The following is a 230,686-nucleotide window of genomic DNA, read 5'->3' as shown; positions in this document are numbered from 1 at the left end:
GGGTATCGTATGACCTTTAAAAATCTGATAAGAATATCCGTAGCCATTACTACTATTGGTATATCCCAAAAGAGATCCATAATTAGCGGGATAGTTACTTCCATCATTAGAAACAAATCCACTATAAAATTGATTCAATGGGGTCTGTGATGGGGTTGTGTGATTTTTTCCTTGATAGGATTGATTGAATTGAGCGTGGATACCAGAAGTGATTCCTAGTGCCAGGATAAATAGAATTTTTTTCATAACGTTTTTTTGATTTCAACAGGACAAAGGTAATTAAAATGGTGTTTTGAATTACGGTTTTACGTAATCAAAAATGCTATGTGTGTTATACATTTGAGGTTCAACTGTGATTTGCTCTAAAGCACCTGTAGTCTCAAGTGTTTTGTTGGTGGGATGTATAAAAGAGTTTTATTGAAAATGTGAAACTTAAAGATTATTAAGTTTTGTTGTCAGGTGAGACTATATCATGATTGGAAGCTCAGTGATGAATCCCATGTCTATTTTCAATGGTCATTAAATGGACGTTTGGCGAACATAATTCTATAGAGAAAACATAGAGAAAAAGGCTTGTAGTGGAATGAAAAAGCGAAAAGAAATAATTTAACTAATCAATAATATATAAAATGAAAAATTACATATTAATTTTAGTAGCGTTTATTTTTAGTACATCTTGTGGAGATAAATCTAAAATAGGAAAATATACTAAAGAAGAGTTGCCTTCTGAATTTTCATACGTAATCGTCAGAGATGAAAGCGATAAGGCATTAGAGAAAAATGAACTTTATGTTGAGTTAAGTGATAAAATATCTGAAGGACAAATTGCAACAATTGCTAATGAATTATATAACTCTAGAGATAAGGAGCGACGTTTTTATATTTTTTATACCCTAAAAGAAGGTGGAAGAAGTAATTCGGTTTGGGCTGTAAGTCATTTCGATCCGAATTTAGAGATTTTAATTAATGGCTTGACAGCCACAGAAGAATTGAGTTTAAAGAAAAAAGCAGACAATATTGATGGAGAAATATTAGGGGAATTTTTTGAGGGAGAATACACATTAGGGCGTTATATTGTGTTCAAAAAAAATGATAGATTGTTTGTTAAAACAATTTTCAAAGATGGTTCATCAATGGTTGAAGAAATGAGAGAGAGCCAATCGCAAGCTGGTATAATACTTAATCCAAGAGAAGAATCGAACGGAGAATATTATATTTTAACTGGAAATACATTGGAGCTTTATAATTCTGACAATAAAAGATTCACTGTTGCAAAAAAGTATGAGGAAGTAAAAACGAATCCAAAATAGAGTGATATATCTTCTAGAGTACAATTTTTTGTTAGCTATATCTTATAAATAACCATTAACAAAAATAAAATACGAATGACCATATTTGATTTTTTTGGGTAAGATTAAATTCAGATGTTGATGTATTTGTAGAAATGATGAATCCAAAAATCTAAATATGTTTCAAAGCAAAACGATAATTTAGAGACACCTTTAAAAGTAGTAAATTTGAAGTACTCTGTTGAAAATTAATCAGTAAAAGAACAATGGGATTTCTTTACAAGATTGCGTATATAATTTGTTAAAATTAGAAAAAGAGTTATCCAATAAGATTAGGGGTGTCGTGTTAAGTCGCTTTTATAAAGGGTTTTATGTTGGTGGGGTTTCAGTAAATTAAGTAAACGGAGATCAAATCGAATGTTTACTAATCCATTCGTGCAGTTTTGATAAGTTCAAGAGTCGTTGCAAATAGGTCTTTGGAATGCATTTTACTTTTGAGCCAAGCGTAAAAACTCATGGCAAAAATGTCTTCTTGTAAAGCGCCAATAAAGTCAAAAGAACTTTCGACCATTTGAAAACAGTCTTCCGAACGAATCCATTGCGGATCATTGTGGAAGCGTTCAACGATCTCCAGATAGCGCAATACGCGCTCTTCTCCATGCGATAGTAAAAATGTACGGTACTTTCTGCGAAAACTCAGCAACCTCGATTCGAAGAGATCAAAGTGATTGAGTTCTTTGTGTAGTAGGAGTGCTATGAGATTTTTTTTGATGGTGATTTCTATGCCCGCTTGTTGTTCGTACCACAAATCGGAGTGCTGAAGTTTTGTATACGCCTTGTAGGCCGCCGTATAGTTTTGATTTTGAAAGTAACACATGATCAGGGTTAAATCACTTTCCAATTGAATTTTGACCTGAATGTTTTTTGTAGCTCTGCGTCCTTCCAAGATGCGAATGGCTTCTTGTTGATTGCCTAAATAGTTTGTATTAAGCGCTAGTAGGAGTGTGTATTCAGGTAAAAAAGTTGTGTAATACTTTTTTTGTTGTGAAACCATGGCTTGCTTCATCTGTTGTAAATACGATAAAGAGGATTCGAATTTCTTGTTGCGAAACAGCGTGTTGGCAATTAAAAACAACACTCTGATATGGTAAAACAATTGTTTTTCCTGATCTTTCTTGGCTTTTAATACTTGGTGTTGCGCAATGATAAACGATTCTATTTTTAAATAATCCTTACTCAAGTATGCCGATAAATTGGTCAGGGTAATCATTTGATAGAGCGACTTATACGAAAGGATGTCGTTGATGCTCACAGCGTGTTCCGAGCTTATCCTACTAACCAACTCTGAAAAGCTCACCGAAGTCCCTTGTTGCTGCTGTTCCTGTAAGGCATTTCTGATTTTTGCATAGATGATGTTGAATTCCTCTGCGGTGTTTTGTAACTGTTGGTTTTTCCGAAATCGTTCAATGAGGACCTTTAAATCTACCTGTTCAAAATGATGAGCGTACTGAATAAGTGTATGGTATACCTCGGTAAGTAGGGTATACAAATCATGAGCCAAGGCAATTTTCTCTGTTTTGATGAGTAGCTTGTAAGCAAGTTTGTAGTTTTTTTGATAGAGAAAATCACGAGCCGCAAGTATGTATTTCGCTAGTGAGATATCGATGGAGTTTTCTCCTTGCATTTTACTAGACGCGATAAAATCGATCAGCACTTCAAAAACGCGATTTCTCAAACTGTACAAGGCTTGTTTGTTAGGCTTTGCATATAGTTGTTCACAAAGAAAAGCAGTGTCTGTTTTTCCTGCGCGTAGCAAACGGACTAAGGCTGTGTTCTTTACGTCCCCTCGACGGTTTTTATGAGTTAAAAATGCTTCAAATTCCAGGTATTCTCGTTCTGAAAATGCTTGAATTATAGGTGAAATTCCATTCATTAAATCATGAGTTTTTAGGTTTAAAAATACAAATTTAAATGGATTGGTTCGTTAATTTGCGTTTATTTAATCATGAGTTTTTTATAAAAACTGATTTGAAACTCTTATATGAGGACCGCATCTTTGACCCGTAATTAATTTTAAAAATGAAACAGATGGAATTGAAAGATGTAATTTCAAAAAGAAAACAAGTTAAGGTAAAGGTGTATGATCAGCGTCCTACACCTGCGTATATAGGAGCCTCTTGGGCGGTGTTGATTATCGGAGTGACGGCCTATTGTATAGGGTTGTGGAATGCCGACATGGAGTTGAATGAAAAAGGGTATTACTTTACGGTATTGCTATTTGGGTTGTTTTCTGTTATCTCAGTTCAAAAGGCAGTTCGCGATAAGCTCGAGGGTATTCAAGTAACGGAATTGTATTACGGAATATCGTGGTTTACCACGATTACCGCTATAGTGCTTTTGGTAGTTGGACTTTGGAATGCCGATTTGTTACTGAGTGAAAAGGGATTTTATGGAATGTCGTTTACCTTAAGTGTTTTTGCCGCAATCTCTGTTCAGAAAAATACACGAGATATGGCGTATATCAATGAACGTGAAGCGGTCGTACCTCAAGAGTAGTAACCATCGATTTTGGCAGACAGTAATAATTGAGATTAAAAGGTCTTTACTGAAAGTTTATTGATACATTTAAGACTTAAAAATCAAGTAATGAAAAAATCAGTAATTCTCATCGTATTGGCCTTTTTTTCTATTTATGTTATTTGGGGTTCTACGTACTTGTTAAACAAAATAGCGGTAGGAGAAATCGCTCCTATGTTTTTGGCAGCCATCCGCTTTACTACTGCGGGAGTATTGATTATGCTCATCGCCAAATTATTGGGTAAAAAGCTAAGCATAAGCCGACATCAACTAACCAATTCAACCATAGCCGGATTTTTGTTTTTGGTATATGGAAATGGGGTCTTTGTTTGGGCATTAAAATACGTTGACAGTGGTTTTGCTGCGCTCTTGGCATCAACCCAACCTCTGTTTGTATTGTTTCTAATGCGTTTGATAGACGGTAAGCGCATGCAACCCCGATCGATTATAGGTGTGGCATTGGGAATTCTGGGAATGTATTTATTGGTAAGTCAAGATACCATCACTGCATCAGAGGATAGTATTTTGGGAATATTCATGATTTTTAGCTGTGTGTTGAGTTGGAGTTATGGTAGTGTCTTCGTTTCGAAGGCTAACTTACCGAAAAACTTTTTCGTAAGTACGGGCTATCAGATGCTGATAGCTGGAATCTTGTTGTTTATCGTCAGTGGTATCATAGGAGAACCGTGGACAGGTCCGGAATTGTGGACAGTAGAAACGCGTTGGTCCATGGGCTTGTTAATTGTATTTGGAAGCATCGTAGCGTTTACCTCTTTTAACTATTTACTAAAGGAAGTTTCGACAGAGAAGGTAGCTACTTCTGCCTACGTAAATCCGGTGATTGCAATGCTATTAGGCTGGTATTTTTTGGAGGAGAGCTTGTCCAAGCAATCGATGATTGCATCAGCGGTATTGTTAACAGGCGTTTATTTTATCAATTCGCGAAAGCGCGTGAGCAAAACAAAGGTTACCACCAAACCACAAAAAGTTTAAGCAATTCTCCATTGGGTTGTTTTACCCACCATAGCGGTGCGTAGGAATCAGCTAATTGTTCTGAGCAACTGTGATAAAATTGTTCGTAGGAGTTCCATGCTACATCGGTATGCGGTTGTTGTAGCCAATCGTGTTTGACAGGTAAGTAGAACTTGCTTTTTTTCCAGTTTGCCAATTCTGAAATACCTGCGTAGTAGCCCTGTATACAATCGGCATTTAACAAATGAAAAGAGGGGGCTTTGTGTGCTTGTAAAGGAATAAATAGCTGAGCTTTAAAGTACACCTGTTGTTGCCAATTTGGATAGGCAATTGCTGCTGCTCGCAATTGTTGTTGGCATACAGGGTGATGGAGTAGTGGAAGCTGTTTGTTTTTTAATTTGTTCAACTTTTCAATCAGTGAGTCTTTGCGATTCGGACCAATCCAGTGTTCTAGTTCATGGCTGCCTACCGTGGGGTCGTATAAGTAAAATTTATACACCACTTCAAGGTGAATGGGAAGGTGGTTTTGCAACAGGAGGCAATCCAATTCTCCTAAGGTGATTTTTTCTTGTTGAATTTGAAGGTTTTCTGCTAAAATCTGCGTGTCTGATCGTTGGTTGAGTTCAAAAGAAACAAAGCGTTCAACGAACTTTCCCAGGCGTAACTTGCCGTCAATAGTATCGCTAAAACGTACTGGCGAAGGTTCATAGACTGCACTATAAGGTGCTAAATCAAAAACACCTTTTCCTTGCCACAGAAAAGGTGTCTCATAAAATCCTTTGTATTGTCGTTGTATTTGAAAATAGCTAAAAGCCATGGATTTACTCCTGAATACCCAATTTAGCCATTACCTTCTTTGTTAAATCGAAGTTCGGATCAATAAAAGCAAATTCGTTACCACTAGTGGTCAATACTTGGGTGTACCCTTCGCTTTTAGCAATTTCTTGAATTACTTCGTTGAGCTTTTTATACAACGGACGTATGTATTCGTCGCGTCTTAATTTCATGAGTGTTGTCCCATTTTGGCGGAATTTCCCCATTTCTTGTTCTAAGGCAGCGAGCTCTTGAATCTTCTCTTTGCGTTGTTGTTCTGTTAAGGTCTTTTCTACTTTCTTAAAAGCCTCGATTTTCTCTTTGTATGCAGTTGTTTTAATCTGATAGCTCGAATCCAGTTCTTTTGCATAGGCATTAATACGAACTAAAACATCTTTCATTTGCGGCATTTTACCAACAATCAATTCGGTGTCAATGGTACCTACCTTTGATTGAGCAAAAAACAAGCTCGTGGTAAATAAGCTAGCAATAAGTAATAATTTTAACTTCATTATAGATTATGTTTTGCACAAATATATAAAAGCCACTACGCTAAAGCCCTTAAAATTCGTTAAATTTTAGGAGTTTTCTTTGAGGATACTTTCAATTTTATGAATAATATTGTTGCGATCTTCTAAAAAATCAAACCAGAGCGTATCGGGATCTTTGCGAAACCAGGTGCCTTGCCTTTTGGCAAAGCGACGCGTATTTTTTTTGATCTCCGCAATGGCAGTTTCCAGCGAGCAGCGACCGTCAAAGTAGTCAAACAATTCACGGTATCCTACGGTTTGTAATGCATTGAGTTGCCTGTGTGGAACGAGCTGTTCAACTTCTTTTAGCAAGCCTTTATTCATCATGATATCTACGCGTTTTTCAATGCGCTCATAGGTAATTTCACGGGCTGCGTTCAGTCCGATTTTAATGCTGTTGAAGTTACGAGGTCTCTTAGGTTTGTTTTTAAAGGAGGCGTAGGTTTTTCCAGTGCCAATACACACCTCGAGCGCTCGAATCACACGATGTGGATTGTCAATAGCGATATTGTTGTAAGTTTCAGGGTCTAAGCTTTGTAGTTGTTGTTGAAGGCTTTCCAAGCCCTCGCTTTCCAAACGTTGGTTCAACGCTTCGCGAATTGCTGGTTCAATATCCGGAAAGTAATCCAGTCCTTTGAGTACGGCATCGACGTATAAACCGCTTCCGCCAACCATAATTTGAATCGGATTTTTTTCGAATAACTCGTCGAGCTTATCTAAGGCATCACGCTCAAACTGACCTACGCTATACTCATCTAATACGCTGAGGTTTTGTATAAAATGATGCGGCGCTGCAGCGAGTTCTTCGGGTTCTGGTACGGCCGTACCAATGCGCATTTCCTTAAAAAACTGTCTGGAATCACACGAGAGAATGTCGCAGTTAAAATGTTGTGCGAGCGCTATGCTCAATGAGGTCTTCCCGATGGCTGTTGCCCCAACTATGGTGATGAGTGTGTTTGTCATTAATCGTGTAGTTTACTACCGCAGTGATTACAAAAAATAGCATCGTCGTCGTGTCCTTCATACGAACAGTTCGGACAAGCTTGGGTGTTTAAGTGTACGTCGTTGAGCTTGGTCATTTCAGAACTCACGATTCCGGTAGGTACCGCAATAATTCCGTAACCTAGTATCATAACAATACTAGCTATGAGCTGACCTAAAGGTGTTTGTGGAGCAATATCGCCATAGCCGACCGTAGTCATGGTAACGATGGCCCAGTAAACACTTCTCGGTATACTCGTAAATCCGTTATCCGCTCCTTCAATTAAGTACATGATGGTTCCGATAATGATACAGAGTATAAGTACAAAGTACAAAAATACAGAGATTTTGGCTTTGCTGGCATTGAGAGCTTTGATAAAGTTATTCGATTCACCAATGAAGCGAGCTAATTTGAGTATTCTAAATATTCGGAGTAGTCGCAGGGCTCTTAACGCAACCAAACTGTGGGTACCCACAAAGAATATCGACAGGTATTTTGGTGCGGTTGACAGCAAATCGATAATACCGTAAAAGCTAAAAATATACCGCAGCGGTTTTTTAATGCTGATAATGCGCATACCGTACTCGACACTAAATAAAATTGTCAAAATCCATTCTCCTATATTGAGGAGGTCTCCATGCGTTTTTTGAATTTCAGGAACACTTTCTAGCATCACGAGTACCACAGAAGCCAAAATGGCTATTAGCAATACGATATCGAACAGTTTACCCGATCGGGTATCTGCCTCATAGATAATCTCGTGTAATTTCTCTTTCCAGCTAGGTTGGTTTGGTGTCAATGGTTTGGCTTTTAGGGTGTAAAATATTGTATGGGGACTACAAAGCGATCTTAACGTTGTGCTTTGTGAGTTCCTGTAGGTAATCGGTTGGATTAAAATCGTCACTATCAAATTCATCTTGACGTGTTTTTTTCATTTCCAAACGTTTGGCGGCTTTTAAAAAGCGTCGCATTTCTACTGGGGTTTGCAGCAATAAGCCTGGCACGGCCACGCCCTTACCCGATTCGTCTCGGGCTACCATAGTGAAATACGATGAATTACAGTGTTTCACTTTGCCGGTTTGTATGTTTTGGGCTTCTACGCGAATTCCTACAACCATTGATGTTCTTCCTACGTAATTAACAGATGCTTTCATGGTAACCAATTCTCCGACCTCTATGGGGTTTAAAAAATCCACGGTGTCTACTGATGCTGTAACACAGTAGGTAGCGGAGTGTTTGGAAGCACAGGCAAAGGCAATCTGATCCATGAGGTTTAATATGTAACCTCCGTGAATTTTACCACTGAAATTCGCATGTGATGGAAGCATGAGTTCCGATATACTGATACGCGTATTGTTAATGGGTATGTACTTATTGTTTTTCATTGTCATCGAGTAATCCTCTAAAATGAGGAGAGGCTTCTTTTTCTACTTTCGTTATAAAATATTTAGTGTCTCCCAACCAGAAAAAAGTTCCATATCGCTCTTTGTAATGAACTTTTACATAATGTCCCTGGTATTTTTGCAGGTCGGCGATTACCTGTTCTTCGCGGTCTTCAACAGAAAAGGAAAAAATTTGGGCTCCAGAGATTCCCTGGCTAATTTCTCCTTCCCAAGTTTTGATAGCAACTCCTTTATAGCTAATCTTAATCAGTTCTCCTGATCGTACGCCCTCACTGTAGGGAACGTAGTAAATAAAGGCGTAGTACAAACCTGCTATTAGCGCTATCGCGATGAGAATTAGGGCTAAAATTTTCTTCATATGCTCTTCGTATTTTAACAACAAAAGTAAGGTTAAATTTTTGACTTGTAAAATGAATGGAAATTGGTAAGTTTGTGTTGCTTCAAAAAAGTAGAACAATGAATTACATTTTATTTGATGGGGATGTGCGAACAGCCTTATTACCATTTACATATACTCGTCCGGTAGCGGATATTCGCATCGGGATTTTGACCATTAGAGAAAAATGGGAGAAATTTTTAGGTCTTACAACCACCACGATAACCGAGGAATACCTTGAAGAAAAGTATCCCATGGTAGAAATGGAGGAGAATATTATGTTAAATGCGTCATTTTTACCAACCAAATCACTGGTAGAAATGGTCCGTAATTTGCAAGCTAATCAAGCCATTTTTAAAGGGGAAGATGTGATTGCATTTTATACCTCAGCGTCACAAGAAGAGGTGGACTTTGAGGAATATGAACAGTTAGAGTTTGAAGATGATTGTATTCAGGTACGCAATACTTGGGACATATTTTCTTTAAATGATCAGGCCATTCGTGCCGACTTTGAACTGTTAACCGAAGGGCGAACCTCAGCACCGATTCCAGAAACAGTGAATTGTATTCAACGTGAAGATATCTTTTTAGAAGAAGGAGCTAAGTTGAGTTTTGCGACTCTCAATGCTTCAACGGGGCCGATATACATCGGGAAAAATGCCGAAATTATGGAAGGTTGTGTGGTTCGTGGAGCCTTGGCTTTATGTGATAACGCAGTGCTAAAAATGGGAGCTAAAATATACGGAGCAACAACCGTCGGACCTTATTCAAAAGTTGGAGGAGAGGTAAATAACTCTGTTTTATTCGGGTATTCCAACAAGGGACACGATGGATTTCTCGGAAATTCAGTATTGGGAGAATGGTGTAATTTAGGTGCCGATACCAATAATTCGAACTTAAAAAATAACTATGCCGAAGTGCGCTTGTGGAGTTATGAAACGGGGCGTTTTGCCAAAACGGGATTACAGTTCTGTGGATTGATTATGGGGGACCATTCTAAATGTGGTATCAATACCATGTTTAACACCGGAACAGTTGTAGGAGTATCTGCAAATATTTTCGGAAGTGGTTTTCCTCGAAACTTTGTACCGTCGTTTAGCTGGGGAGGAGCTTCAGGATTTACCGAGTACAAAACCAACAAGGTATTTGAAGTGGCCGAAGTGGTAATGAAACGCCGTAATATTGATTTTGATGAACGCGAGAAAGCCATTCTAGAAAAAGTATTTGAACTAAGTGCACAGCACAGAAATTACTAGGCAAGTATGCCATATAAAAAAAACACCCTTTGAGTTTTCAAAGGGTGTTTTTTTATCCCAAAATATTAGGAGTCTATTATCCCGAGGTGGACTATTCTACTTCCCGATTGTCCTATGGGATTAGTGCTTTTACCGATTATTATACCATCTTCTGGAGCGTAGTAACTTTTTTGAGTTTTACCAAAGACATCCTTTACGGTTGCTATTAGTTCTCCTTTTTTTACTCGTTGCGTGAGCTGTACCAACACTTCGAGTATTCCTCCAATAGTAGTGTAAATCCAATACGAATTTGAGCAGTACACGGGGGGAGTGGCTTTGGTGTTGATGGCAATGTCGTACATGTTTAAATAAGAGAGCGTGTTGTAAATACCAGATAAACTTGAACGAATCATTTTCTTTTGAAATTTATCAGGATTTCCTACTTCTATGGTAATACTCGTTATTCCTAGTTCCATGGCCGTTCCTCGAAGAGTTCCATTTTCAGGGGGAGCGTGTAGTACGATTTGAGCATTTTGAATACCTGCTAAATCACGGGCAACTTTCGACTTTAAATCCGCTCTGATATAATAAGAGTTAATCCTGCCAAAGCTAGCTGTATGCAAGTCGAGTAAATAATCGAATTTGTTTATAATTCGTTGAATTAATCGGTGAGCGTACACTTGGCTGCGGTTGCCATTTTTATATCCAGGCATGATTCTGTTCAGGTCTTGACCATCTGGGAAGTGGCGCTCGTTAACCAAAACCGATGGTACGTTCACAACAGGAATTCCAATTAGGGTCCCAGAGAGTTTTGTTACATCAATGGTGGTAAAGAGGTTTTGAATTACTGACATACCGTTCAGTTCATTCCCGTGAACAACGGCAGTTATTCCCAGTGTAGGACCTGCATGTATTCCTTTCGCTATAATCACTGGAATATTAATGGCCTGTCCCAAACCATCTGAAACGATGGGTAGCCAGCAATAGGATAGCGAACCGTTATGATAGTCGTCTAAATCGATTTTCTCTATAATCATACTGTATCGATCTTTAAAAACTAAAGGATTTCTTGGATTAATGTGTCGTCATCGTTCAGTGATTTAAAAAGCTTTCGTTTAAATCGCCCTTTGGTATTGATTAGTTTAATAGCCATTTTGTCGATGGCTATAGTGGTTAAGACGGTTTGAATAAAGGCTTCAATTAAATCGTCAAGACCAATGCCTAAATTGTTAAACTCCTTTCGTTCCATTAAAAGAAGTCTGCTGGTATCTGAGCCCCAATCTCCATTTTCATGTTTGTACGATAAATTGGTTCCTAGGATATCCCAAGATGCTTTTCCTTCTTGTAAATCATCTTTCAAGGGAGCTTTGGCTCTTCTGGAATAGATAGAAATTGGTTTATATCCATTTTTTGTAGCATGAATCATCATTCTAAAGTCAAGAACGTAAGACAGGCCTTTTTGATTGGGAATTGTTCCTACGTGATAGTATTTACCTTCGGAAGTCGTGGAACTCCAATTGTAGTTTCCTACGAGGCTTTGTACAATGAATTTATGATAATCAAAATCCATCTGCATAAATTCGTCCAATTCTTTTTGATTTACTATGGTAAATACCCCTTGACCAGCATTGCTATAGGGAATTTTTACGACAGCTTTCCCTCCCAAATTTTCAACCCACAAGGGAATCTCATTTTTGTTGACATCCCAGATAGTTTTTGGTGTAATAATGGCTAAGTTCTTGTCTGATAACTCAGAGTTGTAAAAAGAATAAGCCTTAGAAGCTACAAGTTTGTTTCGCCCTCCAGCTAAACAGACGATCGTTGGGTTTATAATTTTAGTTTTAGAAACAATGGGAAGTCGGTTCCAAGGCTTTTGAGTTAAGTACCGGAATACGATGTCTAGTTGTATCCATTCACCATTGAGCTTTACTTGGAGGTAGTCTCCAGAAATATCGATATGACTTTTATCGCTATCGTCAAAATAAGGGATTAGATAAACTTCTTTGCCGAGCATGTCGGCCATTGCATGAGCGTAACCAGAGGCCTCCATATAGTTCTTATCGTAAATGACAGCTACTGCATTTTTGAGTTGTTTTTTTAGCAGAGGTTTAATAGTGTGCTCCATAAACTGTCGGTACCCACCTTGTTCTTTAAATTCATTAAGTAGAGGCATCGATTTCTGACCGGAAGGACAAGAGTTGTTTTCTATTATAACCATTTGTCTTTTTCCCTGTTCTGTTGTTAAGTGAAGTAAATCAGCACCAGATAGGTGATAATGCTTAGGCTTGTAATTGAGAATTTCATGCAAGTCGTCAGGACGCACTTTAGGATTCAAATGGCAATAGCGTTTAACAATTCGTTCGTTAGACAAGTTCATGAAGTAGCTAACCATAGGATGAATGGTAGCGTTTAGAGATTTTTCATACCAATGATTCTCTGCTTCAAAGCTATTGGGTGTAATAATATGAATAGTATTTTTCACTAATTCGAATGGTGATTTTTTTATAATTTTAATGTATCATACGATCCTATCTGAGGACCTAGTTGTTGTTTAAGTTGGCTAAATAGTATCTCTATCAAAGGAAAATATGAGAGGGGCTTTTGAATGTTTTGAATTCGAGGTAATAGCCATTTGGATCTTTGACGATAAAGGTATTTTGCTCGCCGTCTTTGTCCTTAAAAAATGTTCGTTTTAGGATGGTGTCATTGGACCATTGTCTATTGATTTGGTCATAGATTTTTTCCCAAGCGTCATTTGTTAAGACGACTCCAAAATGGAAGGAGGGAAGGTCTTCTTCATCTAATGAATAAAATGGAAATTGGAACTCAAAGTTGTTTGATTCTACGAAAGTAAGTTGATGACCAAACAAATTTAAGTCCACCCAATTGTCAGAGCGTCTGCCTATTGCAATTCCTAGTTGCTCACTGTAGTAACTTACGGTCGCTTCGATACTTTTGCAAGGAAGCGACATGTGAAAACAATTTAATTCCATGTTATACTAAGGTCAATTGATTTAATTTTAGACTGATATAATCTTCATCGTCTACATCATCGATGAGCTCTATGTAGTTGATTTCAAATCGTGTACCTTTAAGTTGAGTTGATTTTAAATCAAAGTGTTCTAAGATCATCGTGTTGATTTGATCGAAGTCTATCACCTCATTGTTCTCCAAGACAAACGTATAATTGCCGTCATGGTAGCCTGCATAAACTCCTATGGCTGTCATCTTTTGTTGTGCACTGTAATAATTCATAATAAAGGTTTAGTTAAAATCATTGTCATCATCGAAAGAATTCTCATCCTCCATGAATTCATCCATTGTTTTCTCTAGTTTACGACTAATTTTAACCAGATAGATGGTGTCTTGTGTTCTTACTTCCACCGCACTAATTGTTTCTCCACTAGAATTTTGAAAAGAGATGATATCATTGTACGCGTATCCGTCAGGGTATTTCTCAACTAATAAGTTCAGAATATCTGAAGTCAATTTATGGTAGTCAACAATTATACGTTTCATAGGATTACATTTTTAATAAATAAGCAAAGATCAATGGAGCCACAATAGTTGCGTCACTTTCAATAATGAATTTAGGAGTATCAATATCTAGTTTACCCCAAGTGATTTTTTCATTTGGAACCGCCCCAGAATAGGAACCATAACTTGTTGTAGAATCGGATATTTGACAAAAATAACTCCAGAAAGGAGTGTCTTCTCGTTCCATATCTTGGTAGAGCATTGGAACAACACAAATCGGGAAATCCCCTGCAATTCCACCTCCGATTTGAAAGAAACCAATACCTTGACTTGAGTTTTCCGTGTACCAGTCGGCCAAAAAAGTCATGTATTCGATGCCTGATTTCACCGTTGATGCCTTTAGTTCTCCTTTTATGACATAAGATGCAAATATGTTACCCAACGTAGAATCTTCCCAGCCGGGAACTACCATGGGTAAATTGTGTTCTGCTGCTGCGTACATCCATGAATCACGTAAGTCGATTTCATAGTATTCTTCTAATGCCCCCGAGAGTAATAATTTGTACATAAATTCATGTGGAAAGTAACGTTCGCCCTTAGCTTCTGCATCTTTCCAAATTTTGAATATATGTTCTTGAATTCTTCTAAAGGCTTCTTCTTCAGGAATGCAGGTGTCAGTGACTCTATTTAGTCCTTTAGATAAAAGATCCCATTCGTCTTGAGGTGTTAAATCTCTGTAATTAGGGACTCTTTTGTAATGTGAATGGGCCACCAAATTCATTACGTCTTCTTCAAGGTTAGCGCCTGTACAGGAAACTATGTGAACTTTGTCGGCTCTGATGATATCGGCAAAAATTTTTCCAATTTCAGCGGTACTCATAGCGCCTGCTAAAGACACTAACATTTTAGAACCACCATCAATTTGTTTTTCATATGCTTTTGCTGCATCTACCACGGATGCCGCATTAAAATGAAGAAAGTATTTTTCTATGAAATCGGATATAGGATGGGTATTAGTATTCATCATGGTCGGGTTTAAATTTGGTCAATTTAGTAAATGGTGAGGTAGGTGTTTCTTCCTCCAGATAATTGTCATCTTCGTTGAGTTCAAACTTGTAACTTAACATCTTATAATAGAGCTTTGCAGCTAAGAAATCTGACGACTTTTCATGTTCGTTCGGACAAAGCTCTACGATATCAAAACCTACAACATCTTTTTCTTTAAAAACACGCTTTAAAAATGCGAGTGTTTCGTACCAAAATAGCCCTCCGGGTTCAGGTGTACCAGTGCTCGATAGAATTGATGGATCAAAAGCGTCCAAATCAAAACTGATAAGAACAGGACCCGTTAGTAATTCTAAAACTTCATCTGCCCAATAATCATTAGTTGCCATTTCATGAGCAAAAAACACTTTATCTCTATTCATGACACTATTTTCAGAAGCGTCCATACTTCTTATCGCAACTTGGACAAGGTTTGTGTTTTGAGAAGCTTCATACATGGCGCAAGCGTGATTACAGTTACTACCTTCGTACGACGGTCTTAAATCGGCATGTGCATCGATGTGTAAGACTGTGAGGTTATGAAAGCACTCATTGAATGCTCTTACGGTTCCTATTGATATCGAATGTTCTCCTCCAAAAAGAGTGACAAACTTATTTTTATTAATGTATTTCTTAACAGTTGCATGTACCGTTTCGACAACGGTCTCAGGCGATTTGTTTTCGAGAATGGGTGCTGTCAGATAGATTCCTCTTTTATAAACTTCACTTGCAGTTTCGATATCGTATAATTCCATGTTTTCTGAAGCGTGTAAGAAGGCCTCAGGTCCTTTATCTGCACCTTTTTGCCAAGTGCTAGTTCCGTCGTATGGTACTGGTATCAGTACTATTTTAGAGGTTTCTAGTTTGCTGAATTTTTCAGGAATTCCAGCATAGGTTCTATTCGTTTTCATATCCTAAAATTGTGAGTAATTCATTACTTTTTTGAGCATCTTTGAATACACTAGTTTCAATAGCTCCATCCTTGCCTTTCTGGATGATAATATGTTTTGGCTGAGGTATTAAGCAATGCTGTAATCCGCCAAAACCACCAATGCTTTCTTGATATGCACCTGTGTTAAAAAATCCTATGTATAAAGGATTGTCCTTTTCGTATATAGGGAGGTAAATTGCATTCACGTGCTGCTCTGAATTGTAGTAGTCATCACTATCACAAGTTAATCCTCCAAGCAGTACCCTTTCGTAGTCATGGTCCCATTTGTTTATTGGGAGCATGATAAACCGTTTATTAATGGCCCAGCTATCAGGTAAGGTTGTGATAAATGAAGAATCTATCATATTCCATTTCTCGCGATCATTCTGTTTTTTTTGATAGAGCACTTTATAGATGGTTCCTGCGCTTTCCCCAACTGTGTAGCTTCCAAATTCTGTAAAAATATGAGGGCAGGGCACATCAGCTTCCTCGCATGCTATCTTGATTTGATGAATAATTTCTTCAATCATGTATTGATAGTCGTAGTTAAAGGCCAGTGTGTTTTTTATCGGAAAGCCACCACCAATGTTTAGACTATCTAAACTAGGACAGCATTTTTTTAAGTTGACATATACTTTTAAACATTTCAACAGCTCATTCCAATAATACGCATTGTCTTTTATTCCCGTATTAATGAAAAAGTGAAGCATTTTTAATTCGGTCTGTGGATTGTTAGCGATTGTTTCTTGATAAAAGTTGACGATATTTTTATATCCAATACCGAGTCGACTTGTATAGAATTCGAATTTGGGCTCTTCCTCCGATGCAATTCTAATACCAACTTTGAATTTTTTGTTTGTCAATGACTGAATGAGTCCTAATTCTTCAAAGTTGTCAATTATTGGGATGCAGTTTTCAAACCCATCCTCTATTAAATTGGCAATATTAGCAATGTATTGATCCCTTTTGAATCCATTACAAAGTATGTAGTTCTGATTGTTTAGCTTGCCGTTTTTATAAAGGGCTCTGACTATGTCAATATCAAAGGCTGATGAAGTTTCGATATGAATATCGTTTTTCAAAGCCTCATCTAAAACATGTTTGAAATGAGAACTCTTTGTGCAATAAGAATAGTTGTACGACCCGGAATAATCGAGCTTTTGAATTGCTTCATAGAACCATTTTTTAGTTTGTTGTATGTTCTGTGATATCTTTGGTAGATATGTGAATTTAAGAGGAGTTCCATATTGTTTGATAAGATCCTCTAAAATATCAATGTTGTGGAAAAGTAAATTCCCATCGTTAACCTGAAATTCCTCTTGTGGGAAATCAAAGGTTTGTTCAATTAAATCTATGTATTTCGTGTTCATTTTTCAATTAAAATTATAGCAGATAAGCCCCAATACTATTTTATATAGCAGGGTTATAACCTAAATTGAAAAAAGAAACTAAACTAATAGTTGTAGATACACACCTCGTAAACGAAGATTTTGAAGTATGCTTAAAATAATAAGTATGGAAGATACCTTTAATTTTTCGTTGTATTTCCCAAATACAAAGCAATAATTTATCTTCCTTAAAATATTGCTAACGAAATAAGTAAAACTAACCATTGTATTTTACCATCAATAAATCAAAAATAATCTTTTTTTTAATACCATGCACTTTTTTAAAAAAACTTGATTGTTTTTTTTTACTTGAGCCTTTGTTTTTGGTAATCAAATGGTTATGGTTTTGGGAGAGCGTGTTAAAATATAGTTTTGTTTGGTGGTTTATTGTTTTCGAGTGTAAAGTTCCTAGAATTACAGTGCGCGTAGATCAAATTAATTTAAGCTATTCCGATCTTGATTTGACCAAGATGACAAATTGCTCTTGTGCAATGCCTCGGATTTCATATTGCTGAAAACGATCGTAAAATAGCAGGCCTTCTTTTTTTGTTTTCGCCAGTCTGACTTTTAAATCTTCTGAGGCCGTATAGCCTTCTTTTAGCGCCTTGGTAAGCGCGTGGTAAGCAAAAATACGCGCAATGGGATTGGGTCCGTAAAGGAGTTTTTCAAAGAGTGGATACTGCTTTGCTTTTAAAAGTAGATTCGCTTGGTCAAATTCGTACGACAGTGTGTCAGCGCTTGTAAACGTAGCAGTGAGGTTTTCAATCGAGATCAGATTGACGAAAGCCGTAAGGATGCTAGGAGTATACGCGTTTAAAGTAGCTTCTTTAAGATCAAATTGAAATTTGGGATACTTTTGGAGATAACGGCTGAGCTGTTTAGGATACTTTCGAGTGAATTCTACATTATTGCCAGCACACGACCACGGGAAGTCTAAGACCTGGGCAAAGTGATTTTCAAAAATACCATCATAGACTGTCATTTGATATTGACTGTGCAATACGGCGTCTTTATACACCAAAAATCGAAAGGTTAAGTTAAGGTAGTTTATGTTTTTGTAAACAGTGATGTAGCGAAGGTCGTCATTCAGATTAATAGCGGAATACTGAGGAGCCTGACGCGTTTTCAGCTCAGGAAGGTACTCGGTATACAAACTAAGAGATGGGTTTAATTCGGGTAATTTATTGAGCGTTTGTTTGATGAATGCGAGATCTTGCGCAATCATTTTTTTTGCTGGCGGGGAAATTCGGATACGCCTTTTAGTACAAGTCCTACATTGTTTAGCGAGTTCTTTATTATGGCTAATAATATCCTCAGAAAGGGTATTTTGAGCGGACAGATGGTAAGAAGTAAATAACAGAAGGTAAACCAGTAATTTTTTCATGATTAACTATTTAAGTAGTTTGAATACTAGGAAGTTTATAAGTATAAGATAACGGATGGATATAGGCTTTTCTTGGGTTTTGCTTCGAAATAGTAAGCGTAAATTTAAGGAGATAACATCGTAGAATAAAATGCTTTCGTCGGGTGCTCCACCAATCCCAATATAATAACCTCCTTTGATAAAGAGTAGTTTATATAGCCAAATGCACAACTCTATATTGATTAGGTACAATTGATACCTTCGATTTTGTACGGCATAAGAACAGAAAATTAAAACTGCGGCCAATGAACTGTATACAATGTTAGGGATAGCCCAAGTGTATTGTGTAGTCAACATACAACCAAATTGCGTGTTGTAGTCCAAGTTGAAATAGAAGCCAATACTGATCCATACTAGGAGTAATACAATGAGTTGGGGCCTCGTTAAATGGGTGACAATCTTTTTTAATCCGAGCAAAACTCCGTAAAAAAGAGCTAAGCCGCATATGAGTAAAAGGATCGGTGAAATAAAGTCTAGCATTTAGTGTAAGTTTAAATCTTGTTGAAGTTCTTGGTATTGTATATCCGTTTTTTTTAATCCGAGCAAAACTCCGTAAAAAAGAGCTAAGCCGCATATGAGTAAAAGGATCGGTGAAATAAAGTCTAGCATTTAGTGTAAGTTTAAATCTTGTTGAAGTTCTTGGTATTGTATATCCGTTAAAAATAACAACCACTGTTGATCGAAGTTGCCAATCTGGTAAAATTTACCGCGGCTGCCTGTTCGCTGTAAAATAGTATTAATTTGTGGGAGTAGGTCCGGTTTATCAGAAGTTAGTTTAATGCTGTGATGCTCGTTGTTCCACTGAAATACAATGAGTTGTTCGCGCGGATTGGGCTGTGCAATAAGTTGAATTTTCTCAGGGGTAAAAGCTCCTCGGCTGATTTTTTTTAAGGCTGTGATAAAGGCTTTTAAAGGACTGTCGTAATCTCCGAAATTATATTCAGTAGGACAGGTGAGCTCAGGAGTATATGTAAATAGGTCATACACGCTATTAAGGGGGTTGCATTGCGTTTGTTGCTTTAGAGCTTTAGCCGATGTTGCTGACAGTAAATTCAAGCGCAGCAATTTCTCTTGAAACTCTTGAAGCACCCTGGAGTTGAATTGATTATCAAAACCAATTGAATGCGACAACAACCAAAACCGACCGTACATAAAATTGTTCAGTTGTTCATACTGTTTTTTGTTGAGGGCTATAACGCCGTAGTATCTGTGATCAATGGTGTTTAGGTCGGTTTCATTTAAACTGCTAACAGAAAACAGGCGAACTGCAGAACCTTGATCACGGAGGGCTTTATTGAAAATAGCGAGGTAGGTTAGGTGATCTACTTTTCCAAAGTACTCATAGGAGTTGTCGAGTTCGCGATGACTGAGGTAAAAACTCTTTTGATGATAGGGGGTTCCGTCTATGGTTAGCGAACAATAAATTTCCTGACCGTCATCTATCACTTCATGAGGCTTAATTTGATAGTCAAAATTTTCAAAAGCTAGTGAAGGGAGTAGCGCAGCTGTTTTGTGATGTATTTTTTCTAAGTAGCCCGTCAGATGTTTAGGGTAGGCCGCCAAGTCGAAAACGGCAGCGTTCGAACAGAATTTTAGAAGATCTAAGGGAGATTTCACAGTGTGAATAGAACGAAGAAAATCTGCGTGTTTTGAAGGCGTTAAAAGCTTGAGGTTTTTGAGTTGAAGTGCAAATTGTTTCAGCCTTGGTTTGGATATTAATTCGCGATACCCCAAGGTATTTAATAAGTGCTGGAAATATTCTAGGTAGTGTCGATAGCGATCGTTATTGATTTTTGTTAATTGCTCGTTGTACATCGCTGTGTCTAGTACTTTCGATTTCCACAGTTGCTGGTTCCACAACAACAGTTGTTTTTTGTCTTCTGTAGTGTATGGAAATGTAGAATAATTGATATTGGTGTCACTACTATCGGTGAAACCGGTTAATTTTTTTTGGTGTAACTGTTGTAAAGCTAATACCATAGTGGCAGGAGTAGTTTTTTCAAACTGCTGCAAGATTTGGTGGAGTTGAATTTTATCTTTTTCATTGATCAATTGAGCTTCCAACAGTGGTGTAAATGTTATTTGAGCAGAGGCGTACCCGAAAACAAGGAAGGATAAGAGTTGTATAAGTTTTTTCATAGCATTAAATTTTTAGTGGCAAAGGGCAATAGTTTCCATAACAAAATCGGTTTTTCCCAATACGTAGGCTCCTCGATCATTTTTGCGCTTTTTTGCTAAGTTTAGCTTTAGCGTTTCATAAGCTTTCGCTCTTTCGGGATGTTGAAGGAGGTAATCTCTGAACTGAAGTTGCTGCCACATGAAATTATCTTTTGGACACAGGTGAATGTGGAATTTTTGCGCTGGACGTCCATCGGGAAAATACCCTTTTCCAAAAGAAGAATATGCGGCTATTTGATCGCGTTCGGGCACTTTGAAATGGGTGTAGCCGAGTGTTTCAAATTCACGTATCAGCGTGGGGTGAAACAAGAGCTTTTCAGGGATTTCAATTAAGAGATCAATATACGGCTTGGCCATAATTGTTGGAATAGCGGTACTACCGAAGTGCTCAATTCGTATGATCTGGTTTGGAGAGAGCTGCTTCAGAATCAGTGCTTTTTCGCGTTCAAACAGATTTTTCCAATGGGGATTGTGTTTTTCTAATGCAACGGGGAATAGGCGATTCCAATCGTCTTTATTCAAATCGTTTAAAGTTTTTTGCATCCTTGTAATATTGATAGAAACTTCGTCTCTTGCATTGGCAATTGAACTAGCATTTTAGTACAAATATAGGCCTAAATAGCCGTAGGTGGAAGTATAAGTTTACAAGTTGTTCAGATACGCGTGTAAATCGGCACTTTTGTCGAGTTGTAGTTTTTGCTTTAGACGATATTTACTCATGCGCACCGCTTTTTCTGTAACGTTTCTTAAAATGGCCATATCTTTATTCGTTAAATGCAGTCGTATCAAACTACACAAGTACAAGTCATTTTTTGTCAAGCTGGGATGAATGCTCAAAAGTGTATTGTTGTATTCTTTGTGCAATAGGTTGGCTTTGCGTTGAAAGTCTTTGAGTTGATTGTCTAAGCCGAGTTGACCATCCAGCAGTTGTACTAGTGATTGGTACTCAGGGCTCTCTGATTTTCCCGATTCTTTAAGCGATTTTAATTCGGTATTCAGTTTTTTTAAGAGGTGGTAATTTTCTGAAATTTCAATGGCGAAATTAGTGAGTTCCGTATGCTTGGTTTTCAGGTTTTTTTTGAGTTCTAGGTTTTCGAGCTGTTTATTTTTGAGTTCCGCTTTTATCAATTGCTTTTTCATTTCTTGAATGGCAGCGTCCTTCCGTTGATTTTGGCGCATTTTAATATAACCCAATATCGCTACTACAACGGAGGTAATTAGGAGTCCTAAGCTTAGGAACCACTTTACTTTTTGATCTTTTTTTGTCTGTTTTAAATAGTGAATTTCTTTTTTCTTAGCAGTTAATGACATGCGGTGCAAGTCCAGCTCATATTGAATTTTATCGAGTTGCAGTAGTGCTTTAGAGGCAGTTATTTGCTGTATCCTACTCGAACCGTATAACGAATCGTTTAATTGCAGGTAGGCTGATAGGTATTGCTGCATCATTTTGGGTTGGTTGAGATGACTTAGAGTGTTGGTCATGCTCTTTAAGCACCGTAAATACAGTTTGTAGTGGGCACTTGATTTGAGTAATGCTGAGGCTTTTAGTAAGTCCGAAAATGCGGGTTGCCACAAGTGATGTTCCATAGCGAGCGTCCCCCGTTTAACATAGGCTTCGGAAATATTTTCAGAAGCTTGCTGCTGCTGCGCGATTGTCAAATACGAATCGAGTAGTTGTTTGGCTGTTCCGTAATCTTGTAGGTAGCACTCTGCGAGGTTCCCATGACAGACACCGATCATAAGCGCATTGAAATTTTTGTATTGCTTTTTTAATTTAAATGCTTGAAGCGCCTCCCTAAAGTAAGGAATGGCCTTAGTGATGCTGTCCGAACGCAAATAGGTAAGTCCTACATTGTTGAGAGCATGACCTTTTAGGTCAGTATCATCGAGTTTCGAGGATAGCTTTAAGGCAATCAGATAGTACTGTTGTGAAGTACTGAATTTTTTGAGTTGGTAATACAGTTTTCCAATGTCTGAATAACAGTGATAGGCATGTAATGGATTGTTGTTTTTAAGGTTCCAAGCGGCTTGAGTAGCCCTAAAAACCACAGCTTCTTCGTATGCTTCTATTTTTTCTAGTAAATAGCCCACCCTAAAATTTAGCATGGCTCTGTGTTCTTTGATACCGTATTGTTTAGCAGTTTGCAAGGCATTCAAGGCGAGTTTTAAAGAGCGCGTGTTTTGCGAGTTCACATAGGCAGCTTTGGAACTGTCTGTGAGTTGCTGTATGTACTGTTGAATTTTAGGTAAGCTGTCAGTGGGTACAGAGGTTGTTGCAGGAATGCGCCAAGGGGTGGGATTTATGGGTGCTTGCTGTGCCCAAAGTGTGAGAGAAGTAAGGAGTAAAATGATAAAGGAAGGGTATTTCATGGGGGCAATATACGACCTTATGTTAAATTGGTGATTGCTGCTATGGTGAGATTTAGGGCTGTTTTTCAGCGTGTTTTGGCTGTGTAGACCATTTGTAGACAAGGGTTTTTTTACTGGAGCTGTGTAGGAGGCTATTTTTGAAGAAAGCAATAGAAGTATGGATACACCGAGAAGCCGATTAGCAGTACTAGTAACTGCAAGTATAATCGTGTTAGTATTTGTTTTGGAATGTGTTGTAAGGACAATAAATGGCAGCTCACCCAAGAAACCGTTGACCAAAAATCCAGCCTTGAGCAAGGCGGAACGTTCCCTGTTAAGCAATAGTGATTACGATTCTTTGAGCCGCCCTGCGAGTGGTTTTTTGCTATCGAAGTCTATTCCCTTTTTTGACCCGATGATCATACCAGCAGACTTTCAACCACAGGTGTCAATTACTACTGAGTCCGAAGAGGAGTAAATTAGTGTTATTTTAAGTTTTTTTGTTAGTGTTTTAAAGGTGTTTTGTTTTTTACTAGTGAAATAAAAGAGCTATTCCTGAGTATGTATGTATGTATGTATGTATGTATGTATATCTAACACGTTTTATTTCTCTTATACCCAATTCACTTACCAATAGGTGATGATGATTTTCAAGTTATCGGAGAATAAGAAATTTTGACTGACCGACACTATTTTGATTTTGTAGCGGAAAATAAGGGTAGGGCTTATGAGCAGTTCAAAAAATGATACAGGGAATGAGAGTTCAACACACAACAACGTGTATAAAACATAGCCAATAATTGCAAAACCGAAAGATTTGTGTATTTTTCGAAAATTCGCCAAATTTTTAATTTGGCTTTTAAATAGGGAAAATTAAAAACAACATATAAAATTCGGCACTGTGTTAATCCGGAATGTAAGTGTCTTTTTGTACGCTATGTTTCATACACAAACCGTTATCAATAATTAGGATGAACCAGGACAAAATAAAATACATAATGAACTATCATTCCTCTTTAATGACTAAAGAAGAAAAAATTGCTTGGCGACATTGGGCAACTGTTTACAAAATGGGTGATTGCTCTCCAAAACAAAAAGAGATTAGAATAAAGATATCTCTTCAAAAAGGCTGGATGACTGACGATGACACTATTCTTAAACTGTTAGAAAATGGGATTGATGAATTTAAAAGGAAAGTGGCTGAACGTATAGACGATTCGAATTCTATTGAGTATAACAATTGTCCAAAGTGTGAGAGAATAACAAGAACCCCAAAAGCCAAGCAATGTAGATTTTGTGGATATGACTGGCATTAAATAAATATATATAGCGGCTGAGAATTGGGAGGAAGGAGAATGGAATTATGAAGATGATAATTCGGATGTAATAATTACTTTGAATAATAACAGGTAATACGTTGCGACATTCTTCACATATGGGAATATTAATAGCTTAAGACAAAAAAATAAGAAAACGAGAGAATGCTTTAACGGTAAGTACTTTTGGGCTTCGGATATGAATTTGATCGATGACTGTTCAAGAAATAGCAGAGAAGAGGTGATTAAGCACTTGATTATTGAAGATGAATTTTACCAAACCTTTAATGAAATAAAAAACTGATAACACTGTATATGAAAGCATAACCGTCTATCGGTAGGCTACGTTTGTTATCCTAAGCCTTAAAATAAAACACATACTGACCACAAAGCACCTTAGTTAAGGTGTTTTTTTATGTCCAAAATTTAAGTAAGCAAGTATTAAAATAAGTGTAGGATTACGTAGGTCTTATTCATAAAGAAAAAGAGTTTTTTTTCAAAAAATAGCAATTTCTGGAGGCTTATTTATAAAGGTTAGCCAAACTCAACTTACCTTTTTCCTACAAGTTTGGAAACGTCGATAGTTTCCTCTCCTTTTTGAGCTTCTTTAATTAATTTGATTGCTTCGATTACGGTTTTCCGTAATTCTCATAACTCTTACATCTTTATTTTTACAAACGTATCAAATACAATGATATACAAATACATCGAGTACAAATTAAATAAGCTGTATTACGACGTATTTTATGCGTATATAAACAAGTTAGCACCAATTACAGCAAATCCTATGAACAACATTACAACTGAGCAGAACAATCCTAGTCTAATTGAAAAACTAAAGGCTCAAAGGGTTGCCTATAGTCAATGTAAAAGGTTTCAGTTTTTTGATGTTATTAGTGTTCTAATAGCTATAATATTTCCCCTGATTGCCTTAATAAAACCTGAATATCAAAATATTATAAATGCTTTTGGAGTTTTATGGACCGTGGCTTACTTATTGACTGAATTATATAGAAAAAGTAAAACTACACAAGGAGCAACAATTCAAGAACAATTTGACACGGAATTATATGGACTTGATTGGAACAAAATACTTTGTAAAAGCAAAGTCAATATAGATACAATTCAAACACTATCTTCAAAATACAAGAAAAACGACGTACAGAATTGGTATTCAACTAAAATTGATAGTTCTCTTCCAAAAGAAATTGCAATTATACTTTGCCAGAGAATTAACTTTTCTTGGGAAATAAATCAGCGCAAAAAATTTGTTGGGTTTCTTGCCATTATTACTACTGTATACTACCTCATTTATATAGTTATTGGATTTACACAAAACATAGGTTTCTTTGACTTATTGATACTTCTTTCACCTTCGATTCCTTTCTTGGTTTTTAGCGTACAAAATATTTTGTCATTAAAGAGCCATATAAGTTCTAAAAACGAGACTTTGAATTACATAGATTCTGAATTAGACAATTATAAAACTTCTAGAAATACACCAAGTTTAGAGCAATTAAGACAAATTCAAGATACTATATTTACAGAACGGACAGTTACTGAAAAAGTTCCTGACTGGTTTTATAAACTTAATAAAGCAACTAACGAAAAATTCATTGATAACCTTATTATTAAAATTCAGAGTAACTTTTAAAAATGTCAGTACTAACATATCTCCAAAATACAGTAAGCGCAGTTAAAATTCCAGAATGGGAAAGAATTTCAATTGATACATCTATAAATACATTATCAAGAAAACTTGGAAATCACTTTAATAATTTAAACTCAAAATTTGTTTTTGGTTCATATGACAGGCGTACAATATTACGCAGAAGTAAAGACCCAAATTCAGATGTTGACTATATGGTTGTCTTTAGCGATGGAGCAAACTATCAACCTCAAACTTTGATGACAAGATTGAAGACATTTGCAGAAGCTAATTATACTAGAAATGAAATAAAACAATCTTCTCCAACAATAGTAATAGAGTTAAGTTCAATAAAATTTGAATTAGTACCAGCTTATGTGAGTTGGGGAACCTACTATATACCAGCACCTGCAAGTTCGTACACAAATTGGATTTCATCAAATCCAAGCGGAATGAAAACTGAATTAGATTCAAAACATAGATTAAATAATTATATAATAAAAGATTTGATTCAACTTTTAAAATATTGGAATGTAAAGAATGGAAAAGTATATTCTTCTTATGAAATAGAAAGATATATTTTAGATAAATGGTTTTTCCTTTGTACTAACTTAAAAGACTATTTTTATAATGCCGTAGAAGGAATGTCTACCGTTGGATTACCATTATATAAGTCTAACAAGGTTTCTACTTTAAAAAGAATAGTCGCCGAAACTAAATTATATGAATCGAAAGGAATGCCATTAACAGCGGAATCACATATTAAAAAAGTAATATAAAAGGTGCTAACAATTTGTATATTGCATATGCACCCTGCGGGATGCAAACGCACCATACAAGAGACGTTAGTAAAATATATCATCTTACCACAAGATACCTTTTTCAAGGTGTTTTTTATGTCAAAAATTTAAAATTAGAACAACAGTACGATGATGTATGTCTTAGTCAAAAATCAATAGGGGTTTGTTTTTTCAAAAAATAGCAATTTCTGGAGGCTTATTTATAAAGGTTAGCCAAACTCAACTTACCTTCTTCCTACAAGTTTGGAAACGTCGATAGTTTCCTCTCTTTTTTGAGCTACCTTAGTTAATTTGATCGCTTCGATTACGGCTTTCCGTAATTCTCATAACTCTTACATCTTTATTTTTACAAACGTATCAAATTCAATGATATACAAATACATCGATTACAAATTACTGTAAGGTGTATAAAGATGTATTTTATGCGTATATAAACAAGTTGTAAAGCATTAAAAATAAAATATGATTACAGAATATTATCATAAGAATAAAAGATTTCCTTTTGTAATCGATGATACAATCGATCAAAACAGGAATGTTTTTACTGTCCTTGTTGGGAAAAATGGCACAGGTAAAAGCACTCTATTAGGTTCTGTCGTACGCAATTTAATTGGAGATCAAAAATCACGACACTTTTATCGGGACGAGGAGTTAGGCTTTAGGAATTTTGAAAGGAGTCAGTTATCCCTTGACCGAGGTCCAGACAGAATCATTGCTGTTTCAACTAGTCCTTTTGACAAATTTCCTGTTAAAAGAAGTTTAGAAGAAATTGAAGAATATTCTTATTTAGGATTAAGAGGGCTGCACACAATAAATTTTGGACTTGCATATTTATCAAAAATCATCTCTTCTTTAATTGAAAGTATTCATCAAGACTTCCATCAAGCATGGGAAATTGGTAATATCTTGAAATATTTAGGTTACAAGGATTTCATCAGAGTAGTTTTTAACATTTCATCATCTAAAAGGCAACTAGAGAGTTTTATAAAATTGGAATCATATGAAAGTCTATTTGATCGTAGAATTAGCCCATCATTAAGACACTTAAACAAACGCTTTTTCTTTGACGAATATGGCAATATTGACACAAATAAATTTGATTATTTAAGACATCTATCACACAAAATACTTGAATATGACCTGCGAAGAAATTATGAACTAATAATACATAGAAATGGGATTGAATCTGAATACAATCTAGATCATGATTTTGATAAGGAGATAATATTTTTAATTCAAAGCGGTCTTTTAAGATTACGAGATGTTGTATTAGAGTCACTCAAAAACCCTTCACCTTTTTCAATTAAAAATGCTAGTTCAGGAGAACAAAGTGTGATTTTAAGCATGTTAGGAATTGCAAGTCAAATAAAAGATAATTCATTAATTTGTATTGACGAACCCGAAATTTGTTTGCATCCCCAATGGCAAGAAAAATATATTCAAATATTGATCTCAACATTTGAAAACTACAGGAACTGCCAATTTTTAATTGCCACCCATTCACCTCAAATAATATCAAATCTTAGAAATAGAAATTGCTTCATTCTTTCAATGGAATCAGGTAAGATTGACAATGCGGCTCGATTTATTAATAATTCCAGTGACTATCAACTTGCTAATGTGTTTGATTCACCAGGTTTTAAAAATGAATACTTGAGCAGAATCGCTCTAAATATTTTCACTAAAGTAAGTAAAAGGAAGAGATTTGATAATGACGATCTAGAAAAACTTAGAATACTTGAGCATCAAAGTTTATTCTTAGAATCTAGCGACCCAGTACTTGATATTTATAATTCATTGAAAAAGATGTTAAAAGTATATGGCTGATATTAATATACCAATCGAACTGTCAGCCGACTCAAAAAAAATCATTGCTGACAAAAAATTAGAACAAAACTTCAGTTATCAATCTTGGGGTGATACAGAACTTGAAGCTGTTAGAAGTGAAATTAGAAACTACTATAAAACCAAGCAAAATGCTAAATGTGCATTTTGTCAGCAACCTGTTTCTTTAGTCTCAGCTTTTAATTGTCAAGTTGAACATATTGTACCAAAAAAACTTCATGAGGACTTTATGTTTACCCCTACAAATCTTTGTGTTATTTGTGCAGATTGTAACCAAATAAAAAGAGATCAAGAGACCTTGAATGAAATACCGGAAACTATGACTCAGGCCTCTAAACGAAAAAAATATCCTCGCTCAAGTGGTGCTTTTAAAATTGTCCATCCCCATTTTGATGTTTGGCATGATCACATAGTAATCTTTGACGATCTATATGTTGATCAAACAATGAAAGGGCACTTTACGATTGGGGCATGCAAACTAAATAGAAAGTTACACGAATTTGGATATGTTGAAGAAATTACAAATGACGAGCAAATTTCGGAGTTAATGAACCAATTCTTAGAAGAAACTGATTCAATAAAGAGACGACAATTATTAAACAAAATAAAAAAAATAAAATAACGCCATACAACAACACCTATACGCAATGCCCTGCGGATACTGCGCATAGCTAAACCGTTGTAACCAATACAAGAAAAGCTAACCAATGATATTAGAAACAGTAAAAATCAAAAATTTTAGAGGTTATAAAACTGAAACAATTGTTCCAATTTCTAATTTAACGGCATTTATTGGAAAGAATGATGCTGGGAAATCTACTATACTTGAGGCTCTTGAAATATTCTTCAATAATTCGTTAGTAAATTGTGAAAAAGGCGATTTAAACATAAGTGCGGATAATAATAAAATTGAAATCACTTGTGTTTTTACTGATTTTCCGACTGAATTAATAATTGATGCAGCAATACCAACTACTTTACAAAAGGAATATCTACTAAATGCACAAAATAAACTGGAAATAAAAAAAGTCTTTGCTGCTACCGCTGCAAAACCTAAAGAGAAAGTTTATATAATCTGTAATCATCCAAGTGTAGATAATGTAAAAGATTTGCTTACTCTTAAGAAAGCTGAACTAAAACAAAGAGCTAAAGCATTGGGTATTTCAGCCGGAAATTATAATGGGAATGTAAATTCATCAATTCGAAACGCAATAAGAGAATCTTTCGAAAATCTCGAACTTAAGGAAACAGAATTACTAGTCGATAAAGAGGATACTAAAAAAGTTTACGATACCTTAAAAACGTACTTACCACTTTATGCTCTTTTTCAATCAGACAGACAAAGTAAAGATGACGATAAAGAAGTTAGTGACCCAATGAAAATTGCAGTTCAACAAGCCTTATCAGAGTTAAATACAGAACTTCAACACATAAAAGATCAAGTAAGAATTAAAGCTATTGATACAGCCAATAGAACCCTAGACAAACTCAAAGAAATGTCGCCTGATTTAGCTAATGAATTAATTCCAGAGTTTAAAACGGAACCTAAATTTGATTCACAGTTTAAATTAACAATTAAGTCTGAAGAGGATATCCCTATAAATAAAAGAGGTAGTGGAGTAAGAAGATTAATTTTACTAAACTTTTTTAGGGCAGAAGCAGAAAGATTAAGAGCTCAACATCAAGGAAATCAAATAATATTCGCTTTTGAAGAACCTGAAACCTCTCAACACCCTGACCATCAAGAAATGCTGATTCAAGCATTTACGGAACTATCAAATACAGGTAATTCACAGATAATTTTAACTACGCATACACCCGCTCTTGCAGGTTTACTACCATTAGATAGTTTACGTTTCATTCAAAAAACTGGAAATGACAGAACAATTGAATTAGGAACGGAAGCTGTTTTTGAAAAAATTGCTGATACTTTGGGGGTTTTAGCAGACCCTATTTCAAAAAATGCAAACGGAATTTTACTAATAGAAGGGAAAAGCGATGTGACGTTTATTAATCATACTGCAACACAATTAAAAAAAGGTGGATATATTAATCAAACCTTTAAGGATAAAAGGATAGCTTTAGTTCCTATTGGAGGTTGTGGAAACCTAAAACATTGGACAACTCTTCGATTGATTGAGCAATTTGCTATTCCATATGGTGTAATGTTAGATTCAGACTTAGGTACAAATGAAGAGCAACAAAACAGAGACAAAATTCAGAAATTAAAGGATAATGGAATAAAAGCTTATTTAACTCGAAAACGAGAGCCTGAAAATTATGTGCACCTTGATGTTTTGAATTTGCCAGCAGATAGTACATTAAACTTAACAGATACCTGCGATGCAAAGGTTTTAATCGCAGCAGAAAAGACATCAAGAAAGCAGAATGTTCTTGAAAATTATTGGACACTTATGTCAACAGAACAAATAAGAGAAGTTGAGAAATATGATGACAATGGAACAGAGAGATATGAATTCACGGAAATGTTCACAGATTTATTAAGCATTGTACAATAAGTACTGGTTTCAAGACTATATATAGCAAATAGGGTGTTAGGTAGTTTACGAAAATTCAGTGCTATTTATAAACATCGCCAAATCGTTGATTTGGCTTTTAAAATGAAAAATTAAGGCAAAACAAAAAGTTTTAGCTAAGTGTTTATTAGGTAGTTTATTATTTGTTTGTCCCCACACTAACCATAGCCGGAGTAGTTAACCACAAGCTGAGAAAAGAAAATGACAACAACAGAATTAAGAAATAAAATTAAAGAAACTGAATTGCCTGAATGGTTTAATCCCGTTGAAGTTAATGTCAGTTGTACTCACATTAATTTTAATATTCAGTTAAAAGGACTGAGTTCAATTCATAAATTTCTCACTCAACAAATAAATGGTTGGGAAAAAGAAGAAAATTTACCAAATGAATTTGAGAAATCTAAAAGACATTAAATGCCGAATGACATTGCAGGAAAATTATTCGGAGGAAAATAAAGCCAATGGCTAACAATGTATAAAATTAATTGCTAGTTCTCGTCTACTTGGAATTTCCTCTGGTTTGTTTTAGTTTACAAATTTAGTTGCTGAAACACGCAACGAAATTATGCACAAATACGTTAAAAGTTATTTACCACAAGACACCTTAATCAAGGTGTTTTTTTATTGCCAAAATTTGAGTAAGCGAGTATTAAAATAAGTGTAGGATTACTTATGTCTTTCATTAATTAATTGCATAGTTTTTTTAATTCCACAAATTAGGGAAGGCCATTGCAATTATTTGAAAACAAGAGGGGGCAAAAGGGTAAACATAAGCGTTGCAAGTCAAGGTTTAAAAATTTCGATTGCCAGAGAGATTCTACAAATGAAGTTTTTAGAGGAGTAAATCACCGGTTTTAAATTTGACCATCTTAAAGCTCTAGCAGTACTCAAAATTTGTTTAGAAGGTCAAAACGTCAATTCGGAAAGAATAGCGATAAAAAAACGTCAATTCCTTTGATCTTTGACCTGCGTATTGGAAAAGAATTTTAAAGCACAGTAAAAATGCATCCAATACCAAGGGATCATAAAATAGACTCTTTTCGGAAAAATAGATCATAGGGGTGTGTTCCATTTGAATACTGAAAAGAGTATATTTTAAATAGTATGTACAAGTGCTAGAAAGACGTGTATCTTACTATTATGGGGGCGACAGCCAGTGAGCTGTTAAGGATTTACCTACTGCACATAACCATAATGTAAACTACAAATGTCATGAAAAAATTTGTCATGAGTTTGGCTGTTGTACTAACGGCAGGTACCGTTTTAGGACAGCAAACAGAGAAAGAAACTTCATCATCGGAAGAACCCTATTTTTACGAAATTGTCGAACGGCTTAAAACGTTAACGGCACAAGAGCAAACCCTCAAGAAAAACTATAAGAAAGGAGAGGAACGCGTTTCAAAGCCCTTTGAACGCTGGCGTAACTTTTGGGAGCCCCGCATAGGAAAATACGGCAAAATTAGTACTACGAGTAAGATTTTAGCGAATATTCAAACAGAGAACAGTAGCAATTACTACTGCAAGTCTGAAGCCAACTGGACGGAAATAGGACCAACGTCATTTCCTATGAACTCTTCCAGTACGCAACGCGGAATTGGACGATTAGACTTCGTTAAGCTACACCCAAACTACAATGGAACCACCAATAAAACGGTATTTGCAGGAGGAAAGCCCGGACTATGGATGTCAAAAAATAATGGCGATAAATGGGTGAATTTGAACAGTGACCACTTTGAGGTCTCTGCCTGTTCTGATGTTGCTGTAACACAAGACCCTTCAGGAACGGAAATTTTGCTTGCTGCTACTGGGGTAAAAAAAATCAGTTCTAGCGAATTGTCGTATCGCAGTATCGGTTTAAAACGTTCGATCAATGGAGGAAACACTTGGAAAACCATTCACCTAGAAGGAACTCCTTGGACGCATCACAGCGGTAATACGATTACTGAATTAGCGGTGGATCCCAATGCTCGTAACAGAGTATATGCCAGTGTCAATCAGTTTTCATGGACTCCGATTAACGATTATTTTAACAATACCAATGTTCAAGATCACCTAAGAGGGAAGTTGTTTGTATCAGAAGACTACGGACTTACCTGGACAAAAATTTACGAGGGATTCGCAATTGAGGACCTAGAGTTTAAGACGAACAATTCCAATTACCTATACCTCTCTGGTCATAAACTGGTGCAGGTACGCAGACTCGGTGTCGGTAACTATCACTTGGCCGATTTAACTGCAGGTTTGGTTGATACCAACAATGCATCCAATACCTGGAATATAAACAATTTAGCCAGTTGGAATGGGCATGCTTATCGCATGCAGGTAGAGGTAACTCGTGCTAATCCAGATGTCTTGTATGTATATGGTTACTTTTTTAATAATACGGGCGCACCTCGTAGAGTGTTGTGGAAATCGACGAATGGAGGTACGAGCTTTAGTACTAAGAATACCAATGCTACTCCAGGACACAATTGGTATCGCGGTGTTATTGAAGTTTCTCATGCTGACGAAGATGTGCTTCTGTTTGGCGGAAACATGTCGGTGGGTGCCCGATCAACAAATGGCGGAACCAGCTGGAATTACAGTGCTTTGAGTGGTGTACATCCGGATACGAATGACTTTGAGATTTCGGAAACGCATCCGAATATGGTGTTTATGGCCAATGATGCCGGAGTGTACAGAAGTACTGACAACGGAATGAATTGGCAAATTGCATCTGAAGGACTTGGTGTTGCTGAGGTATATGACCTGGGAATGTCGAAGAGGACATCGGCTACAGTACCTGATATCATTCAAATGGGATTACAAGATGTGAACTGTATGGTGCGTGATAACCAAGCTAATTGGAAACATTCTTTAGGAACAGGAGGCGACGGAATGGTTTGTATCGTAGATCCTAACAATCCCAATATCGTATACAGCGAGGCCCAAAATGGTATCGTGCGCAGGTCAACGAATGGCGGGGTGAGTTTTTCGGGCTACAGTGTAGGTTGGGGAACCAGCGGTTGGGTAACTCCGCTTAAGCTGGACCCTAATAATAGCAATCGATTGTTTGCTGGAAGAACCGATGTTTGGGTGCGTTCAGGAAGTAATCAAACGAGTTTGACAAATACGAGCAAGCCTCCAGGAAAGGTAATTACGGCCCTTGCCATAGCTCCGAGTAATTCTAATGTATTGTACGCTGCCTATGAAACAGGAGTGCCTTTGAGTAGTATGTCGAGTTGGTGGCACGATCCGAACCTGATAATGGAACGACAGTTGTTTAGATCTACCGACGGGGGGAACACTTGGACCGATATTTCTCCGAGAGCTTTGATGAAGGGGACCCATGGACAAATTTCTAGTATAGAAGTACATTCTAGCGATCCCAATCGCATATGGATTACTTACCGAAACTACAATACACGACATAAAGTACTGCACTCGGCTACTGGAGGGATGAACGATAAATGGGCGAACTACGCTCAAGGACTCCCATCGATTCCTGTAAATGAGATTGTAATGACACCAACCCACAATAATACGGTTAAAAAACACGATTTCTTGTATTTGGCAACCGATTTTGGAGTTTATTACAGAACCACCAATATGAATCAATGGGAGTGTTTTAGTGATGGAATTCCCAACGTACCTGTATTGGACTTAGAAATTGATGAACATCAAAACATTATTCGCTGTGCCACCTTCGGTCGCGGTGTTTGGGAAGGAGGATTGCATCCTGAAGATCGAGCCTATAATAATTCGTTGTTCACTGTAGAAACGAGTTGCGCTAGTGATGGAACAACGACAGTAAAAGTGACTGCCAAGGATCTGCGTCCTGGAGTAAACCATTGGTGGGGACTCATTGAAACGTCTGCAGCCAATGCAACTTCTGATGCGGCTTCTATTCAGCAGGTGGGTAGTGCTGTTTGTTGTTCAGCTACCACGGCGACTTTTACAGGACTCCAACAAGGAAAGTTCTATTACATCAAACACGGAGTGACAAGCGCAAACCACGGTTGGCAGGAAACCCGAAAATACATACCAAAAATTTCAGAGTCCATCAAGTCTGAGTTTCATTTTGAAGCGGCAAACGGTCAGGTTAAAACCAGCTTTTGTGCCAACGAAGCCATCTTTTTAAACGGTGTGGCGAGTGAAAGTGAAACCCAGTATTTTATGGATGCTTGGAGACGCCCAATTGGAAGTTCAGGAAACTTTAGCCATTTTGCGGACTACGGTTGGACACAAGGAACTGTAGGGCTTATCAATGTTCGTGATTCCTTTTTGAACGGGGGTGCTCACCCAGGAGAAGTGTTTGTTCCTGGTTACGAATATCAAATCAAGATAGCGGTAGCCAACAACCCTTGTGTGGGGTGGTTAAGCGCTTTAAAAACCTTTAGAGTAAACAACTGTTTGGTCAACAATCCTATTGCTGATGTCAAGAACATAAAAATGCAGAAATCAGCAACCTTAACGGAGGTAACGATTAGCCCAAATCCGAGTACGGGGGTGTTTCAAGTAGCTATTCCGGAATACTATTTGCAAAATGCTCAGATAACGGTGTTCGATATTAAGGGTCGTAAAATTCTTACACGTAGTGCATCCAAATCAGGAAAAGAACAACTTGATCTCTCTGCCTACGCAAGTGGTATGTACCTATTAAATATCCAATCCGATAACTTTAGTAAATCGGTAAAACTTCTGAAAAAGTAAGTAAATGCGAGATATAAAAAAAGGGCTGGTAATCACCAGCCCTTTTGTTTGTTAGGTAAGCTATTAAAATCTATACTCGATACTCGCCTTAAAAAAGAAAGGTGTTCCCGGTGTAAAGTGAATTTCTTCAACAGACTGTACTTCGTTTTGTAAACGCGATTCCGTTGCAAATTGAGTTTCGTTCCACGCAGTGTCGAATAAGTTTTGAATCTGCACGCCAAAAGTTACGTCTTTCCAGTGATATCCTACGTTGAAATCAACGACAGTATAGCCTTGTGCGACGATGGAATTATCCTCGTTGGCAGGGCGATCTCCAATATGACGTACCTGGGTACTACCAAAGATTCCCGATGAGTGATTGACGTTTAACCCACTTACTAATGTGAATTTAGGAGCTAGTGGAATAAAATCGTTTCCTGCGAGCTCTTCAATAGCGCGTGCTTGCGTATAGTTGGTGTCAAAATTCCAGAACAACCAAGAAAGCGGTTGGTAACGGAAGCTTAGATCAACTCCTTGACGTCTCGATTTTCCACTTGGTTCTACGATTCCGGCATCACCGACATACACGAATTCTTGCTCAGAAAATAAATGCCAGTAGGCCACGTTTAATAAGGTTTTTGAACTCGGTTTCCACATAAATCCTGTATCAAATCCATAGGCAGAAGGAAGGATTTTTTTTCCGTTCTGAGCAACTACTACACGAGTGTCATTCGAATGGAATCCTTTTCCTGTTTTTAAATACAGTTGTAACGACTCTTGTGGGCGGTAAATAATGTTTAATTTCGGACTTACAATGGCTTTTGTGGCGGTTTGTGTGCTGTAAAGCGTTTGTAAAGCATCGTTGTATTGAAAATCGAAATAATCTAAGCGAACCGATGGGTTGATGGTCCATTTATTGAATGTCAGGCTAGTTCCTGCATAGGCTCCGAAGTTGGTTTCGTTAATTGAGCCAAATTTCAATCGATTTAACGTGGTTCGTCTGTTACGAGTGTGTGATAATTCATTGTCATTGCTCTGGTCATTTCTGAAATTGATTCCCGCTTGCCAAGTACCATCGACATTACCAAAAGAAAAATGATTTTTCAACTCACTTTGTAATCCAATGATGTTTCTGCTTTCTTGCTGTTTAATTTGATCACCATTGGTTGGGTCGTCCAAGAAAAAGGTAAAGTTTGAATACAATTCAAAATTGTACTTAGAAGCGTAAACCGTGTTTTTTAAACTCGTATTTTCATCGATGAATTTATCGTAGTGTACCAATACATTGGCTCTGCTCGTTTTTCCTCCTTCAGTATCGTCGATGGCTCCAAAACGAGTAATGAGTTTTTGGTCTACCGCACGTTGTGGAATTTGCCCAGAGGCATCCCACTTACTCGAAAAATAAGAAGCTGTAATTCCCAATTGATCAGTGGCATTTACACGTCCTCGGTATTTTGCGAATACATTGATTCGATTAAAGTTTTGAGGGCTTTCAAAAGGCCCATCTGTGGCAGAATATTCCGTAGCGATATAAGCGTTGTGTTGGTCGCTTGCTACTAGGTTAAACATCCCCAATAATCGTTGGGTGTTAAATTGCCCAGCTTCGAGTTTAATTCGGTTGTGATCCAGTTTGTTTTTGGTCGAGAAAGCTACGTACCCGGCAGTGGCAAAGTTACCTTTGTTCATTTCGTAAGGCCCTTTGTCAAAACCTATTTTCGCTACCGTTTCTGGAATCACGAAATGTAAATCTGAATACCCCTGACCGTGAGCATGGGATACCATATTTACCGGCATTCCGTCGACAGAGATAGCGATATCGGTTCCGTGGTCAATATCAAAACCACGTAAAAATATCTGTTCTGCTTTTCCTCCACCCGCGTGTTGTCCGATGAATAACCCAGGTACTTTCTGTAATATATCTTGTGATGATTTTACCGGGTTGGTTTGAATGTCGATATCCGTGATCATTTCCAATACGTTTACCTTCTTCGGAATAACGACCTCGGTAAGTTGGATGGCTTTGCTTTGTAAAACAATGCGTAACTCTTGGTTTACGTCGTTTAAAGTTAATTGTTTGCTGCGGTAGCCTAAGTGCGAGATGTCTAAGATGTCCCCTGATTTAGCATCCTCTAAAACAAAGACACCAGCACTGTTGGTGTGCGCATGGATTCCGCTGTTAGTATTGACGATGTTAACATCTTCTAAGGGTTGGTTTTGTTCATTGACAACAGTTCCTTTTAAACTTTGTCCGAATCCCGTGATACCAAAACAGGATAAAATTAGTACTAGTAAAGTTGATGTATAGTTATTCATTTTACAATTGTGGTTATAAAAAAGACATAGCTGTCCTATGTCATATCAATTTTCAAAAAAATATTGGTTTATTGCCGAAGCTTTTTTGGGGGAGTTACTTGGAACAATCCCAAAAAACACTAAGTGTTTGTAGATGTGAAACTTGACCGGGTTTCAAGGCGTTTTCTATCCAAAACGAGGGTAAAAGTATTCAAAATCCCACTTTTTAACTAGAATTTTAACACCCTAGTTCGCATTTTTCGCAAAATGAGTCATTTCTTCTTTTTAAGTAACGAATTAAGACTTTTTTGGTTGACTTTGGTAGGGCGTGATTGAACATGGGAGACTTGTTATTTATAATACTAGGTAAAGTAATACCCCAGTGTTAGTGGTTATTTTTACAAGCTATTAATGATAACAGATGAGTTCACAAGCAAAAGTAGCAGAGGATTATTTACACTATTTGGAAAACGGAGAGGTTTCAAAGGTGATCGGATTGTTTTCAGCTGAAGGTATGGTGCAATCGCCCTTGTATGGATTAATGCCTGCAAAGGAGTTTTACACTGCTTTGGCAGCGGATACCACAGCGTCTAAACTGACAGCTAAAGGTATTTTTGAAAAAACAGAAGGAAAGGAGTTGGCTTTGTATTTTACCTATCAATGGACGTTAAAATCAGGAGAAGAGGTCAGTTTTGACGTGGTTGATATCCTGGAGTTTGATACACGCGGAGCTATTAAAAAACTTACCATTATTTACGATACGGTTCAAGCCAGAGTACTCAAAGAAGCATTGACATAATAGAAATGACATAATAGAAATACGAGGGTCCGTGTTTCATTTTTATGCGTAGTAAAAAAAAAGATACTGTTGATTGAGCTATGTATTGCTAGACGTTTTTCTGAATTTCGCTAGGCAAGTTCGATACCAACTAATAAGGTAAACATAACTTTTGTTTAGGAGTTGATTAAAGTGTTTGTTTACGTGTTGGTGGTTCCAGTTAAGGTCGAATTTTTGATTCGCTTTATGGAAGGGGGGAAGTCTCAACTTAGCGTGTAGCATAGGGGGTGCTTGTGTTGCTATTTGTGGGGTACCCAGTTCTTGTAATGTTTTTCTTTTGAGGATGTCAACGGCAATGTGATTTTCTACAGTCGTACTTCTAATTACAGTAAAGTTAATGTCATAACAATCTAGCCATTGTCCTGCTAAGGCGTTTTTTATTTCCGAAAATTGACTTGTATGTAGTCGAGGAGTTGTTATGATGACTTCCTCGTTAAAGCTGATTTCTCGTAGGGTAAATTTGTGATTGCTAGCTAAGGTATTGGTACAAGATGCTCGTACCAATTGCTCTAAGTTCAATAGCAATTCGTCGAGTTGTTGATGTATTTTTTCTTCAGTGTGCGTTTCCATGTCTTCGTTTGTTTAAAGGGGAGGAGGTAGTCTATAGTCTCGTTGTGTCGGTATAATTTGTAAATCGAGTTCATTTCGTTGGCTGGTTTCTATAGTTTTAAAGGCATCACCAATATCAACGAGCACAGTTGCCAGTTGTGGTAATGGAACGTATCGGTATAAGGTAAGCTGCTTACTTGATGTGGCGTAGTCCGGGTCCTGTCCATTGTTTAAAAGGTCTCGCTCCAAGGCTAAGTGGAGGGATGTCAACGGAAGTTTTTTGTGTTTTTCAACAGCACTTTCCGTGATAAATAAACTGTTTCGGAGTTTTAAGAGGTGAGGACTACATCCCAAGGTCCTTTTGGGAAGTACAAAATAATGTTTTTTAATAGGGGTAATTATTTCGAGTACAGGAATACTGTCGGTGGTAGTAAGAATAGAAAACAGTGAATCTGTATGTTGTAGGTGGTTGAGCGTGATTATTTTTTTATTAGGTGTTGCCTGAAAGCGCTCAATATTGGGGTAATATACCTTTTGTTGTCTTGGCTGGCATCCTAATAGCAATAGGAGTAGTAGGACTAAAATTTGAGGTAATATTATTTTCATAGCTGTGTAAAGGTACAACAATAAAAAGTTATTAGTGTTCGTGGACTTTAATATTTCAGCCCTGAGGACAAGGCATCTCAATATCATGAGTTTCTTAGCAAGAAAAGCACAGTTTTAGTCAGTGGTCAAATATTTACAGCCAACTCCTGACATTGTGAAATTTTTAGAATAACGTGCGGTTTTTCGCGATTGGATAATCGCGAATAAGAGCAACTTTGAAATAGAACCAGAAGTCGTATTCAACCACTTTTTTACTCATTGGGAATTTGATAGCCTATTGAATAAGTTGTTTGGTCCCTATTAATTATTTGCATGGACAATAGTACTGAATGCCTGTTTCAGGTCTCTGTAGTGAAGTACTATATTTTATGGTTAGCTATTGTTTGCTGCTTGTTTTAAAGGGGGTATACTCCTTCTTTGTTCAGAATGAGTTTGCTGCACCTCTTGTATTTCTTCCGATTAGCTTACTGTAGTACTTTTGAAATGGTTTTAAAACACAAACCTTCTGCGCTTCCTCAATAAACATGTATAAGAGGAACTAAATGGATAGTATTATCAAGAACCACGTGGAGTACTTTTCATATAGTTTGCGCTAGTAATAAGCAAAGGAGACCATATGAGTTGAATCCGTTTTTGAGCACGCTGGCCAGCATCAACGGATAAGGCTATAGAGGTGTTTTAAAACGTTGATTAATGTTATGTATGATAAATTAAAATTTTAAGAAAAATGAGAAAATTACTTTTAATGGCTGTAGCGGTTGCTGCTTTTGCATCGTGTAGCCAAGAAGAAACATTAAAAACTATAGAAGCGGTTGCAACCACAGAAGTGAAGGGGCAAACTGAGGCCCAACAAAGGAGCTATACTCAGGTGACCGCCGTTCTCGATACCGATGGGAACCCTCTTTTAGCCGGAAACAAATATGCCATTAGATTGATTAATGGACCAAAAGCTAAAAGGTATGGGTATAATTATAATTATTTTGTTGAATCGAGAAGAAGTCCTAATCGTAGGAGGTTAGTGATCAATGAAAATAAGAATACTACAGCCGAAAATGCAGCGTGGTTTGTATTTGAACCAAAAACTGGAGAAGCGATGATCAATACCAACACACCCGTATTGACGAAAACAAAGCACGGGAGTTCATGGTTTTATTGGGATACCGCTAGTTTAACTACCTGGACATTTTATACGACCCAAAAAAGGTATAGAGACTACGTTTCTATGCATGTAGCTCCAGGACATACAAATGCGTACGAGTTAAGGGTTAGAGATGGGAAAGGGGTGCTTCCTTTGAACGAGTCTCCTTTATTAGCCTTTGGATACGATCAAGTTTTAGGATATGGGACAGGATTGCTATTTCAAGAAAGCAATTTTTATCATTCACCTGAGCTGGTAAGAGGGTATTCGTATTACACTTTTGTAAACTTAGGTCGTAATACTGCGAGTTAATATGAAGGTTCCTAGAAGGTTTACCTATCGAAGGTTTCCTTTTAGGAACTTTTTTATGTATACCTACCAATATTGTACAATCATCATCATCACGGCATAGTTTGTCAATGGCTGTTTGTTAGTGTTTTTGTTTACGGATAGAATAGGGCAGTGCTATTCGTTATTTACTTTCCATTATACGGGTAGTATGTCTTGTTTAAGAGCTACATTTAGGTGGTTTAGTCACGAGAAATCAGTTTAAGCCTTACTCGTTGAATACTCTTTTTCGCAATGTCAGTATAGTTGTACGCCACCCTCTTTTCGATAGTTTTTTTCGATGCGTCATAGATAAAAAATATAATTTTTATTTATGGTTACTATTATGTTTTTTTATACATTTGCGCAAAAATTTTAACCTTTTTAGACTGTCCTGCAGTTGAGTCAGAAGTAGTTGTGATAACGATAATATACCTGCGTTTTACAATAAGCAACTGACGATTTATAAGTCCCACATATAAGAATTATTACCTGCATGTAATTATTCTAAATCATTTTAAACCTTCCTGTATTAGAAGGTTTACTATTAGTTTATTACGTTAATTCAATATTAGTTATGGGTGACTTATTTACCAAAAAATATGAAGAATACTATTATTCTTCCTTTCCCAAAGAGGAATCATACAGCAAAATTAAAATCATAAATAAATTGGCGAATCTCTTATTCGAGCCAGTTTATGATACCCCTCTTTCACTGATTTCCAAGAAAAAATAATTTTTCAAACAATAAATCATAAACACAAATTTCATGCAAGACATTTTAAACAGGTTAAAAGAGAATTTAACCAGCATCCCCAATTTTATAGCCTATTCAGTGACCGATCTCGATAACGGAGAATCTCTGGACAATTATACTGTTGATCCAACTTTTGATCCCTCTATTGCTTCTGCCTATAACCTAGAAGTAGTAAAGTCTAAGCTGAATGCTATTAAGGCACTGGATTTGAAGGAGAGTATCGAAGAAATTACCATCACGCTTAAATCTCAGATTCATATTATTTCGATTGCACCGAGTAACTCGTATTTTATCTATTTGGCAATTAAGTCGGAGTCAACAAATGTTGGTTTGGTAAAAGCGCTATTGAATAAACATCGAGTGGAACTAAATGAGGCCTTGTAATTGACGATAGGAAAATGATTTTAGATGAACTACTCAATGAGTCTGGTGCGCATAGCATATTTCTAATCTCACCGGAAGGGGAGATTCAAACGAGCGCATCTGCAGATTCTGAAAGTTTTGATAAAGAAGCCTTGGATACTATTTCGAAGTTTGGCGCATTGATGGTAAAAATTGGACATGATTTTTTTAAGAGAGTCATCAATACGGATGCACCATCAAATATGTATATGAATAATGTCAATTTGTTCCTGTATGTCAAACCTTATGAATCAAATTACCTGTGCTTCCTGTCATTAGAAACGCTCAACATTAAAATAATCGATTTTTTAATAAATAACACGAAGTAAACTACTTAGTACGCCCGATGAAATAGCGCTCTAGTGCTGTTTTTTCAAGAAGGGAATTGCAGTGTAGACAGCTATTCCTGCGTAAGGACAGCAGTTTCTTTATAAAACCCAATCAAAAAGTTATAAAAAATAACAGAGCCTCTAATTAGATGTTAATGGATTGCTCTGTTGAACGCAGTATTAATTTTAAATTTTTATTTATGTAGTACTTAGTTTAGATAGGTGTAGTGCCTAGTCAAATAGTAGTTAGTAGGGGGTGGTTTAAATGTATTTAAACTGCCCTTTTTTTAATGAGGGTACTTAGTATTTGAGTGGCTGTAAGTAGCGTGGGGCTCGCTTCTTTGTAGAATGATAATTTCAGGGCCTGCGGCATCAATTACCAGGATGTTCATTGATCTTCGAAATAGTAGGTGTTTTGTAGTCACAACTGCTTCATTCGTTGAAAAAAAATCAATAAAAAAAAATACTCCCGCAAGCATACTTACGGGAGCAGTTGTAAACCTTGGATTTAGGTTTTTATAATTCCATGGAGTGATATACGGTGTTTACATCGTCATCCTCTTCTAATTTGTCGAGTAATTTCTCTACTTCTTCTTGTTGTTCAGCAGTTAATTTGGTGGTAGTGGTAGGGATACGTTCAAATTCAGACGATAAGATTTCGTAATTATTTTCTTCTAAATATTTCTGAATGGCTCCAAACTGCCCGAAAGGAGCGTAGAGTACTATACCATCTTCATCCTTAAATACTTCTTCAACCTCAAATTCGATCATCTCTAATTCAAACTCTTCTAAGTCACCAGTTACAGAAGCTTCGTTGATACGGAAGTTTACGGTGTGGTCAAACATAAAAGCAACAGATCCGGAAGTACCGAGGTTACCGTTACATTTATTAAATGCGGCACGTACATTGGCTACTGTACGGTTGTTGTTGTTGGTAGCTGTTTCAACTAAAACGGCTACTCCATGAGGTGCATAGCCTTCAAATAATACCTCCTTATAATTTTCTGTATTCTTGTCAGACGCTTTTTTTATAGCGCGGGCAATGTTGTCTTTAGGCATATTGGCAGCCTTCGCATTTTGAATGACTACACGCAAACGAGAGTTAGTTTCTGGATTCGGACCCCCTTCTTTTACTGCCATGACGATATCTTTACCGATACGTGTAAAAGTTTTGGCCATCGCAGCCCAACGCTTCATTTTTCTTGCTTTCCTAAATTCAAATGCTCTTCCCATTTCTAAATAATTATGTTTTAGTGCCTGCAAATGTAATTATTGCAGGAAAATTTTACAATTTAAAATCGTTTTTTGAATAAGAGGTCTTCATCCTCTTTGCTGTAAGCTTTCCAAGTTCCTGATAATTCGCCATTTTTGAATTTTCCACTTAACTTCAAATGACCATTTCGGTAGTATTCCTTGTAATCTCCATGCTTTAAACCGTTTTTCAGTTCTACTTCGATATGAGTACTACCGTCATCGTATTTTTTGATGAATTCACGGGCACTCAAATCATTTGGAAAAATTTCAGGCAGGATAAACTTTTGTTCTGCTACTATAATCTGAGTACTGTCAGCCTGTGTGTCTAGCTGTGTTCTCAATTGCTTTTTCTGAGCCTTATCAATAGCTAATTGTGAGTTCACCTCGGCTGGTGCTTCAAACGAAGCTGTGAGGTAGTTTTCAAAATAACTCCCTTTTGATACGAGTTGTAATCCTATCTGAGAAAATGAAATCACGTCGTTTTTGTTTTTGGCTATGGACCTGCGCGTTTTGCGATCGGCATAACCAATTAAGTCCTCATAAGCATAAGGCGTATTGATATAAGCAAACAAACTCGTCTCTTCGTCAAATTGATCGTTAAAGTCTCTAAAGCGCTCGTAGGTAGCCAAGGTATAGCCCATCAATTGGGTATTCACCATTTCTTTTAAGGTGTTTGGGCTATTGCTAAATACTACGCAATCGTCAATAAATGTAAAGTAGGGTTTTTCCATTTTGGAAAATAAATCGGCCGCGAAAAGCTTAAAAAATCCTTTGAGGTCTAAAAAGTTGATTGGATAACCTTTGTAATTGATTTTTTTAAACTTTAAAGGTGTGTTTTCGGCAATTTTATCCACTATAAATTGCATTTGCTTTTTAGCGGCAACGATGTCTTTGGTGTGCAATACTACGGCCATATCGGTATTCTTTTTAGAAATACCATCATTGATGTGGAGTAGGGCAACCTCGTTACCTACCCAGCTAAATACTTGCTCTTTTAAATTTATTTCTAATCGATCTTCTATGGCTTTTACTTGCTCGTTGTAACTCGTAAAACTTTCCGGGTCCTCTTCTTTGATCGCTTCGAAGTTTTCTAAAAATTCATCAAAGGACTCAAAGGCAAAACTCAAGTACAACGCCGTGTTTCGCGGTGCTATTTTTGCAATACTGCGTTTTCCTGTTCCCGATTTTTGCAGGGCTCTTAGGTAGCTTTCTGTGGTTAAATCAAGGTTGGTAAACCCTTCAGCTTGTAAAATGGCTCCTTCTTTTAATCCGACGCTAAAACCTGAAAACAACCATGATTTTTCAATGGTTTGTAAGGTGCTGGCCGGTAGTTTCTTAGTAAAACAAGCCAAGTATTTCGGTAAGTACTTGTACTGAACAAACAATTTGAAAAACCCGTCGTTGGGGGTCTCTTTGTAAATCTCTGTAAAATTCAGGTCCCTACCAATAGTTGGACTTTGGTATTGATCAATTGATTTTTCAACGAGGACATGTGTAAATGAGGCGATCAGTTGGTTTTTGATAAAGGACAGGTACAACGTTTCACGAGTGGCTTTGTTGTACAATTCCGTAATATCGTGTTCCTTGTATACGCGGTTCGTCACCTTGAAATTGTCACCAGCTAACTGTCCAATGGCACTTCGTAAGAAACTCAGTTTGGAGAATTTTTGTAGGTCTACGGTATAAAAAAGGCCGTAACTCTGCGGTTTGTAAACGTGTACAGAAATTAATAAATCGCGTTCACCGATAAGTTTAATGATATCTTCTTGAGATTTAAACGTCTTGTCGAGATTGCTCAAGTTTTCAGTAACTTCTTTTAAACTCGGGTTACTCGATAGCTGTTTCCAAATTGGGCTTACGCTAATTTCATCCCAAGTGTCAATCGGGCGTTCCGTGTCAATGACAAATACGGCATCGTCAGGAATTAAGTACAGTGGATTGATGTTGTCACTAGGGGCTATGGTGAAAATATAGGCTTGGTAGCCCAAAAAAAGGGCTACCAAAATACCAATACCTATAAATAACTTCTTTTTCATGATAGGAATACTAATATTGTATAATTATACTTGAATAACTCCTAAATTGAATGGTTTTTCGATCGGGGCATGATCCGCAGCTTCAATTCCCATAGAGATCCATTTTCTGGTGTCTAGTGGATTGATAACGGCATCCGTCCAAATGCGAGCCGCTGCGTAGTACGGTGAAATTTGCTCATCGTAGCGCGACTTAATTTTGTCGAATAACTCTTGTTCTTTTTCTGGAGTAATTTCTTCTCCTTTTTTCTTGAGAGCTGCTGTTTCTATTTGTAGTAATACTTTGGCGGCAGAGGCTCCACTCATTACTGCCAATTCAGCACTAGGCCAGGCAGCTATTAAACGAGGATCATACGCTTTTCCACACATGGCGTAGTTTCCTGCCCCGTAAGAATTACCGATAACTATCGTGAATTTTGGCACGACTGAATTACTTACAGCGTTTACCATTTTAGCTCCGTCTTTAATAATCCCTCCGTGTTCTGATTTACTTCCTACCATAAACCCGGTTACGTCTTGTAAAAAGACTAATGGAATTTTTTTCTGGTTACAGTTGGCGATAAATCGCGTTGCTTTGTCTGCCGAATCGTTATAGATAACTCCTCCAAACTGCATTTCTCCCTTTTTGGTTTTAACCAGTTTTCGTTGATTGGCTACAATACCAACTGCCCAACCGTCAATGCGAGCATATCCTGTAATAATTGATTGGCCATAGCCTTCTTTGTATTGTTCAAAGTCAGAATTGTCTACCAATCGCTTGATGATTTCTAACATATCGTATTGCTCGTGGCGAGCTTTCGGAAGAATTCCAAAAATATCTTCTTGGTTTTCTTTTGGGAGTTGTGCTTCTTTACGGTTAAAACCAGCCTTGTCGTAATCGCCAATCTTATCCATAATGTTTTTGATGGTGGTCAAAGCATCTTTGTCGTCTTTGGCCTTGTAGTCAGTAACTCCTGAGATTTCACAGTGAGTGGTAGCACCTCCCAAGGTTTCGTTATCGATGGTTTCGCCAATTGCGGCTTTTACTAAATAACTACCCGCTAAAAAGATACTTCCTGTTTTATCTACGATCAACGCTTCATCACTCATGATCGGAAGGTAAGCTCCTCCGGCAACACAGCTACCCATAACGGCTGCAATCTGGGTTATCCCCATGCTGCTCATAACCGCGTTGTTTCTAAAAATTCGTCCAAAGTGTTCTTTGTCCGGAAAAATTTCATCTTGCATAGGGAGGTATACTCCTGCAGAATCTACCAAGTAAATGATAGGTAGTCTGTTTTCCATGGCTATTTCTTGGGCGCGTAAATTCTTTTTTCCTGTAATCGGAAACCATGCTCCGGCTTTTACGGTAGCGTCATTGGCAACTACGATACACTGTTTTCCTTGTACGTATCCCATTTTTACGACCACACCTCCTGAAGGACATCCTCCGTGTTCTTCATACATTCCTTCACCGGCAAAAGCACCAATTTCGATAGCATCACGATCGTCATCTAATAAGAAATCGATACGCTCACGAGCAGTCATCTTTCCTTTCTCGTGTAATTTGTCGATGCGTTTTTGTCCACCTCCAAGGTGCACTTTTTTTAATTTTCTTCTTAAATCGGATGCTAAAAGTCTATTGTGGTCTTCGTTTTTATTAAAGGTAAGGTCCATTTATAATTTATATAGTTATAGTTGTTTGTAAACGTGTGCTAAAATAATAAAATCATTCCTACGGGTCAATCGGTTTATCATATTAACTGTAGGTAGTAAGTATGTGATTTACGGTAGCGTCTATTGTTTCGAAATTCTGTTGTTTTTCTAAGCGCCAGGGTTCGGCCATACGTTCGTCACAGGCTGCAATAGCACAGGATTCGCAGGTAATTCCGACTTTACGGGTTTCAATGTTAGCATCCTTGACAAATTTGATCTTTCTTTTTAGATGCGAGGAGAGTAACATTCCTATAGAAACACTGCGATTGACATTTTTACGAAAAGGATCGGATGTGGCAGATGCCAATACTAAATATTCGTTGTCCGAATCGTCATACGATGAAATTTGAATACCGAACGAACTGTCGATAGCGTTGGCTTCAAGGCTTTTGACAGAGTTAATAGAAACCCAGCGCCTGCAATAGTGTTCGTTGTTTCTATTGGCATGTGGTGACTGTTGCTGCGTAATGTGAAGCTCTTTAGTAAGCTTGTACTTCGGCGAATGTTCCTTGTGGGTGAACCTTAAAAAGAAAAGGTTCTTTATGTGGAAATGACTGGGAAGTACATTTGTTAAACGTTGGTAGAAAGATTCTGCAGAACAATTAAATTGGTTCATGATAGCCAGAAATTCTCCTTCATCCCAAGCTTCTTTACCAAAAAAGGTAGTGAGCGATTGTATGAGCTGCTTTTCTGGAATTAACAAGGCTCCAGCAAAATAAGAAGCTATAAAATTGTTTAATACCTGATCGAAACTTTCAAACTTTACCCAGGGAAAGGTGTAAAGTCTGTTGGAAATTTTTAAGTAATTATAGGCAATTTCCTTCGCATAGATAAATGCGCGTTGCGCTTCCGATACCTCTTCACTCACCAACAAGATGTTTTTGTTCGGGATGTATACGTTTCGCAATTCAGCGAGTGTGTCGTATTTAGAGAGCTCTTCATTGTCGATGTGATAACCAAATTCTTCTCGCAAAATTTCTTCGAGCTCCAAGGCCTTTATAGGAGCGTTGAGGTCGATGTGATAGGCTTTAGCAAACGCCAGTACTTGCTGTTCTATGTCTTCAAAATAGTTGTTGTGTGCTTCCTGGTAAGAACGCAATGCCGCTAAAAAAAAACTCTCTCTCGTTAAATTGTAGTTCTGTGCGATTTTTATAATGGTACTGATAAAGGCATTTACCTTTGCCGGAGCATTGGCAATAATGTCTATCAAGTTCTTCTCTTGAATTCCGAAAAGTTCTAGGGGAATCTCTTTTAAAATTTTAGATTTTAAAATTTCACCGATAGGAGCGAGGTTATTGTCTAGTTTTAAAGAAACTAAATGATCATAAGGGACCTCTAGGTGTTCCGATAACAGCGCAATTTTATCCGGTTTAGGATATTTTTTTCCTTTTTCTATTTCATTTAAATACGATTTTGAGAGGCCGGTGAGCTTTCCCAATCCGAAAAGTGATAATTTTTTTTCGGTCCTGATTTGTTTCAGTTTTAAACCGAAAATCAGCCGTATATACTCGTCTTCTATATGCATAGAACCAAAGGTACTATAAATAAGCGAACTAACAAATTTTGCAAACTTTGTAAATTTAGCGAACGTTCGCTTGTGGAGTTCAAAAAATAGTTATATCATTGTAGTGTCATTAAAAAATCTAATTCTCATGAATACTGAAATGCTAACCAAGGAAGTGCGTTTAATGGGTTTTAATCCAGAGGCTTATAGTGCGGTATTAACAGATGCTGCTCTCGAATTTTTAGTTGCTTTACACCGAAAGTTTAACGCCAAGAGATTGGAGCTTTTGGAAGAGCGAACGATTTACCAGGCGTATTTTGATGCCGGAAATTTTCCAAATTTCCCCAAAGAAACGCTGGCCATTAGGGAAGGAGATTGGACTTGTGCTCCATTGCCCAAAGATTTGTTGGATAGGCGCGTAGAAATTACCGGGCCTGTTGACAGAAAAATGATCATCAATGCGCTTAATTCTGGAGCCAAGACTTTTATGGCAGACCTAGAAGATAGCAATTCGCCTACCGTAGCCAATATTTTAGGAGGACAGCAAAATTTAATGGACGCTGTTAGGAATACCATCAGCTTTTATGACGAACGCAAACAGAAACGTTACGATCTAAATGAAAAGACTGCGGTCTTATTAGTACGACCTCGCGGTTTGCATTTGGACGAAAAACATATACTAGTTGACAACGAAGTAATGAGTGGTTCTTTGGTAGATTTTGGTCTGTATTTCTTTCACAATATCGAGGCTTTGTTAGAACGTGGCTCGGCGTGTTACTTTTACCTGCCTAAGCTCGAACATTACCTCGAGGCACGTTGGTGGAATGAAGTGTTTGTTTTCGCCCAAGACTATTTGAACATCGCACAAAAGACAATCAAGGCAACGGTGTTGATTGAAACCATAACGGCGAGTTTTCAGCTCGATGAAATCATCTATGAACTGCGCGACCACATGGCTGGGTTGAATTGTGGACGTTGGGATTATATTTTCTCATACATCAAGAAGTTTAGAAATCACAAAAACTTTTTGGTACCCGATCGGGCGCAAGTGACCATGCAAACACCCTTTATGAATGCCTATTCGTTGCGAGTAATTCAGCGTTGTCACAAACGAGGTGTCCACGCGATGGGAGGGATGGCAGCTCAGATTCCGGTTAAAAATGACGAAGCAGCAAATGCGAAAGCTTTTGCTAAAGTGAGGGCAGATAAAGAGCAAGAAGTAACCAACGGTCATGACGGTACTTGGGTAGCGCACCCTGGCTTGGTGTCAATTGCGATGGAGGTCTTTGACAAAGGCATGCCTGAAGCCAATCAAATTGACAGAAAACGCGCCGAATTGGAGATTACTGAGGAAGCTTTAGTCGCTTTACCTAAAGGCAGTATCACCGAGCGAGGTGTACGTGAAAATATCAACGTCGGAATTTTGTATGTCGAAAGTTGGCTACGGGGTCATGGAGCTGCAGCCATTTACAACCTGATGGAAGATGCTGCGACTGCCGAGATTTCGAGAACACAACTTTGGCAATGGAGAAAAGAAGGAGTACAGCTCGACAATGGTCGTTGGTTTGATACCGAACTCTATCGCGAATACAAGCGAGAAGAAGTGCATAAAATCACTCAACTGTTAGGAAAAGAAGCCTATGATAAAGGACGATTTAAAGAGGCAGAAGTACTGTTTGATAGCTTGGTGTTACAAGATGAGTTCCAGGAGTTTTTAACCCTGGGAGCCTATCAAAAAATTTAATAAAAAAAAGCCCTGAAATGCGGCAACATTTTAGGGCAACGTATCAATTATAAAAAATCAATAACGTTTTAAAGAACCGCAAAATTATGGAAACTCAGCAAAGAATTCAAGAGTTAATTACAGAATGGACTACGAACCCTAGATGGAAGGGAATAGAAAGACCTTATACCGCAGAAGAAGTGGTGAAGTTGCAAGGTCAGTATAAAATAGAATACAGCATTGCAAAATTAGGAGCAGAGAAATTGTGGAAAAAATTGAATTCTCAAGATTGGGTGGCTGGTTTAGGAGCCCTGACAGGAAACCAAGCAGTTCAAGAGGTCGAAGCAGGCTTAGAAGCTATTTACCTCAGTGGTTGGCAGGTGGCAGCCGATGCTAATATTGCTGGCGAAATGTATCCAGATCAGTCCTTGTATCCAGCAAACAGTGTGCCCATGGTAGTGCAACGCATTAACAATGCACTTTTGCGTCGCGATCAAATTCAGTCGGTAAACGGAGCGGAACAACCCATCGACTATTTGGTGCCGATAGTTGCCGATGCAGAAGCTGGATTTGGAGGGAATTTGAACGCCTTTGAATTGATGAAAGGGATGATTGCTGCTGGAGCATCTGGGGTGCATTTTGAAGATCAGTTGAGTTCAGCAAAAAAATGTGGTCACCTCGGAGGAAAAGTACTCGTTCCTACCCAAGAAGCCATAAATAAACTGGTCGCGGCTCGTTTGGCTGCTGATGTAATGGGAGTGCCGACCTTATTAATTGCTCGTACTGATGCTGATGCTGCCAATTTATTAACCAGCGATATCGATGCTCGCGATCACGAGTTTATTACCGGTGAACGAACTTCGGAAGGGTTTTATCATGTAAACAACGGATTACAGCAAGGAATTGCAAGAGGTTTGAGCTATGCACCCTATGCCGATTTAATTTGGATGGAAACATCAACACCCGATTTGGAACAGGCGCGTTTGTTTGCAGAAGCGATACACGCAAAGTATCCAGGAAAACTATTGGCTTACAACTGCTCGCCATCTTTTAACTGGGCTGCGAAATTGTCTGTTCAAGAGATGGAAGTTTTTAGAGAAGAGCTAGCAGCGATGGGCTACCGTTTCCAATTCATTACTTTGGCCGGATTCCACGCGTTGAACACATCGATGTTTGAATTGTCAAAAGCCTATAAAGAAAGAGGTATGGCGGGATATTCAGAATTACAAGAACGAGAATTTGCGCTACAGCAAAAAGGATTTAACGCTGTAAAACATCAAGGATTTGTAGGAACTACTTATTTTGATGCCATTCAAAATACTGTGACTGCAGGAGCGTCGAGCACGGTAGCGATGAAAGATTCTACTGAAGTTGCACAATTTTAATAGTTATAGGCATATAGAATTTATTCGTGAGAAGTAAGTTTTATATTTTGAAGTTGAACTCCACTACACAGTAGTGGAGTTTTTTGCTATAGCGCTAATTCCATTTTGATGTCAGACCGTTGGTAAGGGCTATTCGCTTCAACTGGGATTTCGACAAATCCGTACTTTTTATAGATGTAAATGGCGTTTTCCAGGGTTCTATTCGAATATAAAATTAACTTTTCCAATCCTTGATCACGGGCGAAGTCGATACAGTGCTGCATGAGCTGTTGACCAATTTTGTGACCTCTATGCTTTGGAGAAACGGCCATTTTGCTCAATTCCATTTCCTCCCCACGAGGCATTAGTGCGACCGTGCCAACGATGGTACCCTCTAGCTGCGCAAAGAAAATACTTCCACCTTGATCCAAAATGTATTTTTGTGGATTACTCAATACTTCTTCATCGTAGGGCTCTACATAAAAGAAACTGCGTAACCATTCGATATTGAGTTCGTAAAAGGCAGGTGCATACGCAGCTTCGTAGTTGCGTATTTGCAAAGGTGAAATTGCTGTATTCATAGTAAGATGTGTTATTATTGCGGTGCTAAAATCCATGCGATTGAATTTCTGCTCCAATTGATTCATGTGGTCTATAAGTGAATGTGAGTTCATAGTGGTATAGTCGATGATTACTTGTTCTATACCCTCCCAAATAGGACTAATTTGAGTAACCAATTGCTCTCCTTTTTCTGATAGGTACACGATTTTTCTTCGTTTGTCTTTAGGATCTTCTGCAATGGCTATCAGTCCTCTCTTTTCTAATTTATTTAAAGTTTGAGTGGTTGCGGGTTGTGACGTTTTTAGGCTTTTTCTTATTTCTGAGTTGGTCACGCCCTTTTTGTTCTTTATAATTTTAAAGGTAGGAAAGAGATAGGGGTCAAAATCGATGTTAAAATGATCGTAAACCACTTGGGTTTCTCGCATCATGTACTCACTCATACGCTTCAGTCTTGAGCCCATGCCTAATTCGCCAATACCTTTTAATCCATCATTCATAATTATTAATATATGTATTTATATAAGTACTTATGCAAATATAAAAAGTTATTTTAAAAGGATCCTCATTAAATGCAAATTAAATATTTTCCATGAATTTATTTTCCATGGTAAATAAATTTGTGTATCTTTGTAAAGAATTTAATCAAGAACAATTATGAAAACCAACAAAATCATTTTTTACGTTACCACAGGATTGTTAACTGTGTTGATGTTATTTTCAGCAAACATGTATTTTTTTAATCATGAAGGAGTGTCGCAAATGTTTGCAAAATTTGGATATCCATCATACATTATTTACCCTTACGGAATAGCTAAAATTTTAGGACTAGTGGCACTGTGGTTTTTTAGAGGGAAGTGGCTGAACGAATGGGCCTATGCCGGATTCTTTTTTGCCTTCATTTTAGCCTTCTTTGCGCATTTTATGATTGGTGATAACGAGCAATGGGCAGCCTTAGTTGCATTGATTCTTCTCATCGGTTCTTACATCACAAGTAAAAAATTACAAGCCTAATAGTTCATAACAAAATATAAAATAGGACATACAGATGAAAAAAATTTTAGCATTTGGAGCGAGTACAAGCAGTACCTCTATCAACAAACAATTAGCCGGCTATGCCGCGAGTCAGTTAGCAGGAGTAGCTTATGAAGTCATCGATTTAAACGATTTTGAAGTTCCCGTATATAGTGAAGATTTGGAAAAGCGAGAAGCGTATCCGGCAGGAGCAGAAGCTTTTAACAAAGAGTTGGATAAGTACGATGGATTTATCGTGTCGTTGGCGGAACACAACGGTTCGTATACTGCAGCCTTTAAAAATTTATTTGATTGGGCATCTCGAAAAGATCGCATGGTGTTTAGAAACAAACCGACGTTGGTGTTAGCAACTTCACCAGGAGCGAGAGGTGGAGCTACGGTATTAGCTGCCGGAACGGCGACTTTTCCGCATTTGGGAGCCAAAATAGTAGGATCGTATTCACTGCCTTCTTTTTACGATAATTTCAAGGATGGGGAACTAGTTGAGCTTTCTAAAAAGGACGACTTGCAAAAGTTAGTTTCGGAGTTGGAGTCAGCAATTTTAAGTGAAGTCGAGTAAGGCCCTCAATTAGATTGCGACCACTATGAAGTGCGAATTCGTCGAATATTAAAAGGTTTACTTAGGAAGTATAAGCAGACTTTGTATTTTTGTGAACTTTTAGAGAAAAATAGGGAAAAGCAATAACAAACAATGGTTAAGATTTAATGTATGGGAGATATTTCAAAAGATATTAATTCAACCTTTCCAAATAACAGAGTGAAAGCGTTTATCAATATAAAATACACAGCAAATTGGATTAGTAGTAGGGAGAATGAGTTTTTTAAAACCTATGGTATTTCTCCGCAGCAATACAATATATTGCGTATACTGAGGGGAGCAAAACAGCCTATTAAGGTGCAGGTGATTAAAGATCGCATGGTCGAACGCGCTCCGAATGCTACTCGTTTAATGGATAAGTTGTGCGATAAATCGTATATTGAACGCATCCGCTGTGATCACGATAGACGTGTAGTGTTTATCAATATTACAGACAAAGGGTTGGAGCTCCTAGCTACCATTGATGACAAACTCCATTTTGATTTTATCGATAATTTAACTGAAGAAGAAGCGGAGACGCTGAGTAATTTACTCGATAAAATCAGATAATTAGAGGGGCCCGAGACAAAGGGCTTTTTATTAACTATATTATTTTCCTAGGAAAATAATGCAATTAAATCATTATGCAAACATTAAAGAGTATACAACAAATAGCAACGAGTCCATTAGTGTCTATGGGGGAGGTGCGTTTACGTCAACCGGTACCTAGTGAAAACATCCCAATGGTCGATCCATTTTTGCTATTGCATCATTACGGGCCATATGCCATTAACCCTTTTAACAATCCTTTCGATCTAGGGCCGCATCCACACCGTGGGTTTGAACCGATTACCTTATTACTTAAAGGAGAACAGTTACATCGGGATTCGTTAGGGAATGAAATGCTCGTTAAAGCAGGAGATGTTCAATGGACAACCGCGGGTAGGGGCATAGTACATGCCGAAGGACCGTCGAAAGAGTTTGTGGAAAAAGGAGGGGAGTTGGAAGGAATTCAGCTCTGGTTAAACTTACCAGCAGTAAAGAAGATGATGCCTGCAAAGTACCAGTTTTTGAAGAAAGAGTTGATTCCACTCGTTTTCAATGATGATAAGTCAATTGAATTGCGTGTAATTGCAGGGGAACAAAAGGGGGTGCAAGGTCCTATTACCACTCAGACAGCAGTGAATGTTTTTTTAGGGTACGCTTCTAGTGGAACCATGACAATTGATATCCCTCAAAGCCATCAGTCTTTGGTATATGTATTGGAAGGAGAGGTCAAGGTACACGACAGTACTGTACTCAAAAAAGGCGCGCATCAGTTGGCGACTTTTGATACTGATGGAAATGCCATTGGATTGGAAGCAACGGAGAATAGTGTGTTTCTAGTGTTATCCGGAGCTCCAATTAATGAAAAGGTGGCGTCATGGGGACCTTATGTGATGAATTCTCAGACGGAAATTATGGAAGCTTTACGCGATTACCAGCAAGGAAAGATGGGCTTTTTGTATTAGGCCCATTTCAGGGATTTTAATAAATAAAGACTATTGAGGCACAGTGAGATCACTGTGCCTTTTTGTAATTGTATTATGGCACTCCTGCTTGTAGTTCAAAAAACCAACGGTTTTGTAATGCTGACTGTTCCTGTTTGCTAAGCGAAAGCGCTGCTATAAGTCCATTAAATTGGGGATGTGGATATTTGGTTAAGGCCAACCATATGAATTCTCGATACTGATGCTTGGTGGATGTAAATTGCTCTATTCGATTTGTAAAGAGTTGTCGTGTTTGCTCATTGGGATATTGGGCTAGTGAAGCGTATAAGCGTCTTAACATTATGGGATTAACCTGTTTGTCTGGGGTTGATTGTTCGTTGTAAAGGTCGATAATCAAGGGGTATAATTCAGGAGAGGGAAAATTAATGGTAGCGGAGAGTCCAGTAATACGTTGTTCAAAATTGGAACTTTGTAGTGAGTTTTTAATTAAATACACGTCGGTTGCTTTGCGAAATTTGGCCAAGCCGATAAGTGCGCTTGGGTATCCTTCCAAGCTCAAAGCTCTAATTTTGGAGTAGTGTGTAGGCTTTGGAGTGCGCGTAGCAAGTAAGTTCTTTTTGTAGTCGTTACGAATGGCATCGTCAAAGAGTACGATACTGTCAATAGTTTCTTGTTGCGGCTTAGATAAACTAGCGAACGAAAAGGAAGCTGCTCGGAAGAGCATATAGTCACTGACCTGTACTTTTTCTAAGAGGCAACCATGGTCAATAGTGACTTTTGAAGTATCCTTAAGGTGTGATTTGACAATCTCAAATATCCCTTCGTATTTTTTGTTTTTTAGTAATGTATAGGCATAACAGCGGACTGTGGAGTTGGGGTGATTGGTAAGTGCTAAGAGTTCAGTGGAATTGGCAATTTTTTTAATGTTGTGAAGTATTGCCATTGTTTCGGGTTGTTGACCCTCCCATAGACTATAATATCGTTAGCAGCGATGTGATCCGCTAATTTTTGCGTTTGTTTTTGAATGGAAGGATGCGCCCTATAAAAAGCAGTGAATTGCATATTTTTTAAAGAGATCAAACTAAGTCCAAAAACTAACATTAAAGCGATACTGCCATATTGATACGAATGCTTCATAGCGTTTTTATAAAAAAAAACACAAAAATTGTACCGTTGTATTGTCTTGGTTGTTGTAGCTTGATCATGCAAGGATAATGGTGAAATTGAAAATCAATAAATTCTGTACCTTTACCGCAAAAAAAATTGATTTTTATTTTTCTCTTATTGTTATTGCTGGTGTGTTATCAGGATTTTAAAGAACGCATGGTATACGAGTGGGTGTTGTACGCCTTAATAGGTATTGGTGCCTTAGGGTATTTGCAAAGAACTTCCTGGATTGTCTATGGTTGGAATATTTTAATTAATGCCTCCGTACTCTTATTCATTATGGGCGTGTTGTGGGGGTATTCGAAATGGAGAATGGAGATTGAATTAGCTGAAGGGCTCGGTAAAGGGGATGTACTGTTTTTTATTATGATGGCAGTCAGTTTTCCGAACAGTTCGTTTTTGCCTTTGTTTGTATTCTCAACACTTTTTTCCTTACTCATTTTCCTAGTATTAAAACCATCACTTACGGATAACAGGGTACCCTTAGCCGGATTACAAGCAGGGTTTTTGTTTATTTTTTTATGTGTAAATTTGGCCTTTGATATAATTAATGTATACGCTAATTAATGAAAGAGAAAATTTTTGAAATACCTACCGAAGTATTGCAGGTAGTGACTTCTGAATTGGCTTATGAATATCGTATTGTACCTTTTAATGTTGAAGAAAATAGCTATGACTTTTACACGGATGCAAGTGATGTTTTAAGTTTAGAAGAAGAGCTTGCAGTGGTTCTTGGTAAACGGGTTCACGTGCGTAAAGAGGAAACCGCCGTAATGGACCAACTACTTCAGCGAAATTATCGCAAGCGCGTGAGCAAAGGAGCTATAACCTTGCAGTACAGCGATGATTTTTTATTGAGTATGATTCACGAAGCCAAAGAAATTGGGAGTAGTGATATTCATTTCGAAGCCTTTGAACATCAAAAAAGAGTGCGCTTTCGAATTGATGGCAAGCTCATCGAAAAATATATCATACCCGTTCACGAATACCCTAAAATCGTAAATCGATTAAAAATTATGGGAGGTATGGATATCTCGGAAAAGAGACTTCCTCAAGATGGGCGTATCAATATCAGCACTGAGTTGGAGGATTTTGATATTCGCGTTTCTTCCTTACCTACTTTGCACGGTGAAAAGATGGTACTGCGTATACTTTCCAAAAACAATGTAGCGATACAGTTAACCAAACTCGGATTTACTATCGATGAGCTGAAAACCTACCGTCGATCGGTAAAAAAACCGAATGGCATTATTCTAATATCAGGACCTACTGGATCGGGAAAAACAACAACGCTCTATGCAACGCTGAAAGAGTTGAACAAGGAAGATACCAATATTTTGACCATAGAAGATCCTATTGAATATACCTTAGAAGGAGTCAACCAGGTGCAACTAAAAGAGAGTATAGGCCTAGATTTTGCGAGTACCTTAAAAACGTTTTTACGTCAAGATCCCGATGTGATTATGGTTGGAGAGATACGTGATGTGGCTACAGCAAATATGGCAATTAGAGCTGCCTTAACTGGGCACTTGGTATTGTCGACCATCCACACCAATTCTGCTTGGGGTACGGTGTCGAGACTGATAGATATGGGAGTTCCTTCGTTTTTGATTGCCAGTACGTTAAATGTCAGTGTAGCACAGCGATTGGTGCGAAAACTATGTGATTCTTGTAAAGAAGAGACCGTGATATCTGATGAAGAAACTGAGGAATACGGCGATTTTCAAGGTCTCATCCACAAGCATTACAAAGCAGTTGGCTGTGAACATTGTTACCAAACGGGATATAAGGGCCGTAAAGCGATTTATGAAATTATACCCATCGATCAGGAAATGATCCGTGCTATTAAACAAGAGGTGTTGTCAGTCGATGCGTATTTGGAGGAGAAAAAGATAAAAACGTTGAAAAGCAATGCCTTGACTTTGGTAGAACAAGGGGTAACCTCCATTGATGAGGTGTACGCTATATTAATATCTTAGGACCATGGATAAACAATTAAAAACCTATGTGCTGATTGCTGGAGTGGTAGTAGTTTGGGGAATGATAGGGTACCAAATTTATTCGAAGTTTACGACCAAAGAATTCAACTTTCAGCAGCAACAACAGCAAAGTTATCAACCTAAAACCATTCATAATAAAGCGCAGTACAGCATTCGAAAACACGAAAGAGATCCGTTTTTAGGAACGGTGACCACGGCGAATCCTGTGAAGGTACCGCGAGCCAAAAAGGCTGTGAGCCCAGTGGAATTTCCAAACATTCGATTTAACGGCGTGGTAAAGCACGGTAAGAAAAGAGCCTATATTATTACTGTCAATGGAAGTCAAGAGTTGTTTATGCGTGGAGAGCTAAAGAGAGGTATCAAGCTCACCTCTGGTACTAACAATACTGTTCGTCTGCGCTATAAAGGAGTAACTAAAGTATTTACCTTGCCCAAGTAATGCTGAGATTAAAAGCTAAAATACAAGCAGGGGCCTTGCAATACGTGCTGGTAATTTCGGTGCTGATTGCTATTTTACTATTGTCCTTTTTGATGTTTGTGCGTTTACAACAACAGCTCAGTGCAAAAAATAGTTTGTATAAGACAGCTATTTTTAATGTAGAAGCAGGTTTTTCTTATGTTTTGCGTTCACCATACTTAGAAGGAATGCAAGGCACTGTCAAGATTTCGGAGTATGCGGGTGAAGTAACCCAATGGAAACGGAGTTTTTGGGGTCTTTTTGAGTTGCTGCAAGTTCAGTCGAACTACCCGGGAGCATCTTTTGAAAAAACAGCTTTTGTAGGGATGTTAACACCCGAAAAAGAGGCCTTGTATTTACGCGATAACTTTACGCCACTGGTCGTTGTTGGAAATTCTAAAATTGTCGGCAATGCAAGACTTCCTGAATCCGGTATTAAATCCGGAAATATTGGAGGACAGTCGTATTACAATAGCCGATTGATATATGGTAACACCTTAAAAAGCACTGCCGAATTGCCCAGTTTGGAAGGAGTAATCAGGCTTAAAAACGACTGTCGTGGTACTCGAGAAAATTCTTCTGACGATTTAGAGCTGGAGCAGGGGGCACGCCTGCGTAATTCCTTTACCAAAGCGCCGAAGCTCATTGAGGTTACCGGATTGCTACACTTGGAAGCTATTTCCATATCGGGTCATGTCCTGATTAAATCGGATCGCAAAATAATAGTGCATCCTTCTGCAGACTTACACGATGTACTGATACAGGCTCCTGAAGTAGAGCTACTGGCAGGAGTAACAGGGAACTTTCAGGTCTTTGCGACTGAGAACATTAAAGTGGGCAGCAAAGTGCAACTGCAATATCCTTCAGCTTTAGTGTTGTACAATGAAGAACAACACGAAGACAACAGTATTAATATAGCTAAAGACAGTGAAGTTCGAGGAAGTTTAGTGTATTTAATAGATAAAAACGAACAAGTATTTTACAAACCTCAAATCAAAATGGAGTCGGGGAGTACTTGTATAGGCCAGGTGTATTGCCAAGGAAATTTAGAGTTGCTAGGTGAGGTTAGAGGAGCGGTAATTACCGAGCGCTTTATTACCTTACAATTCGGGAGTACCTATATAAACCACCTGTATAACGGAACGATAAACAGGCCATTAATGCCTGCTAACTTTGCCGGCTGTTCTTTTACAAAGGGTACCAAACAAGTAGTAAAATGGGTAGATTAAAAAAACTAAAGGCATCTTCACTTAACGAGGTGGTCATTGCTACGGTCATTATAGTAATGGTATTTGCAATTGGGTCGGCCGTTTTAGTAAATGTGTTGACATCGATGGCGCACAACCGCAGAGGAGAAATGGAACAAACCCTGAACAAGCTCATTTATGAGTACGAACATCAACTGCTAAAACTACCCTACAGGCAAAAGGATACCTATTGGACCATTCATGTTACGGAAGAAGAAGTTGATGCGAATCGCTGGGTTATTTTTGAAATTGAAACTGCGGGTAATCGACAACAGCTAAAACGAAAAATTGTGGCCTATGAAAAAAGTTAAAGCCTATTCATTGACTGAACTCATGGTAGTTATGATTATTTCGACTATAGTAGTAGCCATGGCATTTACGACGATTCGGATGCTGAAAAGTCAAATGAAATCTATACAATCGCATTATGAACTCAGGAAAAATATCGATTACTTAGATCGCTTGCTATGGATGGATTATGCTAAAAAAGGATGGGCTACGTACGATAAGTCAAACAATAAACTAACCGTGTTAGGGGAGCAGGATACCGTAGTGTATGTTTTTAATGCGAGCCTAGTGCTAAGAAATAATGATTCAATTCCATTGCCAAAGTATGACCTGGGGTTTAAATTGGACGGTAAGGAGGTTACTGCAAAAGCTACCGATGCCATTGAAATTGTTTTTGAAACACCGTTTGAAAGGAAGTCACTCTTTGTTTATGGAACCAAGGCAGCTGACTTTTATGCCAATAAAGAATTGTAATGTATGGGATTTCAAGTTGAAAAAATAAATAACAAAAAGCAGAAAACCGATAAAAGTACGATCAACAGCGTACTGGAAACAGAAATATCGATTTTTGGCAATTCGTTTAACGACAAAAAGAAAGAGGCTTTTTACGCAGAATTATACGTGCTTCTGAATGCCGGACTGGAGCTAAAAGATGCCTTGGATTTGATTGCTCAGGAACAAAAGAAAACTGCCGATCAGCAATTGATAAGTCAACTGAGTGCAGCGCTGGTCAACGGAACTTCATTTTACAAAGCTCTTGAGCAGAGCAAACAGTTTACGAATTACGAATATTACTCTGTTGAAATAGGTGAACAATCAGGAGTATTACAAGCGGTGGTGTTAGAGTTGAGTAATTTTTACAAAAAACGCAACGACCAAAAGCGCCTTGTGATGAGCGCATTGTCGTATCCAGCCATTATTTTGTCAACAGCGATGTTGGCCATTTGGTTTATGATGAATTTTGTAGTTCCGATGTTCGCGGATATTTTTAAGCAAAACAATGTAGAATTGCCTTGGATTACCTTGAAAATTATAGGTTTTTCCTCTTTTATGAATGCAAATATAGCTTGGATTATAGTGACCTTGTTAATAATGGCCGGAGCAACAAAATTTTTAAAGAATAACGATAACTACAAGGCTATTAAAGCTCGTTTACTATTGAAAATCCCCTTTGTAGGAGAATTTGTTCGCAAGGTGAAGATTGCCCAATTTACCCAGGCATTGTCTTTGTTAATTGGGGCCAAAGTTCCCGTTTTACAAGGGATTGAGCTCACCGAACGAATGATTGATTTTTATCCCTTGCAAAAGGCACTGAAGAGTGTTAGAGCTTCGGTACTTCAAGGACAGAGTTTGTCGAGTAGTATTAAAGAGCACTCGATTTTTGACAAGCGCATGGCGTCTATGATAAAAGTTGCAGAGGAAACCAATCAAAACGAAGTGATTTTTAAACGTCTCACGGATCAATACACGAAAGACTTGGAGTACAAATCAAAAATGCTAAGCACGGCACTCGAGCCGTTTATCGTGCTCTTTTTAGGCTTAGTAGTAGGGACCATTTTAGTGGCCATGTATATACCGATGTTTAAGCTGAGTACCGTTATAGGTTCGTAATTACTCTCGTTGTACTTCAACGAGATTTTTTTCTTGGTCTATTTCCCAAATACTCACCATGCCATCACTGTCAAAATCTTGCGCTCCTGTAGCACGTGCCTTAAAACTCGTATTACTAGCTTCTATAATTTCGTAGTTGTAATAGGCTGTACCTCCGTTGGATAAAGATTTTGGCGGGATAAATCCAATTTTATTAAAATCGTTGGAATACTTCCCGTACATGGCAAAATGGGTCTTTTCTAAGGAATGTAAGTGGTCTAATTGATTTTTAGCCTCAATACTTCTGGTGTTGGCAATCAATGGCAATAAGTTTGGCAAGGCAATAAGGACGAGAATCCCAATGATTACCAATACAATCAGTAATTCCTGTAGGTTGTATGCTTTCGCTTTTTTTGTGAATTTCAATTTCATAAGAATTTTATTTAAGAGGTTTCAAAATTAAATAAAATCAAATTATTTTTTACCTTTACACCCTATTTTTTATGAAAAGGGAATACGAAAAAAAAGGAAGTTTAAATTAATTTTTTTAATCATTGGGTGTAACCAGTAATTAAAAAAATGTCTTTAATTAATTAGTTTGAAAAAGAGAATACTACTTGTAATCACTTGGTTGATTGTGGTTACAAATGCTTTGGCTCAGGGAAACAACCCTAGTAGAATAGCAGAATTGCAATCAAAATTAGAACATTTATCAGAGGGAATTCCGGGGCTTTCGCAAAAGGTTGATTTCAATATTACCGATACGAAATTAAATATCTTTTTGAGTTCGCTGGCCAATACGCATAAGGTGAATATCAATGTGGCTAATGAACTTTCACAAATATCGTTTTCCAACAATTTTACCAATACATCGGTCATGAATGTTTTGCTGTTTTTGTGTAAAGAATACGATTTAACTTTTGAAGTTACCGGAAACATTTTGTCGTTTAAACGCGCACAGGCTCCCCAGATCGCAACAACTCCGAAACAACGTGAAATTCCGGTATCTTACGATGCCGCTTCTGACAGCTTTAGTATTGATCTAATGCAGGATGAGTTGGCAGTAGCTTTCAGAAAAATTGCCGATGTTACCGGAAAGAATTTGTTGTATGCCCCTAGCATGGGAACAGTGAAGTTGAGTGGCTATATCAAAAATAAACCGCTGGAGAGCGCCTTAAATAAAATCGCTTTCACGAATAATCTGGAGTTTATTAAAACGAAAGATGGTTATTACTTATTTCAAACTTGGAATGGAACAGCGGGAGGTAATTTAGACGTGAATGGAAGCCGAAAAAAAATTAGACCAAGAACCTATAGCAATGCTAATTTTTACTACAAAGTGAAAGACACCATAGCCAAGACTTTGGAGGTGGATTTTGAAAATACGGAAATAGCTTCGGTGATACGTGATATCGGTCATGATTTACATATAAAAATGTATACGGATACTCCTTTGCAAAACATTGGAAAGGCCACTGTGAAAGCCGATGACATCACCTATGATTGGTTGTTATTTACCCTATTGCAAAATACCGAATTGACTTATAGAAAGGAGCAAGGGATGTATATTTTTGGAAAAAATAAAAGCAGTAATCAAACCATTACAGAGATCGTGCCAGTCATGCATCGTTCTATTGAGTTAATGGAGGCACCTGCGGGTTCTGGAAGGGCAAATCAGTCTTTTGGGGGAGGAAGCTTTAATACCTTTGGTAATTTCCCAACAAATAGCGGCGGTTTTAACAATGGCTACAGTCAAAATGGGAGTAACAACGGAACTCAAAATTATTCGAATAACGCATATAATAATGGGAGTTATCAGAATGGAAGAAACCCCTCGTATGGAAATGGGGTAAATCGACGTTCAGGAACTTCTGGAAGTTCAGGTAAATCGCTGATGGGCTTGGTACCGAAACACATTAAAGAGAAGGTTTCTGTGGTGGTGGATAATGAACGCAATAGCTTTATTGTTACCGGCACTCAGCACAATATTGATAATTTTAGAAAAGCCTTGCGAAAAATTGATGTGGCCATCCCAGTGATTTTAATCGAGGTGATGATCTTAGAAGTGAGTAAATCCGCTACTGTACAATCAGGAGTTGAACTGGGGCTCGGAAAAACTCCTACTACTGACAGTGGTCAGTTATTTCCTTCGGGGCAAGTGACACTCGGCGCGGCAACCATCAATAAAATAATCGGAGGATTTAATGGATTCGGGTCTAGAAATATCGGGCGGGTAGTTCCTAATTTTTATGCGAAAATCCACGCGATGGAAGCGAATGGAAATATTAAAATTCGCTCGACACCAAAATTGTCTACGCTCAACGGACATGAGGCGATTTTATCGAACGGAGAACGTTCGTATTACGCGATAACCCGAAGAGATATCATCGGTTCGCAGAATCCACAAACGACTGAAATTAAAAATTATATTCCTATCAATGCTGATTTGTCAATTGCCATTAAGCCGATGGTTTCAGGAGACAATCAAATTACCTTGAGCATCAACGTGGTGCAGTCTAGTTTTAACAGCAAACGCATAGACGAAGAAGCTCCTCCAGGAATGAATACAAGAGAGTTTAATTCCATCGTCCGAGTAAAAAATCAGGACTTAGTGATTTTGGGTGGACTTGAAGAAAATGTAAAGAACGACTCGGGTTCGGGAGTTCCCTTTTTAGCGAGAGTACCGATTATCAAATGGTTTTTTAGTAAAAAAACGCGTACGAAATCGAAGAAGAAATTGTCAGTATTAATCAAACCTACCATTCTTAACTAATGCTTAGAAAACTAGTTTACGGTTCGGAGTACTGTGCAATTGAACACGGCATCACTGCTGAAGGAACCGTTGTTTTTTACCTATTACTCCTTCGCCAAAGTAAGAAGGAGTTGGAACTCGTTACACAAGAAACGAAGCATTCTGAAGAGGAGGTAACTTCCTTTTTAAAAGAACGTAAAATAAAGCAAGTAGTGCTGGTTGTCAATAACCAACAGGTATTGACAAAATGGATGCGGGCGGTAAAGGAGGGGGCTGAGTTTGTAACGGCCTACCCGAGTTTGTCAAAAAATGATTTTTATAGGCAATCGCATCGAGTATCAGGCCATCATTACGTAGCTTTTGCCCGCAAAGCCTACATTGATGAGCTTCTCAAGTTTTATGAGGAGTTACAGGTCACTGTATTGGATGTTCATTTAGGAAACCGATCGTTTTTTGAAATACAATCCTTTTTTACAGAACAAGAACAAGTTTTTACTTCCAATACAGCGATGAACGTAGATAAGGAGGAGGTAACTGAGCTCGTAGGGAAACGGTTTTACAAGGCGACCTATGATGTCAACGGATTGACTTTGGAAAATACCCAGCTGCTCAACCTTGGGATAGTGGTGAGTTTCTACCTCAAAGGAACGGTAGTGTTTGATACAGAAACCGTTGAGGATTTCAAGTATAAGCGCGGTTTCCAAATAGGAATCAAGGTTGTTTTAGGTTTTGTCTTTGCCGTGCTCTTGGCCAATCTATTTTATTTTAATGAGTATTATGAAGAGGTTACCGCCTTAAAGCAACGCATTCAAATAAAAAGGGCAGCGAGCAAAGAATTGGCAGCCTTACAAGAAGAAGTTGTCAAGAAAGAGCAGTTACTTGAGCAAATTCAGAACTCCGCTACGAATACTTTATCTAAATTTGTCGACGAAATTGCAGCGGCGGTTCCGAATTCATTGTTACTGAGCAAAGTGAATTATCAAAATTTCACAAGCTCCTTAAAAGAAGGCAAGGCATTTACGCTCGATGCAAATAGAATAGAAGTAAAGGGGCTATTTACAGATTACACCGCTTTTAATGCTTGGATAGATCACTTGGAGCGCAAAGAATGGATAGTGCGCGTAACAGCCTTGGAAACGAAAAAAGAGAAAAAGGGACGCGGCTCTAAATTTTCATTATCAATAGTACTGCACTAATTATGAATTACAAGAAGAAAACAGCGGTATTACTAGGTGTGTCGATCGTGACGCTGGTATTGGTTTATTTCTTAAGCATTAAGAAAACTATCGATTTACGCAGCGAGCTACAAGTGCTGCGCAAAGAGAAAAATGCGGTTGATAGAGTGTCAGAAGAGTTTCGATTTCAACAAGTAAAATCGATTACTATCGATTCACTATTGGCAAAACAGAACATTTCATTAAACAATTCATTCCAGCAAATTGTTTTAAAAAAAGTTACGCAGTATAAGAAAGCTGGCAATGCTTTTCAAATTGTGGCAATGGACGTTCCTTTATCCGTAAAGCAGGGGGAGGTAGCCGTAATGTTATACCCGCTTACCGTTCAAGGTGATTTTAATCAACTGCTAGGTGTTTTGGATTACGTAGAGTCGCAAGGATTGGCTGAGATAGTACATTTTTCGTTTTATAAGAAGAAGAACTACAGCATGCGTAAAGACTATCTTTACCTTAAATTGTACCTCAAAAAATTAGTAAAAAACAATTAGAGCAACGAGTTTTGAATTGCTTGGAAAAAATGTTTTTTATAGGTGTCTCCAATAGGGAAATTTTTGCCATTCTGTAAATACACAGTTTGACTGTCAGTTTTAGCGATGTGTGCCATACTTACGATATACGATTTGTGCACTTTTATAAACTGATTATTGGGCAATTGTTGCTCGTAGTGTTTTAGTGTGTTATAAGTAATAATTTGATGCTGCTCTAAACCGATGGCAACGTAGTTTTTTAGACTTTCGATATAGTGGATATCTTGAATATTGACCTGCTCAAAATTGTTTTTACCGTCGGTTTTTACAAAAATACGACGCGTATCTTGCGCTGTGATTTTTGACCTTGCCGGTGTTTTAACTTTTAGTACCGCTTGATAAAAACGTTCAAATTCAAATGGCTTTAAGAGGTAATCGGTAGCGTTGAGTTCATAGCTTTCAATGGCGAACTGAGGATATGCAGTAGTGAAAATTACAGCAGTTTCTGAGGGCAGCAGTTTTGAGAGCTGAATACCGGTGATGGTCGGCATTTGAATATCGAGCAACACGATATCGAAAAATTCTCTTTCCAAATAAGTCAGTGCTTCGATTGGGTTGGTGGTACTAGCCGCAGTTTCCAAAAAGGGTACTTTTTGCACATAAGATTGAAGTAATCGCAAAGCCGGAGCTTCATCATCGATTAGCAAACAGCGTAAAGTTTTCATCATCGGTAGGTTTTAAGAGGTATTTTTAGGTAAGCGCTGAAAATTTGCCCGTCATTGCTATGGGTAAATGTGTACTGGTCGTACAGCAGTGACAAGCGTGTTTCTAGGTTCTGACGGCCAATTCCCTTACTGGAGTAATGGTCAACTTCCGCGATCTTATTACGCGTTCGCACTACGAGTTCACCGGCTGAAATAGCAATCGATATGCTGGCAGGATGATGAGGGTCATTTAAAATTCCGTGTTTGGCCATGTTTTCTACAAAGTGAATTAAGCAAAGACTCGGTACAAGTTGGTCGCCAACAGTTCCAGTGATGTCTAGCGTCAGGTAAAAATTGTCTTCAAATCGCTTTTCGTAAAAATAAATATAATCTTGAATAAATTTGAGCTCTTTGTGTAGCGGCATATAATCTTCCTGAGCTTCATAGGTGACGTAACGAAGGAATTCCGAAAGTTTGTAAATACCTTTAGCGGTTTCGGGTTGTTTGTCAGCTAATTCGGCGTAAAATACATGTAGCGTATTGAAAAGGAAATGAGGTTCGAGTTGCATTTTTAATGCGTCTAAGTTGGCTTTTTGCTTTTCTAATTGCAGTTCGTGTATTTTTTGGGTGTTTTTTAAATAAACGAACAACAAATAAATAAAGGTACTGAACAATACAATTTTTAAACTGAAATAGGAGTTGTCAAAAATATAGTACCAAAAGGCTCTCGATCGTTCAGAGTAATTGTGGAATCCTCCTATTTGATAAATGATAACCTCTTCAAGTAGGTAGCGTACCCCTGCAAAGATGATAAAAAGAGAAAGCTGACCTACAACAAACAAAGGAATGTTCTTTTTCTTAAGTGTATTGGGACAAATAAATCCGACATTAATCCAGTAAACACTAAAAAAGCTAAGGTAGAAAGTAACCTTGTACAAAACTCCTACAGGCTCGATACGTTGGAAAAAATTGGGCCCGCCAGTGACGTACATCCTAAAGAAATCCATGATCATTATTAGTAAGGCAAAGCCCAGGTGGTAGGGGGCGGTACTTTTTTTGAAATTCATACCTCAAAGGTAGGTAAAATGGGGTGTTGGTGGGAAATTTCTGTAGCAACTAGGCATTTTATAGGACGAACTAGGGATTTCGTACAACAAAAATGAAGGATACTGAGTTTCTAATGATTGGTTTTTTTACTATGACCGTTGGTGTAATAGGTACGAAAGCCAGGAACGAAGCCCGTAGTTTTGAGCCGAACCATAAATCCAATTAAGTTATGAGAGTTTTAATAAGTACTGTGTTGTTTTTTTTGTTCCAAGTAGTTTGCTGTTTCGGACAAGAAAAAGAAATAGAAAACCATTTTAAAAACGTGAAAACGTCGCGTTTGTTTATGTTAGGGACTTTTCATTTTGCGAATCCAGGGCTCGACAGTTACAAGCCCAAGCACACCGTAGATATTTTTTCAGAAAAGAGGCAAAAGGAGCTCGATTCCTTGCTGATGGTTATTGAACACTACGCCCCTACGAAGATTGCCGTTGAGTGGCCAGCGCACAGGCAGTCAAAGCTCGATTCGTTGTATACAGCTTATCTAAAAGGAGAATTTGAGTTAAAATCGAACGAAGTTTTTCAAATTGGTTTTCGCTTAGCTAAGCGATTGAAACATACAAAAATATACGCGATTGATGCTCCTGCACGTGGATTTAAAACGGGCTTGACCGATGAAGAACACCGAAAAAAAAAGGAGGCCTATATTGCAGCGGCCGGAAAGGAAGCATTAGCGCGAGAGTTAGCACTTAATAAGGCGTATTATAGCTTGTACGACCACGGTGATCGTTTAAAAGCAAGTACGAGCTTACTGAAGTATTTTCGAATAATGAATCACCCTGCAGTTGTCCAGAATAGTCACGGGCATTATTTAATCGGTAATTTTAAGATGGGGAATCCTGAAAAAAAGGAGTACTACGGTGCGGATCAGGCTATTTGGTGGTACAGTAGAAACCTGCGTATTTTTCAAAACATACTTCGTCTTAACGAACCGGGAAAAGACAAAGTGTTTGTTTTGATAGGAGCAGGGCATCTTCCCATACTCAACTTTTTAGCACGTTCGTCCGTCGATTTCCGATGTACTAGCTTAGAAGCGCAAATACAGCGATAAAAAAAACCACGCTCAGCGTGGTTTTTTTAAATCTTATAAGTGAATCACTTCGTCGTAAGCATCAGCAACGGCTTCCATTACTGCCTCACTCATGGTTGGGTGAGGGTGAATTGCTTTTAATACTTCGTGACCTGTAGTTTCTAACTTACGGGCAACAACTGCTTCTGCAATCATATCTGTTACACCGGCACCGATCATATGGCATCCTAACCACTCACCGTACTTTGCGTCAAAAATAACTTTTACAAATCCATCAGGAGTTCCTGCTGCCTTTGCTTTACCAGAAGCAGAGAATGGGAACTTACCTACTTTGATATCGTAACCTTGCTCTTTAGCCTTTTCTTCTGTCAATCCAACAGAAGCAATCTCAGGAGTTGCATAAGTACATCCTGGAATATTACCGTAGTCGATGGTTTCCGTGTGTACTCCTGCAATTTTCTCTACACAGGTAATTCCTTCAGCAGAAGCTACGTGTGCTAAAGCTGGACCAGGAGTAACATCTCCAATAGCGTAATAACCTGGGATATTTGTTTGGTAGTAATCGTTAACGAGGATTTTATCACGATCCGTAATGATACCTACATCTTCTAATCCAATATTTTCGATATTGGTTTTGATCCCTACTGCTGATAACACGATGTCAGCTTCGAGTACTTCCACACCTTTTTTAGTCTTTACAGTAGCTTTCACTCCTTCACCTGAGGTATCAACAGATTCAACAGCAGAGTTTGTCATCACTTTGATTCCTGCCTTTTTGAAAGAACGCTCCATTTGTTTTGAAACATCTTTGTCTTCAACAGGTACGATGTTTGGCATGTATTCTACGATGGTAACATCCGTTCCCATAGAATTGTAGAAGTGAGCGAATTCCACTCCAATAGCTCCAGAACCTACTACAATCATCGATTTTGGTTGACTTGGTAAGGTCATAGCCTCGCGGTAACCAATTACTTTTTTACCGTCTTGTGGTAAGTTTGGCAATTCGCGTGAGCGAGCACCAGTAGCAATAATAATATGATCAGCACTGTATTCAGTAACCTTTCCGTCTTTATCAGCAACCGCTACTTTTTTACCTGTTTTAATGGTACCGTATCCGTCAATGATATCAATTTTATTCTTCTTCATCAAAAACTGAACACCTTTGCTCATTCCTTCAGCAACACCACGACTACGCTTGATAACCGCGTCAAAATCTTTGTCAATAGCCTCAGCTTTTAAACCGTACTCATCAACATGCTTTAAATAATCGTAAACTTGGGCAGATTTTAATAATGCTTTGGTTGGGATACATCCCCAGTTCAAGCAAATACCTCCTAAGCTTTCCTTTTCAACTACCGCCGTTTTAAAACCTAACTGAGAGGCTCTAATAGCAGTTACATATCCTCCAGGACCACTTCCAATTACTAGTACGTCGTATTTCATGTTTTAGTTGTTTATTCTTGTGTTAATATTACATGCGTTCGGGAACTTGGATACCAAGTAAACTGAATGCTGATTTGATAATTTCGGCTACCTTTTTAGATAACTGAACTCTAAATATTTTTTTGTTTAAATCCTCTTCTCCTAAGATCGAAACATTCTGATAAAACGAATTAAATTCCTTTACCAAGTCGTAGGTGTAATTCGCAACGACGGCAGGTGAATAGTTTTGTGCAGCTTGTTTAATGACCTCAGGGAAGTTTTCCATTTGCTTAACCAATTCCTTTTCTTTGCTGTGCATATCGATAGCGCTCACAGGACTACTGTGATCAAAATCGGCCTTGCGCAGTATTGATTGGATACGAGCATAGGTATACTGTACAAACGGTCCGGTGTTTCCTTGGAAATCAACAGATGCTTGTGGATCGAATAAGATTCGTTTTTTAGGGTCTACCTTTAAGATAAAGTATTTTAAAGCTCCTAAACCAATAATTTTGTACAGCTCGTTCTTTTCTTCTTGGCTATAGCCTTCTAATTTTCCTAATTCTTGAGAAATCTCACCAGCAGTACTTGCCATTTCATCCATAAGGTCGTCAGCATCTACAACAGTTCCTTCACGTGATTTCATTTTCCCAGAAGGAAGGTCAACCATCCCGTAGCTCAAGTGATACAATTGGTCAGCCCAAGTATAGCCTAATTTTTTAAGGATGAGGAAAAGTACTTTAAAGTGGTAATCTTGTTCGTTTCCTACGGTATATACCATTCCGTTCAGATCGGTAAAATCTTTGGAACGTTGAATGGCTGTACCGATGTCTTGAGTCATATAAACGGCGGTTCCGTCAGAACGCAAAACGAGTTTTTCATCAAGTCCATCTTCAGTGAGGTCACACCAAACAGATCCGTCGTCTTTTTTGAAAAATACACCATTTTTTAGGCCTTCTTCAATGACGTCCTTACCGAGCAAATACGTATTGCTCTCGTAATAGAGTTTGTCGAAATCTACCCCGATATTTTTATAGGTTACATCGAATCCTTCGTAAACCCAATTGTTCATCATTTCCCAAAGTGCCACAACTTCACTGTCACCAGCTTCCCACTTACGAAGCATTTCTTGAGCTTCTAAAAATAGGGGAGCCTGTTTTTTGGCGTCTTCTTCGGTACTACCTTGAGCACATAAGGCTTCAATTTCTTTTTTGTATTCTTTGTCGAATTTTACGTAGTAGTTTCCTACTAATTTATCTCCTTTTAGTCCGGTAGACTCAGGAGTTTCACCATTTCCAAATCGCTTCCATGCCAACATCGACTTACAGATGTGGATTCCACGGTCGTTGATGATTTGAGTTTTGTATACCTTATGACCAGCGGCTTTTAAAATTTCAGATACAGCATATCCCAAAAGCACATTTCGAACGTGTCCTAAGTGTAACGGTTTGTTGGTATTTGGTGATGAGTACTCGACCATACGAGCATCCAAGCTATCTGGGGCATCGTAACCGAAGGTATCGTTTGCTGCAATAGCATTAAATGAACGCAAATAAAACGCGTCTGAAACAACGAGGTTTAAAAATCCTTTTACTACGTTGTAACTGGTGATTTCGTCGAGTTGTTCAACTAAATATGCTCCCAGCTCTTCACCAATCTGAACGGGATTTCCTTTTTTGTACCGCAACATAGGAAAAACTACGATGGTTACATCTCCTTCAAAATCTTTACGGGTTGCTTGGAATTCAACGCTTGGAATTTCAACGTTGTACAAGGCTAAAAATCCTTCTTTTACTTTGGCTTCTAGTATGGTTTGAATATTCATTAGTTGAGTAAATTGAGCCGCAAAATTACATAAATTATTTGGATGATATTTAAACTGATTCTAACAATTTAGTTAGCTACTTTTGCAGTGTTGCCAAACGCGTTTTTTTAACGATTAAAAAAGCGAGTTGTAGAACTGTAGTAACCGTTTGGCTTTTAGTGAATTTGTAAAGAATGTACGGTGGATAAGGATTTAGAGAATTTAAAGAAATTGGCCAAAGAGGCATACCCAGAAAATAAGAAGTATTTTCAAAAACTAAAAAAGAGAACCCCAAAACGCTTGGATTTGGTAATGCAGGAGATTCATGAGGAAGAGTTTGAACGAACGGATTGTTTGAGCTGTGGCAATTGCTGTAAAACGACGAGTCCTATGTTCACGTACAAAGATATTGAACGCATTGCTAAATTTTTAAAAATGAAGGTCGCAGACTTTGTTGCCCAGTATTTACGTATTGATGAAGATGATTATCACGTGCTGCAGTCAGCTCCTTGTCCTTTTTTAGACGAGCGTGATAATTCGTGTTATATTTATGACGTACGCCCGAAGGCCTGTGCCGAGTACCCTCACACCAACCGAAAGAAGTTTATTCAGTTGACCAACATAACCTTAAAAAATACGGAAGTGTGCCCGGCTACCTACCGTATGATTGAAGAGCTAAAGAAACGATTACCAACAAAGTAATTGTAATATATATAATAATGATAGTGTTTTTATTGAGATAATTTTTTTCTATATTTAAGCAAAATTTTAACTCTTGGAAACACTCATCAATTATTTCGAAACGATTCCTTCTACGCATAGAAGTCTTATATTGGTAGGAGGGATTACTTTTTTCTGGCTCTTGGAAAGTGCAGTACCTCTCTTTAAGTTCAAGTACAATAAATGGAAACACGCTTGGCCCAATTTGTTTTTTACAGGTACTACGGTAATCATCAATTTCGTGCTCGCATTCTTACTTTTACAAACTTCCAGATGGGTCGTTGCCAATGATTTCGGACTTATTAATTGGTTACCAGCAATGCCTTTGTGGCTATATGTATTGTTAGGTTTGTTGTTGTTAGATTTTTTTGGGGCCTATTTGGCACATCTCGTAGAACATAGAATTAAACCGCTTTGGATGGTGCATTTGGTACACCATTCAGATCATAAAGTCGACACGACTACAGCCAACAGGCATCATCCTATAGAAAGCGTGATCCGATTTACATTTACTTTAGTCGGAGTTTTTTTGGTAGGTACTCCTATAGGAATCATTATGTTGTATCAGTCCATGTCACTCGTATTTACGCAGTTGACTCATGCCAATGTCAAAATGCCTAAAAAACTTGATAAATTGATGAGTTATGTATTGGTGTCGCCCGATATGCATAAGGTACATCATCACAATTTATTGCCTTATACCGACAGCAATTTCGGAAACATCTTTTCTATCTGGGATAGGATGTTTGGTACCTATATGGAGTTGGATAGAGAAAAAATTGTGTACGGAGTTGATACCTTTCCCGATGAAGTTAAAAATAGTGATTTAAAAGAACTATTGAAGCAACCCTTTCAAGGATACAGATCTCCAACAAATTTAGAGGAGCTCAGAAAAGCGAACAATTAACTGTTAAGTAGGGCAAGCAAGTGTCTGCCTCTAGCCATACAAGCCTTGTTTTCGTGAATTAAAGAACTAGCAATTAAATGCTTTAATTCAGGATGTACCCATGCTCTGTGTTTTCCTAATTCGTACAGACTGGTCATGGTATAGGCTTTTACAGCGGCCTTGTGTTGGCCCAGTAACCAATCAAATCCCGTAGTAATGATAAGGTCTATATGTGCATCTTTCAGGCTTGTCTTTGTGAGGTTCTGTTTTTTTGCATTGTAGGCTTTTGCTAGTTGCTCGCAGATTTTAGCGCAGGGTCTTATCGCACTGTCAAACTGTAATTGGTGGAGTTGCGTACAGAAGATATCTAAATGCGGGAGCAAGTAATCAAGGTCGTGATGAGTACAAATCCATTCTAACACCCAAGCCGCTTTTATGGAGCGTTTATGGTTGACTTCAAAAGTCATCGCAATCAATTCCTCTATGAGTTCTGGTGATTCCAGCACAATATTTGCAGCTTTATTTCGATTTATTCTTGCAGCATTCTGTATGTCATCAAGTACAGAAGTTAAAAAATTAGTACTCATTTGGTATGGTTTGTGTAACTTTGAATTTATAACGATAAAATAAATATGATAAATATAAGAAGGATACTATTAGTATCATCCTTGTTTACAGTGTTTTTTATCACGGAGGGGATGGGACAAAAGATCAATCAGTTTGATCAGAATGGAAAACGTACAGGAATATGGAAAAAGACCTATGAAAATGGCACTGTTCGATATACAGGACAGTTTAAAAATGGAAAGGAAGTAGGTGTTTTTAAATTTTATAGCAGAACTGCGCCAAAAATCCCTGCGGCTATTAAAGAGTATACTGTGGCAAACGACACGGCTAAGGTTTCTTTTTTCAACGGAACAGGGAAGCTGACTAGCAAAGGGTTTCTTTTGGGAAAAAAGCGCGTCGGAAAATGGACTTTTTACGCTGCTGATGGCAGAAAAGTTTCAGAAGAACAGTACCGTGATGGCCAGCTTGATGGACCTACCGTTATTTTTTATCCCAATGGGAAGGTAACTGAAAAAACCTTTTATAAAGCAGGACAGAAGCACGGGAATTCTAAAATTTATACCGATGCTGGAGTCCTTTTAGAAGATGTGAATTACCGCAATGGTAAACTCGACGGTAAAGGAACCTATTACAATTTAAAAGGGCAACTCAAGGAACGAGGAAATTACAAAGAAGGGAAACGTATTGGAAAATGGGAATTTTATATGGATGGAGAGCTATCCAAGAAGAAAAAAGAACGTTTGTCTGACTACGGAAAATAAACGATGATCGATGTATAAGCTACTTTTTAAGTAGCTTTTTTTTTGAAACAAGGACAATACTCTTTATACGATTTCTCACCTGATGTCACAGGTGGTAAAATGGTTATCAATTTCCTTTATAGGCACATTAGTACTTTCCATAGTAAGAACGAAAAGTTATTCGTAATTTTGCAGTTCAAATTAGTAAAATGAAAAGAGTAGTAGTAGGACTTTCTGGAGGAGTAGATAGCAGTGTTACCGCTTATTTACTCAAAGAACAGGGATATGAAGTAATCGGTTTGTTTATGAAAAACTGGCACGATGACTCTGTGACTATTTCGGATGAATGTCCTTGGTTAGAAGACAGCAACGATGCCATGATTGTGGCGGAAAAATTAGGAATCCCATTTCAGACAGTAGATTTGAGTGCGCAATACAAGGAGCGCATTGTGGACTATATGTTTAACGAATACGAAAAAGGGAGAACTCCAAATCCGGATGTGCTGTGTAATCGCGAAATTAAATTCGACGTGTTTATGGATATCGCGTTGAGTTTAGGAGCAGATTATGTAGCTACAGGACATTATTGTCGAAAATCAGAAGAAGTGATAGACGGTAAAAAGGTGTACAAATTATTGGCAGGAAAAGACGGCAATAAAGATCAGTCTTATTTCTTGTGTCAACTATCACAAGAACAATTGTCAAAAGCACTGTTTCCGGTGGGAGAGCTCTTAAAACCAGAAGTGAGAGCAATTGCCAAGGAAGCCGATTTAATAACAGCCGATAAAAAAGACTCGCAAGGTCTGTGCTTTATTGGAAAGGTTCGTTTGCCTGACTTTTTACAACAGAAATTACAACCTAAAAAAGGAAAAATTATACAGGTTCCAGCCGATCATTTAGGCTACCAAATTCCTGAACCCAACTTTGATTCCAAAGCTGAAGAGTTGGCATTTAAAGCACAAAAATACGTGTACAAACCAACTGATGGTAAGGTGGTAGGAGAGCATCAAGGTGCGCATTATTTTACCAAAGGACAACGCAAAGGCCTTGCCGTTGGTGGAACTAAGGAGCCTTTATTTGTCATTGAGACTGATGTTGAGGATAATGTGATTTATACCGGTGAAGGAAAAAATCATCAAGGACTGTATCGAAAAGTATTGCTCGTTAAAGATGAGGAAGTACATTGGGTTCGAGAGGATTTAAAGTTAGCCGTAGGAGAAACCATGGAAGTCATGGCCAGAATTCGCTACCGCCAAGCTTTAGAGAAGGCAACACTATACCAAACAAACGAAGGACTGTACGTGGCTTTTGATAACAATCAATCGGCTATTCAGGAAGGACAATTTGTAGCTTGGTACAAAAATGAAGAACTTTTAGGCTCAGGAGTCATAAGTTAACCTGTGTTAATAAATAATGCGTAAAAAGTAGTAATTTAGTGGTTATGAAAAAATTACTACTAGTTTACGCATTACTTCAATCTGTCATTGGAGTCGCTCAAGAAGAAGATGCTTGGGTATATTTTAAAGACAAACCTCAGTCGGCAACTTTTTTAGCCAACCCAACAACCATGTTAACCCAGCGATCGCTTGATCGAAGAACCAAGCAAAAAATTGCTTTGGACGAAAAAGACGTACCCGTCGATGCCAATTATTACAGCCAACTTAAAAATGTAAGCGGACTGACCTTAGTCGCCAAATCGAGATGGTTAAACGCGGTTCATGTTCGCGGTACCAAAGCCGTTATCGATGGTGTGAAAACCAGTTTAAATTTTGTGCAAAGCATTGAGTTTGCCAATAAGTCGCTGAATAAGCCTGGAGGAAAATCGAGAACGGTAAAGCATGTAAAGCGTCCGAACAAGTTTTCGGAGATACAAGTAGATTTTGATTACGGAATAGCCAATACCCAAGTGAGTATGATTAAAGCGAACTTTCTACACAAAGAAGGTTTTACAGGCGAAGGGGTACATATGGCTGTCATCGATGCCGGTTTCCCTAATGTAAATACACTTGCAGGATTTAAGAGGTTACGCGATGCCAATAAAATTTTAGGAGGCTATGACTTTGTGAATAGAAGTAACAATTTTTATACTGGACACAGTCATGGTACGCACGTATTGTCGGATATTGCCGGATATGTCGACAAGTCGTTTGTCGGGACAGCTCCTGACGCTTCTTTTTATTTGTTTATCACTGAAGATATCGCCAATGAAGGTCCTCATGAAGAGAGTTTATGGGTAGAGGCCGCAGAACGAGCAGACAGTTTAGGAGTCGATGTGATCAATACTTCATTAGGATACACGGAATTTGACAATACAGCCTACAATCACACCTATAGTGATATGGATGGGAAAACAGCCTTTATTTCACGAGGAGCGGAAATAGGAGTTTCTAGAGGAATGATTTTAGTAACCTCTGCAGGAAATGACGGAAATAAAAGATGGAAGTATGTTTCGGCGCCTGCCGATGCAAAATCAGTATTTACCATCGGAGCGGTAAGTGCTTCTAAAAGTATTGCCTCGTTTAGTTCTTTTGGTCCTACGGCTGATAATCGCGTAAAACCTGATGTTTTAGCTCATGGTCTCAGTGTATATGTGCTGGACTATATTTCAGGAAATACCAGAACAATTAACGGAACGTCCTTTTCATCACCGATTATGGCAGGAGCGGTAGCCTGTATGTGGCAAGCTTTTCCGAACAGAACGAATATGGAAATTATGGATATCATCCGTAAATCTGCCGATCGCTATACCAATCCTACTGCTCAGTACGGGTATGGAATACCGGATTTAGAAAAGGCTTATAAAACGACCTTAGGGGTTACTTCAGTCCAAGACAGAGATGCATTGCTAGTATACCCGAATCCTGTAACTACGCAGTTATTTGTAAAAAGCAAGCAAGTTAATGTCGATTACAGCATACGAAATGTGCTTGGAGCACTTGTGCAAAAAGGAGTGTTGAAAAATGAGTCTATCGGTATAGAAGAACTCCAGACTGGAGTGTATATTTTGGAATTGACGAGTAAAAATAATACCCAAAGTATTCGATTCGTTAAAGAATAAAAATTGTATTTTTACCCTATAACTTGGAGCTTTTCTCAGTAATTTTTTTGTTGAGAAAAGCTCTAACTAGTATAGATAGCTACATATGAACAGAATTACATCTTTATTTAATACCGAGTATCCCATAGTTCAAGGAGGGATGATTTGGGTTTCGGGATGGAAATTGGCAGCAGCCGTTTCTAATGCCGGTGGACTGGGGTTGATTGGTGCAGGATCGATGTATCCGGACGTATTACGTACCCATATTCAAAAATGTAAAAAAGCAACAGATAAACCTTTTGGGGTGAATGTACCAATGTTGTATCCTGATATTGAAAAAATAATGGACATCATCGTGGAGGAAGGAGTGAAAATTGTTTTTACCTCTGCTGGTAATCCGAAAACATGGACACAATTCTTAAAAGAAAAAGGTATTACGGTTGTACATGTGGTGAGTTCGGTAAAGTTTGCTTTAAAGGCAGAAGCTGCAGGTGTCGATGCCGTGGTTTGTGAAGGTTTTGAAGCCGGAGGACACAACGGACGCGAAGAAACGACTACGTTTACATTGATACCTATGGTAAAAGCTCAGGTGAAAATTCCCGTTATTGCTGCTGGAGGTATAGGCTCTGGTAAAGGGATGATGGCTGCCATGGTGCTAGGAGCCGACGGTGTTCAAATAGGAAGTAGATTTGCGGCGACAATAGAGTCTTCAGCACATGAGAATTTTAAAAATACCATTGTTGAAGTAAAGGATGGAGATACACAATTAACACTCAAAGAATTGGCTCCCGTACGTTTGGTCAAAAACAAATTTTTTCAGGATGTACAAACGCTGTACACCCAAAATCCGAGCGTAGATGATTTGAAAACGCTTCTAGGACGTGCGCGTGCTAAACGCGGAATGTTTGAAGGAGATTTGGATGAAGGAGAGTTAGAAATTGGACAAATAGCAGGAATCATCAATGAGATAAAGCCAGCCGGACAGGTGGTAAGGGAATTGATAGAGGAATTTAAAGCGGTTCAAATGCAAAACTTTTTGTTATAGAAAATAAAAAACACTAGTCATTGACTAGTGTTTTTCTTTTAGTGCAATTGTTGTTGAATAGCGATTGCTTTGTGGTAATTGTAGTGGTCACTACTCGACAGAATTTTGCGGAGCATTCGTTGGGTGTTTTCACGATCTTCAGTTGTTATATAAACGAGTAATTGATACCAATAACCTCTGGAACTTTCCAGGTGTTCCATGGCCGCCAAGCGCTTAAAACAAAGGAGCGCAGCGGGGTAGTTTTTAAGTTGTACTTCTGCGGCACCCTCGTACATTAAACTGTAAACAGAAGTATTTTGCCTACTGAGATCAATTACCTGTTGATACAAATGATTTTGGTAACGCTTTTCTATACTAATGAGTTGATTTTGAGTAGTTCCTTTTTCTATAAAAGAGGGTAGGTCGTGCCAATCACTGTGTTGATTGTAAATAGCTTCGTACTTGTTTGGAAGTACCGTAAGGGTAATGAGCAAGGCAATCGTTGCGGCAGCTACAGTGGTGAAACCCCATAGTTTAAGTTGTTTTCTTTTCTTCCTTTGATGATACCTTTGTGCTGTTTTTTTGATCGACTTAGAAGATTTTTGTAGCTCGGCTGAATGTAATAGCTTACGGATGTTTTTTTGAGCTTCTAGTTCGAGGATATGGGTATGACTTCCTAAATTAGGATTGTTAAAACTGCGGTGGAACTCATAGGTGTCCAGGAGCTCAAGCCACAAGTCTGGTTGACGCTTACAGTGTGCCTCAAAAGTACTCATTTCTGAGGGACTCATCTCTGAAAAGAGGTAACGGTGTATATTTTCTGTTGATGTTTCTTTCATGCCTTTAAGGGGGTTAGTGTCGATTTTTTTTGAGTATCTCCATAAGTTTCGTTTTGCATTTAAAAATTCGTTGCCGCACCGTATTGACGGTGCTGTAATTGAATTCCACTAGTAACTGTTCGTAGCTAGAACCACTAAAGTAACAGCCCAACAGGTTGCGACAATTGTCTGATAGTTGTTGGAATGCTTCTATGTACAATTCTTTTCGTTGGTGCTCTAACAAGGCATTACTGAGAGCTTCCTGTGTATGGACTAGTGTATCAGGAAGTTCATTTATTACCTCCTTTTTACTTGTTTTCTTTGATTTTTTCCAAATGTTTTTACAAACAGTGAAAAAGTATCCCTCGAAGGAAACAATACGAACGGGTTTATTTTTAAAGAGAACGATAAGGTATAACAAGGCGTCGTGAAAAACATCGTCAACTTCGTTTGTATTCCCGCCATTTTTAAGTATGTAACGGCGGATTTTTTTATGGTATCGTTCGTAAATCTCTAGTGTTACTTTTTCATTCCCCGTTTTGAGGGCATGTATGTATTTTTCACTTTCTGTCATAGGTAGTTGGCTAGTCTCCCTAAAGTAAAAAATAATTGGGTAATACCCAGTAGTTTTTTACTCTATAAAGTGAGCGAACTTCATTGAGGATCGCACTTTAAGAGTCAAATTACTAACCAAAATAAGAAATATGAAGTACAAGGAACTATTTGTCATTATAGGCTTTTTTTACATGTGTGTCGGCTGTAGCAAAGAGGAGGTATTGCGTTTGTCAAAAGATGAAATAAAGGTACATACCGCATCAAAACTCACAGAGGACACAAAGCGTTTGATTGTTCAATTCAAAGAGTTTGTCCCCGATTGGAAAAAGAAGGCGCTGCGTTTGAAATATCAAGTTACAGCATTTGATGTTTGTGCCAATTGTCCTGATGGTGTGTTAGAGCTTTGGTTATTTGGAGAAGGAGTGGATATCGAGGATAAAAAGGCCTCAATTAAGGCGGGTAGTGGCGGCCCAGAAGGAGAAATTGTAGCGGTGAATACAGATTTTAAATTCGAGACAAAAACGGTGAGTCCGGTAAGTTTACCCCTAGTGCAACAAGCTGATTTTAGAACAAAAGTTGTCGAACAAAACAAAGGAGTCTCTATTGCAGTGCTAGATACGGGAATCTATGCAGATCATCCTGCATTTACAGAAGCCTTTTTGTACAATACAAGTCATTTAGGACTGCAAGATATTGCCGGTTGGGATTTTGTCAACAACGATGAGAATTGTTTTGATGACCACGAATACCGCCACGGTACAATGGTGACTTATCTTTTATATACCCATTTAAAAGAACGCATTCCGTTTCAAATACTGCCGGTTAAGATTTGCGATGCCAAAGGAACGGCGAGCTATTTTAATTTGCTTTGTGGTTTGTATTACGCACTTCCTAAGGTACAGTTGGTAAATATTAGTATGGGCTGGTATGATTCGAGTAAAAAGTTGGATATGAGTATTTTTGAGAATTTACTTTCGGCTTACAAAGAAGAAGTAACAGTCATATGTTCTGCTGGGAATCAGTCGAAAAATGCAGATCAAGTGGGGCATTATCCTTCAGGATTTCAGTCGAGCAATGTAATCAGTGTCGCTGCTGCCAATACGGAAAGCGCTGATAGCGCTAGTTTTACCAATTTTGGTTCATCGAGTGTTGATTTCTTTGCTAAAGGTGAAAGGATCGGATATTATAATTCAGAAGGAGCAGTACTTGAAATATCAGGAACCTCCTTTGCAGCACCCTTGGTAACGGCTGTTGCCGCCAGAGAATTGCACGCTAGGAAACTAAAAATAACACCCCATGAGCTTATAAAGCGATTGTGTAATATTGGAGATTCTGTAGTGTTCAGTGTGCCAGTAAAATACAATAAATTGTTACATTAGTAGTAAACTACTAAGTTACACATCTATGAAATGGAGTTTTTTGATGATGGTTATCTGTATAAATTCAGTGTTTGCTCAACAATCTCAAACAAGGCAACAGATAGACTCGTTGTACAAATTGGCATTGCCGTTGGATGAAAAACTTCGTGTATTTGAGGATTTTTTAAATAAATCGAAGTGCAGTTTGAAGGACAAGGCCATCGGTTTTCGAAAGATGGGGCTCTTATGGTATCAGGCAGGCCGTATTTCCGACGCGGTTACAGTTACACAAAAAGCGTTGAAAATGCTTCAAGAGTCGGAAGTAGAAGCTGCTTATTTAGTTTCGAATTGTCGTTATAACCTACTTTTTTATTACGGAAAACTCGGCGAGTTCGACAAACGACAAGAGGTATTGAGAGCACTTATCAATGCGGAAGTGAAGACGAAGTTTAGTTATAAGGCCATGATAGAGTTCGCTTATATTTTAGGGGAACGAGGTGATTATTTTAAAGCTTTAGAAGTATTGGATACCGTTGTAAAGGGCTACGCTAGTCATGGAGATGTATTGACGCATCAAAAGGCACATGAAGCAGCTATTTGGGTCTATAGTTCCATGGATGAAGTAGAACGCTATGAGGCTGAAATTACCAGTCATGAACGCGCGTTAGCATCTGTCGGATTTTTACCCAGTGTAGCTAACAATTTAGCAAATATACGGGAGCGCATCCGTCCTTCTGAAGAGGTGGTGCAATTGTATCGAGCGGCATTGGAAGCCTATGAGGCCGAAGGTGATTCGCTAAATACAGCATGGGTGAGCACAAACTTGGGTAGAATTTATGCCAAACTGGGTAAAGAGAAATTAGCCACGAGGTATTACGAATCAGCGAAAGAGTATTCCGATTCTCCGGTAGTAGCAGCCTATATTTTAAATAATAAAGGGGATTGTGGGACAGATGAAGAAAAGTTGCGGTACAACAATCGAGCTATTCAATTGTTATTGGGAACTCCTTGGAACATTGACAGTTTGAAGGCCGCCGAGGTATTGGCCTGTGAGCGAGGTTTGGATATCGTAGATTTTTTACTGGAAAACTTAACACTACTCATTGATCAACACGCGCGTAATCAGGAAACTGTTGATAATCGTATCGCTTTTTATATTACATTAATTGACCGTGTTTTTAACGCGCTAAGAACAACTGATTTTAAACGGCAATCCAAATTGTTTTGGCTTCGTAAAGCGAGTAGTTTTTACACCTTGGCAGTGAGATTTTGCTATTTGACAAATAATGTAGAGGCGGCTTTTAAGTATATGGAAAATAACAAGGCACTTCTTTTACTTGAAGATTTAGTGGTAAAAAAAACGCCTAAAACCATTGCATTTCTCGAGGCTAAAGCACTGATGACCTCCAATCAAGTGGTGGTGAGTTATATTGGTAATCATCGAGAATTGTACGGACTCTGGTTTACCCAGGAACATGCGACACTTTTTAAGGTAGCCAATGCTGAACAGGTTTTGTTTGAGGTAAAAAAATTAAAGGATTTTCAAAAAGGGCCTTTGAGTTCTGAAAAAGAGTTTCGAGACTTTTACGAGTTGAACAGTCGTTTGTTTAAGGCGCTATTGCCAGTACGGGAGGCCGAGAAAAAATTAGAAAACAAAGAGTTACTCGTGCTACCAGACGTTTTAGAGCAACAGCTGAACTTCGAAACCCTGTATTTACCTTCAAAAAAGTACTTGATAAGCCAAACTGCGGTTAGTTATTCGCCGTCCATGTCCGTTTACAATGCCTTAGAGACATCAGTCAATGAATTACAGCTGTTGACCATGGCACCAACCGAGTTTGGTAAGTTTAATTTCGATGACCTGAGTCAAAGTGAAGAGGCCTTGCGCAGGTTGGATACCATGCTACCCGTAAAAGCACTTTTTAGAGACCGAGCAACGCTCAACAGGCTACGAGATGCCTTGCCAACTGTTAATGCGCTACATTTGAATACGCACGCAGGCACGGACTTGCTTAAGGGTAATTCATGGTTGGCATTCTACGATCAGGTTCTGGAATTACAACAAATTGCCGAATTAGATTTGCCCATAAACTTGTTGGTGCTAGATGCTTGTCAGGGAGCCAGTGGACGCATGGATATAGGCGAAGGAGCGCAGAGTTTAGCCAAAGCATTTATGCATGCAGGTACGAGTTGTGTCATCGCTTCTCAATGGAATGTGAATGAACGCGCCTCCCAGTTCATCTTTCAAAACTTCTATCGAGAACTCGCAAAAGGTAAGACGGTAAGCAAAGCGTTGAGAACGGCTAAATTGCGCTATTTAGAAAAACATCAATTGGCGGAGAAGTCTCCGTACTATTGGGCGTCTTTTATAGCAATAGGAAGAAATCAATACTTTAACTCTACGAAAAATTCTTTGCGTTCATGGTGGTGGCTCGCCGTTATTTTTGCACTCTTTGGGATAGGAGTGGGGTATAAAAAAAGCTCAAGCTAACATACAGTGTTACTTGAGCCGATATATTATCTACTTAGAAGTGATTTTTAATAGTTTACGTAATCTACAATTTCCAATCCGTAACCAATCATTCCTACGCGTTTTGTTTGTTCGCTGTTCGACACTAATCGAAGCTTACTAATGTGTAAGTCGTGTAAGATTTGTGCTCCAATTCCGAAATCTTTAGAATCCATAACCACACTAGGGGCTTTCATGACACCATTGGTCTGATTTTCCTTTAATATTCTCAGTCTGTTTAACAAATTCAGTGCTTGTGGTTGCTGATTGATGAATACAATTGCTCCCTTTCCTTCTTCGTTAATTACCTTAAACATTTGATCGAGCTTTTTGTCGGCGTTGTTGGTTAAGGTTCCTAAAATATCGTTGTTTACTAACGTTGAGTTAATACGGGTTAAAATAGGCTCTTCTTTGGTCCAGGTTCCCTTGGTTAAGGCAATGTGAATTTGATTGTTTGTCGTTTGCTTGTAGGCGCGTAAACGGAAATCACCAAATCGAGTTTCTATGGAGAAATCTTCTTTTTTCTCAATGAGTGAATCGTGTTCCATTCTGTAAGCAACCAAGTCTTCGATAGATACTATTTTTAAATCGAATTTTTTAGCCACTTCTACGAGTTGAGGTAAACGAGCCATGGTTCCGTCTTCGTTCATGATTTCAACGATAACTCCAGCGGGTTGTAATCCTGCTAAACGCGCAAAATCTATGGCAGCTTCAGTATGACCAGTCCTTCTTAAAACCCCACCGTTTTTCGCTTTTAGTGGAAAAATATGACCAGGACGAGCCAGTTCGAATGGTTTGGTGTTTGGATCGATTAAGGCTTCGATAGTTTTAGCTCTATCAGAAGCAGAAATTCCGGTAGTTACACCATTTCCTCGCAAATCTACAGAAACCGTAAATGCCGTTTCCATGGGGTCAGTATTGTTACTAACCATCATCCCTAATTCTAGTTCTTTACAGCGGTTTTCTGTAAGTGGAGTACAAATTAGTCCCCTTCCATGCGTTGCCATAAAGTTGACCAGCTCCGGTGTGATTTTTTCAGCTGCGGCTACAAAGTCTCCTTCATTTTCTCGATCTTCATCATCAACTACGATGATTACTTTCCCATTTTTAATATCTTCAATAGCCTCTTCAATAGCGTTGAGTTGGATTTTTGGTTGTGTGTGTGTTGTCATTTTTTATGTGTTTTCTCTATTTTTAGAGAATAGTGTTTTTATTAGTTGAACTAGTGGAGAAAAGAACGTTTTAATGTCAAACAACCCTTTGTCTCGTGTGGCTCTCCAAGTTAATGTAATTGCTAAAGGCAACATGAGCATTACAGCAATCCAAGAACCGAGTAGTGCCGTAACCGAGCTCTCTTCTGCCATGTTTTTACCAAAAGTATTACTAAAAAAGTACAATACGTAAATGGCTATCGCTAAAATCATAGGTAGTCCCATTCCTCCTGTGCGAATTATGGATCCTAGCGGAGCACCGATAAAAAACAGCAACAAACAAGACATTGAAAAGGCAATGCGATTGTAATACTCAATATCGTGTAAATTTAACCATTTACGACGGTTTTTTAAATTGTCTTTATACGATTTATTATTGTTGAGTGTTCGTTCAATTTTCGAAACTGCGGTACTCATAATTTCGTTCTGCTCTTTGAGTTCAAAATTAGTCAAAATATCAGTCGATAATTCTTTGTTGACCAAAGAGTCGGGGTATTGGTGTAAATCTTCAATATCCAATACTAAAAACAAGTTCTTCGCTCGGCTAACGATGTATTCGTCATAGGTTTTTTTAAGCGTAGGAATAGTGTCGCTAAGCTGTTTTAAGCTGAGCATATTGAAGTTTTTGGTGTACTGGAGTCGTTCCACATCGGTATCGAATGACGACATGTCTATGTTGATAGTGTATTCTTTAAAATCGGCATGTGATGCAGGCATTCGCAAGCGTTCGCTGTACGAGGCTCCATTTTTTTTATGATGTTCAAAATAATAACCATCATAGAGTTCTAAAGTCATATAACGACTGCCTTCTTCAGAAAGAATTTTTCCGCGCTCCGCGGTGATGATTTTATTATTACCTCTGCGTGAAGACAAGTCATAAATCAATACTTTTTTTAATAAGTTTTGTTCTTCTCCGTATTTCTCATCAAACTTAATCTGATAATTTGGGATTTCAGTATTGAAACTTCCAGGAACCAAAGCGAGTGCCGGTTGTTTCTTTTTGATGTTGTGCTTGAGGTTGAGTTGTTTAAGAACTGCGTAAGGATACACGTGGTCGTAAAAGAAAAAACTGAGTATACTCAGCATACATACTAATACTACTGTTGAACGCATGAGTCGTGGTAGCGATACCCCGGCTGATTTTGCCGCTGCGAATTCGTACTTTTCCGAGAGGCTACCCAGTGTCATAATCGATGATAACAGCACACCGATGGGCAGTGCTTGTGGTGTGGCCATGAGGGCAGAATACCACAAAAATTTAAGAATAATTACAACACCGATTCCCTTTCCGGCAAAGTTGTCAAAGGCTAACCAAAGCATTTGCATAATCAATACAAATAGTATGATTAAAAAAGTAGTTAGGAAGGGAATTAAAAAGCTCTTTAGTATATATCTGTCTAGTTTCTTCACAGATGCAAAGGTAGTGGGTTAGTTTGAAAAAAGCATAAAAGTTTTGTTAATCATAAAAGGAGATTAACAAAACTTTGTATGTCTAGTCTATCAAGTATCCTTGATTTACGTATTTTTCTTTATTGAAGGTGAAAAACTTTGCTGAAATAGGCTGGTTACTTTTAAATTTGGTAATGGTAAAAGTCGTCTTTGCACCGTTACTCCCAATTTGTATAAGCTTGTAAATATGCTTGGTTTTTGCATCGATTCCCAATTGTACTTTTACAATGTCAGAATTACTGTCGATAGGAGTTAAATCGATGTACTGTACTTTTCTTCCACGGTTGTTTACGAGTTTTCCCATGGTATAGTTGTAGCCCTCGTTATAAAAAGTCAACAATTTCGATGGATAGATAAATCCGTCCTCTTCATCTAAATCTCCTTCTGTAAGGTTGATTTCTTTTTCTTCGTGATTGATTACCGCCAATCGTTTACCATCGAATAAAAAATTGTTACCTAGGTATTCCAAGTTGTACCTTTCTCCCGATAGGGTAATATGTCCTCTAATTGGGGGGTCATTGGTGATACCAGCCTCTTTGTTTTCTAGCGTTGAGGTAAAGCCTATCACCATGTTTTTATACGCACCCATTTTTGATGATACTTCATCTAACAATTGCTTGGCTTGTGCAGAAGAATTCTGCGCAAAGCAATTTGCTGTAATCATTAATCCTATAAAAAATAATCCGATTTTTTTCATTTGTTTGTATGTCAATTAAGGGTGAAATTTATATTTATTTTCGTTCGTTTTCTAATAATTGTTCCAGCGCTACTAAATCAGGGACTAATACTTGTCGGGCCTTACTGCCTTCGAAAGGACCTACAATTCCTGCGGCTTCGAGTTGGTCAATTAAGCGTCCTGCTCTGTTGTATCCCAATTTAAGTTTTCGCTGGAGTAAAGAGGCCGATCCTTGTTGTGCTGTGACAATAACTTCAGCGGCTTCTTTGAATAATTTATCGCGATCTTCGATTGCTACATCAATATCTGTGCCAGCTTCTTCACCAACGTATTCCGGTAGGATATGTGCTTCGGGATATGCGCGCTGTGATCCGATGTAATCCGTGATTTTTTCTACTTCGGGAGTATCGACAAAAGCACACTGTATACGAGTGATATCATTTCCTCCTGAATAGAGTAAATCACCTCGACCAATTAATTGGTCTGCTCCTGGAGCATCGAGGATGGTTCTACTATCAATTTTTGAGGTAACCCTAAAGGCTATACGCGAAGGGAAATTGGCCTTGATGATACCAGTAATAACGTTTACCGAAGGTCTTTGTGTTGCGACGATCAAATGGATACCAATAGCACGTGCCAATTGCGCCAAACGGGCAATAGGAGTTTCAACTTCTTTACCGGCGGTCATAATTAAGTCGGCAAATTCATCAATGACTAAAACGATATACGGTAAAAATTGATGTCCATTTTCAGGATTAAGTTTACGAGCTTTGAATTTGGCATTGTATTCCTTAATGTTACGAACCATTGCGTTTTTTAAGAGCTCATAGCGATTGTCCATTTCAATACACAAGGAATTTAACGTGTTGACAACTTTGGTGGTGTCTGTGATGATAGCCTCTTCAGCATCGGGAAGTTTCGCTAAATAATGACGTTCAATTTTATTAAACAGGGTCAATTCAACTTTCTTAGGGTCTACCAATACAAATTTGACTTCTGCCGGATGTTTTTTATAGAGTAAAGAGGTCAAAATAGCATTTAAACCAACAGATTTTCCTTGTCCTGTGGCACCAGCCATCAGAAGGTGAGGCATCTTTGCTAAATCGACCACAAAGGTTTCATTAGAAATAGTTTTACCCAAGGCAATGGGTAATTGCATCGGTGATTCTTGGAATTTTTTCGAAGAAATTACCGAGTGCATCGATACGATGGTCGCTTTTTTGTTCGGCACTTCAATACCGATGGTTCCTTTTCCTGGAATAGGAGCGATAATACGGATTCCTAAGGCTGCTAATGAGAGCGCAATGTCATCCTCTAAGTTTTTAATTTTCGAAATTCTCACACCGGCCTCAGGTATAATCTCATAGAGGGTAATGGTAGGACCGACGGTTGCTTTGATTTGAGAAATTCCGATTTTGTAATGTTTGAGGGTTTCAACAATTTGATTTTTGTTGGCCTCGAGTTCTGTTGGATCAACAGAAATACTTTCGTTGTACTCTTTAAGTAGGTTAAATGTTGGGAATTTAAAGTTGCCCAATTCGAGTTTTGGGTCAAACTCCCCGAAGTCTTTCAGCAATTGGTCTGAAAGATTTTCGCCAACACTCTTTTCTTCATTAATTTTTTCGATGGCTACTTCTACTTCTTGAATTGTTTCTTTTGAAGGTCCTTCCTGTTCAGGAGTTACCACGTTGTCAAGAGGTATATCTTTAGTAATTTGTTGCTGTTCTTGAGGAGTTACCTCGGAGTGGTGGGTAATGGTAGGCTGTAAGTTTTCTACTGTGCTTGAATAAGATGGCGACTCAGTTACCGTCGTAGGCTCCATTTCAGGGGTACTCGTTGTCGAAGAGGTAGTCATGTCTACTGGTTGTTCATCCGGTACTACCGAGTCTTCTTCCGCCGTTTGGGCAGCAGCACGTTCAGCTTCCGCAACAGCAGCGCGTTCTTGGGCAGCGAGTTTTTCTTGTTTTTTAGTCTCTAAATTTTCGACTATACTATCGGGATCGATACTAAATCGGATGATCAAAAAGGATATCAAAAAGAAGAGAAGGAGTATTATCAATCCTGTTTTTCCTATAAACGTCTGTAGGTATTCGTTAATTTCAAAACCAACAGTACCAGAAAGTACTGCGTACTTACTGTTTACAAATCCCAAACTTGTAGACAGCCATAGCATGCTTAACAATCCCCAGTTCCACGAACTGATCACCTTTTTTAAATTGGTTTGTAAAACGATTCGAGCACCGGTTAAAAACAGCACTAAATTCAGTGAAAATGCACCAATTCCGAATCCGCGATACACAAAAACATGACTGAGTTCTGCACCCAATTTACCAAGTAAATTTGACGCTTGTTCGCTGCGGTCACTATAGTGATTGAGTATACTTTGATCTGCTTGCCATGTAAAAAAGAAAGAGATAAAGGCAACGGTTAAAAAGACTGAAAATAAAATTAAAAAAGCACCAAAAATCGTTTGATTCTGTCGATTTTTAAAAAAATCTTTAAGCTTGGGGAGTAGGGGTGATGGTTTTTTAGTTTTCTTAACGGTAGTTTTCTTTTTTGCCATAAAAATAAATTAACAATACTCTAAACGCTAAAATAAAAGGATAATTTTAGGAACGTAGATAATACTTGCAATAATTATTGAAACGAGAGCAGCAAATGCCGGAGCACCTGCTGCAATATCTTTGATGAACCCTATTTTTTCATGATAGTCTGGGTGTATAAAATCTGCTACCTTTTCAATAGCCGTATTCATTGCTTCTGCAACCAACACGAGACCAATTATTAGCAATTGCAACATCCATTCAATCGATGAAATTTCAAAATAGAAACCCATGGCCGTCACAATGAGTGCAATACTGGTCTGAACTTTTATACTATCTTCTGTGGTGATTAGTAGCCACATTCCTTTGAGGGCGAACTTAACACTTCGTAGTCTACCCTTTATAAAACCATCATTTGGGTTCTTCATACAGTAAATTATAAGGCTTGTAAAGCTGCTTCGTAATTTGGTTCGTCAGCGATTTCTGGCACCTGTTCTGTATAGGTAACCGTTCCGTTTTCATCAATGACAACGATACAACGAGAGTGCAATCCTTTTAAAGGCCCGTCGTTAATTTCTAATCCGTAATCTTTTCCGAATTGACCTTCGTTGAAATCAGATAACATAAGCACATTTTCGATTCCTTCTGCACCGCAAAATCTACTTTGAGCAAAAGGTAAATCTCTTGAAATACACAATACTTTGGTGTTGTCCAAAGCTGCAGCTTTTTTGTTGAATTCGCGCACTGAAGCAGCACAAGTACCGGTATCCACACTTGGGAAGATGTTTAAAATCAATCGAGATCCAGAAAAATCTGTGAGTGATTTTACACTTAAATCTCCAGCAGTAAGTGCGAAATCAGGAGCTTTTTGATTTGTATTCGGAAGTGTCCCTAGCGTTTCAAAAGGATTTCCTTGTAAAGTTATTTTTGCCATTTTTTATAGATTTTAGTCGAATTCAAAGGTAGTTAAAATTTTAAGAAAATGAAGGGGGAAAAGGAGGAAGGGGTGAAAATGCTAGGGAAAAAAGAGGAGTCTCTTCGGAGTGAAATAGGCATAAGTCCTAAGGATGAATTTCCTAGCTTGTATTCCAAGACATCTCCCAAAATGAAGTGGACTCGGTAAAAAAGGAGTATCTTCGCAGTTCCTAAGAGAAGTACCATGACTGCATTAAATTTACATCAATACACCAAGGAGTTTGCCTATAATTGGAAGTTGGCAGCACCTGTTATGCTCGGGATGTTGGGACATACCTTTGTGAGCTTTATCGATAATATTATGGTAGGACAGCTGGGGACTGCTGAGCTTGCCGCAGTTTCCTTGGGGAATAGTTTTATTTTTATTGCCATGTCTTTAGGGATTGGTTTTTCGACAGCAATTACTCCGTTAATAGCTGAAGCCGATGCTGCTAACGAGTTTGATAAAGCCAAAGCCACTTTTAAACACGGACTAGTGTTGTGTTTGACCTTAGGATTGGTGATGTTTTTAACCGTGTATTTTTCGAAATCTGCACTGTACAGCATGGGACAACCCGAAGAAGTGGTTCGCTTGGCTTTACCGTATTTAGATTTAGTGGCATTTTCACTGATTCCGATGATTGTATTTCAGGCGTTTAAACAGTTTAGTGACGGGATGTCGATGACTAAGTACCCGATGTATGCGACGTTGTTGGCGAATGTAACCAATGTATTGCTCAATTATTTACTCATATTTGGGAAGTTTGGATTTCCGGAAATGGGAATTGTTGGAGCAGCCTATGGTACCTTAGTATCACGTGTAGTAATGGTGGCATTTATTTGGTGGATCTTGGCGAAAAAGGAACGCTCTCAAAGAATTGTCACGAACATCAATATTTGGAAACTAGAAGCGAATCACGTTAGCAAAATAATTAGTTTGGGAGCACCAAGTGCCATGCAAATGCTCTTTGAAGTAGGGATCTTTACTGCGGCCATTTGGTTGAGTGGATTACTGGGTAAAAACCCCCAAGCTGCCAATCAAATAGCCCTGAATTTGTCATCTATGACCTTTATGGTTGCAACCGGATTAAGTGTAACCGCCATGATTAGAATTGGAAATCAAAGAGGGCTTCAAGCATTTGTCGAGTTGAGAAGAATAGCGTACTCTATTTTCTTGATGGGCTTGTTGCTGGCGTTGGGCTTTGCCATATTGTTTTTCGCACTCAATGAAATACTTCCGAATTTATATGTCGATTTTAAGGATCAGGTGAATTATGCCGACAACTTAGAGGTGGTTGAAATAGCCTCAAAATTGTTAATTGCAGCGGCGATTTTCCAAATTAGTGACAGTATTCAGGTAATGGTACTGGGAGCCTTACGCGGCTTACAAGATGTATTAATACCTACGTTGATAACCTTTATTTCTTATTGGTTTATCGGATTCCCTATAAGTTACTATTTTGGGAATGCAGATCGCTTGGGAAGTTTTGGAATTTGGTTAGGACTCCTAGGAGGACTTTCAACAGCAGCCGTATTACTTTACATTCGCTTTAATATACTAACAAAAAAATTGATCAAAATAAAACATCATGAACTTACCTAAATTTTTACTAGCTGATAATAGCAGTCATCCAGAAGATATTTTTGTACTACACACGGAGTACCCTCGATTTCTCATTAACTTAAAAGACGATGAAATTGAGTGGTTTGAAGATGTGTCGGGAGAAAATGAGCAGGAGCTAGCCAACGAGATGGAAAAGCTTATAGAAGCTGCAGGCAGCTTCTACGACGCTGAGATGGAGGGATACGAATAGCAAAAGGGTACAATACAGTACTCTTTTTTTTATGCCTCGTTTTCTTTTGTTTTCAATAGCGCGATAGCTTGCTCTTTCCATTGATCACGAACAATTCTACCTGGAAAAAACTGAATGAGGTCGGTAATGGTTTCAATTTCATTGGTATTCAGTTTGCTGAGCTGTTCATAGGTGTATATACCAATACTGTTCAGCTTTTTTTCTATAAAACTTCCGATGCCATTAATTTGCGTTAAATCGTCTTTCTGTTCTTCGCTGGCGTTTCCAAGGGTTTCGAAATTGAGTTCTTTGGGTTGTTTGATTTCAATACCTCCGCGTTCTACTGTCTTTTTAGCTCTAATGGTCGATTGCATTTCAGTACGGAGTTCTTGTATGGTTTCCGTTCGTTCGTGCAGTTGATGCTTGTACTTGCTCTTGTAGTAGTTCCAAGCAAAAAAGTAACCGATTAAAAACGAGCCTAGCATCCAAATAAAGAGATTGAGGAAACCAGAAATGCTGCTGCTTATTAAGAGTGTCATAATACTTAAGGGGGTTTATTAGTTGATTACTATTTCAATACGTTTGTTTTTCTTTTTAGTTCTTTTATTATTAGCAACTAGAGGTTCGGAAGCACCTTTAGTAAGAGTTTTTATTTGAGAGGGTTGCACTCCTCGGCTTTTAAAAACATCAGCCATTGCATTGGCGAGTTTCAGTCCTTTTTCCATATCTGCTTCTGCTATGCCAGAAGAAAAAGTGTGTCCTGTAATGATCAGTTGTTTTTCCGGGTGTTGTTTTAGGTACGCTGCAACTTCACATACATAGGCGTTCAAAGCATTGTCGGCAATGATTTTATCTTTTGATACTGTGGGTTGCCATACTTGTTTTTGCAAGTTGTTACCTAGCTCAGTTCGCGTTTTAGAGGAATATCCTCTGTGAAGTACTTGAACTCCTTCTGCGTAATATCCTTCTGGGTCATATTCGAAAACAGCTCCTTTAGTTTGCGTTTTGATGCGAAGTGGATTTACGCCGTTTCTTATGAGTTTTTCTTTGAGGTACTGAGCGCGTGCCATTCCTAATCCTTCTGTTTCCTTATAGCGACCATCGGTTAAATACAGTGTTTCGATAAGAATTTCACGATCTTGATGTGTATTTAAGAATTGATAAATGCTATCCTTAAAATACGAAAATTCTTTGGGGAATAAAACTCTACCGTGTTCGTTGTGCGTTATAAACTTGTGTTTAAAGCGAAAAGGTTTCGGAGAGGAGCTCGTCTCTTTGTTCGAAATTTTGACTTCCGCTTTTTTTTCCGATTGCCCAGCTGTCATTTTGGTACTGTCGGTGTCGGTTTTGATCTTGGTATTGTCAACAGTTGTCGTTGAAACGGTACTTGTTGGTTTCATTTTAAGAGTAGGGGACTCGTTCATTACTTCTTTGTCAGAAGTCGAATTCATAAAGTAGGCAAGTGCTGCCCAACATAGAAAAACGAGAAAAGCTTGTAGAAAGTTTCTCATACTTAAGGGGGTAGTAGATTGGTTAAAGCTCTAAAAATAGGAATTTCTTTTTGGAAAACAAATTCAGAGTGAACAGAATTTGAAAAAGAACGTATAGGATAACGCTGGGAGCGTACTGACAATGCCTATTGCCAGAAGTAAGCTGCGAGCTTTGTGTTGTGAGTAGAGAGGGTAAAAAAAAGTCCATCGCTATGGATGGACTTTTAGAGAAATGTTATTTGATTAATTCGTAACTACGCTTGATAAAGTTCGTCAGCTCTTCACCGTGAAGTAGGTTTTGCGATAACTTGGCTAAATCAAATGCCTGAGATACTAATTGTTCTTGTTTTTCAGCATCTGCTGCTAAAATATCAGTGATTAATTGGTGGTTGGTGTTTACCACGAGATTGTACATTTCTGGTAAATTACCCATTCCCATCATACCGCCACCGGTAGCACTCATTTCTTTCATTCTTCTCATGAATTCCGGAACAGTGATTAAAAATGGCGAAGCTGATGAGTCCATTGCTTCCAATTGTACTGTATAGCTCTCTTTTTTGATAGCTCCTTCGATGATTGGCTTTAAGGTTTCTTTTTCCTCATCGCTCAATTTAGAAATTACAGTATCGTCTTTCTTAATTAAATTGTCAACATGGTCTGCGTCAACACGTGTGAACTGCACCTTAGTATCTCCTCCAGAAGTCTCTAGTTTTTGCATTAAATGCGAAACTATTGGAGAATCTAAAAGTAATACTTCATATCCTTTTGCTTTCGCTGCTTCGATATAAGGGTGCTGTGCGTCCTTATTGGCAGCGTATAAAATAATGTGGTTACCGTCTTTATCTGTTTGCGCGTCTTTCGTCTTTTCAACTAATTCATCGAAAGTGAAGTAGCTGTTATCTACGGTAGGGTACAGGGCAAATTTCTTTGCTTTATCGAAGAACTTCTCCTCTGAAAGCATACCGTACTCAATAATTACCTTGATGTCATTCCACTTTTGTTCAAAGTCTTCACGGTTATTTTTGAATAAGGAACTGAGTTTGTCGGCTACCTTTTTAGTAATGTATCCAGAAATCTTTTTTACTGCACCATCAGCTTGCAAATACGATCTCGATACATTTAAAGGAATGTCTGGAGAATCGATTACCCCTTTTAGCATTTGTAAGAAATCAGGAACTATTCCTTCAACATTATCCGTAACAAAAACTTGGTTTTGATACAATTGGATTTTGTCTTTTTGCATGTCTAAGTTCTGACTTAACTTCGGGAAGAATAAGATTCCTGTTAAGTTAAATGGATAGTCGACATTCAAATGGATGTGGAATAGGGATTCCTCAAATTGCGTTGGGTACAATTCACGGTAGAAGTTACTGTAATCTTCCGCTTCCAATTCGCTAGGTTTTTTGGTCCAAGCCGGATCGGTGTTGTTGATGATGTCATCAACTTCTATTTGTCTGTGTGGTTCCTTGGTTTCTTTTCCTTCCTCGTCAGTGATGGTTTGTGGTGTGAAATCAGGGTCGTTTACTTGCTTAGTACCAAATTTGATAGGCACCTGATTAAAACGGTTGTACTTGGTAAGCAATCCTCGAATTTTACCTTCTTCTAAAAATTCTAATGAATCTTCTGCGATGTGTAAAATAATTTCTGTTCCTCTGTCGGTTTTGTCATGAGCCTCTAAGGTATACTGTGGTGATCCGTCGCAGGTCCAATGCGCAGCTGCTTCTTCTTTAAATGACTTGGTGATGATTTCAACCTTGTCGGCAACCATAAATGCAGAGTAGAACCCAAGTCCGAAGTGTCCGATAACACCAGTTTCGTTCTTGTCGTCTTTGTACTTTTCTAAAAACTCTTCTGCTCCAGAAAAGGCGATTTGGTTGATGTATTTTTCTACTTCTTCAGCAGTCATACCCAAACCTTGGTCTTTGATGCTAAGAGTTTTGTCGTCTTTGTTAATGGCGATTTCAATTTTTGGATTTCCAAGTGCTACTTGTGCCTCTCCAATTGAAATAAGATGCTTTAATTTCGTGGTAGCATCTGTGGCATTTGAAATAAGCTCACGTAAAAAGATTTCGTGATCAGAATACAAGAATTTTTTAATCAGAGGGAAAATGTTTTCTACCGATACATTAATGTTTCCTTTACTCATAATATTATTGTGTTTTTTTGTCTTATATTGTATTTGCCCTTGTAGGTCAAAAAAAATACCAAATTTGATATTGTGACAAGATGGCATACTTTCAAGCGACGCTACATTAGTTTTGTATAAAAAGTTAAAAATTAGTAGTTTTGGAGGCTCAAAATTTGCAGACAAGTAAAAAAATAACATAAAAAATTATGTATAGTTCAAAAATTACAGGATTAGGGTATTATGTGCCTGACAACGTGGTTACTAATGATGATCTAACCCAGTTTATGGATACTAGTGATGAATGGATTCAGGAGAGAACAGGGATTAAAGAACGTCGTTGGATTGATCCTAAATCAGGAGAAGATACTTCTACTATGGGAGCAAAAGCTGCTGAGATTGCTATTGAAAGAGCTGGATTGACGAAAGATGATATCGATTTCATTATTTTTGCTACTTTGAGTCCAGACATGTATTTCCCAGGTGGAGGAGTGCGTGTACAGGATTTATTAGACATGCCTACGATTGGTGCCTTAGACGTACGTAATCAGTGTTCTGGTTTTATCTACTCTATGTCAGTAGCAGACCAGTTTATCAAAACGGGTATGTATAAAAACATCTTGGTTATCGGTTCTGAAAATCATTCAGGAGGATTGGAAAAATCGACGAGAGGAAGAGGGGTAACCGTAATCTTTGGTGATGGAGCTGGAGCTGCCGTATTGTCGCGTTGCGAAGAAGAAGGGAAAGGAATTCTTTCATCACACTTGCATTCTGAAGGAAAACACGCGAAGGAGTTGGCCTTGGTAGGACCGTCTACAAGTAGATGGGTACCGGAGATTTTAGAAGCAAATGATCCGGACGATGTTTCGTATTTCCCGTATATGAATGGTCAGTTTGTTTTTAAACACGCTGTGGTGCGTTTTTCAGAGGCGATCGTAGAAGGGTTACAGGCAAACAACCTTCAAAAAGAGGATATCGATATGTTAATTCCTCATCAGGCGAACCTCAGAATTGCGCAGTTTATTCAAAAGAAATTCCAATTGGCAGATGATAAGGTGTATAATAATATTCAGAAGTACGGTAATACTACAGCGGCATCTGTGATTATAGCATTGACTGAAGCTTGGGAGAAAGGAAAAATTAACGAGGGTGACCTAGTAGTATTGGCTGCTTTCGGTAGTGGATTTACTTGGGGATCTGTAGTTATTCGCTGGTAATAAACAACAGCTAGTATAAAATAAAAAATCGGGAGTGATAATTATCACTCCCGATTTTATTTTTTAAAACATGGCCTTTTCCGTTTCTCGTAAGGCTCTTTCTTTTCGAGCTCTCGTTTCGTATTCGCTTCCAAAAGTGTAATTGAATCCGAGGTAAACGCTGTTTAACTCCAGGTTGTAATTCCCAACTTGAGGAAAGGGATTTTCGGTACTGTAATCGTAATTGATGTCGTTTAAGAGGTCTACAAATCGCAGTGATATCGAACCCTGGTCTTTTAATACAGAGAGGTTTAAGCCGGCGCTTATATTGGTAAAAGGTGCTACCGTAAATTGGATGTTTTTACTTCTGGCACGGTAATATATTCCCAGTTGCCCACTGAGCTTTTCACTCAACGTTACGTTGCTGTTGACCATGAATTTATACAGCGTATTTTGAATGTTTTCTAAACGCTGATTGATGAGGCCCTTGGTTTCTTGGATGTATGCTTCGGCACGCGATTGTAATTGTATCCATTTGTAAGGGCGATAGCCTAGCTGTACTTCCAATCCGTAGTTTTCACTATAGTCATAATTGACAAAGGAAAACAACTGACGCAGCGAGTTGTTGGGGTCTAAGGTCATACTGCGACCGATTAAATCGTCAATGCGACGATAAAAACTTCCAATTCTAAGATTTCCTTTTTTTATAGAGCGGGTGTAATTGGCCTCAATAGAATTGCTAAACTGAGGTTTTAAAGCAGTATTTCCTTCAGAGGTCGTCAAAGGAGAAACCCATTCTTGAATCGGGCTCAATTGATACATAGAAGGACGGTCAATTCTTCGACTAAATGCCATTTGGAGGCTGTTCTTTTTGTCGAGGTCCCAGTTTACTGAAAGCGAGGGATACACACTAAAAAGATCGTCTTTAGTATGTCTTTTTCCTTGAAGGCTATTGCTAAAAGTTCCTTTGGAGTGGAAATACTCGATACGGGCTCCCGCTTCAATGTAAACGTCTCGTAATTCGTACTGATAATTGAGATACATGGAAGTCATAGATCTAAAATAATCGAACTCTGTAGTTCCTCGGTCTCTGATTACAGGAGGAGTTCCTTGTAATACCTGTTGGTCGGTAACTATGGAGCTACTGTTGTTCTGTGATCGAAATTCAATTCCGTATTCCAGGGTCGACGTATTGGTTAGGGGATACGTAAGATCGGCGTTTGCAAGCCAAGCTTGGGTAGTCCCAGCTATATCATTCGTGTATTCATAGCGCTTATCTGATGGATTTTGAGGGAAGCGGTTAAATGAATCTTCGGGGTTTTTACTGATACTGTAGTTCATTTCCATTTCAAACTCAGCACCTTCTTTCGGAAGTTTTACGAGGTAGTCAAAATTGTATACTTGTTCTGATTCTCTGTAATGCGAGTTGTTGATGACAACTAAATTAGTGGGTTGCATTTCAGTGGTCCCATTAGTAGTAAGCGTGGAATTTGAGATACTTTGATAGGTATACAGTGAAATGGTATTGTCGGCATCCAACACAAAATCACTACCTAGTTTAAAACTGTAATTCTTGTAGTCGTGTAGAAAATCGAATTGTTGTCGGATACTTTGGTCACTTCTATTCAGTTCTTGTAAGGTAGCCGTTTTACCAAAATCAAAATTAAAATTTCCGTAGATATTCGTATTGCCTCTGCGGTAATTTACATCGATATAAGAGCTTGGTCGTGTGTTTTTTGAATGTTCAACACCTAATACAAGGGAGCTATTAAATCCTTTGGCTTCCTGTTTTTTTAAAATGAGATTGATGAGTCCGCTGGTACCATCAGCAATGTATTTAGCAGATGGTGAAGTGATTATTTCCACCTGTTTAATCATGTTCGCCGGCGTTTGACGAAGCAATTGTTGGGTACTGAGGTTACTCGGTTTTCCGTTGATGAGTACTGTGACATTAGCACTACCTCGAAGGCTTACAGCACCACTTTGCAAGTTCACATCGATTCCGGGCAAATTTTGCAATAATTGAAGCGAGTTTCCACCGTTTGCCAAGAGATCATCGGTGACATTAATAATGTGTTTGTGCTGCTTTGTGCTATACGTACTTACTTTTTTTTGAGCCGTGATGCTCACATCGTTTAAAACCGTATTGTTGGCAGTGAGCTTGATGTGTAATTCTTTGGTTGTTTTGGTCGTTGCCGCTGCTAGCTTCAAAAGTGTTGACTGAAAGCTCAAATGATGAATGCTAATTTGTAAATTTTGGTTCAATGGAAGTTTGTGAATAACAAATTGACCGTTGACGTCTGTCAATCCTTTTGCTATCACGGCATTCTTTTTATTAATGATCAATACCTCTGCATCGGGAATCGCTTGCTTTGTGCTCACAGCTGTAACGTTTCCACGCAAAGAGAAGCCAGAAGTTTGGCTGTAGGTAATTATGGGGAATAAAAGGACTAAGAAAAAATATAATTTTTTCATCAATGGTTAATTAATTCTGGGGTTGTTGGGACAAGTTGGGTAGTTGTAAATACGAACAAATAGCAAATGTATTTATTGGTAAAATAGCCGATTCATTTTAAATTGCAGTAGTATGCAAGTGCAAGTATAAAAAAAAAGTCTAGATATTAAAAAAATATCTAGACTTTTCACATTTTAGGTGTTAAAGATTACATAAATCCGCCACCACCTTGTTTTTCATTGTCATCGCGTCTTCTTCTCGATTTCGCTCGGTTTTTACCACCTCCAAATCGGTAGTTAAACCCGATATAACTCGTACGGCTTTCCCATCTAAATCGTCCATTTTGAGTAAATGGATTTGATGAGTCGAACTGGAACTTCATCGTATTGAAAATGTCATTGACACGGAATGTAATATTTCCTTTTCCTTTTAATACGCTGTAGTTCGCGCCTAAGTTAACCATCGCCATCGGATCAACTTTCCATTGAATGTCTTGGTTACCACCGCGATACATCGCAAATAATTGAAGGCGAAGTTTTTTCGAAAGGGTAAAGCTATTACTAATACGCGCGTTAAAAACTTCGTTCTTTACTTCAATTTTAGGTGCATTTGGATTACTTAAATCGGTAGTTCCAAACTGTTTTTGTGCGTATACATCCATACTTGCATTTGCTCTCCACCACTTTGCAATTCGGTAGCTAGCAGAAAGCTCTAAACCGTAGGCATTGGTATCGTCGAAGTTTTGGAAGGTTAAAATTTGTCTCGTATTACTCACATCTGTTGGATCTTTGTAGGTTACCCTTGAAATTACATCCGTGATGTTTCTGTAGAAACTTCCAAAAGTTATCGATCCTCCTTTAATTTTTCTAGTGTAGTTAAACTCGATAGAGTTGGTGAACTGAGGAACTAAGTTTTCATTTCCTACTGAGGTGATTAACGGAGTACTCCACTCTCTAATTGGATTTACTTGTTGGATGTTAGGTCTGTCTACACGCTTGCTATAACTCAATTGAAATTGATCCTTGTCATTTGGGTTAAAGGTAAAGAATGCTGAAGGATAGATGGTGAAGATATCATCAGTCACTTTTTTGGTCTCTACCACACCATTGTCGTTTTTACCTGTGAAATTTCCTTCGATGTTGTATTGCTCTAAACGCGCCCCAAGTTGCATAGTCACTTTTCCAAATTTGTGTCCGTAGTTGGCGTACCCTGAATAGATTTTTCTATCGTAATCGAATTGAGAGTTTCCAATAGGGGTAGTACCCGTAATAGTAGTTCCTGTAAAAGTATGACGCTCTTGATCGGTAATGTTGGTGTTATCCGTGCGGTTAGTTCGGTATTCTAACCCTAATTCTAATTTTCCGTTTTCACTAATTGGGTTCGTATAATCGAGGTTTAACAATAGGTTTTTACCGTCGTTATTAATATCGTTAAAATAGTTCAATAGTTTATAGTCTCTATCTGTACTCGCTAAGGTAAGATCTTGATTGCGCAAGAAGTTTGGAGCCTTGTTTCGCGAATAAGTAGCTTCCAATTCGATGTTGTGCCCGTCTTTATCAAAATCGTGCTTATAGTTAAAGTTGTACACTTGGTTTTTACTTTCTGAATCTTGAGAGTTAGGAGCATTGCTCGTGATGGTTCCAGACGTGTCTTTAATCAATGTTCTACCGGTGGCTAAGCTGTTAAACCAGTTTTGAGTAGTATACAATGAAATGGTGTTCTTATCATCTAAATAGATGTCTGCACCAAATTTTACTAAGTGAGATTCGTTGTCATTTTTGAATACAAAATCTTGAAAACTTGATCCCGGTCTGTTAACAAAACCGAAGTTGTAACGATCTCCTCCGTTGAACCCGTAGTTCATAAAGAAGTTCACCTTTCCCGTTTTGTAGTTCATGTTGGTCGAAGCGTTGTAACGAACGTAATGTCCGGCTTCAACACCTGTATTAAGAGATCCGTTAAAGCCCATGTTGGCGTTCTTGTTTAAGATGATATTGATAATACCACTCATCCCTTCTGGGTTGTATTTAGCGGAAGGGTTCGTGATTAATTCTACACTTTTAATAGCAGATGATGGAAGTTGCTTTAATAACTGAGCAGCTGGAATGTTGGTTGGTTTTCCATCTACTAAGACACGTACATTTTCATTTCCTCGTAAACTGATGTTCCCCGATTGGCTGTCTACACTTACAGACTGTACGTTGTTTAATAATTCAGAGGCTGTAGCTCCTGCAGAGGTTAAGTCTTTTCCTACATTAATTACCTTACGATCTACTTTTTGAGTTACGGAAGAGGTTTCTGCTCTAACTTCTACTTCTTCTAACACTGATGAATCTTCTGCTAGCTCTATAGTCCCTAGGTTAATTTTTTTATTCTTACGAGCGATGTTTATAGGTCGGTTAATCGTTTTGTAGCCGATAAATTGAATTTCAACGATGCTCTTTCCCAATGGAAGATTCGAAATTTTAAAGGTTCCTGCGTCGTTAGTAATCCCTCCTGTAATAAGTTTGTTTGCAGCATCTTTTACTACAATGTTTACATAGGGTAAGGGCTCTTTAGTACCTTGATCTATGACTTTTCCTGTAATGGAGCCCGGTTTAGGAAGGTAGCTTTTGGACATCTGTGCGTAGGTGTTTACGCTAATGATGGTTAATAGTAACAGTAGTATTTTTTTCATTTTGTTATTTTTGAATTGTCTTTGATAATTAGTAGACTCATCAAAGGGTGACTTTGTTACCCCAATTAACTTTCTTTAACTTATAATTAACAAATATGAAAAATAAAACCTTAGTTCTTGGTGCTTCTTTGAATGCTGAACGTTACTCTAACAAAGCAATTAAGCGCCTAGTCGCGAACGGGGTACCGACCTTAGCACATGGAAGAACAGCTGGAGAAGTTGCAGGAATCAGTATCGAAACGGAACGGGTAAAGTATTCAGATGTAGATACCGTTACCTTGTATTTGCGACCAAGTTTACAGGCTTCTTTTGAAACTTATTTACTCGAGCTCAAACCCAGACGTGTCATATTCAATCCGGGAACAGAAAACAGTTCGTTAGAAACGAAACTAAACGAACATGGAATTGAAACAACTTTAGCATGTACGCTAGTACTTTTAACTACGAAGCAATACTAATTAAGTACTTCAATAGGATAGGAGTTTAGGGAGTATTGTTTGCCCGCCTCAGCGAGTTCAACACACTCAAATACTTCCTGAGCTTCTTTTTTAAAGGCCGTTATGTCGTTGTATCTGCTTGAATAATGTCCGACAATTAACTTGTTGGCATTTGCTTGTGCAGCAATGCGCGCCGCTTGTTCGGCTGTCGAATGTTTTGTTTTTTCACAGAGGTGTTCTCTGTCTTTCAAAAAGGTAGCCTCGTGGTATAGCAGGTCTACGTCTTTTATTATTGGTACGATGTCAGGTTTGTACGTGGTGTCACTGCAAAAGGCATAGCTCTTTGCAGGAGGTGGAGGGAAGGTGAGTGCTTCATTAGGTAAGATTTCACCGTTTTCCAGTCGGTAGTCTTTGCCCGACTTTAGGTTCTGGTAATCGCAAATATCTATTTCATTGTACTGACGTATGGCGTCAATATTGAGCTTTCTAGGTTGGGCTTTTTCCGTAAATAAAAAACCGTTGGTATACACGCGGTGATCTAGCGGTATTGTGCGGACACTAACCTTGTCATCTTCAAAGATAAGCTCACTTTCTTTTGATTCTAACTCGTGAAATCGAATGGGGTACTTGGTCCAAGATTTCGAGAGCTTTAATTGTAGTACAGTTACTTCTTTAATTCCTTTAGGACCGTATATATGTAACTCTTTTTCTCGGTTTAGAATGCCGAATGTAGCTATCAGTCCGATTAATCCAAAAAAATGATCTCCGTGAAGGTGGGATATAAAGATATGGTTGATTTTTGAAAAACCAACTTTGTATTTTCGCATTTGGCGTTGTGTTCCCTCCCCACAATCAATTAAGAAATGACGGTTGTTTATTTCTAAGTACTGTGCAGTAGGGTGGGCATTCACGCGTGGAGTAGCGGAATGACATCCTAAAATCGTAAGTTTCAAACTCATTATTTAATTACAAATCGTTTTGATACCACTTCTTTGTTGGTTTGGATAGCGTAAATATACATTCCTGCCGCAAGGTCATTGCGTTTAAACAAGAAGGTATTTTGGCCTTTTTTAACTTGTAGTTTTTCGTTGTAAACAGTTTTACCGAGGACATTGCGCACGGTTACTAATACCGGTTGGTCGAGTTGTGATTGAAAATAAATAGTAGTCTGATTCGAAAACGGGTTGGGTGACGCTTTCAATTGGTCGACAGATTTCAACTGTGCAAATGCCGTTGTTCCAATCAGAAAAAATAGAATTATGAGTAATTTTTTTGCCATATATACATTCATTAGGGGTTATGAATTCTAGGTTAAAAACCTAGGTCACGCTGTATGTCTTCCATTTCAATAACATCCTCTGCTTCGACGAGAGTGGGAACGATGTTAAAGCGTTCCGGAAAATGGTCAACATCTACTTTCGTAGTAATTACTACAAAAGACATGCCATTTTCTCTTTGTAAATCAGCGTATTCCAAAAATACTAAAATATTCTGTTCGGTAAAATTATTTTCATGAGAAATATCAAGGATAATGTGCGAATCCTTGATATTCTCGTAGTTTTTTCTGAAAAGTGTTATGAAATTGTCAAAATCTTTCGCCTCGGTACGAATGAGTTGATAATTGTCTTTTAAGTCAATAGTCATGGTCTTAGCGTTTAATTTGTTGCGCTAGTAGATAAATAACCGCCATGCGGACAGCGACTCCATTTTCTACTTGGTCGAGTATGATTGATTGGTTGCTATCTGCTACATCACTTGTCAATTCAACACCTCTATTGATAGGTCCCGGGTGCATGATAACGATTTTTTTATCCATGCTGTCGAGTAGTTGTTTATTGATCCCGAAGAGTTGTGTGTACTCTCTGGTAGAAGGGAAGTACTTGATGTCCATACGCTCGTGCTGTACGCGAAGTACGTTGGCTACATCACACCATTCCAAAGCTTTCTTTAAATCGGTCTCTACCGTTACCCCTAATGAGCTTATATACCTTGGTATTAAGGTGGTCGGACCACAAACTTTTACTTCGGCTCCTTGCAATTGCAAAGCAAAAATGTTTGACAGTGCTACTCGTGAGTGCAATACATCACCGACAATGACAATTTTTTTACCTTTCAATTCGCTATTTAAAGCCTGACGCATAGAAAAACTATCTAATAGCGCTTGGGTAGGGTGTTCATGAGTACCATCACCGGCATTGATTATTTTCGCATCTACGTGTTTTGATAAAAATATACCTGCGCCTACATTAGAGTGTCGCATAACCACAATATCGACTTTCATCGATAAAATGTTGTTAACGGTGTCGATGAGTGTTTCCCCTTTTTTTACAGATGATTGCCCTGCTGAAAAATTAATGACATCGGCAGAAAGCCTTTTTTCAGCAAGTTCGAACGATAATTTTGTTCGGGTACTATTTTCAAAAAATAAATTGGCAATGGTGATGTCTCGTAAAGAAGGAACTTTTTTAATCGGTCTGTTGATGACCTCTTTAAAATGAGTAGCAGTTTCGAAAATAAGATCTAAGTCTTCCTTTTTTAGATATTTAATTCCTAATAAATGTTCTGCGCTTAACTGCTTCATTTTTGATAATTTGGTTGAATCATAATTAACTTCAAGTCTGCTTACTTGGTTTCTATGTAAATGGTGTCCTGTTCGTGGGTTTCACGCCAGTGTACTACAACTTTTTCTTGATTAATGGCGTCTACTTGTCTACCGCGATAATCGGGTTGAATGGGAAGATGCCTGCTAAATCGTCTGTCGATAAGAACGAGTAATTCGATGTTTTCTGGACGCCCGTACGATTGAATTGCTGTGAGTGCTGAACGAACGCTTCTACCCGAAAATAAAACATCGTCAATAAAAACGACTTGTTTCCCTTCGATGAGAAAGTCAATTTCAGTAGTGGTGGCCTCGAGAGGCTCCTCACGTCTTCGAAAATCGTCTCTGTAAAATGTAATGTCGAGTAGTCCTAGTTGTACCTCGTTTATCTGGTACGTGTTCTGCAATAAATCAGCCAAGCGCTTTGCCAAGTACGAACCTCTAGGTTGTAGTCCTATCAATACAGTATTTGAAAAATCGTTGTGATTTTCGATTAACTGACACGCTAATCGATGCAGAATGATTTCAATTTCTTTGGAAGTAAGTAATATTTTTCTGCTCATGTTGCTACCAAGTTTGTTTGATAGTTTCAACATTCAAAAGTAAGCGAAAAAAACAGCTTGACAAAATTAAAGTTGAAGAAACGTCCATGGTTTAAATAATAGCTATATTTGCGCACTTTTAAAACGAATAAGTAGTATGACTGAATTTATTAAAAAGAGTGTCGGGAACGTGAGAAACGACGTCTTGTCTGGAATCACAGTCGCTTTGGCCTTGGTGCCTGAAGCTGTGGCTTTTGCTTTTGTTGCGGGGGTAGATCCTTTAGTAGGATTGTACGCCGCATTTATGATTGGATTGATTACCTCAATATTTGGAGGACGACCTGGAATGATTTCTGGTGCTACAGGTGCACTTGCCGTAGTGATGGTTGATCTCGTTCGTCAGGGAAATGCCATGGGAGCGGAAGGTGATAACCTTGGGTTGTATTACTTGTTTTTAACGGTTATTGCTATGGGGGTTATCCAGATTTTAGCCGGAGTTTTTAAGTTGGGGAAATTTGTCCGTTTAATCCCGCATCCAGTAATGATGGGGTTTGTAAATGGTTTGGCAATCGTTATTTTTATCGCTCAGATAGGTATGTTTAAAAAGGTCGATAAAGATCCTTATGGTAATAAACTTAAAAATATAGAGCTAGTGAGCCCTCATTTTGTCGTAGAAGGCAATGAGGTAGTAGACGCAGCTACAAAGAGTGTGGTGTTCACCAAAGAGGGTGCTAAGCTCTTGAATCCGGACACTAAGCAGGTCGCGTATGAGATTTTTGACGGTCGCGTATACGACGCAACGACTCATAAGGTAAAATTCGGATTTGAAAACAATACAGTATACGATATTATGGTACAAGGAAATGCCAAGTCATTTTTGCCAACTTCTGAGTTGTTACTAATGTTATTACTCGTTGCAATAACAATGCTTATCATGTGGGGCTTGCCAAAAATGAAGGCGACTAAAAAATTACCTGAGGCCTTGATAGCAATTTTAGTAGTGTCGGCAATTGTTATTTTTTCCAACTTGACGAATGTAGCGACGGTAGGTTCGTTTATTAGAGAAGGTGGTGGAGAAGGACTTAAAGGGGGATTCCCGATGCCTGTTTGGGAGACATTTTCAAAAATCCCAATGAATTTTGAAACTTTTAAATTCATTCTACCTTATGCTTTTATTTTGGCTGCGATAGGATTGATAGAGTCATTGATGACTTTAAATTTAATAGATGATTTAACGGAAACCCGTGGAAATACAAACAGAGAGTGTATGGCTCAAGGTGGTGCAAATATCTTGACAGGTCTCTTCGGAGGTATGGGAGGTTGTGCTATGATCGGTCAGTCAATTATCAATATTAAAGGAGGTGGTCGTGGTCGACTTTCGGGTATTACCGCTGCCGTTTTCTTACTAATGTTTATCTTGTTTGCTTCATCATTGATAGAACAGGTGCCTATCGGTGCCCTTGTAGGAGTGATGTTTATGGTTGTTATCGGAACATTTGCTTGGTCTAGTTTTAGAATTGCCAACAAAATTCCAGTAGCAGATTTGGTGGTTTTAATCTCAGTTTCACTACTTACGGTATTTTTTGATTTAGCAATCGCAGTAATTGCAGGGGTAATTATCAGTGCCTTGGTGTTCTCATGGGAAAATGCGAAGAAAATCCGTGCTAGAAAACGCGTAAAAGCTGACGGAACAAAGGTGTATGAGATATGGGGACCTCTATTTTTCGGTAGTATTTCAGCGTTTAATGAAAAGTTTGACGTGAAAAACGACCCTGATATGATAGAGATCGATTTTGTTGAATCACGAGTGTCTGATCATTCAGGAATTGAGGCTATTTTTAACTTAGTAGAAAAGTACGAAGCCGCAGGTAAAAAAGTTCGATTGAAGCATTTGAGTGAAGACTGTAAAGTGTTGTTAGAAAAAGCAAGTCCGAAATTCTCGGAAGTTATTGAAGAGGCTGTTGATGATCCGCGATATCATTTGGCAGCAAATCCAGAAAAGTTTCCGAAACCTTTGGCAGAATATAAATTCTAATAAAAATCCCGCTTTAAAGCGGGATTTTTTGTTGTTCAACGAGCTGGTACTTTTCCAGAAGCTCTTCATAGGTGATTTCCTGGGCTTCTTTTCTAAAACTGTTGGGAGGGATACCAAATTTCTTTTTAAAACATTTCGAAAAGTACTTAGGGGCGTTGAATCCGCACTGATAGGCAGCTTCGGAAATGTTGTATTGATACTTAGCGAGGAGGATAGCTCCTTTGGTAAGACGGATAGACCGCACTAAATCGACTAAGCTTTCGCCAGTAATGGATTGACATTTGCGGTACAATGCCGAGTAACTCATGTTGAGATCACTGGCCAGTGCTTCAATTTTAAAATTAGGCGTATCCAGGCGGTTGTTAATCGCCGATACTAAATTCGCCATGAAAATTTCTTCGGGCGATTGCTGTTCGATAACTAAGGGGGAGTTTAACAATGTAGTTTTATATTTAGAAATTATGTGTTCTTTCGCTTGTAGTATGTTGTGTACTTTTAATAACAGTTCATGCGAGTTAAAGGGTTTACGAATAAATTCGATAGCGCCAGACTCCAATCCTGAAATCCGTGTTTGAGAGGAGTTTTTAGCGGTTAATAAGATGACTGGGATGTGTTGGGTAGCTACGTGTTCATTGAGTTTTTTGCAAAGGCTTATTCCGTCGAGTTTAGGCATCATAATGTCACTGATAATAAGGTCAGGAAAGATGTTTTGTGCTATTTCTAAACCGCGCTCGCCATCTTCAGCTACGAGAACATTATACGATTCGTGGAACATGGCACGAAGAAATTCTCGGAGTTGATAATTGTCTTCGACGATGAGTAAGGTTTTGTTATGCGTTTTCTTGGTTTCTTGGTAGGCTAGTTCACCGGAATGCACAGCGTGATCGTCCGAGGTTTTTACTTCTGAAATTTCTTCTGGTCTGTAGGCGGTTTTGATAATCGGTAAGGTTAAAATAAAGGTCGTTCCTTCGTCTACAGCCGATTCTACATGGATATCCCCTCGGTGCAAGTCCATAAAGTCTTTTGCTAGGGCTAAACCGATACCACTTCCTTCGGCAGTGACTCCTTGTGGGGATTGATAGAATAGCTTGAAAATTTTATCGAGTTCGTGTTTGGGAATACCGATTCCGGTATCACTTACGGTTATTTTAACAGCTTTTTGATGATTGATGGGTTCTACTACGAGTTGTATAACACCTTCGGAAGGAGTGAATTTAAAGGAATTAGCCAGTAGATTAAAAAGTATGTGTTCAATTTTGTCTCGATCGTACCAGGTTTCATTCAGCTGGTTGGGGAGGAGCAAGTTAAAATCGATGTTTTTATGTCGGGCCTCTTCGTTAAAAGAGGTGCAAATTTTTTCAAAATCTTTCAGTAGATTGTTTTGAGTTACCCTGAGTTTGTTGGTATTCAATTCCTTATTGCGCAGAGTGGTGAGTTCAAAAGCGATTCTCGAAAGTCGGTGGGCGTTGTTTTGAATGATTTCTAAGCGCTCCTTTAAAAGTAAATCACCATCTTCCTCAGCCTTTTGAATCATGTGGTCTATGGGGCCGGTAATTAATGTAATTGGGGTTTGGATTTCATGTGACATCTTAGCAAAGAAATCCATTTTAAGGGCCTGGAGTTCTTTTTCATTCTGATGGTGTAATCGCTGTAAAATAAGGTGGTTTTTTAAGTGATACCACTTTCGAAATGCCAAGTAAATTAAAATGAGGATACAGGCGTAAATACCAAATGCTGTATGACTTTTGTACCAGGGTTTGGCAATAGTTATGGCGATGCGTTTGGTCGGTATGTTCCAAGTGTCCTTGTTGTTACTGGCGCGGACCTCAAAGGTGTAATTACCGTCTGGAATGTTGGTGTAAGAAGCCTGCAAGTCGGCAGTTACTTTTTTCCACTCTTGGTCAAATCCCTTTAGGCGATAGGAGTAGAAGAAATTGGGCGCGAGTATATTGCCAATTGCTGAGAACTTGAATGAAAACGATGACTCGTCTGCATCCAGTTGTAGGGTCTGTAATTGATGCACACCTTCTTTTGATTGTTCGGGTAGCGCCTTTCGAATGGGGCGATTGAGAACTTTGATATCGTTTATGTACAGCTGAGGGGTAATTTCCGATTTACTGATAGCATTGGGGGAGATGCTACTGACTCCCTTCAGACCACCGAAGTACAGTGTTCCCTGAGCATCTTTAAAGGCACTTCTTCGGATAAAATTATTCCCTTGTAGTCCATCTATTTCATAATAACTCTGCACGAGTGAGGTTTGTAAATCATAGCTGAAAATACCTCTGTCTTTGGTCGCTAGCCAAATTTTTCGTTCATTTTCGATGAGTAAACTACTAATCGCTTCATTTTTAAAAGCCCCAAAATCTTTACATACGCGATGCTTTTTTGTTTTTAGGTTGAACGATGCTATTTTTCCGTATAAGTCAACAAGCCACAGGTGATCGTTATCGGCTTGCTGTATGTCGTGGATATCATTTCTGTTAGGAGGGAGCTCATATTGAACAAAATAACTTTCATGAAATGGCGATTGTTCGATAAACTGAAAGATGCCACCGTGATCACAGCCTAACCACAGGCCGTAGTCCTTAATTTCGGCCATACTTTTGACGATGGCTCCAAGTCCGTTTTTATGGTTCGGAAATTTGGCAATTTCACGTAAATTTTGATCAAAGACGTACAGAGCTACATCCGTGCTGACCCAGATGCGATTTTTGCTGTCTTGAAATAGTTTTCGAACATCTATGACATCGGGTAAAGGAACAGGTTTGAATTTTTGGGTAACTGTATTGTAATGCCACAGTCCATTTTTGTAAGTCCCCATCCAAATATTACCGATGGGATCTTCTAAAATGCTCTGCACGTAAAATCCTTTGGCACCCTGTGTATTGTTAAAGAATTGTTCCTTTTTCTGTACGGAATTGTTGTTAAAAGAAATTTTAGTGATTCCATTACCATCAGTTCCTATCCACAGGTCGGTTTTGGTTTTCAGTATAGACAATACACGTTCCGGAGTTTTGTTTTTAGATCCTGAATAGTAACTTATGTGTTTGTTGCTTTTGGGTAGTACATTTAATCCACCGTAATTGGTAGCAACCCACATATTTCCGTGTCTATCTTCATTGGTGTAAACGACAGTATTGGTCGGTAATGAAAATTTATTGAGAGGGTCATGTGTGAAAAGCGAATATTTTTGTGCTGCCAATTCCAAGTGGTAGAGGCCGTCACCATCAGTACCTACCCATAAATTGCCTTCAGAGTCGCAGAGTAGGTTCATGACGATACTACTATTTAAACCGGGCACTTCCTTTAAAAAAGCATAGGGAGTGTCAAATTTTTCCAAACGTGTGTCGAAAAGGAAAATACCGAAATTTTCCGTTCCTACCCAAAGCCTATCGTGTAAGTCAAGTTCGAGTGCTATTCCGTATTCATAGGAAGGAATCGGGAGTTTTATGTTTTTAAGTTGCCCAGTAAGGAGGTTGTACTGATACAATTTCCCCTTGTAAGTACTGATGTATAGCCGTTGATTTTTGCCTTTTTTAACGTGTTTGATTTTGGAAGATAGTCCTGGAGTCTTCGGAAGTGTAGTAATACTGTCCATAACCTGGGTTTGGTAGTTGTATTGAAACACAGTACCTGTAAAAGTACTCGCGAACAAATCGTCCCCTGCTATGTGAGTAGCACTAAATTGATATCCTTTGTTGGGAATTTCACGGATGTGCCCCAGCGTATCTAGGGTACTTAGTAGTCCGTGATTGGAAGTCACCCAAAGACTGTTTGCTGCATCTTTACTCGCGAATTGAATGAAATCTTCCGAGCTTATAGCTGGAAAAAACTCTTGTATGTTAGTATGAGAAAATTGGTAGCCATCATAGCGTTCAATTCCTTTTTTATGACAGAGCAAGATATAACCGAGCTGATCTTCAAAAATATGATTGATATTGGTTTGCTTGGTACTGTTTTTAAGATTGGGGTCTATATGAATAAAGTTGTATTGCTGTTGAGCAAAGGACGAAAAGCAAAACGTGCTTAGTAAACAGACTAAAAATAAAGTCGCTTTATTCATAACGGGAAATTTAGGGGGGAGCCAAATATACTGGAATTTGTGATTTTTAGGTAGTTTTTTTTAGTCAAAAAGGTGTACTATTTTTAAGTAGTCTAAACTAACTTGCTTTCAATTAATTGATTAATAGTGGGGTTGTTTTTAAAATAAGCTCCGGTGAGAAACTGAATAAATAAACCACCTTTTAGTTAAATCAAAGAGCTAACTTGCCATTGTTATTGCTTATGTATTCATTTGTTATTGCCAGTGTAACCCAGCAGAACAGTGTTAGAATACTATTTTTAAGAGCGCTAGGAATCTTACAGGTACTAGCGCTTTTTATAGAAAGCATTGCATTACGAACAACAGGCAACGAAAAAAGCAAATCTGAGGACTATAAATGGCGAAATCGTACACTTTCTACCAGTAATTAGAAAGTAACTTTGCCAACCTAGAAGAACGTCTTTCCCCTTGAGTAATTTTTCTCTCAAAAGTGTTGGGTCTAAATTTGACCCGACACTTTTTTTTTAAGCTTTTTGTAAAGGACTTATAATTTGTACATCACTAAAGGCTATTGCTCCTCTCACAACACCATCAATAGTAGATTTCAACGCTTCAATTAGTTGCATTTTGAGTTGTGATTTGTGGTAAATTAAACTCACCTCTCTCGCAGGAGGAGGCGTTTCAAATTCGCGTAAGTGTCTTTTGTCGTCTTCGTTTAAATCCAAGGTATTCAAATAGGGGAGTAGGGTCATCCCCAAGCCGTCTTTTGACAGTTTTATCAAAGTATCGAAACTTCCGCTCTCCAATTGGAAATGCTGAGTTTTATTGGTTTTATTTGTTCGGCATAAATTCAATACACTGTCTTTAAAGCAATGTCCATCCTCGAGGAGTAACAACTCATCCACATCCAGCTTATCTACTTGAATTTTCTTTTGTTCGAACAATTCGTGATCTTCTGGTATGAGTCCAATAAAGGGTTCGTAATACAAAACGCGTTCTTTGATTGCCTCATTTTCTAAAGGAGTAGCGGCGATAGCAGCATCAATATGGCCATCTGTCAGTTTGCGAACGATTTCTTCAGTCGTCAACTCTTCAATAATCAATTGTACTTTTGGATAATTTTTATTGAAGGTTTTTAAGAACATAGGAAGTAGTGTTGGCATAATGGTCGGAATAATTCCGAGCTTAAATTCACCACCTACATATCCTTTTTGCTGGTGTACAATGTCGATAATTCGATTACTTTCATCAACAATAACCTTCGCTTGTTCAACGATACGCCTACCCACTTCTGTGAGCTCTATTGGCTTTTTTGATCGGTTAAATATTTTAGCATCGAGTTCTTCTTCGAGTTTCTGAATTTGCATGCTCAACGTAGGTTGGGTAACAAAGCAATGCTCTGCAGCTACTGTAAAGTTTTTGTATTCGGCAACAGCTAAAGTATATTTTAGTTGTGTAATGGTCATTTCAATAATATTTTTTGATAAAGATATTAAAACAATCAATTAGATTTATACTTTAAGTGCGATTAATTGCAATAATTTTGTAGTAGAAAAAGTAACAATCTTAAAAATAAGACCATATGGAAACTACTGTGTTAGGCTTAGATAAAATAAAAACAGCAAACCTCGTAACAGAACTCAACGGGTTACTGGCTAATTTTCAAGTGTACTATCAAAATGCTCGAGGATTGCATTGGAATATTAAAGGAAAAAATTTCTTTGAGTTACATGCAAAATTCGAAGAGTTCTATACCGATGCTCAAGAAAAAGTAGATTTAATAGCAGAGCGAATTTTAACCCTACAAGGAACGCCATTACACACCTTTGAAGACTATATTTCTGTAGCAAAAGTGCCTGTAGGAAAGGGTATTTCTGATGATGTCGAAGCGGTACAGTTAATAGTAGCTTCCTTATCGGAACTCTTGAAAATTGAACGCGTTATTTTGGAGTTAGCAGATCAGGCAGACGATGAGGGGACAAATTCAATGATGAGTGATTTTATCGCAGAACAAGAAAAAACTTTATGGATGATGAATGCTTGGTTAGGCTAAGTTGTCCTTTTTGGGGGAAGTTAAAAAAGCAATGGTTACCATTGCTTTTTTTTATGGTAGGTACTCACTGATAATTTTGAGTCCGACTAACGCAATCAGCACTGCAGTAGCTCTTTTAATTTGAATAGAACTCAAGTATTTGGTACTACAGCTATTTCCAATCCATCCTCCTACAACTACGGCGAAAATAAGCCAGAGATGTTGATACGATGCCAACGTAAAACGCTGATTTGAAAATTGTCCCAAAATTCCACTGACAGAGTTTACAAAAATGAAGAGACTTGCAGTGGCAGCTATTTTTTTGGGTTGATTCCAACGAGTGAGGTGTAAAAGTGGTGCTAAGAAAATCCCTCCGCCAATTCCTACCATTCCAGACAAGAAACCTATAAAGCCACCGAGCAAGCTGTTTTTTACTAAGCGCTGTTTAACGGGGGCGTTGTAATTCTCTTTGCTGTAGGTGCTTCCACTGTACCACATAGTTAGCGAAGCTAACAGCAGTGTAGTTCCTAAAAGCAGGTAAAAAAAGCTGCGATTAATAGGCAAGTAGCCTCCTAAAAACGCCATAGGAACGCTAGTGCTTACCAAAGGAATAACCTGTTTCCAAGGGATCCATTTTCCTCGTTGATAATTGAATAAGTTACCGCTAACCACAGCGATATTGCAGAGTAAAGCTACTGAACGAATTTCAGTAAAGCTAAGAGCGGTAAGTGCTAGGATGGCTAGGTAGCTCGATCCTCCACCAAAGCCCACAGAAGAGTAGAACACTGCGATGATAAAAAATAAGAGCATTAATAGCCATTGATGGGTGAGTAGTTCTGTCAGTAGCAAGTTGTTATTTCTGTTGTTTTTCCAAAGTTACAAATTACAGTTTAATACGGGTTTGGAAACCTTCGTTTATTACTCAATTTTAGAAGTTAGTGTAAAATTGCGAGTAGTTAGTAGAATTTATAAGGATAATTATGTAGAAAATTGTAGTTTAGATTGTCAAATAGCTAAAATTATTTTACGATGAGTAATTATCATATAAAAAATTTAGAAGAATATTATCAAGTGTATAGAAAATCTGTAAGGAATCCTGAGTTATTTTGGGAGGAAGTCGCAGAGGAACACTTTGTTTGGAAAAAGCGTTGGGATCGGGTTTTGGACTACGATTTTTCAAAACCTGAAGTCAAGTGGTTTGAGGGAGCACAGCTCAATATTACAGAGAATTGTATTGACAGGCACTTGCCGAGTAAGGCTGACAAAACTGCCATAATTTTTGAACCTAACAATCCCGATGAACCGGCATTGCACATCAGTTATAGTGAATTGCACGAGCGAGTGTGCAAGTTTGCCAATGTGCTCAAATCAAAAGGTATTGGAAAAGGAGATCGCGTCTGCATATACTTACCCATGATTCCAGAACTCGCTGTTGCTCTGTTGGCTTGTGCTCGAATTGGAGCGGTGCATTCTGTGGTTTTTGCTGGTTTTTCAGCAACGGCCTTGGCGACAAGGATAAATGATTGTGAAGCAAAAATGGTCATTACAGCTGACGGTTCGTTTAGAGGGAATAAAACGATTGATTTAAAAGGAATCGTCGATGAAGCGCTTACGACTTGTGGTTCTGTAACTACGGTATTGGTTGCGAAGAGAATTGATACTGAAATTTTGATGGAGGAAGGACGTGATGCATGGTTGGCTCCTCTGTTAGAGACAGCTGAGAGCGATTGTCCTGCGGAAATTATGGAAGCAGAAGATCCCTTGTTTATCCTCTATACCTCGGGGTCTACCGGGAGCCCGAAAGGAATGCTACATACCACAGCAGGATATATGGTGTATACAGCGTATACCTTTAAAAATGTTTTCAATTATAAAGATGGAGATATTTACTGGTGTACTGCCGACATAGGTTGGATTACTGGGCATAGCTATATAGTGTACGGTCCGTTAGCGAACGGTGCCACGACTGTTATGTTTGAAGGAGTACCGAGCTATCCCGATTATGGACGTTTTTGGGAGGTAGTTCAGAAGCATAAAATTACGCAGTTTTATACGGCACCTACGGCCATTAGAGCCTTGGCTAAGGAGAATTTAGAGTTCGTGAATAGCTATGATTTGTCATCTCTTAAAGTGCTGGGAACCGTAGGAGAACCCATTAATGAGGAAGCATGGCACTGGTACAACGACAATGTAGGTAAGAAAAAAGCACCGATAGTCGATACCTGGTGGCAAACCGAGACCGGAGGCATGATGATTTCTCCTATACCTTTTGCGACGCCCACAAAACCCACCTATGCAACCTTGCCATTGCCAGGTGTACAATTAGCCTTAATGGATGAACAAGGTAATGAGGTCGTTGGAAACCAGGTGGATGGTCGTTTGTGTGTTAAGTTTCCATGGCCATCGATGGCAAGGACGATATGGGGAAATCACCAACGCTATAAGGATACCTATTTTTCTGCTTTTGACAATGCCTACTTTACAGGAGACGGAGCCTTACGTGACGAGGTGGGATATTACAGAATTACCGGAAGAGTCGATGATGTCATTATTGTTTCGGGGCACAATTTAGGAACAGCTCCTATTGAAGACGCCATCAACGAGCATCCGGCTGTTGCGGAAAGCGCTATTGTTGGAGTCCCCCACGATATTAAAGGAAATGCCTTGTATGGCTATGTGATTTTAAAAGAGACCGGAGAAGGTCGAAATCATGATAACCTCAGAAAAGAAATCAATCAAATTATCACAGAACACATTGGACCGATTGCTAAGCTTGATATTATTCAATTTACTCCGGGCTTGCCAAAAACACGCTCAGGTAAAATTATGAGACGAATTTTAAGAAAAATTGCTCATAATGAATTGGATAATCTGGGTGATATTTCAACCTTGTTGAATCCTGATATTGTTGAAGCTATAATCCGAGAAAGAATGACACCGTCGGTGCCTTAAACGATACTCCGGTTCATGAGTTCATCGTAAATCTCTTTACAACCTACGCCTTGAATACTAATTTTTTTATTAGTCTTTGAGGCTTTTTCAAATAGTTTGGCCAGAGAATTTAGGGAAGTTCTATCAATGGATGTTACCTCATCTATATTAATGATAACACTGGAGTGTTTTTTAAGATATGAGGTAACATTCTTTTTTACGTCTTTGCAGGTTTCTTGGTTTAAATTACCAAATAAACGTAATTCATTGCCGGTATTCGTTATTGTTAAGCTCATGGTATTATTGGTTAAGTTGTTAACAGTAAGTTATTTAACATTTCTTAACTTTCGCTTAAAATTTCGATAAACTGCAAATAGCTGTAGGTGAGTGGCTTATTTCTGCGGTTTATTCAGTATCTTTTTCCAGCTCAAAGAAACTAAACACATTTCCTCCATAGCGTTTCTCATGACTGTAATTGGGGTGTTCTGATAAATCTGTATGTTTGGAATGCTCAACGATTAAAATACCGTCTTCTAAAAGTAAAGAACGTTCAAAAACGAGGTTGACAATTTTTAAAAATTCTTCCTTACTGAAATCGTAAGGAGGATCTGCAAAAACGAGGTCGAGCTTTAACGGTGTACGCTCAAGAAATTTATAAACATCACTTTTGTAGGTGTGGATGTCCATAGCTAATTCAGTAGACGTCTGATTGATAAATTTAATACAAGCGTAGTGAGCATCTACGGCGTGGATTTCACTCGTGCCTCGAGAGGCGAATTCGTAACTGATATTACCAGTTCCGGCAAAGAGGTCCAAAACTTTTAGATTTTCAAAGTAGTACCAGTTGTTTAAAATATTAAACAACGATTCTTTAGCCATATCCGTAGTTGGGCGTACGGGTAAGTTTTTGGGAGCAGTAATTCTTTTGCTCTTGTATTTTCCTGAGATTATGCGCATTTAATTAAGTAATAAATAGGTTTGATGATTTTTGATATCATCTTCTCTTTCAAAAAATCGAGTAGTGCTTCGAATAAAATTGAGCGTTCTGACAAACTCATAGGTTATTTGATAGCGGGGATCCTCTTTGGTGATATTTCCCAAAAAGGTCACAGGAACGGATTCCGGGTCGAGTTGTAACTGTTCGGCTACAAACAAGATATAGTAAATAAAGTCTTCTTTGGTTTGGTAGTCAAAAGTATTGCATAACAACAATTGCTCTTCGCGAATCACTACAATATCCATACTACTAGCTGTGACATGCACAAAAAAGCAAGTTTCCTGAATAAGGTCTTTCGAGCTGGCAATGAGTTTGTCAATAAGTACCGTACTGTGGTGTTGAAATTCAAACTCACCAAAATTTTGAAAAATGAAATTGTTGACATTTACATAAGGGATGTAAACGGTATTTGCTTGGATAACCGGAAGTTCATCAAAGATTATGAAATCCGTTTGTAAGGTTTTTACGGTATAGTTAAGATAGGGGAGTAAATCATTTCTATCAAACAGGACCTCAGGAACAACGGTGCTTAAGTTATTTTGATGAATGGCATATACCTTGTCAAATTCTGTTTGTAAATCGGGATCGTCGGCGAAAATCGCGATCACCTTTTCCAAGAGCTGCTCGGGTGAACTCAAGGTTTTTTCGAAATTGTATGCAGTGTATGATAACACGGATTTGCTTTCGCTATCCGTAATACAAAAAGAAAATCCATCCAAACTAAATTGGATGGATAGATTTTTTTGTTGCGACGTTGCGCCAGTATGTTTAGTCCTTTTTCTCAAGGTTTTCTGCTTTATCATATGACGGAGGCCAGTTTCCTGCAGTAGTTACTTCTAATAATGATCCTACTGATACGAACTCTCCTTTTACCTGATCAGTTTCAATAGCTTCTAATTCTTGCTTTATTAATGAACTAGACAATCCTTTTAAGATAGGCTTCTTGCTTACTTTTGCTTCAAAAACAGATACCATTAAACCTGGTAATTTTTCGATTTTTGAAGTAGCTAAGTCAAACTGCTTGTCAGTTCCTGGTACGCTGAACATGTTTTCGAAGTCTCTTCCTGAGAAGTATTTTAATACCGGCTCATAACCTGTAGTATCTACCTGCTTAACAGAAACTTTGATTTTAATTCCACCACCTTTATCAACCTCTTCTTCACGGTTGCTAATTTCTGTGATCGCTAACTGTCCGTTTTTAACAAATTCGATTAATGAATCTTTACTGTTTGTATATTCTCCGTGTACTTGCTTGTATTTAACTTCGGCGTCTCGGATTAATTTTAAATTGTCGATAACCTTAACATAACGAGCAATCTTGTCTTTGTTAAAGTTAATAGGTTCCATGATCCCTTGATAAATTAAATATGCCAAGTATCCAGAGGCTGCTAATAATACAATAGATACTAAACCTCTCAATTTTAATGGAATGTATTTTACAATCACGATAGCTAATAGTATAGCAACGGCAACAGCTCCTAAAATCGTCAGTACTAAATTCATTTTTCTAATTTTTAATATATGATATTCGCAAATCTACAATTTTTTTTTAACCAAGAAAATTTTTAACTATAATTAGAGTTATCTTTGAATTTTATTTGAATTTATGATTGAATCCGCGCACAAATTTTACACGCAAGTCGTACAAAAGTTTCCGTATACACCTACCTACAAACAGAACGAATTACTCAGTGAGTTAACGAATTTTATTTTTAGTGAAGACGAACGAGCTATGTTCGTGTTAAAAGGATACGCAGGAACGGGAAAAACCACCACGATTAGTACAGTAGTAAACAATTTGTGGCGAGCAGGGAAAAAATCAGTGTTGTTGGCACCTACCGGACGCGCAGCCAAAGTCATTTCCGGTTATTCAGGGAAACAAGCTTTTACCATACACAAGAAAATTTACTTCCCCAAAAAGCAAGGAAATGGGGGCGTGAGCTTTGTTATGCAACCCAACAAACATACTGATACGGTATTTTTAGTAGATGAAGCCTCGATGATTTCTGACGAAAAACAACAGGCCAAGCTGTTTGAAAATGGTTCTTTGTTAGACGATTTAATTACCTATGTGTATCAAGGAAGGAATTGTAAGTTGGTGTTTATCGGTGATACCGCGCAGTTACCGCCGGTAAAATTGTCGTTGAGTCCGGCGCTTGATCCCGATACTTTAGGGTTTGAATACAACAAACAAATTACAGAAATAGAGTTGAATGAAGTGGTTCGTCAACAAGAAGATTCAGGTATTCTTTTCAATGCAACAGAATTGCGCTTATTGATTCAAGACGAGTCCGTAGATTTTCGATTTGATGTGAATTTCCCCGATGTAGTGCGTTTGCAAGACGGTTACGATATCCAAGATGCTATTACAAGTGCCTATGATGGTGATATAGGGGTAGAAGACACGGCAATCATTGTACGTTCTAACAAACGAGCCAATCAATACAACCAACAAATACGAACAAAAATTAGAGGTCAGGAAAATGAAATATCAACCGGAGATTATGTTATGGTTGTCAAGAACAATTATTTCTGGCTAAAAGATTCCTCTTCTGCTGGTTTTATCGCTAATGGAGATATCTGTGAAGTCATGCGTATCAAAGCCATCAAAGAGCTTTATGGTTTTAAGTTTGCTGAAGTGGAAATTAGGATGATTGACTATCCAGATATGAAACCTTTCGAAACTGTGTTGCTATTGGATACACTGACTAGCGAAAGTCCTTCGTTAACATATGAAGAGTCAAATCGTTTGTACCAGGCTGTAAAGGAGGATTTTGCCCATGAAAAATCGAAGTACAAGCAATTTATGGGGATAAAGAAAAACAAGTACTTTAACGCTTTGCAAATAAAATTTTCCTACGCCATGACCTGTCATAAATCACAAGGGGGGCAATGGAAAACCGTGTTTATAGAGCAGCCCTATTTACCAGAAGGCCCTTCTGTAGAATACCTGCGTTGGTTGTATACAGCAGTAACACGTGCTCAAGAAAAATTGTACCTCATAGGCTTTAAGGATGAATATTTTAACGATTAGTAGAAATGTTAGCATTTTGTTAATTTAACAAGTGAACCTCTTAAAAAAAGCTACATTTGTTGGGCAACCAAAATAGTAGTAATGAATAAAAAAGCCTTGTTATTGGGGATGCTGTGCCTGTTACAGGCCTCTGTATTTGCCCAAAAACCTTCAAAACTCAATTCAAATCAGATTTACGAAAAACTCCAGAAGCTCAATTTTTTAGGGTCTGCCCTGTACATTGCAGCACATCCCGATGACGAAAATACGCGATTGATTGCGTATTTAGCGAATAAAGTCAAAGCGAGGACGGCATATTTGTCATTGACAAGAGGTGATGGAGGACAGAATTTGATAGGGTCCGAAATTCGTGAATTGTTAGGAGTGATACGAACCCAAGAACTGTTGGCCGCAAGGGGCGTTGATGGAGGAGAACAACGCTTTTCCAGAGCAAATGACTTTGGGTATTCTAAGCACCCAGATGAAACTTTAGAGATTTGGGATAAAAAGAAAGTATTAGCAGATGTGGTTTGGGCCATAAGAACCTTCAAGCCCGATGTGATTATCAATCGTTTCGATCACAGAACTCCAGGAACTACACATGGACATCATACAACGTCAGCAATGTTGAGTGTCGCCGCTTTTGATATGGCAGCGGATAAGAGCAAGTATCCTGAACAGCTTAACCTTACGAGTACCTGGCAGCCCGAACGCTTATTTTTTAATACGTCATGGTGGTTTTACGGGTCTCGAAAAAACTTTGAAAAAGCAGACAAAAGCGCCATGTTGCGTTTCGATATTGGAACCTATTACCCGTTAAAGGGACTTTCCAACAATGAGGTAGCCGCTATTGCAAGTAGCCAACACCTATGCCAGGGATTTGGACGACTAACACGTCGTGGAAGTGAGGAAGAGTATATTGAGCACCTCAAAGGAAGTTTTCCCGAGGATAAGAATAATCTTTTTGACGGAATCGATACCACTTGGAATCGCATAAAGGGAGGAAGTGCTGTTGGAGAAATTCTGTATCCGATAGCTGACAACTTCGATTTTGTGCATCCTGAAAAACACGTTTCAGCATTGGTAAAGGCGTATGGAGTATTACAAGATTTGCCTGATGGCCATTGGAAACGCGTAAAGTCGAAAGAGCTAAAAGAGTTGATCGCTGCTTGTGCAGGATTATACCTCGAGGCGACAGCCGGAACCTCGTCTACAACACCGAACAGCACCATTACCATGAATGCGGAGTTGGTGAATAGAAGTACAACTCCGATGCGATTAAAAACGGTGACCATAGCGCCGACAGGAACTACCCTGAACAAAGACATCGTTTTGGAGAATAATCGACGTATCAATTTTAAAGAGACGATCAAACTAGGGGCAATTCCGTATTCAAACCCGTATTGGTTAAATGCTCCTTGGAGTTTAGGAATGTATGAAGTTCCACGTCAGGAGGATATTGGGAAACCGGAAAATGACCGTCCTGTACAAGTGAGTTTTACCTTAGAAATAGGAAAGCAACTCTTGACCTATACAAAAGATCTAGTTTACAGGTATTCGAGAAGAGATAAAGGAGAATTGTACGAACCTTTTGAAATCGTACCGGCCGTTACTACCCATATCGAGAATAAAGTAATTTTGTTTTCAGATGCCTCTGAGCAAAGCGTGAGCGTTGATGTACGAGCCGGAGCAAATAAGGTATCGGGTGAGCTTGAGTTGGACTTGCCAAAAGGATGGAAAGCAAGTCCTGAGAAGGTGAAGTTTGCGATTGCAAACAAAGGAGAAGTGCAAAAAGTCACTTTCCAGGTAACACCTACAAAAAATCAGTCAGAAGGATGGATACGAGCCATTGCAAAGAGCGAAGGAAAAACCTACGATAAAGAATTGGTGAGCATTGCCTATGAGCACATACCAAAGCAGACCGTATTACTCGACTCTAAAGCCAAAGTTGTTCGATTGGATATCCATAAAGAAGGAAAGCGTATTGGGTATATTCAAGGGTCAGGAGATGCCGTTCCGGAAAGTTTACGTCAAATCGGTTATACGGTAGATCTATTGGACTTACCTAGCTTAAATACCGAGATGTTGGTAAAGTTCGATGCGGTAGTGGTAGGGATTCGTGCCTACAATACAAAAAAAGAACTGAAATTCAAGCAAAAGTTTTTATTGGAATACGTAAAGAATGGAGGAAATTTAGTGGTTCAATACAACACCAACAGAAGAGTAGATGTAATGCCGCCTTATCGTATGCAACTATCGAGAGATCGCGTTACGGATGAGCAGGCCAGAGTAACTTTATTGGCAAAAGAACATCCTGTGTTGCAGTTTCCAAACAAAATAGCGGACAAAGATTTTGACGGTTGGGTGCAGGAGCGCGGATTGTATTTTCCGAATTCTTGGAGCCGAGAATTTCAACCAATATTAGCCATGAATGATAAAGGAGAAACTCCTAAAAAGGGAAGTTTACTCATTGCAAAATACGGAAAGGGAAATTATATTTATACAGGTTTGAGCTTTTTTAGAGAACTGCCTGCTGGAGTTCCGGGAGCCTATAAACTATTTGCCAATTTACTTTCCTTAAAATAAAAGAAAGTTCCTTTTCAAAAAAAAGACCGTTGCGCGTGCAACGGTCTTTTTTTTATTGTGGTTTAAAGAGGTTAATGGAAACGGTTGCGAGTTCAGAATTTGGGAATTTTCGGAAACTATTTTCTTGCGGAAGCAAGCCGATTTCTTTCATAGCTCGCATATACTCGTCTATTTCTATGATGTACTGATCAGAATAACCATGGGTAGCATCGTACGCAGTGGCAGCTGTGTGGCCTATGTTTTTAGCGACGAGTTCAGGTGGCGAGGTGTGTAATTCTATCAATAGTAAACCAAATTGATTGATATAAGGAGCCCATTTGCCAAAGTGTTCTTTTAATGAAGTATAAACGTCGTTGTTATTGAGTCGGACTCCTTTGGAAGCATAAGCTCCTGTGCTATTCGTAGTGCCCGGGGCCGATGCCGCTACTGGTGGCTCCCATACTCTGTTGTGATCTAGAAAAGTGCGTACGTTGAGCAAATCGGTTAGTGCAATTCCGTATTTTTCTTCCAAACTTTCAGATAAAGCTTTGGGGTTTCCGATATCTCCCCAAATAACTTTAGCCCAAATATCGGCTTGTACAAGGTTTTTACGCGTAATTTTCAGCGCTTCTTCATTGTAGTCAACACCAATGAGAAATAAAGGATGCTCTTCGAGCATCTGGCCGCGAAGGGTTTGATTTTCTATAATGGAAAAGAGGTGTTTAAGAAACGCTCCATTACCACAGCCTACATCGAGGATTCCTTTGGGCTGCTCTTGAATAGGCTTGTTAAACATATCGATAACGATGGTATCGATGACCTTAAAGTAAGCGGCATGAGCACCGCCGCTTCCCCATACATTCATTGCTCGATCTACGTGATTTTCAATAGCAGCTCCTTCTGATTGAAGTAGCGTGGGATTTCCGAAAATCAACTGATCCAGTTTTCGCAAAGTAGGAATGTACGATACCGTAACTCCGTATGCACTGGCACGTCTGGCAAAAAACAGCCCCGTATCGGTAAATTCGTATGATTTGCCTTTTTTTTCAAACCAACCAAAGGCACTGAGTATGTCTAATAAGCGGCCGAAATGATCGGGATCGCTGTGAAATTCTTCGGCCCGAAACTTGGTTTGCATAAAGTATTTGTGGAACATGTTATTCATGCCTAAAATTACCGCGGTTGGGCCTAGCATGATCCCTTCGATATGGGTTTTTATTTGTTGGTGAATGGCTTTGGTCAGGTCTGTCAGTTCGTCGATGTTTGCAAAGTCTCTTTGATAGTGTCCGTAAACTTCTTCAAGTTTTAAAAAGGGCGCTTTTTCAAACTTTCGGGTGTTGTATTGTTCCGTAAAAACCAAAAGCTCGAATGCCTTTTGGTATAATTGAAAAGCCTTGAAAGCGATGGTACTTTTTTCATTGACGCTGTAAGTAACCTCATTTTTTACAGGGTCTATTTTCATGTGAAGCCAACCTTGAGAGCTCAAGGTCCTCAAAGCTACATTGAGGTAGCCTTCATTGGCGTGAAACTCTCGACTAATATTGGAGAGGGTACATTCGCGGTGTTCTAAGAGGTATTCCGTAACTCCTTTTTGATAGAGTACGTAGGCAGACGGACAAGTTACGATACCGTCTAAATGTCTGAACAAAGCACTGCGGAGGGTTTTCTTTTCAGTTTTGGATAACATATAGGATATTTTTGTATTAAATATAACTATTTGAAGTTTAAGAAACTATGTGCTGTGTGCTAAATTTTAGATCAAGTTGTTCCGAAGGGGCAACAGCTGCGTATTGAATTCGGAGAGAATTCTTTGTTAAATTAATACCTGGAAAAAGAAATGGTGTAGATAACTTGTTTTTTGTAATGAACGGGAATCATATTGATGCAAAGGGCAAAAATATTTGGTTTTCTTGAGAAAATAGAAGTATTTTTAGGGAATGAACAAACTACGACTACTATTACTAGAAGACCTTGATAAAGAAGCAAATGACCTAATAGCCTTTTTGGAGGTGAATAATTACGAGGTCGTTCGCGTGTCTGATACTGAAAAAGCAGAAGAGGAAATTAAGAAAAGTACCTTTGATGTAATTATTCTCGATATCATGATACAAGGGAAACCTGACGGTATTGAATTGGCTAAACGAATCAATAAGAAGGGGATCAATGTACCGTTTTTATTCTTGACAAGTATGCAGAGTAAGGCCGTGTTTGACGAAGCTAAATTGACACACCCTATGGTGTATTTGTTAAAGCCCTATAACGAATTGGAGTTGCTGTATTCCTTAGAACTCGCTATTGAATCTTGTTACCAACAAGAAAATAGTATGAGCTTTGAAGATAAAGCAGCCGTATTAAGCCCTACTTTTTTGTTTATTAAAAAGAAGCGCAGTGTCGTAAAAGTGGATGTTAGTGGTATTAATTATATAGAAGTTAAGGAAAAATACTGTAGTATTCGTTGCGATGAGGAGCACTACCTCATAAAATTGTCACTGACCAAACTAAAGGAAATGTTATCCAATCCTGACTTCAAGCAAGTACATCGAAATTATTTGGTGAATATCAAAAAAATCAAAGAAATCTATTTTGAAGACAACTTGATAATTCTTGACGACGGTAGCAAAATTCCTTTTAGCGAACGCTATAAAAATGCCTTTATTAAAAATAATACGATATTCCGTTAAGCCTTTTGAGCAACGCACGTTGATTAGGCTAAGTTTCTGATGTCTAAAACAGTTCCGTTAGCGAGGGTGTTTTCTTTGTAGAGCTTCACGATTGTAGTGGCTACATACGACGGAGTGTACAGTTGTTGCTGCTGCTTTAAATCGATAAATCGCTGTACATTTTTAAAATCTTTTTCCGAAGTACTTCGTATTTGTGTTTGCATTTCGGTATCCACAACTCCCGGATACAGAGCAATACACGTTACTCCGTGAGTCAGCGCTTCCTGTTCAGCAGCTGTAGCTTTGGTCAGCATATCCAATGCTGCTTTTGAAGTGCAGTACACTGACCAGCCTTCATAGGGTTTGGTAGCTGCTCCTGATGAAATATTGATGATGTCTTTTCGGATGGCAAGTGCTTCAGTTTTTTTGATGAATAGGCTCGAAAGTACGAGAGGAATAGTCGTGTTTAGTGTCATCGTTTTTTGAATGTCCTCTGGCGCCAATTGGTCTAAAGGTTTAATGGTGCCGAGTCTTCCTGCGTTGTTAATTAATAGCAAGGAAGTCAGACTGGCTGCTGAAAGCTCATCCAATAGCTCAGTGAATCGGGTGCTTACCTCATCGAGTACCGATAGATCTATCTGAATGTGCCTAGCGCCATCAATTGCCGGAACTGTTCTTGATAAGATATATACTCGATAACCACTCTTTATGAATTCTTGTGCCAATGCACGTCCAATACCTTTACTACCTCCTGTGATAATTACTGCCTTCATGAGGTAAAGATAGCCAAAAAATGACTCAGGACTAGGTTAACACAAAAAATTCAACTCGTCGTAGGCTAGAAGCACTTGGTCGAAAGCTACCCTTTGTCTGAACTAAAATTGAGAAAAACACCTTGAAAACGGTCGTATTTTTACAGTGATGTTTTTCATTATTAGATTTTTAAATTGGTTTTTAGTTTAGGCTCTCTGCGGAGGGCTTTTTTTGTGGGTCATGGTTTATAGGTAGTATATATAGGGAAAACCCTTAGTTGCTTTCTAGGGATAGCACTGAGTGTAAAATGGGCTTATTTTAAGTACATTGCAGTGTGTTTGTGTAAGAGTTTCAAACACGATACATTCTGCTAATATTTAAGGGATATCTCCTTTCAGAAATGAAAGGAGATTTTTTCCTTTAAAAAGGAGCTTTAGCTTCAATTATGAAAGTGTGTTTTTCTACTGGATGAATCAACGTAAGGCGTTCGGCATGAAGGTGAAGTCTTTGGTCTCGAATACCGTATAGATCATCTCCAACAATCGGAGCGCCAAGCCCCAGTTGATGAGCGGCATGTACACGTAGCTGATGTGTTCTTCCCGTTACAGGGTAGAAGTACACTCGAGTGGTGTTCGCTGTCTCCGATATTTTTTCCCAACGAGTAAGTGCGTGTTTTCCGTGTTCTGGACAAACCAGTTGTTTGGGTCGGTCGTCTAAATCGACTCTGAGTGGAAGGTTGATTTGTCCGCTGTTTTCTTCTATCTTTTTGGAAAGCACGGCCAGGTATCTCTTTTGTACGGTTTTTTTAATAAACTGTTCTTGCAATGCTTTGTGTACCGCTTTGGACTTTGCAATGAGCAAAACTCCAGATGTTGCCATGTCGAGGCGGTGCACCAACAATGGGCCTGTGGCATTTGGATAGCGTTTTTTCGCCCAAGTTTCGATGGTGTTTTCAGTAATTTCTTTACCTGTAACACTAAGCACATCGTGCGGTTTGTTTACTGCGAGTAGGTAGTCATCTTCAAAAAGGATTTCAACGGTGTCCACAACTTTTTGAAAAGCGACTAAGGGGTTCGAGGCTACGGGTAGTCCTTGCAGCATATGTGCTAAAATGGGTTTGCATTTTCCAGTACACGCTGGATAGTAGTTTTGGTGAATACGGACGGTACTGCTCAGAGGAGCGCCCCACCAAAATTCAGCCATAGCAATAGGGTGTAACCCGTGTATATGTGCGTACTGAAAAAGTTTAGGCGCACAGCACTCACCTGCACCTGCAGGAATACTTTGGTGCTGATGGTCAAAGAGGTCAATGAGGGTCTTGACTTCCTTGGCCTGATTATAGAATGCGTAAGAAGCGAATAATGCGTTTTGTGCCTTTGCCGAGGTTTTACCTCGCAAGCGTTCTAGTTGCGTTATTTTTTGCTCCCACAGTTCGGTCGTTTTTCTGGAGTTGGCAGTTTGCTGTTCAATATAAGTAGCGTATTCTTTTAAATAGAACTCTTCATTGATATTTTGCTGGTTGTTAATGGTGCCCGTTTTTTTACGATTTAAGCGCCTTTCTTTGATTTTCTGTACTTCTGCCTGGTATTGGGGCTCATACTTGTTTTTAAGTGCTGTATAGACTGATTTTGCTTCAAGGTATTCCGGCGCTTTATGACAGGCTTCAAGTTGATCACTGAGCTGCTCTATTTGTCGTTCCAATTGTTTGTACGGACCCTTTGGGTCAAAGCTGTCGTATACAGGTGGTACAAAATGTTGCTGATGATAGCTGTTGTCGAGTTTGCCAGAAAATGCAGTGAGGTAGCCCAATTCTCCTGCTGTATCCAACACGACGAGAACCCCGAACATTTTTCCGGCACCTGATTGCCCGGGAAGCAATCCAAAATCATGTAAAAAATCAGTGGTATGTGTCAAATAGGTTTGCAATTCCTCGGCGGCTTGCTTGGCAATGGGATGAGGATGGTAATTATGTGGATAGGGGAGTGATGTAGGGAGTGTAATACGGGAAAGTTCTCCTGAAAATCGGTGCAGTTTGTTCATTGGGCAAAAATAAAAAAGAAACGCCAAGGATAAAATTCCTCGGCGTTTCTGATACTTTATATTGTTGAAAAATTAGCTACGGTAGATTTTTTCGTATAAATCAGTGTAGATTTCTTTGATAATTTTTCGTTTCATTTTCATGGTTGGCGTAAGGTGACCACCGTCTATAGACCACTCTTCAGGTGTGAGTTCAAAGCGTTTGATTTGTTCCCATTTTCCGAATCGTTTGTTGCAACCATCAACCTCTTCTTGGATGCGCTCAATTACTTTCGGATGAGCAATAACCTCTGCGTTCGTACCCAATTCAATGCGGTGTCTGTTAGCCCATTCACGAACGAACTCGAAGTTAGGCTGAATGAGGGCGGCAGGCATTTTTTCACCTTCACCGACTACCATTACCTGTTCAATAAATCGAGATTGTTTTAATTTACCTTCTAACAATGGTGGGATCACGTATTTACCTCCTGAAGTTTTAAACATTTCTTTAGTACGTCCGGTAATTTTTAGGAAGCCTTCTTCACAAACTTCACCTTTATCTCCCGTGTGGAAGTATCCGTCTTTCAGTACTTCTGCAGTTTTTTCAGGATCTTTGTAGTACCCCATCATTACATTGGCACCTTTGACTAAAATTTCACCATTATCCGCGATCTTTACGTCAACTCCATCAATCATTTTTCCTACGGTTCCAATTCTGAATCCTCCATTGCGAAGGTCGTTTACTGAAATTACAGGAGAGGTTTCTGTCAAACCATATCCTTCCATCACAGGCATGCCAGCAGCAGCAAATACACGTGTTAAACGAGCTTGCAATGCCGCAGAACCAGAAACCATTAGTTTTAATTCACCTCCAAGGGCAGCTTGCCACTTCGAGAAAATCAATTTTCTAGCAATGCTCAACTGCTTTTCGTACCACCATCCGTTGGCACCGTAAGGTTTGTATTTTAATCCGAGTTCAATAGCCCAGAAAAATAATTTCTTTTTAATCCCTGATAATTCAGCTCCTTTTGCGTAAATTTTGTCGTAGATTTTCTCGTACAAACGCGGAACGGCCGTCATGACATTAGGTTTGATTTCCTGTGCGTTTTCACTCAGCTTTTCAATAGACTCTGCAAAGTAGATAGAAACACCACAATATTGATATAAATACAAAATCATACGTTCAAAAATGTGGCAAACAGGAAGGAAACTCAGTCCTTTTTCTTGACCGTATACTAAAGGAACTCGTTGTTCACTACTCAAAACATTTGAAACGATGTTTCCGTGTGAGAGCATTACTCCTTTAGGACGACCAGTGGTTCCTGAGGTATAAATAAGTGTAGCCAGAGAATCTGAATCTACAGCAGCCATACGCGCTTCTACATCCGCTTGATTGCTATCGTCTTCCCCAAGGGTTAAAATCTCAGACCAGTGCTGCTCTCCAGCAATCTCATCAAAGGTATATACGCCTTTTAATTTTGTTTGGTCTTTAATTTGGTTGAGTTTCTCCAATATCGTCTCATCAGACACGAAGCAGTAAATTGCTTCAGAGTGGTTTAAAACGTATTCGTAATCTTCTTTTGAGATCGTAGGGTAAATAGGAACGTTTTGTGCTCCTGTTTGTAAGATACCGATGTCACATACATTCCATTCGGTTATGTTATTGGTTGAAATCACCGCAATTTTATCATTGGGTTGTACTCCTAAACGCAACAATCCTCGGCTAAACGCATTCGCTTGGTCAATGTATTCCTTAGTGGATAAGGATTTCCATTCACCGTTGTATTTTGTGGTTAAAGCTTTATCGAGATTGTAAGTTTCTAATTGGTAGTAAGGAAAATCAAATAGACGTTTTATTTCACGCGGCATAAATTCAAATTTTTGGGCTCTGCAAATTATAAAAAATAGCTCGATTGAACAAATATAAGTTTACTTGTTGATTTATTGATGATTATATATTTTTTGGTACAAATCATTGTATTTTTCTAAGATGTTTTTTCGCTTTATTTTTAATGTAGGGGTTAATAAGTCATTAGCGACAGTCCATGCCTCACTAGTGATTTCAAAGGCTTTTATCTGTTCCCATTTACCGAATGACGCATTGCACTGTGCTATTTCTTGTTGTATTCTCGCACGGAGCTTTTCATCAGTACTTACATTGTCAATAGTATGCCCGTGACGTTTGGCCCATTCCCACACAAATTCAAAGGAAATTTGAATGAGGGCAGCAGGCATTTTCTGACCTTCGCCAATTACCATAGCTTGTTCTATAAATCTCGATTTTTTAAGTTCGCTCTCCAATATTGCTGGTGCAATGTATTTACCACCGGAAGTTTTGAATATTTGTTTTTTACGATCCGTAATTTTTAAAAAGCCCTCCGAGTCAATTTCGCCAATATCTCCCGTGTGTAGATATCCGTCTTTAATGGTTTCAGCGGTCAATTCTGGACGCTTGTAATACCCGAGCATAATGTTCGGACCTTTGGCTAAAATTTCTCCGTCTTCTGCTATTTTTATCGTAACGTCTGCGAGCACCCTACCAACGGTGCCGATCTTGAACCCGCGTTCAGCGATTTGAGTGACGGAAAGAGCAGGGGAAGTTTCGGTAAGACCGTAGCCTTCCAAGATAGGTATTCCTGCGGCAGTAAAGATTCGTATGAGTCGAGCTTGAGTGGGGGCACTACCGGCAATCATAAATTGCAAATTGTTTCCGAGTGCTGCCCGCCATTTGGAAAAAACCAGCTTGCGCGCAATTGACAGTTGGAATTCGTACCAAGCACCATTGGCATTATAGGGTTGGTAGCGTTCTCCCAAGTCCAGAGCCCAATAGAATAAGCGTTTTTTTAGCCCGGTTAAAGAACTTCCCTTGTCGACTATTTTATCAAATACTTTTTCCAGAAGTCGTGGCACAACAGCCATAAAATGAGGCTGTACCTCACGTAAATTATCGCCAATTTTCTCGATACTCTCAGCAAAATGAATTTCAAAGCCCATGTATTGGCAGTAATACGAAGAAGCTCTTTCGAAGATATGACTGATAGGTAGGTAGCTAATAGCGCGTTTGTCAGAGTCGTAGAGGGCTAGGGTGTTACCGACCGAAAAAACGTTGCTGAGTATGTTTTCATGACTTAGCATGACTCCCTTAGGGGTACCTGTGGTTCCAGAGGTATAGATAATGGTAGCCAAATCATTTGGGTCAACCTCTGATTTCCGCAAATCGATGGTTTCGGTTACGGCTGTGGCGGATCCTAAAGCTAAAAAATGTTGCCATCCTTGTGGAGTATCCAAATTTTCGAAGGAATAGATTTCCTTGAGTTGTGTTTGCGTTTTTACCTTCGTAACTTTCGAGAGGAGTTCGTCGTCACTCACAAAGCAATAGCTGCTGTCGGAGTGTGCTAGTATGTAGGCAAAATCCTTTTCAGAAAACGTCGGGTACAGCGGAACATTCACAGCGCCAATTTGAGTGATTGCCATATCCATCATATGCCATTGTGGGCCGTTGTTTTGGATGATGAGCGCTATTTTATCACCAGGTTGAACGCCTAATGCGAGTAAGCTGGCACTAATTTGTTGAATAAACTCAAGGTATGAATGGGTGCTGATCGATTGCCATTCGCCGTTTACTTTATGAACAAAACAGCGCTCTTGTGCGTGATTTTCAAGTTGATAATACGGTACGTCAAAAAGTCTTGTTACTGAAGGAGATCTATGCATATAAAAGCTATTTGCTATAAATCTACTAAAAAAATAATTAGCTATTTAATACTTCTAGTAACAGTTCACAACCACTTTTTAATTCATCTTCTGATAGGGTGAGGGGAGGAGTGATGCGTACTGCTCTTCCTTCAAACAAAAGCCAAAACAAAATTAATCCGCGGTCTAAACAACGCAAAATAACATCTGTAGCCCGTTCCGGACTCTCTAAAATTAGTGCGAGCATCAGGCCTTTTCCTCGAATTTCTTTAACCTGAGGGTGTCCTTCAAAATACGATCGTATCAGAGCTTCCTTTTTGAGTGCCTGCTCCATTAAATCGCTATCAGTAATGGTGTTAACGGTTGCCAGGCCAGCCGCCGCAATGACTGGGTGCCCACCAAAAGTAGTGATGTGTCCTAATTTAGGGTTGTCTTGCAAGCAGCGCATGACTTCATGACTACTGATAAAAGCCCCAATGGGCATTCCGCCGCCCAGTCCTTTTCCGGTGATGATGATGTCAGGCTCAACAGCGTAGTGTTCAAAGCCCCAGAAACGCCCAGTTCTTCCAACTCCTGTTTGTATTTCATCTAAAATTAACAAAGCTCCCATTGCCTGACAGCGCTGTTTAACTTTTTGTAGATAGTCGTTTTTTGGAGTTACAAAACCAGCACCTCCTTGTATCGTTTCTAAGATGACTGCTGCGGTGTTTTTAGTGATTTTAGAAAGCGCTTCTTCTTCGTTGAAGGGAATGAATCGGATACCTGGTATCAAGGGTCTAAAGGCGCTGTTTTGTGCTTCTGCACCACAAACGCTCATTGCTCCTTGTGTATTGCCGTGATAAGCATTTTTAGCCGCTATAATTTCTGACCTTCCAGTGAATCTTTTTGCTAACTTTAAGGCTCCTTCGGTCGCCTCTGTACCTGAATTTACCAAATACACTGATGACAGCGTTTTAGGTAAAGTAGCAGCCAATGCTTTACAGAGCCCCAGTTGAGGTTGCTGAATGAACTCACCGTAAACCATGACGTGCGTGTATTGCTGCATTTGAGCAGTCACAGCGTCGGTAATTACTTGAGGAGCATGTCCTAAACTATTGGCTGATACTCCTGCTACAAAATCGAGGTATTGTTTTCCACTGCTATCGTAGATGTAACTTCCCTTTGCACTCGCTATTTCGATAGCTAAGGGATGGGGTGTTGTCTGTCCTTGAAATTGTAAGAAATCACTCTTGGTATTCATTTATTGCTCCTCTTTTAATTCGTAAACGGGTTGTCCTTCTCTTTTCTCTTGCTCTTTGCTAAATTGCGTTTTCGCTTTTTCTACTGCTGCCTTTTCCTTTCTAGGTTTCTCAGCTGTTTTTTTATCGTCTTTAAAGATGTCTTCTACCGTCAAAGGCTGTTCGTCCCCTCGCCATACAAAACCAGGGAATTTGCGTTTCGAAGGCGGAAATTCGGAAGGAGGGAAGGTTTCTCCATTTGGCTTTTTTAGGTACTTTGTCTGAATAATTTCACTGTTTTCTAAGGTGAATTCAATATCACTAGCAATCTCTCGGGTAATGGTCTCCAATTTTTGGGTGTCTTCGTTGCGATTGTAATACAGCGATTCTGAATTTCCCTTGACCAGCATAATGCGCAGTTCGTTTTCTTCAAACTTTCCAAAAATGTCACGTCCTTTGATCTGATTAAAATCGTCATCGCTCAACGAATCTTTTTGTATGATGAACGCATTTTGCAGCACAAATAAGGAATCTAATTTATTGGTTTCTTTTTCCGATTTTAAATGGATACTATCTCCTGTTATCTGGCTTTTCCCTGACCAGAGCACTGGTCGTTTGAACATGCGAGTAAGCCCTGTAACTTGACTGGTGTGAATAGAATCGCACTTTCCGCGCAGGTCTGACTTGAAAATTTTCACATCGTTGAAGATACGGACAATGCGTTCCTCTGGTTTCCCAGTAATCAAAATCTTATCTCCGTGTACATACATAGAATCTTTGTCGTGCTCGGAAATTGCTACCGCTCGCTCGGTGATAAAGAGCGAGTCTTTTTCTTCAAAGAGCTCCGCGTAATTTCCTTTTGTCACTGTATTTTGTATGGTGTCTATTATCTTAATTCTGTTCGTAGCCGAGGCAAAACCAGCGCGTTTGTCGTAGTAGAGACTATCCGCTTCAACGGTACGGTCTTTTAAAAACAATTTGGCACGCTTGACAAAGTAAGAAATTTCGGTATTGGTGTCATAAAATCCACGCTCAGAGTACACTTTGGTACTGTCTTTAAGATTGGTAATCGTACTCGGACCGTAAAGGTATGCCAAACTGGTATTCGTGTAATAGTCAAGGTGGTCTGACTCTAAAAAGTTATCGGGGTTGACAACGGTGACCTTGGATTTTGCACTAAATTTTTTCTCTTCCAGGTAATAGGTGCCGCGTTTGCTTTTAAGAGTGTTCTTTTTATCCTTAATAGTTCCTCCTGTCTGATAGAACAATACTTGTGCCTTGCGGTCGAAGTGTAGGGTATCCGTTTTCATGGTCATCTCTTTGTCGTTGATCTCGACATTTCCCCACGACACGGCTTTTTTTGTATTACCGTTGTAAATGGCGTATTCGCTGTATTGGATAATACTATCTCCTTGCTCAATAACAACTTCTCCTGCGGCTTTAAATAGGTTTTCTTTTTTGTATAGCAATGCCTGCTTACATTCTAAAGTAGCGCCTTCATGAGCTATTTTTACTTTCCCTAGAAGTATCGTAGCTCCTGGGTATTTTTTCTCATCTACTTCACTGTATTGACTCGATAAAACATCTATTTTTTTAGACTGGGCAATGCTGTATTGTGTCAGCAATAGCAAACAAATATAAAATAGGTTCTTCACTAGGCATTTAATTTAGACAGCAAAAATAAGGAAAAGTCCATGCCAAAGTTCTTAAGAAGACGATAAAATATATTCGGTTTCCCCTGTCCATGGGATTTAATTGTACTAATTTTGTGGAAAATTTAAAAATTACAAGATTATGAGTGCCCATTTTGATTTATCAAAAGAGGAAATGAAGTCTTATGGATATAAAATAGTCGATCTTATAGCAGATCATTGGGATTCTATTGGAGATAAGAAACCCGTAATCAGGGCGACCCGAAAAGAAATGGATTCGGTGTTTCTGCAAGAAGCTCCCAATGAAGGGACACCAGCTGAGGAGGTATTGGATTTTGTTATGGACAATGTGATTCCTAACAGTACTGTGATTTCACACCCGAAAGCATTTTCGTTCGTACCTGGACCGAGTAATTACATCAGTACAATGGCCGATAGCTTGGCTACGGGATTCAATATATTTTCAGGTGGATGGATGGTGTCGCCTGCAGCTGCTGAATTGGAAATTGTAACGATGAACTGGTTGCTAAAGATGTATAATTTTCCGGTAGCCCAAGGAGGAGGAATTTTTACGAGTGGAGGTTCCATGGCCAATTTAACGGCGTTGGTGACGGCGAGGAGAATTAAATGCGGAGATGATTTCTCAAAGGCCGTGATTTACTTGTCAGATCAAGCACATTCATCGAATATTAAAGCCATTCGAGTCCTCGGATTTAAAAAGGAACAAATTCGCGTATTGCCTACCGATTTGGAATTCCGTATTAGTATGAATAAGCTCAAGAACGCCATTGCTAAAGATCGTTTGGAAGGTTTGCAACCTTTTTGTTTCATCGCTTCGGCAGGAACGACGAATACGGGAACGGTTGACCCCCTTCACGAAATAGCAGATGTGTGTGAAGAAGAAGATTTATGGATGCACGTCGATGGTGCCTATGGAGGAGCGGCAATTTTAAGTGATAAGGGAGCGAAAGCACTTCGCGGAATAGAACGCGCCGATTCATTGACGGTAGACCCTCATAAATGGTTTTTTCAACCCTATGAAATTGGTTGTCTCTTGGTAAAAGATAAAACTTGGTTAAGTGGTACTTTTAGTGAAAAACCTGAGTATTTGAGAGATATTGAAGGGAATGAGTCAGAAATCAATTTCTACGACTATGGAATTCAGTTGACGAGACGTTTTAGAGCACTTAAGTTCTACATGTCGATCAAAACTTACGGATTGGATACTTTTAGAAAGGCTGTGAGCTACAATATCGATTTGGCAGATCGCGTAGAGAAAGTATTGCGTAAAAGTAGAAACTGGGAAATTATCTCCCCAGCTACCTTGGCAGTAATCAATTTCCGCTACAATCCATTAGGGTTAAATTTAACAGAAAAGGAAATCGACGTATTAAACCAGAAGATTTCAGAGAAAATAATGGAGTCTGGTGATGCCTTTTTAGTCACCACTGTTTTAAACAAGCAAGTCGTATTGCGCATGTGTTTAATCAACCCAAAAACGACCTTTGAACACATTGAGGAAACGTTTTTGCAGTGTAATGCTTACGCTGAAGAAATACTTAAACAATAAAAAAAAGAGCTCAAATGAGCTCTTTTTTTATGGATTATCCCTTGTAGAAAGGTAACTTTACTACTTTAGCCGGAATTTGTTTTTTTCGAATTTGGATGCGGATTTCGCTGTCTACTTTAGAGTTTGCTTTGGTAACATAACCTAGTCCAATACCTTTGTTCAAAGAAGGACTCATAGTTCCTGAAGTTACTTTTCCAATCACAGTACCCTCTTGATCTACAATTTCGTATCCTTGTCTAGGAATTCCACGTTCTGTCAATTCAAAAGCGACGAGTTTACGAGTAATACCTTCTTCTTTTTGTTTTTTAAGGTTTTCCGCATTGATAAAGTCTTTGGTGAATTTGGTAATCCATCCCAAGCCTGCCTCAAGTGGTGAGGTAGTATCATCAATATCATTACCGTATAAACAGTATCCCATTTCTAAACGCAAGGTATCACGCGCAGCGAGTCCAATAGGTTTAATTCCCCAATCAGCTCCAGCTTCGAATACTTTGTTCCAAACGGCTTCTACATCTTCGTTTTTAACGTATATTTCAAATCCTCCAGATCCTGTATATCCAGTTGCTGAGACGATAACATTTGGTAAACCAGCGAAATCAGTAATCTCAAAGGTGTAAAATTTGATAGCTGATAAGTCAACAGAAGTTAATGATTGCATTGCCTCTGCCGCCTTAGGTCCTTGAATAGCCAAAAGTGACCAGTCATCCGAACGGTTTTCCATGGTAACACCTAAATCGTTGTGCTGTGAAATCCAATTCCAATCTTTTTCTATATTGGAAGCATTGACCACTAACATGTATTCGTTGTCGTTGATCATGTAAATAATAAGATCATCAACGATCCCTCCATCAGCATTTGGCATACAACTGTACTGTGCTTTACCTGGAACTAATTTAGAGGCGTCATTAGAAGTGATTTTTTGAATTAAAGCAAGCGCGTGCTCACCTTTTAAGAAAAATTCTCCCATATGACTAACGTCAAATACACCAACACCTTTTCTAACCGTTTCGTGTTCAACCGTTACTCCTTCGTATTGCACAGGCATGGTATATCCTGCAAAAGGAACTAATTTTGCTCCTAGGGCTTCGTGTACGTGCGTTAATGCCGTTTTTTTCATTGTGTATAATTGTTTGTTTTTACCCCGCTAAAGTAGTTAAAAATTAACGAACAAAAAGTCCATTTTTGTTATATATTTCAATGGAATCTTAACTAAAGTTATGTTAATATACTACCAATCTTAGCGTTTTTGGTGTAACTTTGAGTAACTACCAAAACGCGAGTACCATGAGCTATCAAAGATATATTGTAAGCCTGTGCACATTAGTATTTGTACAATGGAGTGCAGCCCAAGTTCCCAAGGATTTCCTATCAGCCACTTTTCACAAAAATCGGAGAGCTGAATTGCGTAAAAAAATGCCAGCGAATTCCGTAGCTGTGATTTTTTCCAATACCATGAGGAACCGTGCCAATGACGTTGACTACGTGTTTCATCAGGATCCTAATTTCTATTACTTAACGGGGTTTAGAGAACCTAATGCCGTTTTAATGTTGTTTTCGGATATGCAACAAGATAATGCTGGTCAACGTTACAATGAGTTGCTGTACGTGCCGAAGAAAGACCCGCGTTACGAGTTGTGGAACGGTAAGCGACTAGGAATGAAAGTGGCAAAAAAGCAGTTGCTTTTTGACCGAGTAAGGACAACCGAACAATTTTTAACGGACTCCTGGCAGTTTAATAGGTTCAAAAAAATACTGTTGTTTAAGTTTCAGGATGATTTTCGCAATAGTATGAGGAGTTCAGTTGATTTGTACGATTTAGTGGTACATTTTAAAAATTCTGCAAACTACGTTGGTAGGAGAACATTACCAACGTCAAAACAGCAATTGTATCAGCTGATTCGAGCGACTCCAATTGAAAATGCGGCCTCAGTTGCTCAATACATTGGTAGAAAAATAAACGAAGATGCCACGCTAGCCAAGGATAGTTTATTGGTAACTTACAGTACCAAAGAGGTTGCTTTTCAAAAGGAAATACGCAGTAAGGTACGCCAGATGCTAGCTGTACAAGGAAATTTTGATCACCAGTTTTTACCTCGAACGATGGCGACCATGCGCGAGATTAAAAGACCTGAAGAACTGACCTTATTACGTAAGGCGATTCGGATCTCAGCAATGGGACAAGTAGAAGTGATGAAGGCGATGAAGCCCAATATGTCAGAGACTGAAATACAGGGGATTCATGAGTTTGTATATAAAAAATACGGTGCGGAGTACGAAGGGTATCCTTCAATTGTGGGAGCTGGAAACAACGGCTGTATCTTACACTATATTGAGAATAGTAAAACTAAGGTTGCAGGAGAATTGGTTTTAATGGATTTGGGAGCCGAGTACCGCGGATACACAGCCGACGTCACACGCACCATTCCTGCTTCTGGAAAATTCTCAGTTGAGCAAAAAGCAATTTACGAATTGGTATTAAAGGCACAAAATGCGGGTATTGCACAGTGTGTAGCAGGAAATCCATTTTGGAAGAGTGGTGAGGTTGCTAGAGCCATTATTAACAAAGGCTTATTCGAACTCGGAATTATTGACCACCCCGATACCAAACACCAGTATTTTCCGCACGGAACCTCACATCACATTGGTTTGGATGTGCACGATCCCGGGAATTACAATAATTTTGAAGTCAATATGGTGGTGACCGTTGAGCCCGGGGTTTACATCCCTAACGGAAGTCCATGTGATAAAAAATGGTGGGGTATCGCCGTCAGAATTGAAGACGATATCTTGATTACGAAAGAAGGACCTGTCAATTTATCTGATGAAGCACCCAGAACAGTAGAAGCCATAGAAAAACTTATGCGTAAGGAGAGTGTGTTAAATCAATTTAAATTACCTAAATTGTAGGTATGAAATGGACAAAAGATCACTTGTATAACGGTTTTTTCTTGATTTTGATAGCGGTATTGTCAACCAAACCGGGAAAAGTTTTTTTTACTCGCTTGCTAGCAATGGGACCTACGGTTATTGAGCAATCGGAGCAAAAATATACGGGTGATATGCATTGGGAGCTCATTGGGCTTAATACTCCCAATTTTCGGTGGGAACAGGCTAAAGGCGAAGTGGTTTTTGTGAACTTTTGGGCTACTTGGTGTCCGCCTTGTGTTGCGGAATTGCCGAGTATACACCAGCTGTACCTAGTTTATAATAAAAAGGTAAAATTCGTTTTTGTCAATGGGCAAAGTTGGCCAGAAATTCAAGGTTTTTTCAAGGAACAAAATATAGACTTGCCGAGCTTTCAGCAGGGGTCTCCAACTCCTGAAATACTGCAAACTCAAAGGATACCACGAACGTTTGTTATTGATCGTAATGGAAATATAGTTATCGATGAAGAAGGAGCTGTCAATTGGTACAGCGAGTCGTTTCGGAAACTGTTAGATGAATTAATTACCCAATAAAAAAAGCCGTACTGCTTTGCGTACGGCTTTTGTATTCTATTATAACGGGAATGCTTACTTTTTGTTCACTTTGATAGGTAGCATGTAGATGTCTTGTTTCTTCACATTAGAAGTCTTAGCTACTTTCTTGTTGTTTAATCTGTTTTTGATGATTTTGTTTAAACGCTCGTCTTTAGAAATAACATCAACAATAACGATCTCGTTTTTGTTGTTTACTAAGAAAGAAACTCGAACGTTTAAGTTTTCTTTCGTATCTAATTTGATAGTAGACCCAATTAAGTTTACGATCTGAGTACGCAATGCACTTGTAACTTTTTTACTAGGAGTATCGTTGTTTGCAAATGTTGCAACTGATACGAACATACAAGCACTTAAAATTAAGGTATTTACTAATGATTTCATTTTCGTTTTTTTTAATGAATTTTCTTTAAATTAATTTCTGGTGCAAAGATAGAAAGCAATTTTGATTTTGAGAATTTAAAAAAGAAATTAACATATAATTGGGTGTTTTTGTTTTAAAACGCCTTTTTTGGTTAAATAATTACGAATAATGTAATTTTGGTTAAGGTGGGGTTGTCTTTTTATGTAGGAATTTATAAATAAAAAGGAATATGATAATTGGGCTGTGTTAGGGACGTATTTAGGGAGTGTTAAGTTTATATTATCGACTAAATTTTGTCGTTTTTTAAAGCCGATTTTACTTGATTTACCCAAATTTTAGGATTTTCTAGCATCGGAAAATGACCTGTTTCAGAAATCAAATACCATTCACAATTTTTAATCTCACTGCGCAGTTGTTCAGCAATGGCCATAACCGCAATTGGATCGTTTTTGGCCCACACTACGCCAATGGGAGTGTCAGTACTGCGTAGGGCACCGATCCAACGATGCCAAAAAAAGTATCGTTCGTTAATATAGTTACTCAATCGAGGAAGTGCGGCTCTACCATTTTTATAGGTGATGATCTCCCATAAGACATCAATTTCTTCTTGAGTGAGTTGGACAGGATCGTAGTAGATTTGCTTTAAGTTTCTAGAAAAAAGAGCTTTTGTTCCCAATTTAGCAACCCATGGACCGAGGTGTTTGTTTTTTAATAGTTTTTGGATAGGGCGAAGTTTTGCCAGTTCTATATGCATACTTCCGTTGCATAGAATAAGCTTTGTCATGGTAAAAGGCAAGGATGCTTGTTCTTTTCTGGCCAACAGCTCCGTGGCAATACTCGTACCGTAATCATGTGCTAAGACACTTAAATGGGCTATGCCTAACTGCTTCCACAAAGCAATAGCGACATCCGTTTGCTCTATTAATGAATAGGAGTAGTTGGTGGGTTTATCAGAAAATCCAAAGCCGAGGTGATCGTGCAGAATAACTCGGTAGTCTTGTGCTAAGATATCAAGTACTTTATAATAGTCGAAAGAAGAGGTAGGGTACCCGTGTAATATTGCTAACACAGGCTTGTTACCTCCGGTATCAATAATGAAGATATCGCGATGGAGTACCTCAGTATGGTATCCTTTGTTTTTCCAATGTTCAAGTAGCATAAGTTCGGTAAATTGTCCTTTACAATATACTTAAAAATACGTAGTTTTGAATTCTTTTAAAATTATAGCCTATCTACTTTATTGACGTCATACTCCCGGTGCCTTTGCAAAAGGCTTTTACCTATAAGATTCGACCAGAGGAAGCCTCCTTTTTACAAAGAGGTATGCGGGTAGCGGTTTCTTTTGGGAAAACGAAGGTGTATACCGCTATTGTTTATAAAATTCATCAGCAGGCACCTATAGGGTACGAAGCGAAAGACATTCATCAAATTTTAGACGATCGTCCGGTTGTCAATGAAGAACAACTGAAGCATTGGGAATTTATCAGCCAGTATTACAGTTGTGCTTTAGGAGATGTCTACAGGGCGGCATTGCCTTCGGCGTTTATGTTGGAAAGTGAAACTGTGTTGCATAGAAATGTTGATTTTGTGGAGGATGCTAGTTTGGGAGATAAAGCCTTTTTGATTTTTGAAGCACTGCAACACCATTCGCAATTAACCATCCATCAAGTGGTCGATATCTTAGGCAAAAAAACGGTGTTACCAATCATCAATGAGCTGTTAGAGGCAAAGGCAATCAACATCCAAGAGGAAATTTATGAAACGTATAAACCTAAATTAGTCAAGTACGTCCGTTTGCATGCAAAATACGATAATTCTACTGCGCTGCAGGAGTTGATGGAAATGCTGAATAGAGCTCAAAAACAGCGGGTGGCTGTGATGACGTATTTTCAATTGGCATCACAGAAAAAGCCAGTAAAAGCCAAAGATTTGGAAGTTGCGGCTGAGGTGAGTGCTGCTGTCTTAAAGGCGCTAGTATCGAAAGAAATCTTTGAGTTTTACGAGCTGCAAACAGATAGAGTACAATTCGATGGAAATCAGGAAATGACTAAGGATCTCAGCGATTTTCAAGAAACGGCTTACAGTGAAATTAAAGAGTTGTTTCAAGAGCAATCGGTAGTTTTGTTGCACGGAGTAACGGGATCGGGAAAGACGGAAATTTATGTGAAGCTTATCCAAGAAGTTTTAGCGCAAGGTAAGCAAGTGCTGTTTTTGTTACCTGAGATTGCCTTGACTACTCAGATAATTAATAGGCTTAAGAAGTTTTTTGGAAAACAAATAGCTGTATTTCATTCCAAGTATTCCATGAATGAACGCGTTGAAGCTTGGAACAATGTACTCGAAAACAAAGAGAAAGCACAAGTTGTGTTAGGCGCTAGATCAGCCTTGTTTTTACCTTTTTCGAATTTAGGTTTGGTTGTCGTGGATGAGGAGCACGAAAGCTCTTACAAACAAAATGACCCTGCACCGAGGTACAATGCGCGTGATGCAGCGATAGTACTCGGATTGCAACACGGAGCAAAAATTTTATTGGGCTCTGCAACGCCCTCTATTGAGAGTTTTTACAATGCATCCCAAAAAAAATACGGATTGGTGAGCTTGACCAGGCGCTTTGGGAATGTGCGTTTACCGGCTATCGAACTCATTGATTTAAAAGAAAAACATCGAAAACGAGAGATGACCGGCTTGTTTTCCGATCGTTTGTTAAAGTTAATCCAGGCCGCATTGGATGAGAACGAACAAATTATATTGTTTCAAAACAGGAGGGGCTATTCACCCGTAGTGGAATGCGGATCCTGTGGGAACTCCCCCCAATGCCCTAACTGCGATGTGAGTCTGACCTTTCACAAGTTTAAAAAAGTATTGAAATGTCACTATTGTCATTATCAAAGAGCGATGCCTTCGAGTTGTGGTGCTTGCGGAAGCACGTCATTAGATACGAAAGGTTTTGGTACTGAGCAGATAGAGTTAGAGCTCAAGGAACTCTTTCCGAAATACAAGGTAGGACGTATGGATTTGGATACTACTCGAGGAAAATATGGGTATCAGAAAATTATTGGAGCTTTTGAAGCACGTGAAATTGATATCTTAGTAGGGACTCAAATGCTTTCAAAAGGCTTGGATTTTGCAAATGTCTCCTTAGTAGGGATTTTAAATGCCGATGCCATGCTCAATTTTCCAGATTTCCGTGCTCACGAGCGAGCATATCAGCTAATGGTACAAGTAGCGGGTAGGGCAGGGCGTTCGGAAAAGCAGGGGAAAGTAGCCATACAAACCTTTAATCCCTACCATCAGATTTTACAGCAAGTGTCGACCAACAGTTTTCATCAAATGTACAAAGAACAACTACAGGATCGCTGGCAATTTCATTACCCTCCTTATTATCGATTGGTAAAGATTACCTTAAAGCACAGAGACTATGCTCGGGTAGATCAAGGGGTAAATTGGTTGGCAAATGCCTATAAAAATGTGTTTGGCGATCAGGTTTTAGGGCCAACGGAACCTGCGGTTTCCAGAGTGAGGAATCAGTATATAAAAAACCTGACGATTAAGATACCACCAAAACAATCACTTGCTAAAACCAAGCAACATTTGCTTAAAATTCGAAACACTTTTGAAGCGATAAAAGACTTCAGATCGATACGTTTTATCATCGACATTGACCCTTACTAGACGTTTTTTAGCAGATTCTGTGGCTTGGTGAGTACCAAATACACTTCTACAAGGGTGTTTTTACACTATAACTCTTCATATACGGTATTTTTTGAGTACGTATGGGGGCTTGATAATGAGATGTTTGCTTGATAAAAACGATGTTCGAATCTGATAATGAGCTAAATTTCAATAAAAAACGTAGTTTTTTTTGTTAAAATAAAAATAAGTAGTATATTGTAAATGTCTTTGGAGACGTCCTTAGACTTTCTTTTTCATAGCAATTTTCCCACTCAATCTTTGAGTGGGTTTTTTTTTGTCGATACACTTTATCGACTTATCTATAGTTAGCATTCATTGAAAGTAGGTTAATTCTCTTTCGCCTAATATCAACGCTTCACCAATGTATTCCTTAGTAATTTGCAGTGTGTAGTTATTAAAAGCGAAGAGATATGAAAACAGAAACCATCAAAATTAAATTAGTAAGTAAGGAAGGATATGAAGCTTTAAATAGATTCATATTTATTGAAATTCCGGTTGTTTCCAATGAAGTATTGTTTAACCAAGTATTTATGGTTAAAGATTTCGGATTTGTGTTTCTAAACTGATAACCGCACTATAAAAAACTACTCGTCTTATACGAACAAGGGCGCTTACATAACAGTAAGCGCCCTTGTTCGATTAGGTTGAAACCTCAGCTAGTTTTAAATTCCGAATTGAAGGTTGAAAACGATGTTTCTACCAGGGTTTAAGATATTATCAGATTTTAATCTAGAAAGGTGGTTGATGTATTTTTTATCGAATAAGTTTCTAACGTTTATCGATCCTGTAAACTTGTATTTTCCGATATAGATATCACTACCGATACTTAAATTAGCAATAGTATACCCAGGAGTTCCTGTTTCAAATCCGCTTACGCGATTTTGATCCATAAAGCTCTGAACTCCGAAAGAAGCAAAGCTGTTTTTTAACCAATTGTTTACTTGGAATTCTCCGCGTAAGGTGTTTTTAAAGACATTGGCAGGAATTAATGGTAGGTACAATTTACTAGCTCTTTTACCGATTACGGTTTCAAAGCTACTCTCTAAGTGTAACCAGTCTAATGGGTGTGGATGTAAGTGAAATCCTATTTCTCCACCAAACAAATTAGCGTCTTCTTGTAAATAGGTATACACAGGAGCTCCGTCTTCAACTTCTCCTGTTGGAGATAAGAAGATGTAATCATTAATATTGTTATAGAAAGCATTAGCGAATACTTCAAAATGTTCAGACCCGTATTCTAAAGCAAGGTCAAACTGGTAGTTTTGCTCATTTTTTAAGTTGGCATTACCTTCTTCAAATCGATTTGTACCGTGGTGTACTCCATTGGAAGCTAATTCAGCTAAATTCGGTGCTCTAAATCCTTTTGCAATATTGATACGCGTAGTGAACATATCAAACAATACAGTTTTAAATCCTAAAGAAGCAGTAAAGCTATTAAATGATTTGTCTAAAGCTTCGAATACGTGAACCTCAGCTTCGTGCTTAATTTCGTGACGCTCAGTAGTGATGTTTCTGTTGTCAAAACGAAGTCCTGCTTGTAAAGCTGTATTTTCATCAAATGTATAGTTGGCTGTTGTAAATACACCAATATCGTTTACTTTGGCATTTGGAATTAAAATTTCTTCTCCAAAGTTTTTGTTATTCTGATGCATACCTTGCACTCCAACAATCATTTCAACAGCACCAAATTTAGGTAAGTGGTATTTTGCATTAAAATTGAACGTCTTGAGTTTCATGTTTAAAGCAGCTTCTCCTTCTTCGTGCTCGTCGTGATCAGGATCTGGAGCAGCGCCACCTCCGTGACCGTGTTCTTCGTGCTCTTCGAACTCTTTTCTGTTGTTCACGATATATCCTAAATCTAAATCTAATTTTGAATCACCAAAGAAGATGTGGTTGTGCATACTCAAAATGTGATTTTGAATATTTTGATATGGGTTTTCTAGGTGCGTTTCTCTCGATTGCTCTCCAAAACCTTCTGTCAATCCTAAATCAGAATCGTTGTAGTTATAACGAACCTCAGAGGTAAAGTTTTTTTGGTGAAAACCAACTCCTAACTTTAAGTCTTTTTCTTTAAAACGGGTATTGGTTACCAGTTGTCCTGTTGGGATTTTATAGTCAGAGTGAATAGCATAAGTTCCACGAGCTAAGAATTGCCAGTTTTCAAGTGATGATTTCAATCCTAAAGACGTATTACTTCCTTGAGTATTCGTGAAAAATTGCTGTTGAACAGCTACTTTGGTTTGACCTTCTGCAGCAAATCGTTCAGGTTGAATATACAATACTCCTCCTAAAGCATCCGATCCGTATAATAGTGAAGCAGGCCCTTTGATCACTTCGACACCTTCAATTCCGGCACCGTTGATTCCCAATCCGTGCTCTCCACCAAACTGTTGGTTTTCTAAACGTACTCCTTGAGTATATACCAATACACGGTTACCACTCAAACCTCTAATTACAGGTTTTCCTATAGAAACTCCTGTTGAAACTTGAGAAACCCCTGGAATTATAGTGATTCCTTCGGCTAGGGTTGGAGCTCCTACCTTTTGGATGGCTCTTGCAGACAAACGATCGACCTTCATTACGTTTTCCGATTGTAATTTGTTGAAAGGTGTCGATACAATCACTTCATCGATTTCAAATACAGAAGCATCCATTTTTGCATCAAATTGAATGTTTCCATTGCTGAAGTTAAAGGTTTTAGAAATGGTTTTATATCCGATATAGGTAAAATTGATCGTGATTTTTCCGTTTGGAATATTTTTTAATTCATAAGTCCCTGCTTCGTTAGAAGTGGTTCCTTTATGTAATTGAGGTGCATAGATTTCAACTCCGTAAAGAGCTTGGTTATCAGTGTCTGTAATCGTACCAGAAAGAGTACTTTGAGCGTATGTTTGGGCAAATCCTATAAAAAATAGGACGAATAATAATTTTTTCATGATCGTGTTTTATAATTATAATAGTGGTCAACTGAAGATAAAACTATCTCACAGTGACACGTGCCAAGCCTTTTAAGTACATTACCTAAAAGAGAATAGCGAAAAATGGGTTTGATATTACAATGATAAAACAGGGGGTGCCCTAGAAGATCTTAATTGAACAGTATGTGTGAGTAAACTTTGCGAAAAGCCCTCAATTTGTTTGTCGGTCTCAGGAAGGGTTTGAATTCCTAAAAGTTTAGGAACTTGGTAGTCGAAAGTTTCAAGATGAAAGAGAAGAATGGAACATTCTACGTTATTCTCGTGAAAGTGCTGCTCGTCTACAGCTGAACACACCACAACGTGGTCGTGATCTTCTTCAAACGTATGCGCCAACTGTATAGCAGAAGGCGTCAACAGCAGAAGAAGTTGTAGTAGTGTTATGTATCTCGTAACGATTTGCACCCTGCAAAAGTAATCAAAAAAACAAAACCCCGACATTTATATTTGTCGGGGTTTTAATTTTTATGGGTACATTGTTTATTTCTTCTTGTTTCCGCGCATTTTCATATTGAGCATTTCGACTCCTAAAGAGAAGGTAATGGCAAAGTACAAATAGCCTTTCGGAATAGTTCCAATAGCTTCACCGAAGAGTTTAGCATGTGATAAATGCGCCGCTTCTGCGATAAGCATAAACCCGATAAGGATAAGAAATGACAAGCCTAACATTTGAATAGTTGGGTGCTTGTTGACGAACTTTCCAACAGGATTGGCAAATAACATCATGATAATCATCGAAAGTATCACCGAAGTCACCATGATAATCATGGCACCTTCCACACCGTTGGTCATTCCAACAGCGGTAAGTATTGAATCAAAAGAAAAAACGATATTGATCAAGGTAATTTGAACAATGGCCTGACTTAGACTGTATTTCTTTTTAGTACCTGCATCTTCTGGGTTTTCTTCTTGACCTTCTACCTTATGGTGGATTTCCTTGGTACTTTTAAAAAGTAAAAAGAGCCCTCCAGCAAATAAAATTAAACTTTGTCCTGTAATTCCAGCATTGAACCACGAGAGTTCAACGTGAAACAAGGGAGCGTTCATGGCAATTAATAAGGAAATTCCAAACAGCAATACCACACGTAAAATCATGGCTAAAAACAATCCGATATTGGTTGCTTTCTTTTGTTCACTTTCTGGGAGTTTATTGGCGGCAATAGATATAAATATGATATTATCTATTCCCAATACGATTTCTAAAAACGTCAGGGTAACCAATGCTCCCCAGGTATCTGCTTGTAAAAATATTTCCATACTTAATTTAATTTATAAACGGTTCCTTTTTGTTTGAATTTTGAATAGCCTATACGCGCGGTAAAATCATAAGAGTCGTTAGTGACTTTGGTGATTTGTACAAAAATAGGGTCTTTGTCTAGTTTTGTTTTCGGCGATTTCATTCGCAGGGTATATGCAAAATTATTTTTCCATGAGATATAGAGGGTATCGATGTGTTTCTCTTCTTTTTGGGTAACCAAACTGTCTGTGGAAATATTTATCTTTTTTGTGTATTCTTCAATTTGAAGACTGTCTACACGCCTAATGGTTGTTTTTCCGTACGAGTCACTGGCCGGAATTTCAAAAGTTCCTGTTCTGAAGCGCAAAGGATCGCCTTTGGTTTCAGTTCCGCAACTGTATAAGCAGAGGCTAAGAAGTACTAAAATCGTTACTCTCATGATATATATAGTAAAATTTAAATTCCAGTGTAATTTGATGGACTGATAGCTTTGAGCTCAGCTTTGATGTCTTCAGAGACCGTTAAAGTATCTATAAAAGCAGCAATAGAGTTCTTCGTGATCTTTTCATTGGTTCGAGTCAAACCTTTCAATGCCTCGTAAGGATTCGGGTACGATTCTCTACGCAATATGGTTTGAATAGCTTCTGCTACTACTGCCCAGTTGTTTTCCAAGTCCTCTTCAAACTTAGCTCGGTTTAACAAGAGTTTGTTTAATCCTTTTAAGGTTGCCGTAAATGCAATAATGGTATGACCAAAAGGAACACCCACATTTCGCAATACAGTACTGTCCGTCAAGTCGCGTTGTAGTCGTGAAACGGGAAGTTTTGCTGCAAGGTGCTCGAAGAGTGCGTTGGCAATTCCGAGGTTTCCTTCAGAGTTTTCAAAGTCAATAGGGTTTACTTTATGCGGCATTGCAGAAGACCCGACTTCTCCCTTTTTAATTTTTTGTTTGAAATAATCATTCGAAACATAGGTCCAAACGTCTCTGTCTAGGTCAATTAATACGGTATTGATGCGTTTTAACCCGTCGTATAGCGCAGCCATGTGATCGTAGTGCTCAATTTGCGTTGTTGGAAACGAGTGGTGTAAGCCTAAGATGTTTTCTACAAAATGAGTACCGAAGTTCTTCCAATCAATATTTGGATAGGCCACTTTGTGTGCGTTGAAGTTTCCGGTAGCTCCACCAAATTTAGCTGCATGAGGAATGTGTTGCACTTGTAAAACTTGATTGTTAATACGCTCTACAAAGACAAAAAACTCTTTACCTAAACGCGTAGGAGAGGCTGGTTGTCCATGTGTACGTGCTAACATCGGAACCTCAGCCCATTCTTCTGATAAAGCTGCTAAGGTACTTACCAAGGTGTCGAGCGTAGGATAATACACCTCTTCCATGGCATCTTTAATAGATAAAGGAATAGCTGTGTTGTTTACGTCTTGTGAAGTCAATCCGAAATGGATGAACTCTTTGAATTGGGCGATGTTAAGGCGGTCAAATTCTTCCTTGATAAAGTATTCTACTGCTTTTACATCGTGGTTGGTGACTTTTTCAATGTCCTTAATTTTTTGGGCATTTTCAGCCGTGAAATTCTCGTAGATATTTCGTAAGTCACTGTATAGTTCTTTGTTAAAGTCTGCTAATTGTGGAAGTGGAAGTTCACAAAGGGCAATAAAATATTCAATTTCCACTTTAACGCGGTATTTGATCAATGCTTGTTCAGAAAAATACGCTGCTAAATCCGCAACTTTACCGCGGTACCGTCCATCAATTGGTGAGATGGCGTTTAATTGTGTTAAGTTCATTTTTGTCTGTTGTGTTGAAACAACAAATGTAAAAATTCTAAACTTTTTAACCTTGAATAATAAACTAAATTTCCAGATTTCAGCGTGAAGTTCTCGATGACCTATAAAGGTTCAGTAGCTATGAACTGTGTCAGTGCAATTCCGAAATGGTTTTTATCTGTACACCTTCCGCTTTTCTATGGTAACGGCTCCTTTTTTTTCTAAAGTTTTTATAGCTCGTATCACTGTTTCGACACGCAGCGCTAACAGATCGGCAATTTGTTGACGTGTATGCGGTATTTGGTAGCGTTCGTTTTTATCTTTTTGTGCCAGTTCGTATTTGAGGTAATCAAAATAGCGAAGTATGCGATGTGCGGGGTCTTGATTGGAAATTTCAGAGGCAATAATAGCTTTGTAATAGAGGCGTTTTGCCAACTGGGTGGTCAGTTGAAGGTGTATTGCTGGGTGCTGTTCCAATAAATTGAATAACGCTGATTTAGGCAGTACCCAAACCTCCGAATCCGCCATGGCTTCCGCATTAGCGGGGTAGGGGATGTCAATAAACAATGGAGGTTCTCCGAAACTTTGTCCTTGGTAAAAAATCCCTTGAATAAACTCTTTGGCATCGTCGTTGAAATTATTCATTTTAACGGCGCCTGCGTGTACCTGGTAATAATTGCGAGCGGTATCATTTTGAGCAAACAAAAGCTCACCCTTGGTATAGTTGCGAAGTTGCGCATCAAATTTTTCGAGAAGTTCTATTGGAATCATTATGATTTAGGTCATAAATTGCACAGGTGTAAAGATATACTTTTGAGCAAGAATTTAATAATTAACAGGTGAAAAGAGAAATTACAGAGAGACGAGATGTAAAGTTGTTGGTAACGACTTTTTATGATAAGATTAAAAGAGATGATTTTATCGGGCCAATTTTTGTTCAAACCATTCCGGAGGAAACCTGGGAGGCACACTTAGAGAAATTGACTGATTTTTGGGAAACCAATTTGTTTTTTGTGAGGAAATTCAAAGGAAATCCAATGAAAGCACACCAAGACGTCGATAAAAACTTCCAATTTTCTATTGAACAAAAGCACTTCGGTAAGTGGTTAGAGCTCTGGTTCTCCACTGTCGATGAATTATTTGTAGGAACCAAAGCTCATGAAGCCAAAGAACGCGCTAGAAATATAGCCTCTATGTTGTTCTTTCGAATGTATGAAGCGAAGCCTAAGCCGCCATTGTCATAAGTTGATAAATAATCAGAAATATATTACCGGTAATACTAATGATAAACGACCAAGCTATCGTTTTAAAAGAACGTTGGCTAATGGCCATCGCGTTGGCTCCCATAGCAGAAATGCAGGTGAATACTAATGGAAAGTACGCGATGGTTTTATGGACTGCCAATGCCGCTGAAATGGAAGCAATCATGGTACTAGCAATAATGAGTATGATGGCGATTCCCATGGCATTAGACTGTTGCGCTTCGATTTCTTGATTTATCGTTTGAAAAATGTTAAACGTTGTTGGCTTTTGTTTGTTGTTGGTGATCGTATTAGTGATTTGCATGAGTTGTTTTTTTAAATTGTTCTACAAAGTTAGTCGTGATGAGCTCGGTAGTTTATGACTTGAATCATAAAGGCTGATAAGATTCTGGAGGGCATGAAGTATTTTTATCTAGTAATCATTATCTTCACGCTTTAAAACAATTTACGTGTCGACATTAACTGTAGTTTTATTGGTATGCGTTGCTATCGGAAGTGCAATTGCCACCTATATTCATTATTTTTTTCGAGAACAAGCAAGGCCTAAATACCTTTGGTTTTTAGCAATTATGCGATTTTTAGGACTGTTTTTTATTGGGGCGCTTTTGGTGAATCCAACAGTGGCTTTTATGGAAACAACAACGACAAAGCCCGTTTTAAATGTGCTGTTTGACAATTCGGCTTCAGTTAAAGCACTGAAAAAGGAAGAACAAGTAGAGAAGATTAGAAAAATCATACTTGAGGACAAGCAATTACAAGACAAATTTGATCTCGTTGCATTTGCTTTTGGAGCACAACCAACAACACTTCCTGATAGTTTAGTGTTTGACCAACCTTATACGGATATTACCAAAGCATTGAAAGGAAGTGAAAAACTGTTTAACAAGCGCAATCGCGTGCAAGTTTTGATCACGGACGGTAATCAAACGAAAGGGAATGCCTACCAGTTAGAAAGGTTTTCAGCTCCGATTTACCCTTTGGTTATTGGTGATACTACCGCAGTAGAAGACCTGAGTATTGAGCGTGTAAACGTAAATAAATACAGTTATATCGGTAATAAATTTCCGGTGGAGGTTCAGGTGAATTACGAAGGTAAAGAGACGGTGAATACCGTTTTTGAATTATACCACAAGAGCAAGTTGGTTTATCGAGAACCTTTGGTTTTATCTGCAGCTAAAAATTTTAAGCAAGTACAGTGCTTTGTGACTTCTGAAAAAGTGGGGCTTCAGTTCTACAGGGCGGTAGTAAAAAAGATAAAAAGCGAAAAGAATACAAAAAATAACAGCCGTTCTTTTTCTATTGAAGTCCTCAATGAAAAGTCAAAAGTGCTATTAGTGAGCACCGTTATGCACCCCGATTTAGGAGCCTTAAAAAAGGCTATTGAAAGGAGCGAACAACGATCTGTAACAATTACAACGCCAACTCGTGCAGTTAAAGATATAGCGAGCTATGATTTGGTCATTGCGTATCAGCCAAATCAGCAATTTAAACAGCTATTCGATGTGCGATCTTCTAATATGCTTATTGTTACAGGGAGTCAAACAGATTGGAGTTTCCTCAATGCGCGTTCCCTGGGAATTAAAAAACAAGCCATCCAGAAATCAGAAGGTTACGGTGCTGTGTATAATCCAGATTTCTTGAGTTTTGTACAGAAAAATATTGGATTTGAAGAGTTTCCACCTCTTGAAGATAAGTTTGGAAGGATGCGCGTTACTAAGGAAGCGAAGGTATTGTTATATCAAAATATAACCGGCCTGGATACGAAGCAACCGTTGCTGGTAACCTTCGATGGACAAGAAGGGCGATTTAGCTGGTTGTTGGGTGAAGGTCTCTGGAAATGGCGAGCAGCCTACTTTGCAGTCAATGACAATTTCGATGACTTTGATGAGTTTTTAGGGAATTTTGTCCAGTTTACGAGTGACAGAGAGAAGAAAGAGCGTCTATCATTACGCTATGATAGAATAGTTCCTGCCAACCTATCTGTTGATCTTACGGCTTATTACGTAGACGAAACCTACCGATTTGATCCACGTGCGGCGCTGGAAATTCAGGTTCGTGACTCCGACAAAAAGGAGGTTACCCGCGTTCCGTTTTCCTTGAAAGGAAACGTGTTTGAAGTTCGTTTAGAAGGCTTAAAGCCCGGGAAATACAGTTTTATTGTAGTGGTAAAAGGACAAGACTTAAAACGATACGGGAGTTTCGAGATAGTGCCTTATTCCTTGGAAGAACAGTTTACTACTGCTTCGAAGGAAAAACTTGAGCTCTTGGCAGCACAATCGAAAGGAAAACTCTTTTATTCCGACCAAACAGAAGAGTTGGTAAACACCTTGCTTACAAACTCGAACCTACAGCCATTACAGTCAGAAAAACTTATAGAGAAATCCTTACTCGATTGGTATTGGATATTACTAGTGATAGCTGGTTTATTCAGTGCTGAATGGTTTACGAGAAAGTATTTCGGAAAAATATAAACGGTATGTTGGAAGAGCACTTTTTTCAATGCCCATACTGCTGGGAGCAAATTTCTGTATTAGTAGATACCAGTGTTCAGACGCAATCGTATATAGAAGATTGTGAAGTGTGTTGCAACCCTTTTCGAGTACAGTTAGCAATAGAAGAAAGGCAGCTCGTGTATTTTGAGGTAAATAGTATAGAACAGTAAATAAGAATGTTATGAAGTTTCACACCAGAAAATGGGTAAAACCCGAAGATTTAAACCCGAATGGAACCTTGTTTGGAGGTAGGCTATTGCAATGGATTGATGAAGAGTTAGGGATTTACGCCATCATCCAATTGGAAATCCCAAAGACGGTTACGAAGTTTATGTCTGAGATTGATTTTGTCAGTTCTGCTAAGCAGGGGGACATTATTGAAATTGGTATAGACGTGGTTAAGTTTGGGAAAACATCGATCACCTTAACTTGTGAAGTGCGCAATAAGTTAACGCATAAAACCATTATTGAAATCGATAAAATCATCATGGTGAGTTTGGATGAAAACGGCGTACCGACGCAACACGGAAAAACGGAAAAGGAATATGTAAAAGATCGCCTAAAAAAACAATAAAAAAAAGAGAAGCCTCAGCTTCTCTTTTTTTTATTTTATTCTCGTCCTATCATGGAAATCTCTCTGTCGTTTCCAAATCCTTTAGGATTGTCTCCCCACTGATTTTTTCCGTGTTCGCTATCGGTACAAAACCAAACCAACATTAAGATAGGTCCAACAAGTGGGATCATCCTCAGCAGATAAAACCATCCGCTTTTACCGATGTCGTGCAATCGTCTAACCGCTACGGCCAAAGTAGGGATAAGGGTAATCAAGATGTATAAATAGCATATAATTATAAATACTGACGATTCAGTAGCAACGCCAGTAAGTGCAAGAGCTAGCAAAATAAGAATGTGAAACAACGTAAACATCCAATACTCTTTTCTTCTTGCTCTGCCCGAAAAATTCGCGTAATTTTCAAGTACTTTTAAATACCAATTCATAATAATTCTTTTTGTTTTTTTTAGTTAATTGATGCCAAATATAACAAATTAATGAAGTCCTCTTGACTTTATTTCCAAATACTTATTAATGGTGTTACCGGTCAAATTTCCAGGAGTGGAGAGTACTGACTGTATCCCGTATTTGCGGAGTTCGTTTGCAATCTGTTTTTTCTCATACATGAATTTTTCAGCAATCACCTTATCGTATACATCGCTGTCTGTTTTGGCTTTTTGCTCTGTAAAATTTATCAATTCGGTATTTTCGAAAAAGATAACAATTAACAGGTGGTTTTTCGCAATTGCGCGCAGGTATGGTAATTGTCTGTTTAAAGCATCTATTGTTTCAAAGTTGGTATAGAGTAAAAGCAAACTTCTACTGGTAATCTTTCGTTTAATAGTGGCGTATAATAAACTGTAGTCCGCCTCGATAAACTTGGTTTTTACGTTGTAGAGTGCATCCGAAATTAAATTCATTTGAGAGCGTCGTTGTTCAGCTACGACAAAATTATCCACGCTTTCGGCAAATGTCAGCATTCCGGCTTTATCTTGTTTCGACAAAATGATATTACTCAAGGCCAAAGTAGCGTTGATGGCATAGTCGAGTAAATGTAACTTGTCAAAGTCCATTTGCATGGTTCTCCCTTTATCGATAATGGCATAAACAGGTTGTGACTTTTCGTCTATGTATTGGTTAACCATAAGTTGGTTGCGCTTAGCGGTCGCTTTCCAGTTTAAGGTTCTGATATCATCTCCTGAAACGTATTCTTTGATTTGTTCAAATTCGAGGGAGTGTCCGAGTCGTCTGATTTTGCGACTTCCGATAGCAGTTAAATTATTGCTGATGGCTTTTAAGCTAAAATCTTGTATTTTTAAAAAAGACGGATAACATTTCAATGTTTTTTCTGTTCCTAGTTCAAACTTTTTACTAGCCAATTGAAATGGGGTTGTGATGAATATGTTCACACGACCAAAATTGTATTCACCGCGTTTTTTGGGACTGACAATATAGTCAATCTGAACTGTTTTATTGCGTGTTAAGCTTTCGGTTAAACTAAAGTTGTGCAATTGAAACTGAAAGGGGAGCTCTTCCAAAATTTCCGCTTTAACTTTAAATTTATATTTGCTAGTAAGGTGCAATTGTACCGTATTATCATCTCCGTTTGACAAGCGTTCAGGGAGTATCCTTTCTAATTGTAGGGCATTTTTGGTGCTGAACAGCAATAGCATATCAACCAAGGTAAGCAGTACCAGGAAAAATACTCCCAATTTAGCTATCCAAAAGAAAAAGGGCACGAAATATCCTACTATAAAAAGCATACTCAGCATTCCGACCCCGTAAAAGAATCGATTGTTGAGAAATAAAGAATTGTATAAATTCTGCATGTGCTTATCTTGGAATTTCTACGGATTCGATGATTTGTTCAATGATTTGTGTACTTGTGAGCCCTTCCATTTCGCGTTCAGGGGTTACAATAACACGGTGTTGCAACACTGGAATGGCTGCAGACTTTATATCTTCAGGTGTAACAAAGTCTCTTCCATGGATACCGGCAAAAGCTTTTGCTGCATTTAAAATGGCAATCGTAGCCCTAGGAGATGCTCCTAAAAATAAAAAGGAGTTGCTACGAGTATTTACCACGATATTGGCTATGTATTTCAACAAATGAGGCTCCACTTTTATCTGTTTTACGAGAGCTCTATATTTCGTAATCTGGGCTCCTGAAATCACAGGTTCCACAGCGTCGAGTTTGCTTCCGTTTATCAGTGCTTGCTCACGGGTCACGATTTCTAGCTCTTCTTCTGCAGTTGGATATTCAACGTTAATTTTAAAAAGAAAACGATCGAGTTGTGCTTCTGGTAATCGATAGGTACCTTCCTGTTCTACGGGGTTTTGCGTAGCTAGCACTATAAAAGGCTCGTCCATTTTATAGGTAACGCCATCCATAGTGATTTGCTGCTCTTCCATAACCTCGAAAAGAGCGGCTTGCGTTTTAGCTGGCGCTCTGTTAATCTCATCAATCAAAATCATGTTAGAAAATACAGGTCCCTTTTTAAATTCAAATTCAGAGGTCTTTACATTAAACACCGAGGTCCCTAAAATATCCGAAGGCATTAAATCGGGAGTGAATTGTATACGGCTAAAATCAATACTAATAGTATTCGATAAAAGCTTTGCCGTAACCGTTTTGGCTACTCCTGGAACTCCTTCTATCAAGGCGTGACCATCGGCTAATAAAGCAACAATTAAAAGGTCCATCATGCGCTGTTGTCCAACAATCACCTTTGAGAGTTGCGATTTTATTTGGTAAACGCTCTCTTGTAACTCTGTTAAGTCAATCCTGTTTTCAAATTCAAGATTACTAGATTCGTTTGTTGTATTTTCCATAATTAGCGATTTTCAAAAAAGTTTTCTATTAATGTGTTTAGGCGCAATAATTCGTCTTGACTACATGACGATTTTTTATTGAGCATAATAATGGTATTGATTAGATAGCGTGTTGTACTCAGTTCATTACCCGATTTTGCAGCGAGTTTTTCAATAAGGTCATCATTGAGTACGTTGGTTTCTATCAAATATTTGGTACGTATTTTTTCAAGAAAATACGTGATTTTTTTGGTGATAATATTTTTGTGATTTTCTTCTTGGCGATACAAGTTGGCAATAGTATGGGTGAATTCTAAGGTCGCATTTTTCAATTCCGGTAGCTCCGGAACAGGGCGTTGTCGTCTTCTAGCATTAAAAAGCATGAACAACAGCAGTCCAAAGAAGCCCAAAAGCAATGCCCATTTTAGCGAATTATGCTTCCAGAAGAACTTTAAGATAGAGCGACTCTCTTCTTTGGCCATTTTTCTTGAACGAATAGCTGGATCCCAAAACGAGTTGCGATTGGGAAGGTACGATAATACCTGAGCGACATAGTCACGGTTAGCCTTTTTGAGCAAGTAGTAATTGGTAAATACGATAGGGTTGCTGTGCAAGTAAATTTTACCATCACCATAACTTATTTGTAAGAAATTAGGGTTGTGTTTCCTACCGATGGTTTGGTAACCTAAAACTTTTGTCGAGCTGCTGTCTAGCTCCGAAAAATAGTGGTTGTGCAGGTTGCGGTCATACTCAGTTTTAAAAGGAGTAAAGTGATTGCGGTCTAAAGTCAAAGTTCCGCTCATGTTTTTACGGTTGTTTTTACCGTAAGCAGAACCGTCTTTCGTTTCAAAATTGAGGGCGCCTTTTAGTTCTTCACCAAAATGGTCCAAAGAAATAAGTGCATCATTACCTGCCGCTACATAGTTAAGTAAGCTAGCCACACTAACAGAGTCCAACCTAGCATCGTTTTTTTTGATGAGATAGTAATTGGCAATTTCTGATTCTTCTTCAAAATAGATATCATCTAGGTAGTCGTGAATGTTTTTACGCAAGTAAAGCACCTCATTATTGTCAAACAATTCGGGTAGTTCTTCGTATAAGATAAAAGTTCCGAAGGGATCTTTAGACCGTTTGCTGTAGTTTTCCTCCCAGTTGGTTTTTGAACAACTAGTCAAAAATGCAACAAGTATCCCTAAGGTAAAAAATGGTATGCTGCGATTCTTTTTCATTTATAGCGTTTTAAAGAAATCTTGATAACTGTTGGTTACCTGTTCAAATTCTACTTCATTGATAGGAAACTCACCGTACCATACGTAGTCGTACAGGTACACAAGGTAGGTGAAATGTTTGCGTTGAGAAGCTTGGCTCAATTCAAACAAGTACTGCGAGTTCGTTTTGTCTTTGTGATATTGTATCAGTTCTTTTTCGTTCAAACGCTGTAATAGAATCAGGTAATAGAAGCGTGTGGCCAAGCGGAAATTTTTTGCCGCAATCGCATTTTGTAAAGCTTTTTCGTAACCAGTTCTATCAATTAAGTCTACTTCCTCCTCCGTGGAAAACTCAGCTCCTTGAGCTATTTTTGATTTGCTTTTGTTCCAGAAATCAAAATCTTCCCCGATAAAGCTCTTCACTAAAATAAATACGACAAATAGGATGAGTAGGTAGGGGAGTATAGTTCCGATCCCCTTTAAAAGATCAATAAATGCCTTGCCACTGGACGAATTTGATTTTTTATCTTCCGTTTCTTCCTTTTTGGTTTCTTCTTCAATATAGGTAAAGTCCCTACCAGAATATTTCTCGTTGAGATTTTCTTTAAATTGACGTCTCTCCTGAATACTAGCCGATTCAATGTTCGGTTTAGGGTTGGTTTGCTGTACTGTTGTTGCGCGGTTCGCCGCTTGAATGGCCGAAAAACTCATTAGTACTATCAGCCAAGAAAGTAAATGTTTTTTCATTAGCGCAAATGGTGCTTTGAAGCTACTTTAAAGGGCAGTACCAAATAGTAATAACTGATACTTGCCAAAGAAGCTAGGATTATAATATAACAAATAATTGCTGGAATTTGATTGTAAAGTCGCGTGACATACCCTTCTAAAAAAGCTGCGACAAAGGTGAAGGGAATAGTACTTATAAAGAGGAAAAAGGCTTCACGTAGTCCCTTTTTTAACGACTCAATTCGTTTAAGAGCTCCCGGAAACAATAAACTACCTCCAATAATGTAACCAGCGCTGGCTTCTATTACCATAGCGAAAATTTCGTAAGTACCGTGAATCCATATTCCTTTGATACTGTCGTAAAAGCTGTTGTGTTGGTAAAAGAAGGCCTGGAAAACCGCAACCATGATACCGTTGTATAAAATGTAATATCCGGTTCCTATTCCGATAAACAATCCAGACAAAAACATGTTGAGCCCGACGCGTAGATTGTTGTCAAAGATTCCGATAAAAGATCCCCATGTACTGCCGCCTTTATAGATGGCCAGGGCATCACCACTCGCAATATTTTCTAAGGTTTCATCCACATAGGCATTCCCTAATATTTCTCTAGCAAAGTTCTCTTCGTTAAATGTAGACAACAGTCCGATAAAAAAGCAGATAAAAAAGAATGCAAAAGAAACGTAGATGTAGTTTCTTCGTTTGTAGGCGATTAAAGGAACCGTGTCAAAAAAGAAATGGAATAAATTGTTTTTATCCTGTTTCTTGGTGTGGTAAATTTTTCCATAACTTTTTTTTGCGAGCTTATTGAGGTAGGTAACTACCTTGCTCTTAGGGTAAAAGGATTGTGCATATGACAAATCGTTCATGATTTTAATATGCAAATCCGCAATTTCATCTGGGCTTTTTTCAGTTTTCTTTGAAATTACTTCTTCAAATTCAAGCCATTTTTCTTTATTTTGCTTAATAAAAGCTACCTCTCTCATAGAGAACAAAAATAAATAATGTATGAAAAGACTGCAAGTAAATACCACACAAAATGTAAAAATTAACTTTGAACTCGCACATGTGGGACTCCGATTAGGGGCTTTTGTTATTGACAATATACTAAAGTTTGCTTATGTGTATTTTGTGATGCAGCTCTTTAATTTACGATTGTTGGAAGCTACAGAAGATGGTTGGTCAGTAAAGGCCGTGACAGTGGTTCTGTTTTTACCGGTTACGTTGTACTCTTTGTATCAGGAAGTCTTGATGAATGGACAAACCTTAGGGAAAAGAGCCTTGAAAATCAGAGTGATCACAAAAGATGGGTTTAAGCCCTCATTTACCGATTATCTCATTCGTTGGTTTTTGCGAATTGCTGATTTTAATTTGTTTTTCTTAATAGGAGTCTATGTCTATGCGCTTGGAATGTCACATTTAGAGGCGCTTTTTTATGTCTTGTTTTTTATGGGAAAAATGATAGGTTTTTTTATGATCCTATTTACAAAGAATAACCAGCGTATCGGAGATTTTGCAGCCAATACTACGGTAGTGACTCTGAAAGATGAAGTGAAGTTTTCACATACCATTTTAGAGAATATATCAGAAACATATAAGCCGAAGTTTGCTGCGGTCATCAAACTGTCTGATAACGATGCTCGAATTATAAAGGATACCTACAGAAAGGCGCGTAAAACTAAAGATTACAAGACCATAAAGAAGTTAAAGCTCAAAGTAGAAGAAGTGACCGGAATAACAGCCGAAAATCTTACAGATTTTGAATTTATCGATATCGTGTTAAAGGATTATAATTATTATACGCAAAATATGTAGCGTTAAGAGAACGCTTCTTTTTAATGGCTGTCATTCGTTTTTCTTTGAAGAACTGTAGAAGACTGCGTTTTTTTGAGCTGTATACGCTTCATTTGTTAAAGATTTATTACTACCTTTGTTAGATGTTGAAGAAAGTTATTCTCGTATTAGTCACCCTGTTATTGCTAGCGCCACCAATGCAAGCACACAATGATATTGTGGTGTACGACGATGCTGAACAACACGAGTTGATGGATGCTAAACACGAAGATTTGCATCATCAAAATGATAGTAATGAAGATGAACATAAAAAACACCATCATCATTGCTCTGTGGTCAATTTGTCCCTGGAATTTATTCCTGCGTGGTTTGATTTTGAAGTATTGCCCTTGGTGGGAGTAGTTCAAAAACCGCCTGTGTCTTACCAACAGACCTTTCTTTCTAATTATTTGGTAGATATTTTTCAACCGCCCAGAGTTTAAACATTAGTCCGTCCCCGGTACTTACATCGGGTAAGAGTACACGTGGTTAACGTGTCAATACATAATGTTTAAATTACTTTTCATGTTAGATAACATCATAAAATTTTCAATAAAAAATAAATTGATTATTGTTGTGTTTGTCTTAGGCTTGATTGGATGGGGAACCGTTTCGTTGCGTGACCTTCCAATTGATGCAGTGCCGGACATCACCAATAATCAGGTGCAAATTATAACGAGTGCACCTTCACAGTCTGCTCAAGATATTGAGCGTTTAGTAAGCTTTCCTATTGAGTTGGCAGTAGCTAATATTCCCGAGTTGGAAGAGGTGCGTTCCTTTTCTCGATTTGGTTTGAGTGTTGTTACCGTCGTATTTAAAGATCAAACGGATATTTATTGGGCAAGGCAGCAAATAAGCGAACGTCTGGCCGATGTAAAAAGTCAAATTCCAGCAGGGATTGGAGTGCCTGAAATGGCTCCTGTGACAACGGGGCTTGGAGAAATATATCAGTATTCCATTTTTCCTACACCGGGTTATGAGGACAGCTTTTCCAGTATGGAATTGCGATCCTTGCAAGATTGGGTGGTAAGACGGCAGTTGTTAGGTATAGAAGGCGTTGCTGATGTCAGTAGTTTTGGTGGCTTTCTAAAACAGTATGAGGTGGCCTTAAATCCGGAAAAATTAAAAGCCCTAGGAATCAGCATCGCTGAAGTGGTAACGGCGCTTGAAAAAAATAATGAGAACACTGGAGGTGCCTATATTGATAAAAATCCTCGAGCCTATTTTATTCGAAGTCAAGGACTCATAGAAGATGTCTCGGCGATAGAAAAGATCGCTGTAAAACACACCCAGAACGGAACTCCTATTTGTATTAAAGATATTGCAACCGTAAAATTTGGCCATGCCACGCGGTATGGAGCAATGACCCGAAACGGAGATGGTGAAGTTGTGGGAGGCATCGTAATGATGCTGAAAGGTGCAAATTCTTCTCAGGTTATTGGGCAGGTAAAAAAACGCGTGGAGCAAATTCAAAATAGCCTTCCAGAAGGGGTTGTTATCAAACCGTTTTTGGATCGTTCTAAACTCGTGAATAAGGCCATAGGTACGGTGAGTAAAAACCTCATCGAAGGCGCTTTGATCGTCATTTTTATTTTAGTACTGCTCTTAGGGAATTTTAGAGCAGGGCTTATCGTGGCCTCTGTGATTCCGCTGGCGATGTTGTTCGCGATAAGTTTGATGAAACTCTTTGGTGTATCTGGAAATTTAATGAGTTTGGGAGCCATTGATTTCGGAATTATTGTCGACGGTTCAGTGATTATTGTAGAGGCAACCATGCATTTCTTGTCAAAAGGAAAACAACGTAGGTTACTGACGCAAGAAGAGATGGATCGAGAGGTGTACCAAGCGGCTTCAAAAATTCGCACGAGTGCTGCTTTTGGAGAATTGATCATATTAATCGTGTATTTGCCAATATTAGCTTTGGTAGGCATTGAAGGAAAGATGTTTAAACCCATGGCAATTACTGTGAGTTTTGCTATTCTCGGTGCTTTCTTGTTGTCATTGACCTATGTTCCGATGATGAGCGCCTGGTTTTTGAGTAAGGATATTCAAGTGAAGCAAACATTTTCAGATCGGTTAATGCAGTTTTTTAGATCAAAGTACGAGCCACTGCTTGTAATGGCTCTGAAACACAAAAGAAAGGTTGTAATAGCCGCACTGGGATGTTTTATAGGGAGTTTAGGAGTGTTTTTTACAATGGGTTCTGAATTTATACCATCGTTAGACGAAGGAGACTTAGCTGTACAAACCGTTGTTTCTACGGGGAGTTCATTAACGCATTCTATAGATATCACCAACAAGTCGAGTAGTTTATTAATGGAGGCTTTTCCCGATGAAATCGAGGAAATTGTGAGTCGCATCGGATCTTCTGAAATTCCTACCGACCCTATGCCTATAGAAGCCTCTGATATGATTGTAATTTTAAAAGACAAATCGCAGTGGACTCGCGCAGCTTCAAAAACTGCTTTGACCGAAAAGATGCAAGCCTTGCTCGATGAAAAAATGGTTGGAGTTGAATACGGTTTTCAGCAGCCTATTCAAATGCGATTTAACGAATTGATGACGGGTGCTCGACAGGACGTTGTTTTAAAAATTTACGGTGAAAACTTAGAGGAGTTAGTCAAGTATGCCAATGGTTTGGGGAATATTATTCCCAATATCAAAGGTGCTGAAGATTTGTATATAGAGAAAATGACCGGTTTGGAGCAAATTGTAATTCAGTACAACAGAGAGCGGATTGCCTTGTTCGGATTGAATGTTTCCGAGGTGAATAAGGCTATCAATGCGGCATTTGCCGGTCAGTTTGCCGGTGTTGTTTACGAAGGTGAACGCCGTTTTGACCTCGTGGTGCGCATGGCGAAAAACAGTCGCTCAGATATTACCGATTTACGTAACTTATACATCGCAACTCCTTATGGTGAACAAGTGCCCTTGGCAAGTGTAGCCAAAGTGACCTATAAATCTAGTATTAATCAAATTCAGCGAGATGATGCAAAACGTCGTATTACCATTGGGTTTAATGTGCGAGGTAGGGATGTTGCAAGTATCGTAAAGGAATTAAAAGCCGAAATCGCGACCAAAATGAAATTTGAACCTGGGTATTATATAACCTATGGCGGAACGTTTAAAAATATGGAAGAAGCCCAGGAGCGTTTGGCTATTGCCGTGCCTATTGCGTTGTTGTTGATTTTCTTTTTGCTGTATTTAACGTTTCGTTCGTTAAAGTATAGCGTGTTGATTTTTACAGCAATTCCGATGTCGGCAATAGGGGGGATCATCGCATTATACCTTCGTGATATGCCCTTTTCAATATCGGCTGGAATTGGTTTTATAGCCTTGTTTGGTGTGGCTGTGCTAAATGGAATCGTACTGATTACGGAGTTTAACAGTTTAAAGGAAGAAGGAGGTTGGTCCATTTCCGAGGTTGTTCGCAAGGGATGTCTTATTCGCTTACGCCCAGTATTAATGACTGCAGCGGTGGCTTCTTTTGGTTTTTTTCCAATGGCATTGTCAACCTCAGCAGGAGCCGAAGTGCAAAAACCACTGGCAACCGTGGTCATTGGAGGTTTGCTTTCAGCGACCTTGTTAACTTTAATCGTATTACCAGTAGTGTACGTTTGGGTAGAGGATTGGAAAATACCGAGCAAACCCAAAAAAGTACTTCTTGGTCTATTACTCCTTATGGGAGTATCAGAAGGATATGCACAGGAAATTGACCTCCGCTTGTCGGAAGAGGAAGCTGTAGTGCTGGCATTACAGCAAGCGGTACAATTAAAAACAGCAGACATCGCTGTGGCTAATCGCAAGTCTGCTATTCAAAAAGCCTTTGCCTTGGCACCGATGTCGTTGCAATATCAAAATATAGGTGTTGGTCTCAATACCAGAGAAAAGGAATGGACGGCCAATCAGAATTTCGGATCCATTATCGGAGCTTTTCGCAGTTTCGATACGGCAAAAAAGCAATTTGCCTTACAGCAAACTCTTAAAAGTTTGCAGAAGAGAGAGCTGATTAGAGAAGTGCGTATAAAATACCAAGATTGGCATTACAAGTACGCGCGCTATCGATTGTTAAAAGAACAACAGGCGGTGAGCACGACCATAAAGAAAATCAGTGCTGAATTGCACAGTTCTGGAGAAATTGGCGGCGTGGAAAACGACTTGACGAGTTTGCAGTACTTGGAAACCCAAGCGGCCAAAACTTCGGCGTATCGCAGCTATATTGATGCGGAAAACGCCTTGAAAAACCTACTGCAAATACAAGGGCAGATCACACCTAAAGAACAGCAACCTAAAAGAAAATCACAACTGCTTAAAAACGAGTCCTTGGCCGGAGTATTTAGCGAACTTACCCACCAGAAAGAAGCGGTGTTTAACAGTCAAATAGCGTTGTCTAAATCTGGGTATTTCCCGCAGTTGACTGCTGGGGTAATCAAAAGGGTTACGGGCGATGCTGGTTTTACAGGTTTTCAAGTAGGACTGCAACTTCCACTGTCTTTTTGGAGTACGCGAGCAAAGGTGACACAAAGTAAGTTGCGCAAAGAAGAAGTGACGATTCGAAACAAGGCACAACTACTGGCTATTTCTAATGAATCGGACAATGTAATGCGTCAATTGCGTTATCTCGATAAAGAATTGGTAGCCATGGAGGAGATGGCTCTAAAAGCGAAGAGCTTTGTAGCAAAGATAGCCTTGGCGTATAAGTCTGGTGAAATTGACGCCTATAAGTACAACCAAAGTTTTCGATCGTACTACCAAGTTATGAATAGTTATTTGTTACTCGTAAACAATTACAATTTACTAGTAATAGCATATCAATATTACAATCATGAATAAGATGAAAAAAATTTTAGCACTCTATATAATTACAATATTCTTCGCTTGTAATGGGCACCGAGAGTCAAAAGATACCCACGATTACGATCACGATGCTGTGGAGCAGTCAGGGAAGGCTCATGACAATGCACATGAAGAAGAGAATGAAGAACTTTTATTAAGCGAATCTCAGTTAAAAACCGCGAATGTAGCGGTCCTACCACTGCAGAAAAAGTTAATACGTAACCGTCTTGCTGTCACCGGATCTATCGAGGCACCTCCGCAAAACAAGGCAACTATTTACGCGCCGAGAGAAGCTTTTGTGTACAAAACCGATTTACTTCCTGGTGATCGTGTGCGAAAAGGACAGGTGGTAGCTGTGTTGCAGCATCCGAGTTTTATAGAGTTGCAATACGCGTATTTGGATGCGGTGAATAAAAGAGATGTAGCAAAGGCAGATTATTTGCGTAAAAAAATGCTCTTTGAAAAAGACATCGCTTCAAAAAAGTCCTTTTTAGCGATTAGAGCACAGTACAAATCGCTTGAAAGCTTGGTGAGTAGTTATAAAACTCAACTTAAAATGGCAGGAATTGATGCTGTGAAGGTGGAAGCTAGCGGTATTCAACAATTCATTTCTATAAGGTCGCCGATAGCTGGTTTTGTGGTAGAGAACAATTTAAACCAAGGGAAGTACCTCGCAGCAAATTCAGAAATGATGGAAATTATTGATAATGATCACATTCATGCCGAACTCCGAGTTTTTGGTGCTGATGCTCACAGAATTAAAAAGGGAGACGATTTTGTGTTCGTACCGTCAGGGATTGATACTACCTACCAAGGATATATTAAGTTGATCAGTCAGAAAGTAGAGCAGGGGAATAAAACGGTTAATGTACACGGGCATTTTGAAGATCCCGATGGCGTGCTAAAATCCGGAATGTTTATCAATGCCGAAATTTTAATGAAAGGAACGCTGAAATACGCTGTTCCGGAAGAAGCGGTCATAGAAAAGGAAGGAGAGCAATTTGTATTTGTACAATTACAGTCGGGAGTGTTTAAAGCCGTTAAGGTGTATCTCGGTGATACGGATCGAGGGTATGTGGCTTTGGATGCCATTGAAAATGATGACTGGAATCAGAAAGTAGTGGTGCGTGGTGCGCACTTTTTAAAAGGAAAGCTATTGCAGCAACTAGGGGGGATGGAAGGACATGCCCACTAAAGTGAGAAGGTGCAGTTTACTAGTAGTAAATTGCATCTTTTTGCCGTATCTTAGGTCTATGTAGAAACAATTTTTATGGGAAGTCATCATCACCATCATCATCACCATCACAGTACAACGTCGAATATCGCAGTGGCATTTTTTCTTAATGTAGGGTTTACACTTGTCGAGCTTATAGGCGGGGTGTTGACCAATAGTTTGGCTATTATGTCAGATGCATTGCACGATTTAGGAGATAGTTTGAGTTTGGGCTTGGCTTGGTATTTTGAAAAGAAGTCCAAGCAACCTGCTACAGATACCTATTCTTATGGATTTAAGAGGTTGTCACTACTCGGCGCAGTTATTAATGCTTTGATTCTAGTGGTTGGTGGGATTTTTATTGTCAAAGAAGCCATACCCAGAATTTTTCATCCCGAAGTTACTGATGCGAGAGGAATGATGTGGTTAGCACTCTTAGGTATTGGGGTTAATGGAGTTGCGGTATTGAAATTGCAAAAAGGAACCTCCATCAATGAACGAGTTGTATCATTACATCTCTTAGAAGATGTATTAGGCTGGGCTGCGGTTTTACTGGCGAGTATTGTGATGCAGTTTTGGGAGTTACCCGTACTTGACCCGTTGCTTTCTGTAGGGATTACGCTCTTTATTTTTTACAATGTCTATAAGAATCTCAAGGAAAGTCTGCGTATACTATTACAAGGTACGCCCCAAGGGCTTACTGTAAAAGACCTTACTGCCACAATAGTTAATTTCGAAGGAATCGAAGCTGTTGACGATTGCAAACTTTGGACTATGGACGGTGAATATCACATTGCTTCGTTTTGGGTGAGGTTGGAAGATACGGTAGATGTAGTGAGCGAGCAAACCCTTAAAAATCAATTAAAACAAAGGCTTCACGATAGCTATGGTGTCGAGCATACAACCATAGAAATTGTAAGGGGAAAGAAAGAATGTAAAGAGACACATTGCTCATAGCCAATTTATGTTGTAAATTTGAATAAACTAAACTAAAAATTATGTCAAGAAATCAAATTGGGTTAAACATTCCTAAGGGAGGTGTTTTGTTAGTACCTGTGGCAATTATACTATTAATTTTTATCGCCAAGTCAACGGAAACTATAGGTCCTGGTGAAGCAGGGGTACTCTTCGAGCGATTTGGACAGGGTATTAATACAGAAAAAACGTACGGAGAAGGATTTCACCTCGTAGCACCGTGGAATGAAATGATAGTTCAAAAAGTACGTCAACAATCTATTTCAGATAAGATGAACGTATTGTCTGTAAACGGATTGGAAGTACGTGTCGACGGTACGGTTTGGTTTAAACCGGATTACGAGAACTTAGGGAACTTAATCAAAAATAAAGGACGTAACTACATCAGTGATATTCTTGATCCAGCAATCAATGCTGCAGCTAGGAGTGTTGTGGGTAGGTATACGCCAGAGCAATTGTACTCGAGTAAACGCGATGTGATTGAACAGGAAATCCTGGTAGAAGCACAGGAAGAATTAAAAGATCAATACATAATAGTGGAACGTGTGTTAGTTGAAGATGTGCAGTTGCCAACGACCATTCGTGATGCTATTGAACGCAAATTAAAACAAGAGCAAGAAGCCTTAGAATATCAATTTAGAATTGAAAAAGCTGAGAAAGAAGCACAACGTCAGCGAATTGAAGCCAAAGGAAAGGCCGATGCTAACACGATATTAAGTGCTTCTTTGACCGATAAGATTTTACGAGATAAAGGTATTGAAGCAACCAATAAATTGGCAGAGTCACAAAATAGCAAAGTTGTGATTATCGGTTCAGGAAAATCAGGAATGCCTATTATTTTAGGAAACCAATAAAGAACATACCAACAAAAGAAGAAGGAAGTCGTTAGGCTTCCTTTTTTTGTTTTTCTTCCCAGGCTTTGCGCAAATCTGTTGACAGGATTCCACTGCCGTCATGTCGCCATCCTGGAGGTTTAATAAAGTACAATAACTTTTTCCCTAAGGTGGTTTTGCTAAACCAAAAGTCGTGCAATACTGCGTACCATTCGTGAAAGGCTACCTTTACCGGATTGTGGGTCTCGATGTTTTTGACTAGTCCGTACACGGGGGGAGCAATTTCGGGCTCGAAGGTTCCGAACAGCCGGTCCCAAATAATAAATATTCCAGCGTGATTGCGGTCTAAGTATTGAGGATTGGTAGCATGGTGAACTCGGTGATGACTGGGAGTATTAAAAACAGCTTCAAACCAACGAGGCATTTTATCAATAAGCTCGGTATGTATCCAATATTGATACAGCAGGCTGATACTCATTTGCATTACTATCATTACAGGGTGGAATCCTAGCAGAGCTAGAGGGCCCCAAAAGATGAACGTATAAAATCCGCCAGACCAAGTTTGCCTTAATGCCGTTGCCAAATTGTATTGTTGTGACGAATGATGTACCACATGACTCGCCCAAAAAAGTCGACTTTCATGTGCTATGCGATGATTCCAATAATAGACAAAATCTTCAGCAAACAACAGCAATATCCATGCCCACCAGGTAAACGGGATGCTAAACAATTTGTATTCGTAGAGCAGCGTAAAAAAGGCGAAGCTGATTCCTTTTGAGAGGAATCCGATCAATACATTTCCCAGTCCCATACTAATGGAAGTCAAAGCGTCTTTGTATTCGTAGTGTTCTAGCTTTACCTTTACCGTTAAGATGACTTCTAAAAGTACCGTTAAAACGAAGAACGGAATGGCATAGTGAATTAAATTAGGGAGTTCAGGGATGTGCATTGTCAATAAGTTTTGTTTTCGCTTTTAGTGCGGTATGGCGTTTTTGTGTTGATTGTTAGGGAGCTAAATATAAGTAAAAATAGAAAAAGAGCGAATGCATAGGGAGTATTTAGCGTATTGGGAAGAAGAAAACCGAATTTGTGTAAAATAAAAGAGAGACAAGGTTTTATATGAATGAAAATTTTGTATATTTGCAGCCTTAAAATAAATTTTTAAATATTTAATTATGAACCGTTACGAAACTGTTTTCATTTTGAATCCCGTTTTATCTGAAGGTCAGATAAAGGAAGCAGTGCAAAAGTTTGAGGACTATTTGACTTCAAAGGGTGCAGAAATGACTTACAAAGAAGACTGGGGACTTAAGAAATTAGCTTACCCAATCGAAAAGAAAAAAAGTGGATTTTACCACTTATTTGAGTTTAAAGCTGCTGGAGATGTTATCGCTCCGTTTGAATTAGAGTTCAGACGTGATGATAGCGTTATGCGTTATTTAACTGTAAAGTTAGATAAGCACGCTGCTGCTTGGGCTGACAAGAGAAAAGAACGTGTTAAATCTGCAAAAAAATAACCTATGGCGTCTATAGATCAACAAGCAAAAGGAAATAAGCAAGGAGAAGTTCGTTACTTAACTCCACTTGATATTGAAACTAAAAAAGAAGCTAAGTACTGTCGTTTTAAGAAAAGCGGAATCAAGTATATCGATTACAAAGATGCTGACTTCTTAATGTATTTAGTAAACGAGCAAGGTAAAATTTTACCAAGACGTTTAACAGGAACATCATTAAAATATCAACGTAAAGTGGCTCAAGCTATAAAAAGAGCGCGTCACTTAGCTTTAATGCCATACGTTGGTGATATGTTAAAATAATAAAGAAGTAGAAACATGGAATTGATATTAAGACAAGACGTAGAAAACTTAGGTTTTAAAGACGATATCGTAACTGTTAAGAATGGTTATGGACGTAACTACCTTATTCCTCAAGGATATGCTGTATTAGCTACTTCTTCAGCTAAGAAAGTATTAGCTGAAAACTTAAAGCAACGTGCATTTAAAGAGGCTAAATTAGTAGAGGATGCTCAAAAGTTAGCAGAAGCAGTGAAGGGTTACGAAATCAAGATCGCTTCTAAAGTTGGTTCAGGAGACAAATTATTTGGATCTGTAAACAACGCTGACGTTGCTGAAGCATTAGCAAAAGCTGGTACTGAGATCGAAAAGAAATTCATCAAAGTAACTGGTGGTAACGTTAAGAGATTAGGAAAATACAATGCAGCAGTTCGTTTACACAGAACTGTAGTTGCTGACATCGTATTTGAAGTAGTTGCTGAGAAATAATTAGCACTTGCTTATAACGAATAAGAATCCGTCTTTTTAGACGGATTTTTTGTTTTTAGGGGTTTTTTCCTGCCCGTAATTATCGAGATATTTCGATCTTCGAGATGCAGATAATAATAGGGGAATTTATCTGATACGCAAGTTACATTTGATTTTGCGTGAACGTGTTTAAAATAAAAGTCCAATCAGTGAGCTGATTGGACTTTTAGCTTATTTTATACTAAGTTGTTCTTGATTTCTTATGATGTCATCAAAGGTTTCTCTCTTGCGTATTAAGTAGTCTTTCCCTTTGTAAATCATAACTTCTGCAGGTCGGTAACGCGAGTTGTAATTCGAGGCCATTGAATAGCAATACGCTCCGGCGTTGTGGAAGCAGAGGATGTCATCTTCAGCAATTTCTGAGATTCGTCTGTTGGTCCCAAAAGTATCCGTTTCACATATATATCCTACTATGCTGTAAAAGCGTTCTCGTCCCTTTGGGTTCGAGATGTTTTCTATGTGGTGGTACGAGTTGTAAAACATGGGTCGAATTAGGTGGTTTAAACCGCTGTCGATCCCGGCAAATACTGTAGAGGTCGTTTGTTTGATGATGTTAACCTTGGCCAGAAAATACCCCGCTTGACTAACTAAAAACTTTCCGGGTTCAAACATCAAAGTGATGTTTTTACCGTAGTTTTTACAAAATTCGTTAAAACGCAATGACAATTTTTCACCGAGTTCTTCAATATTTGTAGCGATATCACCTTCTTTATAAGGAACTTTAAACCCGCTTCCAAAATCGATAAAATCAATATTCTTAAATTGCTTGGCCACTTCAAATAATATCTCGGTAGCGCGTAAGAAGGTGTCGATATCTAAAATGTCAGATCCTGTGTGCATGTGAATACCATTGATATGCATGCCAGTATTTTCCACCACGCGTTGAATATGCGGTACCTGGTGGATAGAAATCCCGAACTTAGAATCGATGTGTCCTACGGAGATTTTACTGTTTCCCCCAGCCATAACGTGAGGATTGATACGGATACATACTGGAATTTTTGGGTGCTTTTGACCAAAAAGTTCTAAAATAGATAGATTATCAATATTGATTTGAACTCCTAGTTTAGCAACTTCTTCAATTTCTTGTAATGAAACTCCGTTAGGGGTATAGATGATGTTTTTAGGCTCAAACCCCGCTAACAAACCGAGTTTTACTTCCTGAATAGAAACAGTGTCCAATCCGCTTTTTAAAGAGTTAAATACCTTTAAAATGTTTACGTTCGACAGCGCTTTCGCCGCGTAGTTAATCTTGACATTTTTAACCTTTGCAAAGGCTTTTGTTATTTTCTGATATTGATTAATGATGACTTCTGTGTCATAAACATATAGCGGACTGTCATAAGTGTCGGCTAGGCGTAAAAGGTCTTTTCTATTCATGTTATTTCGACTTTATACGTCAAAATTAGAAAAGGCAAACGGTGCTTGAAATTATTTTAAAGAAATAAACACATCTCGGAAATTTGTAAAAAAAAATCTAGTGAACGTTCACTAGATTTTTATTACTGTATATAAAAGGCTGTTAATTTGCTTTGATTACATCACCCGATCCTAAAGAATCGATGTCTACGTATTTGGGTTCCCCTTTGTAATAGATATTTCCTGAACCTACTACGGAAGCTTTGATTTTAGTACTTACGCTGGCTTTGATATTTCCTGATCCCGCGATGCTCGCTTTTAAGCTCGAAGCTTTTAAATCGTAGGCACGGATGCTACCAGAACCTGCAATATTCGACTTTAATTTCTCGGTTTTTCCTGACAAACGAATATTTCCTGAACCACCAATATTGGTTTTTACATTTGTGGCAATGACTTTTGCCTTGATGTTTCCAGAACCACCTACATTAAAAGAAATAGATGGTGTTTTGATAGGGTCTTCTGCATAGATATTACCAGAACCACCGAGTGAAATACCTTCGATATTCTCAAAGGCTACCGTAACGGTCAGCTTTCTGGTGGTACTGATGTTTACGTTGTTCTTAAATTTTATTTTCAAGGTGTTTCCGCGTACCTCCGTTTCTACCAAGGGAATGATATTTTCCTCTCCCTTGATACTGATAGCTCCTTCTTTCCCTTTGATAAGTTTAACATCAAACGATGCTGCTAAGCTTACCTTGTCAAAAGAACCTACCGTTCTGTTTTTAGTAATGATCGTACCGTTTCCTTTTACTCTTTTTGAATTCCACCAGCTTTGTGCTTGTGTACTTATAGTCATACCTACTACTGCAATGAGTACTGCTGTAAATTTTTTCATAATTATTAGTTCGTTTTGTTTAGTTATTAATTTTTAAAGAAACCCCTCCGTAGCTAGAGCGCACTGTCACTGTTGATGAGCTTTCGTTTCCGAATACACCTTCATAGTATTTTTTAGTAGATTTTTTTACGCTTTTGTGCATGTCTACAGCACTGCTCGGATAGCGGAATCCTGCGTAACTCAAATCGATAGTGAACTTAAAATTATTGTCTTCAGGGGTTCCGAGTTTTACAGAGGCGTAGCTGCTGTTAATACTCACTTTTTCAAAGCCTTTTTCAATACTCGCTACTTTGATGCTTCCGTAATCGCTGTTTGAGGTCATCGTCTTGGTTAAACTTCCTACCTTAACAGCTGCGTAATCTGACCCTCCGGCAATATTTGCAATTTGCTGTACCGTTAAACTTCCGTAGTCTAGATTGTACTTGACTCCGTTTACAGTACCTAATTTTAAAGTCGAATAGTCGGCGCTCAATTTGAGAAAATCAGCCTTGTTAACTTTGAGTAGTGAATAATCTGCCGAAATACTCGCGGTATTTACATAGTTAATTTCTGAGGCACCACAATAGCTCAAGTTGATTCGGTTGTTGGTATTGCTTAACTTTTCGATGTCGATATTCCCGTAATCACAAGTAATATTCGATTTTCCTTCCAGTTCGTCTAAGCTGATATTTCCGTATTTGTTATTGAGGTCTGCGTTGTTGGTACGCGGCATTTTGATGAAATAACTTATTTTAAAGGATGTATTGTTGTTTTTCCACCATGAAGACCAACTGGAATTTACCTTGCGGATTTTAGTTCGCGCTTCCACGAGGTCTTTTGATCCATTAAAATCCACAGAGATGGCATCTAATTTAGCTTGAACTTTGTCCAAGTCATTTCCTTTGACGGTTATTTTTACGAGAATCTCAATACGGTTTTGATTCCAAGTTTCGATGTTAAGATCTCCGTATTTGTTTGAAATAAAGAGAGAGGCGTTATCATTAACCGAATATTGACGATTGATGGTCTTCGTTTTTTCGTGTTTTTTTCCAGTACAGCTCAAGACATTTCCGAAACTGTAAATGCTGGTGAATAATGCGATGAATGAGAGTAATTTATATAATTTCATATGCTGTTATTTTCGTGTTGTTGGGTAATTCTAATTCTTCTAATTGTGCCAGGAGATTTTCTAGGATGAGCAATCTTCTCTGGTAGTTGTTTATTAAGTTTTGTACTACAAATCGTTTGTTTTCGTGTTTTGCAAATTCCTTGGTGAACCGGTTGAATTCATCTTCTAAGTCTTCTAGTTTGTCTAAAGCATTTTCGATGAGTGTTTCGGTATCTAAGGAACGGTGCTTTTCAATTTCTTTGAGTTCATGACGTATCGTAGAGACAAAAAAGGTTTCTGTTTCTGCCATATTGGGAGCTATAGTAGCCAAACTATTGGGAAGTTCTCGGTTGCCTAAGCTTCCTAAATAAAATCCGATGATCAATATCACAGATGCGGCGATGCTCAACCAACTCCACGACAATTTTGAACTTTCGGGGCGTTGTTCCAGTTTTCGTTGAAAACGATCAAAGTGTCCTGAGTGAGGTTCGTGTAAATCTAAATCGTTGTTTAGAAAAAAATCGTTCAATTTATCGTCCATAGGTATTCTTTTTAATGGTGTTTGCAAGCAGTAGCTGTTTTAGCTTCTTCTTGGCTCTCGAAATCGTGGTGCGTACATTTTCATTGCTGTACTCCATGATTTGAGCAATTTCTTCATAATCGTAACCTTCAATGAGGTTGAGTGTCAATACCAAGCGGTAGTTGTCTTTCAGGTTTTGGATGGTTTCCAATACTTTTGGGACTTCTAAGGCTTCGTAGTCTATTGACGTTTCTTCTACTTCGTAACTCGGTATGACTTCCATTTTTACCTCGTCATAACGGCTGTTCTTTTTTAGTTGGGTCAAACTTTTATTGACCACAATTCGCTTTAACCACGCTCCAAAACTAACTTCGCCTTTAAAGCTATTCAGTTTGGTAAAGGCGGCTAAAAACGCCTCCTGCATGATATCTTCCGCTTCGAAGGGGTCTTTCAATATGCGGTAAGCACTGTTGTACATGGCTTTGTAATAGGCTTTGTACAATTGCATTTGCGCATTTGAATCGTTCTTCTTGCAGCGTTCGATTAGTTGATTGATATGTTTGTTCTGCAATTCCAAGTTAGTTAATCTATTCTAAGGACTCGGTCGTTTTTGACTTGTGACACTTTTTTTAAAAAAAGATTATTTTTTTGCAAAAGGTCGCAGGTGAAATTGTGATTCACTGGTTGTCAGTAGGTTATTTTAAAAATGTAAAACTAAAATTTTTTATTGATGAAAATACGTATATTTGAGCGATGAACAATAGTGTTAAGATAATAGAATGTCCGCGCGATGCCATGCAGGGTATCAAAAGTCATTTTATTCCAACGGAAGCGAAAGCAAAGTACATTAATGCCCTGTTAAAAGTGGGCTTTGATACCATTGATTTTGGAAGCTTTGTTTCACCGAAAGCGATTCCTCAAATGAGAGATACCGCCGACGTTTTAAGCAAATTAGACCTGAGCCAAACAACGAGTAAGTTATTGGCTATAGTTGCCAATGTGCGGGGAGCGAACGATGCGGCTTGTTTTGAAGAAATAGATTACTTGGGCTATCCATTTTCTATCTCTGAGAATTTTCAAATGAGAAACACACACAAGACTATTGATCAATCTATAGAAACCTTAAAGGAAGTTTTATCGATTGCCAATCGCAGCAATAAGGAAGTAGTTGCTTATTTGTCTATGGGCTTTGGAAATCCTTATGGCGATCCTTGGAACGTGGATATAGTAGGAGAATGGACAGAAAAACTTTGTAATTTAGGAGTTAAAATACTATCTTTATCGGATACTATAGGTAGTTCAACACCAGAAGTGATTGACTACCTGTTTTCAAATTTAATACCTAAATTTCCCAGTATAGAATTTGGAGCACATTTACATACCACACCGGACAGTTGGTTTGAAAAAGTAGACAGTGCTTACAAAGCTGGGTGTAGAAGGTTTGACGGTGCAATTAAAGGATTAGGAGGTTGCCCGATGGCTAAAGATGATTTAACAGGGAATATGCCAACAGAAAAAATGTTGTCGTATTTTACCGCTGAGAATGTAGAAACTAATATTAGACCAATGAGTTTTGAAAGTGCTTATAACAAAGCGCTGGAAGTTTTTTAAGATATGAAGTTTATAGTAGTTACGTTGTTTGTTGCATTTTCGTTCTTTCACATTTCTTCAGATGATGAAAGAATAGGGGTGTGGACTATTAAAAATGGTAAGTTTGTTAGTAATAACTCTAAAAATGACGCGTTAGCAGCGCATCACTGGAAAATGTTCTACGATATCTTTCCTAAAACAATTACCAAAAAATACATTAAAAAATTAGTGCTAATCTCAGACGGTCTTGACGAAAAGACAGGAGCATTAGGTGCATTGAGTGTGAAAAATGATCAATGGCAACTCGTAATTGATACCATCGATGTAAATTTCAGATCAAAAGATAAGCGTCGACTCCGTGAATCAGTATATACATTAGTACACGAATTCGGTCATTTATTGACATTGAATAATACGCAAATTCGCCCGACCGCTAAATTGACTCAAGAGGAGGGAGAACCTTATTTAACTCACGAAGGAGAAGCTTATAAAAACAGTTACCTCAATCGTTTTGTAACCTTGTTTTGGAAAGGGAAATTACTCGAAAAATGGGATGTTATTAAGGAGAGACACTGTTTTACAGAAGAGAGTTGTGTGGAAAAACTTTTCGGACTCTACAAAGAAAACTATGCTGATTTCGTAACAGGTTATGCCGCGGAAAGCCCAGAGGAAGACATCGTTGAAAGCTGGACCTATTTCGTGTTGAAGAAGAAGATTAAAAATCCACGTACTATTGCTCAAAAGAAAATCAATTTCTTTTATCAATTCCCTGAATTGGTAGCTTACCGAAAATTAATTCGCTATAACACGCGTTTTTATCTTCACTAGACTTTAACTTTTACGTACTTTTGATTTCGATAACTTAATACAAGATTACGAAACTCATGAGAAGTATAGTATTGACTGCAGTCATGGCCATTTTTATGGCCTGTAACCCTGCAAAACAAAAGTCAGATACTCCGAAGCAAGACGAGCAGCACTTTGCTCGAAAATCGGATAGAACTTATTTTACATTTTTACAGCTGAACGACGTCTACGAAATTGCACCAATCCAAAATGGAAAATATGGTGGGATGGCACGGGTAGCCACCGTTCATAAAGAACTTTTAAAAGAAAATCCAAACACGCTGCTCGTGTTGGCAGGTGATTTTTTAAACCCATCTCTGTTGGGGACGATGAAGGTTGATGGTGAACGATTGAGAGGGAAACAAATGGTTTCGGTAATGAATGCGATGAATTTTGACCTCGTCGCTTTTGGAAATCACGAGTTTGACCTGAGTTATCCACACCTTCAAAAACGTATCAATGAAAGTAATTTTACCTGGATAAGTGAGAATATTCAACACAAAGTAGGACAAGAATTACAGCCTTTTTACCAAGAGAAATCAGCAGGTAAAAAAAACGTAGAAGGTACGTTTGTTAAAACGTTTACTCAGCCCGATGGAACGCCACTTAAGATTGGTTTTTTTAGTGTTTGTATACCTTCTAATCCGAAGTCATACGTACAGTATGGAGATGTTTTTGAGGGGGGCAAAAAAGCTTATGAGAAGCTAGTATCAGAAGTGGATGTCGTGATTGGATTGACACATTTGACCATAGCTCAGGATAAAAAATTGGCTGCTATGCTACCTGGTGTTCCCTTGATTATGGGAGGACATGAGCATACGAATTCCTATGATAAAATTGGTGATGTATACATTAGTAAAGCGGATGCTAATGCCAAAACAGTGTACATTCACCGATTAGAATACAATCCAGTAACTAAAAAAGTAGCCCTTAAGTCTGAATTGAAAGAGATTAACGAGGACATAGCGGAAGATTCGCTAGTAGGGAATGAAGTGGCGAAATGGCAACGAGTGTTAACTACTAAGATTAAAGAGGTGGTCGCGAATCCGAATGAAGTAGTGTTTGATGCTAAAGAAGCTTTAGATGCTCGTGATACTCCCATACGAAGTGTGCAAACTACTATGGGGGCAGTAATTACAGAAGCGATGAGTTTTGCCTTTGGCGATGCTGTTGATTGCGCTTTGGTAAATGGAGGTTCTATCCGTATTGATGATGTACTTCAAGGTCCTATTACGGCAGTAGATATCTTTAGAGTTTTGCCTTACGGAGGCGCTATTTTTAAAGTAGAGATGACAGGGGAGTTGCTCGAAAAAGTATTGGAGTACGGAAAAAATGCTGCAGGGACTGGAGCTTATTTACAGCGTTACAAAGCGGCTTACAAAAACGATCAATGGTATGTTGACGGTAAGGAAATCGTAAAGTCAAAAACCTATAGTGTGGTCGTTTCAGACTACCTTATGAAAGGCTTTGACATTCCAATTTTAAAAGAAGGCGTTCCTGGAGTACTAAAGATGTACAAGCCAATGGAATCAGAGCTCGCTATCGATATTAGAAAGGCAGTGCTAGGCTATCTAAAGCAAAAGCAATAAAGCCAACCCAATAAAAAAAGGACTCTAAAAAGAGTCCTTTTTTTATTGGTAAAATTGTTTAGAAGCTTCCCAAAAAACATCCATTTCTTTGAGTGTCATGTCTTCCAGTTTTTTTCCTTGTTTTTTGGCTTCTCTTTCGAGAAACTGGAATCTATTAATAAACTTCTTATTCGTTTTCTCTAAGGCATTTTCTGGGTTTACACCAATAAAACGGGCGTAATTGATCATTGAGAACAATACGTCGCCAAACTCTTTTTCTATATGGTCTTGGCGTTCCGCTTGAATTTCGCTGTTGAGTTCGTTCAATTCTTCTTGAACTTTTTCCCAAACTTGATGGGGTTCTTCCCAATCAAATCCAACTCCCGCTACTTTTTCTTGAATTCTACTCGCTTTTACAAGAGCTGGTAAACTTTTAGGGACTCCTTCCAAAACAGAGTCTTTCCCTTCTTTAAGTTTTATTTTTTCCCAGTTTTGCTTTACTTCTTCTTCGGTACTTGCGGTGACATCTCCGTAAATATGTGGATGTCGTTCTACGAGTTTATCACAGATGGCATGACATACAGAAGCGATGTCAAAGGCACCTTGTTCACTACCTATTTTAGCATAAAAAACGATGTGCAAAAGCACATCGCCTAATTCTTTCTTTACCTCGTTTAAATCGTTGTCCAAAATAGCATCGGCTAATTCATAGGTTTCCTCTATGGTAAGAGGACGCAAACTCTGTAAGGTTTGTTTTTTGTCCCAGGGACATTGCGTACGCAATTCGTCCATGATGGTCAATAATCTATCAAATGCGGCCAATTGGTCTTTACGAGTTGTCATACGCAGCTATTATTCTTCTTCTTGACTTACTTCTTCTACAGGAACTAAGCTGTTAAAATCAAAATTAGCATTCACTAAAGTGTTGTACCACTGCATTACTTTCTTGATGTTTGAAGCGTACACGCGCTCTTCATCAAAATTAGGTAATACTTCACTGAAATACGCTACCAATTTAGCGGCGCTTTCTTTGTGTGAAATCCCTTCTTTACCACCTTCTTTATCAGCGATGTTTTTTAAAACCTGTCCTAAAGGTACTTCCTCTTCGTAGGTGTAAATAGCGATGTTTTCTAATAAACTGACGTTATGAGTGGCTGTAATAGGAAAACGCTTACCATCGACAATTGACTTTACAATCACACCTGTTTTAGTTTGTGATAAAATTTCAAATAATCCTGGTTTTCCTGTTACGGCTATAATTTTGTTAAATTCCATATATCTTAATAAATATTTATAAGTCTTTCTTCTTATTTTCTCTTAGCATTCGGGAAACGCATTCGATACCCTGAATTCACTTTTCCCTTGGAGATATTTTCTAATTTCTTCTTAATTAAACGCTTTTTTAAAGACGATAACTTGTCGGTGAATAATACACCTTCAATATGATCGTATTCGTGCTGGAATACACGTGCTGCTAACCCAGTAAATGTTTCCGTGTGTTGCTCAAAGTTTTCATCTTGGTATTCAACAGTAACGCTTTCCTGACGAAAAACGTCTTCACGTACGTCTGGAATACTCAAACAACCTTCATTAAAAGCCCATTCTTCACCCTCTTCTTTTACGATTTTGGCATTGATAAAAACCTTGTTAAACCCTTTTAAAACTTCGCGCTCTTCTTCGTTTAAATCTTCGTCATCCGCAAACGGGCTAGCGTCGATTAAGAATAAGCGAATTGCTCTTCCTATTTGAGGAGCAGCTAATCCAACACCTTGTGCGTTGTACATGGTTTCTTTCATGTCGGCGATTAACTTTTCCAATTCAGGATAAGCTGCGTCAATCTCTTTTCCAACTTTTCTCAACACAGGGTCTCCGTAAGCTACTATAGGTAAAATCATTTGGTTTATTTTTTTAATGTCGGCAAAAATACAAAGAATGACTGTTTGAATAAAACTATTTGTTGTATAAATACGATTGCAATATAATTGTCGCACTGATTTCATCGACCAATGCTTTGTTTTGGCGTTGTTTCTTTTTGAGTCCACTATCAATCATAGTCTGAAAGGCCATTTTGGAAGTGAAGCGCTCATCGACACGGTGCAAAGGGATATCGGGCAAATTCTTTTGTAATTTCTCGATAAATGGAGCAATCAGTTTTTCGCTTTCACTGGCAGAATTGTCCATTTGTTTCGGTTCCCCAATAACAATAAGCGCCACCTGCTCTCTAGAGCAGTAGTCTTTTAAAAATGGAATTAACTCTTCGGTGGCCACTGTGGTTAGGCCAGAAGCGATAATTTGCAGTTCGTCTGTCACGGCGATGCCGGTTCTTTTTTTTCCAAAGTCTATTGCTAGAATACGCGCCATAATTGCTTTTTGTGCAAAAGTAAACATTTTTAACAAGTCACTCATTTCTGTTTAAAAAATGTATCTTCGTGCGAAATTAAGCGAGGCAAAGTATATTTGTAGCAAATAAAATTTTAGCATGACAGCGTTACAATCAATCATAGAAAAAGCTTGGGACAACCGAGAATTATTAAAAGAAGAAGCAACGATTAAGGCCATACGAGAAGTCGTAGACCTTTTAGATGCTGGGAGCTTGCGCGTAGCAGAACCTACGGCTGCAGGGTGGCAAGTAAATGAATGGGTAAAAAAAGCAGTGGTTTTGTATTTCCCTATTCAGAAAATGGAAACTTTAGAGGCTGGAATTTTTGAATACCACGATAAAATTCCTTTAAAGCGCAATTACCAAGAAAAAGGAATACGCGTAGTACCGAATGCGGTTGCTCGTCATGGTGCGTATATTTCAGCTGGAACAATTTTAATGCCTAGTTACGTAAATATCGGAGCCTACGTTGATGAAGGAACGATGGTTGATACTTGGGCAACAGTAGGATCTTGTGCGCAAATTGGGAAAAATGTACACCTTTCAGGAGGCGTTGGAATTGGAGGAGTTTTAGAGCCTCTACAAGCAGCACCAGTTATTATTGAAGACAATGCTTTTATCGGGTCGAGATGTATTGTAGTTGAAGGAGTTCGCGTAGAAACGGAAGCGGTTTTAGGAGCGAATGTCGTTTTAACTGCATCGACTAAGATTATCGACGTTACTGGAGATGAGCCTGTGGAGATGAAAGGAGTGGTTCCGGCAAGATCAGTGGTGATTCCAGGAAGTTATACTAAAAAGTTCCCTGCTGGTGAGTACAATGTACCTTGTGCCTTGATTATCGGGAAAAGAAAAGAAAGTACCAACAAGAAAACATCGTTGAACGACGCATTGCGCGAGTACGATGTAGCTGTGTAATTTTTCTTTTGAGTCGTATAATATAATTGAACAAATTGAGTTTGTACAATGACTATACAAACCAAAAATCACGTTCTTTGGCCAAACTAACAGTAATAATACCAACTTTAAATGAGGAATCCAACATTCAACGAGCGTTGGATTCTGTTTTTTTTGCAGATGAGATAATCGTTATCGATTCGTTCAGTGCAGACCGGACCGTAGAAATTGTCCGGAACAATAATATTCGATTGATTCAACGGACTTTTGATGATTTTTCTTCACAGAAGAACTTCGCCATTCAACAAGCTTCCCATGATTGGGTTTTGTTGGTAGATGCCGATGAAGAGGTTACGCCTAGGTTGCAAAAGGAGATTCGTTCGACCCTAAGCAAGACTACAGAAATGGTCGCGTATACGTGCATTCGACGAAATTTTGTACGCAAGAAAAAGTTAAAGTTTGGAGGGCATACGAATAAAATTATACGATTGATTAGAAAGGATCGTTGTACTTATCACGGTCTTGTGCACGAAAAAATCCATGCCGATGGACCCGTAGGAGCACTCAAAGGAGTTTTGAATCATTATACCTATAAAAGCTTTCCTCAGTTTAAAGATAAAATTGAACACTACGCGGTATTGAGAGCAAAAGAATTGATACAGAAAAAACCAGTTGTAGGTTTTTTTCATTTGTATATCAAGCCTTTAGCTAGGTTTTGTATTCATTATTTTCTTAAATTGGGCTTTCTCGATGGCAGAGAAGGTTTTGTTTTCTCGTACGCAATGGCCTATGGAGTACAACAGCGTTTTAAAGAGTTGGAAGAATTAATAGCAACGAAGAATGAAAGTAGGATTTGACGCCAAAAGAATATTTCACAATACTACAGGCTTGGGGAACTACAGTAGAGATTTAGTATCGATACTCAGTAAGTTTAGTCCTGAAAATGAGTATGTGTTGTACAATCCCAAACCCAAAAAAGTAACTCGTTTACACCTTAGGGATAATATGAAAGAGGTATTGCCCGAGGGGATGGTTTGGAAAAAGTTGTCTTCACTTTGGAGGCAGCGTGCTGTGAGCAAACAAATTAAGCGCGATGGAATAGCGCTGTACCACGGGTTGTCAGGAGAATTGCCGAGAGGGCTTGAAAATTCAACAGTGAAAACGGTCGTTACCATTCACGATCTCATTTTTATGAGATACCCAAAATTGTATTCTTTTTTTGATAGAAAAATACATTACTCCAAATTTTTGTATGCGGCAAGAACCGCTGATCGAGTGATAGCCATTAGTGAGCAGACGAAAAGAGATATTATGGCATTTCTCAAAATTCCTGAAGAAAAGATTACGGTGATTTATCAGGGCTGTAATGAGGCCTTTAAGCAGGTGCGTGATGACGCTGAAAAAGCAGCTTTGAGAGCGAAACTCAACTTGCCAGAAGCCTTTGTGTTGAATGTAGGGACTATTGAAGAGAGAAAGAATGCTTTGTCGGTGGTCAAGGCCATGAAAAATCAGGATATCCCCTTGGTCATCGTGGGGAAGAAAACGGATTACTATCAGCAAATAGCCGCCTATATTGGCAAAGAAGGAATGGAGGATCGCGTGCAGTTCTTAGAAGGATTGAGTTTGGATGAGCTAGCAACCTTGTATCAAATGGCTACTGTTTTTGTATATCCGAGTATTTTTGAAGGCTTTGGGATTCCTATTATTGAAGCTTTGTATTCTCAAACCCCTGTCATTACTAGTAACTCTGGAGTTTTTCCGGAGGCTGGAGGTCCTCACAGCGCCTATGTAGACCCATATGATAGCGAAGAATTAGCTAAAATGATAAAAAAATTAGTAGCTTCGCCGGCTGATAGAGCGGAGATGATCACAAAAGGAAGAGAATTTGTACAGAAATTCGACGATGCTGTGATTGCTAAGAATTTAAATCGTCTTTATGAAGAAATTAGCTAAAAAGAATATTATCGTAGATATTGAACGAATGAAGTATCCCAATACTGGATTACACAATTATTGTAAAAATCTGGCAGATTACTTGGTGGAAGATACTTCGTTTGATTATCATTTTTTTACGCATAAAAAAATTGACCTTGACGACAAGTTTAAAAGAATCAATAGGAAATTAATAGATAAGGTATTTTTAAAACCTGCAAAGAAGTTTTCCTTATGGCACGGAACGTATCAAACAACAAAATTTGTGCCTCAAAAAGCCATTAAGTTCGTTTTGACGATTCACGATTTGAACTTCTTGTACGAGGATAAAAGTGAAAGCAAACGTCAGAAATTAATAAAGCAAATTCAAAACAGAATTGACCGTGCCGATTATATAACCACCATTTCTACCTTTGTATTAGAAGATATAAAAAAGCATCTGAATTTAGAAGGAAAAAAAGTAAAGGTGGTGTACAATGGGGTTAATTTGGTGGAATACCCGGACTTCAATGAGCCTAAAATCCGTCCAGAAGGAGACTATTTGTTTACGATAGGAACGGTATTGCCTAAGAAAAATTTTCACGTTTTAATCCCGATGTTAAAAGCTAATCCGACGCTGAAATTATACATTGGAGGTATTCAACCGGATGAAAACTACAAGGCTAAAATAGTGTCATTGGCAGCGGAATACGGAGTAACTGACCAATTGGTATTATTGGGTGCTATTTCTGAAGAAGAAAAATATTGGTATCTCAAAAATTGTAAGGCTTTCTTGTTTCCGTCTATTGCAGAAGGGTTCGGAATCCCAGTGATTGAGGCTATGCATTTGGGCAAACCAGTGTTTTTATCTACGCATACGAGTTTGCCTGAAATAGGAGGGGCACATGCGTATTATTTTGAAAACTTCGATCCAGATCATCTGAATGCTGTATTCAATCAAGGCATGAAGGACTTTGAAGACAATCAAAGAGCGGAATCATTGAAACAGTGGGCTGCGCAATTCTCATGGGAGAAAGCATCAAAAGAATACATAGAAATATACAAGGAACTCCTAGCGGAATAATGCTAGGAGTTTTTAATATGGTCTATAGCTTTGTTAAATTTTGCAAGTATGCTGGGCCAACTGTAATTGTTTTCTACATAGCTAATTCCGTTCGCGGCTAAGAGTTCGTAATCCAATGTAGAAAGGCTAATGACTTTTTCAATAGCTGCTGCAAAACCTTCGTAATTTTCGTACAAGAGGCCGGCTTTACTTTGTTCTATGTGATCTTTCAATACCTTACAATAACTATTTGCGATAACTAATTTCCCTTGTAGCATACTTTCTAATGTGACAAGTGATAAGCTTTCGTATTTTGAAGGTATAATGAGCCCTTTCGCGTTGTTGAGCAATGCGTATTTTTCTGCTTCACTGATAAATCCGGTAAACACGATATTTTCTGATGTAATTTGGGATTGGTAGTTTTCATTGTTACCAATGAGTACTAAGCTCAGATTTTCACGGCGCAAGCGGTGGAAATATTCAATGAGTTCGCCACAGCCTTTATCATTATCAATACGACCGATATAAACAAAATAGTCACCAGATACCCATTGATTCGTTACTGGTTGTGTAGTGGGTAGCGTATACGGTTGAATTCCCATTCCTGCGATTGCCTGTTTTTTACAGGCATTTGGAAAGTTTTTTTCTATTAATTCGCGTTCTGCCAGCGTATTGTACATGATATACCTCGGTGTATCGAAAAGCTGTCGATATGCAGCTGTATACAGTAAGGGTTCGTCATGGGCAGTGGGCACAAATATACTTTTGTCTTTTACTAACGGTAACCCAAAAACAGTTGGGGCGTATAAATACGTGAAAAATATAAAGACGTCGTAGCCTGATTGTTGCTCTTTGAGATACTGCAATAAGCCTGGGCAGTAGGGGCCTTGTTCTTTTACAAATTGATGCCCTGTGGCTATGGGGACTTCAGTAACGGTGTTTTTTCGACCTAGCAGTTTGTCAATAAGCCTGGTTCTAAGCACCTTTCTTCTCAGTTTTCTGAACTTTTTTTGATTTTTCGGTAGTGCTGAAAACCGTTTTACTTGAACGCCATTGAGCAATTCTTCCTCTTGGTCATAGGTGTCAGTCCAACTGTGGTAATCTTTGGCTTTTGATGTGAGCACAGTAACGTCGTGTTCAACGGTCAGTTGCTCAGCTAACATACGGGCGTGGTATTCGGCTCCGCCGTTAATTTCTAGCCCGTACCGCTGTATAATTATTGCTATCTTGGCCATGGTTACGATGGATTAAAAAACTGATCGAGTTTCTTAAAGACAATGCTTGCCTCTAAGGTTGCGTTAAAAAATTCATGTGCATAACGCTTATGTGTATTGTAAAATTCGTCACTGTCCAAAAGCTGAATAATATAAGACGCAAATTCCTTAGGGTCATCGGTGACTAAACAACCGTTATTAACCTTAGAGGAGAGCCCGTCAACCCCACGTTCATTACAAACAACAGGGATTCCAAAAGCCAATGATTCTACGACCTTTATTTTTAAACCTGTACCACTCAGCATTGGACAAAGAGTAACTTTTGATTTTCGATAAAAGTCATCCAAATTTTCTGCATAGGCAATTTTGGTAACATTAGGGTAGCTTCCTATTTGTTCTTGGATTTTTCCAACCACGGTAATGTTGATGTTTTCTGGTAATAAAGGGTGTACTTCTTTAAAAAACCAGTGTGCAGATTCTACGTTATGGGGGTTGTCACTAGCGACGTAAAACAAATCGATAGAAGTTTCTGGCAATCGTTGTTGGCTCCGGTCTTGAATTCCGTGAGGAATGGTAAGGATACTTTTGTTAGGTAAAAACTGACTGAAAACAAACTGTTCTTCAACAGAAATTGCCCAAATATGATCGAATTTTGCGAGCAAACGCATTTCAGTGGTGAACAAATTACCTAAATGTGGGGTATCGACAGTACCGTATTGACTGGTAAAAAAATCATGCGTGTCCACAATGGTAACTGCGTTTTTAAGAGCCTGTTTATTCTTGATGAGCGGAAAAGCATGTACGTATGAGATGACTACATAGTCGTAGGTGTTTTTCGCTAAAATTTTTGTAAAATACACCTCTTGATTGTGGTAAATCCACTGAAATTCACGAGGGTATTTGTTGATTTTATTGACAATGGAAGTACGGATTAAATAATTCAATCCTGAATTCTTGCGTTTCGGTAACAAATACGCATCTCTAACAAGTTCAGAATTCTGAATTTCTTCACGGTGTTTGTCAGTGAATTCGTTAGATTCAATCCCCACAAAATCAACAGTAAAACCACGTGAATTAAAATAGTGTAACAACGCGTGAGCTCGAGCATTGTTTCCTTGATTAACGACGAGCGGATTGTTAGGATAAAAAAATAGTATCTTTGCCATTAGGTACAATTTGAACTTCAAAATTATGGAAATTCTATTAGTTCAGAGGTTATTGTGCTACAAATGTTTTCGGTTATTAGTAACACCGTGTAAATAATCAATATACGATCTTATGGAAGCCCCTTTAGTGTCAATAATAGTTCCTGTCTACAATACAGAACCCTTTATTGAAGAAACTATTCAGAGTATTTTAGCACAAGATTACGATTCAATTGAACTCATACTAGTCAATGATGGAAGTACCGATAACAGTGGGGAGATTTGTGAATCCTACGCATCTAACTACAGCTCAATTCAGTATTGTGAGCAGGCAAATGCCGGAGTGTCAGTAGCTAGAAATAAAGGTCTAGATTTGGCTAGAGGAACCTTTGTTTATTTTATGGATGCCGACGATACAATTGACGTATCGTACATAAGAACATCGGTAGCCGCATTGCAAAGAGATAACGCAGAGATGGTACTTATAGGAACTGATTATTGTCATCGTTTACCCAATGTGATGGCTTTGCCTACCTGTGCCGCTATGTTTAGACGTGATTTTTTAATGAAGTATCCAAGGGTTCGCTTTCCAGAAGGAATTCAACCTTGTGAAGACGGTCTGTTCACACATAGACTGTTGGCATTGACAAATGGTTTGGCGGTAAATCGAGCGGGGAAGTACCACTATCGAAAGCACGATCAGCAAAATCATGTAAAAATTAATGCGAACTGTGAACGAGTATTGAATCAGATACCACGTTGGATTACAATTTTAACCGAGTTCTACGAACAGTATTCATTGCAAAAATCACATGCCTTGCATTTGGCTTTGTTTATGCAACACGAGCCGTTTGAGTTACGCTATCTTTCAATGCCACTGAATAGCGAACAAAAAGATAGGCTGTTGACATTAATTCAGAATTTTATGAATGAGCGTGTCGTGCAGTATCTTACAAAAGAAGACTACAACTTGTTAAGTTTGCCGTTTCAGCAGTTATTAAAAGCGGCTTCTTCACAAGAATTTGATACCTATTACCTCAAGGCTATGCAACGAAAGAAATTACTTTGGAAATTGACTAAGTTGATGCCTATCATGTACTTTAAACGAAGGTTTAGGAAAAACATAAATACGAAATACGGAATATGAAAATACTGATTGTTCAACATCGCAATTTTTTAAATGTATGCGGTGGAACTGAGAAAATTTGTTGTTTTATTGCAAATACCTTTGCGAAACAAAAACATGAAGTAACCATTGCGACCAATGAAGACGTAGTTGGGGAGCCCGTGTTTTTTTTGGAGCCCAACGTGCGTGTAGAAAACATTTACACCGATGGTTTGGGAGAACGACCAGTGCTGCCGTACTATAATTACAAAGGAAGTAACCCAATATTATGGTTGTATCATAAACTGAGAAAAAAGCGTGCGAAATTACATAATAAGCTGCTGTTTCGTAAAATGAAGGGCCCAGAAAATGTGTATTTACACAATGTAGGGGTTCGATCAAAACATTGGCATGAATATATTACGACGAGCAAGCCTGATCTGATCGTTACCATGTCAACCGCTTCATTGGTGGAGATCACCTATTATAGACCCTTTGGAATTCCGATTGTTAATTCGGTTAATGGACGTCCTGATTACGATTATACGGATGTGCTAGGAGCACGTCCCGATTATGAAATGCGTTGTTTAGAAGCTTCCTATAAGCATTTGTCGGGAATTCAAGTGCTGTTTGAAAGTTACAAAGAGTTTTTACCTGAAAGCTTTGGAGGGATCGCCAAAGTGATTGCCAATCCGGTGCCTCAACAAACGGAGCAATCTAAGGTGAATAGCAAGTCGGGAAAACACGTAATTGCCCATGTTGGAACCTTATTTACAAGTTGTAAGCAACAACATAAAATTATTGAAATTTTTGAAAAATTAGGTCCTGAATTCCCACAATGGGAAGTTCACTTCTATGGAACAGGAGTGGATTTAGATGAACTGAAAAAAATGGTAAAACGAGCTAATTTGGAGCAACAAATCCATTTTAAAGGATTTACTGATCAACCTTTGGAAGTTATGCGAGCAGCCGATATTTTTGTGTTTCCAAGTAAATATGAGGGCTTCCCATTGGCGTTAACGGAAGCCATGGCTACTGGTTTACCAACGATTGGATATGCTTATTGTTCAGGAGTGAACGAATTGATAGCAGATGGTAAAACAGGGTTTTTAGTTGCTGATGATGCTGCTTTTGAGCAACGATTGCGAGAAATGATGTTAAAAGAAGCATTGAGAACAGCGCTAGGAAACAATGCTAAAAAAGCAATGGAGCAGTACAGTGCAGCCATCATAGAGGCCTCGTGGATTGATTTTGCTGAGGAGTTGACGCAGCTAAAAACTAAACAGGAAGGATAGTATTATCGTTGTGCAATTGTTAGTACATTTGCGCAGCCGAGACAGAATATATGGAAAACGACACACAGAAAATTTTGATTTGGAACACCTTTCCTCTGAAAGCGAGAAGTGGTGGACCAACGACCTATTTGTACAACCTCGAAAAGTCAGTAGTATTGAATGGATTGCAAGAGCGCATTCATTTCGCTCACGATTACGAGGTGTCAATACCGAAACAGAAATCAGCTCTTAGTTTATTTTTTAAAGAAAAGGTAAAACCAGGGATTCAATATTTTTTGAAAGACCTTACCAAGATCGATACTTTATTTCGTTGGTTGACCAATAAAAACGAGAAAGAGGCTCTCAAAAAAGAACAAGCAAATGCTGCATGGAAACAGGGCGTATTAGATATGTTATTTGTGGCAAAGGAAAGTGTGCCAGCACATATAGATTTAAATGCCTATGCTTACATCCATTTTCATTCTACATTTGAGTATTACGCTTGTAGAAATTTGCTTAAAGAATACCGTGGAGAAATCCTGTTAACCTCGCATGCTCCTAAAGCTGTGCACAAAGAGATTGTCGAAGATTGGTTTTACGGGCACACTATTACAGAGGAACAATTGGCTGCAATTATAGCTATTGATCACTTTGCGTTTGAAAATGCCGATCACGTAATTTTTCCATGCGATGAAGCACAAGAACCGTATTTCAATTCATGGGAGGCGTATAAATCATTGCCTTTTAAAAACGAGAGGAGAGAATTCTTAACCTGTACAGAGCCATCTGTATTTAAACGTTCTAAAAAAGAGATATTGTCGGAGTACAACATACCCGAGGATGCTTTTATCATTACCTATTTTGGACGACATAATGAAGTCAAGGGCTACGACTTGTTACGTGAATTAGGGAAGGAGCTTTTAGAAGCTTCTGAACAGGTTTATTTTTTGGTAGCAGGAAAGGAGGATCCTTTAGCAGGATTGTCACACAAACGCTGGATAGAAGTAGGATGGACAACGGATCCTCATTCATTAGTCAATGCGGCAGATTTGTTTATATTACCCAATAGAGAAACGTATTTTGATTTGGCTTTATTAGAGGTATTATCTGTCGGGACGCGATGTCTGATTAGTGAAACTGGAGGAAATAGGTATTTCAAGAAATTGACAGCGGAAGAAACTTCCGGAATACATTACTTTAAAGCCAATGATGTAGCTGATTTAATAAAACAAACGAAGGCAATTATTGCAAATACACCAGAACAAAATGCAAATAAAGTGTTGTTTGATACTTATTTCCACAACGATGTCTTTGCGAAGAGTTATATAGAATTGATTAAAAAATTAAAAAGTGAATAATCCAGTAGAATACGATTATTTAATCGTAGGGGCCGGTCTTTACGGGAGTGTTTTTGCTCACGAAGCAACCAAAGCAGGGAAGCGTTGTTTGGTAATTGACAAACGTGACCACATAGGTGGAAATGTATACTGCGAAAACAATGATGGAATTAATGTGCACAAATATGGAGCACATATCTTTCATACGAATGATAAAACTATTTGGGACTATGTAAATCAGTTTGCTGAATTTAACAATTATGTAAATTCACCTGTGAGTATCTCAAAAGGAAAATTGTACAATCTCCCGTTTAATATGAATACTTTTAATCAGTTATGGGGTGTTATGACACCTGCTGAGGCGAAGGAAATTATTGATGAGCAAATTGCTACATACGGAGTAAAGCAGCCGAAGAACCTCGAAGAACAAGCGCTTTCTCTAATCGGTAAAGACGTTTATGAAACGCTTATAAAAGAATATACAGAAAAACAATGGGGGAGAAAGGCCACAGAACTTCCTGCCTTTATCATCAAGAGGTTGCCTGTGCGTTATACTTTTAATAACAATTACTTTAATGATAAATATCAAGGAATTCCTATTGGAGGATACAATAAGATTATTGAAGGATTGTTGGCAGGGGTAGATGTCAAACTCGGAATTGATTTTTTTGTAAACAAAGATGAACTAGTGGGCTTGGCTAAGAAGGTTGTGTTTACCGGTAAAATTGACGAGTATTTTGATTATGAATTGGGAGAATTGGAGTACAGGTCACTGCGATTTGAACACGAGACCTTAGCTACGGATAACTTCCAAGGTAATGCCGTGGTGAATTACAATGATTCAAAATATGCGTATACCCGAATTATAGAACACAAGCACTTTGAATTTGGGAAACAAAACCATACAGTAGTAACGCGGGAGTATCCCGAACAATGGAGTCGCGATAAGGAAGCGTATTACCCGATCAATGATGAAAAAAATGGTAGCCTTTACCAGGCGTATAAAAAATTGGCGATTGCCAAAGAACACGTTATTTTCGGAGGTCGTTTAGCAGAGTACCGTTATTACGACATGCACCAAGTAATAGGAGCTGCATTAGCAAAATCAAAAAAAGAATTGACCTAATGGATAAAGATGTTACAGAGATGCTAGCAAGCCTCCAGGCAGGAAAAACGGTGCTGTATCCAACAGACACTGTTTGGGGGTTGGGATGTGATGCTAAGAATAGCGAAGCAGTGAAGCGCATTTACCAGCTCAAGCAGCGCGAAGAATCGAAAAGCCTTATCATTTTAGTAGATGGGATTTCGATGTTGAAAGAATACATAGGGAAGTTACCAGAAAAGGCTCTGGATATTTTGGAAAAATCGGAAAAACCGACCACGATTATCTACGAAGATGCCAGAAATTTGGCACCAAATACCATTGCAGCAGATGGTACTATAGCCATCCGTATTGTTCAAAATGAGTTCTGTAAGAAGGTGATAGCTGCATTTGGTAGCCCAATAGTGTCTACCTCGGCAAATATTAGTGGGGAGCCAACAGCCAAGTCTTTTGCCGAAATTTCTTCGGCTATTGTAAATAATGTAGATTATGTGGTAACTTTGTACCGCGATGAAGTAGCAGAGAAATCGTCGACCATATTAAAACTGGCAGGCGAGGATGTGCTCGTGATAAGAGAATAAATTATGCAAGAAAATCTTTGTTATAAAGATGCTTTAACGGCGGATATCTTTACGTATATCAACAAAGCAACGGAAGCGTTACAGTTGGAGAGTTATGTAATTGGAGGATTCGTTCGAGATTATATTTTGAAAAGAGGTACGGTAAAGGACATCGATGTCGTTGCTGTAGGAAGTGGTATTGAATTGGCTGAAAAAGTAGCCGAATTGCTTCCGACGAAACCCAAAGTACAGGTGTTTAAAACCTACGGCACAGCCATGTTGCGCTATCGCGATATAGAGGTGGAGTTCGTGGGGGCACGCAAGGAATCGTATACAGAGGACAGCAGAAACCCGAAAGTAGCTACAGGGAGTTTACAAGACGATCAAAACAGGCGCGATTTTAGTATCAATGCCTTGGCGTTGAGTTTGAATTCCGAAAATTTTGGAGCTATCTTAGATCCGTTTAATGGATTACAGCACTTGGAGGAGAAGTTAATTCAGACTCCTTTAGACCCGGATATTACTTATTCTGATGATCCTTTGCGAATGATGCGCGCTATCCGTTTTGCTACACAATTAGATTTTACTATAGAAAAAGGCTCGTTGGAGGCTATTGCTAGAAATGCAGCGCGTATTGATATCATAACCAAAGAACGTATCGTTGTTGAATTGAATAAAATATTAGCAGCCCCCGTTCCTTCAAAAGGATTTTTACTACTCGAAAAAACAGGCTTGTTACCTCGAATTTTACCCGAATTAACGGCTTTAAAAGGAGTAGAAGAAGTAGAAGGGCAACGACATAAAGATAATTTTTATCACAGTTTAGAGGTGGTTGACAACATCTGTAAATACACCGATGATCTCTGGCTGCGCTGGGCAGCACTTTTGCACGATATCGGGAAAGCACCGACCAAGAAATACCATCCTAAAAATGGATGGACTTTTCATTCACATGAATTTGTCGGGTCTAAAATGGTGTACAAATTATTTAAGCGTTTGCGCATGCCGTTAAATGCAAAAATGAAGTTTGTACAAAAAATGGTTTTGTTAAGCTCACGACCTATTGTGTTGGCTACTGAAGTAACTGACTCTGCCGTTAGGAGATTGGTTTTTGACGCGGGAGATGACGTCGATCATTTAATGACCTTATGTGAGGCAGATATCACGACAAAAAATCCAAAAAAGTTCAAACGTTACCACAAAAACTTTGAAATTGTCCGCAGTAAGATTAAAGAAGTTGAAGAACGTGATAGAGTTCGTAATTTTCAACCTCCAATAACGGGTGAAGAGATTATGAAGACCTTTGACTTAAAGCCTTGTCGTGAAATTGGACAGATAAAGGAAGCGATTAAAGAAGCGATTTTAGAAGGTAACATCCCTAATGAATACCAAGCGTGTTATGAGTTTATGCTCGACAAAGGAAAGCAATTAGGATTGATGCCTATCGATAACTAATAAAAAAAGCTCTTGAAAAATCAAGAGCTTTTTTGTTGGGTTTTTTCAAAAAATCTATTCAATACTTGGATCGATAAAGTTTTTTCAGTTTCTGGGTTTAAAAATTGTCGGACCCATGCCTGGGCGTTTTCAATGATTTTAAGTGCTTTTTCTGGATTGTTGAGGTAGTAAGACCTCTTTTCCATTAAGTCTGAATAATCGTCTTTTATGTGCACGTAATGAACATCGGGTACAAGCAGACCTTCCATATACCAAGTTTCAAACTTAGGAGTAGGCATAAAGCAGAGGGAGTTAGAGGCCATAATCCATTTGAGGTTGGTAGCAACATCAATACCTTCAATCGAAAGAATAAATTTAGATTGCAACTGTTCTTCTATGCTTAAATATGGTTTTTTCCAGGCATCTGGAACCCAATCGTGGTGGGTACTCACGTCACCGATATCACAGTGCGGATGTGCGTGAAATTTTTCAACGAGCAGTCGTCGATTTTCCTTGTGGATCACACCTCTCCATACCATTTTGTCATCCTTGTCTAAAAACGGGGTGTGGTCTTTTACAAAATGAAAATGTCTACGGCTGTCGAGTTTCATTAATACAGAATTTCCATTGTGATTAATAGGTCTACTTTTTACGAGAGTAGGCTCCTCAAAGTTTTCTGTTACATCACCGAATTTATAATTGATTTGGTAGTGTTTTGGAAAGTACTTGGTATATTTCACCAAGTCAAAAAAATACATGCTTCCGCGTTTTGGTCGTCGAAAATTGGAGAGCTTTTGCCAGTTTGGCGAAACCTTCGTCGCAGAAGGGCTTGCGTAGTATTGCAAGCGCTTCTGAACGTCAGGATGGTTGTTGGTCAACCAAAATTTTAACCTGGGCCTAAATAAAAATCCAGGTAATTTATACAGGGTAAAATGCGTGAGATAAAAAACGACTTTCGAACGTTTAATTTTTTGAAGCATTCCCATGGTTATTCTAAGGTTTGCATGGTTACTAACTTGTAGTATTCTCCTTTTTTCTGGAGTAATTCATCGTGTCGTCCTTGCTCTATAATTCGTCCTTTGCGCATGACCACGATGAGGTCGGCTTTTTGAATGGTGGAAAGTCTGTGGGCAATAATCAATGACGTTCTGTTCTCCAGCATTTTCTCCAAGGCCAATTGTACCAGTTGCTCAGATTCTGTGTCTAAGGCCGATGTAGCCTCGTCCAAAATCATAATAGGAGGGCTTTTGAGTACGGCACGCGCAATGGCGATTCGCTGTTGTTGTCCTCCAGACAAAGAGCTTCCACGATCACCGATAATGGTGTCAAAACCATTATCGAGTTCTGTAATAAACTCATAGGCGTTGGCAATTTTTGCAGCATGGACAATTTCTTCTTTAGTAGCATCGGGTTTACTCAAGGCAATGTTGTTGGCAACTGTATCGTTAAACAGGGTAGAGTTTTGGGTAACAACTCCCATTAACCCGCGAAGCGATTCCTTACTGATGTCTTTGATATCCTTTCCATCTACAGAAATACTTCCTTTGTTTACATCGTAAAAACGCGTTAACAAATTCGCTAGGGTAGACTTACCCGAACCTGATTGACCTACAAGCGCTACGGTTTTTCCTTTTGGAATATTTAGTGAGAAATCTTCTAAAACGTAATTTTCTCCGTATTTGAATGAGATATTGGTAAAGGCAATTTCTTCTTTAAAGTCATTGATGATTACTGGATTGGTCTTTTCGGTAACTTCATTAGCCGTATCTAAAACAGTAAAAACACGTTCTGCTGCGGCATCTCCCATTTTTATATTGTTATTGGCTTTGGCAATAGCTTTTGCTGGGGTTAATACATTATAAGCCGTTGCTATAAAAGCGATAAAGGTTCCTCTGTTTAACACTTCTTCGATCAAAACCATTTTACCTCCATACCACAGCAAAGCAGCAATGGTAACGATTCCTAAAAACTCACTCATTGGGCTCGCTAGTACCTCACGGGTACTCATTTTATTTCCGAGGTGTTTTACTTCCTTACTCAAATTTGCAAAACGGCGTCCAAAACTGAATTCACCATTAAAGGCTTTGATAATTTTTAATCCCGAAATACTCTCTTCAATAAGACCCAATAACAATCCGTTTTTGTAGTAAATTTCTCCTGATTGCTGTTTGATTTTTTTACTGATTATGGATATAACCAATCCGGCAACAGGTAAAAAGGTGAACATAAACATAGAAAGTTTCCAGTTGGTATAAACCAGTACTGTCATCGTTAAAATCATGTTTAAAGGCTCTCTGATGAACGTGATTACCAAATTGAGGTAGGTTTCATTGATCACTCCTAAGTCACCAGTAGCTCTGTTCATTACATCTCCCTTCTTCATTTTTGAATAATATGAAAGGTGCATGCCAATCACTTTATTATACATCAACTTACGCATATCGTTAAGAACGCTGTTCTTTAAAAATACCATGGTGAGCTGTCCTAGGTAGCTAAAAAGATTCTTTAAAAGAAAGATGATGATAACTACGGAAATCACATAAAATAGGGTAGATTCAATCCCTAAATTTTCATTTGAGTAGGTAACGTAGTAATTGAGTAAATCGTTTAAATATTCTTTGTTGACAGACTCTGTAAAGCCTTTATATACGGGTTTTGTATAGACTTTTTCCGTGTCTTTAAATAAAATATTCAATGTAGGCATCAATACCACGTATGAAAGCGTGGTAAAGATTGCGTACAAAATATTTAAAATTATAGTTGCAACCCATAATTTTTTATAGGGTTTTGCATGTTGTAAAAATCGCTTAAAATAGCTCATTTATAATTCGTTGAATTTTAGCGTCGAGCACGGCTTCTACTGCATCAGCTTCTGATACGGATGCAAGCGGTGTTTTTACGCTGATATAAAATTTAATTTTAGGTTCGGTTCCACTTGGACGTGCAGCTACCTTACTACCGTCTTCCGTTTCGTAGATTAAAACATTTGATTTCGGGATATCTAAAGGAGTCACTTCACCCGTCAATAGATTTTTTTGCGTTGATGCTTGATAGTCTTTAAGGACTACTACCGACGAACCATCAATTTTTTCAAGTGGGTTGGTGCGCAATTGGTGCATCATGTTTTTTATTTGCTCCGCTCCGTCCATTCCTTTTTTTACCATCGCGATGAGGTGTTCCTTGTAAAAGTTATGGCGCGTGTACAACTGCAGTAAATCTTCGTAAAAAGAGCTTCCTGAGGCTTTTGCAGCACTAGCAATTTCACAGGCGAGCAGGGCAGAAGTAACCGCGTCTTTATCGCGGACAAAGTCACCTACCATATATCCAAAACTCTCTTCTCCACCTCCGATGAATTCTAACTCAGGGTGGTCTTTGATCATTTTGGCAATCCACTTAAATCCGGTGAGTCCGACTTTGGTTTCTACCTGATAGCTGTCTGCAATTTCATTTACGAGGTTGGTAGATACGATGGTTGAACCAATAAACTGTTTTCCGTTAAGTTTTCCTTCTTTTTTCCAGTAGTTAATCAAAAAATCCGTCATCAAACTCATCGTCTGATTTCCGTTGAGTAATTTGATTTTACCGTGATTGTCGCGAACGGCGATTCCAATTCTGTCAGAATCTGGATCGGTTCCTAGAACGATGTCGGCATCGAGTTTTTCGGCTAATTCCACGGCCATTTGTAAGGCTTCAGGTTCTTCTGGATTAGGAGATGCCACGGTAGGAAAGCTTCCGTTTGGTTCAGCTTGTTCTTCAACAATGTGCACTTGTGTATATCCTGCGCGTTTGAGCACTTCAGGGATCAATTTAATAGATGTACCGTGTAGGGATGTAAATACAATTTTAAGATCTTCACGTCCTTTTACATCAAAAGTTCCACTTGCTAAAGAGGCCTTCCAAAATGCTTCGTCTACTTCAGTACCTAGTTTTTTTATCAAGGCAGGCTTGCTTTCGAAATTGATGTCTGCAAAATCGAGGGCGTTTACCTCGTCGATAATCCCTTTGTCTTGTGGAGGAACAATTTGTCCACCATCCGTCCAATACACCTTGTAACCGTTGTATTCAGGTGGGTTGTGTGAAGCCGTAAGTACGATTCCGACATCACAGCCTAAGTGATTTACTGAAAATGACAACTCAGGAGTAGGACGGAGGTCCTCAAAGAGTAATACTTCGATATCGTTTGCTGACAATACATCTGCGACTACTTGTGATAACCACTTACTATCATGTCGACAGTCGTAACCGATGGCTACCTTTAATGCTTTATTCGGTTTTGTTTTGTGGAGGTAATTACACAACCCTTGGGTTGCTTTCCCGATGGTATATCGGTTAATTCTATTGGTCCCAGCACCCACAATGCCTCGCATTCCTCCAGTACCAAATTCTAGGTCCTTGTAAAAACGATCAGGTAAATCATCTGATTTAGCTGCGATTAAGGCTTTAATTTCTTCTTGTGTTTGGATATCAAAAGGTGCAGTCACCCATTGATCGGCTCTGGTGATAATATCTTCCATAATTAATTTTTAGTCGTTAAAAAAAATACAACGTTTATTCGGTTAAACGGCTTTTGATTTTGTAGTGTTTCTGATGCCCATTACTTTTGATAATAAGCTCCCCTAAAAATCCAGCCAAGAACAATAAGGTACCTAAGACCATAGCGGTAAGCGCTATATAAAACCAAGGATTACTAGTAATCAAAATGGTTTTTATATGGTTTGCTACCCGGTATAGTTTCATGGCACCAATATAAAAGGCCGAGAGGAATCCAAATAAAAACATAGCGGTTCCCCACAAACCAAAAAAATGCATTGGTCGTTTACCGAATTTAGACAAAAAAGAGATGGTAATCAAGTCTAAAAAGCCATTAATAAAACGATCGATACCAAATTTTGTTACACCGTATTTACGTGCCTGGTGTTGCACTACCTTTTCACCGATGGCATTGAAACCTTCGTTTTTGGCAAGTACGGGTATGTAACGATGCATTTCTCCGCTTACTTTCACTGTTTTTACCACTTCATTTTTATAAGCCTTTAGGCCACAATTGAAATCGTGTAACGACAGTCCTGAAGTTTTACGCGCGGCCCAATTGAATAATTTTGAGGGTATGTTTTTAGTGACAACGTTGTCGTAGCGTTTCTTTTTCCATCCTGAAATCAAATCGAACTGTTCTTCTGTAATAAGACGGTACAATTCCGGAATTTCATCTGGGCTGTCTTGCAAGTCCGCATCCATGGTAATGACAACAGCGCCTTGTGCAAGTTCGAAACCAGCATCCAAGGCCTGTGATTTTCCATAGTTTCGCTGGAATTGTATTCCCTTGACTTCTGGGTGGTTTTGATGGAGGGTCGTAATGATATCCCAAGAGGCATCGGTACTTCCATCATCAATAAATATTATTTCGTATAAAAACTGATTGGATTGCATCACGCGTGCAATCCAATCGTATAGTTCTTTTATAGATTCATCTTCGTTAAGAAGTGGTATAACTACCGATATATCCATATAAGTAAGTTCTGATTTAAAAAGTCAAAAATACTAGTCTTTTTATGACCGTACAACTTTTTGGTGCTAAAGTAATTCTAATACTCGTCTTCTTCTGTCTTTTTCTTAACTGCGGCAGTAATGGCAGCTACGACAAAACCTACGAACGTATAGAATAACAACCCTAAAGCATGACCGATAGGTGTTCCTTGGAATTTCTTTTGCATTTCCATTTGCGCGTCTATTTGTTCGTCTGAAAGTCCTGCCTCGACAAGTTGATTACGAGCCATTTCATTGGCCGTTTCAAAATACGTAGGTTCAATAACTTCCGTAAATAAGATGGTGTAGGCAATAGAAATGACCGTTCCTATCAATACCATCGCGATACCTGCTTTTACACCCTCTCCCCAGGTTAAATAACCATTGTTGGCTTTTTTATAAGCACCAATTCCGACAATTGGGATACCAATTAACGATACGGCAACAGCAGCTAATACTATTAAACCTCCTGTTGTATCATAGGTCATTCCTAATGCGTAAATAAGTAGGTTGGTGAAAATGATAATCCCTGCGAAGATTAATCCAAATTTTAAAATCAAGTTTTTGCTGGTTGATTGATTTTCCATAGTTCTAGTATGAGTTTTTATGTTACAAATATATCTTTTTTGTTGCACATCTATAGTTTTGTTAATCTCGTCAAAAAAAAATAGGTCAACAAACTATTAGTATTCAAAAACTTAGAAATGTTACATTAATTTTCTGTAAATTTTCTTGTTTTAATCTAAAAAAAGAACGTACCTTTGCCCCGGCAAGTCCTACACAACTAGCTCCCTTTGAATCCCCCAGGGCGGGAACGCAGCAAGGGTATTAGGTTGTAGCAGTGTGATGTAGGTAGCTTGCCTTTTTTTATGCGCTAAAGTTACGTCTTCATCCGATATTTTTTTACCAGCTTACTTATTGATTAACAAAATTCTAAGTCCTAGTCTCACTAGTTTTTTTCAGTTCGTTCACGATCTTGACGTTCACTTCGCGGGTGATAGGAAGCAACGACCTCCTTTAAGTAGCTATTGTCTAAATGGACATAAATTTCAGTCGTTGTAATACTTTCATGACCTAAAATCTGTTGAATAATTCGCAAGTCTGCACCGTTTTGTAATAGGTAAGTGGCAAAAGAATGACGTAGGGTATGAGGTCCTATCTTCTTTTTTAAATTGATTTTTGTAGCGAGATCTTTTAAAATAATAAAAATCATTTGTCTGGTTAGGCGTTTTCCACGACGATTCAGGAAAACAGTGTCTTCATCAGCTGGGATAGCCTGTGTTTTACTGCGAATACTATCAATATAATAAAGTAACTGGTCAATAGTACTTTGATGAATAGGAACAATGCGGTATTTGTTACCCTTTCCTAAAATACGCAGGTAGCCTTGCTCTAAATGAAGGTCTGACAGTTGTAAATTGATCAATTCACTAACACGGAGTCCACAACCATAAATGGTTTCTATGATGGTTTTATTTCGTTCTCCTTGCGGATGACTGAGGTCTATGGCCGCGATAAGATCATCAATTTCACTATTTGATAAAGTATCGGGTAGGGTTCTGCCTATCTGTGGGCTTTCGAGTAAATCTGTAGGATTGTCTTCCCGATAGGAATCGTATACGAGAAAATCAAAGAAACTTCGTAAACTTGATATTAAACGAGCTTGGCTTCTCGGTTTTAATTCTTTTCCTACCTCATAAACGAAACCTTTTAAGGTGGCGGCATCGATGTTTTGAGGGCTTGGACGAACCGAGAGTAGTTCTAAAAAAAACACTAATTTTTTTAGGTCCTGCTGATAGCTCTCTACAGAATTATCTGCGAGGCCTCTTTCAATTCTTAAAAAGTTCTTAAAGTCTTGAATAGATTTTTGCCAACTCATAAAATAGTAAATTATTATATTTTTTTATGTTAAAAATTTGTTATTTAAAAAATAAACCTATTTTTGCACCTCAAACATAAAAAATTAACGTTTAAGATTATGAAAAAAGTATTAGTAGTTATTGCTATGTTAGCATTAGGATTTACTGCAAACGCACAAAAGAATGTAATTAAGGCAAACCCATTAGGATTAGCTTTCGGTGTTGGTGATTTCTCTTACGAAAGAGTTGTATCTGACAACCAAGCTTTCGAAATTGGTTTATCTTTTGCTTCTGCAAAGGTTACTTCAGGAAGTGAAGTAGTAAGCTCAAGTGCTATTGGGGGAGAAGGAAAGTATAAGTTTTATTTTTCTTCTGCAAAAGACGCTCCTAGAGGATGGTATGCTGCACCTTTCGTAAGCTATGCTGTTTCTTCTGCTAACAACTCTGCTGGGACTGACATCGGATTCTCGACTTTCTCAGGAGGTGCTTTAGCTGGATACCAATGGGTATTTGGTGGAGGAGACTCTGGATTTGCATTAGATTTAAACTTCGGAGCACAGTACATGTCTGTATCTGCTACTGAAAGTACTTCTGTAAACATCCAAGGATTTTTACCACGTTTAGGTCTTTCTATCGGTTACGCTTGGTAAGAATTGACAAAATAACAAATAAAAGAGATCGTTTAACGGTCTCTTTTTTTTTTGCTCTAATTTCTTGTGAACTGAACAAAAATCATTTTACGTTTCATAAAAAAACTGCTGGAAGGTTAGTGGTCATTTTGATTTGACATTGGACGGATACCAAAAAAAATTGCATGTTTCTGTATAATCTTCTAATTTTGGAATAAAAATGCAATTGAAAAATAATTATCCTAACAAAAAAGTTAGCTATTTAGCCGTTATTTTAAGTGTAATCAATATCGCTATTTATGTATATCTAGCATTTGATGCTTATACTTTGTCACTCAAACAAATAATGTTGGTCATTGGGGCAATTACCTCTCTATATGCGATTAGCACTATCTCCTTTGCAGGGCTCAAGACGTCTTTAGCCTCTGAAGATCTTACAATTGCTCATAGATCTGGTTTGATTTCACTTGTAGCATTGATGTTTGTAAGCTTTCAAGTGTTAAGTAATCAAATTGTACCTCATTTAGGGATCCTGAGTGTTGTGGTATTTGGGAATGTGTTTTGTATGACTGTGATTGTGATGAAAATCTTTTCAAGAAGTGCAAATGGGTATACTAGCCATGAATTTTTAAAAAACACACAAAAACATCTTTTCAATATCTCAAAATTCTCGGTGCTGTGTATGGTGGTGAGTGCAGTTTTTAGTGTAATTAATCAGTTCGATTTGGCTCATATAGTGCTGAGTTTGGTTTTCGCACTTCCTTTGTTAGTGACTAATTATCTAAAACAAGCCAAAACAAAGAGTATTTATCACGTAGTATTGATCTCGGTATTATCTGTTTTGCTAATTTATATTGGATTGGTCGTGTTTAGTAATGGAGTAACACCCATCGATTTTTCTTTTTACTTTATAAATGCACTATCATTACTGGTATTTAATGGCATATCGATACAATTAAACAAAACAGCGTAATGAGGTTATTATGTTCCAGGTTGATTGTATAACTCCTAAGATCTTATTTCATTCCGATACTTGTTGCTTATATAATTCAAAAAAAAGCCTTTTGAGCATATTGATCTCTGCGAACCCATTAGAAATATGTGACATAGAATTTCAGCCATTAATCTCCTGGTTTGTATTGAAGCTAGGATGTACTTCCTGAAATCCAGGATGCATAGCCAGTTTGTTTTATGATTTTTTGCATGGTGTTTTTATCAAAATTTTTAGATTTACAACAGGTAACGAAGAGTATAAAATTGGATTTTATGTCGATTGACAGCCTCATTGCGACGATACTCATGTAGTATACTATATGATGAGTTCACCTTAAAACGAAACCTAAAAAAATGAGCTTTTGGAAAAATATATTTAGAGGTAAAAAAGATAAGTCTAAAGCGGCTTCACATTTTGATACCTATCGAAAAGAGCTAGATGCATTGAATCTAAATTCTATTTCAGATTTAGAAAATTTAGTAAAGGAATTAATCAGACCAACGAGTAAACTAGAAATTCAACCTGCTTCAAGACCTCCAGAAAATTCGCAATTGTCATCTCATTTTGGAGGAAACCCTTATTTTGAAAAAGGAGAAGAGTGGCCAAAAGATAACAACGGAAAACACTTAGATTTTATTTTCCAGGTATTCAATGCACCTGAGTTGGAGCTCCCTAAAAGCATAGCCTTAGTACAGTTTTTCTACAGTTGGGAGGAGTTTCCTTGGGATACTCATGATAGTGGTTGGTTTGTAAAAATATACAAAGAAACTGAGATTAGAAATGTTGAATTTATTGCTAAGCCATCGGAAGTAGCAAAATCAAAATATTGTGAAATACTGTGTACCCCAACCCTAAGTTTACCGGACTGGGAAGGGATTTATTTAATAGACAATAGGGCATCTAAGTTATCGTGTGTCTTAGATGAAGATAAGCCATGGGACAGTTATGATAAAATGGTAACCAAGCTTATTGGGGCACAGGAGTATCAAAGTCAACTTGGTGGCTATCCGAAATGGGTACAAGGAGAATCAACCCCGCAGGACAGCGAAGGGAACCCAATGAAACTCTTGTTTCAGATTGATTCTGAAGATAATGCGGGGCTAATGTGGGGTGATGTTGGTTTAATCTATGTTTTCTATGATGAAAAATCAGAGCGTATCGAATTTAGTTTACAGTGTCACTAAACTTTGAGTTTTTTTCTGTCAAAGGAAGTGCTCAAGAAGCCGAAACTAAAAAAACAACCACTGAAATTGTCTTTGCGAAAACGCAAAAAAGTGCTATTCCAAAACCAATAGGAATTGTAAATGATTTCGGACGAATTTATACGGAATCACAACGAATTGAATTATTGAAAATTCTACGTGACTACAAAAGTCAAACGACAAGACAAATTGTGGTAGTTACCATTGATAGCATAAAGCCCTATACGGACATCCAAAAATTCGCAAGGGCGTTGGAACTGCGGAAAATAATGGATTGGCCAAAGTTGTTTGTAAACCTTGCCTACAAATCGCAATTGCAACGGGATATGGAACAGAATTAATTTTGACGGATGAAATTTGCAAAAAAGTAATTGAAGATAAAATAGTTCCTGAATTTAAAAAAGGAAATTTTTATAACGGGACTAAAAAATGCTGTGTTGGCCTTAATAGAAAGGTGGAAGTAGCTGCTGTCGCAATAGCAAATGTGACGTATGAGTAGCGCTGGTCTGCTCGGCATAACTGAGCTGCTCTCACTAGATGGGGCAGATAAGAATAAGGCAATTTAGAGTGAAAAATTGTTAGTTCATCCAGCGTTTTTGTTCCGCATTACTCTTTGAATTCCGTTTGAGTGAGTACATGCAAAACAGATCAATTTTTATAAACCAATTTAAAATCCACTTATTTTTTAAGTCTCTCTTCTGGTTTTCTTGTGAGAACAAAATATAAAACATATAACCAGCTAAAGATTCCGTGTAAAACGGCTAACAAAACAGATTTGTTCCTTTCCCAAGAAACTACGATGGCTAAAACACTTCCTAATCCAATACCATTTCTTATTGCTGTGTTTTTTACTCCATCGTTTCCTGTTTGTTGACTAAAACATTCTAAAGAGAGTAAAAGCATAAAAATTAAAGTCAGTTTTATTTTTGTCATATATTTTTTCAATTTTGAGTGCGTTCCGTCAATGAATGCCAACGGTTTGACTGTGCAACATAGTGCGTGAAAAGATACGAACTTTTCGGGGAAACAGCCCTGATTTTTTTATAGGTTGTTTTTAGCTATTGTTAGGCAAGTAGTTATTTTATCGTTTTTAAATATTCTTTTTTGTAGTAGTCTAATTTTTCTTTTCTCATTCTGAATGTATTATTTACGGACGCTAGTTGTTTTTTTGATAGGTTTAATTTTGGGTAATCTTTAATATTAGATGGAGGCAATTCATTATTTATATTTCCAATAAAATTAATGACATAATCAGATAGCATGAAAGCAGTTCCACCATAGCTAAATGAATAATGAACAAAGGTTAAAGTGTCATTTAGAGATTTAGTAATCAAATCAAACTTATGGTCAAATTTTTCATCTCGTAAAAGTCCCTCATATGCTATAGCTTTAACAGTTCCACTCGGGTATTCTATTAGTTTTAAAAACTCTTCTTTATTTGCATTCTTTAAAATCCAATGTTGCCTGTGCCATTGGTTTGGTGTTCTTCCAGAATATCCTACCGCATTGGATGTAATTTCTCCATATTCATCCAATGACTTTATTGAATCTTTTATTTCAGGTCTAATACCTTTCCAGTTAAAGTTCCATTTTGGGGAGTAGGAGTAAGAAAGAAAATATAAAACTCCGATAATAAGTATTGTTAGGATTGGAAGAAATATTTTGAATTCTTTGTTAAGCAATTTTTTGAGTTTTACAGGTTGTGATGAAACCGTTTTGTGTGTCGAACCTAGCGTATTTAACAGAGCCAATTTCTAGATCAACACTTAGCTACGTTTTTTTATCTTTTTTTTCAAAAACCAAGCCAAAAATTCGGCGGACTTGCTCAGCTGTGCAGTGAGTTTTCGGTTAAGTACTAATTAGCTCTGTTTTGTACGCTGGGTTGTGGTGTCGTTTATGATTCTTTATCTCGAACCGCCTCTTTCGTTTTTATAGGAGTCTCCTGTTAATCTGCTCGAAATGCTTCTCTTAACTCCTTTTCTTAAATACAGGCTATATCTCAAAGAACTCTTTACTCCGATTGGTCTTCAAATCAATATAAGTCGTCATCCTTGTTAACTCTTGAGAGTACTACAAAAAGAACGATTGCTTTATTGTTCGTCCATTCGATGTTTATTTTTTTGTTAGCCATTTTTTATTTCTTTCCACAATTCCCTCATATATGGCGTTACTTTCCAACAGTCGGAAAGATTTTCGCCAAAGCAGCTCCAATAAAATAGTGTGTATTCGTGAACCACAAAGTCCTTTATGATTCTCGATTTTAAGCGTTTCCAGTTTTTATCAAAGTCATTTTTATCTTCTATATCAGTCAATGCTTGGATTAGCATTTCCATCAAACTAAACTTTTTGTCTTCTTCTGTCTGCTCGTCATAATGTTGAAAGTAGTTTTCTATTTCTTTTGAATCTGCAATTTCATACGGCCAATCTTGCATCCAATCAGCATAGGGATATGCATAGGTAGCAACCAGTTCTTTAATTGCTTTTCCATTTCCACATCTGAATTTTGGTTCTTCTATTTTCATTTTCTTAATGTACCACAACGGTGAGTATAGGAAAGGTAGCGAGCTTTGCCACGAGCTTTTCGGCTTATTACGGACGATAAATTTACAGAAATTACTATGGTATAAACACCTAAACCGCTATTTTTATACACCTTGTTATGTGCAGGCATTTTTTTGCTCGTGTTCTAAAAGCCACTTTTTCCGTTCTAATCCTCCTCCGTAGCCTGTCAGTTTTCCGTTTTTACCAATTACTCTGTGACAAGGAATAATAATTGAAATTCGATTAAACCCGTTCGCAGAGGCAACAGCTCTCACTGCTTTAGGATTATTGATGGCTTCGGCTTGCTGCTGATATGTTGATGTTTTTCCGAATGCTATTTTTCGTAAATGATCCCAAACTAAATTCTGAAAATCTGTTCCAGGTGTTTCGAGTTTTACATCAAATGACTTTCTAGTTCCATCAAAATATTCGGTGATTTCTTTTTTAGCTTGTTTGATGTGTTTGTTTTCTCCTCCAATAATATTGGCGTTCAAATGTTTCTGTAACTCTTTAAATTCGGTTTCGAGCATTTTGCGATCAACAAATTCCAATAAACAGACTCCGTTTTCAGTTGCGCAAACAAACATGGGACCTAATGGTGTTGTTAATCGGCTGATTAATATTATGTTTTTGGTAGTGCTATTCGTTGGCGAATTCCCAATTACTTTTTTGAATGTATAACCAAATCCGCTTAAGGATTCGTAACCAGAATCAAAGGCCGTTTTTGTAGCGTTTTTTCCATTTTTTAATTCTTGAAAAGCGACGTTAATACGATACATTCTTTGATAGGTTTGAAAAGTCATACCGTAATTTTTGTTAAACCACCTTCGTACCATTTCAGGACTAATATTCTTTTGACGAAGTTGCTCATCTGTAATTTTCGATTTAGGGTTTTTCTTAATCAGTTGAATTGCGGTTTGAACTTGTTCCGGTGCTTCGTTGGCATTTTCAGTAGGTTTACAAACTTTACACGGTCTGTAACCATAGTTTAAAGCAGCTTTAAATGTGGTGAAAAATTCAACATTTTCTTTTTTGGGTTTTCTTGCTCTACAAGTCGCAATGCAAAATACAGCAGTCGTTTTTACACCGACAAAAAAGATGCCTACAAAGTTTTGTTTACGTTGCAATAGGGCCTCATAGTAAGTATCTATTGTTTTAGCTTCTGTAATTCGCATTAAAAAATCGATTTAAATGAATTTTGGTTTAAAATTGCTTCTGTTTTACGTTTGAATTGACCGTACATTTTATCAAATATAAAATTGCCCATACTAATCCGTTTTATTCCCAAGTTTTTAAGTGTGTCAAAATCAGGAAGCTTAGGTGTACACATTACATTAATTGGTAATCGGGTGTAATTTACCATTTCTTCAATGTCCGAAATCTGCTCAATGCAAGGAACGAAAATTCCATTTGCTCCAGCGTTTTCATACAATTTGATTCTTTTTTTGGTTTCCTCAATTGTATTGGGAACATCTAATAAAAAAGTGTCCGTTCTTACGTTTATGAAGATATCTATTTTTTCTTTCTGAAGATTTTCAATTACTTCAGAAATTGTCTGGGCAAATTTTTCTGCTGCTAGTAAGGTTCTTCTTTTATCTACAATACTGTCTTCAATATTGATTCCAACAACGCCAAAATCTGACAGTTTCATAATATGTCTAAAAATTTCTTCAACGTTTCGACTGTAGCCTGATTCCAGATCAACGGACAAAAGCAAATTAGAATTTTTCGAAATTCGTTTTACCATATATTCTAATTCCGAAAAGGTTATTTCTTCACCATCCTTGTAGCCAAGCAGAGAAGCAATTGCCGAACTCGATGTTCCGATTGCTTGAAAGTTTAATTCTTCTGCAATTCTTGCACTTGGTACATCCCAAACATTGGCAATTAACAAAGGTTTGTTTTGGTTGTGTAAATCTTTAAATTTCATCTTTTAATTCTTTTGAGCAAAGAACCGATGATGAACTTTATTTGGCAACCGAAAATTGGACGAGTATTTTTCTTTGCTTGCTCCTAACTTGTGTAGACACGCATAAATTCGTCGTTATACACCGCATTTAGATTGAAATAAACGAATTCAATTACTGTTATGCAAGGAATGTAAAAGTTAAGATTGAAATCGTTAAAAGATTTATTCTGATTAACAATTTATTATCCTAAACTTAAGGGTGCAAACCTTATTTACTAATAGCCCTTTATTCAAGGTTATTCAATTTAATCTTGTAAAGAATAAAAAAATCAAAGAGATTTCTCAAGAGGTCATTTTTTGACCTTTCCTCTTTTTAGTTTTGGTGGTATGAATTGTCCTACAAAAAATATAAATAAATTACTTTTTCTTGCCATTATTGGTGTAACATCAATACTATTTTCAGATTTCCCTATTTTAAACAAGTTTAGTATTCCAAAATGGGCAATTTTAATTCAACCATTGATGTTATCAGTTTTGTTAATGCTGTTAGGCACATATTCCTTAAATAAAACATCTTATCCATTTAAGTTTAAAAACCAGAAAGAACTTTTAGAACTAGATCAAAAAGGAATAATTGTAAGTGTAGTCTTATCTTTTCCTTTAGGGGGTATTTTATTTTTAATTACTCCCTATTTTGAAAGTTTGTTACCAAACTTTTTAAAAGAATTCAAAATAAGTATCATAACTAAGGTTTTTTACGGTGGTCTCAATGAAGAATTGATAATGAGATTAGGATTATTATCGTTTCTGTACCTCATTTGTAAGAAGTTCTTTACTAGTCTAAAATCAAAAATTTTCGCTTTAGTAATTTCTTCAATTTTGTTTGCATTAGGCCATTTGCCGATTTTATTCATAGATGGAACACCAAACTTTAATTCAGTGGTATTTGTAATTAGTGTTAACGTGTTCTTTGGCCTTGTTTACGGTTATTTATACATGAAATACAATTTAACAGCATCTTTTATTGCTCATGCCTCTACTCATATAGTGCATTATTTATTTATAATGGTCTTAATTTAAATTTAAAAACTATGGAGAAAATTAGGAAATCAATTTCTACAGAACCGATATCTTGCTTTTTAGCTTTTTTAGTGCTCTTAATTTCATGTAGCGCACCGGATGAAAATATTGTTCTCGAAAATGAGAATAGTTTTAATAAGATGTCAGGAGACCAAATTTTTAGAAGTATATTATTTAAGGAAGGGGTTCTTGGAAAAAAAATGTACAATAAAGACGATATCGAGTTAATTAATGGTCTTGATTTAGAGGTTTTTAATAGGTTTGAGTTGCTTAAAAATGAAATAGTAAATGATATAAATAGGAGAAGTCCTTCTTATTTTGATGATTTTAAAAAGAATGTATTGACCAATGACCATAATCTACTTTTAAATACTTTCTTAAACGCTAAGCTTTTAGTAAAAAAAACAATACAAGTAAGATTTAAAATTAGCGATGATAAATTAAACAGCTATTATAAAATGAATTTAAAGAGAGAACTACAGAAACAGAACTTTGGAATTATGGATAAAGAGGTATGTGTGGCTGTTTTAGTTGTTGTTCTAGTTTTTGTATTGAAAGTTGTTTTAATACCCGTTATAGTTGATAATAATGAGATAACTAGACTAGAAGCAGAACAAACGGTTAACAGAATAATTTCTATTAATCAATAAACAATTATGAAAACAGTTAGAAATCACTTCATAACGAAAATCACTTCTCTGGTATTAGCCTTTTCTATATTATTAGTCTCATCATGTAGTAAAAACGATAATACTATAACTAATGAAAATTTTCAATATAGTGGAGAGGACTATTTTAACGCTATTTATTTTAAAAAAGGGGATCTAGCAAACAGAATTTATAAAAATGATCTTAAAGATTTGAAAGGGGATAATTCTCAGTCTGATAAAGAGGTTATACAAATACAACATATTTTACTATCTAATTTGATGGCTCAAAATCCACGCTTTATGTCTGAATTTGAAATAGCGATCAAGTCACAAAATTTAAAAGAGATAGAAAGAATAGTTAATATAGGAGGAGAATTGATTTTTGATACAGCAAAGACTATCCATAATGATGATAGTTTAAAAGGCATTCGAACATTTCAAAAATTTGTCAAAAATATTGATTCTAAATCTTATGTTTCTATTGATAAAGAAGCTTGCGTATTATATTTAGTAGCTGTTTTTGCTATTGCAGTTTATGCTGCTGTTTATTTTTGGAAAATTGGTCCGAGAGGAGTGGCGCTTGCAGATAGAGATTCTAATACTCAGCTTTATAAAGAGCAATTTATATACAATATATATGAATTACAGCAGTAAAAAACACTTAGTATACCCTTTTCTAATAATATGTTTTTTTTGGGGGTATTGTATACATACTTTGTTGGCAGTATATATGCCTTATAATCCAGTGTCTTATTCTAAATCTTTCAAAGTAACCTTATCTCTTTTTGTAGTTGAGGGGTGGGCTTTTTTTACTAGAAACGCGAGAGAGCCAAATTTGTATATTTATAAAATTGATTCAGAAAGAAATTTAAAAGTTCTTGATTTTCAAAGAAACACTAGCTTTAAGAATTTTTTTGGAATATCTAGAGCTGCTCGTTCTTTATCAGTAGAAATTGGTGGATTGCTAATTGATATAGATTCTTCCAAATGGTCTAAAAATGAAGAAAAAAGTATAACTAAACAGTTCTTGAAATCAGAAACTTTTCCAGTAACTAATGAAGCTATCAACCCAGTCTTGACAGATACAATTTTTCTCGAGTACAAAGAGAAAGTACCATGGGCTTGGATAAAGTCCTATGATAGTATTACTATGTCTTCGAAAACTATAAAACTGTATGTTTTACCTAAAGAAAATTATTAATATTTTAAATGAAAGGACTAACAAATGGATAGAAAACTTTAGATGGTCAAATACTTACGGTGTTGGAAGAAGTTTTATCGCGATGAGCTTATTTTTAACCTTGATTTCTAGTGATATTTTTCGTCTGATAAAACCATTAGGTTCTTTAAATGAAGTTCATAACTTGAGCTATATATCAAGAATAAGTATATTTTATTTGTTAAGAGATCATATTATTCTGGCAAAAATTATTTGTTTAATAATATTGGGATTGGTAATTAGTGGATGGAGACCTAGATTTACTGGCTTTTTTCATTGGTGGGTAGCGTTTAGTTTTTCAACATCTTCGTTAATTCTTGAAGGGGGAGATCAGATTGCAGAGATTTTGACGTTACTTCTAATTCCAGTTACTTTGGCTGATCACAGAAGGTTTCACTGGCAAAACAATATTAAATGCTATTTATCTCGTTCTTTGGTGGCCGATACCATAGTACTTTTTATAATTTCAATCAACTTTATAATTTCACTTCAGGTGGCTTTCATATACTTTCATGCTTCAGTAGGAAAGTATTCATCAGAAGAGTGGGCTAATGGAACTGCAATTTACTACTGGTTTGACAATTCTATTTTTGGGCTATCTAATTTTTGGAGAAAAATTATGTTTCCATTATTAAAAAATCCTTATCTAGTTACAGGGATGACTTGGGGCACTCTTCTTCTTGAAATATTATTATTTATGGGTATTGCAATTTCAAAAAGTGAACCAAAAAGAAAAAATTTACTTTGTCTTGGTATTGGCTTTCATTTTTTAATTGGTTTATTCTTTGGCTTATGGACTTTTTTTATAACAATGACGGGAGCGTTAATTCTCTATTTAGGCCCAAGAGATGGTTTTACTAAAAAATACTTCAAATGGTAGCATATAATTTTCACTCAGCAAAACTGAAATATTCCCCTGCTGCCGCACGATTGCATTATTTGGAATATCTACCTTAATAGCTTAAATACAATTATATTATCTTAACAATCCTTTCCCTCCATCACAATCTATAGCACTACTATAAACATAATCTTTCTAGATGATGAAATTTATAATTCCTACTCATAACTATGTTTACAAAATATTTTAAAACATCTGCTTATACCACACTATGTAATCGTGCGGGAGCGGGGGTAGGTATAGAGAAGACAGAACGATCTGGGTATTTATAGGGTGAAGTAAAGAATAAGGAAGAAATAGTAAAGATTTAGAAGAAAGCCCCATGAAGAAGTAACTAGACAAAATAAGCTCATTGATACTCATAAATGTGAAATATTGTCAATGGGAAGAGTAGAGGTCATGAGTGAGAATTATGAATTGGTCCAAAGCTTTTGTAAACTCATGAAAGCTAGCGCCTCTAATAGGGTGCTTTTTTTTGTAGCTAATTCTCGATCCTTATAAAATTATAGTTTTTTTCTACTTTGATTACGGTTTTCCGTAATTGTCATAACTCCTGCATCTTTATATTTACAAACGTATCAATTATAATGATATACAATAAAATCGATTAAGAATTAAGATAAGGTGCATAACGATGTATTTTATGCGTTTATAAACAAGTTGTAGCCAATACGAAAAAAACACCCCGAAATAAACAAAATGCTAGACCAATCATTCTCATATGAAAATTTCAGAATACTCCTTGACGTTGAGAATAGGAAAGGGCGATACCTAGAAGATAAAGTATTTTTTGAATCAGATATTTTTAAAAAATCGAGAGAAGTTTCAGATTTAATTATCGAAAAAAATAAAGAAATAAGGGAAGAATCTTATAAAGTTAAATCTATTCGAAAAATTGAAGATAGGGATTATACAGAACTAGATAAATTAATCTTAGAAAAAGACGAACTTAAAACAACTAGAGAAAAAGAACTTGAAGATATATTAATTGAGATAGCTAAAAAAACGGATGTTGAAGATTATGAATTGAAAATCAAAAAAGGACAAATAAAATGGGGAAGTCAATTATATGAAATTAAACATAATCCCGAAAATTATTTTGTCACTAAACAGTTGCAGAGAAATATATACAAAACATTTAAAGTTAAACAAGGTGATAGAAAAGTAATCATTGACCAATTAAGATTAATACTAGATGATGGTTTTCCTAAAATAATTATTCGAACAGATATTAAAAAATTCTATGAATCTATACCTCACAAAGAACTTTTAGCTAAAATTGAAGAAAATAGCTTGCTCAGTTTTCCTTCAAAGAAAATGATAAAACGAGTATTAAATCAATATTGGGATATCCTTGTATCAGATGGAACAAAACTTACTACTGATAAACGAGTTGGAATACCAAGAGGAATAGGATTTAGTGCTTATTTGGCAGAACTATATTTGAGAGATTTTGATAATAAAATCACAGCTTTAAATAATGTTACCTACTACTGTAGGTATGTTGATGATATTGTAATAATAATTACACCAAATCATAGAAATGAAACTAAAACTGTTTTAGCATATCAAAATGAAATTAGTAAAGCCTTATTAAGCTCTACAAAACTGAATATAAACGTCAGTAAAACAAAGATTATCAATCTTACTCCTAAGAATAAAGAAAGAAAAAAATCTATCACTTACGAATTAACCTATTTAGGCTATAAATTTAAAATCCCTTACAGTAGAAAAAAGGAATTTATTACAAAAGACAAACTCCAAATCTTTATGTCAGATGACAAACTCGAAAGGTTTAAGAAAAAAATAGATGCTTCATTCTCAGATTATAATACATCTATTTTAAAATATTCAACAGAAAAAAATTCAACCGAAAGAATGTTGTTAAAAAGAATTAAGTTTTTAACTAACAATCATCAATTGTTTAGAAGAAAAAGCAATGTATTTATTGGTGTTTATTTTTCAAATGAGTTTTTGAGTTTGCCTTTATCTGATTTAATCACATTAGATGATTACTTAAAAAACAAAATATCAGCTTTACCAGCTTCAACAAATAATAAACTTATAGATAAATTAAACAAATTGTCTTTTGAAAATGGCTTTAAAACTAAAAGCATAGTACGATTTAGTACTGATTCTTTTAAGAATGGGAAAATGATTCAAATCTGGAAAAATTTATAGTAAATGAGAAAGAAAATTCCAATTACATATTCTAAAGAGCGAGTTGTTTTATCTGATGTACTTCCATATGAAACTCCAGTGACTTTTTCAAATAGATATTTTTACAAGTATTTAATAAAGAGTCTAAAAAGTAAATCTAATTCTGCTTACAAAGAAAAATACAATAAAGCTTACTCTCAAATTGAATCAATTCTATTTGGAGTTGAAGAGAAAACAAAACCTTTTAACTTTAATATTACACATAAACAAAATGATTTTAGAGAATTATGTGTAATACATCCTGTTAACCAACGAAAGATGGTAGATTTTTATGAAAAATATAAAAACATAATTATCTATTATTCTTCATTAAGTCCGTTTTCAATAAGAAAACCATCCAAAGTAGCCAACTTTACATTCTATAATGATATCCTTCACAAAAAAAATGAAGACAAAGACTTACAACACTCTCAAATTGAACAAGATGATAGTGAGTATGAAAACTTAAAATCTTTTTTTAGTTACAGGAAATATAGTAATATTCACAAATTTTATGAATCATATCAATTTCATAGAAGTGAAAAAAAATACAATAAACTCTTAAAAATAGATATAACAAAATGCTTTGATAGCATTTATACACACACGCTTCCTTGGGCATTATTTAACAAGAGCATTGTTAAAACAAACATTCCTTCATCACTCCATACTTTTGGTGGTGAATTTGACCGTTTAATGCAAGACCTAAATGGAAATGAGACGAACGGAATAATTATTGGACCTGAGTTTTCAAGAATATTTGCAGAATTAATTTTACAACAAATAGATATTAATATTTATGAAAGACTAAAAACAAAAGATTCAAACGGAAAAAATCTAATCCATAAGGTAGATTATGAAATATTTAGATATGTTGATGATTATTTTATTTTCTATAATGAGGAATCAAATAAAGATAGAATAGCAGAAGCTTTTAAATTATCATTGAAAGAGTACAAAATGTATTTGAATGATAAAAAATCCATTCAATATTCGAAACCAATTATTACAGAAATAAGCATTTCTAAACAAAAAATAAATGACCTTTTCAACAACCACTTAATATTAAAAGAAAAAGAAGTATTAGAGGAAGATGAACAATCAACTCCAATTCTATATTTCAGCTCTAATAATATAATAACTCGTTTTAAATCTATTATAAAGGAATCTGGAGTAGAATATAAGGATATAATGAATTACACATTAGCAGTCCTTGATAATAAGACAAATAAATTAATTAAGAAATATAAGAGCCTTGAAGAAGAGGTTTCTAACAAAATCCAAAAAGAATTTGAAAAAGGGTTTTTAGAAATTCTTGATGTAACATTTTTCTTGTATTCAGTCTCTCCAAAAGTTAACTCCACAATAAAAGTTTGTTTAATAATAGATAGAATTAATAGCTTTTTAAAAAAGAACAAAACCAACGAATATATAGAACCATTTTCTTCAAATAACAAGCATAATATTTTTAAAAAAATATCTGATGAAATCAATTTAGTTCTTCATAAGAACAAAAGCAAAAAAGAAACACAAATTGAAACTCTATATTTACTAATAGCACTAAATCAACTAGGAAGAGAGTACAGGCTAAATCTAAAGGTTTTATGCTCATACTTTAATGCGACAATAAAAAAAGACGATTCAGTTCAATTCAATAACGATTTAAACTATTTTTCAATAACAGTTATATTATTTTATATTAAGGATATTAAAACATACAGACCTCTTTTAGAAGAGTTAAAAAAAGTTATTTTAGAAAAATTTAAAGCAGGAAAAATATACGGCTGGAAAGATAATACAGAATTGGTCTTACTCTTTTTTGATGTATTAACTTGTCCATATCTAAATAATGAAGTTAGAGAACACTTAAAAACTAAAGTAAAGGATGCTAGGACAAGAGGGTCAAGAAGGTTAAAATCCTATATTAAAGAACTAAAAGACGAAAAATATAAATATAAGAGAGAATTATTATCTTTAGTTGATATAACTGATAATCAAATTACACTAATTGAACAAGAACAGTTTTGGTTTACAAAATGGACTGAATTTGATTTTGGTCTAGAATTACAAGCCAAAAGAAGTCAAGAAGTGTATTAAGAAATACCGTAACTGACAGTCAGCAATGACAACACACACAAACGGTGTAAGTAAACTCTATAGTTGAGTTCTTACAAGAAAGTAGTCTGAGTCAGGGACTACTTTTAATTAATCAGAAGAAAAATGTACTGGCTACAACAATGTATATAAAAAATAGGCGGAATAGTAATAAATTGAAGAGTTTTAGCTCGTATCAAGGTTTATGCTTATCCGAAAATTTGTGTTTCGAAATCGCCTACGTTTCATATACTAACCGTTACCCACAATATGAAAAAACTGCTCACGATAATATTTAGTTTAATAATTAGTCTTTGTTTTTCACAAACAAAAGAACAACTGATTGATTCAATTATTAAAGTAAACAGAGTGGAATCTGATTGTGTTGGAAATGGCTGTAGGGTAAGTCCGCAATACACAAGATTTCAAGAATTAAAGAAAAAACTATCCGACAAAGAACTGACTGAATTGTCAAAACACAAAAATCCAACAATTCGGACTTACGCTTCAATTGAACTCATTCAATCTGGCAAAGGAAACGTTCCAGAGTTACTATCATCCGAATTACAAAATAATGAACTGGTTGAAACCTTTGAGGGCTGTATAATTGAAATGGACCCTGTTTCTTCAGTAATTTATCACGAATACTGGAACAAAATAAGAATTGAGGCTTCCTCAAAAATTAAAGGAAATAATTACGAGCAAGATTTAGCAATTAAAAAAATTCTTGCAACTGACGTTGTAATGGAAAAGTTAGATAGTATAATTATCTATTCTGACAAAGAAGTTTATTGGTTGCTTTATAGCAGAACCTTTGAAAATAGAAAACATAAGGATAATTATTTGCCAAGAATTGAGGAATTAGCTTTTAACAAAAACAATTCATATGCTTTTGAGTATTTAGAAAAATACTATAAATCAGAATACTCAGAAAAATTAGAAAACTATTTAAGAAATGACTTTCCTAAAGCCAAATTTCAAACCGAAAATGAAGTTTTCTATTTGCACTCATTTATAGAAACACTATTGGAAAGCAAGAACGAGGAATTTAAAAAGATTGCAATAAATAAATTAAGAACAAATGAAGTCTGGAAAGACCACAAAGGTTGGTTCAATACGACTTTTAGAAAATACGGAATTGAACTTTGAAAAAATACTGTGGGCAACAATGTATAATGGCAATTACGGCGGATTCGACTACGTCCGAATCCACTCGGAATTGCTAAAGTGAGGGATAATCCAAAAATTAACAGATATTAAGCCGTAACTAATAAGAATTCATCAAAAATAATGAAGATCTAAAGTTGAGTCTCGGAAACATTAATGAATTCGGACTTATTCCAACGGGAGGGATTTCAGTTAAAACTGACTCGAAAGGAAAGACAAGGAATGCCAATATTAACCTTGTAGTTAAAGGAGATAAGGCTTATAAAAAATTCACTGTTTTGGTTTACAAAGATTATGGAGAAGATTGGAAAGTATACGAAATTAAATAAAACACCTAGCTAATACCTGTATAATTAATTGCTTGCGGATTTTTCCTTCGGACAAATCTCGGAAAACCAAAAGTTCACCACTTTTATTTAACTTTACAAACAAAAAAGCGCAAATAACAATACACAAAACGTTATCTTACATTATGAATAAGAAATGGGAAACATAGAATCCTCAATGGATTGTTGATATAGCAAAAGAACAGATTCCTGACAAAACGGAGATAATTACAGCTTTGTCAAAGTGTTTAAAGGCTAAATCAGAAAGTAAAGCTTACATTTATTTCGTAAATGGAGATACCCCTAATGAGCCTAATTCTGAATGGCAATTTCAAGAAAACATAACTCTTGAAGATAAAAAGAACGGAACGATTGTTATTGACGTACTAAAAGGAAATAAAATCGGAGGAGTAGAATTTTTAAAATACTTAATATGAGCAGATACTTCAAGAGAAATTGGGATGAAACTAGAGGAGATGAATTTGACTTTTGGGGAAAATCAACTTGGTACTTTGAAGTAGGTACAGATGGATATCCAATTAAACAAATTGAACTTTACGAGAATGGTAACCGATTAAAATATCATTCCGAAAAGACTTTTGATGATTATGGAGGTCTAGGTGATCAAGCCCTAGATTTTGATGAATTCAAGGAGTTTGAAATTGAGAAAGCTGAATTTGAAAATGAATGGAATAAGTCAAACTAAAAAAGGAAGATCAAGAGATTCTTGATTTAATTTCTAATTATTTGGCGAATCTTTATAACCAAAGATTTGGACAAACTATTTTCAATTTAGGGATAAATCAATTTGTAAATGAAAAACACCCTGAAAAGGAAAATTATCAAATAGAGACATATATAATAACCAAGATAGTGTGATAATCGAACGGATTAAATCACAACTCAAATGGTTTGAAGAACAGAAAAATAGAAGATAACAATTTGTATAATGCATATACACCCTTCGGGATGCAAACACACCATACAAGAGACGTTCAATAATATTTTCTACAAACACCTTAGTTAAGGTGTTTTTTTTATGTCCAAAATTTAAGTAAGCAAGTATTAAACTAACAGTAGGTTCTCCGTTACATGAAAACAGGTAAACGTTCTTTGACATTATTGTTGTAAATATTTATTTCCCTAATTTGTGAGTATAACGACCTATTTTATGCGTTTGTAAACAAGTTGTACAACATTTAAAAGCAAAGCGGTATAAAAGGACTGATCATCCAATTATGTAAAGTATGTGAAAGTAGAAAATTCACTTTAAAAATAGAGTAAGCTGATTTAAATGTCTAAAATTCAATAAATAAATTTAACAGTCATAAAAAAATAATCGACAAAATTGATAATTATGAATATTAAAAAATCATTGATAAAAGTTAATATAATTACTTTAAGTCTAACTATAATTATTAGCACATTACTTTCGTGTAATTCTGATAATACGCATGAAGAAGTTGGTCAAAGTAAAGAACTTTGGCGTAAAATGGAGCTTTCAAATTCTGAGATTAAAAATATGGCTTTAGACCATAACGTTCATCTGGGGAAAATATACAGTAAGATGTATGGTTTTAAGTTTAAAAAAACTGGTGATGAGCAATTTGAAGAAATGAAACTACAATTAATAGCGGGGTTTGCTGAATCTAATGAAATTATAGCATATTGTGAGTTTTTTGATAATGTAAGAAACGCAAATCTAGAAGATTTACTAGAAAATGAGTTTGAAAAAGAATATGTTCGAAGTATAACATCAACTCTAAATTCATCAAGTAATCATCAAGAATTAAAAGATAATTTAGATTTAATAATATCTGAAATTGACAACGATTCAATAGATTTTTTTAAGACTCCTTTGAAACTTTATGCAGAAACATTAAAGGAATCAGCTTATTATTGGTGGTCTACAGAAAAAGGCGGAAGTGGTATTGGATATAAAATTATGGAAAAGAGAGGTAAAAACAGATCTATGAGAACAATGAGAAATGTAGCAGAAACAGATGCAAAAGCTATATCTGCAGGTATGATTGGTATCGCTGCATATGGTAGTTGGGGTGTTTTATTTGGACCTGTTGGTTTTGCTTTGATAGGGGCATCATTTATAGGAGTTGCCGTAGGTAGTGCATTTGCTTCAGCTGTATTCTAATGAAAAGGATTGTTTTAATAATTATAACAATAATTCTGATTTTTTTAATGCATTGGCTATTGCTATATGGAGAAAATCAAGAATTATTTGATTTTAGAAATTTTAAAGTGATAAAATCATTTATCATTTCATCTGTTGCAATACTTCTCATCGGAGTTGTTGTATTTTATCAGAATAGAAAGTAACGTTGCACAACACGGTATATAAAATAGTAGTTAAGTTTAAACTGTAAAGTTTATGGTTTTCTGCTATCTTTGTTTCTATACTGAAAAGTAGAGCTCTTTATTCTGATACTTTTTACATACAAAACCGTTGCACCTCTTAAGAGAAAAACGATGCAGAGAAAAATAATTATCATACTATTTCTGACTTTATCTTTCAAAGGATTCAGTAATGAATTAGATACTTTGGACTATTGGCACGTTTATATTAATGACAAAATAATAGCGAAATTTAATTCTGTTTCTAAAGACTTAAATATCAAAATAAACAAATCAGAAATCAAAAAAATCGACACAATTTCAATTCGTTATGGAAAAGATACACGATGTTTGAATTGCAAATACATTCTATTTGTTCGTGACGAAAGAAAACGGAAATTGAGAATTACTGAATCTGACAAGTATTGGGGTAAGTTATCTTTCGGACTTTCGGATTTAATTGAATTCGGACAAAAAAACAAAAGTAAACGCTATGATTTTTATTACTGGGAACGTAATAGTGACGGAAAAAGTGGACGAATGCAATTGATATTGCAAATGACATTGGAATGAAAAAATACGAACGTACAACAATGAATAATCGCAATTACGGCGGATTCGATTTCGTCCGAATCCACTCGGAATTGCTAAAGTGAGGGATAATCGAACGGATTAAATCACAACTCAAATGGTTCGAAGAACAGAAAAAAAGAAGATAACAATTTGTATAATACATATACACCCTTCGGGATGCAAACACACCATACAATAGACGTTCAATAATATTTACTACAAGAGCTTTTAATAGAAGCTCTTTTTTATTGTCAAAGATTTTGTTTAACGATATCGAAAGATGTCATTTTAAGTGTAGGTTCTCCGATACTGTTAAAAACGGAAAAATGTTCTTTGACATAATTGTGATAAATATTTTTTTATTAGTTTCGCGCTTCGAAAATTGCCTTATGAATATGCTATGAATACTATTTCAAAATTCTTTTTTGGGGCGTTATAATTAAAAAAATAAAATTAATATGAAAATTCGTGCTATAAGACTATTCGTCTTGGGTATTATCTCTATGACATTATTTAATTCTTGTAATTCAAATGAAATTGAAGAGTTGCAAAACAAAATTTCTTCTTTGGAAAGTACAGTTTCCGCTTTAGAAGAAAGGATTCAATTATTGGAAACAGATGTTGCTGAATTAAAGGAATTGATAGACAAAGTGAATAAACTAGAGCAATCTTTGCAAAGCCTTGGTAATCTGGTTACAACACATACTCAAGAATTAAATGAATTTAGAGATAGAATTGATAGCCTTGAACAGGCTATGGTAAATACAAATGTAGATATAGGGGATCTCGAAGCTCAATTAGCCAAGATAAAAGATGATTTAAGTCTTTTTCTAGAACAAAATAAAATATACACAGGTGATTTTAAAATACAATCAGATTCGGATATTCAGAAATTACAGTGGTTCGAACAAGGGAAATTTGAAATTATTATGGGAGATCTTTATATCTCTGAAACGTCACTTGTAAATATTGATGAGTTATCTACTTTGAAAGGTGTAGGTGGTATGGTATCTATATATAAAAACCAAAAATTACTGAATTTAGACGGTTTGACTAATTTAAGCGAAATAGTGAAAAGTTTTGATATTTCTCAAAATAATTCATTGGTGAGTTTAAGTGGTCTATCAAATTTAAAATATGTAGGTAGGAGATTTTTTATTTCTTTAAATAATTCTATTGAGTCTTTATCGGGGTTAGACAATTTGGAATCAGTTGTAGAAGATTTAAGTATTAATTCAAACCAATCACTGAGAAATATATCGAGTTTAGGAAGTCTGAATTCAATAAGTGGTATTAGTATTGGTTATAATCCTTCACTCAAAAACTTAGTTGGTTTAGAAAAAGTAACAAAACTTAATGGTTCTTTATTTATATATAATAATGATTCACTAGAGAGTTTAGACGGTCTAAATAATTTAGCAGAAGTAAGAGGTTATATGGAAATTTCAGGTAATAAATTACTCAATAATATATCCGGTTTAGAGAGTTTATCCAAGGTTGAAGATAATTTTTATATTTCTTCCAACGAAGTATTGGAAAGTTTAGATGGGTTGGAGAATTTAACAGAAATCTCGGGATGGAATTTTCAAGTTTCGAATAATAGGTTCTTGAAATCTCTTTGTGGAATAAGAAATTTTTTACAACTTTCAACATCAACAAATTTTACTTGTATTAATAATGGATATAATCCGACTAGACAGGATATTATTAATGGAAGTTGCAGGCTTTAAATAACTTTAGTTTTTAAAATATTAACCAAAAAACACCTTTTTTAAGGTGTTTTTTTATTTCCTAGAATTAAGTAAGCAAGTATTAAACTAATTGTAGGTTAATCATTCTTCATATACTTTGAACCAAAGGAAAGAATGATAACAAAAACGATAAATAGAGATATTGAAGTTAATACAAGAGATAGAGGAAAAGCACCTGTTAGTTTTGACAAAAACAAATACACAAAAGGGTGTAAAATCATAATACCAAACCAAGTAAAACCAATGAATTGTATTCTTTTCATAAAACAAAATTAGTAAAAACAGAATAAGGTAAAAGTGTAGTTAAAGCTTTTTAGCCATAGCGGAAAGAATGATAAAACATATTGTGATTGTTCCAAAAAAAATATAGTCATTAAATCCTTCAAATAGTTGAACGACAACTTGACCTACAACAAGACTTAACAATAATCGCCAATACCATAGTTTTAATATACGCATACATCAAAATTAATAAAAACAAAATAATAGTAAGTTAACACCACGAGTTAAGTTCAGATTTAAAGCAAAAAATATCATCTTTTAATGGGGCTCCTGTTTGCTCTAATTTTTTAACAAAAAAATCAAATCCAGCAAAGCTGCTATTTTTTTTAGAAGAAAACTCTGACTTTTTTTAAAATAATTCTAACAAGAATTGTCTCGTTACTTCCTTTTAAGGTACATGCATATATTGAATTATTATCTAATATAAGTTTGTTTTTATTGTTAATGATTACCTAAAGTTAGATAAAATTAAAGAAATGATTTTTTGTGACCTATGTGGTTGGGGCGATCACATATTCTATACACATATGATCCATAATGATCGAAGATTTGATTTTTGTAAGAGACATATGGAAACTGAAATAAGAATCTATATAGTATTGAATTTAGCTTTTTATTCTTTGGAAAAGGTATACCTATAAGTGATCAGAATTTAATAAGAAAGTAAATCCCTATGAATTAATAAAACAGTAGTTAAAAAAAACTTAATACCCATTTAATTAAGGTATATAAATAATGAAGTGATAAAAGAAACAATAGAGAAAACACCCCTTGATTTTTTGAGTGCCAAAGTTTTCTTTTTGGTTTTTTAGAAAAATAAAGATAATAAGCCAGGTATTCAATTATATAGTAAACAGCAACAAAAATAAGACCAGCAATGAATGGGATCATAACAATTATTTTAAACAAAAATATAAAAATTAAAACAACATAAAATCTATATATATGAAAGTATGTCAATTCACAATAATTTATCTTGATCAGTGGGAAGATGGTAATCATTTTTTTTAAAAAGTTACGACAATTGTTAAAGACATCTGTATTGATCCTTTAAAAATTCAAAAACCGAAAGGTGGTGAGGAAGTAAACTGTGAGGTATATGGGATACCATTTAGCGAAGTACTAGAAGTAAGCCCTGCCAAGTAGGAGCAATTAATATTTAACCTGTAGGTTCTTCGTTACCTTAAAAACGGAAAAGTTCTTTGATAAAATTGTGGTGAGAAAATAATATTTCTAGAAATATATTTTAATATTTTTGGATTAAATATTTATCAAAATGACTGAATTAATAACTCTTTCATCAGCAGGGAATACTGAGCCTCCAGCTTATAAGTTAATTATAGATAAAGGGTATAACGTTGAAAGGAGAGATAATTCTTTAGTGGCTAAAAAAGATGGTCTTATATTTTTAGCATATAGTGCTTTAGAATTGTTAGGTTTAATCGTCTTATTTGAGACGAAAGGTAAAAATTGGGGTGTTGAGGATGAAGTTATAGATGAGTATTGCGATTTATTTGAAAATTAGATAAAGTAAAATATTATAAACTTACCACAAGACACCTTAATTAAGGTGTTTTTTTATGTCCAAGATGTAAGAAAACAAAAGTTAAACTAATTATACGATTACGTGGGTCTTTTTTTTGTAGTAAAAGGGTTATGTTTTTTCAAAAAAATAACAATTTCTGGAGGCTTATTCAATAAAAAGGTTAGCCACACTCGATCTAACTGATACCTGCAAGTTTGGAAACGTCAATAGTTCCATCTCCTTTTTCCGCTTCTTTAATCAATTTGATCGCCTCTATTACGAAAGTGTTGCAGCATACAGGCGTTTTCTTTAATAAATTCATGTTTTGAGCTGTGGCCAAAACAAATTCATCGACGTTTACTTCTAGGTTTTCTATTTTGATTGTGTCTGTGGTTTTTTCTTGCTCAAATAACGTTTGCCCTTCATTATCCTCAAGTAAAGGAAGTCTTTCACCTGTTTTCTGCCAATAGATGTTTGCGTGGGGTATAATTTTGGTTCGACTATAGTTAAACTTAAAAGTATATATCAATACCACTTTTCGATGGCGCTCTTAGGCTCAATACTGGTTCAATCCAGCTTGATTTTAAGGTTTATTGTTTTGAGGGTTCTAAGCCTAAGATCTAATTTCATTTCTATTGGATGGCGAAAAACGTTAAAAATTTAAGACTAAAACAACCATTAAATTTGAACCAACTCTTGGATTCGCTGTTCTAATCACTAGGGATTAAAGGAGTTTTTAATTTTTTTGTGATTTTAAATTGTTGTTTTGCAGTTTTTTATATTGTTTTTTTTGTGAGTGGTGTATTTAAGGGTGGCGTTTTGGCATCATCCTTGTTTACGATCATGTCAAATAAATTATAACTAAATAGATATTGAATTATGAAAAAATTATTACTTATCGCAGCAGTAGCTTTCGGGGTATCATCGGTAAATGCACAAAAAAATGTGATTAAAGCTAATCCGTTAGGTTTGGCAATTGGTGTTGGAGATTTCTCTTATGAAAGAGTGGTAGCCGACAATCAAGCTTTCGAAATCGGTTTGTCTTTTGCATCGGCTAAAGTAACTTCTGGAAGTGAGGTAGTAAGTTCTAGAGCTATTGGGGGAGAAGGGAAGTATAAATTTTATTTCTCGTCAGAAAATATGGCGCCAAGAGGTTGGTATGCAGCTCCATTTGTGAGCTATGCTGTTTCTTCTGCTAATAACTCTGCTGGAGCTGACATCGGATTTTCAACGTTTTCTGGAGGTGCCTTAGCTGGATACCAATGGGTATTTGGAGGTGGAGACTCTGGATTTGCGTTAGATTTAAACTTCGGAGCTCAGTATATGTCTGTATCTGCTACGGAAAGCACTTCAGTTAACATTCAAGGGTTTTTACCTCGTTTAGGAGTGTCTATAGGATACGCTTGGTAGGTAAACGAAAGAAATACGATTAAGAGGAGACTGTTTTTTAAGCAGTCTCTTTTTTGTTGGAGTCCGGACAATACAGGCATTTTTTTAGGGGAGTGAATAGAGAATTTGCATCAAAATAGGAGCTTGAGTTAAGTTGTGATTAGTTTTAGTTGATTGTTAGAGTTTGGAAATCAATGGTCTGTTTGCTGTGTTTTTTTTATCTAAAAATACGCTATGATAAAATGTAAATAAGTGTACTTTTGCCGCCGCAAAATAAAAATTATTAGAAGGAATTATGAAAAAATTAGTAGTAGTAATGATGATGGCTTTAGGCTTGTCAGTAAATGCACAAAAGAATGACGGACAAACAGCCTTAGGAAATTTAGTGATTGAGGCAAATACGGGGGCTTTTTCTACAGGAAATACCGGTTTCTCGTTGACGAGTATTGATGGAAATACAGTTTGGTCTATGGGCTTGGATTGTGGGTATTTCGCTGCAAACGATTTGGCTATTAAAACAGGTTTTGGTTATAGCGATGTTGGTAGAGATGTAATCAGTTATAAAATAGGGTTGGAATACTATATTTTAAGTAAAATCCCTGTAGGTATTGATTATACCGGGAATTCATTTGATGGCGGAAGTACGGACTTTATCGGTTTACAAGGAGGATACGCCGTGTTTTTAAGTGAGCATGTAAGTTTGAAGCCTACTTTACGATATAATTTTGGTTTGGAAGAAGGTCAAAAAGGAGCATTCCAAGGATTGATTGGATTTGCGTTGTATTTCTAAAGTACCAAACCACTCAATAGTATAAAAAGGAGCACTACAGTGCTCCTTTTGTTGTTTTGATGAGTATGTACTGAGGTTTGTTTAAGCAATTATTGAAATTCATACTTACTAATGATCCATATTGTGGTTTTTTTTTGGTGTGTAAGTAGTTTTTTATGAGTGTTTTAGGTTTTTTGTTTTGAGTATTGGCGATTTTGATTTCAATTTTGGCACCATTCTTGTCTCTTAAACGCCGAATAAATAATAACTAAAAAGTATAAAATTTAATTATGAAAAAATTACTAGTTGTAGCTGCCATAGCTTTAGGATTATCATCGGTTAATGCTCAGGAAACTTCGTTTGGTGTAACGGGAGGTTTAAACTTGTTAACGGTGAAGCTATCTACTGATACTACTCCATCAGTAAACAGATCTACCACAGGGACGGGGTATTATGCTGGATTTTTTGCTGACTTTACTGTTAGCGATAAATTTCACGTTCAACCAGAACTGTTGTTTACATCCTCATATGATAATGGAACATCAGCGAATACTATTGCAATGCCTATTATGGCGAAGTATTATGTGAAAGACAACTTTTCTGTACAAGCAGGTCCGATGTTAGATTTAGTCGTAGATGATGCTTCACCACTTGTTAACAAGTTTGGCGTTGGTTTGGCTGCCGGTTTGGGCTATGATATCTCTGAGAAAGTATTTGTAAATGCACGTTATTCTTTTGGATTGTCTAACAGAGTTGATTCGGATATCGCGACTTCTAAATTTGACTATTTAAATGTTGGATTTGGATTCCGTTTCTAAGTTC

At 37.6% G+C, this 230,686-nt stretch carries 211 protein-coding genes, 1 other RNA gene and 1 pseudogene (1 of these 213 only partly in view); 106 read left to right on the top strand and 107 right to left on the bottom strand.

Going from position 1 to position 230,686, the window contains the following annotated elements:
* Window positions 1–246: the 5' end (the start) of a hypothetical protein gene (locus ACKTS5_RS11700; RefSeq protein WP_408044057.1), read on the bottom strand. Its footprint begins 645 nt before the window's first position; 246 of the gene's 891 nt are visible here — the first part of the coding sequence; the start codon lies at window positions 244–246; its stop codon lies off the left edge, out of view.
* A 383-nt stretch (window positions 247–629) separates the two neighbouring features.
* On the opposite strand from ACKTS5_RS11700, the gene ACKTS5_RS11695 reads away from it, so the two are divergent.
* Window positions 630–1,310, top strand: a complete 681-nt coding sequence (locus ACKTS5_RS11695; protein WP_408044056.1) for a hypothetical protein — start codon at window positions 630–632, stop codon at window positions 1,308–1,310.
* A 403-nt stretch (window positions 1,311–1,713) separates the two neighbouring features.
* Here ACKTS5_RS11695 and ACKTS5_RS11690 read toward each other — a convergent pair whose 3' ends face one another.
* Window positions 1,714–3,222, bottom strand: coding sequence for a hypothetical protein (locus ACKTS5_RS11690; protein ID WP_408044055.1), 1,509 nt, complete (start codon window positions 3,220–3,222; stop codon window positions 1,714–1,716).
* Window positions 3,223–3,377: 155 nt separating this feature from the next.
* Between ACKTS5_RS11690 and yiaA the strand changes: the two genes are divergently transcribed.
* On the top strand, window positions 3,378–3,845 hold the full coding sequence (yiaA, locus tag ACKTS5_RS11685) for an inner membrane protein YiaA (protein ID WP_408044054.1): 468 nt from the start codon (window positions 3,378–3,380) through the stop codon (window positions 3,843–3,845).
* 90 nt (window positions 3,846–3,935) lie between these two features.
* A complete protein-coding gene (locus ACKTS5_RS11680) occupies window positions 3,936–4,859 on the top strand; it encodes an EamA family transporter (protein WP_408044053.1) in 924 nt (307 codons plus the stop codon).
* Here ACKTS5_RS11680 and ACKTS5_RS11675 read toward each other — a convergent pair.
* From ACKTS5_RS11675 to ACKTS5_RS11650, 6 genes are all read right to left on the bottom strand, one after another.
* Window positions 4,834–5,655, bottom strand: a complete 822-nt coding sequence (locus tag ACKTS5_RS11675) for a DUF1853 family protein (RefSeq protein WP_408044052.1) — start codon at window positions 5,653–5,655, stop codon at window positions 4,834–4,836. The two genes, ACKTS5_RS11680 and ACKTS5_RS11675, sit on opposite strands and share 26 nt — an antisense overlap.
* Window positions 5,656–5,659: 4 nt before the next feature.
* Window positions 5,660–6,163 carry an OmpH family outer membrane protein gene (locus tag ACKTS5_RS11670; protein ID WP_408044051.1) on the bottom strand — a complete coding sequence of 168 codons (504 nt, stop codon included), beginning with the start codon at window positions 6,161–6,163 and terminating at the stop codon, window positions 5,660–5,662.
* 66 nt (window positions 6,164–6,229) lie between these two features.
* On the bottom strand, window positions 6,230–7,144 hold the full coding sequence (gene miaA / locus ACKTS5_RS11665; RefSeq protein ID WP_408044050.1) for a tRNA (adenosine(37)-N6)-dimethylallyltransferase MiaA: 915 nt from the start codon (window positions 7,142–7,144) through the stop codon (window positions 6,230–6,232).
* The gene (locus tag ACKTS5_RS11660) at window positions 7,144–7,962 is read right to left on the bottom strand and encodes an ion transporter (RefSeq protein ID WP_408044049.1); all 819 of its coding nucleotides are present in this window, start codon (window positions 7,960–7,962) and stop codon (window positions 7,144–7,146) included. The genes miaA and ACKTS5_RS11660 overlap by 1 nt, the downstream gene beginning before the upstream one ends.
* Window positions 7,963–7,999: 37 nt before the next feature.
* Complete coding sequence (locus ACKTS5_RS11655; protein ID WP_408044048.1) at window positions 8,000–8,548, bottom strand: acyl-CoA thioesterase; 549 nt, start codon at window positions 8,546–8,548, stop codon at window positions 8,000–8,002.
* Window positions 8,535–8,924, bottom strand: coding sequence for a 6-phosphogluconate dehydrogenase (locus ACKTS5_RS11650; RefSeq protein WP_408044047.1), 390 nt, complete (start codon window positions 8,922–8,924; stop codon window positions 8,535–8,537). Before ACKTS5_RS11650 ends, ACKTS5_RS11655 begins: the two co-directional genes overlap by 14 nt.
* Window positions 8,925–9,022: 98 nt before the next feature.
* Here ACKTS5_RS11650 and ACKTS5_RS11645 point away from each other — a divergent pair, with 98 nt between their 5' ends.
* Window positions 9,023–10,198 carry a GlmU family protein gene (locus ACKTS5_RS11645; RefSeq protein WP_408044046.1) on the top strand — a complete coding sequence of 392 codons (1,176 nt, stop codon included), beginning with the start codon at window positions 9,023–9,025 and terminating at the stop codon, window positions 10,196–10,198.
* A 65-nt stretch (window positions 10,199–10,263) separates the two neighbouring features.
* On the opposite strand, the gene ACKTS5_RS11640 is transcribed toward ACKTS5_RS11645, so the two are convergent.
* From ACKTS5_RS11640 to ACKTS5_RS11580, 13 genes are all read right to left on the bottom strand, one after another.
* On the bottom strand, window positions 10,264–11,214 hold the full coding sequence (locus ACKTS5_RS11640; RefSeq protein ID WP_408044045.1) for a succinylglutamate desuccinylase/aspartoacylase family protein: 951 nt from the start codon (window positions 11,212–11,214) through the stop codon (window positions 10,264–10,266).
* 20 nt (window positions 11,215–11,234) lie between these two features.
* A complete protein-coding gene (locus ACKTS5_RS11635) occupies window positions 11,235–12,659 on the bottom strand; it encodes an ATP-grasp domain-containing protein (RefSeq protein WP_408044044.1) in 1,425 nt (474 codons plus the stop codon).
* A 94-nt stretch (window positions 12,660–12,753) separates the two neighbouring features.
* Window positions 12,754–13,149: a VOC family protein gene (locus tag ACKTS5_RS11630; RefSeq protein WP_408044043.1), complete on the bottom strand. Its 396-nt coding sequence runs from the start codon at window positions 13,147–13,149 to the stop codon at window positions 12,754–12,756.
* Window positions 13,150–13,171: 22 nt separating this feature from the next.
* A complete protein-coding gene (locus ACKTS5_RS11625; RefSeq protein ID WP_408044042.1) occupies window positions 13,172–13,432 on the bottom strand; it encodes a hypothetical protein in 261 nt (86 codons plus the stop codon).
* Window positions 13,433–13,441: 9 nt separating this feature from the next.
* Window positions 13,442–13,696 (bottom strand): hypothetical protein, encoded by a 255-nt coding sequence (locus ACKTS5_RS11620; protein ID WP_408044041.1) that lies wholly within the window; start codon window positions 13,694–13,696, stop codon window positions 13,442–13,444.
* A gap of 4 nt (window positions 13,697–13,700) precedes the next feature.
* Window positions 13,701–14,681, bottom strand: a complete 981-nt coding sequence (locus ACKTS5_RS11615; RefSeq protein ID WP_408044040.1) for a deoxyhypusine synthase family protein — start codon at window positions 14,679–14,681, stop codon at window positions 13,701–13,703.
* Window positions 14,668–15,609: an agmatinase gene (speB, locus tag ACKTS5_RS11610; RefSeq protein WP_408044039.1), complete on the bottom strand. Its 942-nt coding sequence runs from the start codon at window positions 15,607–15,609 to the stop codon at window positions 14,668–14,670. Before speB ends, ACKTS5_RS11615 begins: the two co-directional genes overlap by 14 nt.
* Window positions 15,596–16,999, bottom strand: coding sequence for a type III PLP-dependent enzyme domain-containing protein (locus tag ACKTS5_RS11605; protein ID WP_408044038.1), 1,404 nt, complete (start codon window positions 16,997–16,999; stop codon window positions 15,596–15,598). The genes speB and ACKTS5_RS11605 overlap by 14 nt, the downstream gene beginning before the upstream one ends.
* A gap of 463 nt (window positions 17,000–17,462) precedes the next feature.
* Window positions 17,463–18,242 carry a hypothetical protein gene (locus ACKTS5_RS11600; protein ID WP_408044037.1) on the bottom strand — a complete coding sequence of 260 codons (780 nt, stop codon included), beginning with the start codon at window positions 18,240–18,242 and terminating at the stop codon, window positions 17,463–17,465.
* A 165-nt stretch (window positions 18,243–18,407) separates the two neighbouring features.
* Window positions 18,408–18,920 (bottom strand): hypothetical protein, encoded by a 513-nt coding sequence (locus ACKTS5_RS11595; RefSeq protein WP_408044036.1) that lies wholly within the window; start codon window positions 18,918–18,920, stop codon window positions 18,408–18,410.
* A gap of 129 nt (window positions 18,921–19,049) precedes the next feature.
* Window positions 19,050–20,579, bottom strand: coding sequence for a hypothetical protein (locus tag ACKTS5_RS11590; RefSeq protein WP_408044035.1), 1,530 nt, complete (start codon window positions 20,577–20,579; stop codon window positions 19,050–19,052).
* 12 nt (window positions 20,580–20,591) lie between these two features.
* Window positions 20,592–21,161: a GrpB family protein gene (locus tag ACKTS5_RS11585; protein ID WP_408044034.1), complete on the bottom strand. Its 570-nt coding sequence runs from the start codon at window positions 21,159–21,161 to the stop codon at window positions 20,592–20,594.
* A 99-nt stretch (window positions 21,162–21,260) separates the two neighbouring features.
* Window positions 21,261–22,988: a tetratricopeptide repeat protein gene (locus tag ACKTS5_RS11580; protein WP_408044033.1), complete on the bottom strand. Its 1,728-nt coding sequence runs from the start codon at window positions 22,986–22,988 to the stop codon at window positions 21,261–21,263.
* 157 nt (window positions 22,989–23,145) lie between these two features.
* On the opposite strand from ACKTS5_RS11580, the gene ACKTS5_RS11575 reads away from it, so the two are divergent.
* From ACKTS5_RS11575 to ACKTS5_RS11535, 9 genes are all read left to right on the top strand, one after another.
* Window positions 23,146–23,445 carry a hypothetical protein gene (locus ACKTS5_RS11575; protein ID WP_408044032.1) on the top strand — a complete coding sequence of 100 codons (300 nt, stop codon included), beginning with the start codon at window positions 23,146–23,148 and terminating at the stop codon, window positions 23,443–23,445.
* A gap of 541 nt (window positions 23,446–23,986) precedes the next feature.
* Entirely contained in the window at window positions 23,987–24,283 is a 297-nt protein-coding gene (locus ACKTS5_RS11570) for a hypothetical protein (RefSeq protein WP_408044031.1), read from the top strand.
* 787 nt (window positions 24,284–25,070) lie between these two features.
* Window positions 25,071–25,937, top strand: a complete 867-nt coding sequence (locus ACKTS5_RS11565) for an S-4TM family putative pore-forming effector (RefSeq protein WP_408044030.1) — start codon at window positions 25,071–25,073, stop codon at window positions 25,935–25,937.
* Between the two features lie 2 nt (window positions 25,938–25,939).
* Window positions 25,940–26,710 (top strand): SMODS domain-containing nucleotidyltransferase, encoded by a 771-nt coding sequence (locus tag ACKTS5_RS11560; RefSeq protein WP_408044029.1) that lies wholly within the window; start codon window positions 25,940–25,942, stop codon window positions 26,708–26,710.
* Window positions 26,711–27,193: 483 nt separating this feature from the next.
* Window positions 27,194–28,558, top strand: a complete 1,365-nt coding sequence (locus ACKTS5_RS11555) for an AAA family ATPase (RefSeq protein WP_408044028.1) — start codon at window positions 27,194–27,196, stop codon at window positions 28,556–28,558.
* Window positions 28,551–29,198, top strand: a complete 648-nt coding sequence (locus tag ACKTS5_RS11550; protein WP_408044027.1) for an HNH endonuclease — start codon at window positions 28,551–28,553, stop codon at window positions 29,196–29,198. Before ACKTS5_RS11555 ends, ACKTS5_RS11550 begins: the two co-directional genes overlap by 8 nt.
* 85 nt (window positions 29,199–29,283) lie before the next feature.
* Window positions 29,284–31,095 (top strand): AAA family ATPase, encoded by a 1,812-nt coding sequence (locus tag ACKTS5_RS11545; protein ID WP_408044026.1) that lies wholly within the window; start codon window positions 29,284–29,286, stop codon window positions 31,093–31,095.
* 219 nt (window positions 31,096–31,314) lie between these two features.
* Window positions 31,315–31,527: a hypothetical protein gene (locus ACKTS5_RS11540; RefSeq protein ID WP_408044025.1), complete on the top strand. Its 213-nt coding sequence runs from the start codon at window positions 31,315–31,317 to the stop codon at window positions 31,525–31,527.
* A 798-nt stretch (window positions 31,528–32,325) separates the two neighbouring features.
* Window positions 32,326–35,805, top strand: a complete 3,480-nt coding sequence (locus ACKTS5_RS11535) for a T9SS type A sorting domain-containing protein (RefSeq protein WP_408044024.1) — start codon at window positions 32,326–32,328, stop codon at window positions 35,803–35,805.
* Window positions 35,806–35,868: 63 nt separating this feature from the next.
* Here the strand turns inward: ACKTS5_RS11535 and ACKTS5_RS11530 are convergent, their stop codons facing one another.
* Entirely contained in the window at window positions 35,869–38,097 is a 2,229-nt protein-coding gene (locus ACKTS5_RS11530; protein WP_408044023.1) for a TonB-dependent receptor, read from the bottom strand.
* 400 nt (window positions 38,098–38,497) lie between these two features.
* Here ACKTS5_RS11530 and ACKTS5_RS11525 point away from each other — a divergent pair, with 400 nt between their 5' ends.
* On the top strand, window positions 38,498–38,875 hold the full coding sequence (locus ACKTS5_RS11525) for a nuclear transport factor 2 family protein (protein WP_408044022.1): 378 nt from the start codon (window positions 38,498–38,500) through the stop codon (window positions 38,873–38,875).
* A 78-nt stretch (window positions 38,876–38,953) separates the two neighbouring features.
* Here ACKTS5_RS11525 and ACKTS5_RS11520 read toward each other — a convergent pair whose 3' ends face one another.
* Both ACKTS5_RS11520 and ACKTS5_RS11515 read right to left on the bottom strand, forming a co-directional pair.
* The gene (locus ACKTS5_RS11520; protein WP_408044021.1) at window positions 38,954–39,484 is read right to left on the bottom strand and encodes a hypothetical protein; all 531 of its coding nucleotides are present in this window, start codon (window positions 39,482–39,484) and stop codon (window positions 38,954–38,956) included.
* 12 nt (window positions 39,485–39,496) lie between these two features.
* The gene (locus tag ACKTS5_RS11515) at window positions 39,497–40,069 is read right to left on the bottom strand and encodes a hypothetical protein (RefSeq protein WP_408044020.1); all 573 of its coding nucleotides are present in this window, start codon (window positions 40,067–40,069) and stop codon (window positions 39,497–39,499) included.
* A gap of 727 nt (window positions 40,070–40,796) precedes the next feature.
* Between ACKTS5_RS11515 and ACKTS5_RS11510 the strand changes: the two genes are divergently transcribed.
* From ACKTS5_RS11510 to ACKTS5_RS11500, 3 genes are all read left to right on the top strand, one after another.
* On the top strand, window positions 40,797–41,519 hold the full coding sequence (locus ACKTS5_RS11510; protein ID WP_408044019.1) for a hypothetical protein: 723 nt from the start codon (window positions 40,797–40,799) through the stop codon (window positions 41,517–41,519).
* Window positions 41,520–42,303: 784 nt separating this feature from the next.
* The gene (locus tag ACKTS5_RS11505; protein WP_408044018.1) at window positions 42,304–42,675 is read left to right on the top strand and encodes a hypothetical protein; all 372 of its coding nucleotides are present in this window, start codon (window positions 42,304–42,306) and stop codon (window positions 42,673–42,675) included.
* A gap of 14 nt (window positions 42,676–42,689) precedes the next feature.
* Complete coding sequence (locus ACKTS5_RS11500) at window positions 42,690–43,022, top strand: hypothetical protein (RefSeq protein WP_408044017.1); 333 nt, start codon at window positions 42,690–42,692, stop codon at window positions 43,020–43,022.
* Window positions 43,023–43,538: 516 nt separating this feature from the next.
* Here ACKTS5_RS11500 and ACKTS5_RS11495 read toward each other — a convergent pair.
* From ACKTS5_RS11495 to ACKTS5_RS11480, 4 genes are all read right to left on the bottom strand, one after another.
* A complete protein-coding gene (locus tag ACKTS5_RS11495) occupies window positions 43,539–44,255 on the bottom strand; it encodes a YebC/PmpR family DNA-binding transcriptional regulator (protein WP_408044016.1) in 717 nt (238 codons plus the stop codon).
* A 59-nt stretch (window positions 44,256–44,314) separates the two neighbouring features.
* On the bottom strand, window positions 44,315–46,312 hold the full coding sequence (locus ACKTS5_RS11490; protein ID WP_408044015.1) for a DUF3352 domain-containing protein: 1,998 nt from the start codon (window positions 46,310–46,312) through the stop codon (window positions 44,315–44,317).
* 24 nt (window positions 46,313–46,336) lie between these two features.
* Window positions 46,337–47,965: an acyl-CoA carboxylase subunit beta gene (locus tag ACKTS5_RS11485; protein WP_408044014.1), complete on the bottom strand. Its 1,629-nt coding sequence runs from the start codon at window positions 47,963–47,965 to the stop codon at window positions 46,337–46,339.
* Window positions 47,966–48,047: 82 nt separating this feature from the next.
* A complete protein-coding gene (locus tag ACKTS5_RS11480) occupies window positions 48,048–49,529 on the bottom strand; it encodes a helix-turn-helix domain-containing protein (RefSeq protein WP_408044013.1) in 1,482 nt (493 codons plus the stop codon).
* A 127-nt stretch (window positions 49,530–49,656) separates the two neighbouring features.
* Here ACKTS5_RS11480 and aceB point away from each other — a divergent pair, with 127 nt between their 5' ends.
* Both aceB and aceA read left to right on the top strand, forming a co-directional pair.
* Window positions 49,657–51,252, top strand: coding sequence for a malate synthase A (gene aceB / locus ACKTS5_RS11475; protein WP_408044012.1), 1,596 nt, complete (start codon window positions 49,657–49,659; stop codon window positions 51,250–51,252).
* Window positions 51,253–51,338: 86 nt separating this feature from the next.
* Window positions 51,339–52,616 carry an isocitrate lyase gene (aceA, locus tag ACKTS5_RS11470; protein ID WP_408044011.1) on the top strand — a complete coding sequence of 426 codons (1,278 nt, stop codon included), beginning with the start codon at window positions 51,339–51,341 and terminating at the stop codon, window positions 52,614–52,616.
* Between the two features lie 86 nt (window positions 52,617–52,702).
* Here the strand turns inward: aceA and ACKTS5_RS11465 are convergent, their stop codons facing one another.
* Window positions 52,703–53,653 carry a bifunctional helix-turn-helix transcriptional regulator/GNAT family N-acetyltransferase gene (locus ACKTS5_RS11465; protein ID WP_408044010.1) on the bottom strand — a complete coding sequence of 317 codons (951 nt, stop codon included), beginning with the start codon at window positions 53,651–53,653 and terminating at the stop codon, window positions 52,703–52,705.
* A gap of 157 nt (window positions 53,654–53,810) precedes the next feature.
* Between ACKTS5_RS11465 and ACKTS5_RS11460 the strand changes: the two genes are divergently transcribed.
* The 4 genes from ACKTS5_RS11460 to ACKTS5_RS11445 all read left to right on the top strand — a co-directional run bounded on the left by ACKTS5_RS11460 (window position 53,811) and on the right by ACKTS5_RS11445 (window position 56,276).
* Complete coding sequence (locus tag ACKTS5_RS11460; protein ID WP_408044009.1) at window positions 53,811–54,167, top strand: DoxX family protein; 357 nt, start codon at window positions 53,811–53,813, stop codon at window positions 54,165–54,167.
* A gap of 34 nt (window positions 54,168–54,201) precedes the next feature.
* On the top strand, window positions 54,202–54,747 hold the full coding sequence (locus tag ACKTS5_RS11455) for an NADPH-dependent FMN reductase (RefSeq protein ID WP_408044008.1): 546 nt from the start codon (window positions 54,202–54,204) through the stop codon (window positions 54,745–54,747).
* A gap of 150 nt (window positions 54,748–54,897) precedes the next feature.
* Window positions 54,898–55,335, top strand: a complete 438-nt coding sequence (locus tag ACKTS5_RS11450) for a MarR family winged helix-turn-helix transcriptional regulator (protein ID WP_408044007.1) — start codon at window positions 54,898–54,900, stop codon at window positions 55,333–55,335.
* A 74-nt stretch (window positions 55,336–55,409) separates the two neighbouring features.
* On the top strand, window positions 55,410–56,276 hold the full coding sequence (locus ACKTS5_RS11445) for a pirin family protein (RefSeq protein WP_408044006.1): 867 nt from the start codon (window positions 55,410–55,412) through the stop codon (window positions 56,274–56,276).
* 73 nt (window positions 56,277–56,349) lie between these two features.
* Here the strand turns inward: ACKTS5_RS11445 and ACKTS5_RS11440 are convergent, their stop codons facing one another.
* Entirely contained in the window at window positions 56,350–57,198 is an 849-nt protein-coding gene (locus tag ACKTS5_RS11440; protein WP_408044005.1) for a hypothetical protein, read from the bottom strand.
* Between the two features lie 320 nt (window positions 57,199–57,518).
* Between ACKTS5_RS11440 and ACKTS5_RS11435 the strand changes: the two genes are divergently transcribed.
* The 7 genes from ACKTS5_RS11435 to ACKTS5_RS11405 are packed head-to-tail and all read left to right on the top strand — an operon-like array spanning window position 57,519 to window position 63,025.
* Entirely contained in the window at window positions 57,519–57,989 is a 471-nt protein-coding gene (locus ACKTS5_RS11435; protein ID WP_408044004.1) for a prepilin peptidase, read from the top strand.
* Window positions 57,989–59,401 carry a GspE/PulE family protein gene (locus tag ACKTS5_RS11430; protein WP_408044003.1) on the top strand — a complete coding sequence of 471 codons (1,413 nt, stop codon included), beginning with the start codon at window positions 57,989–57,991 and terminating at the stop codon, window positions 59,399–59,401. The genes ACKTS5_RS11435 and ACKTS5_RS11430 overlap by 1 nt, the downstream gene beginning before the upstream one ends.
* A 4-nt stretch (window positions 59,402–59,405) precedes the next feature.
* Window positions 59,406–59,861 carry a hypothetical protein gene (locus tag ACKTS5_RS11425; RefSeq protein WP_408044002.1) on the top strand — a complete coding sequence of 152 codons (456 nt, stop codon included), beginning with the start codon at window positions 59,406–59,408 and terminating at the stop codon, window positions 59,859–59,861.
* On the top strand, window positions 59,861–61,108 hold the full coding sequence (locus ACKTS5_RS11420; RefSeq protein ID WP_408044001.1) for a hypothetical protein: 1,248 nt from the start codon (window positions 59,861–59,863) through the stop codon (window positions 61,106–61,108). Before ACKTS5_RS11425 ends, ACKTS5_RS11420 begins: the two co-directional genes overlap by 1 nt.
* Complete coding sequence (locus tag ACKTS5_RS11415; protein ID WP_408044000.1) at window positions 61,096–61,437, top strand: hypothetical protein; 342 nt, start codon at window positions 61,096–61,098, stop codon at window positions 61,435–61,437. Before ACKTS5_RS11420 ends, ACKTS5_RS11415 begins: the two co-directional genes overlap by 13 nt.
* Window positions 61,424–61,888 (top strand): prepilin-type N-terminal cleavage/methylation domain-containing protein, encoded by a 465-nt coding sequence (locus ACKTS5_RS11410; RefSeq protein ID WP_408043999.1) that lies wholly within the window; start codon window positions 61,424–61,426, stop codon window positions 61,886–61,888. The genes ACKTS5_RS11415 and ACKTS5_RS11410 overlap by 14 nt, the downstream gene beginning before the upstream one ends.
* A 3-nt stretch (window positions 61,889–61,891) precedes the next feature.
* Complete coding sequence (locus ACKTS5_RS11405) at window positions 61,892–63,025, top strand: type II secretion system F family protein (RefSeq protein WP_408043998.1); 1,134 nt, start codon at window positions 61,892–61,894, stop codon at window positions 63,023–63,025.
* On the opposite strand, the gene ACKTS5_RS11400 is transcribed toward ACKTS5_RS11405, so the two are convergent.
* Window positions 63,026–63,436 carry a type IV pilin protein gene (locus tag ACKTS5_RS11400; RefSeq protein ID WP_408043997.1) on the bottom strand — a complete coding sequence of 137 codons (411 nt, stop codon included), beginning with the start codon at window positions 63,434–63,436 and terminating at the stop codon, window positions 63,026–63,028.
* A 166-nt stretch (window positions 63,437–63,602) separates the two neighbouring features.
* Between ACKTS5_RS11400 and ACKTS5_RS11395 the strand changes: the two genes are divergently transcribed.
* Genes ACKTS5_RS11395 through ACKTS5_RS11385 form a run of 3 tightly spaced genes read left to right on the top strand, consistent with a single transcriptional unit; the run spans window position 63,603 to window position 67,479 of the window.
* Complete coding sequence (locus ACKTS5_RS11395; RefSeq protein ID WP_408043996.1) at window positions 63,603–65,777, top strand: type II secretion system protein GspD; 2,175 nt, start codon at window positions 63,603–63,605, stop codon at window positions 65,775–65,777.
* The gene (locus ACKTS5_RS11390; protein ID WP_408043995.1) at window positions 65,777–66,952 is read left to right on the top strand and encodes a PilN domain-containing protein; all 1,176 of its coding nucleotides are present in this window, start codon (window positions 65,777–65,779) and stop codon (window positions 66,950–66,952) included. The genes ACKTS5_RS11395 and ACKTS5_RS11390 overlap by 1 nt, the downstream gene beginning before the upstream one ends.
* A gap of 2 nt (window positions 66,953–66,954) precedes the next feature.
* Entirely contained in the window at window positions 66,955–67,479 is a 525-nt protein-coding gene (locus ACKTS5_RS11385) for a hypothetical protein (protein ID WP_408043994.1), read from the top strand.
* Here ACKTS5_RS11385 and ACKTS5_RS11380 read toward each other — a convergent pair.
* Both ACKTS5_RS11380 and ACKTS5_RS11375 read right to left on the bottom strand, forming a co-directional pair.
* On the bottom strand, window positions 67,476–68,186 hold the full coding sequence (locus ACKTS5_RS11380) for a LytR/AlgR family response regulator transcription factor (RefSeq protein ID WP_408043993.1): 711 nt from the start codon (window positions 68,184–68,186) through the stop codon (window positions 67,476–67,478). The genes ACKTS5_RS11385 and ACKTS5_RS11380 overlap by 4 nt on opposite strands.
* The gene (locus tag ACKTS5_RS11375) at window positions 68,183–69,229 is read right to left on the bottom strand and encodes a sensor histidine kinase (protein ID WP_408043992.1); all 1,047 of its coding nucleotides are present in this window, start codon (window positions 69,227–69,229) and stop codon (window positions 68,183–68,185) included. Before ACKTS5_RS11375 ends, ACKTS5_RS11380 begins: the two co-directional genes overlap by 4 nt.
* Window positions 69,230–69,438: 209 nt before the next feature.
* Between ACKTS5_RS11375 and ACKTS5_RS11370 the strand changes: the two genes are divergently transcribed.
* Window positions 69,439–70,317, top strand: a complete 879-nt coding sequence (locus ACKTS5_RS11370; RefSeq protein ID WP_408043991.1) for a DUF5694 domain-containing protein — start codon at window positions 69,439–69,441, stop codon at window positions 70,315–70,317.
* Between the two features lie 33 nt (window positions 70,318–70,350).
* On the opposite strand, the gene lpdA is transcribed toward ACKTS5_RS11370, so the two are convergent.
* Complete coding sequence (gene lpdA / locus ACKTS5_RS11365; RefSeq protein WP_408043990.1) at window positions 70,351–71,739, bottom strand: dihydrolipoyl dehydrogenase; 1,389 nt, start codon at window positions 71,737–71,739, stop codon at window positions 70,351–70,353.
* 28 nt (window positions 71,740–71,767) lie between these two features.
* On the bottom strand, window positions 71,768–73,543 hold the full coding sequence (gene argS / locus ACKTS5_RS11360) for an arginine--tRNA ligase (protein WP_408043989.1): 1,776 nt from the start codon (window positions 73,541–73,543) through the stop codon (window positions 71,768–71,770).
* Window positions 73,544–73,723: 180 nt separating this feature from the next.
* Between argS and ACKTS5_RS11355 the strand changes: the two genes are divergently transcribed.
* Window positions 73,724–74,224 carry a YkgJ family cysteine cluster protein gene (locus ACKTS5_RS11355; RefSeq protein WP_408043988.1) on the top strand — a complete coding sequence of 167 codons (501 nt, stop codon included), beginning with the start codon at window positions 73,724–73,726 and terminating at the stop codon, window positions 74,222–74,224.
* Window positions 74,225–74,297: 73 nt separating this feature from the next.
* Entirely contained in the window at window positions 74,298–75,149 is an 852-nt protein-coding gene (locus ACKTS5_RS11350) for a sterol desaturase family protein (RefSeq protein ID WP_408043987.1), read from the top strand.
* Here the strand turns inward: ACKTS5_RS11350 and ACKTS5_RS11345 are convergent.
* Window positions 75,146–75,715: an adenylosuccinate lyase gene (locus tag ACKTS5_RS11345; RefSeq protein ID WP_408043986.1), complete on the bottom strand. Its 570-nt coding sequence runs from the start codon at window positions 75,713–75,715 to the stop codon at window positions 75,146–75,148. The genes ACKTS5_RS11350 and ACKTS5_RS11345 overlap by 4 nt on opposite strands.
* A gap of 45 nt (window positions 75,716–75,760) precedes the next feature.
* On the opposite strand from ACKTS5_RS11345, the gene ACKTS5_RS11340 reads away from it, so the two are divergent.
* From ACKTS5_RS11340 to ACKTS5_RS11325, 4 genes are all read left to right on the top strand, one after another.
* Window positions 75,761–76,456 (top strand): toxin-antitoxin system YwqK family antitoxin, encoded by a 696-nt coding sequence (locus ACKTS5_RS11340; protein WP_408043985.1) that lies wholly within the window; start codon window positions 75,761–75,763, stop codon window positions 76,454–76,456.
* Window positions 76,457–76,635: 179 nt separating this feature from the next.
* A complete protein-coding gene (gene mnmA / locus ACKTS5_RS11335; protein WP_408044636.1) occupies window positions 76,636–77,832 on the top strand; it encodes a tRNA 2-thiouridine(34) synthase MnmA in 1,197 nt (398 codons plus the stop codon).
* A gap of 44 nt (window positions 77,833–77,876) precedes the next feature.
* Window positions 77,877–79,493 carry a S8 family serine peptidase gene (locus ACKTS5_RS11330; protein ID WP_408043984.1) on the top strand — a complete coding sequence of 539 codons (1,617 nt, stop codon included), beginning with the start codon at window positions 77,877–77,879 and terminating at the stop codon, window positions 79,491–79,493.
* Window positions 79,494–79,578: 85 nt separating this feature from the next.
* Window positions 79,579–80,517 (top strand): NAD(P)H-dependent flavin oxidoreductase, encoded by a 939-nt coding sequence (locus ACKTS5_RS11325; protein ID WP_408043983.1) that lies wholly within the window; start codon window positions 79,579–79,581, stop codon window positions 80,515–80,517.
* Between the two features lie 38 nt (window positions 80,518–80,555).
* Here ACKTS5_RS11325 and ACKTS5_RS11320 read toward each other — a convergent pair whose 3' ends face one another.
* Both ACKTS5_RS11320 and ACKTS5_RS11315 read right to left on the bottom strand, forming a co-directional pair.
* Window positions 80,556–81,335: a hypothetical protein gene (locus tag ACKTS5_RS11320; protein ID WP_408043982.1), complete on the bottom strand. Its 780-nt coding sequence runs from the start codon at window positions 81,333–81,335 to the stop codon at window positions 80,556–80,558.
* 13 nt (window positions 81,336–81,348) lie between these two features.
* Entirely contained in the window at window positions 81,349–81,888 is a 540-nt protein-coding gene (locus ACKTS5_RS11315) for an RNA polymerase sigma factor (protein WP_408043981.1), read from the bottom strand.
* Window positions 81,889–82,018: 130 nt separating this feature from the next.
* Here ACKTS5_RS11315 and ACKTS5_RS11310 point away from each other — a divergent pair, with 130 nt between their 5' ends.
* Both ACKTS5_RS11310 and ACKTS5_RS11305 read left to right on the top strand, forming a co-directional pair.
* The gene (locus tag ACKTS5_RS11310) at window positions 82,019–83,248 is read left to right on the top strand and encodes a S8 family peptidase (RefSeq protein ID WP_408043980.1); all 1,230 of its coding nucleotides are present in this window, start codon (window positions 82,019–82,021) and stop codon (window positions 83,246–83,248) included.
* A 25-nt stretch (window positions 83,249–83,273) separates the two neighbouring features.
* Complete coding sequence (locus ACKTS5_RS11305; protein WP_408043979.1) at window positions 83,274–85,718, top strand: CHAT domain-containing protein; 2,445 nt, start codon at window positions 83,274–83,276, stop codon at window positions 85,716–85,718.
* 47 nt (window positions 85,719–85,765) lie between these two features.
* Here ACKTS5_RS11305 and ribB read toward each other — a convergent pair whose 3' ends face one another.
* From ribB to tpx, 6 genes are all read right to left on the bottom strand, one after another.
* On the bottom strand, window positions 85,766–86,908 hold the full coding sequence (gene ribB / locus ACKTS5_RS11300) for a 3,4-dihydroxy-2-butanone-4-phosphate synthase (RefSeq protein ID WP_408043978.1): 1,143 nt from the start codon (window positions 86,906–86,908) through the stop codon (window positions 85,766–85,768).
* A gap of 3 nt (window positions 86,909–86,911) precedes the next feature.
* Window positions 86,912–88,357, bottom strand: a complete 1,446-nt coding sequence (locus ACKTS5_RS11295; RefSeq protein WP_408043977.1) for an LptF/LptG family permease — start codon at window positions 88,355–88,357, stop codon at window positions 86,912–86,914.
* An 82-nt stretch (window positions 88,358–88,439) separates the two neighbouring features.
* Entirely contained in the window at window positions 88,440–89,093 is a 654-nt protein-coding gene (locus tag ACKTS5_RS11290) for a LolA family protein (protein WP_408043976.1), read from the bottom strand.
* 34 nt (window positions 89,094–89,127) lie between these two features.
* Window positions 89,128–91,635, bottom strand: coding sequence for an FtsK/SpoIIIE family DNA translocase (locus tag ACKTS5_RS11285; protein ID WP_408043975.1), 2,508 nt, complete (start codon window positions 91,633–91,635; stop codon window positions 89,128–89,130).
* Between the two features lie 27 nt (window positions 91,636–91,662).
* Window positions 91,663–92,043: a diacylglycerol kinase family protein gene (locus ACKTS5_RS11280; protein ID WP_408043974.1), complete on the bottom strand. Its 381-nt coding sequence runs from the start codon at window positions 92,041–92,043 to the stop codon at window positions 91,663–91,665.
* An 8-nt stretch (window positions 92,044–92,051) separates the two neighbouring features.
* A complete protein-coding gene (gene tpx / locus ACKTS5_RS11275; protein WP_408043973.1) occupies window positions 92,052–92,549 on the bottom strand; it encodes a thiol peroxidase in 498 nt (165 codons plus the stop codon).
* A 225-nt stretch (window positions 92,550–92,774) separates the two neighbouring features.
* Between tpx and ACKTS5_RS11270 the strand changes: the two genes are divergently transcribed.
* Both ACKTS5_RS11270 and ACKTS5_RS11265 read left to right on the top strand, forming a co-directional pair.
* Window positions 92,775–94,172 (top strand): MATE family efflux transporter, encoded by a 1,398-nt coding sequence (locus ACKTS5_RS11270; protein WP_408043972.1) that lies wholly within the window; start codon window positions 92,775–92,777, stop codon window positions 94,170–94,172.
* Window positions 94,159–94,383, top strand: a complete 225-nt coding sequence (locus ACKTS5_RS11265; RefSeq protein ID WP_408043971.1) for a hypothetical protein — start codon at window positions 94,159–94,161, stop codon at window positions 94,381–94,383. Before ACKTS5_RS11270 ends, ACKTS5_RS11265 begins: the two co-directional genes overlap by 14 nt.
* Before the next feature lie 29 nt (window positions 94,384–94,412).
* Here ACKTS5_RS11265 and ACKTS5_RS11260 read toward each other — a convergent pair whose 3' ends face one another.
* The 3 genes from ACKTS5_RS11260 to htpG all read right to left on the bottom strand — a co-directional run bounded on the left by ACKTS5_RS11260 (window position 94,413) and on the right by htpG (window position 97,998).
* Window positions 94,413–94,901: a hypothetical protein gene (locus ACKTS5_RS11260; protein ID WP_408043970.1), complete on the bottom strand. Its 489-nt coding sequence runs from the start codon at window positions 94,899–94,901 to the stop codon at window positions 94,413–94,415.
* A gap of 18 nt (window positions 94,902–94,919) precedes the next feature.
* Window positions 94,920–95,873 carry an OmpA family protein gene (locus ACKTS5_RS11255; RefSeq protein WP_408043969.1) on the bottom strand — a complete coding sequence of 318 codons (954 nt, stop codon included), beginning with the start codon at window positions 95,871–95,873 and terminating at the stop codon, window positions 94,920–94,922.
* Window positions 95,874–96,087: 214 nt separating this feature from the next.
* A complete protein-coding gene (gene htpG / locus ACKTS5_RS11250) occupies window positions 96,088–97,998 on the bottom strand; it encodes a molecular chaperone HtpG (RefSeq protein WP_408043968.1) in 1,911 nt (636 codons plus the stop codon).
* Window positions 97,999–98,186: 188 nt separating this feature from the next.
* On the opposite strand from htpG, the gene ACKTS5_RS11245 reads away from it, so the two are divergent.
* Complete coding sequence (locus ACKTS5_RS11245) at window positions 98,187–99,194, top strand: 3-oxoacyl-ACP synthase III family protein (RefSeq protein ID WP_408043967.1); 1,008 nt, start codon at window positions 98,187–98,189, stop codon at window positions 99,192–99,194.
* A 63-nt stretch (window positions 99,195–99,257) separates the two neighbouring features.
* Here the strand turns inward: ACKTS5_RS11245 and ACKTS5_RS11240 are convergent, their stop codons facing one another.
* Window positions 99,258–101,648, bottom strand: coding sequence for a TonB-dependent receptor domain-containing protein (locus ACKTS5_RS11240; RefSeq protein WP_408043966.1), 2,391 nt, complete (start codon window positions 101,646–101,648; stop codon window positions 99,258–99,260).
* A 188-nt stretch (window positions 101,649–101,836) separates the two neighbouring features.
* A complete protein-coding gene (locus ACKTS5_RS11235) occupies window positions 101,837–104,305 on the bottom strand; it encodes a TonB-dependent receptor domain-containing protein (protein WP_408043965.1) in 2,469 nt (822 codons plus the stop codon).
* Window positions 104,306–104,400: 95 nt separating this feature from the next.
* Between ACKTS5_RS11235 and ACKTS5_RS11230 the strand changes: the two genes are divergently transcribed.
* The gene (locus ACKTS5_RS11230; RefSeq protein WP_408043964.1) at window positions 104,401–104,763 is read left to right on the top strand and encodes a CoA-binding protein; all 363 of its coding nucleotides are present in this window, start codon (window positions 104,401–104,403) and stop codon (window positions 104,761–104,763) included.
* Here the strand turns inward: ACKTS5_RS11230 and ACKTS5_RS11225 are convergent.
* Genes ACKTS5_RS11225 through pyrR form a run of 5 tightly spaced genes read right to left on the bottom strand, consistent with a single transcriptional unit; the run spans window position 104,760 to window position 107,904 of the window.
* Window positions 104,760–105,701: a ribonuclease Z gene (locus ACKTS5_RS11225; RefSeq protein ID WP_408043963.1), complete on the bottom strand. Its 942-nt coding sequence runs from the start codon at window positions 105,699–105,701 to the stop codon at window positions 104,760–104,762. The two genes, ACKTS5_RS11230 and ACKTS5_RS11225, sit on opposite strands and share 4 nt — an antisense overlap.
* Complete coding sequence (locus tag ACKTS5_RS11220; protein WP_408043962.1) at window positions 105,701–106,021, bottom strand: T9SS type A sorting domain-containing protein; 321 nt, start codon at window positions 106,019–106,021, stop codon at window positions 105,701–105,703. Before ACKTS5_RS11220 ends, ACKTS5_RS11225 begins: the two co-directional genes overlap by 1 nt.
* Window positions 106,022–106,053: 32 nt before the next feature.
* Window positions 106,054–106,386, bottom strand: coding sequence for a hypothetical protein (locus ACKTS5_RS11215; protein WP_408043961.1), 333 nt, complete (start codon window positions 106,384–106,386; stop codon window positions 106,054–106,056).
* A 4-nt stretch (window positions 106,387–106,390) separates the two neighbouring features.
* Window positions 106,391–107,323: an aspartate carbamoyltransferase catalytic subunit gene (locus tag ACKTS5_RS11210; RefSeq protein WP_408043960.1), complete on the bottom strand. Its 933-nt coding sequence runs from the start codon at window positions 107,321–107,323 to the stop codon at window positions 106,391–106,393.
* A 41-nt stretch (window positions 107,324–107,364) separates the two neighbouring features.
* Entirely contained in the window at window positions 107,365–107,904 is a 540-nt protein-coding gene (gene pyrR, locus ACKTS5_RS11205; protein WP_408043959.1) for a bifunctional pyr operon transcriptional regulator/uracil phosphoribosyltransferase PyrR, read from the bottom strand.
* A gap of 136 nt (window positions 107,905–108,040) precedes the next feature.
* Between pyrR and ACKTS5_RS11200 the strand changes: the two genes are divergently transcribed.
* Complete coding sequence (locus ACKTS5_RS11200; protein ID WP_408043958.1) at window positions 108,041–109,918, top strand: SulP family inorganic anion transporter; 1,878 nt, start codon at window positions 108,041–108,043, stop codon at window positions 109,916–109,918.
* 13 nt (window positions 109,919–109,931) lie between these two features.
* Here ACKTS5_RS11200 and ACKTS5_RS11195 read toward each other — a convergent pair whose 3' ends face one another.
* Together ACKTS5_RS11195 and ACKTS5_RS11190 are read right to left on the bottom strand one after the other, a co-directional pair.
* Window positions 109,932–113,984 carry a two-component regulator propeller domain-containing protein gene (locus ACKTS5_RS11195; protein ID WP_408043957.1) on the bottom strand — a complete coding sequence of 1,351 codons (4,053 nt, stop codon included), beginning with the start codon at window positions 113,982–113,984 and terminating at the stop codon, window positions 109,932–109,934.
* Window positions 113,985–114,487: 503 nt separating this feature from the next.
* Window positions 114,488–115,429, bottom strand: a complete 942-nt coding sequence (locus ACKTS5_RS11190) for a LysR family transcriptional regulator (RefSeq protein ID WP_408043956.1) — start codon at window positions 115,427–115,429, stop codon at window positions 114,488–114,490.
* Between the two features lie 116 nt (window positions 115,430–115,545).
* Here ACKTS5_RS11190 and ACKTS5_RS11185 point away from each other — a divergent pair, with 116 nt between their 5' ends.
* Window positions 115,546–116,016, top strand: coding sequence for a Dps family protein (locus ACKTS5_RS11185; RefSeq protein WP_408043955.1), 471 nt, complete (start codon window positions 115,546–115,548; stop codon window positions 116,014–116,016).
* 51 nt (window positions 116,017–116,067) lie between these two features.
* Here ACKTS5_RS11185 and ACKTS5_RS11180 read toward each other — a convergent pair whose 3' ends face one another.
* On the bottom strand, window positions 116,068–116,844 hold the full coding sequence (locus ACKTS5_RS11180; RefSeq protein ID WP_408043954.1) for a sulfite exporter TauE/SafE family protein: 777 nt from the start codon (window positions 116,842–116,844) through the stop codon (window positions 116,068–116,070).
* 180 nt (window positions 116,845–117,024) lie between these two features.
* Here ACKTS5_RS11180 and acs point away from each other — a divergent pair, with 180 nt between their 5' ends.
* A complete protein-coding gene (acs, locus tag ACKTS5_RS11175; protein WP_408043953.1) occupies window positions 117,025–118,947 on the top strand; it encodes an acetate--CoA ligase in 1,923 nt (640 codons plus the stop codon).
* Here acs and ACKTS5_RS11170 read toward each other — a convergent pair.
* The 4 genes from ACKTS5_RS11170 to ACKTS5_RS11155 form a co-directional block, all read right to left on the bottom strand.
* A complete protein-coding gene (locus ACKTS5_RS11170; protein ID WP_408043952.1) occupies window positions 118,944–119,222 on the bottom strand; it encodes an STAS domain-containing protein in 279 nt (92 codons plus the stop codon). The two genes, acs and ACKTS5_RS11170, sit on opposite strands and share 4 nt — an antisense overlap.
* A 109-nt stretch (window positions 119,223–119,331) precedes the next feature.
* The gene (locus tag ACKTS5_RS11165) at window positions 119,332–119,883 is read right to left on the bottom strand and encodes an RsmD family RNA methyltransferase (protein ID WP_408043951.1); all 552 of its coding nucleotides are present in this window, start codon (window positions 119,881–119,883) and stop codon (window positions 119,332–119,334) included.
* On the bottom strand, window positions 119,884–120,708 hold the full coding sequence (locus ACKTS5_RS11160) for a DUF3822 family protein (protein WP_408043950.1): 825 nt from the start codon (window positions 120,706–120,708) through the stop codon (window positions 119,884–119,886).
* Entirely contained in the window at window positions 120,692–121,426 is a 735-nt protein-coding gene (locus ACKTS5_RS11155) for a hypothetical protein (RefSeq protein ID WP_408043949.1), read from the bottom strand. The genes ACKTS5_RS11160 and ACKTS5_RS11155 overlap by 17 nt, the downstream gene beginning before the upstream one ends.
* A 103-nt stretch (window positions 121,427–121,529) precedes the next feature.
* On the opposite strand from ACKTS5_RS11155, the gene ACKTS5_RS11150 reads away from it, so the two are divergent.
* Together ACKTS5_RS11150 and ACKTS5_RS11145 are read left to right on the top strand one after the other, a co-directional pair.
* Window positions 121,530–122,957: an ATP-dependent DNA helicase gene (locus ACKTS5_RS11150; RefSeq protein ID WP_408043948.1), complete on the top strand. Its 1,428-nt coding sequence runs from the start codon at window positions 121,530–121,532 to the stop codon at window positions 122,955–122,957.
* Between the two features lie 81 nt (window positions 122,958–123,038).
* Window positions 123,039–125,522 carry a PIG-L family deacetylase gene (locus tag ACKTS5_RS11145; protein ID WP_408043947.1) on the top strand — a complete coding sequence of 828 codons (2,484 nt, stop codon included), beginning with the start codon at window positions 123,039–123,041 and terminating at the stop codon, window positions 125,520–125,522.
* Between the two features lie 52 nt (window positions 125,523–125,574).
* Here the strand turns inward: ACKTS5_RS11145 and ACKTS5_RS11140 are convergent, their stop codons facing one another.
* Complete coding sequence (locus tag ACKTS5_RS11140; RefSeq protein ID WP_408043946.1) at window positions 125,575–127,188, bottom strand: class I SAM-dependent methyltransferase; 1,614 nt, start codon at window positions 127,186–127,188, stop codon at window positions 125,575–125,577.
* Window positions 127,189–127,438: 250 nt separating this feature from the next.
* Here ACKTS5_RS11140 and ACKTS5_RS11135 point away from each other — a divergent pair, with 250 nt between their 5' ends.
* The gene (locus ACKTS5_RS11135) at window positions 127,439–128,182 is read left to right on the top strand and encodes a LytR/AlgR family response regulator transcription factor (RefSeq protein ID WP_408043945.1); all 744 of its coding nucleotides are present in this window, start codon (window positions 127,439–127,441) and stop codon (window positions 128,180–128,182) included.
* A 23-nt stretch (window positions 128,183–128,205) separates the two neighbouring features.
* Here ACKTS5_RS11135 and ACKTS5_RS11130 read toward each other — a convergent pair whose 3' ends face one another.
* The 6 genes from ACKTS5_RS11130 to ACKTS5_RS11105 form a co-directional block, all read right to left on the bottom strand.
* On the bottom strand, window positions 128,206–128,934 hold the full coding sequence (locus tag ACKTS5_RS11130) for an SDR family NAD(P)-dependent oxidoreductase (RefSeq protein WP_408043944.1): 729 nt from the start codon (window positions 128,932–128,934) through the stop codon (window positions 128,206–128,208).
* Window positions 128,935–129,334: 400 nt separating this feature from the next.
* On the bottom strand, window positions 129,335–130,954 hold the full coding sequence (locus ACKTS5_RS11125) for an RluA family pseudouridine synthase (RefSeq protein WP_408043943.1): 1,620 nt from the start codon (window positions 130,952–130,954) through the stop codon (window positions 129,335–129,337).
* Between the two features lie 72 nt (window positions 130,955–131,026).
* Window positions 131,027–132,799 (bottom strand): AMP-dependent synthetase/ligase, encoded by a 1,773-nt coding sequence (locus ACKTS5_RS11120; protein ID WP_408043942.1) that lies wholly within the window; start codon window positions 132,797–132,799, stop codon window positions 131,027–131,029.
* A 72-nt stretch (window positions 132,800–132,871) separates the two neighbouring features.
* Window positions 132,872–134,644: an AMP-dependent synthetase/ligase gene (locus ACKTS5_RS11115; RefSeq protein ID WP_408043941.1), complete on the bottom strand. Its 1,773-nt coding sequence runs from the start codon at window positions 134,642–134,644 to the stop codon at window positions 132,872–132,874.
* 37 nt (window positions 134,645–134,681) lie between these two features.
* Window positions 134,682–135,863: an aspartate aminotransferase family protein gene (locus tag ACKTS5_RS11110; RefSeq protein ID WP_408043940.1), complete on the bottom strand. Its 1,182-nt coding sequence runs from the start codon at window positions 135,861–135,863 to the stop codon at window positions 134,682–134,684.
* Window positions 135,864–137,495, bottom strand: a complete 1,632-nt coding sequence (locus ACKTS5_RS11105) for an OstA-like protein (RefSeq protein ID WP_408043939.1) — start codon at window positions 137,493–137,495, stop codon at window positions 135,864–135,866. It lies immediately after the preceding gene.
* Between the two features lie 139 nt (window positions 137,496–137,634).
* On the opposite strand from ACKTS5_RS11105, the gene ACKTS5_RS11100 reads away from it, so the two are divergent.
* Window positions 137,635–139,062 (top strand): pyridoxal phosphate-dependent decarboxylase family protein, encoded by a 1,428-nt coding sequence (locus ACKTS5_RS11100; protein ID WP_408043938.1) that lies wholly within the window; start codon window positions 137,635–137,637, stop codon window positions 139,060–139,062.
* A gap of 34 nt (window positions 139,063–139,096) precedes the next feature.
* On the opposite strand, the gene gcvT is transcribed toward ACKTS5_RS11100, so the two are convergent.
* Entirely contained in the window at window positions 139,097–140,179 is a 1,083-nt protein-coding gene (gene gcvT, locus ACKTS5_RS11095) for a glycine cleavage system aminomethyltransferase GcvT (RefSeq protein WP_408043937.1), read from the bottom strand.
* 167 nt (window positions 140,180–140,346) lie between these two features.
* Between gcvT and ACKTS5_RS11090 the strand changes: the two genes are divergently transcribed.
* Both ACKTS5_RS11090 and ACKTS5_RS11085 read left to right on the top strand, forming a co-directional pair.
* Complete coding sequence (locus tag ACKTS5_RS11090) at window positions 140,347–141,969, top strand: aminopeptidase P family protein (protein WP_408043936.1); 1,623 nt, start codon at window positions 140,347–140,349, stop codon at window positions 141,967–141,969.
* 2 nt (window positions 141,970–141,971) lie between these two features.
* Window positions 141,972–142,520 carry a TlpA family protein disulfide reductase gene (locus ACKTS5_RS11085; protein ID WP_408043935.1) on the top strand — a complete coding sequence of 183 codons (549 nt, stop codon included), beginning with the start codon at window positions 141,972–141,974 and terminating at the stop codon, window positions 142,518–142,520.
* A gap of 54 nt (window positions 142,521–142,574) precedes the next feature.
* Here the strand turns inward: ACKTS5_RS11085 and ACKTS5_RS11080 are convergent, their stop codons facing one another.
* The gene (locus ACKTS5_RS11080; protein ID WP_408043934.1) at window positions 142,575–142,922 is read right to left on the bottom strand and encodes a hypothetical protein; all 348 of its coding nucleotides are present in this window, start codon (window positions 142,920–142,922) and stop codon (window positions 142,575–142,577) included.
* A gap of 266 nt (window positions 142,923–143,188) precedes the next feature.
* Entirely contained in the window at window positions 143,189–144,061 is an 873-nt protein-coding gene (locus ACKTS5_RS11075; protein ID WP_408043933.1) for an alpha/beta fold hydrolase, read from the bottom strand.
* Between the two features lie 71 nt (window positions 144,062–144,132).
* Between ACKTS5_RS11075 and priA the strand changes: the two genes are divergently transcribed.
* Entirely contained in the window at window positions 144,133–146,574 is a 2,442-nt protein-coding gene (gene priA / locus ACKTS5_RS11070) for a replication restart helicase PriA (protein WP_456243506.1), read from the top strand.
* A gap of 431 nt (window positions 146,575–147,005) precedes the next feature.
* A complete protein-coding gene (locus ACKTS5_RS11065) occupies window positions 147,006–147,161 on the top strand; it encodes a hypothetical protein (RefSeq protein WP_408043932.1) in 156 nt (51 codons plus the stop codon).
* A gap of 96 nt (window positions 147,162–147,257) precedes the next feature.
* Here ACKTS5_RS11065 and ACKTS5_RS11060 read toward each other — a convergent pair whose 3' ends face one another.
* The 5 genes from ACKTS5_RS11060 to ACKTS5_RS11040 all read right to left on the bottom strand — a co-directional run bounded on the left by ACKTS5_RS11060 (window position 147,258) and on the right by ACKTS5_RS11040 (window position 153,357).
* Window positions 147,258–149,531, bottom strand: a complete 2,274-nt coding sequence (locus ACKTS5_RS11060) for a TonB-dependent receptor (protein ID WP_408043931.1) — start codon at window positions 149,529–149,531, stop codon at window positions 147,258–147,260.
* Between the two features lie 519 nt (window positions 149,532–150,050).
* Window positions 150,051–150,827, bottom strand: coding sequence for a TerC family protein (locus tag ACKTS5_RS11055; protein WP_408043930.1), 777 nt, complete (start codon window positions 150,825–150,827; stop codon window positions 150,051–150,053).
* 2 nt (window positions 150,828–150,829) lie between these two features.
* Window positions 150,830–151,246: a hypothetical protein gene (locus ACKTS5_RS11050; protein ID WP_408043929.1), complete on the bottom strand. Its 417-nt coding sequence runs from the start codon at window positions 151,244–151,246 to the stop codon at window positions 150,830–150,832.
* A gap of 17 nt (window positions 151,247–151,263) precedes the next feature.
* On the bottom strand, window positions 151,264–152,607 hold the full coding sequence (gene purB, locus ACKTS5_RS11045; protein ID WP_408043928.1) for an adenylosuccinate lyase: 1,344 nt from the start codon (window positions 152,605–152,607) through the stop codon (window positions 151,264–151,266).
* A gap of 153 nt (window positions 152,608–152,760) precedes the next feature.
* Window positions 152,761–153,357 carry a Crp/Fnr family transcriptional regulator gene (locus tag ACKTS5_RS11040; RefSeq protein WP_408043927.1) on the bottom strand — a complete coding sequence of 199 codons (597 nt, stop codon included), beginning with the start codon at window positions 153,355–153,357 and terminating at the stop codon, window positions 152,761–152,763.
* 68 nt (window positions 153,358–153,425) lie between these two features.
* Here ACKTS5_RS11040 and ACKTS5_RS11035 point away from each other — a divergent pair, with 68 nt between their 5' ends.
* Window positions 153,426–153,830, top strand: coding sequence for a group III truncated hemoglobin (locus ACKTS5_RS11035; protein ID WP_408043926.1), 405 nt, complete (start codon window positions 153,426–153,428; stop codon window positions 153,828–153,830).
* Here the strand turns inward: ACKTS5_RS11035 and ACKTS5_RS11030 are convergent.
* Window positions 153,811–154,152: a hypothetical protein gene (locus ACKTS5_RS11030; RefSeq protein WP_408043925.1), complete on the bottom strand. Its 342-nt coding sequence runs from the start codon at window positions 154,150–154,152 to the stop codon at window positions 153,811–153,813. The two genes, ACKTS5_RS11035 and ACKTS5_RS11030, sit on opposite strands and share 20 nt — an antisense overlap.
* Window positions 154,153–154,297: 145 nt before the next feature.
* On the opposite strand from ACKTS5_RS11030, the gene ACKTS5_RS11025 reads away from it, so the two are divergent.
* From ACKTS5_RS11025 to ACKTS5_RS11015, 3 genes are read left to right on the top strand one after another with little or no spacing between them, the layout of a single operon-like run.
* Window positions 154,298–156,319 (top strand): vWA domain-containing protein, encoded by a 2,022-nt coding sequence (locus tag ACKTS5_RS11025; RefSeq protein ID WP_408043924.1) that lies wholly within the window; start codon window positions 154,298–154,300, stop codon window positions 156,317–156,319.
* A complete protein-coding gene (locus ACKTS5_RS11020; protein ID WP_408043923.1) occupies window positions 156,286–156,510 on the top strand; it encodes a CPXCG motif-containing cysteine-rich protein in 225 nt (74 codons plus the stop codon). The genes ACKTS5_RS11025 and ACKTS5_RS11020 overlap by 34 nt, the downstream gene beginning before the upstream one ends.
* A gap of 11 nt (window positions 156,511–156,521) precedes the next feature.
* A complete protein-coding gene (locus ACKTS5_RS11015) occupies window positions 156,522–156,914 on the top strand; it encodes an acyl-CoA thioesterase (RefSeq protein ID WP_408043922.1) in 393 nt (130 codons plus the stop codon).
* A gap of 35 nt (window positions 156,915–156,949) precedes the next feature.
* On the opposite strand, the gene ACKTS5_RS11010 is transcribed toward ACKTS5_RS11015, so the two are convergent.
* Genes ACKTS5_RS11010 through ACKTS5_RS10985 form a run of 6 tightly spaced genes read right to left on the bottom strand, consistent with a single transcriptional unit; the run spans window position 156,950 to window position 162,624 of the window.
* The gene (locus ACKTS5_RS11010) at window positions 156,950–157,339 is read right to left on the bottom strand and encodes a DUF805 domain-containing protein (RefSeq protein WP_408043921.1); all 390 of its coding nucleotides are present in this window, start codon (window positions 157,337–157,339) and stop codon (window positions 156,950–156,952) included.
* A gap of 48 nt (window positions 157,340–157,387) precedes the next feature.
* On the bottom strand, window positions 157,388–158,722 hold the full coding sequence (locus ACKTS5_RS11005) for a DUF58 domain-containing protein (protein WP_408043920.1): 1,335 nt from the start codon (window positions 158,720–158,722) through the stop codon (window positions 157,388–157,390).
* Window positions 158,723–158,726: 4 nt separating this feature from the next.
* On the bottom strand, window positions 158,727–159,725 hold the full coding sequence (locus tag ACKTS5_RS11000; RefSeq protein WP_408043919.1) for an AAA family ATPase: 999 nt from the start codon (window positions 159,723–159,725) through the stop codon (window positions 158,727–158,729).
* 2 nt (window positions 159,726–159,727) lie between these two features.
* Window positions 159,728–160,933, bottom strand: a complete 1,206-nt coding sequence (locus tag ACKTS5_RS10995; protein WP_408043918.1) for a DUF4350 domain-containing protein — start codon at window positions 160,931–160,933, stop codon at window positions 159,728–159,730.
* Window positions 160,934–161,659: a DUF4129 domain-containing protein gene (locus ACKTS5_RS10990; protein ID WP_408043917.1), complete on the bottom strand. Its 726-nt coding sequence runs from the start codon at window positions 161,657–161,659 to the stop codon at window positions 160,934–160,936. It abuts the gene before it with no gap.
* Window positions 161,659–162,624: a stage II sporulation protein M gene (locus ACKTS5_RS10985; protein WP_408043916.1), complete on the bottom strand. Its 966-nt coding sequence runs from the start codon at window positions 162,622–162,624 to the stop codon at window positions 161,659–161,661. Before ACKTS5_RS10985 ends, ACKTS5_RS10990 begins: the two co-directional genes overlap by 1 nt.
* Before the next feature lie 22 nt (window positions 162,625–162,646).
* Between ACKTS5_RS10985 and ACKTS5_RS10980 the strand changes: the two genes are divergently transcribed.
* From ACKTS5_RS10980 to ACKTS5_RS10955, 6 genes are all read left to right on the top strand, one after another.
* Window positions 162,647–163,453, top strand: a complete 807-nt coding sequence (locus ACKTS5_RS10980; protein ID WP_408043915.1) for an RDD family protein — start codon at window positions 162,647–162,649, stop codon at window positions 163,451–163,453.
* A 122-nt stretch (window positions 163,454–163,575) separates the two neighbouring features.
* Window positions 163,576–163,914, top strand: coding sequence for a hypothetical protein (locus ACKTS5_RS10975; RefSeq protein ID WP_408043914.1), 339 nt, complete (start codon window positions 163,576–163,578; stop codon window positions 163,912–163,914).
* A gap of 82 nt (window positions 163,915–163,996) precedes the next feature.
* Window positions 163,997–168,304 (top strand): CusA/CzcA family heavy metal efflux RND transporter, encoded by a 4,308-nt coding sequence (locus tag ACKTS5_RS10970; RefSeq protein WP_408043913.1) that lies wholly within the window; start codon window positions 163,997–163,999, stop codon window positions 168,302–168,304.
* A 1-nt stretch (window position 168,305) separates the two neighbouring features.
* The gene (locus ACKTS5_RS10965; RefSeq protein ID WP_408043912.1) at window positions 168,306–169,502 is read left to right on the top strand and encodes an efflux RND transporter periplasmic adaptor subunit; all 1,197 of its coding nucleotides are present in this window, start codon (window positions 168,306–168,308) and stop codon (window positions 169,500–169,502) included.
* Between the two features lie 75 nt (window positions 169,503–169,577).
* Window positions 169,578–170,477, top strand: a complete 900-nt coding sequence (locus tag ACKTS5_RS10960) for a cation diffusion facilitator family transporter (protein WP_408043911.1) — start codon at window positions 169,578–169,580, stop codon at window positions 170,475–170,477.
* Between the two features lie 41 nt (window positions 170,478–170,518).
* Window positions 170,519–171,349, top strand: coding sequence for a prohibitin family protein (locus ACKTS5_RS10955; protein ID WP_408043910.1), 831 nt, complete (start codon window positions 170,519–170,521; stop codon window positions 171,347–171,349).
* Between the two features lie 31 nt (window positions 171,350–171,380).
* On the opposite strand, the gene ACKTS5_RS10950 is transcribed toward ACKTS5_RS10955, so the two are convergent.
* Complete coding sequence (locus ACKTS5_RS10950) at window positions 171,381–172,277, bottom strand: sterol desaturase family protein (protein ID WP_408043909.1); 897 nt, start codon at window positions 172,275–172,277, stop codon at window positions 171,381–171,383.
* Between the two features lie 226 nt (window positions 172,278–172,503).
* On the opposite strand from ACKTS5_RS10950, the gene rpsF reads away from it, so the two are divergent.
* From rpsF to rplI, 3 genes are read left to right on the top strand one after another with little or no spacing between them, the layout of a single operon-like run.
* Window positions 172,504–172,845 (top strand): 30S ribosomal protein S6, encoded by a 342-nt coding sequence (gene rpsF / locus ACKTS5_RS10945; RefSeq protein ID WP_408043908.1) that lies wholly within the window; start codon window positions 172,504–172,506, stop codon window positions 172,843–172,845.
* Between the two features lie 3 nt (window positions 172,846–172,848).
* The gene (gene rpsR / locus ACKTS5_RS10940) at window positions 172,849–173,145 is read left to right on the top strand and encodes a 30S ribosomal protein S18 (RefSeq protein WP_408043907.1); all 297 of its coding nucleotides are present in this window, start codon (window positions 172,849–172,851) and stop codon (window positions 173,143–173,145) included.
* Window positions 173,146–173,160: 15 nt separating this feature from the next.
* Window positions 173,161–173,610, top strand: coding sequence for a 50S ribosomal protein L9 (gene rplI / locus ACKTS5_RS10935; protein WP_408043906.1), 450 nt, complete (start codon window positions 173,161–173,163; stop codon window positions 173,608–173,610).
* 210 nt (window positions 173,611–173,820) lie between these two features.
* Here the strand turns inward: rplI and lysA are convergent, their stop codons facing one another.
* The 5 genes from lysA to ACKTS5_RS10910 all read right to left on the bottom strand — a co-directional run bounded on the left by lysA (window position 173,821) and on the right by ACKTS5_RS10910 (window position 178,081).
* A complete protein-coding gene (gene lysA / locus ACKTS5_RS10930) occupies window positions 173,821–175,029 on the bottom strand; it encodes a diaminopimelate decarboxylase (protein WP_408043905.1) in 1,209 nt (402 codons plus the stop codon).
* 142 nt (window positions 175,030–175,171) lie between these two features.
* Window positions 175,172–175,903 carry a head GIN domain-containing protein gene (locus ACKTS5_RS10925; protein ID WP_408043904.1) on the bottom strand — a complete coding sequence of 244 codons (732 nt, stop codon included), beginning with the start codon at window positions 175,901–175,903 and terminating at the stop codon, window positions 175,172–175,174.
* 19 nt (window positions 175,904–175,922) lie between these two features.
* Window positions 175,923–177,011 carry a hypothetical protein gene (locus ACKTS5_RS10920; RefSeq protein WP_408043903.1) on the bottom strand — a complete coding sequence of 363 codons (1,089 nt, stop codon included), beginning with the start codon at window positions 177,009–177,011 and terminating at the stop codon, window positions 175,923–175,925.
* Window positions 176,998–177,531 carry a hypothetical protein gene (locus ACKTS5_RS10915; protein WP_408043902.1) on the bottom strand — a complete coding sequence of 178 codons (534 nt, stop codon included), beginning with the start codon at window positions 177,529–177,531 and terminating at the stop codon, window positions 176,998–177,000. The genes ACKTS5_RS10920 and ACKTS5_RS10915 overlap by 14 nt, the downstream gene beginning before the upstream one ends.
* Window positions 177,521–178,081, bottom strand: coding sequence for an RNA polymerase sigma factor (locus tag ACKTS5_RS10910; protein ID WP_408043901.1), 561 nt, complete (start codon window positions 178,079–178,081; stop codon window positions 177,521–177,523). The genes ACKTS5_RS10915 and ACKTS5_RS10910 overlap by 11 nt, the downstream gene beginning before the upstream one ends.
* A gap of 182 nt (window positions 178,082–178,263) precedes the next feature.
* On the opposite strand from ACKTS5_RS10910, the gene ACKTS5_RS10905 reads away from it, so the two are divergent.
* Genes ACKTS5_RS10905 through ACKTS5_RS10895 form a run of 3 tightly spaced genes read left to right on the top strand, consistent with a single transcriptional unit; the run spans window position 178,264 to window position 181,535 of the window.
* Window positions 178,264–179,121 carry a hydroxymethylglutaryl-CoA lyase gene (locus tag ACKTS5_RS10905; RefSeq protein WP_408043900.1) on the top strand — a complete coding sequence of 286 codons (858 nt, stop codon included), beginning with the start codon at window positions 178,264–178,266 and terminating at the stop codon, window positions 179,119–179,121.
* 3 nt (window positions 179,122–179,124) lie between these two features.
* Window positions 179,125–179,928, top strand: coding sequence for a hypothetical protein (locus tag ACKTS5_RS10900; RefSeq protein WP_408043899.1), 804 nt, complete (start codon window positions 179,125–179,127; stop codon window positions 179,926–179,928).
* A gap of 56 nt (window positions 179,929–179,984) precedes the next feature.
* Complete coding sequence (locus tag ACKTS5_RS10895) at window positions 179,985–181,535, top strand: bifunctional metallophosphatase/5'-nucleotidase (protein ID WP_408043898.1); 1,551 nt, start codon at window positions 179,985–179,987, stop codon at window positions 181,533–181,535.
* A gap of 42 nt (window positions 181,536–181,577) precedes the next feature.
* On the opposite strand, the gene mazG is transcribed toward ACKTS5_RS10895, so the two are convergent.
* Genes mazG through ruvX form a run of 4 tightly spaced genes read right to left on the bottom strand, consistent with a single transcriptional unit; the run spans window position 181,578 to window position 183,875 of the window.
* Entirely contained in the window at window positions 181,578–182,357 is a 780-nt protein-coding gene (gene mazG / locus ACKTS5_RS10890; protein ID WP_408043897.1) for a nucleoside triphosphate pyrophosphohydrolase, read from the bottom strand.
* A 9-nt stretch (window positions 182,358–182,366) separates the two neighbouring features.
* Window positions 182,367–182,789, bottom strand: coding sequence for a DUF5606 family protein (locus ACKTS5_RS10885; RefSeq protein WP_408043896.1), 423 nt, complete (start codon window positions 182,787–182,789; stop codon window positions 182,367–182,369).
* A 32-nt stretch (window positions 182,790–182,821) separates the two neighbouring features.
* Window positions 182,822–183,409: a peptide deformylase gene (gene def / locus ACKTS5_RS10880; protein ID WP_408043895.1), complete on the bottom strand. Its 588-nt coding sequence runs from the start codon at window positions 183,407–183,409 to the stop codon at window positions 182,822–182,824.
* Window positions 183,410–183,464: 55 nt separating this feature from the next.
* Window positions 183,465–183,875, bottom strand: a complete 411-nt coding sequence (gene ruvX / locus ACKTS5_RS10875; protein ID WP_408043894.1) for a Holliday junction resolvase RuvX — start codon at window positions 183,873–183,875, stop codon at window positions 183,465–183,467.
* A gap of 118 nt (window positions 183,876–183,993) precedes the next feature.
* Here ruvX and ACKTS5_RS10870 point away from each other — a divergent pair, with 118 nt between their 5' ends.
* From ACKTS5_RS10870 to ACKTS5_RS10855, 4 genes are all read left to right on the top strand, one after another.
* The gene (locus tag ACKTS5_RS10870) at window positions 183,994–184,809 is read left to right on the top strand and encodes a 2,3,4,5-tetrahydropyridine-2,6-dicarboxylate N-succinyltransferase (protein WP_408043893.1); all 816 of its coding nucleotides are present in this window, start codon (window positions 183,994–183,996) and stop codon (window positions 184,807–184,809) included.
* Between the two features lie 77 nt (window positions 184,810–184,886).
* Window positions 184,887–185,645: a glycosyltransferase family 2 protein gene (locus tag ACKTS5_RS10865; RefSeq protein WP_408043892.1), complete on the top strand. Its 759-nt coding sequence runs from the start codon at window positions 184,887–184,889 to the stop codon at window positions 185,643–185,645.
* Window positions 185,629–186,741 (top strand): glycosyltransferase family 4 protein, encoded by a 1,113-nt coding sequence (locus tag ACKTS5_RS10860; RefSeq protein WP_408043891.1) that lies wholly within the window; start codon window positions 185,629–185,631, stop codon window positions 186,739–186,741. Before ACKTS5_RS10865 ends, ACKTS5_RS10860 begins: the two co-directional genes overlap by 17 nt.
* Window positions 186,725–187,783 carry a glycosyltransferase family 4 protein gene (locus ACKTS5_RS10855; RefSeq protein ID WP_408043890.1) on the top strand — a complete coding sequence of 353 codons (1,059 nt, stop codon included), beginning with the start codon at window positions 186,725–186,727 and terminating at the stop codon, window positions 187,781–187,783. Before ACKTS5_RS10860 ends, ACKTS5_RS10855 begins: the two co-directional genes overlap by 17 nt.
* 2 nt (window positions 187,784–187,785) lie before the next feature.
* Here the strand turns inward: ACKTS5_RS10855 and ACKTS5_RS10850 are convergent, their stop codons facing one another.
* Both ACKTS5_RS10850 and ACKTS5_RS10845 read right to left on the bottom strand, forming a co-directional pair.
* Window positions 187,786–188,997 carry a glycosyltransferase family 4 protein gene (locus ACKTS5_RS10850; protein WP_408043889.1) on the bottom strand — a complete coding sequence of 404 codons (1,212 nt, stop codon included), beginning with the start codon at window positions 188,995–188,997 and terminating at the stop codon, window positions 187,786–187,788.
* Window positions 188,998–188,999: 2 nt separating this feature from the next.
* A complete protein-coding gene (locus ACKTS5_RS10845) occupies window positions 189,000–190,142 on the bottom strand; it encodes a glycosyltransferase (RefSeq protein WP_408043888.1) in 1,143 nt (380 codons plus the stop codon).
* Between the two features lie 112 nt (window positions 190,143–190,254).
* On the opposite strand from ACKTS5_RS10845, the gene ACKTS5_RS10840 reads away from it, so the two are divergent.
* From ACKTS5_RS10840 to ACKTS5_RS10815, 6 genes are read left to right on the top strand one after another with little or no spacing between them, the layout of a single operon-like run.
* Complete coding sequence (locus ACKTS5_RS10840; RefSeq protein ID WP_408043887.1) at window positions 190,255–191,268, top strand: glycosyltransferase family 2 protein; 1,014 nt, start codon at window positions 190,255–190,257, stop codon at window positions 191,266–191,268.
* On the top strand, window positions 191,265–192,521 hold the full coding sequence (locus ACKTS5_RS10835) for a glycosyltransferase (RefSeq protein ID WP_408043886.1): 1,257 nt from the start codon (window positions 191,265–191,267) through the stop codon (window positions 192,519–192,521). The genes ACKTS5_RS10840 and ACKTS5_RS10835 overlap by 4 nt, the downstream gene beginning before the upstream one ends.
* A gap of 50 nt (window positions 192,522–192,571) precedes the next feature.
* Complete coding sequence (locus ACKTS5_RS10830; RefSeq protein ID WP_408043885.1) at window positions 192,572–193,858, top strand: glycosyltransferase family 4 protein; 1,287 nt, start codon at window positions 192,572–192,574, stop codon at window positions 193,856–193,858.
* Window positions 193,851–194,963, top strand: a complete 1,113-nt coding sequence (gene glf / locus ACKTS5_RS10825; protein WP_408043884.1) for a UDP-galactopyranose mutase — start codon at window positions 193,851–193,853, stop codon at window positions 194,961–194,963. The genes ACKTS5_RS10830 and glf overlap by 8 nt, the downstream gene beginning before the upstream one ends.
* Window positions 194,963–195,520: an L-threonylcarbamoyladenylate synthase gene (locus ACKTS5_RS10820; protein WP_408043883.1), complete on the top strand. Its 558-nt coding sequence runs from the start codon at window positions 194,963–194,965 to the stop codon at window positions 195,518–195,520. The genes glf and ACKTS5_RS10820 overlap by 1 nt, the downstream gene beginning before the upstream one ends.
* Window positions 195,521–195,523: 3 nt before the next feature.
* Window positions 195,524–196,954: a CCA tRNA nucleotidyltransferase gene (locus ACKTS5_RS10815; RefSeq protein WP_408043882.1), complete on the top strand. Its 1,431-nt coding sequence runs from the start codon at window positions 195,524–195,526 to the stop codon at window positions 196,952–196,954.
* A gap of 20 nt (window positions 196,955–196,974) precedes the next feature.
* Here the strand turns inward: ACKTS5_RS10815 and ACKTS5_RS10810 are convergent, their stop codons facing one another.
* From ACKTS5_RS10810 to ACKTS5_RS10790, 5 genes are all read right to left on the bottom strand, one after another.
* Window positions 196,975–197,919 (bottom strand): glycosyl transferase family 90, encoded by a 945-nt coding sequence (locus ACKTS5_RS10810; protein WP_408043881.1) that lies wholly within the window; start codon window positions 197,917–197,919, stop codon window positions 196,975–196,977.
* A gap of 2 nt (window positions 197,920–197,921) precedes the next feature.
* Window positions 197,922–199,754 (bottom strand): ABC transporter ATP-binding protein, encoded by a 1,833-nt coding sequence (locus ACKTS5_RS10805; RefSeq protein WP_408043880.1) that lies wholly within the window; start codon window positions 199,752–199,754, stop codon window positions 197,922–197,924.
* Window positions 199,741–201,447, bottom strand: coding sequence for a phospho-sugar mutase (locus ACKTS5_RS10800; RefSeq protein ID WP_408043879.1), 1,707 nt, complete (start codon window positions 201,445–201,447; stop codon window positions 199,741–199,743). The genes ACKTS5_RS10805 and ACKTS5_RS10800 overlap by 14 nt, the downstream gene beginning before the upstream one ends.
* A gap of 34 nt (window positions 201,448–201,481) precedes the next feature.
* A complete protein-coding gene (locus ACKTS5_RS10795; protein ID WP_408043878.1) occupies window positions 201,482–202,438 on the bottom strand; it encodes a glycosyltransferase family 2 protein in 957 nt (318 codons plus the stop codon).
* Between the two features lie 77 nt (window positions 202,439–202,515).
* The gene (locus ACKTS5_RS10790; protein WP_408043877.1) at window positions 202,516–203,043 is read right to left on the bottom strand and encodes a DUF4199 domain-containing protein; all 528 of its coding nucleotides are present in this window, start codon (window positions 203,041–203,043) and stop codon (window positions 202,516–202,518) included.
* A 180-nt stretch (window positions 203,044–203,223) separates the two neighbouring features.
* On the opposite strand from ACKTS5_RS10790, the gene ffs reads away from it, so the two are divergent.
* Window positions 203,224–203,322, top strand: an RNA gene (ffs, locus tag ACKTS5_RS10785) — signal recognition particle sRNA small type.
* 83 nt (window positions 203,323–203,405) lie between these two features.
* On the opposite strand, the gene ACKTS5_RS10780 is transcribed toward ffs, so the two are convergent.
* The gene (locus ACKTS5_RS10780) at window positions 203,406–204,335 is read right to left on the bottom strand and encodes a site-specific tyrosine recombinase (protein WP_408043876.1); all 930 of its coding nucleotides are present in this window, start codon (window positions 204,333–204,335) and stop codon (window positions 203,406–203,408) included.
* A 99-nt stretch (window positions 204,336–204,434) separates the two neighbouring features.
* Between ACKTS5_RS10780 and ACKTS5_RS10775 the strand changes: the two genes are divergently transcribed.
* From ACKTS5_RS10775 to ACKTS5_RS10760, 4 genes and pseudogenes are all read left to right on the top strand, one after another.
* The gene (locus ACKTS5_RS10775) at window positions 204,435–204,965 is read left to right on the top strand and encodes a DUF3575 domain-containing protein (protein ID WP_408043875.1); all 531 of its coding nucleotides are present in this window, start codon (window positions 204,435–204,437) and stop codon (window positions 204,963–204,965) included.
* Between the two features lie 199 nt (window positions 204,966–205,164).
* Window positions 205,165–205,917, top strand: a complete 753-nt coding sequence (locus tag ACKTS5_RS10770) for a hypothetical protein (protein ID WP_408043874.1) — start codon at window positions 205,165–205,167, stop codon at window positions 205,915–205,917.
* A gap of 374 nt (window positions 205,918–206,291) precedes the next feature.
* A complete protein-coding gene (locus tag ACKTS5_RS10765; RefSeq protein ID WP_408043873.1) occupies window positions 206,292–207,122 on the top strand; it encodes a DUF1963 domain-containing protein in 831 nt (276 codons plus the stop codon).
* A pseudogene (locus ACKTS5_RS10760) lies at window positions 207,113–207,639 on the top strand (TPM domain-containing protein). The gene ACKTS5_RS10765 and the pseudogene ACKTS5_RS10760 overlap by 10 nt, the downstream one beginning before the upstream one ends.
* Before the next feature lie 179 nt (window positions 207,640–207,818).
* Here the strand turns inward: ACKTS5_RS10760 and ACKTS5_RS10750 are convergent.
* The 5 genes from ACKTS5_RS10750 to ACKTS5_RS10730 all read right to left on the bottom strand — a co-directional run bounded on the left by ACKTS5_RS10750 (window position 207,819) and on the right by ACKTS5_RS10730 (window position 211,611).
* Window positions 207,819–208,073: a hypothetical protein gene (locus ACKTS5_RS10750; RefSeq protein ID WP_408043871.1), complete on the bottom strand. Its 255-nt coding sequence runs from the start codon at window positions 208,071–208,073 to the stop codon at window positions 207,819–207,821.
* Between the two features lie 143 nt (window positions 208,074–208,216).
* Window positions 208,217–208,822 carry a hypothetical protein gene (locus ACKTS5_RS10745; protein ID WP_408043870.1) on the bottom strand — a complete coding sequence of 202 codons (606 nt, stop codon included), beginning with the start codon at window positions 208,820–208,822 and terminating at the stop codon, window positions 208,217–208,219.
* A gap of 441 nt (window positions 208,823–209,263) precedes the next feature.
* Window positions 209,264–209,662 carry a hypothetical protein gene (locus ACKTS5_RS10740; RefSeq protein WP_408043869.1) on the bottom strand — a complete coding sequence of 133 codons (399 nt, stop codon included), beginning with the start codon at window positions 209,660–209,662 and terminating at the stop codon, window positions 209,264–209,266.
* Between the two features lie 135 nt (window positions 209,663–209,797).
* On the bottom strand, window positions 209,798–210,856 hold the full coding sequence (locus ACKTS5_RS10735) for a bifunctional transcriptional activator/DNA repair enzyme AdaA (RefSeq protein WP_408043868.1): 1,059 nt from the start codon (window positions 210,854–210,856) through the stop codon (window positions 209,798–209,800).
* Window positions 210,856–211,611 (bottom strand): isocitrate lyase/PEP mutase family protein, encoded by a 756-nt coding sequence (locus ACKTS5_RS10730; protein ID WP_408043867.1) that lies wholly within the window; start codon window positions 211,609–211,611, stop codon window positions 210,856–210,858. Before ACKTS5_RS10730 ends, ACKTS5_RS10735 begins: the two co-directional genes overlap by 1 nt.
* A gap of 366 nt (window positions 211,612–211,977) precedes the next feature.
* Between ACKTS5_RS10730 and ACKTS5_RS10725 the strand changes: the two genes are divergently transcribed.
* From ACKTS5_RS10725 to ACKTS5_RS10655, 15 genes are all read left to right on the top strand, one after another.
* Window positions 211,978–212,670 carry a CPBP family intramembrane glutamic endopeptidase gene (locus ACKTS5_RS10725; protein WP_408043866.1) on the top strand — a complete coding sequence of 231 codons (693 nt, stop codon included), beginning with the start codon at window positions 211,978–211,980 and terminating at the stop codon, window positions 212,668–212,670.
* 11 nt (window positions 212,671–212,681) lie between these two features.
* Window positions 212,682–213,320, top strand: a complete 639-nt coding sequence (locus tag ACKTS5_RS10720; protein WP_408043865.1) for a hypothetical protein — start codon at window positions 212,682–212,684, stop codon at window positions 213,318–213,320.
* Window positions 213,321–213,326: 6 nt separating this feature from the next.
* Window positions 213,327–213,974 (top strand): hypothetical protein, encoded by a 648-nt coding sequence (locus tag ACKTS5_RS10715; RefSeq protein ID WP_408043864.1) that lies wholly within the window; start codon window positions 213,327–213,329, stop codon window positions 213,972–213,974.
* Between the two features lie 64 nt (window positions 213,975–214,038).
* Window positions 214,039–214,521, top strand: coding sequence for an SdpA family antimicrobial peptide system protein (locus ACKTS5_RS10710; RefSeq protein WP_408043863.1), 483 nt, complete (start codon window positions 214,039–214,041; stop codon window positions 214,519–214,521).
* Complete coding sequence (locus ACKTS5_RS10705; RefSeq protein ID WP_408043862.1) at window positions 214,496–215,419, top strand: sporulation-delaying protein SdpB family protein; 924 nt, start codon at window positions 214,496–214,498, stop codon at window positions 215,417–215,419. The genes ACKTS5_RS10710 and ACKTS5_RS10705 overlap by 26 nt, the downstream gene beginning before the upstream one ends.
* Before the next feature lie 720 nt (window positions 215,420–216,139).
* Window positions 216,140–217,621 (top strand): antiviral reverse transcriptase Drt3a, encoded by a 1,482-nt coding sequence (gene drt3a / locus ACKTS5_RS10700; RefSeq protein WP_408043861.1) that lies wholly within the window; start codon window positions 216,140–216,142, stop codon window positions 217,619–217,621.
* A 3-nt stretch (window positions 217,622–217,624) separates the two neighbouring features.
* A complete protein-coding gene (gene drt3b / locus ACKTS5_RS10695; protein WP_408043860.1) occupies window positions 217,625–219,736 on the top strand; it encodes an antiviral reverse transcriptase Drt3b in 2,112 nt (703 codons plus the stop codon).
* Window positions 219,737–220,003: 267 nt separating this feature from the next.
* Window positions 220,004–220,882 carry a hypothetical protein gene (locus ACKTS5_RS10690; protein ID WP_408043859.1) on the top strand — a complete coding sequence of 293 codons (879 nt, stop codon included), beginning with the start codon at window positions 220,004–220,006 and terminating at the stop codon, window positions 220,880–220,882.
* 155 nt (window positions 220,883–221,037) lie between these two features.
* Entirely contained in the window at window positions 221,038–221,229 is a 192-nt protein-coding gene (locus tag ACKTS5_RS10685; protein ID WP_408043858.1) for a hypothetical protein, read from the top strand.
* Between the two features lie 233 nt (window positions 221,230–221,462).
* Window positions 221,463–221,663, top strand: a complete 201-nt coding sequence (locus ACKTS5_RS10680; protein WP_408043857.1) for a hypothetical protein — start codon at window positions 221,463–221,465, stop codon at window positions 221,661–221,663.
* Window positions 221,660–221,932 carry a hypothetical protein gene (locus ACKTS5_RS10675; RefSeq protein ID WP_408043856.1) on the top strand — a complete coding sequence of 91 codons (273 nt, stop codon included), beginning with the start codon at window positions 221,660–221,662 and terminating at the stop codon, window positions 221,930–221,932. The genes ACKTS5_RS10680 and ACKTS5_RS10675 overlap by 4 nt, the downstream gene beginning before the upstream one ends.
* 651 nt (window positions 221,933–222,583) lie before the next feature.
* Entirely contained in the window at window positions 222,584–223,375 is a 792-nt protein-coding gene (locus ACKTS5_RS10670) for a hypothetical protein (protein WP_408043855.1), read from the top strand.
* 335 nt (window positions 223,376–223,710) lie between these two features.
* Window positions 223,711–224,148 carry a hypothetical protein gene (locus tag ACKTS5_RS10665; protein WP_408043854.1) on the top strand — a complete coding sequence of 146 codons (438 nt, stop codon included), beginning with the start codon at window positions 223,711–223,713 and terminating at the stop codon, window positions 224,146–224,148.
* A 458-nt stretch (window positions 224,149–224,606) separates the two neighbouring features.
* Window positions 224,607–225,878, top strand: a complete 1,272-nt coding sequence (locus ACKTS5_RS10660; protein WP_408043853.1) for a hypothetical protein — start codon at window positions 224,607–224,609, stop codon at window positions 225,876–225,878.
* Window positions 225,879–227,457: 1,579 nt separating this feature from the next.
* A complete protein-coding gene (locus tag ACKTS5_RS10655; protein ID WP_408043852.1) occupies window positions 227,458–227,706 on the top strand; it encodes a hypothetical protein in 249 nt (82 codons plus the stop codon).
* A gap of 196 nt (window positions 227,707–227,902) precedes the next feature.
* On the opposite strand, the gene ACKTS5_RS10650 is transcribed toward ACKTS5_RS10655, so the two are convergent.
* A complete protein-coding gene (locus ACKTS5_RS10650; protein ID WP_408043851.1) occupies window positions 227,903–228,241 on the bottom strand; it encodes a hypothetical protein in 339 nt (112 codons plus the stop codon).
* Between the two features lie 344 nt (window positions 228,242–228,585).
* On the opposite strand from ACKTS5_RS10650, the gene ACKTS5_RS10645 reads away from it, so the two are divergent.
* The 3 genes from ACKTS5_RS10645 (at window position 228,586) to ACKTS5_RS10635 (ending at window position 230,682) form a co-directional block, all read left to right on the top strand.
* Entirely contained in the window at window positions 228,586–229,116 is a 531-nt protein-coding gene (locus ACKTS5_RS10645) for a DUF3575 domain-containing protein (protein WP_408043850.1), read from the top strand.
* Window positions 229,117–229,390: 274 nt separating this feature from the next.
* Window positions 229,391–229,885: a hypothetical protein gene (locus ACKTS5_RS10640; RefSeq protein WP_408043849.1), complete on the top strand. Its 495-nt coding sequence runs from the start codon at window positions 229,391–229,393 to the stop codon at window positions 229,883–229,885.
* A 269-nt stretch (window positions 229,886–230,154) separates the two neighbouring features.
* The gene (locus ACKTS5_RS10635; RefSeq protein WP_408043848.1) at window positions 230,155–230,682 is read left to right on the top strand and encodes a porin family protein; all 528 of its coding nucleotides are present in this window, start codon (window positions 230,155–230,157) and stop codon (window positions 230,680–230,682) included.
* Window positions 230,683–230,686 lie beyond the last annotated feature (4 nt).

It is taken from the genome of Tenacibaculum litopenaei (genome assembly GCF_964514025.1).
Classification (GTDB): Bacteria; Bacteroidota; Bacteroidia; order Flavobacteriales; family Flavobacteriaceae; genus Polaribacter; species Polaribacter litopenaei.
This window is presented reverse-complemented; position numbering and strand designations above follow the sequence as displayed.

Bases quoted from the DNA above. Each gene is read 5' to 3' on its own strand.
- ACKTS5_RS10640 (WP_408043849.1), top strand. From the start codon at position 229,391: ATGAAAAAATTAGTAGTAGTAATGATGATGGCTTTAGGCTTGTCAGTA.
- argS (WP_408043989.1), bottom strand. From the start codon at position 73,543: ATGAATATTCAAACCATACTAGAAGCCAAAGTAAAAGAAGGATTTTTA.
- ACKTS5_RS11325 (WP_408043983.1), top strand. From the start codon at position 79,579: ATGAACAGAATTACATCTTTATTTAATACCGAGTATCCCATAGTTCAA.
- ACKTS5_RS11460 (WP_408044009.1), top strand. From the start codon at position 53,811: ATGAAAACCAACAAAATCATTTTTTACGTTACCACAGGATTGTTAACT.
- ACKTS5_RS11600 (WP_408044037.1), bottom strand. From the start codon at position 18,242: ATGATTGCGCAAGATCTCGCATTCATCAAACAAACGCTCAATAAATTA.
- ACKTS5_RS10675 (WP_408043856.1), top strand. From the start codon at position 221,660: ATGAGCAGATACTTCAAGAGAAATTGGGATGAAACTAGAGGAGATGAA.
- ACKTS5_RS11455 (WP_408044008.1), top strand. From the start codon at position 54,202: ATGAAAAAAATTTTAGCATTTGGAGCGAGTACAAGCAGTACCTCTATC.
- ACKTS5_RS10765 (WP_408043873.1), top strand. From the start codon at position 206,292: ATGAGCTTTTGGAAAAATATATTTAGAGGTAAAAAAGATAAGTCTAAA.
- ACKTS5_RS10820 (WP_408043883.1), top strand. From the start codon at position 194,963: ATGGATAAAGATGTTACAGAGATGCTAGCAAGCCTCCAGGCAGGAAAA.
- ACKTS5_RS11110 (WP_408043940.1), bottom strand. From the start codon at position 135,863: ATGAATACCAAGAGTGATTTCTTACAATTTCAAGGACAGACAACACCC.
- ACKTS5_RS11220 (WP_408043962.1), bottom strand. From the start codon at position 106,021: ATGGCAAAAAAATTACTCATAATTCTATTTTTTCTGATTGGAACAACG.
- ACKTS5_RS10660 (WP_408043853.1), top strand. From the start codon at position 224,607: ATGAAAATTCGTGCTATAAGACTATTCGTCTTGGGTATTATCTCTATG.
- ACKTS5_RS11255 (WP_408043969.1), bottom strand. From the start codon at position 95,873: ATGAGAAACTTTCTACAAGCTTTTCTCGTTTTTCTATGTTGGGCAGCA.
- ACKTS5_RS11490 (WP_408044015.1), bottom strand. From the start codon at position 46,312: ATGAAAAAGAAGTTATTTATAGGTATTGGTATTTTGGTAGCCCTTTTT.
- ACKTS5_RS10740 (WP_408043869.1), bottom strand. From the start codon at position 209,662: ATGAAAATAGAAGAACCAAAATTCAGATGTGGAAATGGAAAAGCAATT.
- ACKTS5_RS10805 (WP_408043880.1), bottom strand. From the start codon at position 199,754: ATGAGCTATTTTAAGCGATTTTTACAACATGCAAAACCCTATAAAAAA.
- ACKTS5_RS11570 (WP_408044031.1), top strand. From the start codon at position 23,987: ATGACTAAAGAAGAAAAAATTGCTTGGCGACATTGGGCAACTGTTTAC.
- ACKTS5_RS10855 (WP_408043890.1), top strand. From the start codon at position 186,725: ATGAAGAAATTAGCTAAAAAGAATATTATCGTAGATATTGAACGAATG.
- ACKTS5_RS10655 (WP_408043852.1), top strand. From the start codon at position 227,458: ATGACTGAATTAATAACTCTTTCATCAGCAGGGAATACTGAGCCTCCA.
- tpx (WP_408043973.1), bottom strand. From the start codon at position 92,549: ATGGCAAAAATAACTTTACAAGGAAATCCTTTTGAAACGCTAGGGACA.
- ACKTS5_RS10815 (WP_408043882.1), top strand. From the start codon at position 195,524: ATGCAAGAAAATCTTTGTTATAAAGATGCTTTAACGGCGGATATCTTT.
- ACKTS5_RS11235 (WP_408043965.1), bottom strand. From the start codon at position 104,305: ATGAAAAAAATACTACTGTTACTATTAACCATCATTAGCGTAAACACC.
- ACKTS5_RS11330 (WP_408043984.1), top strand. From the start codon at position 77,877: ATGAAAAAATTACTACTAGTTTACGCATTACTTCAATCTGTCATTGGA.
- ACKTS5_RS10775 (WP_408043875.1), top strand. From the start codon at position 204,435: ATGAAAAAAGTATTAGTAGTTATTGCTATGTTAGCATTAGGATTTACT.
- ACKTS5_RS11210 (WP_408043960.1), bottom strand. From the start codon at position 107,323: ATGAAGCAGTTAAGCGCAGAACATTTATTAGGAATTAAATATCTAAAA.
- ACKTS5_RS10635 (WP_408043848.1), top strand. From the start codon at position 230,155: ATGAAAAAATTACTAGTTGTAGCTGCCATAGCTTTAGGATTATCATCG.
- ACKTS5_RS11195 (WP_408043957.1), bottom strand. From the start codon at position 113,984: ATGAATAAAGCGACTTTATTTTTAGTCTGTTTACTAAGCACGTTTTGC.
- ACKTS5_RS11150 (WP_408043948.1), top strand. From the start codon at position 121,530: ATGATTGAATCCGCGCACAAATTTTACACGCAAGTCGTACAAAAGTTT.
- ACKTS5_RS11445 (WP_408044006.1), top strand. From the start codon at position 55,410: ATGCAAACATTAAAGAGTATACAACAAATAGCAACGAGTCCATTAGTG.
- ACKTS5_RS11230 (WP_408043964.1), top strand. From the start codon at position 104,401: ATGAAAAATAAAACCTTAGTTCTTGGTGCTTCTTTGAATGCTGAACGT.
- ACKTS5_RS11005 (WP_408043920.1), bottom strand. From the start codon at position 158,722: ATGCAGAATTTATACAATTCTTTATTTCTCAACAATCGATTCTTTTAC.
- ACKTS5_RS11190 (WP_408043956.1), bottom strand. From the start codon at position 115,429: ATGACCATTACACAACTAAAATATACTTTAGCTGTTGCCGAATACAAA.
- ACKTS5_RS10915 (WP_408043902.1), bottom strand. From the start codon at position 177,531: ATGGACGATAAATTGAACGATTTTTTTCTAAACAACGATTTAGATTTA.
- ACKTS5_RS11370 (WP_408043991.1), top strand. From the start codon at position 69,439: ATGAGAGTTTTAATAAGTACTGTGTTGTTTTTTTTGTTCCAAGTAGTT.
- ACKTS5_RS11505 (WP_408044018.1), top strand. From the start codon at position 42,304: ATGCAAGACATTTTAAACAGGTTAAAAGAGAATTTAACCAGCATCCCC.
- ACKTS5_RS11305 (WP_408043979.1), top strand. From the start codon at position 83,274: ATGAAATGGAGTTTTTTGATGATGGTTATCTGTATAAATTCAGTGTTT.
- ACKTS5_RS10965 (WP_408043912.1), top strand. From the start codon at position 168,306: ATGAAAAAAATTTTAGCACTCTATATAATTACAATATTCTTCGCTTGT.
- purB (WP_408043928.1), bottom strand. From the start codon at position 152,607: ATGAACTTAACACAATTAAACGCCATCTCACCAATTGATGGACGGTAC.
- ACKTS5_RS10850 (WP_408043889.1), bottom strand. From the start codon at position 188,997: ATGGCCAAGATAGCAATAATTATACAGCGGTACGGGCTAGAAATTAAC.
- ACKTS5_RS11590 (WP_408044035.1), bottom strand. From the start codon at position 20,579: ATGAAAAAACTTATACAACTCTTATCCTTCCTTGTTTTCGGGTACGCC.
- ACKTS5_RS11030 (WP_408043925.1), bottom strand. From the start codon at position 154,152: ATGCAAATCACTAATACGATCACCAACAACAAACAAAAGCCAACAACG.
- ACKTS5_RS10925 (WP_408043904.1), bottom strand. From the start codon at position 175,903: ATGAAAAAATTTACAGCAGTACTCATTGCAGTAGTAGGTATGACTATA.
- ACKTS5_RS11675 (WP_408044052.1), bottom strand. From the start codon at position 5,655: ATGGCTTTTAGCTATTTTCAAATACAACGACAATACAAAGGATTTTAT.
- ACKTS5_RS10790 (WP_408043877.1), bottom strand. From the start codon at position 203,043: ATGGAAAATCAATCAACCAGCAAAAACTTGATTTTAAAATTTGGATTA.
- ACKTS5_RS11630 (WP_408044043.1), bottom strand. From the start codon at position 13,149: ATGTCGCTTCCTTGCAAAAGTATCGAAGCGACCGTAAGTTACTACAGT.
- ACKTS5_RS10730 (WP_408043867.1), bottom strand. From the start codon at position 211,611: ATGAAATTTAAAGATTTACACAACCAAAACAAACCTTTGTTAATTGCC.
- ACKTS5_RS11580 (WP_408044033.1), bottom strand. From the start codon at position 22,988: ATGAAATACCCTTCCTTTATCATTTTACTCCTTACTTCTCTCACACTT.
- ACKTS5_RS11165 (WP_408043951.1), bottom strand. From the start codon at position 119,883: ATGCGCATAATCTCAGGAAAATACAAGAGCAAAAGAATTACTGCTCCC.
- ACKTS5_RS11495 (WP_408044016.1), bottom strand. From the start codon at position 44,255: ATGGGAAGAGCATTTGAATTTAGGAAAGCAAGAAAAATGAAGCGTTGG.
- lpdA (WP_408043990.1), bottom strand. From the start codon at position 71,739: ATGAAATACGACGTACTAGTAATTGGAAGTGGTCCTGGAGGATATGTA.
- ACKTS5_RS11120 (WP_408043942.1), bottom strand. From the start codon at position 132,799: ATGCCGCGTGAAATAAAACGTCTATTTGATTTTCCTTACTACCAATTA.
- ACKTS5_RS11680 (WP_408044053.1), top strand. From the start codon at position 3,936: ATGAAAAAATCAGTAATTCTCATCGTATTGGCCTTTTTTTCTATTTAT.
- ACKTS5_RS10950 (WP_408043909.1), bottom strand. From the start codon at position 172,277: ATGCACATCCCTGAACTCCCTAATTTAATTCACTATGCCATTCCGTTC.
- ACKTS5_RS10645 (WP_408043850.1), top strand. From the start codon at position 228,586: ATGAAAAAATTATTACTTATCGCAGCAGTAGCTTTCGGGGTATCATCG.
- ACKTS5_RS11540 (WP_408044025.1), top strand. From the start codon at position 31,315: ATGACAACAACAGAATTAAGAAATAAAATTAAAGAAACTGAATTGCCT.
- ACKTS5_RS10800 (WP_408043879.1), bottom strand. From the start codon at position 201,447: ATGGAAGATATTATCACCAGAGCCGATCAATGGGTGACTGCACCTTTT.
- ACKTS5_RS11485 (WP_408044014.1), bottom strand. From the start codon at position 47,965: ATGGACCTTACCTTTAATAAAAACGAAGACCACAATAGACTTTTAGCA.
- ACKTS5_RS10860 (WP_408043891.1), top strand. From the start codon at position 185,629: ATGAAAGTAGGATTTGACGCCAAAAGAATATTTCACAATACTACAGGC.
- ACKTS5_RS11200 (WP_408043958.1), top strand. From the start codon at position 108,041: ATGACTGAATTTATTAAAAAGAGTGTCGGGAACGTGAGAAACGACGTC.
- rpsF (WP_408043908.1), top strand. From the start codon at position 172,504: ATGAACCGTTACGAAACTGTTTTCATTTTGAATCCCGTTTTATCTGAA.
- ACKTS5_RS10665 (WP_408043854.1), top strand. From the start codon at position 223,711: ATGCAGAGAAAAATAATTATCATACTATTTCTGACTTTATCTTTCAAA.
- ACKTS5_RS10845 (WP_408043888.1), bottom strand. From the start codon at position 190,142: ATGGCAAAGATACTATTTTTTTATCCTAACAATCCGCTCGTCGTTAAT.
- def (WP_408043895.1), bottom strand. From the start codon at position 183,409: ATGATTTTACCTATAGTAGCTTACGGAGACCCTGTGTTGAGAAAAGTT.
- ACKTS5_RS10920 (WP_408043903.1), bottom strand. From the start codon at position 177,011: ATGAAATTATATAAATTACTCTCATTCATCGCATTATTCACCAGCATT.
- ACKTS5_RS11520 (WP_408044021.1), bottom strand. From the start codon at position 39,484: ATGGAAACGCACACTGAAGAAAAAATACATCAACAACTCGACGAATTG.
- acs (WP_408043953.1), top strand. From the start codon at position 117,025: ATGAGTAATTATCATATAAAAAATTTAGAAGAATATTATCAAGTGTAT.
- ACKTS5_RS10960 (WP_408043911.1), top strand. From the start codon at position 169,578: ATGGGAAGTCATCATCACCATCATCATCACCATCACAGTACAACGTCG.
- ACKTS5_RS11440 (WP_408044005.1), bottom strand. From the start codon at position 57,198: ATGGCAATACTTCACAACATTAAAAAAATTGCCAATTCCACTGAACTC.
- ACKTS5_RS11130 (WP_408043944.1), bottom strand. From the start codon at position 128,934: ATGAAGGCAGTAATTATCACAGGAGGTAGTAAAGGTATTGGACGTGCA.
- ACKTS5_RS11100 (WP_408043938.1), top strand. From the start codon at position 137,635: ATGAGTGCCCATTTTGATTTATCAAAAGAGGAAATGAAGTCTTATGGA.
- ACKTS5_RS11615 (WP_408044040.1), bottom strand. From the start codon at position 14,681: ATGATGAATACTAATACCCATCCTATATCCGATTTCATAGAAAAATAC.
- ACKTS5_RS10720 (WP_408043865.1), top strand. From the start codon at position 212,682: ATGGAGAAAATTAGGAAATCAATTTCTACAGAACCGATATCTTGCTTT.
- ACKTS5_RS11450 (WP_408044007.1), top strand. From the start codon at position 54,898: ATGGGAGATATTTCAAAAGATATTAATTCAACCTTTCCAAATAACAGA.
- ACKTS5_RS11650 (WP_408044047.1), bottom strand. From the start codon at position 8,924: ATGAAGAAAATTTTAGCCCTAATTCTCATCGCGATAGCGCTAATAGCA.
- ACKTS5_RS11290 (WP_408043976.1), bottom strand. From the start codon at position 89,093: ATGAAAAAAATCGGATTATTTTTTATAGGATTAATGATTACAGCAAAT.
- ACKTS5_RS11280 (WP_408043974.1), bottom strand. From the start codon at position 92,043: ATGAAGAACCCAAATGATGGTTTTATAAAGGGTAGACTACGAAGTGTT.
- ACKTS5_RS11340 (WP_408043985.1), top strand. From the start codon at position 75,761: ATGATAAATATAAGAAGGATACTATTAGTATCATCCTTGTTTACAGTG.
- ACKTS5_RS11500 (WP_408044017.1), top strand. From the start codon at position 42,690: ATGATTTTAGATGAACTACTCAATGAGTCTGGTGCGCATAGCATATTT.
- ACKTS5_RS11525 (WP_408044022.1), top strand. From the start codon at position 38,498: ATGAGTTCACAAGCAAAAGTAGCAGAGGATTATTTACACTATTTGGAA.
- ACKTS5_RS10975 (WP_408043914.1), top strand. From the start codon at position 163,576: ATGTTGAAGAAAGTTATTCTCGTATTAGTCACCCTGTTATTGCTAGCG.
- ACKTS5_RS11695 (WP_408044056.1), top strand. From the start codon at position 630: ATGAAAAATTACATATTAATTTTAGTAGCGTTTATTTTTAGTACATCT.
- ribB (WP_408043978.1), bottom strand. From the start codon at position 86,908: ATGACAACACACACACAACCAAAAATCCAACTCAACGCTATTGAAGAG.
- ACKTS5_RS11115 (WP_408043941.1), bottom strand. From the start codon at position 134,644: ATGCATAGATCTCCTTCAGTAACAAGACTTTTTGACGTACCGTATTAT.
- aceA (WP_408044011.1), top strand. From the start codon at position 51,339: ATGGAAACTCAGCAAAGAATTCAAGAGTTAATTACAGAATGGACTACG.
- ACKTS5_RS11260 (WP_408043970.1), bottom strand. From the start codon at position 94,901: ATGACACTCTTAATAAGCAGCAGCATTTCTGGTTTCCTCAATCTCTTT.
- ACKTS5_RS11090 (WP_408043936.1), top strand. From the start codon at position 140,347: ATGAGCTATCAAAGATATATTGTAAGCCTGTGCACATTAGTATTTGTA.
- htpG (WP_408043968.1), bottom strand. From the start codon at position 97,998: ATGAGTAAAGGAAACATTAATGTATCGGTAGAAAACATTTTCCCTCTG.
- ACKTS5_RS11385 (WP_408043994.1), top strand. From the start codon at position 66,955: ATGAATTACAAGAAGAAAACAGCGGTATTACTAGGTGTGTCGATCGTG.
- ACKTS5_RS10985 (WP_408043916.1), bottom strand. From the start codon at position 162,624: ATGAGAGAGGTAGCTTTTATTAAGCAAAATAAAGAAAAATGGCTTGAA.
- ACKTS5_RS11240 (WP_408043966.1), bottom strand. From the start codon at position 101,648: ATGAAAAAATTATATTTTTTCTTAGTCCTTTTATTCCCCATAATTACC.
- ACKTS5_RS10830 (WP_408043885.1), top strand. From the start codon at position 192,572: ATGGAAAACGACACACAGAAAATTTTGATTTGGAACACCTTTCCTCTG.
- ruvX (WP_408043894.1), bottom strand. From the start codon at position 183,875: ATGGCGCGTATTCTAGCAATAGACTTTGGAAAAAAAAGAACCGGCATC.
- ACKTS5_RS11510 (WP_408044019.1), top strand. From the start codon at position 40,797: ATGAGAAAATTACTTTTAATGGCTGTAGCGGTTGCTGCTTTTGCATCG.
- ACKTS5_RS10795 (WP_408043878.1), bottom strand. From the start codon at position 202,438: ATGGATATATCGGTAGTTATACCACTTCTTAACGAAGATGAATCTATA.
- ACKTS5_RS11140 (WP_408043946.1), bottom strand. From the start codon at position 127,188: ATGTTATCCAAAACTGAAAAGAAAACCCTCCGCAGTGCTTTGTTCAGA.
- ACKTS5_RS11125 (WP_408043943.1), bottom strand. From the start codon at position 130,954: ATGAACAAACTGCACCGATTTTCAGGAGAACTTTCCCGTATTACACTC.
- ACKTS5_RS11550 (WP_408044027.1), top strand. From the start codon at position 28,551: ATGGCTGATATTAATATACCAATCGAACTGTCAGCCGACTCAAAAAAA.
- ACKTS5_RS11245 (WP_408043967.1), top strand. From the start codon at position 98,187: ATGTATAGTTCAAAAATTACAGGATTAGGGTATTATGTGCCTGACAAC.
- ACKTS5_RS11020 (WP_408043923.1), top strand. From the start codon at position 156,286: ATGGTTTACGAGAAAGTATTTCGGAAAAATATAAACGGTATGTTGGAA.
- ACKTS5_RS11420 (WP_408044001.1), top strand. From the start codon at position 59,861: ATGCTGAGATTAAAAGCTAAAATACAAGCAGGGGCCTTGCAATACGTG.
- ACKTS5_RS10900 (WP_408043899.1), top strand. From the start codon at position 179,125: ATGAAGTTTATAGTAGTTACGTTGTTTGTTGCATTTTCGTTCTTTCAC.
- ACKTS5_RS11430 (WP_408044003.1), top strand. From the start codon at position 57,989: ATGAAAGAGAAAATTTTTGAAATACCTACCGAAGTATTGCAGGTAGTG.
- ACKTS5_RS11560 (WP_408044029.1), top strand. From the start codon at position 25,940: ATGTCAGTACTAACATATCTCCAAAATACAGTAAGCGCAGTTAAAATT.
- drt3b (WP_408043860.1), top strand. From the start codon at position 217,625: ATGAGAAAGAAAATTCCAATTACATATTCTAAAGAGCGAGTTGTTTTA.
- ACKTS5_RS11050 (WP_408043929.1), bottom strand. From the start codon at position 151,246: ATGAGAGTAACGATTTTAGTACTTCTTAGCCTCTGCTTATACAGTTGC.
- ACKTS5_RS11565 (WP_408044030.1), top strand. From the start codon at position 25,071: ATGAACAACATTACAACTGAGCAGAACAATCCTAGTCTAATTGAAAAA.
- ACKTS5_RS11080 (WP_408043934.1), bottom strand. From the start codon at position 142,922: ATGAAATCATTAGTAAATACCTTAATTTTAAGTGCTTGTATGTTCGTA.
- ACKTS5_RS10835 (WP_408043886.1), top strand. From the start codon at position 191,265: ATGAAAATACTGATTGTTCAACATCGCAATTTTTTAAATGTATGCGGT.
- ACKTS5_RS11185 (WP_408043955.1), top strand. From the start codon at position 115,546: ATGGAAACTACTGTGTTAGGCTTAGATAAAATAAAAACAGCAAACCTC.
- ACKTS5_RS10780 (WP_408043876.1), bottom strand. From the start codon at position 204,335: ATGAGTTGGCAAAAATCTATTCAAGACTTTAAGAACTTTTTAAGAATT.
- mazG (WP_408043897.1), bottom strand. From the start codon at position 182,357: ATGACAACTCGTAAAGACCAATTGGCCGCATTTGATAGATTATTGACC.
- ACKTS5_RS11400 (WP_408043997.1), bottom strand. From the start codon at position 63,436: ATGAAATTGAAATTCACAAAAAAAGCGAAAGCATACAACCTACAGGAA.
- ACKTS5_RS11135 (WP_408043945.1), top strand. From the start codon at position 127,439: ATGAACAAACTACGACTACTATTACTAGAAGACCTTGATAAAGAAGCA.
- ACKTS5_RS11075 (WP_408043933.1), bottom strand. From the start codon at position 144,061: ATGCTACTTGAACATTGGAAAAACAAAGGATACCATACTGAGGTACTC.
- ACKTS5_RS11425 (WP_408044002.1), top strand. From the start codon at position 59,406: ATGGATAAACAATTAAAAACCTATGTGCTGATTGCTGGAGTGGTAGTA.
- pyrR (WP_408043959.1), bottom strand. From the start codon at position 107,904: ATGAGCAGAAAAATATTACTTACTTCCAAAGAAATTGAAATCATTCTG.
- ACKTS5_RS11555 (WP_408044028.1), top strand. From the start codon at position 27,194: ATGATTACAGAATATTATCATAAGAATAAAAGATTTCCTTTTGTAATC.
- ACKTS5_RS11155 (WP_408043949.1), bottom strand. From the start codon at position 121,426: ATGAATTTAGTACTGACGATTTTAGGAGCTGTTGCCGTTGCTATACTA.
- ACKTS5_RS10735 (WP_408043868.1), bottom strand. From the start codon at position 210,856: ATGCGAATTACAGAAGCTAAAACAATAGATACTTACTATGAGGCCCTA.
- ACKTS5_RS11270 (WP_408043972.1), top strand. From the start codon at position 92,775: ATGACTGCATTAAATTTACATCAATACACCAAGGAGTTTGCCTATAAT.
- ACKTS5_RS11055 (WP_408043930.1), bottom strand. From the start codon at position 150,827: ATGGAAATATTTTTACAAGCAGATACCTGGGGAGCATTGGTTACCCTG.
- ACKTS5_RS11480 (WP_408044013.1), bottom strand. From the start codon at position 49,529: ATGCATATAGAAGACGAGTATATACGGCTGATTTTCGGTTTAAAACTG.
- ACKTS5_RS11515 (WP_408044020.1), bottom strand. From the start codon at position 40,069: ATGAAAATAATATTACCTCAAATTTTAGTCCTACTACTCCTATTGCTA.
- ACKTS5_RS11375 (WP_408043992.1), bottom strand. From the start codon at position 69,229: ATGAATTTCAAAAAAAGTACCGCCCCCTACCACCTGGGCTTTGCCTTA.
- drt3a (WP_408043861.1), top strand. From the start codon at position 216,140: ATGCTAGACCAATCATTCTCATATGAAAATTTCAGAATACTCCTTGAC.
- aceB (WP_408044012.1), top strand. From the start codon at position 49,657: ATGAATACTGAAATGCTAACCAAGGAAGTGCGTTTAATGGGTTTTAAT.
- ACKTS5_RS11265 (WP_408043971.1), top strand. From the start codon at position 94,159: ATGAACTTACCTAAATTTTTACTAGCTGATAATAGCAGTCATCCAGAA.
- ACKTS5_RS11065 (WP_408043932.1), top strand. From the start codon at position 147,006: ATGAAAACAGAAACCATCAAAATTAAATTAGTAAGTAAGGAAGGATAT.
- ACKTS5_RS11010 (WP_408043921.1), bottom strand. From the start codon at position 157,339: ATGAATTGGTATTTAAAAGTACTTGAAAATTACGCGAATTTTTCGGGC.
- ACKTS5_RS11585 (WP_408044034.1), bottom strand. From the start codon at position 21,161: ATGCAAAAAACTTTAAACGATTTGAATAAAGACGATTGGAATCGCCTA.
- ACKTS5_RS10705 (WP_408043862.1), top strand. From the start codon at position 214,496: ATGTTTTACCTAAAGAAAATTATTAATATTTTAAATGAAAGGACTAAC.
- ACKTS5_RS11085 (WP_408043935.1), top strand. From the start codon at position 141,972: ATGAAATGGACAAAAGATCACTTGTATAACGGTTTTTTCTTGATTTTG.
- ACKTS5_RS11320 (WP_408043982.1), bottom strand. From the start codon at position 81,335: ATGAAAGAAACATCAACAGAAAATATACACCGTTACCTCTTTTCAGAG.
- ACKTS5_RS11345 (WP_408043986.1), bottom strand. From the start codon at position 75,715: ATGAGTACTAATTTTTTAACTTCTGTACTTGATGACATACAGAATGCT.
- ACKTS5_RS10840 (WP_408043887.1), top strand. From the start codon at position 190,255: ATGGAAGCCCCTTTAGTGTCAATAATAGTTCCTGTCTACAATACAGAA.
- ACKTS5_RS10885 (WP_408043896.1), bottom strand. From the start codon at position 182,789: ATGGAATTTAACAAAATTATAGCCGTAACAGGAAAACCAGGATTATTT.
- ACKTS5_RS11530 (WP_408044023.1), bottom strand. From the start codon at position 38,097: ATGAATAACTATACATCAACTTTACTAGTACTAATTTTATCCTGTTTT.
- ACKTS5_RS10955 (WP_408043910.1), top strand. From the start codon at position 170,519: ATGTCAAGAAATCAAATTGGGTTAAACATTCCTAAGGGAGGTGTTTTG.
- ACKTS5_RS11405 (WP_408043998.1), top strand. From the start codon at position 61,892: ATGGGATTTCAAGTTGAAAAAATAAATAACAAAAAGCAGAAAACCGAT.
- ACKTS5_RS11060 (WP_408043931.1), bottom strand. From the start codon at position 149,531: ATGAAAAAATTATTATTCGTCCTATTTTTTATAGGATTTGCCCAAACA.
- miaA (WP_408044050.1), bottom strand. From the start codon at position 7,144: ATGACAAACACACTCATCACCATAGTTGGGGCAACAGCCATCGGGAAG.
- ACKTS5_RS10725 (WP_408043866.1), top strand. From the start codon at position 211,978: ATGAATTGTCCTACAAAAAATATAAATAAATTACTTTTTCTTGCCATT.
- ACKTS5_RS10980 (WP_408043915.1), top strand. From the start codon at position 162,647: ATGAAAAGACTGCAAGTAAATACCACACAAAATGTAAAAATTAACTTT.
- ACKTS5_RS11170 (WP_408043952.1), bottom strand. From the start codon at position 119,222: ATGAGCTTAACAATAACGAATACCGGCAATGAATTACGTTTATTTGGT.
- gcvT (WP_408043937.1), bottom strand. From the start codon at position 140,179: ATGAAAAAAACGGCATTAACGCACGTACACGAAGCCCTAGGAGCAAAA.
- ACKTS5_RS11415 (WP_408044000.1), top strand. From the start codon at position 61,096: ATGGGTAGATTAAAAAAACTAAAGGCATCTTCACTTAACGAGGTGGTC.
- ACKTS5_RS11410 (WP_408043999.1), top strand. From the start codon at position 61,424: ATGAAAAAAGTTAAAGCCTATTCATTGACTGAACTCATGGTAGTTATG.
- ACKTS5_RS11535 (WP_408044024.1), top strand. From the start codon at position 32,326: ATGAAAAAATTTGTCATGAGTTTGGCTGTTGTACTAACGGCAGGTACC.
- ACKTS5_RS11655 (WP_408044048.1), bottom strand. From the start codon at position 8,548: ATGAAAAACAATAAGTACATACCCATTAACAATACGCGTATCAGTATA.
- ACKTS5_RS10990 (WP_408043917.1), bottom strand. From the start codon at position 161,659: ATGAAAAAACATTTACTTTCTTGGCTGATAGTACTAATGAGTTTTTCG.
- ACKTS5_RS10970 (WP_408043913.1), top strand. From the start codon at position 163,997: ATGTTAGATAACATCATAAAATTTTCAATAAAAAATAAATTGATTATT.
- ACKTS5_RS11575 (WP_408044032.1), top strand. From the start codon at position 23,146: ATGGATACACCGAGAAGCCGATTAGCAGTACTAGTAACTGCAAGTATA.
- ACKTS5_RS11595 (WP_408044036.1), bottom strand. From the start codon at position 18,920: ATGCTAGACTTTATTTCACCGATCCTTTTACTCATATGCGGCTTAGCT.
- ACKTS5_RS10770 (WP_408043874.1), top strand. From the start codon at position 205,165: ATGCAATTGAAAAATAATTATCCTAACAAAAAAGTTAGCTATTTAGCC.
- ACKTS5_RS11690 (WP_408044055.1), bottom strand. From the start codon at position 3,222: ATGAATGGAATTTCACCTATAATTCAAGCATTTTCAGAACGAGAATAC.
- ACKTS5_RS10995 (WP_408043918.1), bottom strand. From the start codon at position 160,933: ATGAAAAAGAATCGCAGCATACCATTTTTTACCTTAGGGATACTTGTT.
- rplI (WP_408043906.1), top strand. From the start codon at position 173,161: ATGGAATTGATATTAAGACAAGACGTAGAAAACTTAGGTTTTAAAGAC.
- yiaA (WP_408044054.1), top strand. From the start codon at position 3,378: ATGGAATTGAAAGATGTAATTTCAAAAAGAAAACAAGTTAAGGTAAAG.
- ACKTS5_RS10870 (WP_408043893.1), top strand. From the start codon at position 183,994: ATGACAGCGTTACAATCAATCATAGAAAAAGCTTGGGACAACCGAGAA.
- ACKTS5_RS10670 (WP_408043855.1), top strand. From the start codon at position 222,584: ATGAATATTAAAAAATCATTGATAAAAGTTAATATAATTACTTTAAGT.
- lysA (WP_408043905.1), bottom strand. From the start codon at position 175,029: ATGAATAGAAAAGACCTTTTACGCCTAGCCGACACTTATGACAGTCCG.
- ACKTS5_RS10810 (WP_408043881.1), bottom strand. From the start codon at position 197,919: ATGGGAATGCTTCAAAAAATTAAACGTTCGAAAGTCGTTTTTTATCTC.
- ACKTS5_RS11625 (WP_408044042.1), bottom strand. From the start codon at position 13,432: ATGAATTATTACAGTGCACAACAAAAGATGACAGCCATAGGAGTTTAT.
- ACKTS5_RS11390 (WP_408043995.1), top strand. From the start codon at position 65,777: ATGCTTAGAAAACTAGTTTACGGTTCGGAGTACTGTGCAATTGAACAC.
- ACKTS5_RS11040 (WP_408043927.1), bottom strand. From the start codon at position 153,357: ATGATTCCAATAGAACTTCTCGAAAAATTTGATGCGCAACTTCGCAAC.
- ACKTS5_RS11545 (WP_408044026.1), top strand. From the start codon at position 29,284: ATGATATTAGAAACAGTAAAAATCAAAAATTTTAGAGGTTATAAAACT.
- ACKTS5_RS11670 (WP_408044051.1), bottom strand. From the start codon at position 6,163: ATGAAGTTAAAATTATTACTTATTGCTAGCTTATTTACCACGAGCTTG.
- ACKTS5_RS10895 (WP_408043898.1), top strand. From the start codon at position 179,985: ATGAGAAGTATAGTATTGACTGCAGTCATGGCCATTTTTATGGCCTGT.
- ACKTS5_RS11605 (WP_408044038.1), bottom strand. From the start codon at position 16,999: ATGAACACGAAATACATAGATTTAATTGAACAAACCTTTGATTTCCCA.
- ACKTS5_RS11310 (WP_408043980.1), top strand. From the start codon at position 82,019: ATGAAGTACAAGGAACTATTTGTCATTATAGGCTTTTTTTACATGTGT.
- ACKTS5_RS11015 (WP_408043922.1), top strand. From the start codon at position 156,522: ATGAAGTTTCACACCAGAAAATGGGTAAAACCCGAAGATTTAAACCCG.
- ACKTS5_RS11620 (WP_408044041.1), bottom strand. From the start codon at position 13,696: ATGAAACGTATAATTGTTGACTACCATAAATTGACTTCAGATATTCTG.
- ACKTS5_RS11145 (WP_408043947.1), top strand. From the start codon at position 123,039: ATGAATAAAAAAGCCTTGTTATTGGGGATGCTGTGCCTGTTACAGGCC.
- ACKTS5_RS10750 (WP_408043871.1), bottom strand. From the start codon at position 208,073: ATGACAAAAATAAAACTGACTTTAATTTTTATGCTTTTACTCTCTTTA.
- ACKTS5_RS11285 (WP_408043975.1), bottom strand. From the start codon at position 91,635: ATGGCAAAAAAGAAAACTACCGTTAAGAAAACTAAAAAACCATCACCC.
- ACKTS5_RS10715 (WP_408043864.1), top strand. From the start codon at position 213,327: ATGAAAACAGTTAGAAATCACTTCATAACGAAAATCACTTCTCTGGTA.
- ACKTS5_RS11465 (WP_408044010.1), bottom strand. From the start codon at position 53,653: ATGAATGATGGATTAAAAGGTATTGGCGAATTAGGCATGGGCTCAAGA.
- ACKTS5_RS11000 (WP_408043919.1), bottom strand. From the start codon at position 159,725: ATGGAAAATACAACAAACGAATCTAGTAATCTTGAATTTGAAAACAGG.
- ACKTS5_RS11640 (WP_408044045.1), bottom strand. From the start codon at position 11,214: ATGATTATAGAGAAAATCGATTTAGACGACTATCATAACGGTTCGCTA.
- ACKTS5_RS11315 (WP_408043981.1), bottom strand. From the start codon at position 81,888: ATGACAGAAAGTGAAAAATACATACATGCCCTCAAAACGGGGAATGAA.
- ACKTS5_RS11225 (WP_408043963.1), bottom strand. From the start codon at position 105,701: ATGAGTTTGAAACTTACGATTTTAGGATGTCATTCCGCTACTCCACGC.
- ACKTS5_RS11645 (WP_408044046.1), top strand. From the start codon at position 9,023: ATGAATTACATTTTATTTGATGGGGATGTGCGAACAGCCTTATTACCA.
- ACKTS5_RS10905 (WP_408043900.1), top strand. From the start codon at position 178,264: ATGAACAATAGTGTTAAGATAATAGAATGTCCGCGCGATGCCATGCAG.
- ACKTS5_RS10690 (WP_408043859.1), top strand. From the start codon at position 220,004: ATGAAAAAACTGCTCACGATAATATTTAGTTTAATAATTAGTCTTTGT.
- rpsR (WP_408043907.1), top strand. From the start codon at position 172,849: ATGGCGTCTATAGATCAACAAGCAAAAGGAAATAAGCAAGGAGAAGTT.
- ACKTS5_RS11215 (WP_408043961.1), bottom strand. From the start codon at position 106,386: ATGACTATTGACTTAAAAGACAATTATCAACTCATTCGTACCGAGGCG.
- ACKTS5_RS11380 (WP_408043993.1), bottom strand. From the start codon at position 68,186: ATGATGAAAACTTTACGCTGTTTGCTAATCGATGATGAAGCTCCGGCT.
- speB (WP_408044039.1), bottom strand. From the start codon at position 15,609: ATGAAAACGAATAGAACCTATGCTGGAATTCCTGAAAAATTCAGCAAA.